This is a genomic window from Gordonia phthalatica (assembly GCF_001305675.1).
In the GTDB taxonomy this organism is placed as follows: Bacteria; Actinomycetota; Actinomycetes; order Mycobacteriales; family Mycobacteriaceae; genus Gordonia; species Gordonia phthalatica.
The window spans coordinates 2,400,064-2,629,905 of the sequence record NZ_CP011853.1; the positions used below are offsets into that span (position 1 = coordinate 2,400,064).

Annotated in this window: 212 protein-coding genes, 2 tRNA genes, 3 rRNA genes, 3 pseudogenes and 2 riboswitches (2 of these 222 cut by a window edge); of the genes and pseudogenes, 77 read left to right on the forward strand and 143 right to left on the reverse strand. The window is 68.2% G+C overall.

Annotation, left to right across the window (positions count from 1 at the left end; translation table 11 throughout):
• Positions 1–711, reverse strand: partial view of a LysR family transcriptional regulator gene (locus ACH46_RS11245; RefSeq protein WP_062392974.1) — the 5' portion only. 189 nt of this gene lie to the left of the window's left edge; the window shows 711 of its 900 coding nt (coding positions 1–711); it begins with the start codon at positions 709–711; the stop codon falls past the left edge of the window.
• Between the two features lie 100 nt (positions 712–811).
• Between ACH46_RS11245 and ACH46_RS11250 the strand changes: the two genes are divergently transcribed.
• Entirely contained in the window at positions 812–2,332 is a 1,521-nt protein-coding gene (locus ACH46_RS11250; protein WP_120298846.1) for a malate:quinone oxidoreductase, read from the forward strand.
• Here ACH46_RS11250 and ACH46_RS11255 read toward each other — a convergent pair.
• From ACH46_RS11255 to ACH46_RS11265, 3 genes are read right to left on the reverse strand one after another with little or no spacing between them, the layout of a single operon-like run.
• Positions 2,272–2,853 (reverse strand): nuclear transport factor 2 family protein, encoded by a 582-nt coding sequence (locus ACH46_RS11255; RefSeq protein WP_062392975.1) that lies wholly within the window; start codon positions 2,851–2,853, stop codon positions 2,272–2,274. The two genes, ACH46_RS11250 and ACH46_RS11255, sit on opposite strands and share 61 nt — an antisense overlap.
• On the reverse strand, positions 2,850–4,064 hold the full coding sequence (locus tag ACH46_RS11260) for a flavin reductase family protein (RefSeq protein WP_062395280.1): 1,215 nt from the start codon (positions 4,062–4,064) through the stop codon (positions 2,850–2,852). The genes ACH46_RS11255 and ACH46_RS11260 overlap by 4 nt, the downstream gene beginning before the upstream one ends.
• A gap of 14 nt (positions 4,065–4,078) precedes the next feature.
• Positions 4,079–5,506, reverse strand: a complete 1,428-nt coding sequence (locus ACH46_RS11265) for an MFS transporter (RefSeq protein ID WP_082399608.1) — start codon at positions 5,504–5,506, stop codon at positions 4,079–4,081.
• A 192-nt stretch (positions 5,507–5,698) separates the two neighbouring features.
• Here ACH46_RS11265 and ACH46_RS11270 point away from each other — a divergent pair, with 192 nt between their 5' ends.
• From ACH46_RS11270 to ACH46_RS11280, 3 genes are read left to right on the forward strand one after another with little or no spacing between them, the layout of a single operon-like run.
• The gene (locus ACH46_RS11270) at positions 5,699–7,006 is read left to right on the forward strand and encodes an amidase (RefSeq protein ID WP_062395283.1); all 1,308 of its coding nucleotides are present in this window, start codon (positions 5,699–5,701) and stop codon (positions 7,004–7,006) included.
• A 26-nt stretch (positions 7,007–7,032) separates the two neighbouring features.
• Positions 7,033–7,332, forward strand: a complete 300-nt coding sequence (locus ACH46_RS11275) for a hypothetical protein (protein ID WP_062392976.1) — start codon at positions 7,033–7,035, stop codon at positions 7,330–7,332.
• Entirely contained in the window at positions 7,329–7,958 is a 630-nt protein-coding gene (locus ACH46_RS11280) for a response regulator transcription factor (protein WP_062392977.1), read from the forward strand. Before ACH46_RS11275 ends, ACH46_RS11280 begins: the two co-directional genes overlap by 4 nt.
• Here ACH46_RS11280 and ACH46_RS21965 read toward each other — a convergent pair.
• Together ACH46_RS21965 and ACH46_RS11285 are read right to left on the reverse strand one after the other, a co-directional pair.
• Positions 7,958–8,137: pseudogene (locus tag ACH46_RS21965) on the reverse strand (hypothetical protein); the annotation flags it as partial. The gene ACH46_RS11280 and the pseudogene ACH46_RS21965 overlap by 1 nt on opposite strands.
• Positions 8,110–8,937, reverse strand: a complete 828-nt coding sequence (locus ACH46_RS11285; protein ID WP_062392978.1) for an SDR family NAD(P)-dependent oxidoreductase — start codon at positions 8,935–8,937, stop codon at positions 8,110–8,112. The pseudogene ACH46_RS21965 and the gene ACH46_RS11285, both read right to left, overlap by 28 nt.
• A gap of 52 nt (positions 8,938–8,989) precedes the next feature.
• Here ACH46_RS11285 and ACH46_RS11290 point away from each other — a divergent pair, with 52 nt between their 5' ends.
• Positions 8,990–9,517: a TetR/AcrR family transcriptional regulator gene (locus ACH46_RS11290; protein WP_062392979.1), complete on the forward strand. Its 528-nt coding sequence runs from the start codon at positions 8,990–8,992 to the stop codon at positions 9,515–9,517.
• A 161-nt stretch (positions 9,518–9,678) separates the two neighbouring features.
• On the opposite strand, the gene ACH46_RS11295 is transcribed toward ACH46_RS11290, so the two are convergent.
• Genes ACH46_RS11295 through ACH46_RS11320 form a run of 6 tightly spaced genes read right to left on the reverse strand, consistent with a single transcriptional unit; the run spans position 9,679 to position 14,814 of the window.
• The gene (locus ACH46_RS11295) at positions 9,679–10,629 is read right to left on the reverse strand and encodes a PDR/VanB family oxidoreductase (RefSeq protein ID WP_062392980.1); all 951 of its coding nucleotides are present in this window, start codon (positions 10,627–10,629) and stop codon (positions 9,679–9,681) included.
• 39 nt (positions 10,630–10,668) lie between these two features.
• Positions 10,669–11,370 carry an SDR family NAD(P)-dependent oxidoreductase gene (locus tag ACH46_RS11300; RefSeq protein ID WP_062395284.1) on the reverse strand — a complete coding sequence of 234 codons (702 nt, stop codon included), beginning with the start codon at positions 11,368–11,370 and terminating at the stop codon, positions 10,669–10,671.
• Positions 11,371–11,405: 35 nt separating this feature from the next.
• Positions 11,406–11,903, reverse strand: coding sequence for an aromatic-ring-hydroxylating dioxygenase subunit beta (locus tag ACH46_RS11305; RefSeq protein ID WP_062392981.1), 498 nt, complete (start codon positions 11,901–11,903; stop codon positions 11,406–11,408).
• On the reverse strand, positions 11,896–13,176 hold the full coding sequence (locus ACH46_RS11310) for an aromatic ring-hydroxylating dioxygenase subunit alpha (protein WP_062392982.1): 1,281 nt from the start codon (positions 13,174–13,176) through the stop codon (positions 11,896–11,898). Before ACH46_RS11310 ends, ACH46_RS11305 begins: the two co-directional genes overlap by 8 nt.
• Positions 13,177–13,207: 31 nt before the next feature.
• Complete coding sequence (locus tag ACH46_RS11315) at positions 13,208–13,594, reverse strand: hypothetical protein (protein ID WP_062395286.1); 387 nt, start codon at positions 13,592–13,594, stop codon at positions 13,208–13,210.
• A gap of 47 nt (positions 13,595–13,641) precedes the next feature.
• Positions 13,642–14,814 (reverse strand): acyl-CoA dehydrogenase family protein, encoded by a 1,173-nt coding sequence (locus ACH46_RS11320; RefSeq protein WP_062392983.1) that lies wholly within the window; start codon positions 14,812–14,814, stop codon positions 13,642–13,644.
• Positions 14,815–15,052: 238 nt separating this feature from the next.
• On the opposite strand from ACH46_RS11320, the gene ACH46_RS11325 reads away from it, so the two are divergent.
• Entirely contained in the window at positions 15,053–16,534 is a 1,482-nt protein-coding gene (locus ACH46_RS11325) for a PAS domain-containing sensor histidine kinase (protein ID WP_062395287.1), read from the forward strand.
• Here the strand turns inward: ACH46_RS11325 and ACH46_RS11330 are convergent.
• From ACH46_RS11330 to secA2, 9 genes are all read right to left on the reverse strand, one after another.
• Positions 16,500–17,138, reverse strand: coding sequence for a dihydrofolate reductase family protein (locus ACH46_RS11330; protein WP_062392984.1), 639 nt, complete (start codon positions 17,136–17,138; stop codon positions 16,500–16,502). The two genes, ACH46_RS11325 and ACH46_RS11330, sit on opposite strands and share 35 nt — an antisense overlap.
• Positions 17,139–17,266: 128 nt before the next feature.
• Complete coding sequence (gcvP, locus tag ACH46_RS11335; protein WP_062392985.1) at positions 17,267–20,140, reverse strand: aminomethyl-transferring glycine dehydrogenase; 2,874 nt, start codon at positions 20,138–20,140, stop codon at positions 17,267–17,269.
• A 44-nt stretch (positions 20,141–20,184) separates the two neighbouring features.
• A riboswitch (glycine riboswitch) is annotated at positions 20,185–20,299 on the reverse strand.
• A riboswitch (glycine riboswitch) is annotated at positions 20,300–20,399 on the reverse strand. It abuts the riboswitch before it with no gap.
• 84 nt (positions 20,400–20,483) lie between these two features.
• The gene (locus ACH46_RS11340) at positions 20,484–21,116 is read right to left on the reverse strand and encodes a MerR family transcriptional regulator (RefSeq protein ID WP_062392986.1); all 633 of its coding nucleotides are present in this window, start codon (positions 21,114–21,116) and stop codon (positions 20,484–20,486) included.
• Positions 21,117–21,364: 248 nt separating this feature from the next.
• Positions 21,365–21,868: a bifunctional nuclease family protein gene (locus ACH46_RS11345; RefSeq protein WP_062392987.1), complete on the reverse strand. Its 504-nt coding sequence runs from the start codon at positions 21,866–21,868 to the stop codon at positions 21,365–21,367.
• A 48-nt stretch (positions 21,869–21,916) separates the two neighbouring features.
• Positions 21,917–22,645 carry a transcriptional regulator FtsR gene (gene ftsR, locus ACH46_RS11350; RefSeq protein WP_470303236.1) on the reverse strand — a complete coding sequence of 243 codons (729 nt, stop codon included), beginning with the start codon at positions 22,643–22,645 and terminating at the stop codon, positions 21,917–21,919.
• Positions 22,642–23,103, reverse strand: a complete 462-nt coding sequence (garA, locus tag ACH46_RS11355; RefSeq protein WP_417935245.1) for a glycogen accumulation regulator GarA — start codon at positions 23,101–23,103, stop codon at positions 22,642–22,644. The genes ftsR and garA overlap by 4 nt, the downstream gene beginning before the upstream one ends.
• 323 nt (positions 23,104–23,426) lie before the next feature.
• Complete coding sequence (gcvH, locus tag ACH46_RS11360; protein WP_062392988.1) at positions 23,427–23,831, reverse strand: glycine cleavage system protein GcvH; 405 nt, start codon at positions 23,829–23,831, stop codon at positions 23,427–23,429.
• A gap of 139 nt (positions 23,832–23,970) precedes the next feature.
• Entirely contained in the window at positions 23,971–24,600 is a 630-nt protein-coding gene (locus tag ACH46_RS11365) for a CDP-alcohol phosphatidyltransferase family protein (RefSeq protein WP_062392989.1), read from the reverse strand.
• Positions 24,597–26,891 carry an accessory Sec system translocase SecA2 gene (gene secA2 / locus ACH46_RS11370; protein ID WP_062392990.1) on the reverse strand — a complete coding sequence of 765 codons (2,295 nt, stop codon included), beginning with the start codon at positions 26,889–26,891 and terminating at the stop codon, positions 24,597–24,599. The genes ACH46_RS11365 and secA2 overlap by 4 nt, the downstream gene beginning before the upstream one ends.
• Positions 26,892–27,001: 110 nt before the next feature.
• Here secA2 and ACH46_RS11375 point away from each other — a divergent pair, with 110 nt between their 5' ends.
• Positions 27,002–27,841: an META domain-containing protein gene (locus ACH46_RS11375; RefSeq protein WP_062395292.1), complete on the forward strand. Its 840-nt coding sequence runs from the start codon at positions 27,002–27,004 to the stop codon at positions 27,839–27,841.
• A gap of 30 nt (positions 27,842–27,871) precedes the next feature.
• On the opposite strand, the gene ACH46_RS11380 is transcribed toward ACH46_RS11375, so the two are convergent.
• The 4 genes from ACH46_RS11380 to ACH46_RS11395 all read right to left on the reverse strand — a co-directional run bounded on the left by ACH46_RS11380 (position 27,872) and on the right by ACH46_RS11395 (position 31,666).
• Positions 27,872–28,450: an RBBP9/YdeN family alpha/beta hydrolase gene (locus ACH46_RS11380; protein ID WP_062392991.1), complete on the reverse strand. Its 579-nt coding sequence runs from the start codon at positions 28,448–28,450 to the stop codon at positions 27,872–27,874.
• Positions 28,451–28,566: 116 nt separating this feature from the next.
• The gene (locus tag ACH46_RS11385) at positions 28,567–29,619 is read right to left on the reverse strand and encodes a beta-keto acid cleavage family enzyme (protein WP_062392992.1); all 1,053 of its coding nucleotides are present in this window, start codon (positions 29,617–29,619) and stop codon (positions 28,567–28,569) included.
• 99 nt (positions 29,620–29,718) lie between these two features.
• On the reverse strand, positions 29,719–30,567 hold the full coding sequence (locus ACH46_RS11390) for a TauD/TfdA dioxygenase family protein (RefSeq protein WP_120298848.1): 849 nt from the start codon (positions 30,565–30,567) through the stop codon (positions 29,719–29,721).
• A gap of 121 nt (positions 30,568–30,688) precedes the next feature.
• Positions 30,689–31,666, reverse strand: a complete 978-nt coding sequence (locus ACH46_RS11395) for a quinone oxidoreductase family protein (RefSeq protein ID WP_062392994.1) — start codon at positions 31,664–31,666, stop codon at positions 30,689–30,691.
• A gap of 174 nt (positions 31,667–31,840) precedes the next feature.
• On the opposite strand from ACH46_RS11395, the gene ACH46_RS11400 reads away from it, so the two are divergent.
• The gene (locus ACH46_RS11400) at positions 31,841–32,893 is read left to right on the forward strand and encodes an AraC family transcriptional regulator (RefSeq protein WP_062395294.1); all 1,053 of its coding nucleotides are present in this window, start codon (positions 31,841–31,843) and stop codon (positions 32,891–32,893) included.
• A 3-nt stretch (positions 32,894–32,896) separates the two neighbouring features.
• Here the strand turns inward: ACH46_RS11400 and ACH46_RS11405 are convergent, their stop codons facing one another.
• The 3 genes from ACH46_RS11405 to ACH46_RS11415 form a co-directional block, all read right to left on the reverse strand.
• Entirely contained in the window at positions 32,897–33,565 is a 669-nt protein-coding gene (locus ACH46_RS11405) for a CoA transferase subunit B (RefSeq protein ID WP_062392995.1), read from the reverse strand.
• Complete coding sequence (locus tag ACH46_RS11410) at positions 33,562–34,323, reverse strand: CoA transferase subunit A (protein WP_062392996.1); 762 nt, start codon at positions 34,321–34,323, stop codon at positions 33,562–33,564. The genes ACH46_RS11405 and ACH46_RS11410 overlap by 4 nt, the downstream gene beginning before the upstream one ends.
• A gap of 62 nt (positions 34,324–34,385) precedes the next feature.
• On the reverse strand, positions 34,386–35,672 hold the full coding sequence (locus tag ACH46_RS11415; protein WP_226995869.1) for an MFS transporter: 1,287 nt from the start codon (positions 35,670–35,672) through the stop codon (positions 34,386–34,388).
• A 323-nt stretch (positions 35,673–35,995) separates the two neighbouring features.
• Between ACH46_RS11415 and ppk2 the strand changes: the two genes are divergently transcribed.
• The 3 genes from ppk2 to ACH46_RS11430 all read left to right on the forward strand — a co-directional run bounded on the left by ppk2 (position 35,996) and on the right by ACH46_RS11430 (position 38,434).
• A complete protein-coding gene (ppk2, locus tag ACH46_RS11420; protein WP_062395297.1) occupies positions 35,996–36,826 on the forward strand; it encodes a polyphosphate kinase 2 in 831 nt (276 codons plus the stop codon).
• 91 nt (positions 36,827–36,917) lie between these two features.
• Positions 36,918–38,108, forward strand: a complete 1,191-nt coding sequence (locus ACH46_RS11425) for a polysaccharide pyruvyl transferase family protein (protein ID WP_226995589.1) — start codon at positions 36,918–36,920, stop codon at positions 38,106–38,108.
• A 29-nt stretch (positions 38,109–38,137) separates the two neighbouring features.
• Positions 38,138–38,434 carry a DUF503 domain-containing protein gene (locus ACH46_RS11430; protein WP_062392998.1) on the forward strand — a complete coding sequence of 99 codons (297 nt, stop codon included), beginning with the start codon at positions 38,138–38,140 and terminating at the stop codon, positions 38,432–38,434.
• Here the strand turns inward: ACH46_RS11430 and ACH46_RS11435 are convergent.
• The 3 genes from ACH46_RS11435 to ACH46_RS11445 all read right to left on the reverse strand — a co-directional run bounded on the left by ACH46_RS11435 (position 38,418) and on the right by ACH46_RS11445 (position 43,064).
• Positions 38,418–39,134 carry an MFS transporter gene (locus ACH46_RS11435; RefSeq protein ID WP_226995590.1) on the reverse strand — a complete coding sequence of 239 codons (717 nt, stop codon included), beginning with the start codon at positions 39,132–39,134 and terminating at the stop codon, positions 38,418–38,420. The genes ACH46_RS11430 and ACH46_RS11435 overlap by 17 nt on opposite strands.
• Before the next feature lie 55 nt (positions 39,135–39,189).
• The gene (locus tag ACH46_RS11440; protein ID WP_082399614.1) at positions 39,190–40,599 is read right to left on the reverse strand and encodes an MFS transporter; all 1,410 of its coding nucleotides are present in this window, start codon (positions 40,597–40,599) and stop codon (positions 39,190–39,192) included.
• Positions 40,600–40,667: 68 nt separating this feature from the next.
• Positions 40,668–43,064 (reverse strand): Tex family protein, encoded by a 2,397-nt coding sequence (locus tag ACH46_RS11445; protein WP_062393000.1) that lies wholly within the window; start codon positions 43,062–43,064, stop codon positions 40,668–40,670.
• Between the two features lie 120 nt (positions 43,065–43,184).
• Between ACH46_RS11445 and ACH46_RS11450 the strand changes: the two genes are divergently transcribed.
• The 3 genes from ACH46_RS11450 to ACH46_RS11460 all read left to right on the forward strand — a co-directional run bounded on the left by ACH46_RS11450 (position 43,185) and on the right by ACH46_RS11460 (position 46,238).
• Positions 43,185–44,420, forward strand: coding sequence for a sensor histidine kinase (locus ACH46_RS11450; protein ID WP_157851046.1), 1,236 nt, complete (start codon positions 43,185–43,187; stop codon positions 44,418–44,420).
• A complete protein-coding gene (locus ACH46_RS11455) occupies positions 44,417–45,073 on the forward strand; it encodes a response regulator (protein WP_062393002.1) in 657 nt (218 codons plus the stop codon). The genes ACH46_RS11450 and ACH46_RS11455 overlap by 4 nt, the downstream gene beginning before the upstream one ends.
• 85 nt (positions 45,074–45,158) lie before the next feature.
• Positions 45,159–46,238: a hypothetical protein gene (locus tag ACH46_RS11460; protein WP_062393003.1), complete on the forward strand. Its 1,080-nt coding sequence runs from the start codon at positions 45,159–45,161 to the stop codon at positions 46,236–46,238.
• Positions 46,239–46,369: 131 nt separating this feature from the next.
• Here the strand turns inward: ACH46_RS11460 and ACH46_RS11470 are convergent, their stop codons facing one another.
• Positions 46,370–47,674 carry an MFS transporter gene (locus ACH46_RS11470; RefSeq protein WP_062393005.1) on the reverse strand — a complete coding sequence of 435 codons (1,305 nt, stop codon included), beginning with the start codon at positions 47,672–47,674 and terminating at the stop codon, positions 46,370–46,372.
• A gap of 108 nt (positions 47,675–47,782) precedes the next feature.
• On the opposite strand from ACH46_RS11470, the gene ACH46_RS11475 reads away from it, so the two are divergent.
• Positions 47,783–48,802 (forward strand): zinc-dependent alcohol dehydrogenase family protein, encoded by a 1,020-nt coding sequence (locus tag ACH46_RS11475; protein WP_062393006.1) that lies wholly within the window; start codon positions 47,783–47,785, stop codon positions 48,800–48,802.
• Here ACH46_RS11475 and ACH46_RS11480 read toward each other — a convergent pair.
• Both ACH46_RS11480 and ACH46_RS11485 read right to left on the reverse strand, forming a co-directional pair.
• Positions 48,780–49,586, reverse strand: a complete 807-nt coding sequence (locus ACH46_RS11480; RefSeq protein ID WP_062393007.1) for an ABC transporter ATP-binding protein — start codon at positions 49,584–49,586, stop codon at positions 48,780–48,782. The two genes, ACH46_RS11475 and ACH46_RS11480, sit on opposite strands and share 23 nt — an antisense overlap.
• A gap of 228 nt (positions 49,587–49,814) precedes the next feature.
• Positions 49,815–50,261 (reverse strand): MarR family winged helix-turn-helix transcriptional regulator, encoded by a 447-nt coding sequence (locus ACH46_RS11485; RefSeq protein WP_062393008.1) that lies wholly within the window; start codon positions 50,259–50,261, stop codon positions 49,815–49,817.
• A 121-nt stretch (positions 50,262–50,382) separates the two neighbouring features.
• On the opposite strand from ACH46_RS11485, the gene ACH46_RS11490 reads away from it, so the two are divergent.
• Positions 50,383–51,873, forward strand: coding sequence for an MFS transporter (locus tag ACH46_RS11490; RefSeq protein WP_082399619.1), 1,491 nt, complete (start codon positions 50,383–50,385; stop codon positions 51,871–51,873).
• A 36-nt stretch (positions 51,874–51,909) separates the two neighbouring features.
• On the opposite strand, the gene ACH46_RS11495 is transcribed toward ACH46_RS11490, so the two are convergent.
• From ACH46_RS11495 to ACH46_RS11510, 4 genes are all read right to left on the reverse strand, one after another.
• Complete coding sequence (locus ACH46_RS11495; RefSeq protein ID WP_062393009.1) at positions 51,910–52,905, reverse strand: glutathione S-transferase family protein; 996 nt, start codon at positions 52,903–52,905, stop codon at positions 51,910–51,912.
• A gap of 39 nt (positions 52,906–52,944) precedes the next feature.
• Positions 52,945–53,712 (reverse strand): hypothetical protein, encoded by a 768-nt coding sequence (locus tag ACH46_RS11500; protein WP_417935246.1) that lies wholly within the window; start codon positions 53,710–53,712, stop codon positions 52,945–52,947.
• Positions 53,713–53,784: 72 nt separating this feature from the next.
• Complete coding sequence (locus ACH46_RS11505; protein WP_082399907.1) at positions 53,785–54,312, reverse strand: M15 family metallopeptidase; 528 nt, start codon at positions 54,310–54,312, stop codon at positions 53,785–53,787.
• 94 nt (positions 54,313–54,406) lie between these two features.
• A complete protein-coding gene (locus tag ACH46_RS11510) occupies positions 54,407–54,898 on the reverse strand; it encodes an SRPBCC domain-containing protein (RefSeq protein WP_062393010.1) in 492 nt (163 codons plus the stop codon).
• A gap of 77 nt (positions 54,899–54,975) precedes the next feature.
• On the opposite strand from ACH46_RS11510, the gene ACH46_RS11515 reads away from it, so the two are divergent.
• The gene (locus ACH46_RS11515) at positions 54,976–55,518 is read left to right on the forward strand and encodes a hypothetical protein (RefSeq protein WP_062393011.1); all 543 of its coding nucleotides are present in this window, start codon (positions 54,976–54,978) and stop codon (positions 55,516–55,518) included.
• Here ACH46_RS11515 and helR read toward each other — a convergent pair.
• Both helR and ACH46_RS11525 read right to left on the reverse strand, forming a co-directional pair.
• Positions 55,490–57,649: an RNA polymerase recycling motor ATPase HelR gene (gene helR / locus ACH46_RS11520; RefSeq protein WP_082399621.1), complete on the reverse strand. Its 2,160-nt coding sequence runs from the start codon at positions 57,647–57,649 to the stop codon at positions 55,490–55,492. The genes ACH46_RS11515 and helR overlap by 29 nt on opposite strands.
• 105 nt (positions 57,650–57,754) lie before the next feature.
• Positions 57,755–58,888 carry an alkaline phosphatase family protein gene (locus ACH46_RS11525; protein WP_062393013.1) on the reverse strand — a complete coding sequence of 378 codons (1,134 nt, stop codon included), beginning with the start codon at positions 58,886–58,888 and terminating at the stop codon, positions 57,755–57,757.
• Between the two features lie 49 nt (positions 58,889–58,937).
• Here ACH46_RS11525 and ACH46_RS11530 point away from each other — a divergent pair, with 49 nt between their 5' ends.
• From ACH46_RS11530 to ACH46_RS11555, 6 genes are all read left to right on the forward strand, one after another.
• A complete protein-coding gene (locus ACH46_RS11530) occupies positions 58,938–59,930 on the forward strand; it encodes an isopenicillin N synthase family dioxygenase (RefSeq protein WP_062393014.1) in 993 nt (330 codons plus the stop codon).
• 23 nt (positions 59,931–59,953) lie between these two features.
• Positions 59,954–60,694 (forward strand): uracil-DNA glycosylase, encoded by a 741-nt coding sequence (locus ACH46_RS11535; RefSeq protein WP_062393015.1) that lies wholly within the window; start codon positions 59,954–59,956, stop codon positions 60,692–60,694.
• Between the two features lie 27 nt (positions 60,695–60,721).
• Entirely contained in the window at positions 60,722–61,219 is a 498-nt protein-coding gene (locus ACH46_RS11540) for a hypothetical protein (RefSeq protein ID WP_062393016.1), read from the forward strand.
• A 63-nt stretch (positions 61,220–61,282) separates the two neighbouring features.
• Positions 61,283–62,068, forward strand: coding sequence for a helix-turn-helix domain-containing protein (locus ACH46_RS11545; protein ID WP_062393017.1), 786 nt, complete (start codon positions 61,283–61,285; stop codon positions 62,066–62,068).
• Between the two features lie 29 nt (positions 62,069–62,097).
• A complete protein-coding gene (locus tag ACH46_RS11550) occupies positions 62,098–62,532 on the forward strand; it encodes a PaaI family thioesterase (RefSeq protein ID WP_062393018.1) in 435 nt (144 codons plus the stop codon).
• 191 nt (positions 62,533–62,723) lie between these two features.
• The gene (locus ACH46_RS11555) at positions 62,724–63,083 is read left to right on the forward strand and encodes a DUF1330 domain-containing protein (protein WP_226995591.1); all 360 of its coding nucleotides are present in this window, start codon (positions 62,724–62,726) and stop codon (positions 63,081–63,083) included.
• Positions 63,084–63,106: 23 nt separating this feature from the next.
• On the opposite strand, the gene ACH46_RS11560 is transcribed toward ACH46_RS11555, so the two are convergent.
• Positions 63,107–64,687: an ATP-dependent DNA ligase gene (locus ACH46_RS11560; RefSeq protein ID WP_226995592.1), complete on the reverse strand. Its 1,581-nt coding sequence runs from the start codon at positions 64,685–64,687 to the stop codon at positions 63,107–63,109.
• A 24-nt stretch (positions 64,688–64,711) separates the two neighbouring features.
• Here ACH46_RS11560 and ACH46_RS11565 point away from each other — a divergent pair, with 24 nt between their 5' ends.
• Genes ACH46_RS11565 through ACH46_RS11585 form a run of 4 tightly spaced genes read left to right on the forward strand, consistent with a single transcriptional unit; the run spans position 64,712 to position 68,341 of the window.
• The gene (locus tag ACH46_RS11565; RefSeq protein WP_226995593.1) at positions 64,712–65,638 is read left to right on the forward strand and encodes an aminoglycoside phosphotransferase family protein; all 927 of its coding nucleotides are present in this window, start codon (positions 64,712–64,714) and stop codon (positions 65,636–65,638) included.
• A 45-nt stretch (positions 65,639–65,683) separates the two neighbouring features.
• Complete coding sequence (locus ACH46_RS11570) at positions 65,684–66,109, forward strand: NUDIX hydrolase (protein ID WP_226995594.1); 426 nt, start codon at positions 65,684–65,686, stop codon at positions 66,107–66,109.
• A 25-nt stretch (positions 66,110–66,134) separates the two neighbouring features.
• Positions 66,135–67,592 carry an ABC transporter permease subunit gene (locus ACH46_RS20835; RefSeq protein ID WP_082399625.1) on the forward strand — a complete coding sequence of 486 codons (1,458 nt, stop codon included), beginning with the start codon at positions 66,135–66,137 and terminating at the stop codon, positions 67,590–67,592.
• Positions 67,589–68,341: an amino acid ABC transporter ATP-binding protein gene (locus tag ACH46_RS11585; protein ID WP_062393020.1), complete on the forward strand. Its 753-nt coding sequence runs from the start codon at positions 67,589–67,591 to the stop codon at positions 68,339–68,341. Before ACH46_RS20835 ends, ACH46_RS11585 begins: the two co-directional genes overlap by 4 nt.
• Here ACH46_RS11585 and fdhD read toward each other — a convergent pair.
• Positions 68,325–69,170, reverse strand: a complete 846-nt coding sequence (fdhD, locus tag ACH46_RS11590; protein WP_062393021.1) for a formate dehydrogenase accessory sulfurtransferase FdhD — start codon at positions 69,168–69,170, stop codon at positions 68,325–68,327. The two genes, ACH46_RS11585 and fdhD, sit on opposite strands and share 17 nt — an antisense overlap.
• A 59-nt stretch (positions 69,171–69,229) precedes the next feature.
• Here fdhD and ACH46_RS11595 point away from each other — a divergent pair, with 59 nt between their 5' ends.
• Complete coding sequence (locus ACH46_RS11595; RefSeq protein ID WP_062393022.1) at positions 69,230–70,093, forward strand: EamA family transporter; 864 nt, start codon at positions 69,230–69,232, stop codon at positions 70,091–70,093.
• A 24-nt stretch (positions 70,094–70,117) separates the two neighbouring features.
• Here the strand turns inward: ACH46_RS11595 and ACH46_RS11600 are convergent, their stop codons facing one another.
• From ACH46_RS11600 to ACH46_RS11610, 3 genes are all read right to left on the reverse strand, one after another.
• Positions 70,118–70,558 (reverse strand): hypothetical protein, encoded by a 441-nt coding sequence (locus ACH46_RS11600; RefSeq protein ID WP_157851047.1) that lies wholly within the window; start codon positions 70,556–70,558, stop codon positions 70,118–70,120.
• A gap of 212 nt (positions 70,559–70,770) precedes the next feature.
• Positions 70,771–71,448 (reverse strand): lysoplasmalogenase family protein, encoded by a 678-nt coding sequence (locus ACH46_RS11605; protein ID WP_062393024.1) that lies wholly within the window; start codon positions 71,446–71,448, stop codon positions 70,771–70,773.
• A gap of 54 nt (positions 71,449–71,502) precedes the next feature.
• Entirely contained in the window at positions 71,503–72,522 is a 1,020-nt protein-coding gene (locus ACH46_RS11610) for an IS30 family transposase (protein WP_193392986.1), read from the reverse strand.
• 313 nt (positions 72,523–72,835) lie between these two features.
• On the opposite strand from ACH46_RS11610, the gene ACH46_RS11615 reads away from it, so the two are divergent.
• Positions 72,836–73,798, forward strand: a complete 963-nt coding sequence (locus tag ACH46_RS11615) for a mechanosensitive ion channel family protein (protein WP_062393025.1) — start codon at positions 72,836–72,838, stop codon at positions 73,796–73,798.
• Between the two features lie 90 nt (positions 73,799–73,888).
• Entirely contained in the window at positions 73,889–74,101 is a 213-nt protein-coding gene (locus ACH46_RS11620; protein WP_062393026.1) for a hypothetical protein, read from the forward strand.
• On the opposite strand, the gene ACH46_RS11625 is transcribed toward ACH46_RS11620, so the two are convergent.
• The gene (locus tag ACH46_RS11625; protein ID WP_062393027.1) at positions 74,085–74,528 is read right to left on the reverse strand and encodes a nitroreductase/quinone reductase family protein; all 444 of its coding nucleotides are present in this window, start codon (positions 74,526–74,528) and stop codon (positions 74,085–74,087) included. The two genes, ACH46_RS11620 and ACH46_RS11625, sit on opposite strands and share 17 nt — an antisense overlap.
• Before the next feature lie 173 nt (positions 74,529–74,701).
• On the opposite strand from ACH46_RS11625, the gene ACH46_RS11630 reads away from it, so the two are divergent.
• Positions 74,702–75,733 (forward strand): NAD-dependent epimerase/dehydratase family protein, encoded by a 1,032-nt coding sequence (locus ACH46_RS11630; protein ID WP_062393028.1) that lies wholly within the window; start codon positions 74,702–74,704, stop codon positions 75,731–75,733.
• Between the two features lie 7 nt (positions 75,734–75,740).
• Here the strand turns inward: ACH46_RS11630 and ACH46_RS11635 are convergent, their stop codons facing one another.
• Entirely contained in the window at positions 75,741–76,934 is a 1,194-nt protein-coding gene (locus tag ACH46_RS11635) for an MFS transporter (protein WP_062393029.1), read from the reverse strand.
• A gap of 215 nt (positions 76,935–77,149) precedes the next feature.
• On the opposite strand from ACH46_RS11635, the gene ACH46_RS11640 reads away from it, so the two are divergent.
• Together ACH46_RS11640 and ACH46_RS11645 are read left to right on the forward strand one after the other, a co-directional pair.
• The gene (locus tag ACH46_RS11640) at positions 77,150–77,746 is read left to right on the forward strand and encodes a recombinase family protein (RefSeq protein WP_062393030.1); all 597 of its coding nucleotides are present in this window, start codon (positions 77,150–77,152) and stop codon (positions 77,744–77,746) included.
• On the forward strand, positions 77,743–78,051 hold the full coding sequence (locus tag ACH46_RS11645) for a hypothetical protein (protein WP_062393031.1): 309 nt from the start codon (positions 77,743–77,745) through the stop codon (positions 78,049–78,051). Before ACH46_RS11640 ends, ACH46_RS11645 begins: the two co-directional genes overlap by 4 nt.
• A gap of 512 nt (positions 78,052–78,563) precedes the next feature.
• Here ACH46_RS11645 and ACH46_RS11650 read toward each other — a convergent pair.
• The 3 genes from ACH46_RS11650 to ACH46_RS11660 all read right to left on the reverse strand — a co-directional run bounded on the left by ACH46_RS11650 (position 78,564) and on the right by ACH46_RS11660 (position 80,271).
• The gene (locus ACH46_RS11650; protein WP_226995596.1) at positions 78,564–79,331 is read right to left on the reverse strand and encodes a hypothetical protein; all 768 of its coding nucleotides are present in this window, start codon (positions 79,329–79,331) and stop codon (positions 78,564–78,566) included.
• Complete coding sequence (locus ACH46_RS11655) at positions 79,331–79,996, reverse strand: helix-turn-helix domain-containing protein (RefSeq protein WP_157851048.1); 666 nt, start codon at positions 79,994–79,996, stop codon at positions 79,331–79,333. The genes ACH46_RS11650 and ACH46_RS11655 overlap by 1 nt, the downstream gene beginning before the upstream one ends.
• A gap of 201 nt (positions 79,997–80,197) precedes the next feature.
• Positions 80,198–80,271: transfer RNA gene (locus ACH46_RS11660), tRNA-Pro, on the reverse strand.
• 104 nt (positions 80,272–80,375) lie between these two features.
• Between ACH46_RS11660 and ACH46_RS11665 the strand changes: the two genes are divergently transcribed.
• On the forward strand, positions 80,376–80,909 hold the full coding sequence (locus tag ACH46_RS11665) for a hypothetical protein (RefSeq protein ID WP_062393033.1): 534 nt from the start codon (positions 80,376–80,378) through the stop codon (positions 80,907–80,909).
• Here ACH46_RS11665 and der read toward each other — a convergent pair.
• Genes der through ACH46_RS11695 form a run of 6 tightly spaced genes read right to left on the reverse strand, consistent with a single transcriptional unit; the run spans position 80,866 to position 86,589 of the window.
• Positions 80,866–82,269, reverse strand: a complete 1,404-nt coding sequence (gene der, locus ACH46_RS11670) for a ribosome biogenesis GTPase Der (protein WP_062395315.1) — start codon at positions 82,267–82,269, stop codon at positions 80,866–80,868. The two genes, ACH46_RS11665 and der, sit on opposite strands and share 44 nt — an antisense overlap.
• A gap of 35 nt (positions 82,270–82,304) precedes the next feature.
• The gene (gene cmk, locus ACH46_RS11675) at positions 82,305–82,997 is read right to left on the reverse strand and encodes a (d)CMP kinase (RefSeq protein WP_062395317.1); all 693 of its coding nucleotides are present in this window, start codon (positions 82,995–82,997) and stop codon (positions 82,305–82,307) included.
• A gap of 2 nt (positions 82,998–82,999) precedes the next feature.
• Positions 83,000–84,055 (reverse strand): pseudouridine synthase, encoded by a 1,056-nt coding sequence (locus tag ACH46_RS11680; RefSeq protein WP_062393034.1) that lies wholly within the window; start codon positions 84,053–84,055, stop codon positions 83,000–83,002.
• A gap of 52 nt (positions 84,056–84,107) precedes the next feature.
• Positions 84,108–84,803 (reverse strand): SMC-Scp complex subunit ScpB, encoded by a 696-nt coding sequence (gene scpB / locus ACH46_RS11685; RefSeq protein ID WP_062393036.1) that lies wholly within the window; start codon positions 84,801–84,803, stop codon positions 84,108–84,110.
• Positions 84,800–85,690, reverse strand: a complete 891-nt coding sequence (locus ACH46_RS11690) for a segregation and condensation protein A (protein ID WP_062393037.1) — start codon at positions 85,688–85,690, stop codon at positions 84,800–84,802. Before ACH46_RS11690 ends, scpB begins: the two co-directional genes overlap by 4 nt.
• The gene (locus tag ACH46_RS11695; protein WP_062393039.1) at positions 85,687–86,589 is read right to left on the reverse strand and encodes a ParA family protein; all 903 of its coding nucleotides are present in this window, start codon (positions 86,587–86,589) and stop codon (positions 85,687–85,689) included. The genes ACH46_RS11690 and ACH46_RS11695 overlap by 4 nt, the downstream gene beginning before the upstream one ends.
• Positions 86,590–86,922: 333 nt before the next feature.
• Here ACH46_RS11695 and ACH46_RS11700 point away from each other — a divergent pair, with 333 nt between their 5' ends.
• Positions 86,923–87,828 (forward strand): LLM class flavin-dependent oxidoreductase, encoded by a 906-nt coding sequence (locus ACH46_RS11700; protein ID WP_062395318.1) that lies wholly within the window; start codon positions 86,923–86,925, stop codon positions 87,826–87,828.
• 48 nt (positions 87,829–87,876) lie between these two features.
• Here the strand turns inward: ACH46_RS11700 and xerD are convergent, their stop codons facing one another.
• From xerD to pheS, 26 genes are all read right to left on the reverse strand, one after another.
• Positions 87,877–88,800 carry a site-specific tyrosine recombinase XerD gene (gene xerD, locus ACH46_RS11705; protein WP_062393040.1) on the reverse strand — a complete coding sequence of 308 codons (924 nt, stop codon included), beginning with the start codon at positions 88,798–88,800 and terminating at the stop codon, positions 87,877–87,879.
• Positions 88,801–88,810: 10 nt separating this feature from the next.
• Positions 88,811–89,437: an NUDIX domain-containing protein gene (locus ACH46_RS11710; RefSeq protein ID WP_062393041.1), complete on the reverse strand. Its 627-nt coding sequence runs from the start codon at positions 89,435–89,437 to the stop codon at positions 88,811–88,813.
• 13 nt (positions 89,438–89,450) lie between these two features.
• Positions 89,451–91,199: a CTP synthase gene (locus ACH46_RS11715; protein WP_062393043.1), complete on the reverse strand. Its 1,749-nt coding sequence runs from the start codon at positions 91,197–91,199 to the stop codon at positions 89,451–89,453.
• Positions 91,200–91,377: 178 nt separating this feature from the next.
• Entirely contained in the window at positions 91,378–92,307 is a 930-nt protein-coding gene (locus ACH46_RS11720; RefSeq protein ID WP_062393045.1) for a copper transporter, read from the reverse strand.
• The gene (gene steA / locus ACH46_RS11725; RefSeq protein WP_236995134.1) at positions 92,304–93,491 is read right to left on the reverse strand and encodes a putative cytokinetic ring protein SteA; all 1,188 of its coding nucleotides are present in this window, start codon (positions 93,489–93,491) and stop codon (positions 92,304–92,306) included. Before steA ends, ACH46_RS11720 begins: the two co-directional genes overlap by 4 nt.
• Before the next feature lie 120 nt (positions 93,492–93,611).
• Positions 93,612–95,354: a DNA repair protein RecN gene (recN, locus tag ACH46_RS11730; RefSeq protein ID WP_062393047.1), complete on the reverse strand. Its 1,743-nt coding sequence runs from the start codon at positions 95,352–95,354 to the stop codon at positions 93,612–93,614.
• Between the two features lie 7 nt (positions 95,355–95,361).
• Entirely contained in the window at positions 95,362–96,330 is a 969-nt protein-coding gene (locus ACH46_RS11735) for an NAD kinase (protein ID WP_062393049.1), read from the reverse strand.
• A 12-nt stretch (positions 96,331–96,342) separates the two neighbouring features.
• Positions 96,343–97,242, reverse strand: a complete 900-nt coding sequence (locus ACH46_RS11740) for a TlyA family RNA methyltransferase (protein WP_062395322.1) — start codon at positions 97,240–97,242, stop codon at positions 96,343–96,345.
• Between the two features lie 39 nt (positions 97,243–97,281).
• Complete coding sequence (locus ACH46_RS11745; protein ID WP_062393051.1) at positions 97,282–97,542, reverse strand: hypothetical protein; 261 nt, start codon at positions 97,540–97,542, stop codon at positions 97,282–97,284.
• Positions 97,543–97,554: 12 nt separating this feature from the next.
• Positions 97,555–99,237: an HAD-IIA family hydrolase gene (locus ACH46_RS11750; protein ID WP_226995597.1), complete on the reverse strand. Its 1,683-nt coding sequence runs from the start codon at positions 99,235–99,237 to the stop codon at positions 97,555–97,557.
• Positions 99,238–99,559: 322 nt separating this feature from the next.
• Positions 99,560–99,676, reverse strand: a 5S ribosomal RNA gene (gene rrf / locus ACH46_RS11755).
• Between the two features lie 135 nt (positions 99,677–99,811).
• A 23S ribosomal RNA gene (locus ACH46_RS11760) occupies positions 99,812–102,950 on the reverse strand.
• Between the two features lie 375 nt (positions 102,951–103,325).
• A 16S ribosomal RNA gene (locus ACH46_RS11765) occupies positions 103,326–104,846 on the reverse strand.
• Together the 16S, 23S and 5S rRNA genes form the textbook arrangement of a ribosomal RNA operon.
• A 341-nt stretch (positions 104,847–105,187) precedes the next feature.
• Positions 105,188–106,459, reverse strand: a complete 1,272-nt coding sequence (gene tyrS, locus ACH46_RS11770; protein ID WP_082399635.1) for a tyrosine--tRNA ligase — start codon at positions 106,457–106,459, stop codon at positions 105,188–105,190.
• A gap of 8 nt (positions 106,460–106,467) precedes the next feature.
• Positions 106,468–106,686, reverse strand: a complete 219-nt coding sequence (locus ACH46_RS11775; protein ID WP_062393056.1) for a Trm112 family protein — start codon at positions 106,684–106,686, stop codon at positions 106,468–106,470.
• Between the two features lie 69 nt (positions 106,687–106,755).
• Entirely contained in the window at positions 106,756–109,755 is a 3,000-nt protein-coding gene (locus ACH46_RS11780) for an AMP-binding protein (protein WP_062393058.1), read from the reverse strand.
• 301 nt (positions 109,756–110,056) lie between these two features.
• Positions 110,057–111,511, reverse strand: coding sequence for an argininosuccinate lyase (gene argH, locus ACH46_RS11785; RefSeq protein ID WP_062393060.1), 1,455 nt, complete (start codon positions 111,509–111,511; stop codon positions 110,057–110,059).
• Positions 111,512–111,646: 135 nt separating this feature from the next.
• Positions 111,647–112,177 (reverse strand): arginine repressor, encoded by a 531-nt coding sequence (locus ACH46_RS11790; RefSeq protein WP_226995598.1) that lies wholly within the window; start codon positions 112,175–112,177, stop codon positions 111,647–111,649.
• Entirely contained in the window at positions 112,174–113,112 is a 939-nt protein-coding gene (argF, locus tag ACH46_RS11795) for an ornithine carbamoyltransferase (protein ID WP_062393061.1), read from the reverse strand. The genes ACH46_RS11790 and argF overlap by 4 nt, the downstream gene beginning before the upstream one ends.
• A 31-nt stretch (positions 113,113–113,143) precedes the next feature.
• Positions 113,144–114,325 (reverse strand): acetylornithine transaminase, encoded by a 1,182-nt coding sequence (locus ACH46_RS11800; protein WP_062393063.1) that lies wholly within the window; start codon positions 114,323–114,325, stop codon positions 113,144–113,146.
• 15 nt (positions 114,326–114,340) lie between these two features.
• The gene (gene argB, locus ACH46_RS11805; RefSeq protein ID WP_120298720.1) at positions 114,341–115,228 is read right to left on the reverse strand and encodes an acetylglutamate kinase; all 888 of its coding nucleotides are present in this window, start codon (positions 115,226–115,228) and stop codon (positions 114,341–114,343) included.
• Positions 115,225–116,487: a bifunctional glutamate N-acetyltransferase/amino-acid acetyltransferase ArgJ gene (gene argJ / locus ACH46_RS11810; protein WP_120298853.1), complete on the reverse strand. Its 1,263-nt coding sequence runs from the start codon at positions 116,485–116,487 to the stop codon at positions 115,225–115,227. The genes argB and argJ overlap by 4 nt, the downstream gene beginning before the upstream one ends.
• A 53-nt stretch (positions 116,488–116,540) precedes the next feature.
• Positions 116,541–117,578, reverse strand: coding sequence for an N-acetyl-gamma-glutamyl-phosphate reductase (argC, locus tag ACH46_RS11815; protein ID WP_062393065.1), 1,038 nt, complete (start codon positions 117,576–117,578; stop codon positions 116,541–116,543).
• A gap of 76 nt (positions 117,579–117,654) precedes the next feature.
• Positions 117,655–118,797, reverse strand: a complete 1,143-nt coding sequence (locus ACH46_RS11820) for a metallophosphoesterase (RefSeq protein WP_062393067.1) — start codon at positions 118,795–118,797, stop codon at positions 117,655–117,657.
• On the reverse strand, positions 118,794–121,271 hold the full coding sequence (gene pheT / locus ACH46_RS11825; protein ID WP_062393068.1) for a phenylalanine--tRNA ligase subunit beta: 2,478 nt from the start codon (positions 121,269–121,271) through the stop codon (positions 118,794–118,796). Before pheT ends, ACH46_RS11820 begins: the two co-directional genes overlap by 4 nt.
• 72 nt (positions 121,272–121,343) lie before the next feature.
• Positions 121,344–122,396 carry a phenylalanine--tRNA ligase subunit alpha gene (pheS, locus tag ACH46_RS11830; RefSeq protein WP_062393070.1) on the reverse strand — a complete coding sequence of 351 codons (1,053 nt, stop codon included), beginning with the start codon at positions 122,394–122,396 and terminating at the stop codon, positions 121,344–121,346.
• A 289-nt stretch (positions 122,397–122,685) separates the two neighbouring features.
• On the opposite strand from pheS, the gene ACH46_RS11835 reads away from it, so the two are divergent.
• A complete protein-coding gene (locus tag ACH46_RS11835; RefSeq protein ID WP_236995098.1) occupies positions 122,686–125,043 on the forward strand; it encodes a protein kinase domain-containing protein in 2,358 nt (785 codons plus the stop codon).
• A 197-nt stretch (positions 125,044–125,240) separates the two neighbouring features.
• On the opposite strand, the gene ACH46_RS11840 is transcribed toward ACH46_RS11835, so the two are convergent.
• The 6 genes from ACH46_RS11840 to infC all read right to left on the reverse strand — a co-directional run bounded on the left by ACH46_RS11840 (position 125,241) and on the right by infC (position 128,676).
• Complete coding sequence (locus tag ACH46_RS11840; RefSeq protein ID WP_417935300.1) at positions 125,241–126,077, reverse strand: ABC transporter ATP-binding protein; 837 nt, start codon at positions 126,075–126,077, stop codon at positions 125,241–125,243.
• Between the two features lie 37 nt (positions 126,078–126,114).
• Positions 126,115–126,507: a gamma-glutamylcyclotransferase family protein gene (locus ACH46_RS11845; protein WP_062393074.1), complete on the reverse strand. Its 393-nt coding sequence runs from the start codon at positions 126,505–126,507 to the stop codon at positions 126,115–126,117.
• Between the two features lie 46 nt (positions 126,508–126,553).
• Complete coding sequence (locus ACH46_RS11850; protein ID WP_062393075.1) at positions 126,554–127,369, reverse strand: TrmH family RNA methyltransferase; 816 nt, start codon at positions 127,367–127,369, stop codon at positions 126,554–126,556.
• Between the two features lie 22 nt (positions 127,370–127,391).
• Positions 127,392–127,772 carry a 50S ribosomal protein L20 gene (gene rplT, locus ACH46_RS11855; RefSeq protein ID WP_062393077.1) on the reverse strand — a complete coding sequence of 127 codons (381 nt, stop codon included), beginning with the start codon at positions 127,770–127,772 and terminating at the stop codon, positions 127,392–127,394.
• A gap of 36 nt (positions 127,773–127,808) precedes the next feature.
• Positions 127,809–128,003, reverse strand: coding sequence for a 50S ribosomal protein L35 (rpmI, locus tag ACH46_RS11860; RefSeq protein WP_062393078.1), 195 nt, complete (start codon positions 128,001–128,003; stop codon positions 127,809–127,811).
• A gap of 91 nt (positions 128,004–128,094) precedes the next feature.
• Positions 128,095–128,676: a translation initiation factor IF-3 gene (infC, locus tag ACH46_RS11865; protein WP_082399909.1), complete on the reverse strand. Its 582-nt coding sequence runs from the start codon at positions 128,674–128,676 to the stop codon at positions 128,095–128,097.
• Positions 128,677–128,891: 215 nt separating this feature from the next.
• Here infC and ACH46_RS11870 point away from each other — a divergent pair, with 215 nt between their 5' ends.
• Both ACH46_RS11870 and ACH46_RS11875 read left to right on the forward strand, forming a co-directional pair.
• The gene (locus ACH46_RS11870; RefSeq protein ID WP_120298721.1) at positions 128,892–129,305 is read left to right on the forward strand and encodes a DUF1844 domain-containing protein; all 414 of its coding nucleotides are present in this window, start codon (positions 128,892–128,894) and stop codon (positions 129,303–129,305) included.
• 33 nt (positions 129,306–129,338) lie between these two features.
• Positions 129,339–129,644, forward strand: a complete 306-nt coding sequence (locus ACH46_RS11875; RefSeq protein WP_062393082.1) for a PspA/IM30 family protein — start codon at positions 129,339–129,341, stop codon at positions 129,642–129,644.
• A gap of 4 nt (positions 129,645–129,648) precedes the next feature.
• Here ACH46_RS11875 and uvrA read toward each other — a convergent pair whose 3' ends face one another.
• Positions 129,649–132,507, reverse strand: a complete 2,859-nt coding sequence (gene uvrA, locus ACH46_RS11880) for an excinuclease ABC subunit UvrA (protein WP_062393084.1) — start codon at positions 132,505–132,507, stop codon at positions 129,649–129,651.
• Between the two features lie 116 nt (positions 132,508–132,623).
• Between uvrA and ACH46_RS11885 the strand changes: the two genes are divergently transcribed.
• The 3 genes from ACH46_RS11885 (at position 132,624) to ACH46_RS11895 (ending at position 136,631) form a co-directional block, all read left to right on the forward strand.
• Entirely contained in the window at positions 132,624–133,322 is a 699-nt protein-coding gene (locus tag ACH46_RS11885; RefSeq protein WP_062393085.1) for an MBL fold metallo-hydrolase, read from the forward strand.
• Positions 133,323–133,399: 77 nt separating this feature from the next.
• Entirely contained in the window at positions 133,400–134,170 is a 771-nt protein-coding gene (locus ACH46_RS11890; protein ID WP_082399639.1) for a DoxX family protein, read from the forward strand.
• 193 nt (positions 134,171–134,363) lie between these two features.
• Positions 134,364–136,631, forward strand: coding sequence for a HelD family protein (locus ACH46_RS11895; RefSeq protein ID WP_120298722.1), 2,268 nt, complete (start codon positions 134,364–134,366; stop codon positions 136,629–136,631).
• 123 nt (positions 136,632–136,754) lie between these two features.
• On the opposite strand, the gene ACH46_RS11900 is transcribed toward ACH46_RS11895, so the two are convergent.
• Positions 136,755–137,198, reverse strand: coding sequence for a universal stress protein (locus tag ACH46_RS11900; protein ID WP_062393089.1), 444 nt, complete (start codon positions 137,196–137,198; stop codon positions 136,755–136,757).
• Positions 137,199–137,290: 92 nt separating this feature from the next.
• Complete coding sequence (gene uvrB, locus ACH46_RS11905; protein WP_062395331.1) at positions 137,291–139,444, reverse strand: excinuclease ABC subunit UvrB; 2,154 nt, start codon at positions 139,442–139,444, stop codon at positions 137,291–137,293.
• A gap of 139 nt (positions 139,445–139,583) precedes the next feature.
• Here uvrB and ACH46_RS11910 point away from each other — a divergent pair, with 139 nt between their 5' ends.
• From ACH46_RS11910 to ACH46_RS11930, 5 genes are all read left to right on the forward strand, one after another.
• Positions 139,584–140,024: a VOC family protein gene (locus ACH46_RS11910; RefSeq protein ID WP_062393091.1), complete on the forward strand. Its 441-nt coding sequence runs from the start codon at positions 139,584–139,586 to the stop codon at positions 140,022–140,024.
• Positions 140,025–140,065: 41 nt separating this feature from the next.
• On the forward strand, positions 140,066–140,533 hold the full coding sequence (locus tag ACH46_RS11915) for a Rieske (2Fe-2S) protein (protein ID WP_062393093.1): 468 nt from the start codon (positions 140,066–140,068) through the stop codon (positions 140,531–140,533).
• Between the two features lie 95 nt (positions 140,534–140,628).
• Positions 140,629–142,086 (forward strand): phytoene desaturase family protein, encoded by a 1,458-nt coding sequence (locus tag ACH46_RS11920; protein ID WP_062393095.1) that lies wholly within the window; start codon positions 140,629–140,631, stop codon positions 142,084–142,086.
• A gap of 102 nt (positions 142,087–142,188) precedes the next feature.
• On the forward strand, positions 142,189–142,710 hold the full coding sequence (locus tag ACH46_RS11925) for a ribonuclease FAU-1 family protein (protein ID WP_062393097.1): 522 nt from the start codon (positions 142,189–142,191) through the stop codon (positions 142,708–142,710).
• 106 nt (positions 142,711–142,816) lie between these two features.
• Complete coding sequence (locus ACH46_RS11930; RefSeq protein WP_082399640.1) at positions 142,817–143,665, forward strand: LppU/SCO3897 family protein; 849 nt, start codon at positions 142,817–142,819, stop codon at positions 143,663–143,665.
• A gap of 22 nt (positions 143,666–143,687) precedes the next feature.
• Here the strand turns inward: ACH46_RS11930 and ACH46_RS11935 are convergent, their stop codons facing one another.
• Complete coding sequence (locus ACH46_RS11935) at positions 143,688–144,458, reverse strand: TetR/AcrR family transcriptional regulator (RefSeq protein ID WP_082399641.1); 771 nt, start codon at positions 144,456–144,458, stop codon at positions 143,688–143,690.
• Between the two features lie 165 nt (positions 144,459–144,623).
• On the opposite strand from ACH46_RS11935, the gene ACH46_RS11940 reads away from it, so the two are divergent.
• On the forward strand, positions 144,624–146,339 hold the full coding sequence (locus tag ACH46_RS11940) for a DEAD/DEAH box helicase (protein WP_062393099.1): 1,716 nt from the start codon (positions 144,624–144,626) through the stop codon (positions 146,337–146,339).
• Positions 146,336–146,908, forward strand: coding sequence for a hypothetical protein (locus ACH46_RS11945; RefSeq protein WP_062393100.1), 573 nt, complete (start codon positions 146,336–146,338; stop codon positions 146,906–146,908). The genes ACH46_RS11940 and ACH46_RS11945 overlap by 4 nt, the downstream gene beginning before the upstream one ends.
• Here the strand turns inward: ACH46_RS11945 and ACH46_RS11950 are convergent.
• Entirely contained in the window at positions 146,872–148,164 is a 1,293-nt protein-coding gene (locus ACH46_RS11950; protein WP_062393102.1) for an outer membrane protein assembly factor BamB family protein, read from the reverse strand. The two genes, ACH46_RS11945 and ACH46_RS11950, sit on opposite strands and share 37 nt — an antisense overlap.
• 289 nt (positions 148,165–148,453) lie before the next feature.
• On the opposite strand from ACH46_RS11950, the gene coaE reads away from it, so the two are divergent.
• Positions 148,454–149,395 carry a dephospho-CoA kinase gene (gene coaE / locus ACH46_RS11955; RefSeq protein WP_193392903.1) on the forward strand — a complete coding sequence of 314 codons (942 nt, stop codon included), beginning with the start codon at positions 148,454–148,456 and terminating at the stop codon, positions 149,393–149,395.
• An 80-nt stretch (positions 149,396–149,475) separates the two neighbouring features.
• On the opposite strand, the gene dmpG is transcribed toward coaE, so the two are convergent.
• The 3 genes from dmpG to ACH46_RS11970 are packed head-to-tail and all read right to left on the reverse strand — an operon-like array spanning position 149,476 to position 152,286.
• Positions 149,476–150,501, reverse strand: coding sequence for a 4-hydroxy-2-oxovalerate aldolase (gene dmpG, locus ACH46_RS11960; protein WP_062393105.1), 1,026 nt, complete (start codon positions 150,499–150,501; stop codon positions 149,476–149,478).
• 2 nt (positions 150,502–150,503) lie between these two features.
• Positions 150,504–151,454: an acetaldehyde dehydrogenase (acetylating) gene (locus tag ACH46_RS11965; protein WP_062393106.1), complete on the reverse strand. Its 951-nt coding sequence runs from the start codon at positions 151,452–151,454 to the stop codon at positions 150,504–150,506.
• Positions 151,447–152,286, reverse strand: a complete 840-nt coding sequence (locus ACH46_RS11970) for a 2-keto-4-pentenoate hydratase (RefSeq protein WP_193392987.1) — start codon at positions 152,284–152,286, stop codon at positions 151,447–151,449. Before ACH46_RS11970 ends, ACH46_RS11965 begins: the two co-directional genes overlap by 8 nt.
• 72 nt (positions 152,287–152,358) lie before the next feature.
• Here ACH46_RS11970 and ACH46_RS11975 point away from each other — a divergent pair, with 72 nt between their 5' ends.
• The 9 genes from ACH46_RS11975 to ACH46_RS12010 all read left to right on the forward strand — a co-directional run bounded on the left by ACH46_RS11975 (position 152,359) and on the right by ACH46_RS12010 (position 163,150).
• Positions 152,359–153,138, forward strand: coding sequence for an IclR family transcriptional regulator (locus ACH46_RS11975; protein ID WP_062393108.1), 780 nt, complete (start codon positions 152,359–152,361; stop codon positions 153,136–153,138).
• Positions 153,139–153,312: 174 nt separating this feature from the next.
• Positions 153,313–154,521, forward strand: a complete 1,209-nt coding sequence (locus tag ACH46_RS11980) for an ABC transporter substrate-binding protein (protein ID WP_062393109.1) — start codon at positions 153,313–153,315, stop codon at positions 154,519–154,521.
• Between the two features lie 47 nt (positions 154,522–154,568).
• Positions 154,569–154,727: a hypothetical protein gene (locus tag ACH46_RS21620; RefSeq protein WP_226995600.1), complete on the forward strand. Its 159-nt coding sequence runs from the start codon at positions 154,569–154,571 to the stop codon at positions 154,725–154,727.
• A gap of 48 nt (positions 154,728–154,775) precedes the next feature.
• Positions 154,776–155,426 (forward strand): branched-chain amino acid ABC transporter permease, encoded by a 651-nt coding sequence (locus ACH46_RS11985; RefSeq protein ID WP_236995099.1) that lies wholly within the window; start codon positions 154,776–154,778, stop codon positions 155,424–155,426.
• A 2-nt stretch (positions 155,427–155,428) separates the two neighbouring features.
• Entirely contained in the window at positions 155,429–157,255 is a 1,827-nt protein-coding gene (locus ACH46_RS11990; protein WP_062393111.1) for a branched-chain amino acid ABC transporter ATP-binding protein/permease, read from the forward strand.
• A complete protein-coding gene (locus tag ACH46_RS11995) occupies positions 157,252–157,995 on the forward strand; it encodes an ABC transporter ATP-binding protein (protein ID WP_062393113.1) in 744 nt (247 codons plus the stop codon). Before ACH46_RS11990 ends, ACH46_RS11995 begins: the two co-directional genes overlap by 4 nt.
• Positions 157,996–158,020: 25 nt before the next feature.
• Positions 158,021–158,944, forward strand: a complete 924-nt coding sequence (locus ACH46_RS12000) for a TIGR03619 family F420-dependent LLM class oxidoreductase (RefSeq protein WP_062393115.1) — start codon at positions 158,021–158,023, stop codon at positions 158,942–158,944.
• A gap of 9 nt (positions 158,945–158,953) precedes the next feature.
• The gene (locus ACH46_RS12005; protein WP_062393116.1) at positions 158,954–159,655 is read left to right on the forward strand and encodes a PadR family transcriptional regulator; all 702 of its coding nucleotides are present in this window, start codon (positions 158,954–158,956) and stop codon (positions 159,653–159,655) included.
• A gap of 102 nt (positions 159,656–159,757) precedes the next feature.
• Positions 159,758–163,150, forward strand: a complete 3,393-nt coding sequence (locus ACH46_RS12010) for a pyruvate carboxylase (RefSeq protein ID WP_062393118.1) — start codon at positions 159,758–159,760, stop codon at positions 163,148–163,150.
• A 108-nt stretch (positions 163,151–163,258) separates the two neighbouring features.
• Here the strand turns inward: ACH46_RS12010 and ACH46_RS12015 are convergent, their stop codons facing one another.
• The 3 genes from ACH46_RS12015 to rpsA all read right to left on the reverse strand — a co-directional run bounded on the left by ACH46_RS12015 (position 163,259) and on the right by rpsA (position 166,583).
• Entirely contained in the window at positions 163,259–164,299 is a 1,041-nt protein-coding gene (locus tag ACH46_RS12015; RefSeq protein ID WP_226995601.1) for a VanZ family protein, read from the reverse strand.
• A 57-nt stretch (positions 164,300–164,356) separates the two neighbouring features.
• A complete protein-coding gene (locus ACH46_RS12020; protein WP_062393119.1) occupies positions 164,357–165,025 on the reverse strand; it encodes a DUF1361 domain-containing protein in 669 nt (222 codons plus the stop codon).
• Positions 165,026–165,113: 88 nt separating this feature from the next.
• Positions 165,114–166,583 carry a 30S ribosomal protein S1 gene (gene rpsA, locus ACH46_RS12025; protein WP_062393121.1) on the reverse strand — a complete coding sequence of 490 codons (1,470 nt, stop codon included), beginning with the start codon at positions 166,581–166,583 and terminating at the stop codon, positions 165,114–165,116.
• A 215-nt stretch (positions 166,584–166,798) separates the two neighbouring features.
• Between rpsA and ACH46_RS12030 the strand changes: the two genes are divergently transcribed.
• Both ACH46_RS12030 and ACH46_RS12035 read left to right on the forward strand, forming a co-directional pair.
• The gene (locus ACH46_RS12030) at positions 166,799–167,329 is read left to right on the forward strand and encodes a 2'-5' RNA ligase family protein (protein ID WP_062395339.1); all 531 of its coding nucleotides are present in this window, start codon (positions 166,799–166,801) and stop codon (positions 167,327–167,329) included.
• Between the two features lie 25 nt (positions 167,330–167,354).
• A complete protein-coding gene (locus tag ACH46_RS12035; protein WP_417935247.1) occupies positions 167,355–168,176 on the forward strand; it encodes a class I SAM-dependent methyltransferase in 822 nt (273 codons plus the stop codon).
• Positions 168,177–168,192: 16 nt separating this feature from the next.
• On the opposite strand, the gene ACH46_RS12040 is transcribed toward ACH46_RS12035, so the two are convergent.
• Both ACH46_RS12040 and ACH46_RS12045 read right to left on the reverse strand, forming a co-directional pair.
• Positions 168,193–168,846, reverse strand: coding sequence for a TetR/AcrR family transcriptional regulator (locus ACH46_RS12040; protein ID WP_062393125.1), 654 nt, complete (start codon positions 168,844–168,846; stop codon positions 168,193–168,195).
• A gap of 48 nt (positions 168,847–168,894) precedes the next feature.
• Entirely contained in the window at positions 168,895–169,878 is a 984-nt protein-coding gene (locus ACH46_RS12045; protein WP_062393127.1) for an oxygenase MpaB family protein, read from the reverse strand.
• A gap of 149 nt (positions 169,879–170,027) precedes the next feature.
• Between ACH46_RS12045 and ACH46_RS12050 the strand changes: the two genes are divergently transcribed.
• On the forward strand, positions 170,028–170,573 hold the full coding sequence (locus ACH46_RS12050) for a DUF1990 family protein (RefSeq protein WP_062393129.1): 546 nt from the start codon (positions 170,028–170,030) through the stop codon (positions 170,571–170,573).
• A gap of 9 nt (positions 170,574–170,582) precedes the next feature.
• Positions 170,583–170,876 carry a DUF2277 domain-containing protein gene (locus ACH46_RS12055; RefSeq protein ID WP_062393131.1) on the forward strand — a complete coding sequence of 98 codons (294 nt, stop codon included), beginning with the start codon at positions 170,583–170,585 and terminating at the stop codon, positions 170,874–170,876.
• A 13-nt stretch (positions 170,877–170,889) separates the two neighbouring features.
• On the opposite strand, the gene ACH46_RS12060 is transcribed toward ACH46_RS12055, so the two are convergent.
• The 7 genes from ACH46_RS12060 to ACH46_RS12090 all read right to left on the reverse strand — a co-directional run bounded on the left by ACH46_RS12060 (position 170,890) and on the right by ACH46_RS12090 (position 178,296).
• The gene (locus tag ACH46_RS12060; protein ID WP_062395340.1) at positions 170,890–171,642 is read right to left on the reverse strand and encodes an amino acid ABC transporter ATP-binding protein; all 753 of its coding nucleotides are present in this window, start codon (positions 171,640–171,642) and stop codon (positions 170,890–170,892) included.
• A 32-nt stretch (positions 171,643–171,674) separates the two neighbouring features.
• Positions 171,675–172,619, reverse strand: coding sequence for an amino acid ABC transporter permease (locus tag ACH46_RS12065; protein ID WP_062393133.1), 945 nt, complete (start codon positions 172,617–172,619; stop codon positions 171,675–171,677).
• A gap of 4 nt (positions 172,620–172,623) precedes the next feature.
• Positions 172,624–173,526, reverse strand: a complete 903-nt coding sequence (locus ACH46_RS12070; protein ID WP_062395342.1) for an ABC transporter substrate-binding protein — start codon at positions 173,524–173,526, stop codon at positions 172,624–172,626.
• 141 nt (positions 173,527–173,667) lie between these two features.
• Positions 173,668–174,732, reverse strand: a complete 1,065-nt coding sequence (locus tag ACH46_RS12075; protein WP_062393135.1) for an isocitrate/isopropylmalate dehydrogenase family protein — start codon at positions 174,730–174,732, stop codon at positions 173,668–173,670.
• Positions 174,732–177,425, reverse strand: a complete 2,694-nt coding sequence (polA, locus tag ACH46_RS12080; RefSeq protein ID WP_120298724.1) for a DNA polymerase I — start codon at positions 177,423–177,425, stop codon at positions 174,732–174,734. The genes ACH46_RS12075 and polA overlap by 1 nt, the downstream gene beginning before the upstream one ends.
• A 122-nt stretch (positions 177,426–177,547) precedes the next feature.
• Positions 177,548–178,153, reverse strand: a complete 606-nt coding sequence (locus tag ACH46_RS12085) for an ANTAR domain-containing response regulator (RefSeq protein ID WP_062393136.1) — start codon at positions 178,151–178,153, stop codon at positions 177,548–177,550.
• Positions 178,154–178,214: 61 nt separating this feature from the next.
• Positions 178,215–178,296: transfer RNA gene (locus ACH46_RS12090), tRNA-Leu, on the reverse strand.
• Between the two features lie 235 nt (positions 178,297–178,531).
• Here ACH46_RS12090 and ACH46_RS12095 point away from each other — a divergent pair.
• Complete coding sequence (locus ACH46_RS12095) at positions 178,532–180,568, forward strand: CocE/NonD family hydrolase (protein ID WP_062393138.1); 2,037 nt, start codon at positions 178,532–178,534, stop codon at positions 180,566–180,568.
• Positions 180,565–181,309: pseudogene (locus ACH46_RS21970) on the forward strand (copper homeostasis protein CutC). The gene ACH46_RS12095 and the pseudogene ACH46_RS21970 overlap by 4 nt, the downstream one beginning before the upstream one ends.
• A 61-nt stretch (positions 181,310–181,370) precedes the next feature.
• Here ACH46_RS21970 and ACH46_RS12105 read toward each other — a convergent pair.
• The 7 genes from ACH46_RS12105 to trpC form a co-directional block, all read right to left on the reverse strand.
• Positions 181,371–181,982, reverse strand: coding sequence for a hypothetical protein (locus tag ACH46_RS12105; RefSeq protein WP_226995603.1), 612 nt, complete (start codon positions 181,980–181,982; stop codon positions 181,371–181,373).
• A 1-nt stretch (position 181,983) separates the two neighbouring features.
• Entirely contained in the window at positions 181,984–182,883 is a 900-nt protein-coding gene (locus tag ACH46_RS12110) for an acyl-CoA thioesterase (RefSeq protein ID WP_062393140.1), read from the reverse strand.
• Positions 182,884–182,949: 66 nt separating this feature from the next.
• On the reverse strand, positions 182,950–184,383 hold the full coding sequence (pyk, locus tag ACH46_RS12115; protein WP_062393141.1) for a pyruvate kinase: 1,434 nt from the start codon (positions 184,381–184,383) through the stop codon (positions 182,950–182,952).
• A gap of 9 nt (positions 184,384–184,392) precedes the next feature.
• Entirely contained in the window at positions 184,393–186,261 is a 1,869-nt protein-coding gene (gene lgt, locus ACH46_RS12120; protein WP_082399643.1) for a prolipoprotein diacylglyceryl transferase, read from the reverse strand.
• Between the two features lie 63 nt (positions 186,262–186,324).
• The gene (gene trpA, locus ACH46_RS12125; RefSeq protein WP_062393145.1) at positions 186,325–187,131 is read right to left on the reverse strand and encodes a tryptophan synthase subunit alpha; all 807 of its coding nucleotides are present in this window, start codon (positions 187,129–187,131) and stop codon (positions 186,325–186,327) included.
• Positions 187,128–188,453 carry a tryptophan synthase subunit beta gene (gene trpB, locus ACH46_RS12130; protein ID WP_417935248.1) on the reverse strand — a complete coding sequence of 442 codons (1,326 nt, stop codon included), beginning with the start codon at positions 188,451–188,453 and terminating at the stop codon, positions 187,128–187,130. Before trpB ends, trpA begins: the two co-directional genes overlap by 4 nt.
• A gap of 110 nt (positions 188,454–188,563) precedes the next feature.
• On the reverse strand, positions 188,564–189,382 hold the full coding sequence (gene trpC / locus ACH46_RS12135) for an indole-3-glycerol phosphate synthase TrpC (protein WP_062393146.1): 819 nt from the start codon (positions 189,380–189,382) through the stop codon (positions 188,564–188,566).
• Between the two features lie 166 nt (positions 189,383–189,548).
• Here trpC and ACH46_RS12140 point away from each other — a divergent pair, with 166 nt between their 5' ends.
• The 5 genes from ACH46_RS12140 to ACH46_RS12160 are packed head-to-tail and all read left to right on the forward strand — an operon-like array spanning position 189,549 to position 196,948.
• The gene (locus ACH46_RS12140) at positions 189,549–190,832 is read left to right on the forward strand and encodes an SWIM zinc finger family protein (RefSeq protein WP_062393148.1); all 1,284 of its coding nucleotides are present in this window, start codon (positions 189,549–189,551) and stop codon (positions 190,830–190,832) included.
• Entirely contained in the window at positions 190,829–192,379 is a 1,551-nt protein-coding gene (locus tag ACH46_RS12145; RefSeq protein ID WP_062393150.1) for a DUF5691 domain-containing protein, read from the forward strand. The genes ACH46_RS12140 and ACH46_RS12145 overlap by 4 nt, the downstream gene beginning before the upstream one ends.
• Positions 192,376–193,497, forward strand: coding sequence for an ATP-binding protein (locus tag ACH46_RS12150; RefSeq protein ID WP_062393152.1), 1,122 nt, complete (start codon positions 192,376–192,378; stop codon positions 193,495–193,497). Before ACH46_RS12145 ends, ACH46_RS12150 begins: the two co-directional genes overlap by 4 nt.
• Entirely contained in the window at positions 193,494–195,794 is a 2,301-nt protein-coding gene (locus ACH46_RS12155; RefSeq protein WP_062393154.1) for a DUF5682 family protein, read from the forward strand. Before ACH46_RS12150 ends, ACH46_RS12155 begins: the two co-directional genes overlap by 4 nt.
• Complete coding sequence (locus tag ACH46_RS12160) at positions 195,779–196,948, forward strand: VWA domain-containing protein (RefSeq protein ID WP_062393156.1); 1,170 nt, start codon at positions 195,779–195,781, stop codon at positions 196,946–196,948. The genes ACH46_RS12155 and ACH46_RS12160 overlap by 16 nt, the downstream gene beginning before the upstream one ends.
• Before the next feature lie 151 nt (positions 196,949–197,099).
• Here ACH46_RS12160 and ACH46_RS12165 read toward each other — a convergent pair whose 3' ends face one another.
• From ACH46_RS12165 to hisD, 12 genes are all read right to left on the reverse strand, one after another.
• Complete coding sequence (locus tag ACH46_RS12165) at positions 197,100–197,801, reverse strand: TIGR02234 family membrane protein (RefSeq protein WP_226995605.1); 702 nt, start codon at positions 197,799–197,801, stop codon at positions 197,100–197,102.
• Positions 197,798–199,384 (reverse strand): anthranilate synthase component I, encoded by a 1,587-nt coding sequence (locus ACH46_RS12170; protein WP_062393158.1) that lies wholly within the window; start codon positions 199,382–199,384, stop codon positions 197,798–197,800. Before ACH46_RS12170 ends, ACH46_RS12165 begins: the two co-directional genes overlap by 4 nt.
• A complete protein-coding gene (locus tag ACH46_RS12175) occupies positions 199,381–199,560 on the reverse strand; it encodes a tautomerase family protein (protein ID WP_062393159.1) in 180 nt (59 codons plus the stop codon). The genes ACH46_RS12170 and ACH46_RS12175 overlap by 4 nt, the downstream gene beginning before the upstream one ends.
• Before the next feature lie 4 nt (positions 199,561–199,564).
• Positions 199,565–199,951 (reverse strand): phosphoribosyl-AMP cyclohydrolase, encoded by a 387-nt coding sequence (gene hisI / locus ACH46_RS12180; protein ID WP_062393161.1) that lies wholly within the window; start codon positions 199,949–199,951, stop codon positions 199,565–199,567.
• Between the two features lie 32 nt (positions 199,952–199,983).
• Positions 199,984–200,757: an imidazole glycerol phosphate synthase subunit HisF gene (hisF, locus tag ACH46_RS12185; RefSeq protein WP_062393163.1), complete on the reverse strand. Its 774-nt coding sequence runs from the start codon at positions 200,755–200,757 to the stop codon at positions 199,984–199,986.
• A gap of 85 nt (positions 200,758–200,842) precedes the next feature.
• The gene (locus tag ACH46_RS12190) at positions 200,843–201,685 is read right to left on the reverse strand and encodes an inositol monophosphatase family protein (RefSeq protein WP_062393165.1); all 843 of its coding nucleotides are present in this window, start codon (positions 201,683–201,685) and stop codon (positions 200,843–200,845) included.
• Between the two features lie 7 nt (positions 201,686–201,692).
• The gene (priA, locus tag ACH46_RS12195; protein ID WP_062393167.1) at positions 201,693–202,442 is read right to left on the reverse strand and encodes a bifunctional 1-(5-phosphoribosyl)-5-((5-phosphoribosylamino)methylideneamino)imidazole-4-carboxamide isomerase/phosphoribosylanthranilate isomerase PriA; all 750 of its coding nucleotides are present in this window, start codon (positions 202,440–202,442) and stop codon (positions 201,693–201,695) included.
• A 68-nt stretch (positions 202,443–202,510) separates the two neighbouring features.
• Positions 202,511–202,795 carry a hypothetical protein gene (locus ACH46_RS12200; protein ID WP_062393169.1) on the reverse strand — a complete coding sequence of 95 codons (285 nt, stop codon included), beginning with the start codon at positions 202,793–202,795 and terminating at the stop codon, positions 202,511–202,513.
• Positions 202,795–203,427, reverse strand: a complete 633-nt coding sequence (hisH, locus tag ACH46_RS12205) for an imidazole glycerol phosphate synthase subunit HisH (RefSeq protein WP_062393171.1) — start codon at positions 203,425–203,427, stop codon at positions 202,795–202,797. Before hisH ends, ACH46_RS12200 begins: the two co-directional genes overlap by 1 nt.
• A 21-nt stretch (positions 203,428–203,448) precedes the next feature.
• A complete protein-coding gene (hisB, locus tag ACH46_RS12210) occupies positions 203,449–204,099 on the reverse strand; it encodes an imidazoleglycerol-phosphate dehydratase HisB (RefSeq protein WP_062395351.1) in 651 nt (216 codons plus the stop codon).
• A gap of 5 nt (positions 204,100–204,104) precedes the next feature.
• On the reverse strand, positions 204,105–205,265 hold the full coding sequence (locus ACH46_RS12215; RefSeq protein WP_082399644.1) for a histidinol-phosphate transaminase: 1,161 nt from the start codon (positions 205,263–205,265) through the stop codon (positions 204,105–204,107).
• On the reverse strand, positions 205,262–206,587 hold the full coding sequence (hisD, locus tag ACH46_RS12220; RefSeq protein ID WP_062393173.1) for a histidinol dehydrogenase: 1,326 nt from the start codon (positions 206,585–206,587) through the stop codon (positions 205,262–205,264). Before hisD ends, ACH46_RS12215 begins: the two co-directional genes overlap by 4 nt.
• 793 nt (positions 206,588–207,380) lie before the next feature.
• On the opposite strand from hisD, the pseudogene ACH46_RS12225 reads away from it, so the two are divergent.
• The 3 genes and pseudogenes from ACH46_RS12225 to ACH46_RS12235 all read left to right on the forward strand — a co-directional run.
• Positions 207,381–207,755, forward strand: a pseudogene (locus tag ACH46_RS12225) (MTB12 C-terminal domain-containing protein); the annotation flags it as partial.
• Positions 207,752–208,489, forward strand: a complete 738-nt coding sequence (locus ACH46_RS12230) for an ABC transporter ATP-binding protein (RefSeq protein WP_062393175.1) — start codon at positions 207,752–207,754, stop codon at positions 208,487–208,489. The pseudogene ACH46_RS12225 and the gene ACH46_RS12230, both read left to right, overlap by 4 nt.
• Positions 208,486–209,286: a hypothetical protein gene (locus tag ACH46_RS12235; protein WP_062393176.1), complete on the forward strand. Its 801-nt coding sequence runs from the start codon at positions 208,486–208,488 to the stop codon at positions 209,284–209,286. The genes ACH46_RS12230 and ACH46_RS12235 overlap by 4 nt, the downstream gene beginning before the upstream one ends.
• Positions 209,287–209,362: 76 nt before the next feature.
• Here ACH46_RS12235 and ACH46_RS12240 read toward each other — a convergent pair whose 3' ends face one another.
• The gene (locus tag ACH46_RS12240; protein ID WP_062393177.1) at positions 209,363–209,815 is read right to left on the reverse strand and encodes a GNAT family N-acetyltransferase; all 453 of its coding nucleotides are present in this window, start codon (positions 209,813–209,815) and stop codon (positions 209,363–209,365) included.
• 46 nt (positions 209,816–209,861) lie between these two features.
• Between ACH46_RS12240 and ACH46_RS12245 the strand changes: the two genes are divergently transcribed.
• Positions 209,862–210,263, forward strand: a complete 402-nt coding sequence (locus ACH46_RS12245) for a DUF1801 domain-containing protein (RefSeq protein WP_062393178.1) — start codon at positions 209,862–209,864, stop codon at positions 210,261–210,263.
• 251 nt (positions 210,264–210,514) lie between these two features.
• Here ACH46_RS12245 and ACH46_RS12250 read toward each other — a convergent pair whose 3' ends face one another.
• The 4 genes from ACH46_RS12250 to nadA all read right to left on the reverse strand — a co-directional run bounded on the left by ACH46_RS12250 (position 210,515) and on the right by nadA (position 213,998).
• Positions 210,515–211,468, reverse strand: a complete 954-nt coding sequence (locus tag ACH46_RS12250) for a dipeptidase (protein ID WP_062393179.1) — start codon at positions 211,466–211,468, stop codon at positions 210,515–210,517.
• A gap of 41 nt (positions 211,469–211,509) precedes the next feature.
• Positions 211,510–211,983: a hypothetical protein gene (locus ACH46_RS12255; RefSeq protein ID WP_062393180.1), complete on the reverse strand. Its 474-nt coding sequence runs from the start codon at positions 211,981–211,983 to the stop codon at positions 211,510–211,512.
• Between the two features lie 110 nt (positions 211,984–212,093).
• Positions 212,094–212,981 (reverse strand): carboxylating nicotinate-nucleotide diphosphorylase, encoded by an 888-nt coding sequence (gene nadC, locus ACH46_RS12260; RefSeq protein ID WP_062393181.1) that lies wholly within the window; start codon positions 212,979–212,981, stop codon positions 212,094–212,096.
• A 6-nt stretch (positions 212,982–212,987) separates the two neighbouring features.
• Positions 212,988–213,998, reverse strand: coding sequence for a quinolinate synthase NadA (nadA, locus tag ACH46_RS12265; RefSeq protein ID WP_062395355.1), 1,011 nt, complete (start codon positions 213,996–213,998; stop codon positions 212,988–212,990).
• 287 nt (positions 213,999–214,285) lie between these two features.
• On the opposite strand from nadA, the gene ACH46_RS12270 reads away from it, so the two are divergent.
• Complete coding sequence (locus ACH46_RS12270) at positions 214,286–214,972, forward strand: NUDIX hydrolase (RefSeq protein ID WP_062395358.1); 687 nt, start codon at positions 214,286–214,288, stop codon at positions 214,970–214,972.
• Here the strand turns inward: ACH46_RS12270 and ACH46_RS12275 are convergent.
• The 6 genes from ACH46_RS12275 to ACH46_RS12300 form a co-directional block, all read right to left on the reverse strand.
• Positions 214,935–215,591, reverse strand: a complete 657-nt coding sequence (locus ACH46_RS12275) for a DUF2567 domain-containing protein (protein ID WP_062393182.1) — start codon at positions 215,589–215,591, stop codon at positions 214,935–214,937. The two genes, ACH46_RS12270 and ACH46_RS12275, sit on opposite strands and share 38 nt — an antisense overlap.
• A complete protein-coding gene (gene bsaP, locus ACH46_RS12280) occupies positions 215,588–215,827 on the reverse strand; it encodes a biotin synthase auxiliary protein BsaP (RefSeq protein ID WP_062395356.1) in 240 nt (79 codons plus the stop codon). Before bsaP ends, ACH46_RS12275 begins: the two co-directional genes overlap by 4 nt.
• A 68-nt stretch (positions 215,828–215,895) precedes the next feature.
• Positions 215,896–216,933 (reverse strand): biotin synthase BioB, encoded by a 1,038-nt coding sequence (gene bioB / locus ACH46_RS12285; protein ID WP_062393183.1) that lies wholly within the window; start codon positions 216,931–216,933, stop codon positions 215,896–215,898.
• Between the two features lie 72 nt (positions 216,934–217,005).
• Entirely contained in the window at positions 217,006–217,689 is a 684-nt protein-coding gene (gene bioD / locus ACH46_RS12290; RefSeq protein WP_062393184.1) for a dethiobiotin synthase, read from the reverse strand.
• The gene (locus tag ACH46_RS12295) at positions 217,686–218,816 is read right to left on the reverse strand and encodes an 8-amino-7-oxononanoate synthase (protein WP_062393185.1); all 1,131 of its coding nucleotides are present in this window, start codon (positions 218,814–218,816) and stop codon (positions 217,686–217,688) included. Before ACH46_RS12295 ends, bioD begins: the two co-directional genes overlap by 4 nt.
• A complete protein-coding gene (locus ACH46_RS12300; RefSeq protein ID WP_062393186.1) occupies positions 218,813–220,135 on the reverse strand; it encodes an adenosylmethionine--8-amino-7-oxononanoate transaminase in 1,323 nt (440 codons plus the stop codon). Before ACH46_RS12300 ends, ACH46_RS12295 begins: the two co-directional genes overlap by 4 nt.
• A gap of 153 nt (positions 220,136–220,288) precedes the next feature.
• Between ACH46_RS12300 and ACH46_RS12305 the strand changes: the two genes are divergently transcribed.
• From ACH46_RS12305 to treY, 3 genes are read left to right on the forward strand one after another with little or no spacing between them, the layout of a single operon-like run.
• On the forward strand, positions 220,289–220,855 hold the full coding sequence (locus ACH46_RS12305; protein WP_062393187.1) for a TetR family transcriptional regulator: 567 nt from the start codon (positions 220,289–220,291) through the stop codon (positions 220,853–220,855).
• Between the two features lie 58 nt (positions 220,856–220,913).
• Positions 220,914–223,073, forward strand: a complete 2,160-nt coding sequence (locus ACH46_RS12310; protein ID WP_062393188.1) for an acyltransferase family protein — start codon at positions 220,914–220,916, stop codon at positions 223,071–223,073.
• A 40-nt stretch (positions 223,074–223,113) separates the two neighbouring features.
• Entirely contained in the window at positions 223,114–225,447 is a 2,334-nt protein-coding gene (gene treY, locus ACH46_RS12315) for a malto-oligosyltrehalose synthase (protein ID WP_062393189.1), read from the forward strand.
• 25 nt (positions 225,448–225,472) lie between these two features.
• Here the strand turns inward: treY and ACH46_RS12320 are convergent, their stop codons facing one another.
• The 5 genes in view from ACH46_RS12320 to ACH46_RS12340 are tightly spaced (at most 10 nt apart) and all read right to left on the reverse strand, a layout consistent with a single transcriptional unit that may run on beyond the window.
• A complete protein-coding gene (locus tag ACH46_RS12320; protein WP_062393190.1) occupies positions 225,473–226,321 on the reverse strand; it encodes a hypothetical protein in 849 nt (282 codons plus the stop codon).
• A gap of 10 nt (positions 226,322–226,331) precedes the next feature.
• Positions 226,332–227,492: an MlaD family protein gene (locus ACH46_RS12325; RefSeq protein ID WP_062395361.1), complete on the reverse strand. Its 1,161-nt coding sequence runs from the start codon at positions 227,490–227,492 to the stop codon at positions 226,332–226,334.
• Entirely contained in the window at positions 227,489–228,589 is a 1,101-nt protein-coding gene (locus ACH46_RS12330) for an MlaD family protein (RefSeq protein ID WP_062393191.1), read from the reverse strand. Before ACH46_RS12330 ends, ACH46_RS12325 begins: the two co-directional genes overlap by 4 nt.
• A complete protein-coding gene (locus ACH46_RS12335; RefSeq protein WP_120298859.1) occupies positions 228,586–229,713 on the reverse strand; it encodes an MCE family protein in 1,128 nt (375 codons plus the stop codon). The genes ACH46_RS12330 and ACH46_RS12335 overlap by 4 nt, the downstream gene beginning before the upstream one ends.
• 2 nt (positions 229,714–229,715) lie before the next feature.
• Positions 229,716–229,842, reverse strand: partial view of an MCE family protein gene (locus tag ACH46_RS12340; protein ID WP_062395360.1) — the 3' portion only. The gene runs 866 nt beyond the window's last position; the window shows 127 of its 993 coding nt (coding positions 867–993); its start codon lies beyond the right edge, outside the window; the stop codon is at positions 229,716–229,718.

Genomic DNA, 229,842 nt, shown 5'->3' on the forward strand with positions numbered 1-229,842 from the left:
TTCGACGAGCTCGCGGATCGTGGTGAACTCGGTGATCTCGATCGCGACGTCGGGGTGGAATCCAGCCTCTCGACACCACGCCTCGGTCAGGTGCCTCAGGTTGTACGACGGCGGATTCGCGATGAACACTTCTCCGGCGAGATCCGCGAGGTCCACTGCGGCCCGGGACGCCAATCGGTGTCGCTCGGGCACGGCGAGCACGATCTCCTGCTCCCCCAGCTCCCGATGCCGCAGATGCTCGGCGGGCGGAATCGTGATCGCGAGGTCGAGAGCGCCCGCCTCCAGGTCCGCGACCAGTTCGGCCCCGTGCGCCTGCTTCAGTTCCAGATGAATGCGCGGGTGACGATGGTGGAAAGCCGCGAGGAGTTCCGGCACCGCCCCTGCCCCCATCGTGAGCGGGAAGCCGAATCGCACCGTCCCCGACTCCGGATCAGCGGCGGCCGTCGCACGTGTCACCGCGCGTTCGAGGGCGGCGAGTGGACCTGCGCAGTCAGCGATCAACGACTCCGCCTGCGACGTGAGCCGCACGGTGCGGCCGTCGCGGATGAGCAGCGGGACGCCGAGGGCCGATTCCAGCGCGTGCAGGCGCCGACTGATCGACGACTGCGCCACTCCGAGCGCCTCGGCGGTCGCGGTCATCGATCCGGACTGTGCACCGAGTTCCACCAGCGCGGTCAGCTGAGGTGCGAACTCGACCATCCACCTATCCATGATCGGATCATATCCTCCTGAAATCGCATTGGACGGATTGATCGACGACGGCCGATGATCGAGTCGTACCGATCACGACATGTTCGAAGGGATGACCATCATGCGTATTCGTCACGACAACCGGTCCGGCTCGACGCGCTCTCACGATCTGGGTTCGGTCGACGTCGCCCTGATCGGCGGCGGCATCATGTCGGCGACCCTGGCGTCGATGCTCGGCGAGCTGGCACCCGACTGGCGCGTCGTCGTCCTGGAGCAGGCCGACCGGCTCGCCACCGAGAGCAGCGACCCGTGGAACAACGCGGGCACCGGCCACTCCGGATTCTGCGAGCTCAACTACATGCCGGACCCCGACGACGCCGCCAAACCCGTTGAGATGGCACGCCAGTTCCTCCTCACTCGTCAGTGGTGGTCACACCTCGCCGACCGTGGCGCGATCAAGCCCGACTCGTTCGTCCACGGCACTCCGCACCTGTCCGTCGTCTTCGGCGACGACGATCGCTCCTACCTGCAGCGACGCCACCGCACCATGCGACGGTCACCGCTGTTCCGCGACCTGCAGTATTCGGAGGACCGCGACCAGATCGCCGCCTGGGCACCGCTGGTCATGGCGGGCCGCGCGGATGACGAGACCGTCACCGCCACCCGACACGCGGCGGGCACCGATGTCGACTTCGGGGCGCTGACCGCGTCGCTTCTCGCCGCGTCCGGCGCCCATGTCCTCACCGGACACGAGGTCACGCGCATCGCTCGCCGCGACGACGGCGTCGAGATCTCAGGCCGGTGCGATCGGCGTGATTTCCGTGTGCGCGCCCGGCACATCTTCGTCGGCGCGGGCGGTCAGGCGCTGCGGATGCTGCAACAGGCGAAGGCACGCGAGGTCCGCGGCTACGGTGTGCTGCCGGTCGGTGCGGCGTTCCTGCGGTGCAGTGATCCGGCCGTAGCCGCGCAGCACGACGGCAAGGTCTACGGGCAGGCGCCGATCGGTGCTCCCCCGATGTCGGTGCCGCACCTCGACCATCGGACCGTCGACGGACTCGACCACCTGATGTTCGGTCCGTACGCGACGTTCAGCACCAAACTCCTCAAGCACGGCAGGCTGACCGACTTCTTCGCGACGCTGCGGCCGTCGAATCTGTGGACCGTGATGTCCGCCGGTGCGACCAACCTGAGCCTGGTGCGGTTCCTGGTCTCCGAACTGCTGGCGAGCCCGCGACGCCGGTTCCGTCAGCTGCAGCGGTACTACCCCACCGCACACCGCGACGATTGGGAACTGATCCCCGCAGGCCAGCGCGCACAACTGGTGACTCCCGGCCCGCGCGGAATCGGCGTTCTGCAGCAGGGCACGGAACTGATCACCACGTCGGACGGTGACATGTCCGGGTTGCTCGGCGCCTCACCCGGCGCATCGACGGCGGTGCCGATCATGGTGGACCTGCTCGGCCGCTGCTTCCCCGATCAGTGGGCGGCCGGATGGGAGGCCGCGCTCAACAGCGCGATCCCCGGCCTGGCCGTGACCGAGTGGACCGACGAGGCGGTGGCGCAGGCGACCGCGTCGACGGCTCAGTCGTTGGGGTTGGCGGCCGCGTCCGTGGGCGTCATGAGCACGGAGGCGCTTGGATAGCTGGACGCGAACCCGTCCGGGAGGTCGGCGATGAAGACGTTCTCCGTGCGCGTGCGGGTGATCGCCCACCGGTCGCCGACCTTCCGGAAGGCGTTGTTGAGGCGGCTTGACCGGAGAATCGCCGAGCCGTCGGTGAACAGCCACGGCTGCATGTGAATCCACTGCCCCTCGGCGGTCCGACCGTCGACGTGGATCTGCTCCGACGTCAGATAGTGGGCGTTCAGCAGCAGACCCGGCTCTCGGTCGGCGCTCCAGAACCGTTCGAAGTGCTCGCGGACGGCCTGCTTGCCCTCGGCTCGGCCGAACTGTCCGTCGTAGTATTCGCCGACGCCCTCCCACACGGCATCCTCGGCGTACAGGTCCATGATTCGGTCGATCCGCGCCGTGTCGTCGGTGACGTCGAACTCCGGGCAAGGGGTGTCGCACAGGAACATGTACCGCGCCTGCAAGCGTCGGATGTCGGCCTCGGCCTCCAGCCTCTCGACCCGCTCGACGAGTGCATCGATCCGGGGGTCGGTCATCGCTGGTCACCCCGAGCAGCGCCCTCGAGCAGATCGACGACGACGCGCGCGCGGCGGAGCCAGTAGCCGATCTCCCGCCCCGAGGTGCGGCTCGGGAGTTGGGCGAGTCGCAGCGTCATCGTGTACTGCCCGTGCTGGTCCCGAACCGGCAGGACCACGGAGCCGATGTCGTAGGACTCGTCGTCGTCGAGGCTGTGGATCCCGTAGTCGACGGCGGTATCCCGGATCGACTGGCGGATCCGCCGCTCCTCGGCGGGGGTCAGGCGCCCCTTCTCGTACTGGCGCGTCGCATCGAGCATGCCCTGATACGCGGCCTGTCCCTCGACGTCGGGCAGGAACGACAGCGCGTACCCGTGCTCCCGGAGGAAGTCCAGTCGGGCTCGATGGAGGTTGCGCTCGGCGTCATCGGCGTCGCGCAGCTTCCCGAGCCACCCCTCCTGGACCTCCGCCGGCTGCGCGAACACATAGCTGTCACCGATCGGCGGGACGATCGGGATCCGTCGGGCCAGACCGCGCTCGCGGTCGATGCCCGGAGCGGTCACCGACAGTACTGTCGCCATCTCGTCGTCGCTGACAGTGGTGTAAACGGTGACCTCGCAGCCGATGTCGTCGGCGAGTTCCTCGACGTGGGGGCGGACACCGTGGGCGGTGTGAATGGCGGGCAGGATCTCGTGATCCATTCGCGCCATGAGCGAGGTGCAGACGAAGCTGCCGTAGCCGCCCTGGAAGAAGATGAGCGGCGACACCGGGTTGGTGACCGCCATGTCGACCACCTCGCACAGGGCGATCCAGTGGTCACCGGCTTCGACGATGTCGTGCATCCTCGTGTCGATCCAGGCCACCGAGTCGGCGAGCACCGGATCCCCGGACGGCGATTCGAACCAGTCGATCCCGTCGAGTTTGTTCTCCCATCGGCGGGCGACAGTCATCACCGTGGCCTCCTGTTCGCCGCACAGGATGTTGACGCACAGGGAGTCGCATTCGCGCATCCGCTCGAAGGTCTTCGATGTCTTCATCGGCATGAACGAGACGAGCGGCGGATCCATCGACACCGAACTGAAGGTGCCGACGACCATGGCGAGGACGTCCCCGTCATCGTCGCGCCCGGTCACCACCACGACGCCCGTCGGGTAGTGCCCCATCACGTCGCGGAACAGCAGCGGGTCGATCTGCGGCTCGGCCAGTCCCGTCTTGTCTTTCAGTGCAGTCATGTCGTTCTCCTTCGTCATCCCCGGGCGTAGCGTCGCTGAAGCGCGCTGCCGAGGCGTTCCGGCCGCAGGAAGGCGATGCACAGTGCGCCGCCGACCAGCAGGATGATGCCCGTGATGGTGAATGCGAGGTGGACGCCGTCGGCCATGTTGGCCGCCATCTCCGGGCTGGGTTTGACGCCCTTCGGCGGCGAGACGTAGCCGGCGCGAGTCATCAACCAGCCGACGAGGCTCGGTGAGATGACGGCGCCCAGCGAGGCGACGCCGCCGAGGGTCGCCATCATGATGGGGCGCTGCCTGGTGCCGACCGAATAGCCGATGGCCGACGCCGTCATCGGGTAGGCGAGGCTGCAGCCGGCCGCGAGCGACAGGAGCGCCACCGACATCGCGCCCGACGTCAGCTGCACCAGGAGGAAGCAGACGCCTGCCACCAGTGCGGCGGCACCGAACGGAATCGCGATCGACCGGTGGGCGTTGTGACCGCGCGCCAGCATCCGCTGACCGAGGACCCCGAGGCCGAGCAGGACCAGGGCGCCGAGCACCCACGGGATCGTCGTGACGGTGCCGACCTCCTGCAGCGACAACCCGATGACCGTCCCCAGGTACTGGGGCAGCCAGGTGGTGAGGAAGCCCTGAACCCAGAAGTTCGACGCGCCGCCGATGACCGCGGCGAGGAAGCACAGGCTGGCGAAGGCCCGCCAGACGACGACCGGCTGCTGCGCGTCGACGGCCGACGTGGTGACCTCGTCCGCCGCGGCGTCGGCGCCGTCTGCCGAGTCTTCGTCGGTCTCGGCCTTCTGCTGTTCCCGGTAGGGTCCGTCGGCGCCGAGGATCAGCCATGCCGCCATCCAGATGAGGCCGACGATGCCGAGCACGCCGAACGCCCATCGCCATCCCCACGCGGTGATGACCCACGCGAGGACCGGCGCCGCGATCACCGGGCCCAGGGTGGACCCGATCGCGACGAGGTTCGACGGCAGCGCACGACGGCGAGGCGCGAACCAGGTGTGCACCGAGGTCAGCGACATCGCAGTCGCCGGCCCCTCCGCTCCACCGAGCAGGACGCGCGTAACGAGCAGCACCGCGGCGGCGCCGCCGAGCAGCATCGGGAACTGCAGGACCGCCCAGGCCAGAGCCATGACGAAGAGGATCCACTTGACCGGGAATTTGGCCGCGAGGAAGCCCACCACGATGGAGACGAGTGCGTACAAGAAGAAGAACGAACTGCCGATGAAGCCGAATTCGGTGGCACTCAGGCCGAGTTCGGGCATCGCGTCGGCCGAGACGAGACCGAGGACGGCCTTGTCGGCGAAGGCGACGATCTGGAAGAGCACCAGCAGGCCGGTGATGACCCAGGCGCGTCTGCTCATCCGGGACAGGTCGATCCGGCGGGACGTCGTCGACGGCTGCTCGACGTCGGAGTCGTCCGGGGTCACGATGGTCATGAGATCCTCGGTTCTCGTTCGGGGAAGGTCGGGGTGTTGAAGGTTCGGGAGTTCCAACGATGCGAACGTAGGCAGGCACCCGGTTACGGCGGTAGGAGGGATTTCTTTACTGTCGGACGGTCGCTCGACGGGGCAGACTGAACTACGCGACAGGCAGTGACCCTCGTCTCTGCGCGGATTTCAGGAGGAATGTTGAGCGGCCCCATCTGGCGACAGTCGATCCAGGATCAGGCGGCCGCCGTCGGCCGCGGTGAGATCACCGCGCAGCAGTTGGCCGCCGACGTCCGGGCCGCGATCGACGCGGCCGAACCAGACCTGCGAGCCTGGACCGAGCTCGCGGATGAGTTCCCGAGCACGGTCGGCGCCGACACGCGGCCGCTGGCCGGGGTGTCGGTGGCGGTGAAGGACCTCATCGACGTCGCGGGCCTGCCGACCCGCTGCGGATCCGCAGTCACCTCCGCGGCTCCTGCGACCGCCGATGCCGCATGCGTCACCAGGCTCCGCGAGCTCGGCGCCGTCATTCAGGGCAAGACCGTGACCACCGAGTTCGGCTACTTCGCGCCCGGCCCCACGCGTAATCCGCGCGCGCTGACCCACACGCCCGGCGGGTCTTCGAGCGGCTCGGCCGCGGCCGTCGGCGCCGGCGTGGTCCCCCTCGCCCTCGGCACGCAGACCGCCGGATCCACCACCCGACCGGCCTCCTTCTGCGGGGCGGCCGCCATGGTTCTCGCGCACGGCGCAGCGTCCCTCGACGGCGTCGCAGGACTGTGCGAGTCACTGGACTCGCTCGGACTCCTGACCCGGACCATCGCCGACCTCGCCACCGCGTACGAGGCGTTCTCCGGCGACACCCGTCCCGAGTCCTTCGCTCCGGTCGGCGAGGTCCATATCTGGGAGGGCAGCGGACTCGGCGAGTTCCACCCGGCGATGACCGAGCTCGTCGCGCGTCTGGACGCCCTCGTCCTGGAAGCGGGAGCCGACCTCGGCGACCTCGACGGCGACGATCACGTCCGGACGCTCACCGAGGACCACTTCACCGTGATGGCGTACGAGGCGTTCGGCGTCCTCGACCCCCTCGTCGCGCAGCATCGAGACCGGCTCAGCACCCAGCTCGTCGACCTCGCGGAGTCGGGTCGCCGGACTTCCGCCGACGACTACGAGGCCGCGATCATCCGCCGCGACACCTCCTTCGCCCTGCTGCGCAGTCACCTGTCGGGGACTGCGGGCTCCGGATCGGTGATCATCGCGGGCCCCGCCGCGCTCGGCCCCGCTCCCGAGGGACTCGCCGCGACCGGTGATCCCATCCTGAGTCGCCCCTGGCAGCTTCTCGGCTGCCCCGTGGTCGTGGTACCCGGCGCCCGCACCGAAGCCGGCCTTCCGCTCGGCGTACAGCTGATCGGGTTGCCCGGACAGGAATGGCAGCTGCTGGAGTTCGCGGCGCGACTGGAACCGCTGCTCGGCGCACTGGATCCGATCACCGGCACCAGCGTCGTCCGGTAGAACCGAGAGAGGGAACGAGGAGAACGATGAGCATCAAGCCACGGCCCACACACCACTACCGCACCTTCCTCACCTGCTATGAGGACACGCTGAACTACGGCTGGCACCACGTCGACCTGTTCGTCCACGACGAGCACGACCGCGAGGTGAACTGGGTCCACTGGACCGTCGAGGCCGACGGCCCCGAAGCGGCGGACGCCTCGGTCCGCGCCGAGGAGCCGGACCTGCGGCGGACGAGCCCGTGGGAGCACCGGGTGAGCGCCGCAGGCGTCAATTACTGGACGGCCGACGCCACGTGGGGCGAACCCGAGGTGGCAGCCGGATGACAGCCGATCCGTTGCCGACGGTGTACGTCGTCGACGACGACTCCGAACTGTGCGATTCGGTGGACTGGCTGCTGGGCAGCATCGGCATCAAACCGCAGATCTGCCACAGCGCCGACGAGTTCCTCTCCCTGTACACCGCCGATCACCCGGCGTGCATCGTCCTGGACGTCCGCATGCCCAAGATGAGCGGCCCTCGACTCCAGGAGCAGCTCAACGAGATCGCCCCGCACGTGGCGATCATCTTCGTCTCCGCGCACGGCGACATCCGCATGTCGGTGTCCACGATGCAGGCCGGCGCACTCGACTTCCTCGAGAAGCCCTACGACCCGCAGCGTCTGCTGGACGCGGTGCAGAGTGGCATCGAGACCGCCACCGAGCGCTTCGAAGCCTTCCAGATGCACCGCGACGTCGAACGCCGCGTCGCGCTGCTGACCCCGCGCGAACGCGAGATCCTGGCGTTCGTCGTGGAAGGTCTGCCGAGCCAGAACATCGCCCGCAAGCTCGGCATGAGCGTGAAGACCGTCGACGTCCACCGCACCCGGATCAAGAGCAAGACCGACGCCGACAGCATCAGCACGCTGGTCCGCGACATCCTGCGGTACGGGGTGGAGGTGCCGGTCGGGTAGGTGTACTGACCGGGGACGTTGGTCAATCGTGAGAAAGGCGGCTGGTTTGTCGCAGGCCGTGTGGGCGGCCGGTGCTTGTTGTACTGGTGAAGCCAATCGGCGAGGTTATCGCTCCACAGGTGCGAACGGTACGCGCCGCCGTTCGCGCCGGTCAGTCCTCGACCTGGAATCCCGGCTGACGTGCATAGTCCTGCCGGCGTTGATCGAGGACCATGCGGATCTGGTCGGCAGATCCCTCGCCGAGGACCAGCCGCAAGGGCCCCTCTGGCGCGGTGACGTGGGCAAGGATCCCCTCGGCGATAGCCTCCGGCGACGACCCACCGCCCGTGGCCCCAGGATCGCTCGTCCAGGGCACGACGGCGGTTCCAAAGAGCCGTTCGCGCAGCACGTCATACGCGGGAATTGGTGCACTGAACTGCATCCCCGAGGTCGCCCACTGGGTATTCATGGCACCGACTTCGACGAGGGTGACTCGCACACCCATCGAGCTGACCTCGCCCGCCAAGGCCTCGCTGAACCCCTCGAGGCCCCACTTCGCGGCGTTGTAGAGCCCAAGCAGGGGCATGGCACCGACTCCGCCGGTCGACGAGATCTGCACGATGTGACCGGCGCCTTGGGCGCGCATCAGCGGAAGCGCAGCCTGTGTGAGCCACAAGGGGCCGAGAAGATCGACGTCAAGGATGGCCCTCGCATTCTCCTCGCTGACCTCCTCGGTGGCGCCGACGAGGCCGTAGCCCGCGTTGTTCACCAGGACGTCGAGACAGCCCGCGGCCTCGTGAGCTTCTTGGACTGCTCGCCAGCAGTCATTCCGGTCGGCTGGATCGAGCCGCATCACGGTCAAAGACGGGTGCTGCACAGGTAGCGCGCCCAGGCGGCTCGTGGCCACCACGCGATCACCTGCAGCCAGCACCCGCTGGGTCAACGCAAGGCCAAGGCCGCTGCTCGCGCCGGTGATGAGCCAGGTCTTCGTTGTCGTCATTCGCCTATTCAAGCACAAACGAGACGGTGCGTCTCGCTTCTATACTGGTGACATGGCCCGCCCTGCCACCGCCGCGCGCGTCTTCGCCGCCGTCCTGCGCCTCGCCGAGCGCGGCGGCCCGAATGCCCTCACCATGGAAGGCATCGCAGCGGAAGCCTGCGTCGGAAAGCAAACGCTCTACCGCACATGGCCATCGATCCATGCACTCCTGTTTGACGCCCTCGCGACGGAATCTGTGGTGTCCGAACCCGTCGGCAGCGACCCTGAGCTTTTCGAAGCGCTGAAGGCGACCAGCGCCGAACTGGCGGCAGAACCGCGAGTCTCACTGCTGCGGATGCTGGCCGCCGAGGTCCAGAGCGACGAGGTGGTCGCACGTCAGTTCCACTCCGCCCTTCTTCAGCCTCAGCAGCAGCAGTTCGCTCGGGTGGTTGCCGCTGACGGCTTCGACAATCCCGAGCGAGCTACGGAGCTTCTTCTGGCTCCCCTCCTGTTCCGATGGTTTCTCCGACTGCCTCCCCTAACCGACGGTGAGCTGGCAGACCACATCGAAACCGTTCGACGCCTACACCGGCCCGGTTGATCAACGTGTCCGGTCAGTACCGCTAGACCATGTTCCGAAGGTCCACCGCCGAGTCAGGCGAGGGGCTCGCTCACCTCGACAACGCCCGCTCCCTACGACGACGCTCGCTCACCTCCGGAGGTGAGCGAGCGTCGTGGTAGGGAGCGAAGAGCTACCGCGAATCAGTAGTAATCGAGCACCAGCTTTGGGTCGCGGGTCCGGGAGACGCAGACGGTGATCAGCTCACCGGACTCCTTCTCCGACTTCGTCAGGACGTTGTCACGGTGCTCGGGGGTGCCGCAGATCACCTGCATGATGCAGGTCCCGCAGATGCCCTCCTCGCACGACGTGTCGATGTCGGCGCCGTTCTCCACCAGGACCTCGGCGATGCTCTTGTCCGCGGGCACCTCGTACGTCTCCCCTTCGAGCTCCACCTCGAAGGCCGTGTTCTCGGCGGCGTCGGGTTGGTCGGTCGCGTGGAAGGCCTCGAAGTGGACGGCGTCGGCCGGGACGTGCTTCTCGGCGAGCTCGACGACCTTGTCCATGAAGCCCTGCGGCCCGCAGACGTAGACGTGTGCGCCGGCCGGCATCGCGGTGAACGCCTCGTCCAGCAAGTCCGCCTGCCGGTCGCGGCTGACACCGAGGTTGGCGTGCAGCTTCTCGGGGCAGCGGTCGCGCAGGAGCGGAAGGAACGCCGCGTCCTCCTCGGTGCGGGCGAAGTAGTGCAGGTCGAAGGGGATGTCGTTGACGTCCATGTAGCGCGCCATGCTGAGCATCGGCGTGATGCCGATCCCCGCGGCGATCAGGACGTGGTGTGTCGCGTCCTGATCGATCGCGAGGAGGTTCCGCGGCTCACTGATCTGGAGGGCGTCGCCGACCTTCAGATCGTGCAGCGCCGCGGAACCGCCGCGCGAGGCCTCCTCGCGTTTGACCGCGACGGCGAACGACTCCTGGCCGTCCGGTCGACTGCACAGCGAGTACTGCCGGGTGATCGCGGTCGGCCCGACGACGTCGATGTGCGCGCCCGGCGAGTACGACCCGATGGGCGTGCCGTCCGGCTCGGTCAGATAGAACGTCTTGACCGTCGGAGTCTCCTCCACGATGCGGGACACGACGACGTCGATGAGTGCCATGATCTCTCTCCTGCAGTTCTCGTGCTGTGTTCCGTGCGGTCAGCGCACGTACAGTCCGCCGTTGACGTCCCAGCAGGCACCGGTCACGAAGTAGGCGTTGTCGGCCGCGAGCAGTGCGACCGTGTCGGCGATGAAGGCGGCGTCGCCGAGCTTCCCGACCGGGATGCCCGCCACGACCGCCGCGAGCTTGTCGGGCGGGACGGTGGCCTTGACGACCGGGAGGTCGTGCGGGCCGGGGGCGATGGCATTGACCGTGACGCCCGCCGAAGCGAGTTCGCGGGCGAACACCTTGGTGGTGGTCAGGATGGCGCCCTTCGAGGCGGCATAGTGCGCGCCGGTCGCGGTGCCGCCGTTCTGGCCGGCGAGGGAGGCCATGTTGACGATGCGTCCGAACCCCTCCTCCGCCATCGCGGCACCGAACACCTGGCAGCCGAAGAAGATGCTGTTGACGTTGGTGTTCAGGACCGAGTTGAACGAGTCCTCGTCGAGCGTCATCAAGTCCGCGGCCTGGGTGCGCGCGGCGTTGTTGACGACGATCGTCGGGGTGCCCCAGCGCTCGCGGATCTGCGCGAGGGCGTCGACGAAGCTGTCGCGGTGCGCGACGTCGAGATCCATGGCGACTGCGGTGGCGCCGTCCGGCGACAGGTCTTTCGCGATCTGCTCGGCCTGATCCACCGCGATGTCGGCGAGCACCACCCGACGACCGTCCGCGTGCAGGCGACGCGCGATGTGCTCGCCCATCCCGCCGGCGGCGCCGGTGACGACCGCGATGCCGCTCACAGCAGGTACCCCGATGCGCTGACGGCGTCCTCGCTGTCGACCAGCCGAACCACCTTGAGCGCGATCTGGTCGTCGGCGGTCGTCTCACCGAACCGCACCACGTGAACCATCTCGGCACCGATCGTGGTGAAGGTCTGCCGTTTGAACGCGTTGAGGATCTGCGCGGAGCGGATGGTCACCGAGGCGTCGGAGGCCTCGTCGACGGTGAACCGCGAGACGATCCGCACGGTGCGCGCCGCCGCGACCGCCGACTGCGAGTAGCCCTGCATCATGCGCTGCACGCGGAGCCCGCGCATCCGCTTGTCGTCGTTGACCATGTTGAGCGACGCGTCGAAGTCGTCGGTGTCCGGGTCGATCGGGATCACGTACTTGGCGTCGTCGGCGTACATCGCCTCCCACGTGCGGTAGTCCTTGGCGTCCAGCAGGGCCGCCTCGCGCCAGATCAGTTCGATCGCGCGCAGCACGCGCGGATCGGTGAAGCTCAGGTCAGTCATCGCTCATCATCTTCTTCCACATCTTGTACGACTCACGCATGCCGGTCTCGTCGGTGACGTGCGAGGTCGGCCAGCCTTCGTCGGAGAGGTGCTCGCGGCCCAGACCGCGGTTCACCATGATCGGCATGTCCGGCTGGCCTGCGGCGCCCAGCTGCACGCGGTCCCAGCCCTCGGCGTCGTCGGGGCTGCCGAAGCCGAACGGCCCCTGGAAGTGCTCGTGGATGCGCAGTCGTTCCCGATTGACCGACTCCGGTCCGCCGTCCATGCCGATCGCCATGTGCCAGACCTCGGTCTGGTCCACGCTGATCGGCACCAGGATGCGGAAGAACGACGACGACATCGCGGCGTTCGGGAACATGTTGAGGTTGAATCCGCAGCCGTGCATCGACCGCATGTAGCGACGGATCCGTTCGGGGCTCTCCCCCGCGGCCTCGAGTTCCTCGACGAGGTGCGCGAACCGCGGCTGGATCTCCTCGGTGCCGTCGTCGATGTCGAGGTCGACGTGCGAGTGCGCCATGATCGCGACGCTGTGTCCGTTGCCGAGTGCGTGGGTCACCGACTTCGGGTCGTCCATGAACGACATCATGTCGGCGGTCTCGGCGTCGACGGACGCCATCCACGACTTGTGCACCATCGGGAAGTGGTAGCCGTCGGTGGTGTTCTCCAGCTGGATCTTCCAGTTGCCGCGGAAGCGGAACTTGTGGATGCCGATCACCTTGGTCGGGAAGCCGTTGGACTGCTTGAGGAAGCGCTCCATCCAGATCTTGGCGTCGCCGAGGAAGTCCTCCAGCGGCTCGATGTCCTGGTTGAAGGTCGCGAAGATCATCCCGAGGTAGCTCTCGGTCCGCAGCGTGTGCAGCGGGAAGTCCTTCTTGTCCAGGACGCCCTCGTAGCCGTCCGGGTACGGGACGCCGCGGAGGCGGCCGTCGAGCGCGTACGACCAGTTGTGGTACGGGCAGGTGAAGCCGTTGGCCTTGCCGCTGCGCTGGTCGCAGACGGTGGCGCCGCGGTGCCGGCAGCGGTTCACCAGGGTGTTGAAGTTGTCCTTGCGGTCGCGGGTCACGATGACCGGTTCGGCGCCGACGTGCGTCGTCTTGAACGATCCCGCTTCGGGGATCTCGCTCTCGTGGGCCACCCAGACCCAGGTCTTGTAGAAGATCCGCTTCATCTCCTCGTCGAAGATCTCCGGATCGGTGTACACGCGGCCGGCGATGCGGTCGGCCTCGGAGAGGTCGCCGAAGGCGCCGGGGGCGGTGCTGTCCATGGTCGTCATGGCACGGTGCTCCTGTCTGTGAGTGCCGGGGTCAGAGTTCGACGTCGTCGCGGATGGTGAGCTCGCGACCCATGCGGGCCTCGATCTTGAAGTACTTCCACAACGCGTATTCGCCGATCATGGTGGTGCGCAGCAGGTTGCAGGCTTCGCGCACGGTCGGCTGATCGCGGACGTCGGCCAGGACGTAGCAGGTCCAGGGCCAGCCGTCCGACGGCCCGACCATGTGGGCGTCGTCGTCGAAGGTGCCGATGATGTCGACGCCGTCCATGTTCTTCAGCGCGGACAGCATGTCCTGGATGCCGACCCAGACGGGTCCGATCTCCGCCTTCGGCAGGTCGAAGAAGTTCTGGTTGTTGCCGATGCAGAACAGGGTGCGCAGGGTCTCGGTTGCCGGTTCGGTTGCCGGTTCGGTTGCCATCGTGTGCTCCTCGTGGGGTGTGTGGGTGTGGGGCGGGTTCGGACCGGTCACGGGAAGCTCGGGATGCCGGCCTCGAGGCCGAGCATCAGGGCGCCGACCGCCTCGTACGTGTTGGTCTGCAGCATCGCGTGCTGAGCGGGGACCAGCGCGTCCTGGAGGTAGCGCTGGAGGGGGTGGTTGGCGTAGATCGCTCCGGTGCCGACGACGTCGAAGACCTGGAGGACGACGGAGCGGCCGACGTGCGCGGCGTGGGTGGCCGCCAGTCGCAGGTCTGCCTGGTCGTCGACGGTGATCAACTCGTCGGCGACTGCCTTGGCCCACACCGCGTCGGTGGCCTCGTAGAAGTAGGCGCGCGCCGACCGCAGCTCGGCTTCCGCGCGGGCGATGCCCGCCTTGTAGGCGGGGCGGTTGCCCTTGGCCTGGCCTCCGGTGATGGACGCGTTGGCGCCGCCGATCGTGATCGCGAAGTCGATGGCGCCGCGCGCCGCGCCGAGCGTGACGACGGCGAGGACCTGCGCCGCGTAGGCGAGCGACGGGTAGCGGGTCAGCGGTTCGTCGATCTGCGAGGCGCCGCCGCGGATGAAGGTCATCTCCTCCGGAACGAACAGCCGGTCGGCGCGGATGGCGTGCGAGCCGGTGCCCTTCATGCCCGCGACGTCCCAGTTGTCGACGATCTCGACGTCGGCGGGGTCGACGAGCGCGGTGATCGGCTTGCCCTCGGTCTCCGGTCCGCCGGCGAGGCCGATGCCGAGGATGTCGGCGCCCATGCAGCCGCTGGCGAACTGCCAGGTGCCGGTGCAGAGGTAGCCGCCGTCGACCTTCTCCGCCTCGTGCATCGGGAACAGGCCGCCCGCGTAGGTCAGGTCGGCGCCGTCGGCGAAGAGCTTCTTCTGCGTCTGCACCGGGAGGGCTGCCAGGTACACCAGCGACGAGCCGAAGCTCGCGACCCAGCCGGTGGCCGGGTCGACGGCCGAGATGTCCTCGATCCGCCGCATGAAGTCCGACGGCGCCATCGGTTCGCCGCCGAACTGCTCCGGCGTCGACGCCCGGTACAGGCCCGCCTTCTTCAGCAGGTCGATGTAGTCACGCGGAACGTGATGCGCCTGCGCGAACTCGTCGCGTCGGTCGCGCAGGACGTCCAGCGCATGGGCGAACGCCTTCTCGCGGGCCGGTCCCGTCGGCTCGGCCACCACTCGTCTGGTCGCACTCTCCACAGTCATCGATCACTCCGTTCAGGCTTTGCGGATGCTCTGGCAAGAACGCTATGGACGGCCGAGCGACGGCGGTATCGGAAGTTTCCGCGTCACGCGTAAGCAATTCTTTAGCGGGCGTCCGGCTATCACGGGGCTGTCCGAACTCAGCGCGCGCACTACCGTCGTAGGGGAAGAACGCGGACGTCGCGTCCGCGAGCATGGAGGTGATCCGACGGTGTTTCCACAGACCGCCGACTTCGAGGAGATGGCTCTCAACACTCGCACCGGTCTCCTCATCCACGAGGCCGAGACCAAGAACATCCTGTGGGCGAATCCCGCCGCCTGCCGCATGTTCGGCTGGACGCTCGACGAGTTGAAGCCGCTGAAGGCGCATCACATGAGTGCGCAGGAACGGAAGTACCGGCGGGAGGTCGGTGTCGCCTGGCTGCAGGCCGCGGTCGAGAACGGAACCAGCCGGAAACAGTGGAAGTACCGGGCGAAGGACGGCACCGAGTTCCTCACCGACGCGATCGCGACGCTGGTGCAGTCGGTCGACGGCCCGGTGGTGATGGTCGAGTTCCGGGACATCGGCGAGGAGATCGAACTGCAGGAGGAACTGCACCGCGTCTCCGAGTCACTCCAGCGGATCATGACCCACACCGCGGCGGGCGTGGTGGTCCTGACCGAGGACAACCTGATCGACGACATCTCTCCGCTCGCCGCCAGTCTGTTCGGCCGGACGGCGGAGGAACTCATGGGACGCCCGCTCGACGAGTTCTGCACCAGTGAACCGCCGCTGAGGGCTCCCGCGGTCGTGGAGACGTTGACGACTGCGAACGGCTCTGCCTCCGTCCAGCTGGAGGTGACCGACGACGCCCGCACCACCTGGCTGGCCGGCGAGATCGAGACCGTGGCACACGACGGCATCCGCACCCGGGTGCTCACGGTCCGCGATGTCACCGAACGCGTCGAGTGGCAGCAGCGGAGCGACTACCAGCAGGCCAACCTGCAATACCTGAGCCGCTATCACGCGATGGGCGACATGGCGATGATCCTGGCGCACCAGCTCGGCCAGCCCCTCGCCGCGTCGACCAACTATCTGAGCGGATTGAAGGCCCGCCTCGGCCGCGACGACTTCGATCCGCGGAGCCTCACCTACGGGATCGATCAGATCGAGGCGCAACTCCACCGGGCGGCCGACATCGTCGCATCGGTCAAGAAGTACGTCCGACGGATCGAGAGCACCGCGGCGCTGATGGACCTCAACGCGTCGACCGCCGAGGCGCTGTACTTCGTGCGCCTCCGCGCGGCGGAGAAGGGCGTCCGCGTCTTCGCCGACCTGCCCGAACGGAACCTCTACATCCGTGGCGAGAGCGTCATGGTGGGACAGGTCATCATCAACGCCTGCATGAATGCGCTCGATGAGATCGCGCAGCCGACGACGCTCGTCAAGGAGTTGGCGCTGACGACCGGCGAGGCCGACGGCTTCGCGTTCGTCACCGTCCAGGATCAGGGCCGCGGGATCGGTGAGACCTCCGTCCCCGGCCTCATCGACGGCGCGTTCACCACGAAGGTCGACGGATCCGGCATCGGGCTGCTTATCTCGCAGCACATCGTCGAACGCCACGGCGGCACCATCGAGTTCCTGCCCAACGATCCGCAGGGGACGATCGTGAAGATCAGCATCCCGCTGGCGGACGCCGCGGTGGGGGTCAGCGCGACCGCCGGTTCCAGAACTGGTGGGTGAGACCGCTGCCGATGGTCACCGTCTCGACGTCGAAGCGATCCTGCAGGTCGGCGCCGCCATCCCAGATCGAGACACCCGAGCCGATGACGACCGGAACGGTCACCAGGTGCAGGAAGTCGACCAGGTCGGCCTGCAGGAACTCGCGGACGCTCGTCGGTCCGCCGCCGAGGCGGACGTCGCCGTCGGCCAGGCTCTTCGCGTAATCGAGCGCCTCCGCGGCCGGGGCGTCGACGAAGTGGAAGACGGTGCCGTTCTCGAATTCGATGGGTTCTCGTTCGTGGTGGGTCAGCACCACGACCGGCGTCTTGAACGGCGGTTCCTCGCCCCACCAGCCGACCCAGCCGTCGTCGGGCCACGGACCGGTCTGCGGCCCGAACTTGCGGCGCCCCATGATCTCGACGCCGATCCCCTGGTGCCAGGTGCTGGTGATGACGTGGTCGGCGCGGATGGGGTCGTCGATGTGCTGGACACCCCAGATCACCCGGCCGTCGAAGCGGGAGAAGAGCGCTCCGGCCTCGCCGATCGGCTTATCGAAGGTGACCTCGTCGCCGGCGCTGAAGCCGTCGAGCGAGATGTTGAGGTTGTGCACGCGGACCTTCGCCATGGTGGGGTGGCCTTCCCGATCGGTGTCGCGGTGTCGATCTCCGCAACGGTAATCGTCGATACTCGTGCGTGCAGGACAACGGCGACCCTCGCGGAGAGTTCCGCGAGGGTCGCCGTTGATGCGGGTCGCTACTCGGCGAAGGCGTCGATCGGCGGGCAGCTGCAGACCAGGTTGCGGTCGCCGAACGCGCCGTCGATGCGGCGGACTGCGGGCCACACCTTGGCGCGGGCGCCGGCGGACGGCAGACCGTTCGGGTACACGGCCGTCATCCGGTCGTAGCCGTGGTTCCACTCGCCCACCAGCGACTCCGCGGTGTGCGGCGCGCCGGCGAGCGGGTTGTCCTCGACGGTCCAGGTGCCGTCGGCGACCTTCTCGATCTCGCCGCGGATCGCGATCATGGCGTCGATGAAGGCGTCGAGTTCAGCGAGGTTCTCGCTCTCGGTGGGCTCCACCATCAGCGTGCCCGCGACCGGGAAGCTCATCGTCGGGGCGTGGAAGCCGTAATCCGCCAGGCGCTTGGCGACGTCGTCGATGGAGACGCCGGTGTCCTTCGACAGCTGCCGCAGGTCGAGGATGCACTCGTGCGCCACCCAGCCGCCGTCGCCGGTGTACAGGACCGGGTAGTAGTCGTTGAGACGGCGCGCGATGTAGTTGGCCGACGCGATGGCGGTGAGCGTCGCGGTTCGCAGGCCCTCCGCGCCCATCATGGCGATGTATGCGTAGGTGATCGGCAGGATCGACGCCGACCCGTACGGCGCGGCCGAGACCGTGACGCCGGTCTGCGGCAGCTCCGTGGCGAGGGGGTTGCTCGGCAGGAAGTCCGCGAGGTGCTCGCGGACCGCGACCGGGCCGACACCGGGGCCGCCGCCGCCGTGCGGGATGCAGAAGGTCTTGTGCAGGTTCAGGTGCGAGACGTCGCCGCCGAACTGGCCGGGTCGGGCCAGGCCGACGAGGGCGTTGAGGTTGGCGCCGTCGACGTACACCTGACCTCCGGCCTCGTGGACGGCTGCACAGATGTCGGTGACCTCGTCCTCGAACACGCCGTGCGTGGACGGGTAGGTGATCATGATCGCGGCGAGCTCGTCGCGGTGCTTCTCGATCTTGGCGCGCAGGTCGTCGATGTCGACGTCGCCGGTGTCGCGGCTGGCGACCACCACGACGCGCAGACCGGCCATGACGGCCGACGCCGCGTTGGTGCCGTGCGCGCTCGACGGGATCAGGCACACGTCGCGGGCGTCGTCGCCGCGCGAGAGGTGGTAGCGGCGGATCGCGAGCAGTCCCGCGTACTCGCCCTGCGAGCCCGCGTTGGGCTGCAGGCTGACGCGGTCGTAGCCGGTGACGGCCACCAGCCAGCTCTCCAGCTGCCCGATGAGTTCGCGGATGCCCTCGGTGTCGGCGAGCGGCGCGAACGGGTGCAGACCGCCGATCTCGGGCCAGGTGATCGGCTCCATCTCGGTGGTCGCGTTCAGCTTCATGGTGCAGGACCCCAGCGGGATCATGCTGCGGTCGAGCGCGATGTCCTTGTCCGACAGCATCCGCAGGTACCGCAGCATCGCGGTCTCGGTGCGGTAGAGGTGGAACGCCGGGTGCGTCAGGTACTCGCTGGTGCGGTTCTCGATGCCGGTGGCGAAGGCGGTGGGCACCGCGTCGGCGGCACCGAAGGCGTCGAGGACGCCGGCGACGTCGTCGGCCGTGGTGGTCTCGTCGCAGGAGACGCCGACGCGGTCGGCGTCGACGAGCCGGAGGTTGATGTTGTGGCGGGTCTTGGCGGCGTCGACGATCTCCTGTGCCCGCCCCTCGGCACGGACGACGAGGGTGTCGAAGAAGGCGGCGTGCTCGACCGTCGCTCCGGCGCCGGTGAGGGCGTTCGCGATGTCGGCGGCGTGCCCGTGGACTCGCCGCGCGATGGCCTTCAGGCCCGCGGGGCCGTGGTAGGAGGCGTACATGGCGGCGATGATCGCCAGGAGGACCTGCGCGGTGCAGATGTTGCTGGTGGCCTTCTCGCGGCGGATGTGCTGCTCGCGGGTCTGCAGGGCCAGGCGGTAGGCGACGTTGCCGTCGGCGTCCTTCGAGACGCCGACCAGGCGGCCGGGAAGCTGACGGGTCCGCTTGGTGGACACGGCCAGGTACCCGGCGTGGGGTCCGCCGAAGCCCATCGGGACGCCGAAGCGCTGGGTGGTGCCGAAGCAGGCGTCGGCGCCCTGCTCTCCGGGCGGGGTGATCAGCGTCGCGGCCAGCAGGTCGACGCCGGCGGCGATGAGGGCACCGCGCTCGTGGGCGGCGTCGATGACCGGTCCCAGGTCGGTGATCCGGCCGGAGGCGCCGGGGATCTGGACGATGACGCCGAAGAAGTCTCCCTCGGGCAGGCCGGCGTCGGGAGCGCTCGAATCGAGGACGGCTTCGACGACCTCGATGTCGAGCGGCGTGGCACGGGTCTCGATGACGGCGCGGACCTGCGGGAACAGGTCGACGTCGACGACGATGCGGTTGGACTTCGACTTGCCCGCCCGACGCAGGAGCGTCATGGCTTCGGCGGCGGCGGTGGCCTCGTCGAGCATCGAGGCGTTGGCAACCTCCATGCCGGTGAGGTCGGAGACCATGGTCTGGAAGTTGAGCAGGGCCTCGAGGCGCCCCTGGCTGATCTCGGGCTGGTACGGGGTGTACGCGGTGTACCAGGCGGGGTTCTCGAGGATGTTGCGCTTGATGACGCCCGGGATGTGGGTGTCGTAGTAGCCGAGACCGATCATCGAGCGGGCCACCACGTTGCGGTCGGCGAGCGCGCGGATCGCGGCGATGGCTTCCGGCTCGCTCAGCGGTGCGGGCAGCGCGTCGAGTCCGGGCGCGAGGCCCTCTGCTCCGAGCCCGTCCGCGATGGAGGCGGGAACCACCTTGGTGGCGAGTTCGTCCAGCGACGAGACGCCGAGCACGTCGAGGATCGTGGACAGTTCTCCGTCGACCGGGCCGAGGTGGCGCTGGGAGAATTCGGAGGCTGGAATCGTCAAGAGGGCACCTTGCTCGTTTCGGTCCGGGCATGTCCCGGACTGGGCCCTCCCCCTCTGTCATGCTGCACGGGCGGCAGCGCCTGAGAGATTCAGCAGCGGCGAGCGCTGCCTTTCACCGTGGGCGGACGGGGCACACCCCGCCACTTTCCAGAGACGCCGTCAGCAGCCACGGTCCCGGGTGCCTGAGAGTTTGACGGAGAGGTGTTGCTCCTTCGGCGGCCGTTCGGAGTTCCGAACGACGCTCTCCCGCGGCGTAGCGGCGCTCCGTCAGATTACCAAGACATCGACCGAAACCACGTGTCCGACGCCACGCCCGAGCGCGGGGTCACAGAACGGGCGGTCGTTAACCGGTCTGACGGGTGCGGTTCTTGCGCCGTGCAGCCAGTTCGTCCTCGGGGGCCGACTCGCTGACGCCGCCGTCGGCACGCTCGCTCGGGAAGTCCGCGATGGTGCCGGTCAGTTCGCGCATCGCACCGGAGACTGCGATGCCGAAGACACCCTGCCCGCCCTGCAGGAGGTCGACGACCTCTTCGGCGGAGGTGCACTCGTAGACGGTGGTGCCATCGGAGAACAGGGTGATGCGGGCCAGGTCCTCGACGCCGCGCTGGCGGAGGTGGTCGACCGCGACCCGAATGTTCTGCAGGGAGATGCCGGTGTCGAGCAGTCGCTTGACGATCTTGAGGACGAGGACGTCCTTGAACGAGTAGAGCCGCTGGCTGCCGGATCCCGCTGCGGTGCGGATCGACGGGACGACCAGCGACGTGCGCGCCCAGTAGTCGAGTTGGCGGTAGGTGATGCCTGCGATCTGGCAGGCGCTGGGCCCGCGGTAGCCGACGAGAGCGTCCGGGATGGTTCCGTTGGGGAACAGGCCCGGGGCGATGTCGTCCAGACCTCCCTGCACCGGCACGGCCGTGGCCGACGCAGCACCTTCCGACGTTGCGTCGCCGGACTGCGGATCTGACGGGTGATCGCCCACGGTAGCTCCCTTACACAAGACTCGGGCCGGTGGTTCCTCGTTTAGAGGGTACTCCCGACCGCTGACAAAGTGTTCGTCCTCGCTCTCGCGGTGACGCTGGGATAGAAGTTATGGACTCTCGGGGGCGCAATCAACGCGACTCGCGGTAAACCTCAACCTAAACTTCAGGTGTAGACAAACGGTGATGTCACGGAGATGCGATCGTTATCCTTCACCCGGCATGTCGTCGCACGTCCGGAGATCGAGGATCAGCTCTCGGGGCCGAGGAAGTCCTCGGGTGAGACCTGGTCGAGGAACTCGCGGAAGGCCTCGACCTCGTCGTCGCCGACCGCGTCGTCGGCTGCGGGGCCGCCCTCTTCCTCCGGCATGATCATCCCCGCGCCGTCCAGGACGTCGTCCGCCGCGATGATCGGGGCGTCGCACCGCATCGCGACCGCGATCGCATCGGACGGACGCGCCTCGACCACCACGTCGTCGTCGAAGACCATCTCGGCGTAGAAGGTCCCCTCCTGCATGTCGACGATCCGGACCTCGTGCAGGGTGCGCCCGAAGGCCTGGAAGATGTTGACGACGAGGTCATGGGTGAGCGGCCGCGGCGGCTCCACGCCGCGCTGCTGCAGCGCGATCGACGCCGCTTCGCTCTGCCCGATCCAGATCGGCAGATAGCGGATGCCGCTCACCTCGCGGAGCAGGAGCACCGGCTGGTTCTGCGGAGGTTCCACTCGGATACCCACAACGCGCATCTCACCCATGGTCTCGCCTCCTGAAACGACTAGAAGTACAGGTTACGCCCGGCGCCGTCAGTCGAGGGCGCCGCGAACGGCGGCCTTGACCAACTGCGTGTGAAGCGTGACCGACAGTGCGGCCATCTCGCGGATCAGCTCCTCGGCTCGATCGCGCGCCCCGGTCCCCTTGCCCTTGGCGATGGGGCCGGCGATCTGTGCGACCAGGCCGGCCTCGCGGTCCGCGCTGATCTTGAACGCCCGAAGATGCCGGGATTCGAGGCCGAAGTTGGCCAGGGCCGCAGCGGCCTCGACCAGACGCACCGCGTCCTCGTCGAAGAAGCCGCCGGGCCCCGCCGAAAGCAGTCCGTTGCGGACCAGCTCGGAAATGAACGGCGAGTCGACCCCGGTCCGCTCCATCAGAGTCTCGCGATCCACCCGACCGCCGCGCGAGGCGAAGTCGGTGGCCGGCGCCACGGCGCTGCGCGCCGACGACAGCAGTCGGGGCGCGGCACCGCCGCTCGCGGCGTCGGCGTCGATCTCGTCGAGCTGCTCACGAATCACCTTGAGCGGCAGGTAGCGGTCGCGCTGCGCAGTGAGCACGAACCGCAGCCGCTCGCAGTCTCGGTCGCTGAACCGTCGATATCCCGACGGCGCTCGATCCGGAGTCACCAGTCCCTCGGCCTCGAGGAAACGGATCTTCGAGATGGTGACGTCGGGGAACTCCTCACGGAGCACCGCCAGCACGGCACCGATCGACATCGTGCGGTCGCCGCCGGCGGCCGCGCGTGCAGCAGACGAGGTCACGACAGCGCGGCACCCGCTTCTCCGGCGCGCGGGCCGGACAGGAAGACCAGGCGGAACTTGCCGATCTGAACTTCGTCGCCGCTGGTGAGAGTGGCCGTGTCGACCGGCTCACGGTTGACGTAGGTGCCGTTGAGGCTGCCCACGTCGACCACCTGGAAGTCCTCGCCGTTGCGGCGGAACTCGGCGTGCCGACGGCTCACCGTGACATCGTCCAAGAAGATGTCGCTGTCGGGATGGCGTCCCGCCGACGTCGTCGGCTGGTCGAGGAGGAAGCGCGAACCCGCGTTGGGGCCTCGCTTCACCACCAGCAGCGCCGTTCCCGGCGACAGTCGCTCGACACCGGTATCGGCCGGCTCGTTCGACGTCGCAGGCGCGTCTACTTCCTTGATGAAGTCCTCGCGGAAGACCGAAGTCGTCTCCACGGGGGCCTCAAAGCCGTTGTCGTTACCGCTCACCACATCTCCTTCATCGTCGACGCACCCCGCCGTGACTGCGACTGCGCAGTCCCCGGGCGGGTCCTGCATTGCGTCAGTCGAGGTACCTGCTCGAACCCAAATGCTCGGTGTCACCGCGCAATTCGCGTTCGCTCGCTGTTACACACGCTTTGCTCATCTCACCATTGAGATGCACGTCTGCGGGGCAGGATCCTCATATGTGAACCTACCGTTTTTGTCCTTGCGCCGCCCAGTGTCGGCGACGTTCGGCGTACAAGAAATCATATCGACACTCATCCGTTGACGGACTCATGTCACCGGTGATCTTCCCGATCGCCGGATAGGCGTTATTCGCTGATGGTCCCGCGGTAACCTTCGGCGTCGAGCAGACCGTCGACCAGTTCGTCCAGATCCACGTCGGCGCCCACGGTGATCTCGACCAGCCAGCCGTCACCGTAGGGTGCCGAGTTGACCAGTTCCGGAGCGTCGTCGAGAGCCTCGTTGACGGCCGCGACCGTGCCGTTGAGCGGGCCGAAGATGTCCGAGACGCTCTTGGTCGACTCGACCTCGGCGAACGACTCCCCGACCTCGACCTCGTCGTCGACCTCGGGCAGCTGCACGAAGACGATGTCACCGAGCGAGGACTGAGCGAAGTCGGTGATGCCGACTCGGACGGTGTGGTCGCTGACCTTCTGAATCCACTCGTGCTCCTCTGTGTAGCGAAGCTCTTCGGGAATCTTGGTGTCGCTCACGATTCGGCCTTTCTCAGGTCTGTAGAACACGGGTTCTTCTCATCCGTCCGTCGCGACGTTGCGGTGGGCGAATGCTCAATGACTGTAACGTGTGGGCCTCGCCGATCGTGCATCAACCCGGTACGCGGCCCGGGCGTGATCAGGCTGTGACCGCGGCGCGCGGCATCTGTCGCAGCACGCTCGCCGTCTGGATCCAGTAGAGCACGAGCGACCACACGTACAGGCCTACGCCCCACAGCAGGAACGCCCAGCCGACGGGGTGCGCGAAGGTCCCGACGGCACCGTCGATCTGCCCGGCGAGCAGCCACGGGAAGGCGCTCATCAGGGCGAAGGTGGCCGCCTTGCCGATGTACAGGATGGGCAGGGCCGTGACCCCGCGTGAGCGAAGCAGCGGCGCCGTCGCGAACAGCAGGACGTCGCGCCCGATGATGAGGCCGATGATCCACCACGGGACGAACTCCCGGATGCCGAAGCAGATCGGGATGATGATCACGTACAGGCGGTCGGCCGCCGGATCGAGCAGTGCGCCGAGCTTCGACGACTGCCCCAGCCAACGGGCCAGCTTTCCGTCGAGCCAGTCGGTGACCCCGGAGACGAACAGGACCGCGAACGCCCAGCCGGCCGACTCCTCCACCAACAGCAGCCAGATGAACACCGGGATCATCAGCAGCCGCAGGAGGCTCAGCGCGTTGGGCACCGTCCAGATCGCGTCGCTCCGCTCGGGCGGCGTGCCGCCCGTCGACGGCTCCTCGGTCGCGGCGGGACTCATCGGAAGATGCCGACGATGCCCTGCACGGCCTGTGCGCCGGCGGAGGCGAAGTGGTTCTCGTGCACCAGGTAGGTCCACGTCATCGTCGACCGATGCAAGCCCTCCAGGCCCAGGTCGACGCCGTCCTTCGTGATCGTCGCGTCGACGAAGGTCTTTCGCGCCGCCGCCAGCGCCTCCTCCGCGAGCTTGACGAACTCGGCGAAGATCAGCTTGTGGAACTCCTCGAGAGGGCTCTGCTGCCCGAGCGCCCGGAGATGGATGCTGGCCTGCACGTCCGCGATGAACGCGAGGTGGTCGGCCCAGGCGCGGTCCAGGTGATAGAGCATGATCTGCCGTGCTGCTTCGACGAGGACGTCCTCGTCGATGTCCTCGGCGAGGCTCTCGTAGCGCTCCGGTTCGGCCTCCTTGAGGTCGGCGAGCGCACGATCGGTGGTCAGGATCTCCATCCGACGACGCACGATGGAGTTGCGCTGCTCGTTGACCTGCTTGTTGTACTCCCACGTGTTGCTGTGCAGTTGCAGCATCGCGCCCTCGGCGATCTTCTGCGCGTTCTGCACCGCTTCGATGCCCTTGGCGCCCATCGATCCGTCCGAGGACACCGCGCTCTGCTCGCGCTGATGCGTGAGGTTCTTCGTGACCAGCGGGTCCTCGAGGCTGGAGAAGAACACCGAGCGTCCGGGGTCGCCCTGGCGTCCGGCGCGACCGCGCAACTGGTTGTCGAGTCGTTCGGTGTCGTAGCGGCCGGTGCCGATGACGCAGAGGCCGCCGAGTTCGACGACCTCGTCGCGGGCCTCCTCGTCGCCTGCGGATCCGCCGAGACGGATGTCGGTGCCGCGACCGGCCATCTGGGTGGAGACGGTGACGGCGCCCTTGCGGCCGGCCTCCGCGATGATCGCCGCCTCTTCGGGGTCGTTCTTGGCGTTGAGGACCACCGACGGGATGTCGGCGCGGTCCAGGAAGTAGGCGAGCTCCTCCGACTGGGCGACGTCGTGCGTGCCGATCAGGATCGGCTGGCCCGTCTCGTGGATCTCGGCGACCAGGTCGACGACCGCTTCCACCTTGTGCGCCTTGTTGTCGTAGACGCGGTCGGGCTCGTCTTCGCGGACGTTGGGGCGGTTCGGCGGGATCTGCGACACCTGGAGGTCGTAGAACTGGCGGAACTGCTCGCCTGCGGCGATGGCCGTGCCGGTCATGCCCGCCACGCGCGGGTAGCGACCGATCAGGGCCTGGACGGTGATGGTGTCGATGACCTCGCCCGCCTGCGTCGGGTTGAGCCCCTCCTTGTACTCCACCGCGGCCTGGACGCCGTCGGGCCAGCGCTGCAGTCGTGCGACGCGGCCGCGGGAGGCGTTGATGAGGTGGATGCCGCCGTCGCGGACGATGTAGTCGACGTCGCGTTCGAGCAGGTAGTACGCGTACAGCGCGACGTTGACGTGCACCAGCGTGCTGGAGACGTGCTTCTCGTCGTAGAGGTTGATGCCGCCGAGGGTGCGTTCGACGAACTGGGCGCCCTCCTCGGTCAACGAGACGTTCTTGCCGTCCTGGTCGAGTTCGTAATGCCTGCTCTTGAGGTGCGCGACCACTTCGTGGATGGCGCTGTTCGGGATCTCGGCGTCGGTGGACCCCGCCAGGATCAGCGGCACCAGGGCCTCGTCGACGAGCACCGAGTCCGCCTCGTCGACGATGACCACGTCGGGTTCGGGGGCGACGAGATCGTCGGCGTGCAGCGCCAGGTGATCGCGCAGGATGTCGAAGCCGATCTCGTTCACGGACGCGTAGGTGACGTCGGCGTCGTAGGCCTTCTGCCGTTCCTCGCGCGTGGAGTGCTCGTTGATGGAGGCGACCGAGATGCCGAAGAGGTCGTACAGCGGCTTCATCCAGTCGGCGTCGCGGGCCGCGAGGTAGTCGTTCACGGAGACGACGTGGATCTGATGTCCGTCGAGCGCGTAACCGATCGCTGCGATCGCGCCGGCGAGCGTCTTGCCCTCGCCGGTCGCCATCTCGACGACGTCGCCCTCGAGCATGCGGAGGGCGCCCTGCAGCTGGACGTCGAACGGCTTCATGTCGAGCTTGCGGTCGCCGCCCTCGCGGACGAGTGCCAGGAATTTGGCCCGATCGGCGATCAGCGACATGTCGAGCTCGGCCGCCTCACTCGCGAAATCGCCGTCTGCCAGGTCCGATGCCCAGTCATCGTGTTCGGCGGATTCCTTGATCATCGTCAACGACTGCGACTGGTTGCGAGAGGTCTGCGCGCCCAGCATGCGCCACATCGCGTTGGTGAGTCTTCCCACGTGCTCCCTGTTCCTTCGAACTCGACCGACTGCTGTTGACCGCGATGCGCGACGCGCGCACCGGGCCGATCGTGATCTACCGTACGCGGCCGTCCACTACGGTGACGCACATGAGCTTGCGACACCGCGACCGCCCCGACGCCCTCCGCCGACGCCGTTCTCGGGCCCGGTCCACGATCGTCGGCCTCACGGCCGCGGTCGTCGCCGCGAGCACCGTGGTGGCGGGATGCTCGGACGCCGATCCCGCGGCGTCGTCGGATCCGGCGGACCTGGTCGGCAACACGTACCTCTCGACCGAGGTCACCGGACCGGCGATCCCCGGCGGCGGTCCACTCGTCCTCGGATTCACCAAGGGTTCGTTGAGTGCGAATGCCGGCTGCAACGGCCACGGCGGCAGCGTCGCCTTCGACGGCGGCACGATGACGGCCGGGCGGCTGATGGGCACGATGATGGCGTGTCCGCCCCCGCGCGACGGCACCGACCGGTGGGTGTCCGATCTGTTCGCCGCCCCACTGACGTGGCAGTTGACCGGTACCGAGCTGGTCCTGTCCCGCGGTGACCAGAAGGTGGTGCTGCAGGAGCGGACGAACCGACCCGTCGTCGGCACTCGGTGGCAGGTGACTTCACTCGTGAAGCACGACGCCGTCTCGAGTTCCGTCATCCTGGAGCAGCGCAAGCCCTTCTTCCGCATCGACGCCGACGGAAAGCTGACGGGCAACGACGGATGCAACGCGATGACGGGTTCGGCGAAGGTCGACGGCACCACCGTCGAGTTCTCCCCCATCGCGACCACCCGCAAGGCGTGCGACCCGGAGACCGCCGAGATCGAGCGCGCCGTCCTCGCCGCGCTGAACGGGAAGACGACCGTCAAGGTCGACGGCGACGACATGTCCCTCACGAACGCCGCCGACGGCAACGTCGGACTACGTCTGACGGCCGTCGGCGACTGATCGGGACTCGCCCGGGGGTGACCCGCGGGTCTACACGGCGGTGCTCAGGCCCGCCATCTCGCGGAGCTCGGCCAGGAGCTCGACGGCCTTCGGCCACGGGCCGTAGCCTGCGGCGGGGTTGAGGTGCCCCACGGCGCCCGCGTCGACCAGTTTGCTGCCCCAGGCCTCGGCGTAGCCCGCGACCACGTCGGCGTCGGCCAGCGGATCGTCGGTGCTGGAGACGACGATGCTCGGCCACGGGAGCGGCGACATCGGCAGTTCGCCCCAGCCGCCCTCGGCCAGCTGCTCCGGGGTCGGGTGCGGAGCGTGCATCGGCTGCGTCAGGTCGGGCGGGGTGGCCAGGAGCGCACCGGCGACCTTCTGCGCGGTCTGCTGCGCCCAGTAGACGACCGTCGGGCAGCCGGCGCTGTGCGCCACGAGGATCACCGGGCCGGTCGCGGCGGCGACGGTCTTCTCCAGCGCTTCGAGGCGGGCGGCGAGGTTCACCGGGTCGCCGTCGATCGGCGGCACGATGAGCGAGTCGGCGAGCGCGCCGGCCAGCAGTGTCTGCCAGTGCTCTTCGACGTGTCCGCGCAGTCCGGGCACGATCACGTAGGTGGGTGCGGTCATGGTTTGTCTCCTAGTGGAAGAAGGATGCGGTCCGAGCGTCGGCAACCGCGGAGAAGGCAGAGCGGGCGGAACGCGAAGCAGCGTTCCGCCCGCTCTGGAGGGATTGTCCTGACGGATCAGGCGTGGTGGGTGAAGCCGACCTGGCCGGGCTGGCGGTTGGGGGCGAAGCCGACCTTGGCGAGGGTCTCGTCGGCATCGGCGTACCACTCACCGATGTGGTAGATGTCGCGGGCTTCCTTGCCGTCGGCGACCTCACGGCCCAGCTCCTCCGACAGACGCACCAGCTGCTTGATCTGCTGCACCGAGGTCATCTTCTCGCCCTTGGCGCCCCAGATGGTGTCCTCATTGCCGCACCGGCCGTGCAGACCCAACGCGATCGCCATCGCGTTCACCGGAGCCACCGACCGCATCAGCGTCTCCAGCGTCAGGCACGCACCGTCCGGAACCCGCTGGATGAAGTTCATGATGTTGTACGGGTTCGGGCCGTCGAAGCCGCCGCCGATGCCGACCCAGGTCAGGTTCAGCGGACCGGTGTACTTGCCGCGGCGGATCAGGCGCTCGACGGTCTCCAGCTGCGGGATGCTCGAGAGCTGGAAGTGCGGCTGGATGCCGTTGGCCTGCAGACGACGCAGGTGCTCCTCGACCCACTCCGGGCCGGCCGGAACGGTCATCTCCCGGTAGGTGTCGTACAGTTCCGGACGCGCCAGCGAGGTGCCCGCGATGTCGTCCTCGGTCATCAACTCCATGATGTTCATCTGGCTGGTGTTGATCGCGATGGTCACCTGATCCGGCTTCGGATCCAGCTCGGCCAGCATGTGGCGGGTGTCGTCCGAGAGCCACTTGGCGTCGGCGCCGTCGCCCTCGGGGGCGAAGGAGATCGAGCCGCCGACCTGCAGGATCATGTCCGGCACGGCCTCACGCAGACCCGAGAGCAGTTCGTTGAACTTCGACAGCCGCTTGGAGCCGTGGCCGTCCTCCTCGCGGACGTGGATGTGCAGGACGGTGGCGCCGGCCTCGTAGCAGTCCACAGCCTGCTGAACGTGCTGCTCCATCGTCAGGGGCAGATCCTCGCGGAAGTCGTCGAGCTCCCACTCCGGGCCGTACGGCGCAGCCGTGATGACCAGCTTGTCCTGCAGTTCGGGGAAGAGGGCGTCGTCGTGGAAATGCATGGGGTTCTCCTAATCAGAGGGTTATTCGGTGGGGAGAGGCTGTCGTGCCGGGGGTGTCGCCCGGTGGACGACGGAGGTGTGGTTCGGTCGCGTGTCGGATCAGAACGGGCGGTCGCCGACGATGCCTGCGCGCTCCATCTTGCGAACGGCGGGCCAGTAGTCCTGGACGGCGTAGTGCTGGGTGCAGCGGTTGTCCCAGATGGCGACGCTGTTGGTGGTCCAGCGCCAGCGGACCTGGTACTCGGGGATGCTGGCCTGGCTCTGCAGGTACTGCAGCAGGTTGCTCGCACCCGGCGCGTAGTCGATGCCGTAGCGAATGTTCGAGTCGTTGTGGAAGTTGGTGAAGTGCGTCGTGAAGCTGTTGACGAACAGGATCTTCTCGCCGGTCTCCGGGTGCGTGCGGACCACGGGGTGCTCGGCGTCCGGGAACTTCTCCTTCAGCGCGAGCCGCTGCTCGATCGGCATGCGAGCACCGAACGAGGCCTCGATGCTGTGGCGGGCGCGGAGTCCCTCGATCTGCTCCTTGATGTGCTCGGGCAGGTTCGCGTAGGCCAGGCCCATGTTGACCCACATGGTGTCGCCGCCGACCTCGGGGCCCTCGATCAGTCGGAGCACCGAGCCCATGGGCGGGTTCTCGCGCCAGGTGGCGTCGCAGTGGTATGCGTTCTCGTAGGCCTCACGCGGGCTGTCGAGGTCCTTGTAGATGCGCACCAGGCCGGGGTTCTCCGGGTCGCTGCCGAGGACGGGGTGGTCCTCCAGCTCACCGAACCGGCGGGCCAGCTTCACGTGGTCGGCGCGCGACATGTCCTGATCGCGGAAGAACAGCACCTTGTGGTCCAGCAGGTGCGCCTTCAACTCTGAGAACAACTCGTCGCTGTTCGCGACCTCGGCGAGGTCGACGTCGTGCAGTTCAGCGCCGATGCTGCTGGTGAGCCGTTCGACGTTCATGGTCGTCTCGGTCGGTCGCTGTGCGACGGGGGTGTTGACTGCGGTCATGTCATCCTCCTTGAGGGGATCAGGGGTGAAGTGGATGCCTGGTTCGGCGAAGTGGTGGGGTCGGAGAGGTGGCTCAGAAGGTGAAGACCGAGGAGCCGACGCTGGCGCCGGTCTCGAGGTCCTTGTGCGCCTGCTGCGCCTCTTCGAGGGCGTAGTGCTGGTTGATCTCGACCTTGATGCGACCGTTCGCGACGTGATCGAACAGCTCGCCGGCGAGCTCGGCGCGCTCGGCGGGATCGGCGATGTAGTCGGCGAGCGCCGGGCGGGTCACGTAGAGCGAGCCCTTCACCGCCAGCTCGAACGCGTTGATCGGCGGGATCGGGCCCGATGCGGTACCGAAGGCCACCAGCAGACCGCGGCGCGAGAGGCAGTCGAGCGACTTCTCGACGGTGGCGGCGCCGATGCTGTCGAAGACCACCGGGACACCCTTGCCGTCGGTGAGCTCGCGGACGCGGGCCACCAGGTCCTCTTCGCGGTAGTTGATCATGTGCGTGGCGCCGTGAGCCTTGGCGACTTCGGCCTTCTCCGCGGTGGAGGTGGTGCCGATGACGGTGATGCCCAGCTCCTTGGCCCACTGGCAGAAGAGGAGGCCGACGCCGCCTGCGGCCGCGTGGAGGAGGACGGTGTCACCCGACTTCAGTCCGGGGGCGATGCGACGCAGCAGGTACGAGGTGGTGAGGCCGCGCATGGTCATCGCCGCGGCGGTCTCGAACGGGATCGCGTCCGGCAGGTGGATGAGGCTGTCGACGGGCATGACGCGCTCGGTGCTGTAGGCGCCGAGCGGGCTGCCGGTGTAGGTGACGCGGTCGCCTTCGGCGAAGCCCTCGACGCCCGGGCCGACGGCCTCGATGACGCCGGCGGCCTCGACACCCATGCCGTTGGGCAGCGGCACCGGGTAGTAGCCCGTGCGGTAGTAGGTGTCGGCGAAGTTCAGGCCCACGGCCTCGTGCCGGACGCGCACCTCGCCGACGCCGGGATCGCCGACCTCGACGGTCTCCCACTTGAGGACTTCGGGTCCGCCGGTCTCGTAGAAACGAATCGCATTCGCCATGGGAAGGTCTCCTTTTTCGGTGTCGTCCGGTGTGATTCAACTGACATGAAGATATGGGGGTTAAACTCGCCATACTTACCCCTGCGTGACACTGTTCTTTCCATATCGGGACGCGATGTGAACTGGATCAACTCGGTGATGCAGGGTGGCGATGACCACGAAGGGATCCGTCCGATGGCGAAGGCACTGGCGCGCTACGCAGCCCTGTCCGGCTATGTCGACGTCAGCCGCAAGCTGAATATCGATCCGATGCAGCTGATGCGCGCCGCGCAGTTGGATCCGAAGAGCCTCGACCTGCAGGATCGCTGGATTCCGGCGGCGTCGGTCACGCGTCTGCTGGAGATGTCGGCCCGAGCATCCGGCCACCCGGACTTCGCCCTGCTTCTGGCCGAGCAGCGTCTGCTGTCCGCCCTCGGGCCGTTGAGCATGAGCTTCCGGGAGCAGCCCGACGCCCGCACTGCGTTGACGATGCTGATCCGGCTGCAGCACATGTACAACGAGTCGCTCTTCATGGAGGTCATCGAGAAGGGTGGCCTGGCGACGATCACGGTGAGCGTGGACCCCGGCGAACCGACCCCGGTCCGCCAGTCTGTGGAGTTGGCCGTCGCCGTCGTCCGACAGCTGCTGGGCAGCATCCTCGGCGAACGGTGGCATCCGGTGTCCGTGACCTTCACCCACCCGAAGCCGACCTACGACACCACGCACAAGAGACTGTTCGAGGCGCCGATCAAGTTCTCCGGCGACTACAACGGGCTCGTCGTCTACACCTCAGACCTGGACCAGCCGAACCGGTACGCGGACCCCGGCATGGTCTCCTATGCGGAGAAGCTCCTCGCCTCGCAGGTCGACCATTCCCCGACAGCCGAGGCGCGCGTGCGCGAGCTGATCGAACTGCTGCTGCCCACCGGCCGCTGCTCCATCGACCAGGTCGCACGCAGTCTGGGCGTGGACCGCCGCACCGTCCACCGTTGGCTGACGAAGGCCGGCGTCACCTTCACCCAGGTGCTCGACGCGACCCGCGCCGATCTGGCGGAACGGATGGTGGCATCCGACCGCCACTCCTTCACCGAGATCTCCGAGATGCTGGCGTTCTCGACGCCGAGCAGTTTCTCCCGCTGGTTCAGCGTCCAGTTCGGGGTGAGCCCTCGGCAGTGGCGCAAACAGACGCGTCCGGCCGACTCCGATTATCGGGATCGGCCGGACGCGGAGGACGGCGCTATCGAGTGACGCCTAGAGGAGTTCGGCGTCGGTCGCGGAGCGGACATACTCGGGGGTCACGCCGGGCGCGCACTCCCGGAGGACGAGTCCGTCGGGCGTCACGTCGATGACCGCCAGATCGGTGATGATCCGGTTGACGACGCGGCGGCCGGTGAGCGGCAGCGTGCACTCGGGAACCACCTTGGAGCCGCCGGAGCGGTCGCGGTGCTCCATCAGCACGATCACCCGTCGCGCACCGTGGACCAGGTCCATCGCGCCGCCCATGCCCTTGACCATCTTGCCCGGGACCATCCAGTTGGCGAGGTCGCCGGCGGAGGAGACCTGCATGCCGCCGAGGACCGCGGTGTCGATGTGCCGCCCGCGGATCATCGCGAAGCTGGTCGCCGAGTTGAAGAACGAGGCGCCCGGATTGACGGTGACCGTCTCCTTGCCCGCGTTGATCAGGTCGGCATCGACGTTCTCCTCGGTCGGGTAGGGACCGGTGCCGAGGATGCCGTTCTCGCTGTGCAGCGTCACGTGGACGCCTTCGGGGAGCACATCCGGAATGGTCGTCGGCAGGCCGATGCCGAGGTTCACGTAGCTGCCGGAGACCAGTTCCTGCGCGGCGCGTGCGGCCATCTCCAGTCGGCTCCAGCCGACGGTCTCGTCGGCCTTCTTCGCGGTGTCGATCGTGGTGCTCATGCCGACACCTCCGCCGCTGCGACGGTGCGCTTCTCGATGGTCTTCACGGGCACTCCGATCTCGACGATGCGGTCGACGAAGATTCCCGGCAGGTGCACGTGCGCCGGGTCGATGGTGCCGGCAGGGACCACCTGCTCGGCCTGGACGATGCAGACGTCTCCGGCCATGGCCGCGAGGGGGTTGAAGTTCATCGCGGCCTTGTTGAAGACGAGGTTGCCCTCGGTGTCGGCGACGAGAGCGTGGACCAGCGCATAGTCGGCGCGGATCGCCTCCTCGAGGACGTACTCGCGGCCGTCGAAGGTGCGGACCTCCTTGGCGGGCGACGAGACTGCGATGGAGCCGTCGTCCGCGTAACGCCAGGGCAGGCCGCCCTCGGCGACGGCGGTGCCGACGCCGGTCGGCGTGAAGAAGGCGGCGATGCCCGCTCCGCCGGCACGCAGCTTCTCTGCCAGGGTGCCCTGCGGCGTCAGTTCCACTTCCAGCTCACCGGACAGGTAGCGGCGGGCGAACTCCTTGTTCTCTCCCACGTACGACGCCACGATCCGGCTGATCCGACCGGCGTTGAGCAGGACACCGAGCCCGAGGGCGTCGATCCCGCAGTTGTTGGAGACGACTTCCAGGTCGGTGGCGCCGGTCTCGGCGAGCGCGTTGATCAGCGCTTCGGGGATCCCGCAGACTCCGAACCCGCCGACCGCGAGCCGTGACCCGGAGCCGATGTCGGCCACCGCTGCCGCGGTGCTGTCGTAGAGCTTGCTCATGGTTTCCTTCTGACTCGTGGTGACGGGGTGGAGTGGAACGGGGGTCTCGACGATGGGGGCGCTCATGCCGCGGTGCCCGCGTACTTGGTGCTCTGCGCCGCCAGCTTGCGCAGTCCGGCAGGGAAGACGCGGTAGCCGACGAGGAGGGCGACGATGGCGCCGACGTAGAACAGGGGCGCCAGGGCCAGGGAGTCCATCAGGCCGAGATGGTCGGCCAGGACGCCGATCACGAACGGGCCGAGGGCCAGGCCGAGCAGGTTGTTGGCGACGGTCAGGGTGCCCAGGGCGGACGAGCGGACCGACTCGTGGGTCAGGCCGGCGACCATGGCCGCGGTGGGACCGGAAGTGCCCGCGGCGAAGAAGGCGCCGATGGCCAGGAGCGTGAGCTGTGCTGCACCGGTGTCGATGCGGAAGGCGATGCTGAGGCTCACGAGCGAGATCGAGCAGAAGACCACGGCGGCCAACCACTTCTTCCGGGTGTCGAAGCGGCTCACGCGGTCGGTGATGATGCCGCAGACCACCATGCCGGTGCCGACGAGGAAGACGAACAGGGCGGCGACGCCACCGGCCTTGGCCGGGTCCATGTCGTAGTAGCGGTTGAAGAAGCTCGGGGTCCAGGACAGCAGGACGGCGGCGGTGAACATCTGGAGGCCACCGGCGATGTAGGCGGCCCACACGGCGGAGTTGGTGAACAGAGTGGAGACGGGCACGCGGATCTTCGCGATCTTGGCGGCGAGCGCGGCATCGGAGGACTCGTCGCGGACCGCGTAGCGCTCGAGTCGCTTCTCGGTGACGACGGCACGGAACGCGGCGGCCAGGATCAGGCCCAGGACGGCCATGGCGAGGAACGACCAGCGCCAGCCGAGGTGCACGGCGATGACGCCGCCGAGGGCCACGCCGACCACCGAGCCGAACGAGCCGCCGGCCATGAACGCTCCACTGAGCGAGGAGTGCAGGCGCGGGGAGAACACACCGAGGACCACGGCGATGCCGACGCTGCCGTAGGCGGCTTCACCGACGCCGACGAAGAAGCGTGCGATGAGCATGTGCTCGTAGCTCGCGGCGATGGCGCACATCAGGGTCGCGAGGCTCCACACGACGGCCATCGTGACCAGCGAGCGCACGCGGCCGAAGCGGTCGGCGATGACCGAGAGCGGGAAGGTCAGCAGGCCCACCATGAGGGCGACGACGCTGGTGAGGGAGGCGAGCTGCGAGTCGGTGAGGTCCCATTCGCCCTTGAGCATCGGGAAGACTGCGGTGAGCACCTGGCGCGACATGTAGTCCGACAGCAGCAGCGCGAAGGCGAGCGCCGCCACCACCCAGGGGTAGATTCGGCGCTTCGGCGGCATGCCGACGGGAGTGAAGTCAGTGCTCACGGCCGGCTCCGTGTTCTCTGCGGGCGAATCCGCCGCGCTGGTGGTGTTGGTCATCGGGTCTCCTCGAAAATGGTCTCGACGTGCGGTCGATCCGACGCCCTGGGGCTGTGCGTCCGTCATCTTCCGCTCCCTCAGTGAGGTGCGATACAGCACTCACTTGATGAGGTGTAGATCACGGTAGAACGCGCAAGTGCGACAGACTTAGCTGTTGGGGACACTGTTCTATCCATATCGGGACACGGGTGATCTCGTCGGCACTCACCGTGCGTGTCGAGCCGGTCACCTACACTCGACGAATGGGGAAGAAGAACTCGAAATCGCCGAAGCTGTCGAAAGACGTGTACGAAGCCGAGCTGTTCCGACTGCAGACCGAGCTGGTGCAGTTGCAGGAATGGGTCCGCGCGACGGGGGCGCGCGTGGTGGTTCTGTTCGAGGGGCGTGACGCCGCAGGCAAGGGCGGGGCCATCAAGCGGATCACCGAGTATTTGAGCCCGCGGATCTGCCGGGTGGCGGCACTCCCCGCCCCCACCGATCGGGAGAAGGGGCAGTGGTACTACCAGCGGTATGTTGCCCATCTGCCGGCGCCCGGCGAGATCGTCCTGTTCGATCGTTCCTGGTACAACCGTGCCGGCGTCGAGAAGGTGATGGGCTTCTGCACCCCCGAGGAGCACACCCGCTTCCTGCGTCAGACCCCCATCTTCGAGCAGATGCTGATCGACGACGGAATCATCGTCCGCAAGTACTGGTTCTCGGTCTCGAACGACGAGCAGCTCCGCCGCTTCCGCGCCCGCCGCGACGATCCAGTGAGGCAGTGGAAGCTGAGCCCGATGGATCTGGAGTCGGTGTACCGCTGGGAGGACTACTCCCGCGCCAAGGACGAGATGATGGTGCACACCGACACCGGCATCAGCCCGTGGTACGTCGTGGAGTCCGATCACAAGCGGCACGCACGGATCAACATGATCTCGCACCTGCTGTCGACGATCGAGTACACACCGGTTCAGCTGCCCGAGGTGAAGCTTCCGAAGAAGCCGATCGAGTCCGGCAACTATCACCGGCCGCCGCGATCGCTGTCGAAGTTCGTTCCGGACCACGTCGCCAACCTGCTCGGCGACACCGAGACCTAGGAACTCTGCGGCAACGATGACGGAATTCCCTTCCCGCGCAGAGCTCTTCCGGCTCTCGCGTAGAGTTCGTCGCGCGCTCGACTCGCGCGAAGTGATCTATCTGGTGACCTCGGCCGGATTCCCCAACTTCGGAGACGAGCTGATCGTCGAGGCCTGGCTCCGGCATCTCGCACTCCGGCGTCCCGGCGCCCGCGTGGTGGTCGACTCGCCGCGCCCCGGCCAGGCGTCGCTCCTGCTCCGCCACGCCAATCGACACGCGGTCTTCGTCGACACCGTCTGGAGCCTCGCCTTGTTCGCCGCGAGCGACGAGGCCGGCCCGGAGATCGACCGCGACGCACCGTGGGAGTGGGTCGCCGACGTCACCTCCCGGCTCGGCGGCGCACCGCGGGACGCCGAGGGCGTCGAGCTGCTGTTGCGGGCGAGCACCGTTCACATCGTGGGCGGCGGATACCTCAACAACGTGTGGCCGCACCACGTCTCGCTGGTGGCGGCGGTGGCCGCCGTCTCCCGGGCGAACGGGGCTCGCGCGATCGCGACCGGCACCGGCCTCACTCCCGGTTTCACCGGTGCCGCCCTCGAGCGCTTCCGCACGGACGCCGCACAGTTCGAGGTCTTCGACCTGCGTGATCGACCGAGCCTGGACGTTCTGGCCGACGCTCCCGGCGGGTCCTTCACCGGCGACGACGCCTGGCTCTCCCCTCGCCTCGCCATCGACTCTCCCGCGTCGCGGACACCGTCGGGCCGCGTGGTCCTGTGCGCCCAGAGCGACCTGACCGACGACTTCGCCTGGCGCGGCCGCACGGGTACCGACGCACTGGCCGATTTCATGACCGCGACACTCGACGAGTGGGGCGTCGACGGCTCCGAGGTGACCGTCGTCGAGTGCATCCCCGGCCACGACAACACGATTCCGCACCTGATGGGCAGCAGGCTCGACGGCGCCCACCGTGTCCCGTTCCTGACCGCCTGGCGCTCGGGCCTGCCGTTCGGGGAGGGTCACACCTGGTTGACGACCCGCTTCCACCCGCACCTGATGGCGGCCGCGGCCGGCGACTCGGGGGTTGCGGTGGTGGCGAAACCCGACTACTACGCCACGAAGCACCGGTCACTGACGGCTGCTGGATCGGCGTGGACGGTGGTGTCCGGTGACACGTCCGACCACGGCGGAGTCCCGCCGCGGCCGACAGTCGGCGGCTTCTCCCCCGCGGACGCGAAACGGAACCGCGCCGTCAAACGCGAGCTGGCGGCCCGGCTCTACCCGCGCGGAATTCGCTTGCGCTGAGCGGCGGGTCGCGTAGAGTCGACGCCCTCATGTGGATTGGTTCTCTGGAATTCGACATTCTCCTCGGCGACGTGCACTCCCTCAAGGGCAAACGGTCCGTCGTCCGTCCGATCATCGCCGAGATCCGCAGGCGGTTCGACGTCTCCGTCGCCGAGGTGGATCACCGCGATCTGCACCGCCGCAGCGTGATCGGAGTCGGTGTGGTCAGCGGCGACGCCGGGCACGTCACCGACGTCCTCGACGCCGTCGAACGCTTCGTGGCCGCCCGCCCCGAGACCGAACTCCTGTCCGCACGCAGGAGGATGGCGACTACCGACGACCTGTGATCGGCGACGGCTTCCCCACCGCGATGATCACGGCGCTCACCAGCAGCAACGGTGCCACGACCGCCGCAGCGGCCCGATAGCCGCCGAGCTCCGGGAGCAGCTCGCCCGACGGGGTCGCCGCGGCCAGCAGCAGTCCGGCCAACGCACTGCCGATGCTGAAGCCGACAGTGCGCACGATCTGGTTGATCGACAGGACGCTCGCGGTCTCCTGCTGCGGTACTCCGGCCAGGACGAGGCGCGGCATGATCGCCGACGCGCCGCCCACGCCGAAACCGAGAACCGCCATCGCGGCGAGCGTCGCCGCCACCGAGTCCGGGGCGCCTGCGAACACTCCCGCGGCCACGACCACCGCGATGCTGAAGACGACGAATGCCCCGCGCGGACCGACCCGCGCGGCCAGCCGAGTGGTGAGGCGGCCTGCGACGAACCCCAGCACGGAGAACGGGATCAGGGCCGCCCCGGCCAGAACGCCGGACAGCCCGAAGCCGTAACCTGCCGCCGTGGGTGTCTGGACGTAGCGCGTCAGCAGCGAGAACAGCAGGTACATTCCGATGCCCGCCGACAGCATGGCGGTGTTGGCGCGCAGGATGGTCGGCCGGATCAGCAGACCCGGGTCGACCAGTGGTGTCGGCGTGCGGCGTTCCCAGAGGACCCACGAGCTCAGCACTGCGACGGCGCCCGCGACGAGCGAGGCGCCCACCCACCGCGGCTGCCACACCGCGGGCGGGAGGTGCTCTCCTGCTCGGTTCCCCTGCTCACTCGCTCGACGCTACGCGGTACGCCGCCGACACCCTCCGATAGACCGGTGTCCGGAAGGCTGCCAGCGCCACGACGATCGTCAGCAGACCGGTGACGCCGAAGATCAGGGCGATGCCGCGGGCGTCACCGTGCCCCAACCACGGGGCGAGGACGGCGGCGCCGTCGTCGGAGCGCGCCCACGGGATCACGAACGCCTCGGCGACGGGTGCGACGAGGAAGGCGGTGAGGGGTGCGGCGGCGGCCTCCACGGCGCCGGCGAAGCCGAACACGCGTCCCTGCTGCGGCAGCGGCACCACCCGCTGGATCACCGTCTGCTCCGCCGCCTCGACGGCAGGCATCGTCAGCATGAACAACCACACGCCGCCGATCGCCAGCCAGGCCCATTCGCGCGCCGCGAACACGGTGCAGATGACGCCGAGGACCGCGACGCCGATCAGCATGGTGCGGATCGGATTCGACCCCAGACCGACCCGGCCGATGAGTGCACCGCCGAGCATGAAGCCGGTGGCGCCGAAGGCGAACACGACACCCCACATCTGCACGGAGAACAGTTCCAGACCGTACGGGTCCAACAGCGCCATGTAGACGCCGCCGGTGAAGTTGTTGAACATCGAGAACAGGATGAGCGCCACCAGGCCCGGGACCGCGGTCACGGCCCGCCAGGCGCCGCGGACGTCGAAGGCGCCCTTCGCATCGGTCTCGGCGACCGTCGGCTCCTCCGGCATCCGGATCGTCAGGAGGTGCAGCCATCCGACGGCGGTCAACGCGATCGCGCAGGCGATGGTCGCACCCATCCCGAGGAAGCCGACGGACAGGCCGGAGAACACGCTGGTGACGATGAACGTCAGGCCCTGGACCGCGCCGACGTAACCGTTGGCGTTGGCCCGGCGGTCGGGGTCGACGAGGATCGTCACGGTGGTCGACAGCGCCACGTCGCGCAGCACCTCGACGACGGCTCCGGCCAGCACGACGAACGCGAACAGCCACAGCCACGGCGACGCCAGTGACGCCATGGTGTCGCCGGCGACCAGGTAGACCAGTCCGGCCAGGACGAAGGCGACCGTGGTGGCCGCCGCCGACACCCGCATCACGGTGAGCTTGCGATAACGGTCGACGAAGGTCCCGAACGCCATGCTGCACACCGCGATCGTCAGCATGTAGCCGCCGCCGATGACTCCGGTCGCCACCACGTTGCGGGTCTCCAAGTACACCCAGAAGGTCAGCGCGAAGAACAGGTAGCTGGTCGTCAGGTTCGCGACCGCCGTGTTGGCCAGGATGGCGAAGAAGGTGCGCTGTCGATCCGACGCCGGGCGACGGTCACCCGGTGGGCTGAGTGCCGCCTCCGTGGCGTCGACGGCATCATCGGGATCGTCGGCGGCGTCGACGTTCACCGGGATGTCAGACATGGGACCAGCCTAAGAGGTGCCGGGCGGCCCGACCAACCGATTTTCTGCCGGTCGGGCCGACGGCGGGTCTACTTGCCGAAGCCTGCGTCGCGGAGGGCCTGCGCCATGGATCCGCTCGCCGGACGGTCGTCGCGGCGGTTGCCGCCGCGATTGTTTCCCGCCCGATTCTGGCCGCCCCGATTCTGACCGCCGCGGTTCCGGCCGCCCCGATCACCGCCGCCTTGACCACCGCCGCGCGGGCCGTTCCCTCGCTGGCCGCTGCCCTGCTGCTTACCGCCCGCCGGGTCGTCGTTGAGGCGCAACGACAGTCCGATGCGCTGCCGGTCCACATCGACCTCCATCACCTTGACCTTGACGACCTGCCCGGAGCGGACCACCTCGTGGGGGTCGGAGACGTAGCGGTCCGACATGGCCGAGACGTGGACGAGGCCGTCCTGGTGGACGCCGACGTCGACGAAGGCGCCGAAGGCCGCGACGTTGGTGACGACGCCCTCGAGGACCATGCCGGGCGTCAGGTCGGAGACCTTCTCGACGCCGCTGGCGAAGGTCGCGGTGGTGAACGCGGGACGCGGGTCGCGCCCCGGCTTCTCCAACTCGCCGATGATGTCGGTGACGGTCGGGATGCCGAACTGCTCGTCGGCGAAGTCCGACGGCTTCAGCGTCCGCAGCGTCTTGGTGTCGCCGATGAGCTCGGACAACGGGCGACCGCTGCGATCGAGGATCTTCCGCACGACGGGGTACGCCTCCGGGTGGACGCCCGACGCGTCGAGCGGGTCCACGCCGTCGCGGATCCGGAGGAAGCCCGCGCACTGCTCGAACGCCTTGGGGCCGAGGCGCGGCACGTCGAGCAGTGCCTTGCGGCTCGGGAAGGCACCGGTCTGATCGCGGTGCGCGACGATCGCGGTCGCGAGGGTCGACGTGACACCCGAGACCCGCGCCAGCAGCGGAGCCGACGCGGTGTTGAGATCCACGCCGACGGCGTTCACCGCGTCCTCGACCACCGCGTCCAGGCTGCGCGCGAGGTTGGTGGCCGAGACGTCGTGCTGATACTGGCCGACGCCGATCGACTTGGGGTCGATCTTCACCAGCTCGGCGAGCGGGTCCTGCAGTCGTCGTGCGATGGAGACGGCGCCGCGGATCGAGACGTCGAGCTCCGGCAGCTCCTGCGAGGCGTACTCGGACGCCGAGTACACCGAGGCGCCTGCCTCCGAGACCACGGCCTTGACCGGCGCCTTGGCGCCGGACTTCGTGATCTCGGCGAGGAGTTCTGCGGTCAGTTGATCGGTCTCGCGGGACGCGGTGCCGTTGCCGATGGCGATCAGCTCCACGCCGTGGCGGGCGATCAGCGCGGCGAGCATGGCCTTCGACTTGTCCCACTGCTGCTGCGGTTTGTGGGGGTAGATGATGCAGTGGTCGAGCACTTTGCCGGTGGCGTCGACGACCGCCACCTTGACGCCGTTGCGGTAGCCCGGATCGAGACCGAGCGTGGCGCGGGTCCCCGCGGGTGCGGCCAGCAGCAGGTCCTTGAGGTTGGTCGCGAAGACGGCGACGGCGTCGTCCTCCGCGCGGGCTCGCAGTTTCATCCGCGCGTCGATGGTCGCGGTGATCATCAGTTTGGTGCGCCACGCCCAGCGGACGGTCCCGGCCAGCCACTCGGTGGCCGCGCCCGGGTTCGCGAGGTCGACGCCGAGAGTGGCCGCGACCATCGCCTGGTACGCCTCGTCCTCGCCGCCGTCGAAGGACAGGCTCAGCGCCTCCTCCTTCTCGCCGCGGAGAACTGCGAGCACGCGGTGCGACGGCATCTGTTCGAGGGGCTCGGCGAAATCGAAGTAGTCGCGGAACTTCTGCGCGGCCGGAGTGTTCTCCGCACCGGTCCGCACCTGGGTGCGCGCGGTGCCGTCGGCCCAGAACTTCTCGCGGATCGCGCCGACGAGTTCGGCGTCCTCCGAGGCCCGCTCGATGAGGATGTGGCGGGCGCCGTCGAGCGCCGCCGCGGCATCGGCGACGTTCTCACCGAGGTAGGCGCTCGCCGCGTCCGCGGGAGTGAGCGATGGATCGGCGAGCAGCGCGTCGGCGAGCGGTTCCAGGCCGGCCTCGCGCGCGATCTGCGCCTTGGTGCGCCGCTTCTTCTTGTACGGCAGGTAGATGTCCTCGACGCGCGCCTTGGTGTCGGCCGCCAGCAGCGATGCCCGCAGCTGGTCGGTCAGCTTTCCCTGCTCTTCGATCGAGGCGATGACGGCGGCGCGCCGCTCATCGAGCTCGCGGAGGTATCGGAGTCGTTCGTCGAGCAGGCGCAGCTGCGCGTCGTCGAGGCTGCCCGTCACCTCCTTGCGGTAGCGGGCGATGAACGGGACGGTGGAGCCTTCGTCGAGCAGCTTCACGGCTGCGGCCACCTGGCCCTCGCCGACGGACAGTTCCGTCGCGATGCGGGCGTTCACGGACTTCAAAGGCGCACTGTTGGTCACCGGATGCAGGCTACCGAAGTCGATGAGCGGGGCCTCGCACCGACCGGGCCGTCACCGCAAAACATGACCGAAGCCACCGATGGGCGACGCCGTGCTCCACCCGCCGTTAGTGTCCTGTGTGTGGACGACACGCGCATGGTGGCGAGCGCCGACGCCTGGGTCCGATCGCATCGGTGGGTCCCGGACACCGCACTGGCCGTGCTGCTCGCCCTCTTCTGCCTCACGATGAGCGTGTCGACCGTCCTGGACTCCGCGTGGTCGACGCCCGCGCGAGCGACGCTGGTCGTCGTCCTCGTCGTCGGGCACGCGGCCGTCGCCGCTCGGCGTACCGCACCGTTCACCGCCTTCGCGGTCGTGTCCGCCATGTGCCTGGTGCTGGTGGCGGCGCCGGGCATCACCGGGGACCTCGCCAATCGGCTCGGTGCCCCGGTGCCGCCGATCCTCCTGCCGTCGACGCTGCTGTTCGCCGTCGTCCTGTACTCCGTCACCGCCGACGGCACCCGTCGGCAGTCTCGGGTGGCGGCCGGGATCGCCGTTGTCGGGGCCGTGGCCGTGGTGCTGCGCATCGCGTTCGACGAGGTCGTCACCGCGTCGGCACCGGCGTCGGTCGGTCCCGCGGACGGATGGCTCCTGTTCCTGATCCCGGCCGTCGTGGGGTGCACCGTCGCCCCGTGGAGTCTCGGACGACTGCGCCGTGCGCATCGCCGGTATCTGGCATCGCAGCGGGAGGTGGGGCTCCTCGCCGAACGTGCCCGCCTCGCGAGCGAGATCCACGACGTGGTGTCCCATTCTCTCGCCGTGATGGTCAGCCAAGCCGAGGGCGGGCGCATGATCGCCGAATCGCGGCCCGCCGTCGCCCGCACCGTTCTCGCGACCATCGCCGACACCGGCCGAGAGGCGATGGACGGGATGCACGGTCTGCTCGACGCGCTGGATCCGACCGAACGCGGTGGCGGCGCACCGCAGCCGACCCTCGCCGACCTGTCCGGGCTGATCGACCGCATCCGCGACGCCGGTGTCCCGGTGCGCGTCGACCGGGTCGGCGATGTCGGGCCGCTGAGCCCGACGGCGGAGCTCACCGCCTACCGCGTCGTGCAGGAGACGTTGACGAACGTCCTCAAGCACGCGCCCGACGCCGACGACGTTCTGGTCCGCTGCGCGTGGTCGCCCGACGGCCTGACGATCACGGTCCGCAACGACGGAGTCAGCGGCGCGGAGCCCCGAACCGGCTCGTCCGGCCGTGGGCTGCCCGGTCTGCGACGACGCGTCGAGGCCGCAGGCGGAGAGCTCACCGTCGAGGCGGTCGACGACGCCTTCCAGGTGACGGCGATGATTCCGGGAACGGGAGGGACATGACGGTCCGAGTGCTCGTGGTCGACGATCAGGAGCTGGTCCGCAGCGGGCTGTCGATGATCGTGGACTCGCAGGACGACCTCGAGGTGGTCGCCGACGCCGACTCCGGCGCGGCGGCGGTGGACCTGTGCCGGCGGCTCCGCGTCGACGTCGTGCTGATGGACGTCCGCATGCCCGGCATGGACGGCATCACCGCGACGCGGGAGATCGTGGCGGCGGCGCAGGCGCCACGGGTGATCGTCGTGACGACGTTCGACCTCGACGAGAACGCCTTCGCCGCGCTCCGCGCCGGTGCGAGCGGTTTCCTGCTCAAGAGTTCCCGAGCCGAGGACGTGATCGACGCGATCCGCACCGTCCACGCCGGCGACGCGGTCATCGCGCCGAGTACCACCCGTCGGTTGATCGAGCACGTCGCGCCGACCCTGCCGGGTGCCGCTGAGCCTTCCGAGATGGACCGTCTCACCGACCGCGAACGGGAGATCCTGATCGAGGTCGCGTCCGGCGATTCGAACGCCGAGATCGCCGCGCGACTGCACGTGTCGGAGGCGACGGTGAAGACCCACGTGGGACGACTGCTGCACAAGCTCGGCGCCCGCGACCGCGTGCAGTTGGCGGTGCTCGCGTACGAGACGCGTCTCGTCGTTCCGGGCACCTGACCTCGGTGCGGGATCATCCTGCGGGCTGAGACGGACTAGCCCGCAGGTGGACGAATCACGCCGCCGATCGCGCGACGGTTGATCCATGACGAAATCAACGATCCACCCCATCGATTCCCCACCCCTGCGCACCGCCCGCCCGACGCCGCCCGACCGGCGCTCCCGCGGCCCGCTCGTCGGCCTCGCCGTCGTCGTCCTCGCTGTGATCCCGTACAGCACGATGAAGATCGCCTGGCTCGCCGGTTCCACCGTCGGCGTCACCGACGCCGCTTCCGCCGACGACATGCACTCCCCAGCGATGCTGATCGGAAACGGCATCACGCTGGGTCTCGAAGTCGTCGCCGTGTGCCTCGCGGCGGCGCTGACCCGCCCGATCGGCCTCCGCCTGCCCGCGTGGCTGGTGTTCGTGATCGCGGGTGGTGCCACCGGTCTGCTCGCGCCGATCGCGGCCGGAGTCCCCACCGGGCTCGTCGCTCAGCTGCTCACCGAGAGCGATGTCCACACCGCCGGCATGGACCACATGAGTCCGTGGGTGTTCTTCGTCGCGTACGGCGGCTTCTGCGTCCTCGCCGTCGGATTCGCCGTCCTGCTCGGCGAGTACTGCCTGACCCGGTGGGGCGACCTCCTCGCGGCGCCCCCGTCGCCGAGCCGCCTGACCACCGTGATCGGCGCCATCGGGCTGCTGCCGTTCGCCGTCGCCATGCTCTGGTGGGGACTCGTCGGATCGGGTGCCTTCGGTCCCGAGGCGATGACCGCGATTTCGCAACGCACGTTCCTCGTCTTCTCCGGACTGTTCCCGCTGCTCGCCTTCCTCGCTCCCCGGTTCGGGCCGCTCATCCGGCGGCCCCGACTCGCCTGGCTCGCCGTGTGGGTCGGCTGTGCGACGGCCGTGATGCAGCCCGTCACCTCGGTGCTGTTGGATCTGGGCGGCGCACCGAGTGCGCTGTTCGTCGCGATCGCCGCGGCGACCGTCCCGGGGGCGTTCGCCTACGGCGTCATCCTGCTGCGAACCCGGGTGCGTGCCGTCGCGCGCGCATGGCCGCCCTCGCGGCGCTCCCGACCGCGGTGTGGCGCCTCGGTCCGGGCTTCGGTTTCACGCTGGGGACGCCCGACGCGTGGCGCGACCTGCAGCAGCTTCCGGGTGCGGGAACGGCGTACGTCATGACGCTCTCCGCGGTCCAACTCGTCGCCGCGGCGTCCCGCTTGTTCCTGGCGGTCGAGTGCTACCTGATCGCCGTCGCCTGGCCGGCCTTCTTGATCCCGGCGTCGATCGGCTATCTGCGTCGCGGAGGCCGCTCAGACCTCAGTCTCGGTCGGCGCCGGAATCTGGGCGAACCTGCCGAATCGGCCGTCGGGTGAGACGTCCAGCCCCTCCGACCGTCCGCGCTGCACCCGTGCGATCACCCACAGCAGGACCGCGGCCATGACCGCCACCTGGAGTGCGCCGCCGCCGACCAGCGAGGCGCGGGGCCCGAACCATTCGGCGAACACGCCGAGCAGCGGTGCGCCGATCGGGGTGCCGCCCATCAGCATCGTCATGTACAGCGCCATCACCCGACCGCGGACCTGCGGGTCCATGCTCATCTGGACGAACATGTTGGCCGCCGTGAGCGCGAGCAGGGCCGACAGTCCGACGAACGGCAGGGCCAACCCGTACAGCAGCGGAGTCGGAGCCAGGCCGGACAGTACGTTGAACACCGCGAAGACCAGCGCGGACTGCACGACGAACCGCAGGCCGGGCGCCGACTTGCGCCGCGCGGCGAGCAGCGCGCCGAGCAGTGAGCCGATGCCGGACACCGTGCCGAGGAGGCCGTACATCGCCGCGTCGAGGTGGAACTCGTTGCGCACCATCAGAGCGTTCGTCATCTGGAAGTTGAGGCCGAAGGTGCCGACCGCGAAGGCGACGCCGAGCGCGATCAACAGGTCGGCGCGGCCGGCCACGTACCGGATGCCTTCGCGGACCTGCCCCTTGGCGCGCGGCAGCGGCTCGGTCTTGACGAGCTTGTTCTCGTTCAGGAGCAGCAGCGCGATCAGGAAGGCGACGTAGCTGACGCCGTTGGTCATGATGGCCCAGCCGCTGCCGAAGACGGCGATCACGATGCCTGCGATGCCGGGGCCGATCAGTCGTGCGGTGTTGAACGCGGAGCTGTTGAGGCCGATCGCATTGGTGAGCCGTTCAGTGCCGACCATCTCCGAGACGAAGGCCTGACGGGCCGGGGCGTCGACGGCGGCGCCCATGCCGAAGACGACGGCGAAGACGTAGACGTGCCATGTCTCGGCGACTCCCACGACGGCGAGGAAGCCGAGGATAAGGGAGCTGACGGCCATCCAGCTCTGGGTGAGCATGAGGAGCCTGCGCTTGTCGAAGCGGTCCGCGAGCAGACCGCCGAACGGCGAGAGGAACAGGGCGGGCGCGAACTGCAGCGCCGTGGTGATGCCGACCGCCATCGCCGACCCGCCGGACAGCTGCAGCACCAGCCAGTCCTGGGCGACCCGCTGGATCCAGGTGCCGATGTTCGAGACGAGCGCACCGCTGACGTAGGTGCGGAAATTGGGTACGGCGAGCGATGCGAAGGTCGATGAACCACGCGACGCTGCCAAATCTCCTCCTGACCGACTGAGGAATTCAACGCCCGATCACCGGGCTTTATTCCAGGTGTCCGACCGCGTCGCCACCATCGGTCGCGGACTGCGCATACGCTGGTCTCCATGCGCGGAGTCATCATGCATTCACCCGGCCACGTCAGTGTTCAAGACCGCCCCGATCCGAGGATCGAGAAGCCGACCGACGCGATCATCCGGCTCGCCGCCACCTGCATCTGCGGCTCGGATCTGTGGCCCTATCGCGGCGCCAACGACGTCCACGACGCGCCGATGGGACACGAGTACGTCGGCTACGTGACCGAGGTCGGTGCCGACGTGCGGACGGTGAAGGTCGGCGATTTCGTCGTCGGCTCGTTCATGGCGTCCGACAACACGTGCGAGATCTGCTCGGCCGGCTACCAGTCGCGCTGCGTCGACGTCGTCGGCATGGGCGGCGTCGGCACGCAGGCCCAGTTCGCGCGGATCCCCCACGCCGACGGCACGCTGGTCGCGACGCCGGAACCGCCCGCCGAAGACCTCATCCCGTCCTACCTCGCGGCCTCCGACGTCCTCGGCACCGGGTGGTTCGCGGCCGACGCCGCCGAAGCCGGCCCGGGCAAGACCGTCGTGGTGGTGGGCGACGGCGCCGTCGGTCTGATGGGCGTACTGGCCGCCCAGCAGATGGGTGCCGAGCGGATCATCGCGATGAGCCGCCACGCCGACCGCCAAGCCCTGGCTCGGGAGTTCGGCGCCACCGACATCGTCGCCGAGCGCGGCGACGCCGGTGTGGCCGCCGTCCGCGAGCTGACCGGCGGCCTGGGCGCGCACTCGGTGATCGAGGCGGTCGGCACCCAGGAGTCGATGATGCAGGCCGTGCGCTCCACGCGAGCCGGCGGCCACGTCGGGTTCGTCGGCGTCTCGCACGGCGTGGAGCTGCCGGGCGACAAGCTCTTCTACTCCGCCGTTCACCTGCACGGCGGCCCCGCACCGGTCCGCCGGTATCTGCCCGACCTCCTGCAGCGCATCGCCGATCGGACGATCGATCCGGGCAAGGTCTTCGACCTTCGGATCCCGCTCGAGCAGGCCGCCGAGGGCTACCGCGCGATGGACCAGCGCGAGGCGATCAAGGTGTTGCTGACGCTCTGACCGCTCGCGCGCTCCAGCGTCGGCCGTCGTACCCGACGTCGATCGGATGACGGAAGGCCCGCGTGATGACCTCGGAGGTCACCGTCTGATCGGCGGGGCCCGCGGCCACCGTCGCGCCGTCGCTGATGACGATCGCGTGACTCGTCGACTCCGGCAACTCCTCCAGATGGTGGGTGACGAGCACCGATGCGACGTCGGGGGCCGACGAGGCCAGGGCGTCGACGGTCTCCAGCAACTGCTCGCGGGCCGCCACATCGAGCCCGGTGGTCGGTTCGTCGAGCAGCAGGAGTTCCGGTTCGGCGATCAACGCTCGAGCGATCAAAGCGCGGCCGCGCTCGCCCTGCGACAGAGTGTGCCAGCCGGAGTCGGCCCGAGCGGTCATGCCGATGTCGTCGATGAGCGCCGCGGCCCGCGTCCGCTGCTCGTCGGTCGGGACCCACCGCATCGGCAGGTCGATGGTTCCGGTGACGCCGGTGAGCACCACCTCGGTCACGGTGAGATCGGTCTGGAGCCGATGCCGCGGGTTCACGTGCCCGATGTGCTTGCGGAGCACCGCCGTGTCGACACGTCCGAGTCGCTGCCCGAGGACGTCCACGGTGCCCGACGTCGGGTGCGTCTGCGCGGCGCAGAAGCCGACGACCGTGGTCTTGCCCGCACCGTTCGGGCCGAGAAGCGCCCAGTGCTCCCCCGCCCGCACCGTGAGATCGATACCGTGCAGGATCTGCCGACCGTTGCGGCGGAAGGTGACGGCGTCCAGGCGGAGGACTTCGGCTGGGTCGGTCATGCGAGTGCCTCCTTGAGGCCGTCGAGGTGGGTGCGTGCGCAGGTCGCAGCAGCGTCGCTGCGTCGGTCCGGGGCTTCGAGGACGGCTTGCCGCACCACTTGTGTCTCCCGCACTCGGTCGCGACCGAGTGCGGGAGGCAGAACTGGTGCGACGAGGCGCGAAGTGGTGCGGGAAGACCGCCTCGTCCGGCGAACTGCCGACTTCAGCGTCCCACCCACCGGGAATCAATCATCGAGCGCCCTGCCGTTCGTACGCGTCGTTGAAGGCCCGGAGTTGCCGCAGCAGCGACTCCGGGTCTCCGGGCGCCAGATCGGCGAACACACGGTTGAGCCGATCGGCGCGTCGGCGACCGTCGTGGTTGAACGCCTCGTTGCCCTCCACGGTCGGCCGATGCATCCAGCTGACGCACTCGGGAATCTGGAAGCGCTCGACGAAGCCGCGCTTCATCGCGGCGTTGACCTGGCGGTTCACCGTCGACTGCTCCAGGTCGAGGTCGACACTCAGCTCCCGCAGGGTGCGCGCACGGCCGTCCGACAGCAGCCACAGGATCTGGAAGGCCGACGAATCCAGGATCGCCTGGGGATCCACCTCGTAGCGGCGTCGACGCATCCGGAGCAGCTCCTCGACAACGTCGCGATGGACGGTCGACGGCCAGATCTCTTCGTCGCTTTCCACCGTTTTCGCCCCGCTCTCGCAGCCGTCGTCGTTCGTTCCCGATTTGGGGATGTGCATGATGCATATGTAGGTTACATACCCTGTTGCACATCAGCGAAAACCATACCCAGAAGGACCCTTCATGACTCGCTCCCCCGACGCGGCGGAATCGATGTCGCGCGACGACGCGACACCGAGCACCGCCATTTCGGACACCGCGACACCGTCCACCCCGGACATGCCGCGCAATGCGCTGGCCATCGTCATCACGCTCTGCTTCGGCGGTCTCGTCGCGTCCCTGATGCAGACGCTGATCATCCCGGTGCAGCCCGAGCTTCCGCAGCTGCTCAACACCTCGATCTCGAACGCGTCGTGGATCATCACCGCGACCCTCCTCGGCGGTGCGGTGGCCATGCCGATCGCCGGTCGCCTCGGCGACATGTACGGCAAGCAGCGTGTGATCCTCGCCAGCTCGGTACTCCTCGTGGTCGGCTCGCTGATCTGCGCGATCGGCGGCTCGCTGCTCCCGATGCTCATCGGTCGCACCGTACAGGGCCTGGCGATGGGCTTCATCCCCGTCGGCATCAGCCTGATGCGCGAGGTGACGCCTCCCCGACTGACGTCCATGGCGGTGGCCGCGATGAGTGCGACGCTCGGCGTCGGCGGCGCCATCGGCCTGCCGCTGTCCGCGTGGGTGGCGCAGACCTGGGACTGGCGCGCCCTCTTCTGGACGTCGGCCGGCCTCGCGGTGATCATCACCGTCCTCGTCCTCACCGTGATCCCGAACATCGCCGACAATGCGGGCGGCAAACTCGACGTCGTCGGCGCGATCGGCCTGTCGGTCGGTCTGTGCGGCGCGCTGATCGCCATCTCGAAGGGCAAGGACTGGGGCTGGACCTCGGGAACCACCCTCGGCTTCTTCGCCCTCGGCATCGTCGTCCTGCTGGCATGGGCCTACTTCGAGCTCCGCCACAGCGACCCGCTGGTCGACCTCCGCAGCTCGGCCAAGCCGACAGTCCTGCTGACGAACATCGCCGCAATCGCGATCGGCTTCGGCATGATGGCGCAGGCCATCGTGGTCCCGATGATGCTGGAGGTCCCCGAGGCCGCAGGCGGCTTCGGCCAGACGATCCTGCAGACCGGACTGTGGATGGCGCCCGGCGGCATCATGATGATGGTCTTCGCGCCCGTCTCCGGAACCCTGATCAACAACCTCGGGCCCAAGCTCACCCTGGCGATCGGCGCCGCCGTCCTCGGCGTCGGCTACCTGACCGCGTTCTTCCTCATGAACGCCCCGTGGCAGCTGGCCGTCGCCTCGATCATCGCCTCCGCCGGCGTCGGCATCGGCTACGCTGCCATGCCGACCCTGGTGATGGGCGCGGTCCCGCTCACCGAAGCAGGTGCGGCCGTCGGCCTCAACGGGCTGATGCGATCGGTCGGCACCACGCTGTCGTCGGCCATCATGGCCGTCGTCCTCGCCGCCTCCACCGTCTCGATGGGCGGGCACGACATCCCGACGCACACCGCATTCAAGTGGTGCTTCTTGATCGGCGCGATCGCCGCATTCGTCGGCGTCGCCATCACGATGCTGATTCCGCGGTCCGCCTCGACCACCGAGGAGACCGTGGCCTGACACCCGCCGCTTCGGTTGACGACGCCGCCCGTACCGCTATCCCAGCGGTACGGGCGGCGTTCCGTCTCCGAAGGGTCGGCCGCCGAGGGCATCCCGCCCGTGCGGGGTGTGCCAATTCGCGAGATCCGGCCCCTTGGGCACGATGCCCGACGGGTTCACGTCGCGGTGCACCTTGTAGTAGTGCGCCTTGATCTGCTCGAAGTTCGTCGAGTCGCCGAAGCCCGGCGTCTGGAACAGGTCGCGGGCGTACGCCCACAGCACCGGCATCTCCGACAGCTTCTCGCGGTTGCACTTGAAGTGCCCGTGGTAGACGGCGTCGAAGCGAGCGAGCGTCGTGAACAGGCGGACATCGGCCTCGGTGATGGTGTCGCCGACCAGATAGCGCTGGTTCGCGAGCCGATCGCTGAGCCAGTCGAGGCGGGAGAACAGCTGGTCGTACGCCGCTTCGTACGACTCCTGGGAGCCCGCGAAACCGCAGCGGTAGACGCCGTTGTTCACATCCTTGTAAACGACCGCGTTCACCTCGTCGATCTCCGGTCGTAGGTCCTCGGGATAGAGCTGCGGAGCGCCGTCCCGGTGGAAGTCGGTCCACTCGAGCGAGAAGTCGATGGTGATCTGCGGGAAGTCGTTGGTGACGACGGCACCCGACGGGATGTCGACGATCGCGGGGACCGTGATCCCCTTGGGGTAGTCGGGGAACCGCTTGAAGTAGGCGTCCTGCAGCCGCGGTATGCCGAGCACGGGGTCCACCTCGCCCGGGTCGAGGTCGAAGGTCCACGACCGCTTGTCGTGGGTCGGCCCGCAGACGCCCATCGAGATCGCGTCCTCGAGGCCCAGGAGTCGGCGGACGATGATCGCCCGATTGGCCCACGGGCAGGCGTAGGCGACGACGAGCCGATAGCGACCGGCCTCGACCGGGAAGCCGTCGGCGCCGTCGCGAGTGATGCGGGTCTCGATGTACCGGGTATCGCGCTCGAACGCCTTGTTCGGCTCCACGTAGTCGGCCTGCTGATCGGTGTCCTTCTCAGTCATGAGTCCAGGATGTCACCGTCGGCCGGGCGACGCGCGCTGTCAGAGACCTTCGAACGCGCGCCCCAGCTCCACGTCGACGTCGATCAGGCGCGCCTTGCGGACTTCGGGCTTGTCGATCTCTGTCTCGACGAACCTGGCGATCACCCGACGGATCTCGTCGTCCACCTGGGCGAGGTTGCGGATGATCTCGCCGCGCATGTTGCGGGAGTTCACATCGACGAAGACGTCACGCGGACGCGGCGGCTCTACCTCGATCCGCAACTGCAGCGGCGCCGCGCAGCGGACCGTCATCGGGAGCGTCACGAGACCGTCGACGTCGTAGCGGATCCGATCCACCTTGAGGTTCACCGACAGGGCGATGTGCAGCGGCAGCTTCACCGTGAAGGTGATCAGTTGGCCGACGTCGCGGGTGATCTCCGGTTCGGACACACGCACCTTGGCCTGCACCTTGACCATGCCACCCGGGCCGGATGCGATGGGGCCGACTTCGAACTCCTCACCGGCGATCGCGGTGAACGCGGTGCCGATGCGCTCCTCGGTGACTGCGATCTCGAAGAACCGGCGACCGAACTCCTCGTACGACATGTAGCTGAGTTCGCCCTGATCGTCGGGTTCGGCGTCCACCACGATCGCGGCCTGCATGGACCCGACGGCTTCGACGACGTCGGCCACCTCGTCGTCGTTCAGCTGCGCCTCGTCGGCGGCCTGGTCGACGTCGGCCGCCTCGTCCAGCGGATGCACGCTCGACGCGGCGTCGTCGACGGCGTTCTCGACGGTCTCGTTCTCGGGGGCTTCATTCTCCGACACGGATACATCCTTACCTATCGGGCCCGAACTTCGTAGTCCGGGAAACGATCTCGATTGCGACGACGCGTCTGATCAGCGGCGACTGGCGTCGGGGACTCTGCGCGGGCAGTGCGTGCCCGGCACGGCGACCAACTCGAAGTGCCACCACTCGTTGTCGAAGGTACGACACAGGCCCCAGCGGACCCCGTTGGCCTGCAGCCAGGCGGCGCCGGCGCGCGGTCCGACGTCGATCGCCTGCCCCGTGACGTGCGTCGACTCGTCGGGAGGCAGGACCCAGCGTCGTGCTTCGGCGGCGCTGCCGTAATCCCTGATGCCCTGCCGCCAGAGGCTCGCCTGCTCTGCACGCGACCGTTTTCCGGAGTTCACGTACATCGGGACACCGGCGGCACGGGCGTCGCGATACGCCAGCGTGTAAGCGACGCCGAGTTGCGGCGTCAATCCCGCGGTGCCGGGAGCCAGCGCCACGCCGAGCAGGTGCTGCCGGGCGGTGTCGGGCGACGCGGCGGCCTGCGGAGCACACAGCGACGCGATCAGCAGCACGGCCGCTCCGATCACCAGCAGACCGATTGATCGAGGAAGGGTCGGTGTCCGGTTTCGCATCACGGATAGACGCTACTACGCCGGACGCCGGGGTGCCGTCCATCGGCCACCGCGGCATCCGTCAGAACGACAGTCCTCGTACGCAGACCGCAGTTCAGCGGTAGAACCCGTCACGCAGGTTGATTCCGTGCTCCAGCCAGACCTTGAGTGCGGCCAGCATCCCGGTCCAGCCCATGCAGTTGCCGAAGGCGCTCTCCGCGCCGACCGCCGTCGGAGTCCAGGACGATTCGGTGACCGACACCCGGGTCCGCGCCCCGCCGTCGACGGGTTCGAACTCGAAGGCGACATCCGTACCGTCCCCGCCGACGGTCTCGGTTCCTGCCCAGCGGATGACGATTCGCCGCGGGGCCTCCGCCTCGATGACCCGGACGTCGAACGCGCCGGGGAAGTCGTGGAAGTCCCACGAGACGGTGGCACCGGCATCGAGGCGACCGTGTGCTCCGCCCGTGGTGAAGTACTTCGACAGCTGCTCCGGATCGGCCACCGCCTCGTACACCTCGGCCACCGGCCGGGACACATAGCCGAACACGGTGAATGACAGGTCGTTGATCGGCGCATTCGGCGTCGCGGCGGCATCGTTGGTCATGGTTCGAATCTACCGGTGCAGGACACCGGGCCGTGTCACGTCTTGCCCTGGAATCGCGCAGGTGACACGGTAGACCGATGACAGTCTCGCCGCGCAGCGATCACCACGGCCGCCCTGCACCGTCGACCTCGCCGCGGGTGAGACTGCGTCTGGGCCGCTCCGTCGCCACTCTCGCCGCCGCCCTCACGGTCGGCACCTCGCTGTCGGTGGTCGCGGCGCCCGCATCGGCGGCACCCCCGACGCCCGGCATCACCGCGCACCAGGTGGCGAGTGCCCCGTACAGCGCCCTGTTCTCGATGGGCGTGCCGGTCTACGAGCGCGTTCAGTTCATCCGCGAATCGCACAGCACGCGCCGCGCGATGATCATGCGACGCCTGTACCGCCCCACCGACGGTAAGCGCGGCAGCGCCCGCTACGTCTTCCTCGGCGATCGTCTGCCCACCTCGTTCATCGTCGCCGAGCAGCGCGGCAGTCACGGGACGCCGACCGGACTCGTGGTCCCGATGACCCGAAAGTCGCGCGGAACGCCGCCGACACCGCGCTACCAGTCCGTGAGCCCGCTCACCGGGCCGGTCGGCGAGGTCCGGGCGATCAGCTGGTCGCACCGCTACCTGGGCTGAGCACCACCAGCCGCGACGTGGTTCGGGTCATCGCGACGTACCGGTCGACGGCGCCCGCGATGTCGTCGCCGAACTGAGCCGGGTCCACCAGGACCACCAGGTCGAACTCGAGTCCCTTGGCGGTGATCGGGGTCAGTGAGTCGACGCGATCGTCGGCGGGGAACGTCGGGTCGCCGATGATGCAGGCGATGCCGTCGACGTTCTCCGACCGCCACCGCGCCACGATCGTCGCGAGTTCCCTGGTCGCGGCGAACTCCACGGGCAGGCCGCCGGTGCGGATCGACTCCGGTACCGCGACGCCAGGCAGTGCAGCGAGGATGCCCGGCCGGGCATGCTCCATCACCTCTGCGGGCGTGCGGTAGTTGACGGTCAGCGTGGTGCGACGCGGCTCCCCCACCCCCACGCGGCGGAGTCGGTCCTCCCACGTCTCGGTGAAGCCGGCGCGCGACTGCGCGCGGTCACCGACGATGGTGAAGCTCCGCGACGGACAGCGTGCGAGGAGCATCTGCCACTGTGCGTCGGTGAGGTCCTGCGCCTCGTCGACGACGATGTGCGCGAACGGTCCGGCGAGCGGATCCGCGTCGCGGTCCGACATGCCGGTCTCGTCGACGATGACATCCTGGATGTCCTCAGCCCGCAGCATGGTGACGAGACCTTCTCCGTCGTCGCCGGCGATCAACTCGTCGATCACGCGGTCGCGGACGCGTCGCTGTTCGCGGATCTCGGCTCGGCGGCGCTGTCGCCCGTGTGCCGCGTCCGCGTCGCCGAGTCTGCGGCGAGCGGCGTCGAGGAGTGGCAGGTCCTCGACGGTGAACTCCGAGTCCTCGTCCCGGCGCAGCAGCGCACGCTGCTCCGCGGTCAGCCACGGCGCGCACAGTCGCAGGTAGGCCGGCACCGCCCACAGGTCGGCGATCATGGTCGTCGCATCGAGCATCGGCCACGCGCGGTGCAGGATCGTCGCCAGATCGTGGTCGGCTTCCAGCGCCGGCCGCACTCGGTCGTCGGGCACGTCGCGGCCGGTCATCGCCCGGATCCTCGGCGCGAGCACCTCGACCAGCGCATCCCAGATCTCGTCGTGCGCCTCGTTGTGCACCGAAGCGGAGCCGACCGCGCCGAAGGCCTCCGCCCAGTCCTCGCCGGTCACCTCGAGATCACCCCACGGCGTCTCGACGTCGACGATCTCGACCGGCGGGTCCTCGTAGAACGCGACAGCGGCGTCGACCGCCTCGACCGACCGCGCCGACGATTTCAGGTCGGCGACCCGCTCATCGGTCTCGGGCGCGAGGCTCGCCGACCCGGGCACCAGGTCGGCGAGGGTGCAGGTGGCGACGCCCTCCTCTCCGAGGCTGGGCAGCACGTCGCCGACATAGCTCAAGTAGGGGCGATGCGGTCCGACGATGAGGATCTCGCCGCGGTTCCCGCCGAGTCGCGGGTCGGCGTACAGCAGATAGGCGGCGCGATGCAGGGCGACGACCGTCTTGCCGGTGCCCGGCCCTCCGTCGACGACGAGCGGTCCGCGGGAGTCGGCGCGGATCGCCGCGTCTTGATCGGCGGCGATGGTGCCGAGCACCGACGTCATCTTCGGCGATCGGTCGACGCCGAGGCTCGCGATGAACGCCGACTGACTGTCGAGGGCGGCGGTGTCGGCGCGGTCGTCGGCGGTGAAGACTTCATCCCAGTAGTCGATGATCGCCTCCCGCGACCACCGGTAGTGTCGGCGAGACGCCACGCCCATCGGGTCGGCCAGGGTGGCGGCGAAGAAGGGCGCGGCGGCCGCGGTGCGCCAGTCGATCAGCAGAGCGGTGCCGTCGGCCGCGGACACGCCGATCCGGCCGATGTACGCGACGGTGCCGTCCGCGTGGACCACGCGGCCGAGGCACACGTCGGTCCCGATCCGGGTGAGAGTCCGGATCCGCGTCGAGAGGCGGCGGATCTCCTGGTCTCGGACCACCCCCGCCTCCACTCGGACATCGGTGGACCGACGGGCGGCGTCGAGCGCGGCGCGCGCGTCCGAGATCTGCGCGGTGATGCGTTCCCGGATGCGGACGAGGTGGGTCGCGTCGGCGGCGATCAAGTCCGGGCGTCTCTTCTCGGAGAGTCGTTCGGGGAGGGCGAATACGGTGGCGGGCAAGCGGACCCCATGCTGGTCGAAGGCGGTGAGTCGACCATTGTGCACGCTGCCCGGGGCCTTGCGGCAAGCCCCTGGCCTCGGGTTATCCTGGAGTGGGCGGAGAGTTCAGAGTCGGTTCGAGATCAGTGGAACCAACTGCTCGTCGTCGGTCCAGGCACCGTGATGGCCGATCAGCGTCGACTCCATCGGCTCGTTGCCGGGGCAGGTCAGCACGCTGGTCCCCTGCGCCACCGCCAACACATCCCCGATCCGCGCGGCGATCGTCTCGATCGGCGGGGTGACCCCGAACCAGTGCTCGTCCAATGCCTGTTCCCGCGTCACCACCTGCGCGTGCCGACCGAGCACCGTTCCCCAGTTGCCCGCCACATCGGCGACGGCGTCGGCGTGGTCGGCGTACACGTGACGGACCCGAGCCTCACCGGAGATGAGCCTGACTCCCTCGTGAAGCAGCGGCTCGGCGTCGAGATCGATCCGTTCCTCGGCACCGACCATGCCGTGGTCCCCGGTGATCAGCAGCGTGCAGGTGTCCGGGAGATCGGCGAACAGGTCCGCGACGGCGGCGTCGACCGTCTCCAGCACGTGCAGCCAATGCGGCGACTCCGGCCCGCGGAAGTGTCCGACGGCGTCGAGCTTCGGATAGTAGGCGTACGCGAAGCGACCGGTGCCGTTGTCGTGGCGCGCCACCTCCAGGATGCCGTCACGGACCGCGGCGAGGTCCTCGGCCGCGTGCAGGTGTCCGGATACCCCGAACGCGGCCCGGGTGAGTCCCGACCGCACCTGGTAGCCGGGCACCACGAAGTGGATGTCGATTCCACTTCCCGCCAACTGTGCGACGGTGCTCGTGACGGTCTGCAGGTCCTCGGGCACCACAGCGTCGCGTGCATCGGGCCCCTCCGCGTTCCCGGTTCGCCAGCGCAGCGCGTTGAAGTTCTCGAGTCCGTCGCCCGAGCGCAGCGCGAAGCTGTAGCCGATGATGCCGTGCGTGGCGCACGGCGCCCCGATCGCGAGGCTGGCGATACTGGTCGCGGTCGTCGCCGGAAACCCGGCCTGCAGGGTCGTCACGACGTGCGCCGCCAGGGTCGGTGCCACATCGGCGTGCCGGGACAGGAGCTCGGCCCCCAGCCCGTCGATCAGCAGGACCACCACGTCGCGCGCGGGGTGCACGCCGAGCGGATTCTCCGCCTGACCGTCGAGCGCGAGCGCGACGCTGGGCAGGACATCGGCGAGCGTTGGTCTCATGTCTCTCACTATGCGGCACCGGCGGACCGCGGGAGCGGACAATGGTGGCATGCTCCCCGTTCTCAACCTCCGCACCGCAGACGCCGACCCCGCCGAGTTCCGCCGGAGGCTGCTCGACGCGACCCACACGGTCGGCTTCTTCTATCTCACCGGCCACGGTGTCCCGCAGACCGCGATCGACCGGATCCTGCGGGTGGCCCGCGAGTTCTTCGCGCTGCCGCAGTCCGCCAAGGACGAGATCAGCATGCTGAACAGCCCGCAGTTCCGCGGCTACACCCGTCTCGGCGGTGAGCTCACCAACGGTGCCGTCGACTGGCGCGAGCAGGTGGATCTGGGGCCCGACCTGCCCGTGATCGAGGGTGCTGAGGGCTACTGGAACCTGCAGGGGCCAAATCAGTGGCCGTCGGCGCAGCCCGAGTTCCGCGAGGCGCTGTACCGCTGGGACGACCGTCTCGCGGAGGTCGGTCGTCGTCTCCTCGCCCACTGGGCGACCGCGCTCGGCGCACCGGACGACGTCTTCGACGCCGCTTTCCGGGATCGACCGGCCACGCTGATCAAGGTGGTCCGCTATCCCGGCAGCGACGAGACCCCGCAGGGAGTCGGCGCGCACAAGGACTCCGGGGTGCTCACCCTGCTGCTCGTGGAGCCCGGCTCCGCGGGCCTGCAGGTGGAGGCCGCGGACGGCTCATGGATCGACGCCCCGCCGCTCGACGGCGCCTTCATCGTCAACATCGGCGAGCTACTCGAGTTCGCGACCGACGGCTATCTGCGCGCCACCCGCCACCGCGTGCTCGCGCCCGCGCCCGGCACCGACCGGCTCTCGATCCCGTACTTCTTCAACCCGTCGCTCGACGCGCAGATCCCGACGCTGACGCTGCCCGACCACCTGGCCGCCGACGCCCGCGGCATCGAGGACGATCCGGCGAACCCCATCTACGGCACGTACGGGGAGAACGCGTGGAAGTCCCGCACCCGGGCGCACCCGGACGTCGCTGCGAAGCACCACGGCATCGTGCCGGCCGGTGACGCGTCGGCGTACTGATCCGGCGGGGATAGGTTGAAGGGATGACCTCGCGTGCCGAATCCGCCCCCGATCGAGCGCCGCGTGCCCGCACCGTCGCCGAACTCGATCAACTCGTCACCGGGTGCCGCGCGTGTCCGCGGCTCGTCGCGTGGCGCGAGGAGGTGGCGCGGACCAAGCGTGCGTCCTTCCGTGACCAGACCTATTGGGGGAAGGCGATTCCCGGCTTCGGACCGGACGACGCCGGGATCCTGATCGTCGGCCTCGCACCGGCCGCGCACGGTGCCAATCGGACCGGTCGCATGTTCACCGGCGACCGCAGCGGCGACTTCCTCTTCGCCGCGATGCACGCCGTCGGGCTCGCGAATCAGCCGTACGCGGTGTCCGCCGACGACGGCCTCGAACTGATCGGAACCCGGATCACCTCGCCGGTGCACTGCGCACCGCCCGCCAACAAGCCCACCCCCGCCGAACGCCGCACGTGCGCGCCGTACCTGAACCGGGAGCTGGAACTGCTCGCGGACACGGTTCGGGTCGCGGTGGTCCTCGGTGGCTTCGGCTGGCAGGCGCTGATGTCGTCGCTGACCGACGGCGGCTGGGCGGTCCCGAGGCCGCGCCCGAAGTTCGGGCACGGCACGAAGGTCGTGATCGAGCATCCCGACGGCCGGACGCTGACCGTCCTCGGATGCTTCCACGTCAGCCAGCAGAACACCTTCACCGGCCGGTTGACGCCCGCCATGCTCGAGGGAGTCCTCAGCGACGCGAAGTCACTGGCTAGTCTCTGACCTGTTGACATCGTTCCGGGAGGCAGCATGTCGTCGTTCACCGCACCGCGGGCCACGCGCATCGCCCGAGTCGTCGGGCACACCGCGTGGTGGCTGTTCGTCGTCACCCAGGTGATGAAGGACGCGCCGGCCGCCACCGGGCTGCCGAGCCGCTACCGCGCGTACACGCCGCTCACCGACGCGGGGTGGACCGCGTACACGCCGCTGACCTCGTCGTCGTCGGACTTCACGGATGTGAACGCGCTGGCGACGGTGTCCATCGTGGCGATCCTCGCATGCGTGGTGGCCGCCGTGGTCGAGGCGTTCGTCGACCGACGGTGGCTGACGGGGCTCTTCACCGTCGCGGCGCCGATCGTCGGCGGCGCTCTGGTCGTCGTGGGTGTGGAGTCGCAGTACGGCGGCGTCTGGAGCGACATCTGGCTGCGTCCGATGCTCGCCGCCGGGTTGGTCCTGCTCGGTGTCGCGGTCCGCGAGATCTGGGCCCGCGGATTCGCACCGGCGGCCGTCGCCGGGCGGCGCTCGTGAACGACGGTCCATGACCTCCGAGGTCATGGTCGGGCAGCATCGGCGCGACTAGCGTCTGAACGCATGACGACCCTCACCTCTCCACCGGACGTCGGGCCCGCCCTGCGGCGGTGGCGCCAGCACCGACAGCTCAGCCAACTGCAGCTCGCCGACCGCGCGGGCGTGTCGACCAGGCACCTCAGCTGGGTGGAGAACGGTAGATCGCACCCGACGCGCGACATGATCGAGCGGCTCGCCGACCACCTGGACGTGCCGCTGCGCGAACGCAACCAGCTGCTGCTGTCGGGCGGGTTCGCCCCCGCGTACCGCGACTGCGACCTCTCCTCTCCGGACCTGTTCGCGGTCAGTTCAGCCCTGCGGTCCCTGCTCGACGCCCAGGTGCCGTTCCCCGCGCTGCTGCTGGACCGGTGGTGGGACGTCGTCGACCACAACACGGCGGTGGAACCACTGCTCGCGGCGTGCGCCCCGCACCTGCTGGAGCCGCCGATGAACGCCGTGCGCCTGGCGCTCCATCCGGACGGTCTCGCACCGCGGATCGTCAATCTCGGACAGTGGCGACGCCATCTCATCGGCCAGGTCCGCAGCCGCGCGGACCGTCTCGCCGACGCTCGGCTCTCCGCACTCGCGGACGAGGCCGCGGGCTATCCGGGTGACGACGTCGGCACACCCGACCCGAGCGACGTGGTGGTGCCGATGCGGTTGGCGACGCCTGCGGGCGAACTCCGATTGTTCAGTGTCCTCACCGCCGTCGAGTCGGCGCTCGACGTCACCGTCGACGAACTCCGCGTCGAATCGTTCTACCCGGCGGACGACGCGACGCGCGCCGCACTCACCACCCCTACCGACTGACGACGAACGACCCACGAAGGAGAGAATCCGTGACCACTGCACTCTCATCCATCGCCGACACCTGGATCAACGGTGTCCTGCTCCGCTCTCCGGTCGCTCGCGCGATCGGACTCCGTCTGGTGTCCGCGGTTCCCGAATCGGTGACCATCGCACTCCCCTACTCCGACGATTCCGTCACCGTGCCGGGCGTCCTGCACGGCGGTGTCATCGCCACCCTCATCGACACGGCGGCCGCCGCCGCCTCCGCGTCCGGCCTCACCGACGACGATGCCGACACCACCGGTGGGGCGACGGCCGATCTGACGATCCACTACCTGCTCCCGGGCACCGGCGATCTGACCGCGACCGCCGACGTCGTCAGTCGCACGCGCAGCGCCACCCTGAGCGAGATCAAGGTTCGAGACGTCTCCGGCGCCCTCGTCGTGACCGGCGTAGCGACCAGTCGATTCTTCCGGAAACGCTGAGACGAGTCTCCGCATTCACGCACTCAGTCGATCACGATTCGGGTCATCCATTCGAACGTACGACAGTCTGATCAGTGCCGGGTGTCGTAGCCCTGTTCTACTGTTATGTCCATAAGCGTAGAACTGTACTCAATCACCCGAATTCAGGCGATGATCCGTCGACGACTCGCCGTCCAAGAACAGGTGTCATCATGACCACCACCCACGACCGCTCCCCCGCCGACGCGACCGCATCCGACCGGTCCGTCTCGCACGCCCCGATCGACCTGTGCTGCCTGGTGTGGGCCCATGCCGACAACGAGGGCGCCATGGCCGAGTACGAGGATCTGGTGCTCGGACTGCTTCCCGAACACGGCGGAAAGATCCTCGCGCGCGCCATCGGCCCCGGCCTCGACGGCACTCCGCACGAGACGCAGTTCATCCGTCTGCCCAGCCAGGACGCCTTGGACGCCTACCTCGGCGACCCGCGCCGCGACGAGTTCTCCGCGCAGCGGGACCGCCTGATCAAGCGGACCGTCGTCTACCCGGTCCGGTTCGCCGAACGCGGCTGAGGTCGACCCTCGAGCGGCCGGGCTCATTCCTTCAGCAGGCCGCGCAACTCATCGATCGTGTCGGCCTCGTCGGCGGGTTTCGCGTCCGCGCCGACCCGGTAACGGCGGACGCGGGCGAACCGCAGGGCTACGCCTCCGGGATACCGTGACGATCGCTGTACGCCGTCGATCGCGATCTCGACGACCGTCTCCGGCCGGACCCGCACCACGTGCGAAGCCTCCGCGCGCGAGTCGTCTGCCTGTGAATCCTCTGCAACGGCGATGGTCGGAAAGAACTCGGTCTGCCACTCGAGGAGCTCGTCGGTGAGGCCCTTGAAGGTCTTCCCCACCATGACGAACCCGCCTGGTTCACCGAATCGACCCTGCGGATCGCGGGCGCCGAGGTGCAGATTCGAGAGCTTCCCGGTCCGCCGACCCGACCCGTGTTCGACGGCGAGGACCACCAGATCGTAGGTGTACACGGGTTTCACCTTGATCCAATTGCTGCCGCGGCGGCCGGCGGCGTACGTCGATTCCAGCCCCTTGACAACGACGCCCTCGTTTCCCGTGGCGATCGCCTCGGCGAAGAACGCGGTACCTCGATCCGCACCGTCCGGATCGACGAGAACACCGCGCACCATCCGATCGCCGACGATGTCGGCCAGGATCTCCCGACGCAGCCTGAGCGGCTCGTCGATCAGACTCGTCCCGTCTGCGTGGAGGACATCGAAGAACTGCGGGGTCAGGGCGATCTCGTCGCGACCTGCCTCCGAACCGAATCGGCTCATCGTCTCCTGGAACGGTCGAGCGACACCGTCGGCGTCGAACGCGAGGGCCTCACCGTCGAGCACCAGATCATCTCCGGGGAATCCTGCGACAGTCGCGACGATCTCCGGTACCCGCTCGGTGATGTCGGCGAGAGTCCGCGTGTAGACCCGGACGACGCCTCGGACGCGGTGCACCTGAATGCGTGCGCCGTCGAGCTTGACCTCGACGGATGCCGCACCGATCGCGCCGATGGCCTCCGCGACCGTCGTCGACGATGAGGCGAGCATCGGCGAGACCGGGACTCCGGGAGTGAGTCCGACCGCGGTGAGGTCGTCGCCGATCAGGGCGGCGCGGACCGTGTCACCGAGGTCTCCGGACAGCATCGCCGCCCGCCGAAAAGTGGCAGTCGGGACACCCGTGGCCTTCGCCGCCGCGTCGGTCAGCACGCCCTGCAGTGCTCCCGTCCGCATCTCGCCGGTCAAGACGCGGACCAGGTAGTCCTGTTCGTCGGCGGTGGCGCGCCCCATCAGATCCGCGAGCGCGGTGGATCGAATGCTCGCCGACCCCGGGCCGTGCGCGTCCGCCAGCGTCGCGAACGCGGCATCCACGTCGAGGACGGTGAGGGAGGGCGTCGCTGCGGGATCCGTTCGGGCAGCCGAGGCGGTCCGCCACCCGATCCCGAGCCGTCCTCGGGAGGGGTGCCCCAGCAGCAGTCCCGTCGTCGGGACGGCCTCGTCGGGTGTCAGCGCTGCGACGAGTTCGGCGAGTCGCCGCGTCTTCTCCGTGCGCGACCGCGTGGCCGTCACGTCGGCGGCGGCGTCCACCACCGCCGTCAGTTTCGTCCTGTCCTGCGTCACGTCACCGAGCTTAGGCTGAATCGCGTGAAGCGAACCGTCTCCGTTCCGCCCGGTCTGATGCGGCGCGCGACCCTCGGCGGCGAGTGGGTGGCGTGGCTCGACGATCTGCCCGCGCGATGCGCACGACTCCTGGACGAGTGGAACCTGACGCCGACCGGCGACCCGACGCACGGGTCCTGCTCCCTGGTCGTCCCGGTTCGCACCGCTGACCGCGTCGACGCCGTGTTGAAAGTCGGGTTCGACGGCGACCGGGGGTCCGAGCACGAGTCGGTGGCCCTGGCCCAATGGAACGGTGACGGCGCCGTCCGCTTGTTCCGCGCCGATCCGCGCCGTCGCGCGCTGCTGCTGGAGCGCCTGCACAGCACGGACCTGGAGTCGCTTTGGGATGTGGAGGCGTGCGAGATCATCGCAGGGTTCTACGCGCGTCTTCACCGACCGGCGTCGAACCGGTTGGCGGTTCTGCCCGACGTCGTCGGCGGATGGCTCGACGCGCTGGCGACCGACGCGGCGATCGTCCCCGTCCCGCCGCGGTTCGTCGAGCAGTCGCTGCACGCCGGGCGCGACCTCTGCTCGGATCCGGCGTCGGTCGGCACGCTGATCCACGCTGACCTCCACTACGGAAACGTCCTCGCCGGCGACCGGGAACCGTGGCTGGTGATCGATCCCAAACCGCTGTCGGGCGATCCGCACTACGAGGTGGCTCCACTGCTGTGGAACCGGTGGGAGGAGATGGCCGGCGATGTCCGAGGGGCCCTGACCCGCCGATTCCTGACTGTCGTCGACGCCGCCGGGCTCGACGAGAAGCGCGCCCGCGACTGGGTCGTGATCCGCGTGATCCTGAACGTGCACTGGGCCGTCGAGGATGCCCGCAGAGCGCGCCGCGGACTCGACGCAGAGGAGCGCGAGTTCGTCACCCGGTCCGTCGCGATAGCGAAAGCCGTGCAGCCGTGACGGTTCCGCACGTCGGCCCCACCGGTGATGCCCTACCGTGGAACCGTGAATCCAGTCCTCGCCGCCGGAGCGGTCATCGTCGATGATGACGGACGCGTCCTGATGGTCAAGCGAGGACACGATCCGGAGAAGGGCCGCTGGTCGGTTCCCGGCGGGCACGTGGAGCCCGGAGAGTCCATCCGCGACGCCGCCGCGCGCGAGGTCCTCGAAGAGACCGGTCTCCGCGTCGAGATCGGCGACGAGATGTGGTGCACCACCATCCCGTACCGCGACGGTGAGACCTTCGAGATCCACGACTTCGCGGCCACCGTCGTCGGCGGGAGCCTCCGGGCCGGAGACGACGCCGACGAAGCGCGGTGGATGACCCGCGACGATCTCGAGCACCTGCCGATCGTGGCGACCTTGCGCGACTACTTCCATCAGGAGGGACTGCTCTCCGTGAATCACCCTGCACCGAATCCTTCCCGGTGATCGTCGGACCGGGTTTACTCGCTGTATGACTTCCAGAGCGCGGGCCCTCGCACCGCTCCTGGTGCTGCTGTTCGTCGCCACCGCGCTGCTTGCGGCGTGCGGCAGCAGCGGCGGCCGGGACGACGGTGTGCTGAAGGTCGGAACCGAGGGCACGTACGCGCCGTTCAGCTATCACGACCCGACCACCGGGGAGCTCACCGGCTACGACGTGGACGTCGCGAACGCCGTCGCCGAGAAGCTCGGCATGCGCGCCGAGTTCGTCGAGGCCCCGTGGGACTCACTGTTCGCCGCCCTCGGCGCCGACCGGTTCGACGTCGTCGCCAACCAGGTGACGATCACGCCCGAACGCGAAGCCAAGTACGCCATGTCGACGCCCTACGCCATCGGCGAAGGCGTGATCGTGACCCGTGCCGACGACACGTCGATCACCTCGCTCAACGATCTCCGCGGCAAGACGTCCGCGCAATCGGCCACCAGCAACTGGACCGAAGTCGCCCGTAACGCGGGGGCGAGGGTCGAGACCGTCGAAGGTTTCTCGCAGGCCATCACCCTGCTGAAACAGGGACGCGTCGACGCCACGGTCAACGACAGCATCGCCGTCCACGCCTATCTCGCCGAGACCGGCGACACCTCGGTGAAGATCACCGGCAAGACCGGCGAGACCAGCGAGCAGGCCTTCGCCGCACGCAAGGGCAGTCCGCTGATCCCGAAGATCGACGACGCCCTCGACTCGCTGCGCGCCGACGGGACCCTGACCGCGATCTCGCAGAAGTACCTGAAGGCCGACGCCAGCGGCAGCGAGTCGCAGGCTCCGCAGCAGCGGAGCACGTGGCGGCTGATCGCCGACAACCTGTGGCCGATGGCCAAGGCGATGGTCACCGTCACCATTCCGCTCACCGCGATCAGCTTCGCGATCGGCCTGGTGATCGCCCTGGTGGTGGCCCTCGCGAGGATGGCCGAGAACGTGATCGCGTCGCGGCTCGCACGCGCTTACATCTCGATCATCCGAGGCACCCCGCTGCTGGTGCAGTTGTTCATCATCTTCTACGGGCTCCCCGAACTCGGTTTCAAGGTCCCGCCGTTGCCTGCTGCGATCGTGGCGTTCTCGCTGAACGTCGGCGGGTACGCGGCGGAGATCATCCGCAGCGCCATCATGTCGGTGCCGAAGGGGCAGAGCGAGGCCGCGCAGACCATCGGCATGGACTACGCGACCACCATGCGGCGGATCATCCTGCCGCAGGCGGCCCGCATCGCGGTGCCGGGCTTATCGAATACGGTGATCTCGCTGGTGAAGGACACCTCGCTGGCGTCGACGATCCTGGTGACCGAGGTGTTGCGGACGGCGCAGATCGCAGCGGCGCCGACCTTCGAGTTCTTCGCGTTGTACATGACCGCGGCCGCCTACTACTGGGTGGTCTGCCTGATCCTCTCCGCGCTGCAGGGCAGACTCGAACTCCGATTGGGAAGGTTCTTGAAGGCATGACCGAACTCATCCACGCCACCGGTCTGCGCAAGTCGTTCGGCGCCGGCCCGGTCCTCGACGGCATCGATTTCGCCGTCGAATCGGGTTCGGTCACGGCCGTGATCGGTCCGTCCGGATCCGGGAAGACGACGCTGCTGCGGTCGCTGAACGCTCTCGACCTCCCCGACGCCGGCGTGATCCGGGTGGCCGACGAGACCGTCGACTTCGGTGGCGCGTATTCGAAAGCCGACCTCGCGCGCTACCGGAGCCAGAGCGGTTTCGTCTTCCAGAATCACAACCTCTTCCCACACAAGACGGTCATCGAGAACGTCGTCGAGGGACCGATCGTCGTGCAGAAACGGCCTGCCGACGAGGCTCGGGCCGATGCGCGGCGACTGCTGGAGAGCGTCGGGCTCGGGGATCGCGGCGACGCCTACCCGAGCGAACTCTCCGGCGGGCAGCAGCAGCGGGTCGGCATCGTGCGGGCCGTCGCGTTGAAGCCGAAGGTCCTGCTGCTCGACGAACCGACCTCGGCGCTCGACCCGGAGTTGGTCGGCGAGGTGCTGCGGGTCATCAAGGATCTCGCCGCGGAGGGGTGGACGATGGTCGTGGTGACGCACGAGATCGAGTTCGCGCGGCAGGTGTCCGATCAGGTCCTGTTCATCGACGGCGGCGTGATCGTCGAACGGGGTGCTCCGACGGCGGTCATCGACCACCCGCAGCACGAGCGGACCACCGCCTTCCTGCGGCGCCTCACCGATCCGCTGTGACACGCACCCGGTCGGGACGGGTGTAGATGTTCATCGACTCCCCGCGCAGGAACCCGATCAGCGTCAACCCCGATCGCTCCGCCAGCTGGGCCGCCAGCGACGACGGCGCCGACACGGCGGCCAGAATCGGAATCCCGGCCATCACCGCCTTCTGCACCAGCTCGAAGCTCGCCCGCCCCGACACCTGGAGAACGGTTCCGCGCAGCGGCAGGCGGTCGTTGTTGACGGCCCATCCGACCACCTTGTCGACGGCGTTGTGTCGTCCGACGTCCTCGCGGAGCACCAGGAGGTCGCCGGACGCCGCGTCGAACAGTGCTGCGGCGTGCAGTCCGCCGGTGGTGTCGAAGGCCCGCTGACCGGAGCGGAGTCGATCCGGCAGCTCGGTCAACAGCGCGGCCTCCACCGTCGAGTGGTCGACGGACACGTCGAACGACGACGTCGACTCCACCTCTTCGATGCTGGTGGTGCCGCACACACCGCACGCGGACGTCGTGTAGAAGTCGCGGGCACGCGCCGGATCGGGCGGCTCGACGTCCACACCCAACGTCAGGTTCAAGGTGTTGTAGGTGTTCTCGCCGTCGCCTCCGGTGGGACCGCCGCAGTGGATGCCGCTGTCGAGGTGCTCCGCGCGCGTCATGATCCCTTCGGAGACCAGGAATCCGGCGGCGAGTTCGATGTCGTTGCCGGGGGTTCGCATGGTGACGGTGTACGGCCGACCCGAGATGCGGATCTCGAGCGGTTCCTCCACCGCGAGCACATCGGGTCGACGACGCGGCTCCTGCCCCACCGCCACCTTCGTCACCGGCCACCGCGTCGTAATCCGTCCCACAGTCGCCAGGGTAGATGTTCCCTTCAGACGTCGTCCCCGCAGTGGTTAGAGTTCCCTTCGTGACCGGTCGACCTGACGCTCCCCTCCGCGTACCCGCGGGCCTGTTGGCGGTCGCCGCGATCTTCAGCGTGCAGTTCGGTAACGCGATCGTCGGCTCGATGTTCGACCGCGTCGGACCGTTCGGCGCCGCCGCGCTCCGACTCCTCTGCGGCGCACTGATCCTCGTCGCGATCGTTCGACCCGACGTCCGTGATTGGCCGCGTCAGACCTGGTTGAGCGTGGTGCTGCTGGGGCTCGGCCTCGGGGGCATGAATCTGTTCATCTATCTGGCGATCGACCAGATCCCCCTCGGAATCGCGGTCACGATCGAGTTGATGGGGCCGCTCGCGGTCGCGGCCGCGGGCAGTCGTCGATTGCTCGACGGCGCCTGGGTCCTGCTCGCCGTCGTCGGCATCCTGCTGCTGGGCACGCACAGCGGCGACGGTGCCGGCGTCACTCTGGTCGGCGCGGGCTTCGCAGCCGTCGCAGCGACCTGCTGGGCGGTGTACATCCTGGCGTCGTCGAAGCTCGGAGTTCGTGTCCCCGGGGTCGACGGCCTGGTCACCGCGATGGTGGTCGCCGCCGTGGTCATCGCACCCGTGGGCGCTTTCCAGGCCGTCCCGGCGGTGGTCGACGATCCCTCCCTGCTCGCCGCCTTCGCCGGGGTGGCGATCCTGACCTCCGCGATCCCGTACGCGTTGGAGTTCATGGCGTTGAAACGGATGTCGACGCGCGTCTTCGGGGTGCTCTCGAGTCTCGGTCCCGCCGTCGCGGCGTTGGCCGGCCTGGTGGTTCTGGGGCAGTCGTTCGACGGCCTGCAGTTGCTCGCGATGGCGCTCGTCGTCGCAGCGAGCGCGGGCGTCGTCGCGACTGCCGGACGGTAGACGAAGGCCGGTCGGACGCGGCGGTCAGCGCGGGGCGGTCCAGCGACAGACGGCACCGTTGAGCCGACGGATCAGCATGACGATCAACGGCAGTTGCACCACCAGCACCAGGATGTGCACTCCCAGGTGGTCCGGATACTCCACCGCGGACGAGGCCATCGCGGTCCGGGGAATCAGCCCGACGAGCGCGGTGACGACCATGATCCACGCGGTGATCAACAACGCCCACGTCGCCGCCGCGCGGAGACGCGGGACGAAACCGAGCAAAGCGACGCCGAGATACATCACCAGCGGCACGACGTCGGAGAAGATGCCGAACGATCGACCGGTGAAATCCTCGTGGTTGTGAACGAGTGCACCAGCCAGGGCGATGAGCGCCAGGACGAGCACCACTGCATCACTGCGAACCGTCGCTTCCAGGACCGCAGACTTCGGGGCGGTCGCAGTCCGTGTTCGCAATGCCACCGATCGTCGCCCTTCATCGTTCGCAGAGCGTCCCCCGGGCCGTCCGGCCCGCTCCCGCGTGGCGCGATGCCGACCCGTCGAAAGGTCGTATTCACTGCGCACACTTCACCTAATCGTAAGGCCCGGCATCAGCACTAGGGACCAAAGTACGTACGCGACAATCGATTCGGACCGTTTGAATTCTTTGCCCGATTCCTCGTCGGTATTCTCGCTCACTCCACCGGCTGCCCGGACGATACCGAGCGTCCACGTGCACGCAGGAGACCGGCGACGATCAGCCCCTGACCGAGGGTGTAGGTCGCCATCACCGCCGGACCGAACCAGCCGGGAGTCGCATCGGGCAGAAACAGTCGGAAGGCGAGCAGCGAGTCGCTGGCGAGGAAGAAGGCGCCACCGACCGCCACCACCGGACCGCAGCGGGCAGACGTCGCCGCCGTCCCGGCCAACACCAAGCCGTAAACCGCGACCGCGGGCAACAGTGCGCCGGTGTGCGGACCCAGCACGACCAGCATCGCGATCCACCACCCGAGGTACCCGAGGCTCCACCTCGGCATCCGCCGTTCGGGAGCCAACCGGGTGAACAGGATGATGTAGGCCAGGTGCGCGACGCCGAAGAAGCCCAACATCAGCGGCAGTACCGAATCACCGTCCACCACCACTCCGACGCCGTCGCCGAGCCAGGAGAAGAACACCGCGGCGAGCAGTGTGGCGACCGCGGCAACGCTGCGCACCCGATCGGCAAGCAGCACCACCGGCAGGGCCAGCAGCGGCATCAGCAGGAGTTTCGTCGGCGCTGCGACGTCACTCTCCACCGCGAGCAGCACGAAGTGCGCAACGGCGACCACGACGTACGGCACCCACGCGATCACGGACCGCCGACGAGAACTCATGCCGACACCTTATCGACCGCGAATAACGCAATGCGAATTATGTCCTCGGCGGTGTCAACTCGTCGAAGCAACGTTCTCCTTCAGTAACTGTTCGAAGACCTCCCTCGGGGTGTAGAAGCCCAGGCACTGGCGTGGCCGTTCGTTCAGTTCGCGGGAGATCGCTTCCAGGTACAGCTGGTCGGACGGGATCTCGGTGCCCTTCGGCAGGTACTCACGGATCAGTCCGTTGGTGTTCTCGTTGGTGGGCCGCTCCCACGGCGAACGCGGATGGGCGAAGTAGATCGGCAACTCGGCAGCAACGGTCACGCTGGCATGCTCGGCCATCTCGGTGCCTTGATCCCACGTCAGCCCCTGTCGCATGAACTCCGGTAGTCCCCGCAGGTGATCGATCAGCACATCAGCGACCCCGGGCGCCTTCTTCCCGTCCGGCAGCCCCAGGACGAGCGTGTACCGGCTCGTGCGTTCGACCAGGGTCACCGCGGCGGACTGGCCAGCTTTCCCGACGATCAGATCGCCTTCCCACCAGCCCGGCACTCGCCGATCGGTCGCCGTCTCGGGGCGGTCATCGATGCTGACCATGCCCACAATCCGCGCCGACCGCTCACCAACGGACTTACGCGGCTTACGCGTGGTCCGCTTGGACTGCAACAGGATGCCCTGAGCAGCCAACTCTCCCTTCGGCAGAGCATAAATCCACCGATAGATCGACTCATGCGACACACGGCGCCCCTGCGCGCTCGGCGAACCCTTCATGGGATCCACTGTGGGTACTTCGGCCTCGAGTTTCAACCGTCCCGCGATCTGCCTCGGCGTCCGCGATCTCGACAGATCCGCCCGCACCCGGTCGGCGAGCACCGAGTCCGCATCGATCGCCCGTACCTGCGGACGGGCCCGACGCGCCCGTGCCTGCGTGTCGGCGTGCACCACCTGATACGCGCCCGTCTTGGTGGCGTTGCGTTTGATCTCCCGCGACACCACCGACTTGTCCCGCCCGATCTGCTCGGCGATCGCTGTAATCGTCATCCCGGCCCGCCGTCCGACCGCGATCTCTGTCCGATCCGCCGACGTCAGCATCATCCGCCCCAACCCCACCAGGCTCTCCTACCGCGTCACCCGCAACCCCTCGTGGCCTGCAGTGTTGCTACGACGGTATGACACCGCCCTCACCATACCGACTGGGGCACTCTTTCCGATATTCCACACAAACTCCACTCGAATCGACCTCACGCACGGAATATAAAGAGCAGGTTGCGATTGGATCTTTTACCCGGCAATTCAGCGGAACTCGGGCATGAAATCGAGAGAATCAACCCTGCCATCAATTACGGTGACCCACACGAGATGTCGATATGAGACCTCGAATGGACCTCGAAAATAAGGAGTAGTCATGGTCACCGACGTAGCGATCGACTACAGCGCCGGAATATCCGACGCCTGGAGTTCGATCGCCAAGTTCGTCCCCAAACTCGCCGCCTTCCTGGTCATCCTGATCGTCGGCTGGATCATCGCAAAGGTCCTGGCCAAGATCGTGACGGTGATCCTCCGAAAGGTCGGATTCGACCGTCTGGCCGACCGGAGCGGAATTACGTCTGCGCTCGCGAAGAGCGATTACGATGCCAGTTCACTGCTCGCGAACATCGTCTATTACGCGGTTCTGCTGATCACCCTCCAATTGGCGATCGGCGCCTTCGGGCCGAATCCGATCAGTGATCTCTTGACCAAGTTCGTCGCGTGGCTGCCCAAGTTGTTCGTCGCGATCATCATCATCGTCATCGCGGCGGCGATCGCCCAGGCCGTACGCGAGATCATCCGAAACGCCCTCAGCGGAGCGTCGTACGGATCGATAGTCGCGACCATCGCTTCGGTCTTCATCCTCGGTGCCGGCATCATCGCGGCACTGAATCAGATCGGCGTCGCGACCACGGTCACCACCCCGATTCTCGTCGCCGTGCTCGCGACCCTCGGCGGCGTGATCGTCGTCGGCGTCGGCGGCGGCCTGGTGAAGCCGATGCAGTCGCGGTGGGAGACCGCGCTCGACAAGGTCGCAGCCGAGATCCCCGCTCGACGCGCCGAGCGCGAACGGGCGGAGGCGAGCCACCGCCACGCGCAGCGCCCGGCCCAGGCTCAGGCCGTGCCCCAGCAGCCGGCCCCGACGCAGGGATATACGCCGCCGCAGACTCAGCAGTACTCCGGGCAGCCGCACCAGGGCCAGCAGTTCCCGGGCCAGGAGTACTCGGGCCAGCAGTACGGGCAGCCCGGTCAGTCCGGGCAACCCCCGCAGCAGTACCCGACGCAGGAGCCGCCGCAGCGCGACTACGGCGGTGGATACGAGCAGCAACGACCCCAGTGATCCCTCACCCTGGGCCCGCCTCCGTCGTTCCGGACGTCGAAGGCGGGCCCGGGTAGTGTCAGCGGCACCGATACCGCCGAGGAGAACACCATGGAGCAGTCCGGGCCCGACACCGACCGACCCGACGGCACACCCGAGTCCGGATCGGCCTGGCAGTACCTGTTTCCCTGGGTCCTGATCCTGCTCGCCGCGCTCTGCGCATTCAGTGACGCGCTCATCATCGCGATCGCCCTGTCGGCGGGCGCGATCGTCGCCGCGATCCAAACCGCGAGCGCGCGAGGTCGATTCAGCCGCGAGGGGTGAGGATGACCACCGGGATGTCGCGGTCGGTCTTGTCCTGATAGCCCTGGTAGCCGCTGTTCGCCTTCACCAGGATCGGCCAGAGCCGTGCCTTCTCGTCCGCGTCGGCACGACGCGCCGTCCACTGTGTGGTCTTCTCCCCGACCGTCACCTCGACGTCCGGATTCGCGACCAGGTTCTTGAACCAGTCGGGATCCACCGAGTGCCCGCCCTTCGACGCGACCACCACGATCTTCTCCGGGCCGTAGATCGGTGCCGTCAGCATCGTCGACCGACGCTGCCCCGACTTGCGGCCGATCGTGTGCAGTTCCAGCGTCTGCATGCCGAGCAATTTGGTCGGGAAACGGCCACCGGTCACGGTGAGAACGGCACGGTGGCCGTTCTCGAGAATCTTGGCGCCGATCGATGCGGACAGATCCGAGAAGTTCATCGATCCATCATCGTCGAGCCGATCCCCGCCTGTCGACGAGGCGCACCTCTCGCCGGTTCACATTTGTGCCACGCCTCACTCGCCGTGCTAACCTGAACAAAACTAGAACACGTTCTAGAAATGCACGATGGGGCTCACCGAGCCGACATCCCGCCACAAGAATGAGGATTCATATGAAGGTCGCGGTCACCGGAGCAGCAGGTTTCGTCGGCACCAATCTCGTCAACCGGCTCATCGCCGACGGACACGACGTCATCGCGATCGACCGCGTCTCACCCGACCATGCCCTCCAGCATCCTCAGGTCACGTGGACGTCCGCCGACATCTTCGACCGCGACGCCCTCGCCGCAGCCTTCGACGGCGTCGACACCGTCTACCACCTCGTCGCGATGATCACCCTGAAGCAGAAGGACGAGACCGCCTGGCGCGTCAACACCGAGGGCGTCGCCTCCACCGCGCGCGCCGCCCTCGCCGCGGGCGTCCGACGTTTCGTGCACTGCAGTTCCATCCACTCCTTCGACCAGTACACCGACTCCGGTGTCGTCGACGAGACCTCGGCGCGGTCCGAGGACCCGGAGCTGCCGGTCTACGACCGCTCCAAGTGGGCAGGCGAGCAGGAGTTGCGCAAGGTCATCGCCGACGGTCTCGACGCCGTCATCTGCAATCCGACCGGCGTCTACGGTCCGGTCGACCACGGACTGTCGCGCATCAACGGCATGCTCCGCGACGCCGCTCAAGGCAAGGTTCCCTGCTTCGTCGAGGGCACCTTCGATCTGGTCGACGTGCGCGACGTCGCGCGCGGCCTCACCCTGGCCGCGGAGAAGGGCCGAACGGGCGAGAACTACCTGATCGGCGGCGCCGACGTCCGACTGTTCGACGCCATGCGGACGGTCGCCGAGCTCTGCGGACGCTTCCGCCCCCTGTTCGCCGTCCCGCTGAGCCTGCTGAAGGTGGTCGTGCCGATCGCCGAGCCGATCAGCCAGCTCTTCGGCTCCGACCTGGTGTCCCGTGCGTCGATCGCCGCGCTGGTCGCGCAGCCGACCGTCGACATCACCAAGGCCCGCACCGAGCTCGGCTACCAGCCGCGTCCGACCGAGGAGACCCTGGCAGAACTCGTGGCGTTCCTGTGCGACTCGCACCAGATGGGTTCCGCGAAGCCGAAGTCCGGTCGCCACTTCGAGTCGATCCTGCCGTCTCTGGCGTGAACAGGCGTCATCCGAGACGTCGCGCCTGCACTCCGCCGATGATCGCGGCCAGCACTGCCACGACCATCGCGAAGATCATGCCCGCCTGACGGAGCGTCACGACGGTCGCAAGGAGTCCGACCCCGATCGCCGGCAACGCGAGGAGGACGTACAGGCTCGCGAAGTACGCCGACGACACTTCGCCGCGCGTGTGATGTGGGACCTCCTCCACGGTCAGCGAGAGCCCCGCGTTCACACAGAACCCGCACGCGAGGCCGAGCACGATCGACGCGACGACCAACGGCCACAGCAACGTCCAGCCGAGCGACGCGAGCACGAGCAGCGTCGCACCGACGAGGCCCGCGCAGCCGATCAGGAGTGCGCGTTCGGCGGCGATCCTCCCAGCGGCCAGTTGCCCGAGCGCCATCGTCGCGAAGACCAGGAACACGATCAGTCCCGGTACCCAGTGCGCGTCGATGCGCAGATCGTCGGCCAGGAAGAGCGCCGTGACGGACGTCAGAACGCCGCACACGGCGAATCCGGCACCGCCCGCGAGCACCGCGCGGACGAACGCCCCGCGGATCTCGCCGGGCACCCGCAGAGGCTGCATGCCCAGATTCACCGGTCCGTGCCGTTCCGGTCGCGGCGTCAGTGCGCACAGTCCGATCACTGCGATCACGCTCAACCCGAGGTGCATCACGTACGGGGTGACGAGGGCAGCGGAACTCACTGACGCGAGGACACCGCCGAGGAGATTCCCCGTCGCGAGGCCACCGGCGTTCGCTGCCACGGCCAGCATCCCGCCGGACGCACGACGCGCGAGCGGAAACAGATCGATCACCGCTGCGGTGCCTGCACCGCTCATGAAGCCGGCGCTCACTCCGGAGACCACCCGCGCCACCACCAGCAGACACAGCGACGGCGGCAGTATGAACAGGATGGAGCTGAGTGCGGCGCAGGCGAGCGCGATCAGCAACACCGGGCGTCGGCCGATCTGGTCGGACAGTCGGCCGAACATCAAGAGTGCCGCCACCACGCCGAACGCGTAGACCGCGAACAGCACGGTCACCGTCAGCGAGGAGAACGACAGATCGACGGCGTAGATCGAGTACAGCGCGGTCGGCAGCGTGGTGCCGACCATCGTCGCGAAGAACGCGAACGCCGTCGCCGCGACGGCCCACTTCCGGATCGTCGTCGACGTGTCGTTCGAGCTCGGAGTCACGGATCGAGTCTACGAAGCCGTCGGCGCGCCCGACAGGCCGTCGACCCCGCAGATGTTCAGCACTCAACCGCTCTTTTAAGACACTTTTCAAGACTATCGAGACAACAGAACACGATCAACGTGTAGTGGCACCACAGAGAATCGCCTCGTGCGTCTCGTATCTTTTGAGAGGGTCGCACAACATCGGCCCTCTCTTTTGAGATATGTTTACCGGCATGCCCTCATCCCTGGGAGGCGGTGCCCCGTACCAGCTCGGCTATGCCCGGGCCGGGCGAGAGACGCACGGCCTCGAAGCTCAGATCGACGCCCTCACCGGCGTCGGCGTCGAGCCCTCGAAGATCTACAGCGACAGCACGGGGAGCCTCTCTCCTGCCGCCGACCGCCCCGGCTGGTCTGCACTGCTCGCCTACGCCCGCCCCGGCGACACGACCGTCGTCGCAGGCATCGACCGACTGGGCCGCACTGCGCCCGAGGTCCTCGCCAGCGCGTTGGAGCTCACCAGGCGCCGCATCGGCCTGCGCTCACTCCGCGAGGGCCTCGACACGGACGATCCCGTCGGTGCTCTGATCGTCAGCGTGCTGGCGTCGCTGGCCGAGCTCGACGAGGAGGCCGAGGCACGGCCCACTGCCCCTGCACGACGACGCGCGCACGCCGCCACCGTCGGCCGTCCGCGGGCATTGGACGATGAGCAGGTCGACGTCGCCGAACGGATGAAGGCCGCCGGACACTCCGTCCCGCAGATCGCGACCGAACTCGGCGTCAGCCGCGCCACCCTGTACCGCACCCTCGCAGAGAGGCGCGCCACCCGATGACCGCACATCGCGCAGACGACCCGCACGTACTTCCCGAGATCGACATCGTGACCGAGCACGGCATCGTCACACGACTGCCGACGTCGTTCCCCCTGTACGACCCGGAACGCGATGCGGATCTGGATCCCGATCGTTTCCAGCAGGGCTTCGACGAGGCTCTCACCGACCTCGATCACATGCCGTCGGCTTGGGCGCGTCATTACGCCGCGTCGATCCTCGACAAGCCCGCGCCCCGTCACGACAGCGACCGCAGCCACACGCGCGGCTACCGCGCCGGCCTCTACGGCTTCCTGCGCCACTCGTAGCGCTGGTCGGCGACCGGACCCCACGATGGTCGAGCCGGAACGGAGCGAAGCGGAGATCCCTGTCGAAACCGCCGCGGGCTGGGTGCCGCCCCACCGACGCGACGAATCAACAGTGTTCGTTGTGACCAGATCGTGGTCACAACGAACACTCCAACTTCGGCGCAACACGGCGTGTCGCAGAACTCGGCGTGTCGAAACTGGCCAAAGCGATCCCACCTCCGACTACGACACGCCGACGATCACGACACGCCGCAGAGGCAGGTTTCTGATGAGCCGTCCGTGTTTCTGGCCGCTTTCTGGTCCCCCTCGAACGGTCACGCCCAGCGTCGACGTGAAGCCGCTCTGGTGCCGGTCGGTGTCATCGCCGGATTCGTTGGCCTCCACACCGCGATTGCCCTCGCCGGAGCCACACTCCTGGCGACGCCCGCACTTCTGCCCCGGTGGGGGTTCGACTTGTGACTGTTCAAGCCGACCAAGAGCCGCATAGAACGCCGCGTGCCGACGGCCGATCGCTACTCCGACGCCGCTTCTTCGGCTCCGAGCAGCAACTCGACCAGATCCGAGAGCGCGTGGTACCCGTCCTCACGCAGTTCCTGGTCCTCGATCAGCAGCCAGACCAGATGGCGCGGGTTCTTCAGTTCGAGCCATAGCTTCCGGATGCGGCCGCGGTCGCTGCCCTGCACCTGCTCGGCGACGGCCTCCGGGTCGTCGATGCAGCAGGCGAGAACCGCCGCGTCACGAAGGTGACGCTCAACGTCCCAGCTGTCGGCGGTGTACGCCGCACCCTTCAATCCGAGCGCCGCGATGATGGATGGCAGGCTGAACCGGATCTCTTCGTCGCCGACGTGCACCGTCACGTTCACCGTGCGCTGCAGGGCGCCAGTACCTCCCGGCACCTTGAACACCCTGTGACCCATCACCTCGAGCTGCGTCTTGAGGTGATCGGCGACCATCACGTCGACGACATCCTTGCCCCGTTCGAATCGATGCGCGAACCCGTCGCGGTCGTTCGGCCGGCGCAGGGTGAACCCCAGCTCCTCGAGCCTGGCACGTGCGCCACCGTAGGTGATCGCGTTCGTCTCGATATGAAGTACGACGTCGACGTCGTCGGTCGGGCGATGCGGCAGGCCGATGCGAGCCGCGTGGACCTGCACCATCAGCCCGCCGACGAGCGTCCAGCTGAACTCGGGAAGAGCTCGGGCCACTTCGACCGCCAGAGGCCACGGGTGCGCCCACCCACCGGGCGGTGCATCGACTTCCCAGTGCTCCCGTTCGGTCATCACAGAACGGCGATCATCTGAGCCAAACGCTCTCGGCCTACCGTGCGCGCTCGAGAGTCCATCGACTCCATCAGGTCGAGGGCGACCGCCGCCGACGGCAGCGAGCCGAGGGGCTCGTCGAGAATACGCAGCGAGATCCGACCGCCGGGCTCCTCCCGCAGTCCCAGATCGCGCAGCGTGCGGTCGGAGCCGAGGTAGAGGTAGCCGTCGATTACGTCCTCGGACCGCCCCCCTGCCAGGCCCCAGTCGGTGATGAGCGGTGACATCAGCCCGGTTGGATGCAGGCCCGCAGCGGTGATGGTGTCGGACAAGTCACGCTGCGCGCGCCGGGAGATGACGCGCATCTGCGTGATCCTCGCGCGCCGGCGGGTGAAGCGTGCGATCTGGATCGGGCTCATGGTGACCAGCCGAGCGGCCAGATGTTCCTCGCGCCGCCCGTGGGCCGCCCCGCCGGAGAGCAGACGGAGCGCGGCCCAGGCCGTGCCGGGGAGCGCCGGCCGCCCCCTGCTGGTGGTGCCGTTGTTCTGCGCGCGGTACACCGCGGCGGGCGCGACTACGACGGTGCGCCCGACCCGGCGGGTGTGCCCGAGCTCGCCACTGGCGGCCAGTCGCTGCGCCTGCCGGGGCGTCACCCCGAGTATCTGCGCCGCTTCGGATAGGGTCATCTCGTCGACCATGATTATATGGTCGCTTGTACGACTATATATTGCAACCATCGTCCACGGGCCCAGGCCCAGAATTGATCGGGTGCAGTCGGTCGGTTCCATTGCCGCTCAACATCATCGGGGAATCACGGTGGTTCTGCGAGCCACCGGCCGACCAACGACGAAACCCCCTCCGACTCTGGTCAGAGAGGGTTCCTGCGGTCGGGCTGACAGGATTTGAACCTGCGACCACCTGACCCCCAGTCAGGTGCGCTACCAAACTGCGCCACAGCCCGTTGCCCCGTTGGACGAAGCGAATTTACCTTAGCTTACGCGACGCTCTGACTGCTAATCGCCTGCACAGCGCGGGTTTTCATGCACCTCTGGAATGATCAACGGCATGCGGAACAGTTTCGAAGTGATCCCCGGTGTCGGCATGGGCGATGTCGTCCTCGGACTGTCCGGACGCCGAGTCGCCGAACTCCTCGGCCCGGCGGAGCCCGGATCGCCGCACGAGTCGTTCTACCGCGACGGCATGATCCTCGTCGAGTACGGCCCCGAGGACACCGTCAGATTCATCCAAGTCAGTTTCAGCCTGCCGACCGACCCGGCGGTGACGATCCGTGGAATTCGGCTGAACGGCCGCGCATACGACGACGTGATCGGTGATCTCGCGGACGCGGGCATCACCGGTACCGAGACCGACATCCGCCACGATTTCGGCGGCTGGGGCGTCTTCACGATGGACTCACTCATGGTGCTCGACGTCGACCCCGCTCGCCCCGATGACGAGCGGCCCTTGCAGAGGGCGTGTGGGTCGGCGACCACCAGTGAACGCCCAGCGGCCGAGGACTTCCGTCCTCGGCCGCTGGGCGAACATCTGCAGTCGATTACTTCTTCTTGCGGTCCCGCTTGTCGCGCACGCGGACGTTGATCCGGACGGGAGAGCCGTCGAACCCGAACTGCTCGCGCAGCTTGCGTTCCAGGAATCGGCGGTAGCCGGCCTCGAGGAATCCCGTCGTGAACAGCACGAAGGTCGGCGGGCGGGTCGCGGCCTGCGTGGCGAACATGACGCGCGGCTGGCGGCCACCGCGGACCGGCGGCGGGGTCGCGGCGATGATGTCCTTGAGCCAGGTGTTGAGCTGCCCGGTGGAGATGCGCGTGTCCCACGACTCCAGCGCGCTCTCGAGCGCCGGAACCAGCTTCTGGACGCTGCGGCCGGTCATCGCCGAGATGTTGACGCGACGCGCCCACGGCACCCGCGCCAACTCGCGGTCGATCTCGTTGTCGAGCTGGTGACGACGATCCTCGTCGACCAGGTCCCACTTGTTGAACACGACCACCAGGGCACGACCGCTGTCGATGATCATCGACAGCACGCGCAGGTCCTGTTCGGTGACCGGCTGGCTCGCGTCGATCAGCAGCAGCGCCACCTCGGCGGAGTCCAGCGCAGAGCGGGTTCGGAGCGACGCGTAGTACTCGTGCCCGGACGCATGGCGGACCTTGCGCCGCAGGCCGGCGGTGTCGACGAACTGCCAGGGCTTGCCCGCCAGTTCGATGACCTCATCAACCGGGTCGACGGTGGTGCCCGCGACGTTGTCGACGACAGCGCGCTCCTCGCCTGCCAGCTTGTTCAACAGTGAGCTCTTGCCGACGTTCGGCTTCCCGACGAGCGCCACACGGCGCGGCCCGCCGACCGCGAACTTCTCACGCGGAGAGGTCGGCAACGCCTCCAGGATCCGATCCAGGAGGTCGCCGGTACCGCGACCGTGAGCGGCCGAGATGGTGTACGGCTCCCCCAGGCCCAGCGACCACAGCGATGCGGCCTCGGCCTCCATCCGTTCGGAGTCCACCTTGTTCGCAGCGAGCAGGACCGGAGCCTTGGAGCGCCGCAGCACGCGGGCGACGGCCTCGTCGGTCGCGGTGGCGCCGACGGTCGCGTCGACGACCACGACGATCGCATCCGCGGTCCGCATCGCGAGCTCGGCCTGCGTGGCGATCGCCATGCCCATGCCCTTGGCATCCGGTTCCCAGCCACCGGTGTCGGTGACCATGAACTGGCGACCGGTCCACTCGGCCTTGTACGAGACACGGTCGCGGGTGACGCCCGGAACGTCTTCGACAACCGCCTCGCGGCGACCGAGAATGCGATTCACGAGGGTCGACTTGCCGACGTTCGGCCGACCGACGATCGCGACGACGGGCAGCACCTCGCCCTCGATCTCGTCACCGCCGGTGACGAAGTCGGCGAGATTCCAGTCGCCCTCATCGGACCACGTGCCGTCCCCTGCCATGTTCGGGTCGGCGTATTCGGTGGTGAGGTCATCGGTCACGGTCGGACTCCGATCCGTTCGGCGACCAGCTCGGCGAGCCGGTCGAGCACTTGCTCAAGGGTCATGTCGCTGGTGTCGACGACGACGGCGTCGTCCGCGGCGCGCAGCGGGGACACCGCGCGCGTCGAGTCGAGGTGATCGCGACGGTTCACGCTGTCGAGCACCTCGGAGAGGATGCTCTCACGACCGGCGGCGAGGTTCTGCCGGTGACGCCGCTCCGCGCGCGCCTCCGGAGTCGCCGTCAGGAAGACCTTCAGCTCGGCGTCGGGAAAGACGACGGTGCCGATGTCACGCCCTTCGACCACCAGAAAGGCGTCGACGGCATGGCTGCGCTGCAATTCCACCAGCTTGGTACGGACCTGCGGATTCGCCGACACGGCCGACACCGCGGAGGTCACCGCATCGGTGCGGATCTCGCCGGAGACGTCTTCCCCGTTCAAGAAGACGACGGTCTCACCGTCACCGACGGTCAACCGGATCGCCGCGTCATCGACCAGCGGGCCGACGGCATCGCTTTCGGTGTCGACGCCCGCGCGCAGCACGGCGAGGGTCGCCGCGCGGTACATGGCGCCGGTGTCGAGCATGTGGGCGCCGATCCGGGCGGCGAGGCGCGCCGCGACGGTCGACTTGCCAGTACCCGCGGGGCCGTCGATCGCGACGACAGCCGCGGTCCTGGCGGTGTTCTCGATGCTCACAGTCCGACTCCCTTGTAGAGCGCGCCGATCTCCTTCTTGTCGAGGACGCGCATGCTGCCCGGACGCTGCTTGCCGAGGGTGATGGGACCGATGTCGGTGCGGACGAGCCGGATCACGGGGAAGCCGACCTCTGCCAACAGGCGACGGACCACGCGCTTGCGGCCCTCGTGGAGCGTCAGGCGCAGCAGTGACTCGCCCTGGTGCACCTCGAGGAGGGCGAACGCGTCGACAGCGACGGGGCCGTCTTCGAGTTCGACGCCGCGGCGCAGTTCCCGGCCGAGGCCGCGGTTCACCTCACCGCGCACGGTCGCGAGGTAGGTCTTCGGCACCTCGTACGACGGATGCATCAGCCGGTTGGCCAGCTCGCCGTCGTTGGTCAGCAGAAGGAGACCCTCGGTGTCGGCGTCGAGGCGGCCGACGTGGAACAGCCGCTGGCCTGCCATGACGCGCTCGGCGACGAGGTCACCGACGCAGGGGCGACCGTAGTCGTCGCTCATCGTCGAGTGCCAGCCCTTGGGCTTGTTGAGCGCCAGGTACTGCTTGGTCTCGTCGATCACGACGCGGGCACCGTCGACCTTGATGATCGCGGTGTTCGGATCGATGCGCAGGCCCTGTTCGACGACCACTTCGCCGTCGACCTCGACGCGACCGGCGGCGATCAGTTCCTCCGCACCGCGGCGGGAGGCGACACCGGCGGCGGCGAGCACCTTCTGCAAGCGCATGCCGTCGGCCACGTAGGTGGCGCCGTCGCCCTCGACCTCGGCGTTCTGATGGCGCGCGGGCTTGGCGTTGTTGAGGCGGATCTTGCCCGATTCGACGTCGACGCGTGAGCTGCCCTTGCGGTGCGGTTTGCGCGTGGACGGATGCTGACCGGGTCCGCCTCGCTTCGCGGGTCCACCGCGACGGCCCGCGACGTCACTGCGGCCGGAGGACTTGCCTCGTGAATTCTGTTTGTCCGACGAGCGACCGGTCGAAGCGTCGCGGCGACCGCCGTCGCGCTTGCTGTTGTCTCGTCGTCGTCCCGGTGTGCCGTCTCGGCTAGCGGATGCCATTGAAGTGTCCTTCAGCTGTATTCGATTTCGTCTGTCGACGTCCCGTGCGGCGCTAGTCCTCGTCGGCTTCGGCGAGCGTCTGCGCCGAGACGTCAACCTCTGATTGTGCCTTTCCACCGGCCAGTTTGGCGAATCGAGGGTCGTCGAGAAGTTCGTCACCGAGGTCCTCGATCGCGTCGACGCCCGGCAGGAGGGGTGCGATGTCGGGCAGATCACTGAGCGACGCGAGGCCGAGTCGCTCCAGGAACAGTTCGGTGGTCACGTACAACGTTCCGTTGGTGTGCTCGTCCGCGCCCGCATCGCTGATGAGCCCGCGCGCCACCAGCGTTCGGACCACACCGTCGACGTTGACGCCGCGGATCGCGCTGACTCGCGCGCGGGTGACGGGCTGCCGGTAGGCGACGACCGCGAGGGTCTCCAGCGCGGCGCGGGTCAGTTTGCTGCGCGTCCCGTCGAGCAGCAGCTTCTCGACATAGGGCGCGTACTCCGAACGCGTGTAGAACCGCCAGCCGTCGCCTGCGAACCGCAGGTCGATGCCGCTGCCGTTCTCGGTGAGGTCGGCGCTCATCTGCCGCAGCAGGTGCCGCACGCGTCGTCGCTCCTGCCCGGTCGCTGTCGCGAGTTCCTCCACCGTGGCCGGCGTGTCGACCACGAGCAGCACTGCTTCGAGCGCCGCGCGAAGTTCGTCGTCGTCGAGGCGGTCGGCCTCGTCGACCTCGGATTCGGGTGCAAGGTCCTGGTCGGTCATCCGTAGTCCTCCGACTTCTCGATGTCGATCTCCTCGATGTCGCGGTCGCCGGTCCAGCTGACCTTCAGCTCCCCGAGGGCCTCGGGCTGATCGAACAGCACCGCCCGTTCGCGGTAGAGCTCCAGCAGGCCGAGGAACCGAGCGACCACTTCGAGGCCGTTCGCGCATTCGGCGACCAGCTGCCCGAAGGTCAGCCACTCCCCGTTGACCGCGGTGAGCAGCGCCGTCAGCCGCTTGGCCTGTTCGGGCACCGACACCGGCGAGCCGTGCAGATGATCGAGACCGACGGTCGGCTTCGGCTTGGGAATGAACGCGGCGGCGGCGATCTCGGCGAATCGCTGCGCGGTGACTCCGAGGTCGACCTCCGGCAGCAGGTCCTCGAACCGATCCTCCAGCGACACGGCCCGCGGATAGCGTTGCAGCGCAGCCGCTTCGAGCTCGCCGAACAGCACCGCCACCTGCTTGTAGGCGCGGTACTGCAGCAGCCGGGCGAACAGCAGGTCGCGCGCTTCCAGGAGGGCGAGATCTTCGGGGTCCTCCACCTCGCCGGACGGCAGCAGACGCGCCGCCTTCAGGTCGAGCAGGGTCGCGGCGATCACCAGGAACTCGGTGGTCTGCTCCAGGTCGGCTTCCGGGCCGAGTGCCTTCGTGTAGGCGATGAAGTCATCGGTGACGACGTGCAGCGCCACCTCGGTGACGTCGAGCCGGTGCTGGCTGATGAGGTTGAGCAGCAGGTCGAACGGTCCGGAGAAGTTCTTGAGTTTGACCTCGAACCCGGTCCGCTCGGGTGCCCCGCCGTCGGCTGCGGCCTCGTCGACGGCCGCGTCATCGACCGCACGCTCTTCGACGGTCGTCGCGTCGACTGCGGCCTCGTCGACTTCGGTCACTCGGTCCGCTCGTTGGCCGCGATCACTTCGCGCGCGAGACTCCGATAGGCCTGGGCGCCCGTGGACTTCGGCGCCCACGACGTGATCGGCTCGCCGGCGACCGACGTCTCGGGGAAGCGCACGGTGCGGTTGATGACGGTGTCGTACACGGCGTCGCCGAACGCCTCGACGACGCGACTCATCACCTCGCGCGAGTGCAGGGTGCGCTGATCGAACATCGTCACGAGGATGCCGCCGAGTTCGAGCCGCGGGTTCAGTCGGTCGTGGACCTTGTCGATGGTGTCGGTTAGTAGGGCCAGACCGCGGAGGCTGAAGTACTCACACTCCATCGGGATGACGACGTTGTCGGCGCAGGCCAGGGCGTTGACGGTCAGCAGCCCGAGCGACGGCTGGCAGTCGACCAGGATGTAGTCGTAGCGGTCCGCGACCGGGTGCAGCGCGCGTGCGAGCGCCTGCTCGCGGCCGACCTCGGTGACGAGCTGGATCTCGGCGGCCGACAGGTCGATGTTCGACGGCAGCAGGTCGAGGCCGTCGACGCGGGTGCGCATGAGGACGTCGTCGGTCGCCGCATACGGCGGAACGAGGAGGTTGTGGACGGTCTCGTCGAGCTCGTGGTGCGGCACGCCGAGACCTGCGGACAGGGCGCCCTGCGGGTCCAGGTCGACGAGCAGGACGCGTCGACCCCATTCGGCCATCGCGGCACCGAGGTTGATGGTCGACGTGGTCTTGCCGACGCCACCCTTCTGGTTGCACATCGCGATGATGACCGCGGGACCGTGCTTGTCGCGGGGACCCGGATCGGGGATGTCACGGTACGGGCGACCGGTGGGTCCGAGCTTCTCGGCGGGTACGTCGAGTTCACCCTGCTCTGCTCTGCTGCGGGGTCTGGATGCACTCACCTGTTGATGCTCCTCCCCGGTTGTGCACGATGCTGAAATCAGTCATCTGCAATCCTAGTGTGTGTTGAGGCGCCGCCACCGGAGGCGACCCACCGGTTCCCTCCGCTCCCGCTTCAACACCCGAAACCCCATGTTCGCAGGCGGTTTGGGCCTCTCCGGCGTGTCGCGTCAGTCCTCAACCTCGCCTTGAGATAGAGACCGCTCCGCACGCCGCACCACTTCCCTGCCATCCGCACCGCTCCTGTCTCCCGCACTGGGTCGCGACCGAGTGCGGCAGACAGAAGTGGTGCGGATGACGCGCCTGGATCCGGTCGTCACCGTATGGTGGCGACCATGAGCGATCACGGTCTCGATCTCCAGTTCGGTGTCTTCATCACAGGCGCATCCGACGCACCCCGGCAAGCGGTCGATCTGGCACTGACCGCGGAGGACGCCGGCATCGACATGGTGACCATCCAGGATCATCCGTATCAGCCGGCGTTCCTCGACACGTGGACCCTGCTGAGCTACATCGCGGCCCGCACCGAGCGCGTCCTGCTGTCCGGGAACGTCCTCAACCTGCCGTTGCGCCCACCCGCCGTCCTCGCTCGTGCGGCGGCGAGCCTGGATCTGCTGTCGAACGGCCGCTGCGAGATCGCGTTGGGCGCCGGAGCCTTCGGCGACGCGATCGCGGCGATGGGCGGGCCGCGAAGGACGCCCGGCGAAGGTCGTCGCGCCCTGGAGGAGGCAATCGGCGTGATGCGGGCCCTGTGGGACACCTCGACCCGCGGCGGCGTGCATCTGCCCGGCGACTTCTATCCGATCGACGGCGCCAAGCGCGGCCCGGCACCGGCGCACCGCATCGGGATCACCGTGGGCGCGTACGGCCCGCGCATGCTCGACCTGGTCGGCCGGACGTGCGACGGCTGGCTGCCGTCGCTCAGCTACCTGAAGAACGGGATCGACGACCTCACCGCGTTGAACGCGACCATCGATGCGGCGGCCGCCTCCGTCGGCCGCGAGCCGACCGACATCCGTCGGTATCTCAATCTCGGTGGCCACTTCACCGACACCCGCGACGGCATCCTGAGCGGCCCGCCGGAGTCGTGGGCGCAGGACCTGGCCGCGCTCACCGCCGAGCACGACATCACCGGTTTCATCTTCGCCACCGACGACGCCGACGAGATCGAGGTCATCGGCACGCAGGTCGCGCCGGCCACGCGGGAGCTCGTGGCGCAGGCCAGGCAGCAGCCGTACTGACCGGAGCCGAACGCGTGGAGAGGGATCCCACCGCGCGGTTGCCGCCCGCTACCGTGCCCGCGGATGCGCGGTCGCGTACACCTCGCGCATCGTGTTGACCGTGACGAGCGTGTAGACCTGCGTCGTCGTCACCGACGAGTGGCCCAGCAGTTCCTGGACCACACGGACGTCCGCGCCGCCGTCGAGCAGATGGGTGGCGAAGCTGTGGCGCAGCGTGTGCGGCGACACCTCCTTGTCGACGCCGGCCCGCTCGGCGGCGTCGACCAGGACCTGCCACGCGCTCTGCCGCGACAGCCGACCGCCGCGGACGTTCAGGAACACCGCGGGCGTGAACTTCTTGATCAGCGCGGGTCGACCGCGTACCAGGTAGGCGTTGACGGCGTCGATCGCCGGGCCGCCGACCGGGACGATCCGCTCCTTGCCGCCCTTTCCGCGCAGGACGACGGCCCGATGCTCCAGGTCCAGATCGTCGATGTCGAGGGAGGTGACCTCCGAGATGCGAGCGCCGCAGCTGTACAGCAGCTCGACGAGCGCCCGATCGCGCAGGCTTCTGGGCCCGTCGCCGATCCCGGCAGCGTCGAGGATCTTCACAACGTCGTCGACCGGCAACGCCTTCGGCAGCCGCCGAGCGGGTTTCGGCGGCGACACCGCGTGCGCGACGTCGGTCTCGGTCATTCCTTCGGCCGCACAGAACTTGTGGAACCCGCGCGCCGCGACCAGCGTGCGAGCGACCGAGGAGTCGGCGAGTCCGCGGACTCCGCTGTCGGGGTCGCCGCGACGGAGCGCGACGAGGAAATCGCGGACGTCGGCCTCGGTGACGGCCGACATCGAGGTGATCCCGCGACCCGTCAGGAACACCTCGTAGCGTCGGAGATCCCGCGTGTAGGAGGCGATGGTGTTGGCCGCCGATCCGCGTTCCACGGTCAGGTGATCGAGGTAGCGGGCGATCGCGTCGTCGACGGTGGCGGCCATGGACGCGCCGTCAGCTGCGACCGGCGAAGGCGGTGGGTTGGTCCCGCCACGGGGCGTCGGTCGCGCGCAGGACGGTGCCGGTCGACTCCGCCGCTGCGACGGCGAGGACACCTGCCGCAGCCGTCGCGTTCACGATCTCGCCCGACAGAGCCAGGCGCACCGCCTCTGCCAGCGGCACCCATTCCAGAACCAGATCGGCTTCCTCGTCTTCGCGTTCCGCAGCATCGAGCTGGTGCAACCCTTCGGCGAGGTAGACACGGAGCGCCTCGTCGGTGAATCCCGGCGAGACGACCAGGTCGACGAGCACCCGCCAGCGATCGGCGGCCAGGTCGGTCTCCTCCGCCAGTTCCCGTTGCGCGGCACTCAGCGGATCCTCGTCCGGTCCCCCGTCGAGCAACCCGGCGGGCAACTCCAGCAGTCGCCGTCCGACGGGGTGCCGGTACTGCCGGATCATCGCGATCCGACCATCCGCGTCGCGGGCGACGACCGCCACCGCACCGTGGTGCTCCACCACTTCGCGTTTGGCGAGTCGTCCGCCCGGCATCTCGACCTCGTCGACGCGCAACGCCAGGATCGCACCCGTGTACTCGACTTCGGACGAGCGAGTGACGAACTCGTGCGATCCCTGCTCCGTCATGCCTGCGGGCCCCTCACTCGCCGTCGGCGACGGCGACCGGGGTCTCCACGGTCTCGGCGACGTCGGTCGCGTCGTAGCCGTCGAGCTCGACGGGCAGTCGGACTGCAGTCTTGTACTTGATCGCGGCCTCGATGAACGCCTTGAACAGCGGGTGCGGACGGGTGGGACGGCTCTTCAGCTCCGGGTGCGCCTGTGTGGCGACGAAGAACGGGTGCACGTCCTTCGGGTACTCGACGAACTCGACGAGACGACCGTCGGGCGACGTACCGGAGAAGACGAGACCCGACTCGGAGATCTGCTCGCGGTAGGCGTTGTTGACCTCGAAGCGGTGCCGGTGACGCTCGCTGACGTCGGTTGTTCCGTAGGCGCGCGCCACCTGCGACCCGGCGACGAGCGTGGCCGGGTAGGCACCCAGGCGCATGGTGCCGCCGAGGTCGGCGTCACCGGCGACGGCGGCTTCCTGGTCGGCCATGGTCGCGATGACCGGGGTCGTCGTGTCGGGGTCGAACTCGGTCGAGCTGGCGTCGGCCAGGCCCACCTGGCGGGCGGCCTCGATGACGACGCACTGCAGGCCGAGGCACAGGCCGAGCAGCGGGATGCCGTTCTCGCGGGCGTAGCGGATGGCGCCGAGTTTGCCCTCGATGCCGCGGATGCCGAAGCCGCCGGGCACCAGGACCGCGTCGACATCGCGCAAGGCGGCGTGCGCGCCCTCCTTGGTCTCGCAGTCGTCGGACGGGACCCAGGAGATCTCGGTACGGGTGCGGTGTGCGAAACCGCCGGCGCGGATCGCCTCGGTGACCGACAGGTAGGCGTCGGGCAGGTCGATGTACTTGCCGACGAGCGCGACCCGGACCGTCTCGCGCGGGGTATGGACGCGGTCCAGGAGGTCGCCCCACACGGTCCAGTCGACGTCGCGGAAGGGCAGCCCGAGCTGGCGCACCACGTAGGCGTCGAGCTGCTCGGAGTGCAGCACCTTGGGGATGTCGTAGATCGACGGCGCATCGGGAGTCGAGATGCAGCCGTCGATGTCGACGTCGCACATCAGCGCGATCTTCTTCTTCAGCGGCTCCGGCACGGGGCGGTCGCAGCGCAGGATCAGGGCGTCGGGCTGGATGCCGATGCTTCGCAGGGCGGCCACCGAATGCTGGGTGGGCTTGGTCTTGAGCTCGCCCGACGGCGCCAGGTAGGGCACCAGGGAGACGTGCAGGAAGAAGACGTTGTCGCGACCGAGGTCGTGGCGGATCTGGCGCGCGGCTTCCAGGAAGGGCTGCGATTCGATGTCGCCGACGGTGCCGCCGATCTCGGTGATGACGACGTCGGGTTCCTCGCCGCTGGCGTCGGCGGCGTGCATCGCCATCATCCGGCTCTTGAGCTCGTCGGTGATGTGCGGGATCACCTGGACGGTGTCGCCGAGGTATTCGCCGCGACGTTCCTTGGCGATGACGGTCGAGTAGACCTGGCCGGTGGTGACGTTGGCCGATCCCGACAGGTTGCGGTCCAGGAAGCGTTCGTAGTGGCCGACGTCCAGGTCGGTCTCGGCACCGTCCTCGGTCACGAAGACCTCGCCGTGCTGGAACGGGTTCATGGTGCCCGGGTCGACGTTCAGGTACGGGTCGACCTTCTGCATGGTGACCCGCATGCCGCGGGCGGTGAGAAGTTGTCCCAGGCTCGAGGCGGTGAGGCCCTTGCCGAGCGACGAGGCGACTCCGCCTGTCACGAAGATGTGCTTGGGAACGGCGTGCTGGTCACGCAATGATCGCAATGTAACTCCCGTCGGGCGGTTCAAGCCTGAGCGAATCCTGAATACCTACGGGACTTCAGCGTAACAGCACTTCCGATCAAAGCTGGAACGAGCAGTGAACTCCGGGGTGATTCGGTGTGTCGCACCCGGTGTCCACTGCTCGCCACGGAAGACCTCGCGGGCTCCCGCCGTCAGGCTGTCACTTCTCGGCGGCGGCTCCGACCGTGATCACCGTGGCACCCGGTCCGGTGCCGAAGGCTCCGGTGCGGCCGTGCGACTCCTCACCGAGGGCCAGCACCGACGTCACCTGTCCGGTCTGCTGGTCGAGGTTGTCGACCGTGCTGACCGCGTTGTTCAGCGACGGATCCGAGCGCACGACGCCGAGCGGCGAACCGCCCGCGGCCGAACCGGTCCGTCCGGCGAGCACCCCGCCCGCACCCCGGGAGGCGACCGCGGCGGCGAACCGTGCGATGAACTGGCCCTGGGCACCGGAGTCCGAGGACATCTCGCCGCCGGTCACCACCAGCACCAGCGTCGCGGGCTTGATGGAACCTGCCGCGTACTCGATGAAACCGCCCTGACCGAGGGTCTGCAGCGCTGTGGTCCGGTCGCCGTCCGACGTGGTGCTCTCGCCGTCTCGGGACAGCAGCGTCACGCCGAGCAGGTCGCCGAGGCGGGATCCCGAGTCGGTGAACTGCGCGCGCAACTGCGCTCCGGTGGGAATCGACTGGTCGATGACGGTCTGCAGCTTCGACGCCTGCTCGTCGCGTACCAGCGTCGTGGTCAAGGCGATCTGGCCCGCGGTGGTGCCGCCGGCGTCGTTGACCAGGCCCTTGACGGCTTCGACGTCGGAGTCGGCCGCATCGGGGGCGGTGACGACCAGAACGCTCTGCTTGGCGAGCACGCCCTTGATCAACCGCGGCGAGACGCCCTTGATGAAGGCCGTGTCGTTGCCGACCTGCTTGTCGAGTGCGTCGCGCTCGTCTTGAAGGTTCCCGATCTTGTCGCGATCGGTTCCGGTCAGCGCGTTCATGCGGTCACCGATGAACCCCGACCCCAGGAACAGTCCCAGGGCCAGGGCCAGGAAGACCGCGATCAGCGATATTGCATGCTGACGCAGAGAGATCATTTCGAGTTCCACACCCCGCTGACCCAGCCGGTCAGCGCGTTCCACTGGTCGACGATCCAGTCGCTGGCCGCGGCACCGCCGCCCTGGGTGATGACGACGGCGGCGATGATGGCGATCAGCGCCGCGATCATCAGCATCGCGATCAGCGCACCGCTGACCCGGCTCCGGTACAGCGTGGCGACGGCCTTCGCGTCGACGAGCTTGGGCCCGACCTTGAGCCGGGTCAGGAACTGCGACGGGATCTGATCGCGCAGTGTGCGATCGAAGAAGTCGTTGAGAGAACCGCTGTAGCCCGCGGTCACGATGAGGTCGGCGCCGTGGAAGTCGGTCAGCAGCAGTGCCAGGTCGGGTGCGGTGCCCGCAGCGGGGAACGTGGTGGCGCCGATGCCCAGGTCCTGGATGCGCTCCAGGCCAGGCGCATGACCGTCGGGGTCGGCGGGCAGGACCACTTCGGCACCCGACTTGAGCGCCTCGGTGCTGATGTCGTCGGGATCGCCCACGATCACCGCGGGCCGGTAGCCGGCCTTCAGCAGGGTGTCTGCTCCGGCACCCACGCCGACGAGCACCGGCTGGTACTCCTTGATGAACGGCTTCAGCGACTTGAGGTCGACGGCGCGATCGGCACCGTCGGCGACGATCACCACGTGGCGACGGTCGAAGCTGACGTTGACCTTCGGAACGCCGACACCGTCGATGAGCAGCGGCGACTCGCTGCGGATGAACTCGATGCTGTTGCCCGAGAACGCCTCGAGGTGGTCGACGAGCCCGGTCTTCGCGTCGAGCATCAGGTCGGCGACCTCGCGCTCACCGAGCACCTCGCCGCGGGCGACGACCCGCTCGCCGATGTAGAGCTTGCCCTCGTTCAGCCGAACGCGCGCGCCGTCCTTGACGCGTGCGAAGACCTCGCTGCCGACGTTGTCGACCAGCGGGATGCCGGAGGCGGCCAGCACCTCGGGGCCGAGATTCGGGTAGCGGCCGGTGATGGACTTGGACACGTTCACCACCGCGGCCACTTCGGCTTCGACGAGCGCGTCGGCGGTGACGCGATCGAGGTCCACCTGATCGAGGATCACGATGGCCCCGTGATCCACGCGTCCGGCGAGTCTCTTGGCGTTCTTGTCGATACGGGCGATGCCCGTGATTCCAGGGAGTTCTTCGGTGTTCCGCGAGAGCAGGGCAGGCATCCTCATGAGTCCCATAGTGACCGTGAGACTCAGGAGTCACACGGAGGCGCGCCGTATCACCATCAACTTTCGTAACATTTGCAACACGAGGTATCTAACGGTCCCGGACGCCGGGATGCGTCAGTTCTCGGCGCGCGCCTGTTCCGCCGTCGACAGGAGTTCCTCCGCGTGGGCGCGGCCGGTCTCCGAGTCACCGAGACCGGCGAGCATGCGCGCGAGTTCCGCGACACGTTCATCTCGGCTGAGCGTCGTCAGCGTGGACGTCTGGCGTCCGCGCTCGCCGCCACCGGACTTGCCGATGACGAGATGGTTGTCGGCGAAGGCCGCGACCTGCGGCAGGTGGGTCACGACGATCACCTGGTGTCGTCGGGCCAGTCGTGCCAGGCGCGCGCCGATCTGCACGGCCGCGGCACCGCCGACGCCGGCGTCCACCTCGTCGAAGACCATCACGCCACCGGAATCGGGTTCCGCGAGGACCACCTCCAGCGCCAGCATGACGCGGGAGAGTTCGCCGCCGGACGCCGACTTGGCGATGGGCAGCGGAGCGGCACCCTTGTGCGCGACCAGACCGAACTCGACGCGGTCGACGCCGTCGCCGCCCGCGTGTGCTCGGCGACCGTCGATCTCGACGGCCAGGCGCTCGTCGTCGGCAGGCAGGAGGGACACGGAGACGGCCAGTGCGCTGCCGCCCATCGCGAGTCCCGCCAACTCGGCGGAGACCTTGGTCGCGAGGCTCTTCGCGTACTTGGTGCGCTGCCCGTGCAGCTTGGTCGCCAACTCGGCGACCTTCTCGCGCGCCGCCGCGGCCTTCGCTTCGAGTTCTTCGACGGCGCCTTCGGGGTCCTCGATCTGGGCGAGTCGCTGCTGTGCCTCGTCACGCCAGGCGAGGACGCCGTCGATGTCGGCGGCGTACTTGCGGGTGAGCGACTTCAATTCCGCCTGCCGGTTGAGCAGCGCATCCAGATCACCGGCGTCCTCGGGGAGGCCGCCCAGGTAGGAGGTCAACTCTGCGCCGAGGTCGGTGACGACGGTCAGTGCTTCGGCCACCCGCGGCTGCAGTTCACGCAGCGCGTCGTCGGACGCCGACTCCAGCAGCGAACGGACCGTTCCCAGCCCGTCGATCACGGAGGCCCCCTCGGCACCGGCGACGATCTCCTGCGCGGTGACCGCGGTGCGTCGGATGTCTTCCAGGTCCGTCATCCGCCGGACGGTCGCGATCAGGTCGGCGTCCTCCCCCGGTTCCGGTGCGACGGCGTCGATCTCGTCGACGCCGAACCGCAGGCGGTCGGCCTCCATCGCGATCTCGCGGGAGTTGGCGCGCAGTCGGTCCAGTTCGTCGAGCACCGCCACCCAGTCGGCGCGGGCAGCCCGGTACTTCTTGAGGGTCGACGCCGCGCTGCTGCCCGCGTAGCGGTCGAGGGCCCCGCGCTGCTGTTCGGGTCGGATCAGGCGCAGCTGGTCGTTCTGGCCGTGGATCGCCAGGAGTTCGCCCGTCAGCTGGCCGAGGGTGCCGACCGGCACCGACCGCCCGCCGAGGTGGGCCCGCGAGCGGCCGTCGGCGTTCACGGTGCGAGCGGCGATCAGGGTGTCGTCGTCATCGACCTCGGCGCCCGAGTCCTCCAGGACGTCGGCGATGGCCGAGCGGTCTTCCGGTAGCCGGAATCGTCCTTCGACGACGGCTTTCGCGTCGCCGGTGCGGACACGTCCGGCGTCGGCACGACCGCCGGACAGCAGCCGGAGGCTCGTCACGATCATCGTCTTGCCTGCGCCGGTCTCGCCGGTCAGCACCGTGAAACCGGGATGGAACTGGGCGTTCGCGGATTCGAGGACTCCGAGACTGCGGATCGACAGTTCTTCCAGCAAGTGGGATTCAGCTCCTTCCGCGCCAACCGGTGACCGGCAGCGAGAACTTCGTGACCAGCCGGTCGGCGAACGGCTCGGAGTCGATGCGGACCCAGCGGAGGGAACGCTGTGCGCGCACCACTTCGACGCGCGAACCGGCCGGGACGTCGATGATGCGTCGACCGTCGCACAGTGCGACGGCGTCGCGGCCGTCGCGGTCCACTTCGACGGCCACTCGCGACCGCGGGCTGGTCACCATGGGACGGGCGAACAGAGCGTGCGCATTGCTCGGTACGACGAGGATCGCCTCCAGGTCCGGCCACATCACGGGACCGCCTGCGGAGAACGCGTAGGCGGTGGACCCGGTGGGCGTCGACACGAGGATGCCGTCGGCACCGTAGGCGGCCACCGGCCGTCCGTCGACCTCGGTCACCAGTTCCAGCACGCCGTTGTGCGACGTGTTCTGGACGGTGACCTCGTTGAGGACCCAGTCCCGGACGCGGGGCTCGTCGGAGCCGGAGTCGATGACGGCGACGTCGAGGACCATGCGGTCCACGACGCGGTACTCGCCGCCGATCAGTCGGTCGAGGACTTCGTCGATCCGGTGCGCTTCGGCTTCGGCAAGGAAGCCGATGTGCCCGAGGTTGATGCCCATGAGCGGCACTCCGGCGGGGTATGCGAGTTCGGCGGCGCGCAGGAACGTTCCGTCGCCGCCGAGGACGATCACCAGTTCGCAGCCCTGTGCGGACGCGGAGTCGGCGTGCGCCACCTCAACCTCGGCGCCGGCATCCCGAAGCATCTCCGGGTCGACGGGATGCGTCTGGACGTACGGGGGCGCGGGGCGTCGGGTGTCGTGGTCCACCACGCGGACGGCGATGCCGGCCTCGCCGCAGCGTCGGGCGATCGTCACGAGCGTCTTGGTGACCTCGTCGCGACCGGTGTGCGCCACGACCAGGAAGGTCCGGCCTCCGTCGGAGGCGGGCTTCGGCTGATCCATGTCAGTCCCTTCCTACTGTGGTCCGTCGGCGACGGCACGATCGATCAACGCACGGACACGCCGCCCCTCCTCGGGGTCTTTCCAGCGTGCGGCGGTTTCACCGTCAACGGTATCCCCGGCGGCCGACGTCTGCTCGTCGGGAGCGTCGTCGGTCTCGGAGTCGAGGGGTCGATGCAGCCAGAGAAAGAATTCGACGTTTCCGGACGGTCCGGGCAGTGGACTCGCGACGACGTCGCGGGTCTGGAGTCCGAGAGATGCCGCCATCGCTGCCACCGCCTCCACCGCGTCGGCGCGCAGATCCGGATCCCGCACCACTCCGCCGTGTCCGACACGGTCTTTGCCGACCTCGAACTGCGGCTTCACCATCGGCAGGGCGTCACCGCCGGGACGCAGGCAGGACGCGAGGGCGGGCAGCACCAGTTTCAGCGAGATGAACGAGAGATCGCCGACGATGAGGTCGACCGGTCCCCCGATCGTCTCCGGAGTCAGGTGTCGGACGTTGGTTCTGTCATGGATGTGCACGCGATCGTCGGACTGCAGCTTCCAGACCAGCTGGCCGTAGCCGACGTCGACGGCTTCCACTTCGCGAGCGCCGCGACGCAGGAGGACGTCGGTGAAGCCGCCGGTCGAGGCGCCGGCGTCGAGGCAGCGTTTGCCGTCGACCGACACGCCCTGTGGCTCGAAGGCCTCCAGTGCTCCGAGGAGTTTGTGCGCGCCACGAGATGCCCAGTGATCGGTGTCCGGTTCGCTCACCACCAGCGGGGTGTCCTTCGCGACGTTGGTCGCGGCTTTCGTCGCGACCGCGCCGTTCACCTTCACGAACCCGGAGTCGATGTACTCCCGGGCCTGTTCGCGTGATCGTGCGAGGCCTCGTCGAACCAGTTCGGCATCGAGCCGTGCGCGAGCCGCCATCATCGCCTCTTCTCTGGACTGTCGGGACGGTGCGCGCGGTCAGCCACGGCCGGCGTCTTCCAACGCCGCCGACAGCCGATCGTGTGCCTGTGTCAGCACCTCTGCCTGCCGTGCGAGGGCGCCGAGATCGAACTCGTCGTCGGCCGTCTCGCGCACCATCGCCGCCTCGACGAGGAGCTCCTCCGCCGCAATGATGGACGGGTGCTCGCGTGGCTCGCCGGGTCCCGCGTTGCGAATCGCCGCATCGGCGGCGAGGGCGGCGGGCGAGGGTCCTGGACGGGGCGGGTTCGAGTCGGTCATAGCCCCTCCAGGCTAACGCAGGGCCGAAAGACCGAGTTCGGTGAGCGCCTCGGCGGAGGCGTCGTCCTCCGCTGCGATCTTCAGATCGAACTCGCCGACGTCCGCCGTCCACACGGCGTTCGCCAGGGCGGCCGCGAGACCCGCGACGGTTCCCGCGCCCCGAGAGCTGACGGAGACGTGCTGCGTATTGACTTCCACGTACCACTCCGGGCGCGGCCCGATCACCGACTGCGTCGCCGGATCGTCGAGCGCTCCGAGGCCTGCGGCGACATAGGTGGGACGCTGCTCCGGGCGTGCGGCGAGCAGTTCGACACCGGTCGTCACTCCGCCGAGGACCAGGAGACTGTCGATTCCAGCGGTGTGGGCGCCTTCGATGTCGGTGTCCAGCCGGTCGCCGATCATCAACGGGCGCTGCGCATTCGAACGACTGAGGGCCGACTCCATGATCGGTGCCGCAGGTTTGCCCGCGACAGTCGGTGCGACGCCGGTCGCCGTCGCGACCGCGGCGACCATCGAGCCGTTGCCGACGAGAAGCCCTCGTTCGGTGGGGAGCGTGGTGTCCACGTTGGTGGCGATCCAGATCGCCCCCTGCCGAATGGCCAGGGCCGCCTCCGACAGTTGCGCCCAGCCGGTGTCAGGCGAGTGCCCCTGCACCACCGCTGCGGGGTGGTCGTCCGCAGAGTCGACGACGGTCATTCCTCGTTCTCGGACCTCAGCCCGAAGTGCGTCCGCACCGACGACGAGCACCTTGGAGCCCGCCTCCAGGCGCTCGACGAGGAGATCGGCACCGACCTGGGCACTGGTCACGACTTGCGATTCGGTGGCGGGGAATCCGAAGCCGTCCAGATGCGCGCAGACCTCAGCGGGCGTTCGACTGGCGTTGTTGGTGACGAAGAGTGCGGCGCCGTCGGCCGCTGCGACTGCCTCGACGGCGCCCGGTACCACCTTGCTGCCGGTGTAGAGGGTGCCATCGAGATCCAGGAGGAGGACGTCGTACAGGTCCCGCAGCGAGGCGTCAGCGTTCGACGCCGTCAATTCCGGAGACAGGCTCGCTTCACCGTCGAGGAGGTCCATCAGCCGGAACTCAGCATCGGTCTCGTCGTCCAGGTCCGCCGACGCTGCGTTCTGGAACCAGGCGATCGCGTCGGCTCGACGACCTGCTGCCTCGAGCGCAGACGCATACGCGAAGAACAGTCGTGCCGCCTCGGTTCCCGTGCGGCCGGGTGTCAGGTTCTGGCTCGTGAATGCGCGTACGGCGCCCGCTGCATCGCCGAGGTCGGTCAGTGCGCCGGCCTTCACGATGATCATCTCGAGGAGCGCATCTCCCGTGAGCTGCTGCCCTTCGGGGCTGTCTGCGATGTCCACGGCACGCTGCGGTTGTCCCAGTCCGCGTTCACTGTCGGCGATCAGCGGGAGCAGGGCTTCGCTGCCGCTCATCCGACGTGCTGCACGCAGCTCGGTGACGGCTTCCTGCCATTCCCCGACCGAGTACGCCACGATGCCCGCCGTCTCACGGACCACACCGATGCGGGCTGCTCGTGCGCGGGCCGCGCGCGCGTGCGCCAGAGCCAGTTCGGGATCGTCCTCGAGGAGGTCGGATGCCATGACGAGATGCCGTGCCACGCGGTCCGCGGTCTGCTTGTCCAGGGCCTGCAGATCGCGGCGGACTTCAGGGTCGAGGTCGGACGCCTTCACATCCTCCGGGATCCGCGGCTCACTCGGATCGTGCCGATCCGCCGGCCGACGACCATTCCTTTTACCGCCCGAATTCCGGCCGTTCCCTGTACCGCTCATAACCTTCTAATCTATTCGTTGACGTGCTGACTTACCAATTGGACAGTCGCGCCGCTACATAGGTTGGTCGAGACCGCCGCTACCCAGGGTGGTCGAGTTCGCCGACGCGAACGTAGTGAGCGACGTCGAGTATCGAGACCGCCGCACGCAGGGACGCAACCACACCCCGAACATGAGGAAAGCCCCTGACCAACGTCGTGGTCAGGGGCTTTCCTGAAATTGTGTTCGGCGGTGTCCTACTCTCCCACACCCATTACAGTGCAGTACCATCGGCGCAGGTGGGCTTAGCTTCCGGGTTCGGAATGGGACCGGGCGTTTCCCCACCGCTATAGCCGCCGTAACTCTATGAAACTATCCACCCAACCCCACACGGGGGTTGGTGTGTTGTTTCAGAAGTACATAGTGGATGCGCGAACCTATGATTGTGCGTCGTCAACTCCGACTCACCAATCCTTGAAAAATGGTGGTGAGTGTTGTTGGTAAGTCCTCGGCCGATTAGTACCAGTCACCTGAACACATTACTGTGCTTACAGTTCTGGCCTATCAACCCCATAGTCTGTAGGGGGCCTTACCCCACCCAAAGGGTGGGTGAGAAACCTCATCTTGGAACAGGCTTCCCGCTTAGATGCTTTCAGCGGTTATCCCTTCCGAACGTAGCTAACCAGCAGTGCTCCTGGCGGAACAACTGGCACACCAGAGGTTCGTCCGTCCCGGTCCTCTCGTACTAGGGACAGGATTCCTCAAGTTTCTAGACGCGCGCGGCGGATAGAGACCGAACTGTCTCACGACGTTCTAAACCCAGCTCGCGTGCCGCTTTAATGGGCGAACAGCCCAACCCTTGGGACCTACTCCAGCCCCAGGATGCGACGAGCCGACATCGAGGTGCCAAACCATCCCGTCGATATGGACTCTTGGGGAAGATCAGCCTGTTATCCCCGGGGTACCTTTTATCCGTTGAGCGACACCGCTTCCACTTGCCGGTGCCGGATCACTAGTCCCGACTTTCGTCCCTGCTCGACATGTACGTCTCACAGTCAAGCTCCCTTGTGCACTTACACTCAACACCTGATTGCCATCCAGGCTGAGGGAACCTTTGGGCGCCTCCGTTACACTTTAGGAGGCAACCGCCCCAGTTAAACTACCCACCAGGCACTGTCCCTGAACCCGATCAGGGTCCGAGGTTAGAAGCCCAATACGATCAGAGTGGTATTTCAACAACGACTCCACCAACACTAGCGTGCCGGCTTCACAGTCTCCCACCTATCCTACACAAACCGCACCGAACACCAATACCAAGCTATAGTGAAGGTCCCGGGGTCTTTTCGTCCTGCCGCGCGTAACGAGCATCTTTACTCGTACTGCAATTTCGCCGAGCCTGTGGTTGAGACAGCAGAGAAGTCGTTACGCCATTCGTGCAGGTCGGAACTTACCCGACAAGGAATTTCGCTACCTTAGGATGGTTATAGTTACCACCGCCGTTTACTGGGGCTTAAATTCTCAGCTTCACCAACAAAGTTGATTAACCGGTCCTCTTAACCTTCCAGCACCGGGCAGGCGTCAGTCCGTATACATCGTCTTACGACTTCGCACGGACCTGTGTTTTTAGTAAACAGTCGCTTCTCTCTGGTCTCTGCGACCACCACCAGCTCAGACAGAAAATGTCGTCACCGATCGTGGTCCCCCTTCTCCCGAAGTTACGGGGGCAATTTGCCGAGTTCCTTAACCACAGTTCACTCGATCGCCTTAGTATTCTCTACCTGACCACCTGTGTCGGTTTGGGGTACGGGCCGTGTACCAACTCACTAGAGGCTTTTCTCGACAGCATAGGATCACCGAATTCACCTCAACGGCTACGCATCACCTCTCAGGATATGTGAGACACGGATTTGCCTATGTCTCTCCCTACAGGCTTACACCAACTATTCCATCAGTTGGCCCAGCTACCTTCCTGCGTCACCCCATCGCTTGACTACTACACCCAAGGTCCCACGCAGCCACCATCAGAGAAATCCGAAGAAATCAAAAACGGCTTTTGGATGGTTAGTACAGATGATTCATCACTGGGCGCGGATACACGGGTACGGGAATATCAACCCGTTGTCCATCGACTACGCCTGTCGGCCTCGCCTTAGGTCCCGACTCACCCTGGGCGGATTAACCTGGCCCAGGAACCCTTGGTCATCCGGCGGACAAGTTTCTCACTTGTCTTTCGCTACTCATGCCTGCATTCTCACTCCCACACCCTCCACAACTGGATCACTCCGCTGCTTCCACGGATGCAGGACGCTCCCCTACCCACCCACACCACTAGACAACACCCCAAAGGGTGAAGCCGATGAAATGTGTGAGTGCCGCGGCTTCGGCGGTGTACTTGAGCCCCGCTAAATTGTCGGCGCAGGATCACTTGACCAGTGAGCTATTACGCACTCTTTCAAGGGTGGCTGCTTCTAAGCCAACCTCCTGGTTGTCTCAGCAACCCCACATCCTTTTCCACTTAGTACACGCTTAGGGGCCTTAGCCGGCGATCTGGGCTGTTTCCCTCTCGACTACGGAGCTTATCCCCCGCAGTCTCACTGCCACGCTCTCACTTACCGGCATTCGGAGTTTGGCTGACGTCAGTAACCTAGTAGGGCCCATCGGCCATCCAGTAGCTCTACCTCCAGTAAGAAACACGCAACGCTGCACCTAAATGCATTTCGGGGAGAACCAGCTATCACGGAGTTTGATTGGCCTTTCACCCCTACCCACAACTCATCCCCTCCATTTTCAACTGAAGTGGGTTCGGGCCTCCACAAAGTCTTACCTCTGCTTCACCCTGGCCATGGGTAGATCACTCCGCTTCGGGTCTAGACCCAGCGACTCAAACGCCCTATTCAGACTCGCTTTCGCTACGGCTACCCCACACGGGTTAACCTCGCCACTGAGCACTAACTCGCAGGCTCATTCTTCAAAAGGCACGCCATCACCCCAACACCAAAAGTGCAAGGCTCTGACGGATTGTAAGCGTCCGGTTTCAGGTACTATTTCACTCCCCTCCCGGGGTACTTTTCACCTTTCCCTCACGGTACTAGTCCGCTATCGGTCACCAGAAAGTATTTAGGCTTACCGGGTGGTCCCGGCAGATTCACAGCAGATTCCACGAGCCCGCTGCTACTTGGGAAAAATCGAAGCCAGTCACCATGCTTTCAGTTACGGGACTCTCACCCACTACGGCAGACCATTCCAGGCCACTTCACCTAACATAATGATTTATCACTGACCGGATGTCCGGTAGAACACCCAACGATCACCCCACAACCCCACACGCACAACCCCTACCGAGTATCACATACGCATGGTTTAGCCTCATCCGCTTTCGCTCGCCACTACTCACGGAATCACATTTTGTTTTCTCTTCCTGTGGGTACTGAGATGTTTCACTTCCCCACGTTCCCTCCACACCCGCTATACATTCACAGGTGGGTAACACGACATCACTCGTGCTGGGTTTCCCCATTCGGACACCCTCGGATCACAGCTCGTTTGACAACTCCCCGAGGACTATCGCGGCCTACCACGTCCTTCATCGGCTCCTGGTACCAAGGCATCCACCGAACGCCCTAAAACACTTACAACAACACCCACAAACACACCCCCACCAACCACCACAAAGCCGGCAAGGCGCGAATGTGGACACCATTCAAAACAAAAAATCATTCATACAACCCGAACACTAAGACTCGAATCGCACAAACCAGAATCGAAATTGCAGAACACACAACCCAACCGAAAGTTGGGCTAGATGCTCGCATCCACTATGCACTTCTCAAACAACACACACCCACCAACCCCAACACGTTCACCAGTCTCGTCACCGAGACCAGACCACCACCAACCGCAAACATATTGTCTCCGGCCGGCATCATGATGGTTTCTTGTGTTTCACCCATGAACAAACACCAACCCGATGCGCATTCGGCACCAGCGTTGGAGTGTTGTTTGCTCCTTAGAAAGGAGGTGATCCAGCCGCACCTTCCGGTACGGCTACCTTGTTACGACTTCGTCCCAATCGCCGATCCCACCTTCGACAGCTCCCTCCCACAAGGGGTTAGGCCACCGGCTTCGGGTGTTACCGACTTTCATGACGTGACGGGCGGTGTGTACAAGGCCCGGGAACGTATTCACCGCAGCGTTGCTGATCTGCGATTACTAGCGACTCCGACTTCATGGGGTCGAGTTGCAGACCCCAATCCGAACTGAGACGCGCTTTAAGGGATTCGCTCCACCTTACGGTCTCGCAGCCCTCTGTACGCGCCATTGTAGCATGTGTGAAGCCCTGGACATAAGGGGCATGATGACTTGACGTCATCCCCACCTTCCTCCGAGTTGACCCCGGCAGTCTCCTGCAAGTCCCCGGCATAACCCGCTGGCAATACAGGACAAGGGTTGCGCTCGTTGCGGGACTTAACCCAACATCTCACGACACGAGCTGACGACAGCCATGCACCACCTGTACACCAACCACAAGGGAACAGCCATCTCTGACTGCGTCTGGTGTATGTCAAACCCAGGTAAGGTTCTTCGCGTTGCATCGAATTAATCCACATGCTCCGCCGCTTGTGCGGGCCCCCGTCAATTCCTTTGAGTTTTAGCCTTGCGGCCGTACTCCCCAGGCGGGGTACTTAATGCGTTAGCTACGGCACGGAACTCGTGAAATGAGCCCCACACCTAGTACCCACCGTTTACGGCGTGGACTACCAGGGTATCTAATCCTGTTCGCTCCCCACGCTTTCGCTCCTCAGCGTCAGTTACTACCCAGAGACCCGCCTTCGCCACCGGTGTTCCTCCTGATATCTGCGCATTTCACCGCTACACCAGGAATTCCAGTCTCCCCTGTAGTACTCAAGTCTGCCCGTATCGCCTGCACGCCTGCAATTGAGTTGCAGAATTTCACAGACGACGCGACAAACCGCCTACGAGCTCTTTACGCCCAGTAATTCCGGACAACGCTCGCACCCTACGTATTACCGCGGCTGCTGGCACGTAGTTGGCCGGTGCTTCTTCTCCAGGTACCGTCACTTGCGCTTCGTCCCTGGCGAAAGAGGTTTACAACCCGAAGGCCGTCATCCCTCACGCGGCGTCGCTGCATCAGGCTTGCGCCCATTGTGCAATATTCCCCACTGCTGCCTCCCGTAGGAGTCTGGGCCGTGTCTCAGTCCCAGTGTGGCCGATCACCCTCTCAGGTCGGCTACCCGTCGTCGCCTTGGTAGGCCATTACCCCACCAACAAGCTGATAGGCCGCGGGCCCATCCCAAACCGCAAAAGCTTTCCACCCCACACCATGCGATGCGAGGTCATATCCGGTATTAGACCCAGTTTCCCAGGCTTATCCCAGAGTTCAGGGCAGATCACCCACGTGTTACTCACCCGTTCGCCACTCGAGTACCCCCGAAGGGGCCTTTCCGTTCGACTTGCATGTGTTAAGCACGCCGCCAGCGTTCGTCCTGAGCCAGGATCAAACTCTCCAACAAAAAATGCAGAAACAAAAGTTTCAACACAAAGCCAGAAAAATAGAACCTGACCAAACAGACATCTGTAGTTATAACGTCGATCTCCCCGTCTCCGAGGCGACCTTTCCAACCTACCAGGCCGGAACAATCCCCGCAAACCGCACCGCTCCGAACCTCCGTGAAGAAAAACAGGAACTCCGCGATGTGCAGGACCGCTACTCTACCCGGCCGACCGGAACGAGTGCAACTCGCCGCCGTGACCGGGCTTTTCACCGCCAGCGCCTGTCGCGCTGACCTGGAATAACCTACACACTCTTTTCGATGAGTGCCAAATCGCCAGGTCAGCGCGCTAGACGAGTGCTTCAGGAACCGATCTTGGCGCCGGCGAAGGTCTTCTTACCCCGTCGGAGCACCAGCCAGCGGCCGAACAGCAGGTCGTCGGCGGCCGGCTTCCAGTCGGCGTCGGTGACCTTGACGTTGTTGACGTAGGCACCGCCTTCGTCGACCGCGCGGCGCGCGGCCTTGTTGCTGTCCGCGAGGCCGGACTGAACCAGGAGTTCCACGATGGTCGGTTCGGCACCGGCGGAGAACTCGGCGATGCCGGTCTCCCCCAACGCGGCGGCGAGCGTCGCCTCGTCGAGGTCGGCGAGTTCTGCTCGCCCGAACAGCGCCTTGCTCGCCAACTCGGCTGCTGCGGTCTGGTCGGCGCCGTGGATCAGCGTCGTGAGCTCCTGGGCGAGACGCTTCTGCGCCTCGCGGAGGAAGGGCTTCTCCTCGGTGATCTTCTCGAGTTCCTCGATCTCCTCCCTGCTGAGGAAGGTGAACCACTTGAGGAACTTGATGACGTCGGCGTCGGCCGTGTTCACGAAGTACTGGTACCAGGCGTACGGACTGGTGAGCTCCGGATCGAGCCACACGCTTCCACCGCCGGTGGACTTGCCGAACTTCTTTCCGTCGGCCGACGTCACGAGGGGAACGGTGAGCGCATGGGCGCTTCCGCCATCGACCTTGCGGATCAGATCCACGCCGCCGACGATGTTCCCCCACTGGTCGGAGCCACCGATCTGCAGGATGCAGCCGTACTTCCGGTACAGCTGCAGGTAGTCGTTGGACTGGAGCAGCAGGTAGCTGAACTCGGTGTAGCTGATGCCGTCGGACTCGAGTCGACGCTTCACCGTCTCGCGGGCCAGCATGACGTTGACCGAGAAGTGCTTGCCGATGTCCCGGAGGAATTCGATCGTCGAGAGCGACCCGGTCCAATCGTTGTTGTTGACCAGGACGGCACCGTTGGCGGAGTCGTCGATCGTGACGAATCGCTGGAGCTGGCCGACGATCGTGTCGGCCCAACCGGCGACGGTGTCCGCGGAGTTCATGGTCCGCTCCCCCACGTCGCGGGGGTCGCCGATGAGGCCGGTGGCACCTCCGGCCAGGACGACGGGGCGGTGCCCGGCGAGTTGGAACCGGCGCAGCGTCAGCAACGGCACCAGGTGACCGGCGTGCAGGCTCGACGCGGTCGGGTCGAATCCCGCGTACAGCGAGATCGGCTCGTCGAGAGCCTTCCTCAGTGCGTCTTCGTCGGTGGTCTGGCCGATCAGGCCGCGCCAGATGAGGTCGTCGAGGATGTTCTGGTCCACGGGTGGATTCACGCTTCCTTCGCGGTGAAGCGCTCGTGCTCTTCGTCGGACACCGAGCGCGCATTGTCGATCAGCATGTTCGGGATGCCCTTGTCGTCGATGGCATAGGCGACCCGGAGACGCGGGTTATACAGCTCGTCTCCCGCATTGATCAGTTCACCCAGATCCTGGGGGCACACCAACCGGTCTCTCATCACCGGATTCATGCCCTCGGCACGTGTCGCCATCGGCTCCCACTCGTTTCGTCGATCAAGTCGCACGCCGCGGTCGGCGGCGACATCCTGTCGGCTCTCAGGCTACTCGGAGACGGACGTCTCCTCGTCGGCGGCGACACCGGTCGGCGAGCTCCAGTCGATAGCCGCGGCGGCGGTCGCCGTGTAGCGCCGGTAGCGGCCCTCTGCGTCGCGGTACCAGATCTTGGATCCCGGCTTGGGCATGCCGCGAGCGGCGATCTTGCTGGTCATCATGCGGAACGACTCCGACAGCGGAATGGAGTCCGCGATCCACACCAGGTGCGGACGCTGCTCGGCCGGGAGTTCACCCAGGCCGACACGGATCTGGGTCGGAGTGAGCGAGGTGACGCCCTCGCGGAGTTCCACGACGGCGACCGCGATCTGGCTGCCGGGCTCGCCCACCCCGTACACGCCGGCGAGTTTGATGTCGGAGACCATCGACAGCGCCTGCTGGATCGGCACCTGGTAGATCGGTCCGGCGGCGCTCTGGATGACGCCGGCCGCGGATCCCATGTACCAGAGGTCGCCGTCGGCATCGGCGCGGAACAGGCTGCCGCCGACCTCCCAGCGGTCGTGCGGGCGGAACACGTCGCGCAACACCAGCCCGGAGGCCTCGAACCGCTGCCCCGCATGGGAGACGAGCATGCCGACCTCGCGCGGCCCGGCTTCGCGGATGAAGCCGGTGTCGCGGTCGATCTCCATGCGGCCGGTCATCGGGTCGTACGCGGCGACGCGCACCGGGTTGGTCTCCGGCAGGGCGCGGCCCATCGAGCCGATCTTGTTGTCGTCGACGTTGGCGAGGATCGCAGATCCGTCCGCGGTGGCGAAGAATTCGAGGACGCGAGCGTTCGGCAGGGTCTCGCGAATCCGGGTCCACTGGCCCGAGGACATTCCCGAGCCCATGAACAGACGGACGGTGCCGAGTTGACTCGCGTCGAACTCGGGCGCGTCCATGATCTCGGCGAGCATGTTCCAGGTGTACGAGACCACGGTGACGCCGTACCGGCGGATCTCGCGGGAGAAGCGAGCCGGGTCGACCCCGGTCGAGAGCGCGATGCGCGACCGTCCGGCCGCGGTGGCGCCGAGGGTGGTGAGCAAGCCGGAGGCGTGGTGCAGCGGGGGCAAGCAGTACACGGTGTCCCGGTTGCTCAGGCCTGCGGCCGCGGCCGCACCGAACGCAGACATGGCGAACCGGTGGTTGGTGATGGACCAGCGATTGATGCGCCCCTGGGTCTCGGTGAAGACGACGAACGCGAGGTCGCCGGCCAAACCGGGATCCGGTCGGTACCACGCCGGCCGACGAACCAGGTTCGGGTCGATCTTCTCCATGTCGACGATGTGCTCGCCGTCGGCGCGTTCGATCACGCGGGCGTCGCCGCTGCCGCCGCCGAGGACCAGGACGCGACCGCAGGCGGCCGCCGCACGGTCCAGGTGATCCGGGTCGGCCACGATCACCCGGGTCTCGGCCATCGTCAGCATCTCGGGAAGCGAGTCGCTCGACGACATGAGCACCGCGACGGCGCCCAGCCGTGACAGCGCGGCGATGGTCACGAGCGCCGACGGGCGCGGGTCCATCATCACGCCGACGTGGACGCCGGGTCGGATGCCGCTCTCGATGAGACCGAGGACCACGTTGTCGATGCGGGTGTTGACCTGGGTGTGGGTGAGGATCCGGTCCTCGAAGAGGAACAGTTCGTCGTGGGGTGTGCGCTTGGCGTTCTCGCTCATGAGCTTGCCCAGCGAGACGCGGGTGGACGGCTGGATCTGCCCGAGGCGGAACAGCCTCGGAACGGTGCGCACGGATTCGGTGGCGACCGCCCAGGTGGTGCGCTGCAGGGAGTTGACAGCCTCGACGAGTTCCTTCGAGACCGCGGTACCCGCACCGGCGACCTGCCCGACGCCGTAGGTGAGTCGGTTCGTCCAGCTGATGCCGGTTCCCGACTCGGTGCGGTCGGTCTTCATCGGCGCGATGTTCTCGGGCTCGTCGGCGTTGCCCTCGCGCCACTGAATCCACTCCCCGACCGTCGGCCAGGTGAGGCGGCCGGCGGTGGATCCGACGACCAGACCGAAGTGACCGACCGGCAGCGCCGACTCGTAGACCTCGGCCAGCGGCGCGGCGCGGACGATGCCGCGCACGGCGAGCGGCTGGCCGATGTCGTCGGTCTCGCCGACGAACGCCAGGACGGGGCAGGTGATCTCCGTCATCGAGACCACTTCGCCGTCGATGACGAAGCCGCCGGACATCATGCGGTTGTGGACGACGAACTGGCGGAGCAGTTCGGCGACGGCGGGACCGGACCAGGCGACCCAGCCCTCCTGCTCGATGAAACGACGCTGATCCTCACGGGGCAGCAGCGCGTCGCGATCGTGGAGTTTGCGGAGGAAGTCGATGCGGCTCTTGGCCGTCTTGACCGGGTCGGCGAGCTGGAATCCGGTGCGGGCCAGCCAACTCGGGATCCACAGCCGGTTGAAGACGTTGTCGGCGACGAACTCGGCGCCGGGGACGACGAGGTTCGCGGGCAGTCCGAGCGGAAGCGCGGCGAGGACGTCGACCGGGCTGCCGAAGGTGACGACGCTGGCGAGGCCCTTGGACCGCCGATAGGCGGCGGTCTGGTACGCGAACATGCCGCCCTGCGAGTACCCGCCCAGGTGGACGTCGTGCCCGGTGACCGAGCGGACGAGGTCGATGACGCGGCTGATCGCGACGACGTGGTCGGTGAGGGTGCGCTCCATGCCACCCTCTTCGTGGTCGGGCGACCCGAAGTCGACGACCCACGGAATCACCCCGTGGCGGTGGAGCACCGAGACGGCGCCGTTCTGCTGGGTGACGTCGTAGACGTTCGCCGACACCATCATCGGCGGGATCAGCACGATGTTCGCGCAGCCGTCGCCCGGGTCGTCGGGGAAGTACCGGCGCAACCGGTACATCTTCTCGGTCTCGACGACCTTGTACGGCGTGGGCTCGGTCCCGGTGTCGAGACCGCCCATCCGCAGGACCTCGAGTCCGTTCTGCGCCGTCGCAACAATCCGTCCGACCGCACCGCCGACGTCTGGCAAGCCCATCACCGTGGAATACTCCGTCCCGCTCAACCCCTGTGCGCGCCGACCGACATCCGATCCCCCACACGCACGCGTGCAGTTTACTAGAGCGTGTCTCCCATATCCCTTGCGAGGGATCGGCGGATCAGATGTGCGTCCGGCAAGGCGGAGGAGGGAGGCATAGCGGTAGCTATGTCGACCGACGACAACGCGGCCGGGCGTGCATCTGGCCGTCGAGACCCGCAAAAGGATATGGGAGACACGCTCTAGTGGTTACACACAGTTGCGTCGAGTGGTGTCGCGAGACACACCCGCGCTGGCGTCTCTATCGGTCCAGTGCTGCGCGGAGTTCAGCGATCCGCGCCGTCGCCACCTCGATCTGCCGCTGGACCTGGGGCGACGCCGTACCGCCGAGTGCGTTGCGCGATTCGATGGACCCGGTGACGGTGAGGACCTCACGGACCTTCGGCGTCAACGCCGGATTGATCGCCGCCATCGTCTCGTCGTCGAGTTCGTCGAGACCGACGCCGCGCTGCTCGGCTTCCCGCACGCACGCCCCGGCCACCTCATGCGCCACGCGGAACGGAACGCCTTCGCGGACCAGCCATTCGGCGATGTCGGTGGCGAGGGTGAAGCCGGCGGGCGCCAGCTCGGCCATCCGGTCGGGATGGAACACCAGGGTGCTGACCAGTCCCGCCATCGCGGGCAGCAGCAGTTCGAGTTGCGCGACGGAGTCGAAGACCGGTTCCTTGTCCTCCTGCAGGTCGCGGTTATAGGCCAGCGGCTGCGCCTTGAGAGTCGCGAGCAGCCCGGTCAGGTTGCCGATGATGCGTCCGGCCTTACCGCGCGCCAGCTCGGCGACGTCGGGGTTCTTCTTCTGCGGCATGATCGAGCTGCCGGTCGACCAGGCATCGGCCAGCGTCACGTAGTCGTACTCGGGCGTGCTCCACAGGATCACGTCCTCGCCGAGACGCGACATGTCGACCGCCGTCATCGCGAAGACGAAGGCCGCCTCGGCCGCGAAGTCGCGCGAACTGGTGGCGTCGATGGAGTTGTCGGCGGCCCGGTCGAAGCCGAGATCGGCGGCGATCGCCTCCGGGTCCAGGCCGAGGGACGAGCCCGCGAGGGCGCCGGCCCCGTACGGGGAGACGGCGACACGACGGTCCGCGTCGACGAGGCGTGCGACGTCGCGCAGCAGAGGCTGCGCGTGCGCCATCAGAGTGTGTCCGAGGAGGACCGGCTGGGCCGCCTGCAGGTGGGTCTTGCCCGGCATCACCACGCCGGGATTGGCGGCAGCCTGGAAGACGAGGGCTTCGGCGAGGTCGAGGACCCCGGCGCCCACGCGTCGCATGGCATCCCGCAGCCACATCCGGAACAGCGTCGCGACCTGGTCGTTGCGCGACCGGCCCGCGCGGAGGCGACCGCCCACGTCCGCACCGACCCGCTCGATCAGGCCGCGCTCGAGCGCGCCGTGCACGTCCTCATCGCTCTCGGCCGGTTGGAACGTGCCGTCGGCGACGTCCGCTGCGAGGCGGTCGAGTCCTGCCTGCATGGTCGCGGCGTCAGCCTCGGTGAGGAGCCCGGCCTTCGCCAGCACTCGCGCGTGTGCCTTGGATGCCTGAATGTCGTAGGGCGCGAGCGCCCAGTCGAAGTGCGTCGACTTGCTCAAGGCCGCCATCGCGGCGGCGGGCCCGTCAGCGAACCGGCCGCCCCAGAGCGCGCCCTCGTTGGTCCCCTCGTGGTCGGGGGTGGTCGATGCGGTGTTGTCGGCGGTCGCCATGAGGGCGGTACTCCTCGGGTGTGGTGGTGGTTCGGCTTGTTCTGAGGGTAATCGGGGGCCGGGGGCGGGTTTCGACTCGCTTCGCTCGCTCAACCGGCGAGGGAGGCTGCACGAGCACTCAACCGGCGAGGGAGGCTAGACGAGGCCTTCGATGCGGGCGGCGAGGTCGGCGCCGGTCAGGGGTCGTCGGGCGAGGACGAAGATGGTGTCGTCACCGGCGATGGTCCCGACCACTCCGGGCAGTCGGGCGCGGTCGAGAGCGCTCGCCAGGTATCCCGCGGCGCCCGGGGGCGTGCGCAGGACCGCCATGTCGCCGGACGAGTCGGTGGATACCAGCAGTTCGGACACCAGCCGGGATACCTTGTCGGTGCCTCCGGACACTCCGCGAACGGGACTTCCGTCTTCCGGCACCACGTACACTCCGACTCCCCCGTCAGCGGCGCGCAGCTTCACTGCGCCGAGCTCCTCGAGGTCGCGCGAGATGGTCGCCTGCGTGGCCTCGACCCCCAATTCTGACAGTCGCTGTTGCAGTTCCCCCTGGCTGCGTACCTGCTCGGCGGCCAGGATCTCGACGATCCGCGCATGTCGACCGGCCCGCGTGGCGGCGAGGCGCGCCGACTCCGACCGGTCGGAGTCGCTCGCGGTCACCGGGTTCGGACGGCTCACGCTCGCTCCATGATCCAGGCCAGCAGCGCCTTCTGTGCGTGCAGGCGGTTCTCGGCCTCGTCGAACACGACGCTCGCCGGCCCGTCGATCACCTCGTCGGTGATCTCCTCGCCGCGGTGGGCGGGGAGGCAGTGCAGGACGATCGCATCGTCCGCGGCGTAGCCGAGGAGTTCACTGTTGATCTGGTAGGGGCGGAACGGGCCGACCCGGTCCAGTCCGTCGGACTCCTGCCCCATCGAGGTCCAGGTGTCGGTGACGAGGACGTCGGCACCGGTGGCCGCGGCGATCGGATCGGAGATCAGCTCGACGCTGCCCCCGGTCTCCGCGGCGCGACGCTGCGTCGCCGCCACGACCTCGGGGTCGGGCTGGAAGGCGGCGGGACCGCTGATCCGCACGTGCATGCCTGCCGTGACACCGCCGAGCATCAGCGAGTGCGCCATGTTGTTGGCGGCGTCGCCGAGGTAGGTCATCGTCAATCCGGCGGCCTTGCCCTTGCGTTCGATGATCGTCTGCAGGTCGGCGAGGATCTGGCACGGGTGGAAGGAGTCGGACAGCGCGTTCACGACCGGCACCGACGAGTACTCGGCGACGGCCTCCAGACGGTCCTGGCCGAACGTCCGCCAGACGATGGCGTCGACGAAGCGGGACAGCACCCGGCCGGTGTCGGCGAACGACTCGTCGCGCCCCATCTGCGTGTTGGCGCCGTCGACGACGACCGCGTGACCGCCGAGCTGGCTGATGCCCACCTCGAACGAGAAGCGGGTGCGGGTGGAGTTCTTGTCGAAGATGACGCCGACCGCGCGCGGACCCTCGAGGGGGCGGAAGGCGAAGCGGTCGCGCTTCATCTCGGCGGCGAGGGCGAGGACCTCCGCCTGCTCGGCGGGCGTGAGGTCGTCGTCGCGCAGGAAGTGCCGGACGGTGGTGGTTTCACTCATGCGGGTGGAGCCTTTCGTGGGGCGCGCGACACTAGGCCTGCGCGGCGGTCGCGGCGTCGAGGATCGCGGGAAGGCCCGCGACGAAGCCTGCGGCCTGCTGGTCGGTCAGGATGAGCGGCGGCGCGAGACGCAGCACGTCCGCGGCCGGGGCGTTGATGAGGTACCCCGCGTCGCGGGCGGCGCTCTCGGCGGCCTTCGCGATCGGCGAGTTCAGCACCACGCCGAGCAGGAGTCCGTCACCGCGGACGTGCGCGATCTGCGGGTGCCCGAGATCCTCGATGCCGCTGGCGAGTGCCTTGCCGACGTGTTCGACGTGAGCGAGGAGATCGTTGTCGTCGATGTACTTGAGGACGGCGAGCGCGGCGGCGGCACAGGCCGGGTTTCCGCCGAACGTGGTGCCGTGATCGCCCGGACCGAACAGGTCGGCGGCCGGCCCGGTCGCGATGGCTGCTCCGATCGGCAGGCCGCCGCCGAGGCCCTTGGCGAGGGTCATCACGTCGGGCACGATGCCCGCTCGTTGGTGCGCGAACATCCAGCCGGTCCGTGCGATGCCGGTCTGCACCTCGTCGAGCATCAGCAGCGCACCATGCTCGGCCGTGATGGCCCGTGCCTGCGCCAAGTAGTCGGCGGGCGGGACGATGACGCCCTTCTCCCCCTGGATCGGTTCGAGGATCACGGCGGCGGTCTGCTCGGAGACCGCGGCGCGCAGCGCATCGGCGTCGCCGAACGGGACGAAGTCCACACCGGCGGGCATCGGCTCGAACGGTGCGCGCTTACCCGGCTGGCCGGTCATCGCGAGAGATCCCATGGAGCGCCCGTGGAAACCGCCTTCGGCCGCGATGATCTGCGGCCGCCCGGTGCGGCGCGCCAGTTTGAAGGCGGCCTCGTTGGCCTCGGTCCCCGAGTTGCAGAGGAAGACACGGCCGTCGTGGCCGAACGCGGCGAGCAGCCGTTCGGCCAGCTCGACGACCGGCTGCGAGATGTACAGGTTCGACACGTGGCCGAGGGTCGACAACTGCGTCGTGACGGCGTCGATGATCGCCGGATGAGCGTGCCCGAGGGCGTTGACGGCGATGCCGCCGAGCAGGTCGAGGTATTCACGACCGTCGGCGTCGTAGACGACGGCGCCCTCCCCGCGGACGAGCGCGATCCCCGGGGTGCCGTAGTTGTTCATGAGCGCGGCGTTCCACCGCTGCTGCAGGGGTGCGGTCATGACCGTCCTCCCTTTTCAGTCGTCCGCGACGACGGTGGTGCCCGACGTCGACGAGGTGAGTAGCGCGGCGACCACCGAGTGCGGTGAACGGCCGTCGATGACATGTGCGGCGCCGACGCCGTCCTGGACGGCCCGCATGCAGGCCTCCATCTTCGGCACCATGCCCGCGTCGAGACGCGGCAGGAGTGCCTCGACCTCGGCGGCGGTGATCCGGGAGACCAGCGACGATCGGTCCGGCCAGTCGGTGTACAGGCCCTCCACGTCGGTCAGCATCACCAGGTGCTCGGCACCGAGCGCGCCGGCGATGGCGCCCGCGGCGGTGTCGGCGTTGATGTTGTGGACTTGACCGGACGCGTCGGGCGCGATGGTCGAGACCACCGGGATGCGACCGGCCGCGATGAGGTCGTCGACCGCGGAGGTGTTGACGCTGCTGATGTCGCCGACGAGTCCGATGTCGACCTGCTCGCCGTTGACCAGCGCGGTCCGACGGACCGCGGTGAACAGGCGGGCGTCCTCGCCGGTGATGCCGACGGCGAACGGCCCGTGCGCGTTGATCAGGCCCACGAGTTCACGACCCACCTGACCGAACAGGACCATGCGGACCACGTCCATCACCTCGGGGGTGGTGACGCGGAAGCCGCCGCGGAACTCGCCGTCGAGGTCGAGCTTGCGGAGCATGGCCGAGATCTGCGGGCCGCCGCCGTGAACGACGATCGGGTGGATGCCGCACGCGCGGAGCAGGACGACGTCGGCCGCGAAGGCCTTCTTGAGATCGTCGTCGATCATGGCGTTGCCGCCGTACTTGACGACGACGCGCTTGCCGTGGAGGGCCGCCAGTGCGGGCAGGGATTCGGCGAGGACGGCTGCCTTCTGCAGCGCGTCGAGGGCGATGGTGTCCGTCATGACGAGTAGGCCGAGTTCTCTTCCACGTAGGCGTGCGACAGGTCGGTGGTGCGGATCGTGGCTTCGGCGTCGCCGAGCCCCAGGTCGGCGACCACCTCGATGCGGGTTCCGGAGAGGTCCACCTCACGGGCGCCGGGAACGCCGACGCCGTTCCGGCAGATCGGCGATCCGTTGAACGCCACGGTGATCCGGTCCGGATCGATGGTGACGGGTGCGGCGCCGATGGCAGCGATCACTCGGCCCCAGTTGGGGTCGGAACCGAACAGCGCCGTCTTGACCAGCGAGTCGCGGCCGACGGTCCGCGCGACGACGAGGGCGTCGTCCTCGGTCACGGCACCGGTGATCGTGATGGCGATCCGCTTGGTGACGCCCTCGGCGTCGTCCTGCAGCTGACCGGCGAGGTCGTCGCAGACGGCGAACACGGCGGCGTCGAGCTCGGCCTGCGGCACCTCGATCTGGCTGGCACCCGACGAGAGCAGGAGAACGGTGTCGTTGGTGGAGATGGAGCCGTCGACGTCGAGGCGGTCGAAGGTGCGTGCGGTGGCGCGCCGCAGGGCAGTGTCGACGGCCTCGGGGCTCACCTTCGCATCGGTCGTGAGGACGACGAGCATGGTGGCCAGCGACGGGGCGAGCATGCCCGCGCCCTTCGCCATGCCGCCGACGTTCCAGCCGCCCGTGTGGTGAAGTGCCACCTGCTTGGGTTTGGTGTCGGTGGTCATGATCGCGTGTGCGGCGTCGGTGCCCCCCTCGATGCCGCCCGCCATCTCGTGCACGATCTCGGTGACACCGGCGAGGATCTTGTCCATCGGGAGTCGTTCGCCGATGAGGCCGGTGGAGCAGACCGCCACCTCGCCGGCTCCGGTGTCGGTCCCCCAGTTCGACAGCGTCGACGCGACGGCTTCGGCGGTCGCATGGGAGTCCTGGAAGCCCTCGGGTCCGGTGCACGCGTTGGCGCCGCCCGAGTTCAGGATCACGGCGCGAAGCGCCTGGGACTTGATGACCTGCTGGGTCCACAGGACCGGTGCGGCCTTGACCTGATTGCGGGTGAAGACCGCGGCCGCTCCCAGGTCGGGTCCCTCGTTGAAGACGAGCGCGAGATCGGGATGGCCGCTGGCCTTGATACCGGCGGCGATACCCGCGGCACGGAAGCCGAGCGGTGCGGTCACGCCCTGGCGACGTGTCATCCGCGATCCGACGAGCAGGTCGATGTCGGGCACCGGGATGCTCTCGGCTGCGTCCGAGGCGGGGGTCTGCGTCATGGTCTGGTCCTTTTCGGGGTCCACTGTCGAAGGATGCGGGGCGGGGGCGTCGGTCACGGTGCGACGCCGACGATCGGGAGGCCTTCGCCTTCGCCCCAGCCGAGCGCGAGGTTCATCGACTGGACGGCCGCACCGCCGGTTCCCTTGGTGAGGTTGTCGACGGCGCCGATGGCGACGAAGGTGCCCGAGCGCTCGTCCACCGAGAGACCGATCGAGACCATGTTGGTGCCGAGCACCGAACCGGTCTCCGGGAACTCGCCCTGCGGCAGCAGATTGACGAACGCCTCGCCGTCGTACGCCTTCTCGTAGGCGACGCGGAACTCGTCGATCGACGCAGAGGTCCGGGCCGTGCACGTCGCGAGGATGCCGCGCGTGGTCGGCACCAGGACCGGGGTGAAGGAGACGGCGACCGGCATGTCGGCGGCGCGCGAGAGCGCCTGGGTGATCTCCGGGGTGTGCCGGTGGGTGCCGCCGACGCCGTAAGCGCGGACCGAGCCGAGGACCTCGGCGGCGAGGAGGTTCACCTTGGGCGATCGGCCCGCACCGGAGGTGCCGGACATCGCGACGATCGTGACCGTCGGCTCCACCAGGCCCGCGAGGAGTGCGGGCAGCAGGGTGAGGATGGAGACCGTCGGATAGCAGCCGGGGACGGCGATGCGGGTGGCACCGGCGACGATCTCCCGGTTGCCGGGCAGTTCGGGCATGCCGTAGGGCCAGGTGCCCGCGTGCTCTCCCCCGTAGTACGTGGTCCACTCGTCGGCGTCCTCGAGCCGGAAGTCGGCGCCGCAGTCGACGATCAGGGTGCTCGGCGGCAGCGCGTCGGCGATGGCCGCGGACTGGCCGTGCGGGAGTCCCAGGAAGACGACGTCGTGGCCGGCGAGGACCTCGGGGGTGGTCTCCTCGAGGATGCGGTCGGCGAGCGGGAACAGGTTGCGGTGCAGGTCGCCCAGGCGCGTCCCGGCGTTCGATCCCGCCGTGAGCGCACCGATCTCGAGTTCACCCGCCAGGGTTCGCGGGTGTCCGCAGAGGAGCCGAAGGATCTCGCCGCCCGCGTAGCCGCTCGCTCCGGCGACTGCAACCTTGATAGTCATGCAATCATTATGCACCACACCGCAAACTAATTCACGTCGTTCGACGCGAGTCTTTCGATCCGGACGAGCCGGGAATTCAGCGCCGCAGCGTGATCACGGTGATCTCCGGCGGTGCGAGCACCCGAACCGGCGGCCCCCAGGCTCCGGCGCCGCGCGTCACGTACACCTGGACGCCGTCGACGTCTCCCCAGCCCGCGGTCACCGGACTGGTGAGCGCCACCAGGTAGGTGTTCGGCCACATCTGACCGTCGTGGGTGTGACCGGAGAGTTGAACGTCGGCACCGAACTCCGCGGCGTCGACGGCCTGTGTCGGCTGATGCGCGATGAAGAGGACCGGCCGGTCGGCGGTCCGACCACCGAGCGCCTTCGCATAGTCCGGTCGGTAGGGTTCCGGCGCGGTGCGGTCGTAGACGCCCGCGAGGTCGATGACTCCCCCACCCCGATGCAGTTCCACCCGCTCGTTGCGCAGGGTGCGGATCCCTAGGGTCTCCCAGAAGTCCAGCCACGACCCACCGTCGTCTTCGACGTAGTACTCGTGGTTGCCGCTGACCGCGAACACGCCGAGCGGCGCACGCAGGTCTTGGAGGGGCTGGAGGTCGGGCCCGACGTGCTTGACCGATCCGTCGGTGAGGTCGCCGCCCAGGATCACCAGATCCGGGCGCTGAGCGTTGACCCGGTCCACCACTTTCCGGACGAAGTCTCCTCCGCGCGCCGGACCGGCGTGGACGTCGGTCACCAGAGCCACGCGGACTCCGTCGAACTCCGCAGGCAGATGCGCCATCGTCACCGACTCGTCGACGATCCGCGGTGAGGAGGCCTCGACGAGACCGTAGGCGACGGTGCCGAGCGAGACCACCGCGACGAGCGCGGTCGCACCGGCGGTCGTGCGGCGCCCGAGGTGCGGTCCGGCGTCGCGGCCGCGCAGCCGCGCGACTCCTCTGGCGGCCAGCCGGATCACGGCGATCAGCAGGGTGCCGAGCATCAGGTAGTAGACGACGGCGGCCCAGGTGAATCCGACGACGCCGACTGGGCGCGCCCACGCCGGGTCGAGTGGCCCGCCGACCGCGAACGCGCCGACCATGGTGAACCCGAACACCGCGAGCACGATGTCCGCGGCGACCGCCCAGCGGCCCCGGACTCCCGGCAGTCGGACCAGTCGACGATGCAACCAGAACGACAGCAGCGCGACGGCGACTGCCGTCACCAGGAGGCGGATCAACGCAGTCGGGCTCCCACGACCTCACCGGCGTGCGCGACGGCGGCCATCTTGGCCGCAGAGCCCTCGTCCTCGGTCAGCGTCCGGTCGCCCGCACGGAAGGTGAGGGCGAAGGTCAGCGACTTGTGTCCCTCGCCCACCTGCTCACCGGCGAAGACGTCGAACAGTGCGATCGATTCCAGCAGTTCGCCTGCACCGGCGACGAGGGCGTCCTGCACGTCCTGTGCGGCGACGGCGGCGTCGACGACCACGTTCACGTCCTGCAGGACGGCCGGGAAGGGCGAAACCTTCGGCGACGGCAGGTTCTCGCGCAATGGGAGCGCGTCGACGTCGATCTCGACGGCGCAGAGGCGGGCGGGCAGACCGGCGCGCTCCAGCACGGCGGGATGCAGTTCGCCCGCGTAACCGACGGCGACTCCGTCGGCCTCCAGTCGGGCGCAGCGGCCGGGGTGCCACGGCAGGTGGTCGTCGGCGTGCAGCGTCAGTTCCACGCCGGACGCCTTGCCGATCTGACGGGCGGCCTCGAACGCGTCGTAGGCGTCGGCCGCGCGGCCCTTGCCGAGCGGGCCGGTGGGCTCACGCAGACCGGTCAGCACGACGCCGACGTGCAGCGGCTGCTTCGGCAGCGACGCGTCGAGCGCGGCGAGTTCCTCGGCGGACGGTCGACGGGTCACGTCGAGGGCCGGGACGGTGGGACCCGTCTCGCCGCCCAGGACCACCTGGCCGATGGCGTAGAGCGCCAGATCGCGCTGGCCGCGGGCGATGTTGCGCGCCGCCATCTCGAGCAGACCCGGCAGCAGCGTGGTGTTCAGCTCCGGACGATCGGATTCGAGCGGGTTGAGCACCGACACGGTGCCGCGACGCGGGTCGTCGTTCGGGAGACCCCAGGTGTCGAAGACTCCGGCGGGCAGGAACGGATACGGCAGCACCTCGACGTAGCCGTCGGCGGCCAGGCCGGTGCCGATGGCGCGACGACGACGCTGGGCTGCGGTGAGGCCGGTGCCCCCGGGCGCCCGCGGCACCACTGCCGGAATGTCCTCGAGGCCCTCCAGACGCAGCACCTCCTCGACCAGGTCGGCGCGCATGCGCAGGTCCGGTCGCCAGGTGGGCGGGGTCACCAGCAGCGGAGCGGTGCCGGCGACGTCGCAGCCCACCTCGCGGAGCCGCGCCGCGGTGGTACCCGCCGGGTAGCCGATGCCTGCGGTCTGATCGGGCAGTGCGGGGTCGATCTCGATGACGGGCAGGTCCGCGGCGGGCGCCTGAGCGTCGGCGAGCGCGCCGGCCACGAGTCCGCCCGCGTACTCGACGATGAGGGCCGCGGCGCGATCAGAGGCCACGGCGGTGATCGCCGGGTCCACCAGACGCTCGAAGCGCTTCGCGGCCTCCGACGTCAGCTTGTGCCGCTTGCCGGTGCGGAAGACGCGGACCTGATCGAAGTTCGCGGACTCCAGGAGGATGGTGCTGGTGGAGTCGGTGACCTCGGTCGCCGCGCCACCCATCACGCCGGCGAGGGCGATGGCCCCGGAGTCGTCGGCGATGACGATGTCCTCGGGATCGAGCGTGCGGGTGACGCCGTCGAGCGTTTCGAGGGTCTCCCCTGACTTCGCCGCGCGGACGCGAACGGTGCCGGTCACCTTGTCGGCGTCGAAGGCGTGCAGCGGCTGGCCGAGTTCGATCATCACGTAGTTGGTGATGTCGACGATCGCCGAGATCGGGCGGATGCCCGCGACCATGAGCCGCTTGGCCATCCACCAGGGCGACGACGCGGTGGCGTCGACGCCGTCGATGATGCGCGCGGTGTAGCGGGTGGCCTTGCCGTCCTCGTCGAGGGCCACCGGCCAGGGCTCGCGGTCGACGTCCACTGGCAGCGGTTCGCCGGGCAGGCCCGCGTCCACGTACGGCACGGCGAAGGCGCTGGCGAGTTCGCGGCCGAGGCCGCGCATGGAGAAGGCGTAACCGCGGTCGGGCGTCACGTTCACGTCGATGGCGGTGTCGACGAGGCCGAGGACCTCGCGGGCGTCCGCGCCCGGTTCCGCGGTGCCCGGAGCCAGGACGAGGATGCCGGAGTGGTCGTTGCCGACGCCGAGTTCGGTGACCGAGCAGATCATGCCGTCGGACGTCTTGCCGTAGGTCTTGCGCGTGGCGATCGCGAAGTCGCCGGGCAGCACCACGCCGGGCAGTGCGACGACCACGAGGTCGCCGACGCCGAAGTTGCGGGCGCCGCACACGATGTCGCGGGGGGCGTCCTCGCCGACCTCCACCTGGCAGAACCGGATCGGCTTCTTGAACTCGGTGAGCTCTTCGATGGCCGCGACCCGACCGACCACCAGCGGACCGGTGATCTCCGGGAATGGCTCGACGTCCTCGATCTCGAATCCGACGCGGACGAAGCCCGCGTCGATCTCCGCGGTCGACGCGGTCCAGTCCGGGGTGCCCTTACGCAGGACCTCGGTCAGCCAGGACTCTGGGAGACGCACTGTTCACCAACTACTTTCGTGTCGTCGCTGCGGCGATCGGGATCGCCGGAAGTTGTCTGGGGGTCGGGCGCGTCAGAGCGCGGGACCGAAGGGTCGGGTGAAGCGGACGTCGCCCTCCACCATGTCGCGCATGTCGGGGAGGTCGTTGCGGAACTGCAGGGTCCGCTCCAGCCCCATGCCGAAGGCGAAGCCGGTGTACACGTCGGGGTCGATGCCGCTGGACCGCAGGACGTTCGGGTTCACCATGCCGCAGCCGCCCCACTCCACCCAGCCGGCGCCGCCCTTCTTGGCGGGGAACCAGACGTCCACCTCGGCGGACGGCTCGGTGAACGGGAAGTAGCTGGCCCGCATGCGGGTGGTGGTCTCGGGACCGAAGAGCGCCTTGGCGAGCACTTCGAGGGTGCCGCGCAGGTTGGCGAGGGTCAGTCCCTTGTCGACGGCGAGGCCTTCGATCTGGTGGAACACCGGGGTGTGAGTCGCGTCCAGTTCGTCGGTGCGGAAGGTGCGGCCCGGGCACGCGACGTAGATCGGCACCTCGCGGCTCAGCATCGAGCGCACCTGCACCGGGGAGGTGTGGGTGCGCAGCACCTGGCGGGAGCCCTCGGGTGCGATGTAGAAGGTGTCCTGCATCGACCGTGCCGGGTGATCCGGCAGGAAGTTGAGGGCGTCGAAGTTGTGGTGCTCGGTCTCCACCTCGGGCCCCTCGGCGATCTCCCAGCCCATGCCGACGAAGACGTCGGCGATCTGCTCGCCGATGACGGTGATCGGGTGGCGGGCTCCGCGGCTGCGGCGGTCGGAGCGCAGGGTGACGTCGATCGACTCGGAGACGAGCACGGCCGCGTCGCGCTCGGCGGTCAACGTGGCCGTGCGGGCGTCGAGGGCGGCCTGGACCTTGCCGCGGACCTCGTTGATCAGCTTGCCCGCCGTCGAGCGCTGGTCCTTGGGAATGCTGCCGAGCGCCCGCCGCGCCAGCGCGATCGGCGAACGATCACCGAAGTACGCCGCTTTCGCCTTCGCCAGCGACTCGAGGTCGGTGGCGGCGTCGAACGCGGAGACCGCATCGGCGACGGCAGCATCCAACTCGGCGCTGGTGGGGAATTCGTTGACAGCAGTGTCGTCAGCCACCGGGCTCGCATCTCCTATTGCCTATAAGCGTGCAAAGAACTCCCGTCAAGGGTAGTCGAATTGCCGGTCCCCCTTGTCGTCAGGGGAGATCCTTCGGTCGACCCGACACGCCGCGGGTCGTTCGAGTGAAAGACGAGGGTCGGCGATTTTACGCAGTCATGGGATAGGTTCATCAAAACATCCGTTCCGGCACCCAGTCGCCGGATGCTGAGGGAGGACGCTGATGCCGGCGCAACCAGGAAGTCACATCGCTGGGTACCGAGTGATCTCACTGCTCGGATCCGGGGGCATGGGTGACGTGTACGTGGTGGAGAACGAGTCGCTGAAACGCCAGGAGGCGATGAAGGTGATCTCGGTGGGAGGCGCGTCGAACGACGACTTCCAGCAGCGATTCACCAACGAGGCCCGCACCGCCGCCTCGCTCGACCATCCGAGCATCATCACCGTGCACAGCTACGGCGTGGCCGATGGGATGCCGTGGTTCACCATGAGCTACGTCAAGGGCAAGGACCTCGCCTCCGCGCCGCTGACCCCGGCCGACGCAGTCACGGTGATCGAGCAGGTGGCGAGCGGCCTGGACTACGCGCACGCCCGCACGGTGGTCCACCGCGACATCAAGCCCGCGAACATCGTCGTCACCCGGACCGACGACGGCGGCGTCGACCGCGCCGTGATGCTCGACTTCGGCATCGCGAAGCTCGCGGACTCACCGCAGCTCACCGCGGTCAACTCGGTGGTCGGCACCGCCGCCTACACGGCTCCGGAGATCATCAGCGGCCAGGCGGCGTCGGCCAAGTCGGACCAGTACTCGCTGGCCTGCACCGCCTACCAACTGTTCGCAGGCACGGCCCCCTTCAAAGCCGACACCACCACCGCGTTGATGATGGCGCACGTCCAGCAACCGCCGCCCGCACTGGGACAGGCCCGCCCGGACCTCGCCGCGCTCGGCCCGGTCCTGCAGCGAGCGATGTCCAAGGATCCGAACGCGCGCTACGCGAACTGTCGAGCCTTCGCCGAAGACCTTCGCCGCGCCCTCGGCCAGACCCAGGCGGGCACGGCCACGTCGGTCGCCGGGGTGGCGACGATGCCGCCGACGCCGTCGTCGGGCCCGTCGTCGGTGCCCGGCATGATGCCGCCCTCGAACCCTGGCACTCCGCACTACGCCTCGCAACCCGGCATGACCCCGCCGCCCCAGACCGGCGCACCGCACTTCGCCGGGCAGCCGTACTCCTCCCAACCGGGCATGACCCCGCCGCCGCAGACCGCAGCGCCGCAGTACGGCTCGCAGCAGTACACGTCTGCGCCCGGCATGACGCCGCCCCCCGGATATCAGGGCCAGCCGTCGCAGCCCGGCATGGCGGTGCCGCCCGGTGTTCCGCCGTACCCGCCCGGTGGCGGTTTCCAGCCGGCGTGGGGCGCACAGCCTGCGAAGAAGAGCAAGAAGGGACTCTGGATCGCCCTCGCGGCGGCCGCCGTCCTGATCGTCGCGATCGCGGGCGCCGCCGTCGCGCTGTGGCCGAAGGGCGACGACGGCCCGCCGCCCGTCGCCCACCCGAACATGCAGTTGGTGACCGACTCGCTCACGTCGTGCGCCGTCAAGGACGCGCTGCTGTACTGCTGGGGCAACAATGACGCCGGCCAGATCGGTGACGGCAGCACCTCGCAGCAGAACACGCCGGTCAAGGTTCCGGGACTCAAGGACGTGACCGCGGTCAGCATCGGCGCCTACAAGGCGAAGTCCGACAAGTACCTGGCGACGACGTGCGCCGTGGCCGAGGGCGACGTGTACTGCTGGGGATCCAATTACTACAGCCAGACCGGCGACGGTGCCGAGAGCGAACGCCACGTTCCGGCGAAGGTCCCCGGCCTGCCCAAGATGACCGCGGTGAGCACCGACTTCGGCAGCACCTGCGCCATCTCCGAGGATGAGGAAGTGTACTGCTGGGGTGCCGGCGAGTTCGGTCAGATCGGCACCGGCGACACCTCCACCCGCGTCGCCAAGCCCGTGAAGGTCAGCTCGCTGTCCGGTATCAAGTCCATCGATTCCGGCGGTGGCACCGTCTGCGCCGTGAACGGGTCCGGCGAACTCTACTGCTGGGGTTACAACAGCCGCGGTCAGATCGGCGACGGAACCACGGTGCAGCGGAACACCCCCGTCAAGGTGCAGAACCTGACGGACGTCACCGCGGTCACGATCGGTACCGCCTACGACAGCGACGAGAAGCTGCTGATCAACACGTGTGCGATCGCGTCGGGCAAGGTGTCCTGCTGGGGTGCCGATTCGTCGCTGCTGCCCGAACAGAAGCTGACGCCGACGGTGATCAACGGCATCGAGAACGCCCAGGTGATCTCGATCAACGTCTCCACCGCGTGCGCGGTCTCGGACGGTCAGGTCTGGTGCTGGGGCAACAACAAGTTCGGCCAGGTCGGCAACAACGAGGAGTCGGAGACCACCGTTCAGGCGCCGACTCGCGTCACCACGCTGGAAGGCGACATCAAGTGGGTGACGACCGGCATGAGCGCCACCTGTGCGGGGACCGACCGCAACGAGGAGGTCCACTGCTGGGGGTCGTCGCAGAACGGCCAGATCGGCAACCCTGGGGCAGCGAGTGAGAAGCAGCTGCAGCCGTTGAAGGTCAGCTTCTAGTGTCCTGAACCGGAAATTGCTTTCGGGTTTCTGTGGATCCGGTGGGCGGCTGGCAAGGCGGAGGAGGGAGGCATAGCGGTAGCTATGTCGACTGACGACAACGCAGCCAGGCGTTCACCGGGCCGCAGAAACCGCAAGCGAATTTCCGGTGCAGGACACTAGAACCCGGAACTCCGGAGCCGATCGGCCGTCGCGGGCTACAGACAGCGCCCGCGGCGGCCGATCGGCACCACCATGGGGGTTCCACTGATCGGATCGCTGACGATCTGTGAGGTGAGGCCGAACGACGCCGCGAGCAGTTCGGGAGTCAGCACGTCCTCGGGGGCGCCCTCCGCGACGATCTCACCGGCACGCATCACCACCAGCGCGTCGCTGTATCGAGCGGCGAGGTTCAGGTCGTGGAGCACCATCACGACGGTCTTGCCGTGGTCCGTGCGGAGTTCGTCCACCAGGTCCAGGACGTCGACGGCATGCGCCAGGTCGAGGTAGGTGGTCGGCTCGTCGAGGAGGATCAGGTCGGTCTGCTGAGCGAGGGTCATCGCGATCCACACGCGTTGACGTTGGCCACCGGACAGGGAGTCGACGGCGCGATCCGCGAGCGCTGTGGTCGAGGTCAGCTCCATCGCCTGGGCGACGGCCTGCTCGTCGTCCGAGGACCACTGGCGGAACCACGACTGGTGCGGGTGGCGTCCGCGGGACACCAGGTCGGAGACCGTGAGTCCGTCGGGTGCCACCGGATTCTGCGGCAGCAGGCCGAGCGTGCGTGCGACGTGCTTGGGTTTCTGGTCCGCGATGTCATGCCCGTCCAGCAGCACGCGTCCGGCGGACGGGGTCAGGAGTCGCGACAGGGTGCGCAGCAGGGTCGATTTCCCGCAGCCGTTGGGGCCGACGATGGTGGTGACCTGGCCGGTGCGGATCTCGACATCGAGGTTCTCGATGATGGTCGTGGCGTCGTACCCCACCGAGAGTCTCTCCGCGCACAGCCGGGGGCGTGCCGCGGGGGTCACGACGGTCGACGGCGAGGATTCTTCGATCTGCGCGGAAGTGGTCACCCGACGATAGTAGCCTCACCTAATTTTGGTTAGCCACACCTGACTGGTCGGTGTCGACCATGCGGTTCCACTCGGCAGCGTCCTCGGCGGCCAGGTAGACCCAGGCGAGAACGCCCGAGGAGAGCACCGCCCTGACCCGTCGGTAGTCGTCGACCTCGTACTCGTCGGCGGCCGCCAAGCCCGCGTCGTCCAGCTCCAGCCGCGCACCGGGCACCGGCTCCGCGGTCGGATCGGGCCGGAGAATCAGATGGGTGTCGATGCCGCTGAGCGCTACGACCGCCGGGTCGGTGATCGTCACGGTGTCGACGCGGAAGCCGGGCAGGGCGTCCGGGATCGTCGAGAGCCGCCTGCCTAACACTCCTTCCTGGACGACCGGATCCATCAGGGTGCCGTAGCTGAAAAGGACGTTCATGGTCCAGAAGCCTACTGCGACAGGAGATTCAGGCAGTTCTGGACGTTCATCGGTTCTGGACGCGGGCGCTTGCGTAGAGGCAGACGGCGCTGGCGGCCGCGAGGTTCAGGCTCTCGGCACGACCGCGCAGCGGGATCCGAACCCGATGGTCGGCGCCGGCGAGCACGCCGTCGGGCAGTCCGTGCGCCTCGTTGCCGAACAGCCAGGCGTGCGGTGCCGCCAGGAGTTCGTCGGCGTCGTCCAGGTCGACCTCACCGTCCATCGTGGTCGCGAGGGTCGCGACTCCGGCGGCGGAGACTGCGACCAGTCCCCCATCGACATCGGCGTGACGCACCACCGGAACATGGAAGACGCTGCCCGCACTGGCGCGGACGCTCTTGCCGTTGTGCGGGTCCACCGAGTCCCCGAGGAGGATCACCGCGTCGGCACCCATGGCGTCCGCGCAGCGGGTGAGGGTTCCGAGGTTGCCGGGCTCGCGCGGTTCGACGGCCACCACGAGCAGTCTCGGCGCGTCGGCGAGGACGGTGTCGAGGTCGACGGTCAGCAGATCGCAGACCGCGAACACACCGGGGGTCGTCGTGGTCTCCGACAGTTTGTCGGCCGCACGACGATTCAGCCAGTGGACCGGGACGCCCGCGGTCACGGCGCGGTCGACCAGGTCCGCGTTGCGCTCGGAGTCGTCGTCGCGCACCAGTAGTTGCTGTGCGCGGCCGGTGGTGAGCGCCGCGTCGACGGAGTTGAATCCTTCGACGAGGAACCGGCCTTCACTGCGCCGCACGGAGCTGCGGTGCAGTTTGGCCAACGAGACGACCCGCGACGAACGTTCGGTCAGAACGTTCGTCGCGGGTCGGAAGTCAGTCACTGGGCGTGATCTCGGGGTGAGATCAGGCGACCGGTGCGTTGACGTCGGCCGGCAGCGCCTTGCGTGCGACCTCGACCAGGCCGGTGAAGGCGGCCGGATCGGTGACGGCGATGTCGGCGAGCACCTTGCGGTCCACCTCGACACCCGCGAGCTTGAGGCCCTGGATGAAGCGGTTGTAGGTGATGTCGTTCGCACGAGCAGCCGCGTTGATGCGGGTGATCCACAGCTTGCGGAAGTCACCCTTGCGTGCCTTGCGGTCGCGGTAGGCGTAGGTCAGCGAGTGGAGCTGCTGCTCCTTGGCCTTGCGGTAGAGGCGCGAACGCTGTCCGCGGTAGCCCTTCGACGCCTCCAGAACGGAGCGGCGCTTCTTCTGGGCGTTGACAGCCCTTTTCACACGTGCCATGAGTCTTTGTGTCCTTCTAAAAGTTCTTGCGGGAGATCAGCGGTTGAGCAGGCGCTTGATACGCGGAGCGTCGTTCTCGCTGACGACCTCGATGCCGCTGAGGCGACGGGTGACGCGCGACGACTTGTGCTCCAGGAGGTGGCGCTTGCCGGCCTTCTGGCGGACGATCTTGCCGCTGCCGGTCACCTTGAATCGCTTCGAGGTGCCCTTGTGGGTCTTGCTCTTAGGCATTGACTTTCCTTCATTCGGGCGAACTCCGTTCACTCCCGGACCCGTGATCCGGGAGTGAACGTGAACTCGCTACTGCTTTCGAGTGTTCGGTTCAGGAGCCTTGGTGCGGCTGCTGGGCCTTGGCCCGGGTCTTCGCGCCCTTGTGCGGGGCGAGGACCATCGTCATGTTGCGGCCGTCCTGCTTGGCCGAGGTCTCGACGAAGCCGTACTCGGCGACGTCGTCCCCCAGGCGCTGTAGCAGGCGGTATCCCAGCTCGGGGCGGGACTGCTCGCGACCGCGGAACATGATCGTGACCTTCACCTTGGAACCCGCTTCGAGGAACCGGACGACGTGACCCTTCTTGGTCTCGTAGTCGTGGTCGTCGATCTTCGGGCGGAGCTTCTGCTCCTTGATGACGGTCATCTGCTGGTTACGGCGGGACTCGCGCTTCTTCTGCGCCGCCTCGTACTTGAACTTGCCGTAGTCCATGATCTTGCACACCGGCGGGCGTGCGTCAGGCGCAACCTCTACCAGGTCCAAGTCGGCTTCGTAAGCCAGGCGAAGCGCATCTTCAACACGCACAATGCCCACCTGCTCTCCGCCAGGTCCGACCAAGCGGACCTCGGGGACGCGGATGCGCTCGTTGATGCGGGTTTCAGTGCTGATGTGGCCTCCTCGATCAATGTTTTCCATGTGGCCGGCCAAATGGACTGGCAAGCGTGAGGAGATTCGAGGCCCAGAACACCAGTGTGCCCGTCGGGATCCAACCTTGTGGTTGGCCGACCGGGCGGCGGTGTGACCGGAACCGTAAAACTGCTCGAAGACGGGCGTCGTACGGTGGGACTCGAAGAATCCTCTTGCTACCCCGACGTGAGTCGAGGCGGTCATGCTGTGACACTCTATCAGGCGTGAGCCCTAACTCCTATTCTCCCGACCAGTCCGCTTCCGACGACCACTCGCACGTGCACGTCGCGGGTGGTGCGTCTGGCTCGGCACCCGATGAGAACGTCCGCGACCTGATCGATATTCCTGCCGTCGAGGTCATCACCCGATCGGCGGTGATGCTGATGAGCTCCGCCGCAGAGAAATTGGGGCTCGCCGAGGGCGCCGATCCGGACAGCATCGATCTCCCCGAGGCGCGTTCCCTGATCCACGCGCTCGCCGGTCTGGTCGTCGCTGCGCTCGGCGATCTCGGGATGCACCGCCAGCCCCTCCAGGACGGCCTGCGGGCGCTGCAGTTGGCCTTCCGCGAGGCCTCCGCGTATCCGGACGAGCCCGGCGAGGGCCCGGGCGAGCTGTTCACCGGCCCCGTCAAGGCCTGACCACCGAGTCCTGACCGCGCTACCGTGGGAGCCATGACCTCTGGTTCCCACTCCCCCGGCGACGACGACATCCTCGACGCCGAGATCGTGCCTGCACCCGACTTCACCCCGTCGGTGCAGGCACCGTCGTTTGAGGAGGTCACCGGCTACACCGAGGCCGGTGTTCCGACCTTCGACCACGTGCGCGACAAGATCGAGCAGCGGACCGCGACCGCGATCGGCGGCCAGGAGCTCGCCGAGTCGGGCCGGGAGGCCGCCGCCCTCGACGAGGCGATGGCCAAGCGCGACGAGGCCGCCAAGGACAAGCTCGCCGAGATCCGGAAGTCGATGGGGTTGTAGGCGGTCAGCCCGGCAGCAGTTCCTTCACGAACGTGCCCGTGTGACTCTCGGGGACCGAGGCGATGTGTTCCGGAGTCCCCTGCGCGACGACGGTGCCGCCGCCGCTGCCGCCCTCGGGTCCCATGTCGATGATCCAGTCGGCCGTTTTGATGACGTCGAGGTTGTGCTCGATCACGATGACGGTGTTGCCCTTGTCGACGAGCCCGTTGATCACCTGCAGGAGCTTCTGGATGTCGTCGAAGTGCAGACCGGTGGTCGGCTCGTCGAGGATGTAGACCGTGCGTCCGGTGGATCGCTTCTGCAGTTCCGCCGCCAGCTTCACGCGCTGCGCTTCGCCGCCCGACAGTGTCGGCGCGGGCTGACCCAGTCGCACATAACCGAGGCCGACGTCGACCAGGGTCTTGAGGTACCGGTGGATGGAGGTCACCGGCTCGAAGAACTCGGCGGCCTCGTCGATCGGCATGTCGAGGACCTCGGAGATGCTCTTGCCCTTGTAGTGGACTTCCAGCGTCTCGCGGTTGTATCGCGCACCGTGGCAGACCTCGCACGGGACGTAGACGTCCGGCAGGAAGTTCATCTCGATCTTGATGGTGCCCTCACCCGTGCAGGCCTCGCAGCGACCGCCCTTGACGTTGAACGAGAACCGGCCGGGTTGATAGCCGCGCACCTTGGCTTCGGTCGTGGCGGCGAACAGGGTGCGGATCTTGTCGAAGACGCCGGTGTACGTGGCGGGGTTCGATCGCGGAGTGCGACCGATCGGCGACTGATCCACCTGGACCAGTTTGTCGAGTTCCTCGAGGCCCTTGATCCGCTTGTGGTGACCGGGCACCTGTCGGGCGCCGTTCAGCTTGTTGGCGAGGACGGTCGCGAGGATGTCGTTGACGAGCGTCGACTTGCCGGAGCCCGAGACACCGGTGACCGCGGTGAGCACACCGAGCGGGAACGACACGTCGATGCCGCGGAGGTTGTTCTCGGTGGCGCCGACGACGGTGATCTGCCGCTTCTTGTCGATCGGCCTGCGGATCGCAGGCACCGGGAGCACCTCCCGGCCGGACAGGTAGGCGCCGGTGATCGACTCCGGGCTGGTCAGGAGGTCCTCGTAGCTGCCGCTGTGGACCACCTTGCCGCCCTGCTCACCGGCGCGGGGACCGATGTCGACGATCCAGTCCGCGGCACGGATGGTGTCCTCGTCGTGCTCGACGACGATCAGCGTGTTGCCGAGGTCGCGCAGTCGGACGAGGGTGTCGATGAGTCTGCGGTTGTCGCGCTGGTGCAGTCCGATCGACGGCTCGTCCAGGACGTAGAGGACGCCCGCCAGGCCGGCGCCGATCTGCGTGGCGAGGCGGATGCGCTGCGCCTCACCACCGGACAGTGAACCCGCCGCTCGGGCGAGGGACAGGTACTCCAAGCCGACGTCGAGCAGGAAGGTGATGCGGGCCTGCACCTCTTTGAGCACGCGGCCGGCGATCGCGGCCTCGCGTTCGCCGAGTTGCAGTCCGTTGAGGTAGTCCGCGCAGTCGGCCACCGACATCGCCGTCACGTCGGCGATCGACTTGGGGCCGTGAATCGGGTGGTCGAGGGTCACCGACAGGATCTCCGGGCGGAGGCGGGCACCGTGGCACGCGGGGCACGGGACGTCGCGCATGTAGCCCTCGTACCGGTCCTTCATCTGTTCGGACTCGGTGGCCTCCGCCCGGCGCGACAGGAACGCCATGACGCCCTCGAACTCCGTGTAGTACGAGCGGGTGCGGCCGTACCGGTTGCGGAACTTGACGTGCACCTGGTGCTCGGAACCGTTGAGGAGCGCCTTGCGCGCCGCCTTCGGCAACGACTCCCACGGGGTGTCGACGTCGAAGCCCATCTGGTCCCCGAGGCCTTCGATCAGCCGGAGGAAGTAGTCGGCGTTGTGACCGGTGGACCACGGTGCGATGGCGCCGTCGCGGATGGTCCGCTCCGGATCCGGCACCACCAGGCTCTCGTCGACCTCCTTGCGGACGCCGAGGCCGTCGCACTCCGGGCAGGCGCCGAACGGCGAGTTGAAGGAGAACGACCGGGGTTCCAGATCATCGATCGCGATCGGGTGCGAGTTGGGGCACGCCATCTTCTCGGAGAACCGCCGCTGGCGGTTCGGGTCGTCCTCGTCGACGTCGACGAAATCGAGCACCACGATGCCGTCGGCCAGCCGCAACGCCGTCTCCACCGAATCGGTGAGGCGTTGCCGCGCTGACGGTTTCACAACGAGGCGGTCGACGACCACGTCGATGTCGTGCTTCTCCTGCTTCTTCAGCTTCGGCGGGTCGGCCAGCTGGTACACGGTGCCGTCGACCATGGCGCGTGCGAAGCCCTGCACCTGCAGATCCGCGAACAGGTCGACGAACTCGCCCTTCCGGCTCCGGACGACGGGCGCCAGGACCTGGAATCGGACGCCCTCGTCGAGCGTCAACACCTGGTCGACGATCTGCTGCGGAGTCTGCCTGGAGATCTTCTCGCCGCACACCGGGCAGTGCGCCGTGCCCGCGCGTGCGTACAGCAGTCGCAGGTAGTCGTAGACCTCGGTGATGGTGCCGACCGTCGACCGCGGGTTGCGGTTGGTGGACTTCTGGTCGATCGACACCGCGGGCGAGAGACCTTCGATGAAGTCGACGTCGGGCTTGTCCATCTGGCCGAGGAACTGGCGCGCGTACGCCGACAGCGATTCGACGTAGCGGCGCTGGCCCTCGGCGAAGATGGTGTCGAACGCGAGCGACGACTTGCCCGACCCGGACAGGCCGGTGAACACGATCAGCGAATCACGCGGCAGGTCGACGTCGACGCCCCGCAGATTGTGCTCGCGCGCGCCGCGGACGATCAGGCGATCAACCACAGAAATCCCTCAGTTCTCATCACAGAATTATCCGCTGGCAAGAGTACGCGGACCCTCCGACAATTCCGGTTCGGCATCGGCGGCCGACGGTGCCGAACATGGCCTAACGTGGGGTCATGAGCATCCAGGTAGAGCTGACCGACGACTACACCGGCGACGTCTCCCCCGACCCCGAGCGCCACGGGGCCCACGCCCAACGACGCGTGCTCGACAACGCCACCGTCGTCAAGATCTCGGTGGGACCGATGGACAACAACGTCTACGTGATCACCGATCTCGCGACGCAGAAGAGCCTGCTCATCGATGCCGCCAACGACCCCGAGACCATCTTGGCACTGCTCGACAACCTGCCGGGAACCGTGACGCAGATCCTCACCAGCCACGGCCACTTCGACCACTGGCAGGGCCTGGAGGAGGTGCACCGCGTGCTGCAGGTCCCCACCGTGGTCGGTGCGGCCGACGCCGATGAACTCCCGCTCGACCCGGATCGCACACTGGTCGGCGGCGAGACCATCGAGGTCGGCGACCTCTCACTCGAGGTCATCGCCATCCCGGGTCACACGGCCGGGTCGGTGACCCTGGTCCTCACGGAGAATTCGGGGCGCGTGCACCTGTTCACGGGCGACACCCTGTTCCCCGGCGGCGTCGGCAAGACGTGGCAGCCCGGAGACTTCGAGATCCTGCTCGACGGCGTGATCACCAAGCTCTTCGACCGCTTCGGCGACGACACCGCCGTCTACCCCGGCCACGGAAAGGACACCGACCTCGGCACCGAGCGGCCGCATCTCGACGAGTGGCGCGAGCGCGGCTGGTGAACACCCCGTCCGAGAATCTGTACCGTCGGATGGACGACGCGTAAGAAGCAAGTCCACATCGACGAAAGGTCATTATCATGATTCTTCGAAAGATCGCCCGTCCGCTCCTCGGTACCGCCTTCATCGCATCGGGAATCGATGCGGTGCGGTCACCCTCCGGTCCTGCGAGCGTGGCGGAACCGTTGCTGCAGTCGACAGAGGTAGAACCCCAGACCGTCATCCAGGCCGCTGGCGTCGTCCAAATCGGCGCAGGCATCGCCCTCGCCACGGGCCGAGCACCACGCCTGGCATCGGCAGTCCTCGTCGGAACGCTCGTTCCGACGACCCTCTTCGCGAGCGACTTCTGGAACGAGTCGGACCCGGCGCGCAGAAGCATCAAGCAGTCGGCGTTCGTCAAGAACATCGGTCTCCTCGGCGGCGCGCTCATCGCGTCGGCGGACACCGAGGGCAAGCCGTCCCTCGGCTGGCGGGGTCGTCGTCGTCTGGAACAGGCCGACGAGGCCATCAACACCTTCCGAACTCGCCACGAGGGCGACGCCGCAAGCAAGTGGGACGAATGGTCCGGCAAGGCCTCGACCGCCGTCTCAGACATCGCGGCGCAGGTACCGGTCGACGACATCACGAGAACGGTCACCAATCTCGCAGACGGAGCCCGCTCCCGCATCGCGGATGCCGCCCACGCAGCTCCCGGTGTCGTGGAGGACGTCCGTCACCGAGCCGAGCAGGCCGCGCAGGGCATCGCCGACAACGCACCGGAGGTGGCCGCGGAGGCGCGCACACTCGCTGCTGCGGCAGGCGAGAAGACCGCTCGACGTGTTCGCCGCTGGCGACGCGAGTTGGTCGGCTGATCCTCGGTGAGGGTCCGGCATCGGCTTTCCATCCCCGGAATCGCCGACCCCGTCACCGATCGCGGAAGGTCGGTAACATGGAACGACTGTGACAGCGTCAAACCCCTCTCCCACGACAGCCGCGCCCGAGACGGATCCCCGCCTCGCCGAGGAACAGGCGCACCTGGATGCCGTATACGCACGGCTGGACCGCATGCGCGCCAACACTCGTCGCCGCCTCGGCGAAACGCTCCGCGAGTCGGCGGGCACGCCGCAGGCACTGTCCGAGCGCGAGTCATACGAGAAGATGTACAACGAGGATCTCGCGAAATTCGACGCCGCCGAACACAACCTCTACTTCGGTCGCCTCGACCTGACCGACGAGGCGCTCGCCGCCGAACCTGTCGACGACCGCGGTGACGCCACCGAGCAGGTCCGCCGAATCGGTCGCATCGGGATCTTGAACGACGACGACCGCGACACCACCCTGCTGCTGGACTGGCGCGCACCGCTGTCCCGTCCCTTCTACCTCGCGACGCCGGCCGCCCCCGAGGGCATCGATCGCCGCCGCCACGTGCGGACGCGATCGCGTGCCGTGCGCAGCGTGTCGGACGAGTACCTGCAGTCCGGTCAGATCGACGGCGACCGTGCCGACGTGAACGTCGTCAACGAGTCGGCGCTGGTCGACGCGCTCAACGCGGCCCGCACCGGCGAGATGACGGACATCGTCGAGACCATTCAGCGCGAGCAGGACGAGATCATCCGGACCACGCACCGCGGGGTGATGGTGGTCCAGGGCGGTCCGGGCACCGGGAAGACGGCTGTCGCCCTCCACCGCGCCGCGTACCTGCTGTACACCTACCGCGATCTGCTGTCGCGGAGCGGCGTGCTGATCATCGGCCCCAACGACGACTTCTTGCGCTACATCGGGCAAGTGCTGCCGTCGCTCGGCGAGACGGGCGTGCTGCTGTCGACGATCGGCGACCTGTTCCCCGACGTGCACGCCGCAGGCGTCGACACGCGAGCCGCGGCATCGTTGAAGGGCGATCAGCGGATGCTCGCCGTCTTGAAGGCCGCGGTCCGCGGCCGCCAGTCGCTCCCCGGACGTGGCGGCATCACGGTGCCGTTCGACGGCTACGAGTTGATGATCGACAACGACGTCATCGGCGCGGCCCGGTCCGCCGCACGATCCACTCGCCGGGCACACAATCTGGCGCAGCGGACGTTCATCCGAGTCGCCCTCGACGAACTCGCCGCTCAGCACGCGCGTCGCATCGGATCCAGTGCACTGGACGGTTCGCCGCTGCTCACCAGCGCCGACCTCGATGACATCCGCCAGGAGCTGGAACTCGACGACGCCGTCGTCACCACGGTCACGAGCATGTGGCCGCAGTTGACGCCGCAGGGGGTGCTGCGCGACCTGTACGCCGACCCGGCGTACCTCCGCCGGTCGACCCGCGGCTGGACCGACGAGGAGCGCGCCGCCCTGCACCGGCAGGCGTCCCCGGCCGCCGCCGACGCCGATCTCTCGCCCGCAGACGTCCCCCTGCTCGACGAACTCGCGGAACTGATCGGCTACCGGACCGACGAGGCCGACCGGATCGAGCGCGCCCGGTGGCGCCAGCGACTGTCGGAGGCGCAGGACGCCCTCGACATCCTGACCGGTTCGGCACCGCAGGACCTCGAAGACGACCTGGATCCGGAGATCCTGATGGCGTACGACCTGATCGACGCCGAGCAGCTCGCTCAACGCCAGGAGCACACGCAGTACCGGACGACCGCTGAACGCGCCTACACGGACCGGACCTGGACGTTCGGGCACGTGATCGTCGACGAGGCGCAGGAACTCTCGTCGATGGCGTGGCGGATGGTGATGCGCCGCATCCCGAATCGCTGGATGACGGTCATCGGCGACACCGCGCAGACCGGCGACGCGGCGGGCAGCACCTCGTGGTCGGACGTCTTCACGCCCTACGTCGCGAATCGCTGGCGGCTGTCCGAACTGACCGTCAACTACCGCACGCCGTCGGAGATCACCGTCTACGCGAACCGCCTGCTGGAACGGATCAGTCCGGAGCAGCAGGCACCGACGTCGTTGCGCAGCAACGGGATAGAGCCGTACGCCATTCGCGCGGCCGACGGTGACGGCGCGCGCGCCGCCGCCGCACTGGTCTCGGAGGCGGACTGGTCAGGACTGACCACGATCATCACCGCCGATGCGGCGGTCGCCGACGCCCGAGCGGCGGTGGCCGCCGTCGACCCGACGATCCAGGTCCACGCGATCACCGCGTCGAAGGGGCTGGAGTTCGACAACGTGGTGGTGCTGGAACCGGCGGACCTGGTCGACGGGTCGCCCCGCGGACTGTCGGACCTGTACGTGGCGGTGACCCGTGCGACTCAGCGCGTGGTCGTGGTGCACGAGAAGGATCTGCCAGAAGACTTGCGGGACATGGCCCGCGTAGGCAAGCAAGTAACGCGCTGAGCGTCGAAGCACGCACAGACTTCAACCCTGCGCGAACCTCGACGCCCAGGGCGTTTACATCAACGCTGAACGCTGCCCCTCGCACAGCGGCGAGGGGCAGCGTCGTCGAGTCTGCGGTGGTGACTACGTGGTGTGAACGATCAGCACGTCGCAGGCGGCCTTGCGGGCGACGTCTGCGGGGACCGAGCCGAGGAGGCGGCCGGCGATCGAGTTCAGACCCTTGTTACCGACGACCAGGAGGTCGGCCTGGACGTCGACGACGAGCTGCAGCAGCGCGTCGACCGGGGCGCCCTGGACTGCGCGCTGCACGACCTTGGTGGCGCCGACCTTGGTGGCACGCTCCTTGGCGGTGCGGAGGATCTCCTCGGTCGGCGAGGAGCCCATCACCTGGTACGCCTCGTCGCGCAGGCTGTCGGACGCTGCGCTCGCGGCCTTGCCGTCGTTCGGGAAGTACGCGCACGCGATGACGACGGTGCCGTCACCGATGATCGCGCCCGCGCGCTCCACGGCCTTCATCGACGACTCGGAGCCGTCCGTACCGACCACGACGGTGGTGTAAGCACTCATACTTGTGTGTCCCTCCAGGTGTGAAGTGGGCCAGTGCGCTCGGCGCACCGTGTCTCGTCATGAACATACCTGTTGACGCCCACCGATCTGCATTACTTGATACCCGCCGCGTCCATTCCCCGCAGTTCTTTCTTCAAATCGGCGATCTCGTCGCGCAATCGGGCGGCGAGCTCGAACTGCAGATCTCGTGCTGCATTCATCATCTGATCAGTCAATTGTTGCACCAGATCAGCGAGTTCGGCGCGCGGCATGCCCGCTGTGTCCCGGTTCTCGATGACCCCGGACGATGCGACCTTCGACACTTCTCCCTGTGCACGACGGCCGCGGCTGGCATTGCGCCCGGACCCGCCGATCTCGACGGCGTCCTCGGCTTCGGCGTACACCTGGTCGAGAATGTCGGCGATCTTCTTCCGCAGCGGTTGCGGATCGACGCCCATCTTCTCGTTGTAGGCGATCTGCTTGGCGCGACGGCGATCCGTCTCCTCGATCGCATTGGCCATCGAGTCGGTGATCCGGTCCGCGTACATGTGCACTTCACCGGACACGTTGCGCGCGGCACGGCCGATGGTCTGGATCAGCGACGTGGTGCTGCGCAGGAAGCCCTCCTTGTCCGCGTCGAGGATCGCGACCAGCGACACCTCGGGAAGGTCCAGACCCTCGCGCAGCAGGTTGATGCCGACGAGGACGTCGTACTCGCCGGATCGGAGTTGCCGCAGCAACTCGACGCGGCGAAGGGTGTCGACCTCGGAGTGCAGGTAACGCACGCGGATGCCGAGTTCCAGGAGGTAGTCGGTGAGGTCCTCGGACATCTTCTTGGTGAGCGTGGTGACCAGCACGCGTTCGTCGCGCTCGGTGCGCTCGCGCACCTCGTGGACCAGGTCGTCGATCTGTCCCTTGGTCGGCTTGACGACGATCTTGGGATCCAGCAGGCCGGTGGGGCGGATGACCTGTTCGACGAACTCGCCGCCGGACTGCCCGAGCTCGTAGGCGCCGGGCGTGGCGGACAGGTACACGGTCTGGCCGACGCGGTCGACGAACTCGTCCCAGGTGAGTGGCCGGTTGTCGACCGCGGACGGCAGTCGGAAGCCGTATTCGACGAGGTTGCGCTTGCGCGACATGTCGCCCTCGTACATCGCGCCGATCTGCGGGACGGTGACATGGGATTCGTCGATGACGAGCAGGAAGTCGTCCGGGAAGTAGTCGAGCAGCGTGGCGGGCGCCGATCCGGCTTCGCGGCCGTCGATGTGCCGCGAGTAGTTCTCGATGCCCGAGCAGAATCCGACCTGGCGCATCATCTCGAGGTCGTAGGTGGTGCGCATCCGAAGTCGCTGCGCCTCGAGGAGCTTGCCCTTGGCCTCGAGGTCGGCGAGCCGATCCTCGAGTTCCTTCTCGATGCTCGCCATCGCCATCGCCATGCGTTCGGGGCCGGCCACGTAGTGCGTGGCCGGGAAGATGCGGAGCGTGTCGACTTGGCGGACCACGTCGCCGGTCAACGGGTGGAGGTAGTACAGCGCCTCCACCTCGTCGCCGAAGAACTCGATGCGGATCGCGAGCTCCTCGTACGACGGAATGATCTCGACCGTGTCGCCGCGGACGCGGAAGCCGCCGCGCGTGAACGACATGTCGTTGCGCGTGTACTGGACGTCGACCAGCAGGCGCAGCAACGCGTCGCGATCGATGTTCTCGCCGACCGACAGCTCCACCGAACGATCCAGGTACGACTGCGGCGTGCCCAGACCGTAGATGCACGACACCGATGCGACCACCACCACGTCGCGGCGCGACAGCAGGCTCGACGTCGCCGAGTGCCGGAGCCGCTCCACGTCGTCGTTGATCGAGCTGTCCTTCTCGATGTAGGTGTCGGTCTGCGCGATGTACGCCTCGGGCTGGTAGTAGTCGTAGTACGAGACGAAGTACTCGACGGCGTTGTGCGGCAGCATCTCCCGCAACTCGTTGGCGAGCTGCGCGGCCAACGTCTTGTTCGGCGCCATCACCAGGGTGGGGCGCTGCACCTTTTCGATCAGCCAGGCCGTGGTGGCCGACTTGCCTGTGCCGGTGGCGCCCAGCAGCACGATGTCGCGTTCCCCCGCGTTCAGGCGGTTCTCGAGGTCGGTGATCGCCGTCGGCTGGTCGCCCGCGGGTTCGTATTCGCTGACGACCTCGAACTTCGCGTCGGTGCGCTCGACGTCGCCGATCGGACGGAACTCCGAGTGCGCGATCACCGGTTTCTCCGCTGGAAATGCCATGACCACAGGGTAGCCGCGACCTCTGACATCCCGCGTCCGACGACGGTGGCGCTCCGGTCCCGTGCCACAGCCGACTGTCAGACTCGCATTGCATAATCGACGCAGCCGTTTCGCCCATCTCGACGCCACGGAGGATGCCATGCCCACCCAGCCCGTACCGCCGGTCACCGCGATCACCCTCGGTGTCCGCGACGTGACGGTGGCGCGCCAGTTCTACGTCGACGGCCTCGGCTTCCGCGAGATCAGTTCGGTCCCCGGCGAGATCACCTTCGTCCAGGCCGGGCACGGTCTGATGCTGGCGCTGTGGAACGCGGCGTCGATGCCGAGCGAATACGGCGACGTGGGCCACGGCGAACTGGCCCCGCCGATCTCGCTGGGACACAATGTGTCCGATGCCGACACCGTTCGGCAGATGTACGAGGCCGCGCTCGCCGCCGGTGCGACGTCGATCAATCCCCCGACACAGCAGTCGTGGGGCGGGACCAGTGCCTGCGTGGCCGACCCCGACGGCTTCCGCTGGGACTTCGTCCACAACCCCGGCTTCAGCGTCGACTCCGACGGCACCGTTCTCAGCGTCTGACGCGACGCACTCACCCACAGCTCGACAGAAGGACACGACCGATGACCTCTCGTACCCCGTCGCCCGACTCCTCGCCCTCGAAGGACGCAGCGGCATCGTCGCTCTCCCGCCGCCGGTTCGTCGCCGGTGCCGGAGCCGTCGCAGGCGCCGCCGTCCTCGGCACCACGCTCAGCGCGTGCGCGGGCGGCGGCACACCGCAGGCCACCGTGAGCGTTCCGCCGAACGCCCCGAAGGGCACCCTCGCTCTGACGAAGGACGTGCCCGTCGGCGGCGGCGTCATCACCGACGGCGTCGTGCTGACCCAGCTGACCGAGGGAACCATCGAGGCGTTCACCGCGAAGTGCACGCACGCCGGATGCACCCTGTCCGGCATCTCCCGCGAAGCGATCATCTGCCCGTGCCACGGCAGTCGATTCCATCTCGACGGCACCGTCGAGAAGGGCCCCGCCGAGACGCCGCTGGAGAAGGTCGCGATCCGCGTCGAGGGCACGAACATCATCCGCGCCTGACCCGACCGGCATTTGTGCTCGGCGCACAATCAACCATCGCGAGTCTGTCGACTCGGCCCGTCGTCGCGACCGGATCCCTCACCTAGGGTTGGGCCATGGCAATCAGGAGAGACCGGAGCGGCGAGACCGCAGTCGTGATCGGCGCCGGCCCCAACGGGCTCGCCGCCGCACTCCACCTGGCTCGCAACGGGGTCGACGTCCGGGTCCTCGAAGCGGCCGACGAGATCGGCGGTGGCGCTCGATCCGCCGAGCTCCTGGAGCCCGGCGTCATCCACGACCTCTGCTCGGCGTTCCACCCGATGGGCGTCGGCTCCCCGTTCTGGGCCGACGTCGACCTGGCTCAGTACGGGCTCGCATGGAAGTGGCCGGAGATCGACTGCGCGCACCCGCTCGACTCGGGCGAGGTCGCCCTGTTGCATCAGTCGATCGACCAGACCGTGGCGGGGCTCGGGGCCGATGGTCCACGCTGGCGTGCGATGTTCGGCGACCTGGCCCGCAACTTCGACGATCTCGGTCACGACCTGCTCCGGCCGATCGCCAACGTGCCGGCCCACCCGATCAAGCTCGCGGCGTTCGGTCCCCGCGCACTCCTGCCGGTCACCGTCCTCGCCAAGGCCTTTCGTACACCGGCGGCCCGTGCCCTGTACGGCGGCGTCGCAGCGCACGTCTACACCGACTTCGACCGCCCGCTCACCGGATCCCTCGGACTGATGATCGCGGCGAGCGGACATCGCTACGGCTGGCCGGTCGCCGAGGGCGGGTCCGGCGCCATCACCAAGGCCGTCGGCCGCGCCGTCGACGCGCACGGCGGCGTCATCGAGACCGGCACCCCGATCACCTCGCGGGCGCAGATCCCGGACGCCGACATCGTGCTCATGGACCTGTCCCCCGCGCAGGCCGAGCACCTTTACGGCGACCTGATGCCGCACCGCATCCGGCGGTCGTACCGGCGATACCGGATGGGATCTGCCGCTTTCAAGGTCGATTTCGCCGTCCGCGGCGACATCCCGTGGCGCAACCCGGAGTGCGGCCGGGCTGGCACCGTTCACCTGGGCGGCACGTTCGACGACATCCGCCGGTCGGAGAACCTGCGCGCGAAGGGCGTGATGTCCGACAACCCGTTCGTCCTGGTCGGTCAGCAGTACCTCGCGGACCCGTCGCGCAGCGCGGGCGGCATCAACCCGATCTGGTCGTACGCACACGTGCCCGCCGGGTATCCGGGCGACGCCACTGAAGCGGTCACCGCGCAGATCGAGCGGTTCGCGCCCGGCTTCCGCGACATCGTCGTCGGGACGCACACCACCACCGTCCCGCAGATGGAGGCGCACAACCTCAACTACGCAACCGGCGACATCATGGGCGGCAGCAACGACGGCCTGCAGCTGCTGCTGCGACCGCGGGCGGCGATCGATCCGTACTTCACCGGGGTGGACGGCGTGTTCCTGTGCTCGCAGTCGTCACCTCCCGGGCCGGGCATCCACGGGCTGTGCGGCTACAACGCAGCGGAGTCTGCGCTGCGGCGGCACCGTCGAGGACGACGATCACAGCGCTGATCGACACTCCGTTCCGCGAACCGTCGGCTGATGCCCGCACGGGCACGCAGCTTGTTCTCGGACCGACCGTCGGACGCCGCACCACTGTGAAACTCTGAGTGCATGGCCGCTGACCTTCATCCCACCAAGCACGAAGTCTTCGACGTCGCCGCGATGACGAACACCGATCCCAAGGGCTTCGTGCGACCGGTGGACGAGTACCGCGTCACCGACTACGGCCTCTACATGTCGCGGACCGCCGATCACCCCACGTTCACGCATCTGGAGAGCTGGTTGCTGCCTGCGCTCGGGTTGCGCGCCAACATCTTCCACTTCGTCCCCGGGCATCGAGAGACGCAGCGGCTGTACATCGACGTCGGTGAGTTCACCGGCCCGGACGAGGACGACCGCTGGCACGCCGTCGACTGGTATCTGGATCTGGTCGACAACCCCGGCGAGCCGCTGGAACTGATCGACGTCGACGAACTCTTCGAAGCCCATGCCGCGCAGTACATCTCGACGGCCGACTGCGAGGACGCGGTCCGCATCGCAGTGACCGCCATGACCGGTGCTGCCGCTGCGCACGGCGTGCAGGAATGGCTCGACAAGCAGATCGGCGAGCCGATGCGGTGGCTCGATCGGTAGTCCGCGGCGCGGTGTCGATCGATAGATCGACACCGCCCGCTCAGGATTTTCTCAGGTGTGGAACACTGTCGGGGTTCTGTCCGACGCACGGAAGTTTGTGACACCCATGACGACGCCTCCCCCTCCGAACCAGCCGGGACAGCCCGACAACCCGTTCGGCAACCAGGGCGCCCCGGTGCCGCCGAACCCGGTTCCCCCGAACCAGGCACCTCAGCAGCCGATCCCGCCGCAGAATTTACCGCAGCAGGGCGGGCCCGGCCAGCAGCCGGATTACAGTCAGCAGCCGACCGGGGATCCGGTGCCCGGATACGGCCGGCCGCCGGTCGCCGGTTACGCACCGGTCCCGGGCGGCGCGCCCTACGCGCCGCCCGCACCGAAGAAGCCCAGTGCGCTCAAGAAGATCCTCACGGTGGTCGTGCCGATCGTCGTAGTCCTCATCATCGGCGCCATCATCGCCGCGGTCGTCCGCGACAAGGACAGCGGGAAGACCGTCGACGCATCGCCTCTCGGCTCGTGCATCGTCGTGACCGACGGAACCGGTCTGAACGTCGAGACCGAGGCCATCGACTGCAGCGACACCTCGAAGCTGACCTACATCGTCGGAGCCAAGCTGGCATCGTCCGACGCGTGCACGGCCGCCGAGTACGACGGCTCGATCACTGAGACGGGAACGGGCGCGTCGGACGACGTCCTGTGCCTCGTGGCCAACTACCAGGCCGGCAAGTGCTACGAGCAGTCACAGATCGGGCTCGGACTCAACCTCAAGGAAGTGCTGTGCACGGAGGAGTCCGGCATGATGAGCACCGTCTTCAAGGTCACCGACCGCGTGGAGTCGAAGCAGGTTCCCGACTGCTCCGGCCCGAAGAAGAAGGCCCTGGCCTACGACATCAAGGCAGACCCCGCCCGCGCGGTCGGAATCTGCGCTGAGATCGTCGGCGACTACACCTGGGAGTAGTCCCACCGTCTCGATCAACGACTCATCGCCGGCGCATCACGCCGGCGATGAGTCGTTTCAGGCCGTACTCGTAGGCATGGTCGGCGTTGCCGGGCCCCGAGAACAGTTCGCCGACCGTCGCACCGACGCGCCCGGACACCGGATAGTCGGCCACGGGCATGAACTCGGCGAGCAGCGGCCCGGCGATCTCCCACCACTGCGCGTCGTCGAGCCCCGACTGCTGATACTCGGCCTCCTGGTCGATGCGGAGGCGCGCGTTCCCGGTTGCGAAGGCCTTCAACGAGGCGATGATCGCGTCGAGCTCCACATCGTCGACGGTGCTGCGCGCGGAGATCATCGCCGACTGCAGCACCGCGAGCTGGTTCTCGTAGCGGCGCGACGACCCGGGCCCGGGCACCGGCCGCCACGCCGGGACGTCGAGCAGCCACGGGTGACGCAGCAGTTCATCGCGATACTGGCCGGCGATCTGCTCCAGACACAGACGAAGGTCGGACGCTCCGCGAATCGCCTCGTCGTCGAAGGCCACCGCGTCCACCATCAGCGCGACCAGCACGTCGCGGTTCGGAACGTAGGTGTACAGCCCCATCGGCTTCAGTCCGACGCGTTCGGCCACGGCCCGCATCGACACCTGCGCCAGACCGCCCCGATCCGCGATCTCGACCGCCGCGCCGACCACCGCACGCACACTGGTCCGCTGTCGCGGTCCACGCCGCAGCGGCGAGTCCGCGTCGCGCCGGTCGGCCCACATCAGCTCGACGGTGCGGCGCACGTTCGCGGCTTGGTCGTCGGTCATGACGTCCTCCTTGCAGATCTTCTCCGTATGCCGTACGTTATATTACCGTACGGCATACGGCAATAGATCGACTTCTCGGAGGACGCCCTGACAGTCTCGCCAGACAACGCCCCGACCGACACCGACCAGCAGGCCACCTACCTGACGGACCGCCATGCCTTCGCACTGTGGTCCCCGACCGCGGCCGATCCTCGCGAGGGCTCGCCGATCCTGCGCATTCCGGTCCCCGAGGGATACGGTCCGAAGAAGACACTGCGACCGGCCGAGGTCGCCTGCCGGATCGTCGGCGTCGACGAGCTCCCCGAACACGGTGCAGCGTCACTGACGGCCTGGCGGGCGCTGGTCGACGATCCGACCGCCGAGGTGTCCCTGCCCGCTGCGGCGCATGCAGTGCTCAACGGTGCGGGCGACGCCGTCGTCGCCGCCGCGTACGCGCGGCAGGTCTTCACCGCGACGCGTGCGGTCGCCGAGTCACTGCGCGGGATCGTCGACGCCGACCTGCGCGACTACCAGCTCCGCGGCATCAGCTGGCTCGCCGAGGTCTGTTCGGACGGCGGCGGGATCCTGGCCGACGAGATGGGCCTGGGCAAGACCCTGCAGACCATCGCGCATCTCGCACGGATCGAACGCGGCCCCGCCCTGGTGGTCTGCCCCACCGGTCTCGTCACCAACTGGATGCGCGAGATCCATCGCTGGGCACCCGACGTCCCGGCCGTCGACTATCGCGGCGGCGACCTCCCCTCGCTCGACGATCCGGCCACCGTCGTCGTCACCGGGTACCCCACCTTGCGTCGTCACACCGAGTCCCTGGTCGGCGGCGAGTGGTCGACCGTCGTCTTCGACGAGGCGCAGGCACTGAAGAACAGCCGAACCCAGGTCTCGCGGGCGGCCCGCGCGCTGACCGCCGACACCCGGATCGCCCTGACCGGCACACCGGTGGAGAACAACCTCGACGAGCTGTGGGCGCTGCTGAACCTGGTCGCCCCCACGGCCTTCGGCAACCGCGCGCTCTTCCGTCGCCGCTACACGCTGCCGATCCAGAACGGCTCCACGGACGCGAAGCTCCGCATGCGCGACGCGATCTCCGGTCACGTTCTGCGACGGACCAAGGCCGACGTCGCCACCGCGCTGGGACCGAAACTGCACACCGAGGTGGAGTGCGACCTCACCGACGAGCAGGCTCGGATCTACGACGCGATCCTCGACGAGGTCGAGACCGACGGCTTCGGAGTCGGAATGGCACGACGCGGGGCGATCCTCACCGCCCTCACCCGACTCAAGCAGGTCTGCAATCATCCGGGCCTGATCGGCGACGGCGCCGTGCGCGGTGTGATCGACGGTCGTTCCGGCAAGCTCGACGTCGCCACGGACATCGTGCTGACGAACCTGGAGAACGACGCACCGACCGTCGTCTTCACCCAGTACCGGCAGACCGGCGAGATGTTGGCCGCACACCTCGGTGCGCTGATCGATGCACCCGTCCCGTTCCTGCACGGCGGACTCGCCCGAGCGCAGCGCGACCGCATCGTCGACGACTATCAGGCGGGTCGGGGCAGCGGCGTTCTCGTCGCCAGCCTGAAGGCCGCGGGCACCGGACTCACGCTCACCCGCGCTGCCGACGTCGTCCACTTCGACCGCTGGTGGAATCCGGCCGTCGAAGCGCAGGCCACCGACCGCGTGCACCGCATCGGCCAGGATCGCGTCGTCACCGTCACCACACTGACCACCGCCGGGACGCTCGAAGAGCACATCGCGGCGATGCACGACCGCAAGTCCGCCCTCGACTTGGACGCCGACACCGGCGCGCTCGCGGCCATCACCGAACTGTCGGACGAACGCCTGATCGAAGTCCTGCGCCGACGGCGAGAGGAGACCGCATGAGTGCCACGACCGCCGAGTTCGGATACACGACATGGGGTCGCGACTTCCTGCGCATCGCTGAGCCGACCAGCACCACCAAGCCCGAACCGTTGCTGCCGCGCGCCCGCAGCCTGGCGCGGAATGCGATGAACGACGTCCGCATCGAGGGTCGCCTGATCCGGGGCACCGTGGTGCGCGGCGGCGACGCGTCCGTCGCGTACCTGGAGTTCGCGCCGCTGGACCGCGACGTCGCACGTGCGGTTGCCGCGGCGGTCGGGGCCTCGCCCAGCCCGGCGGCCCTGACCGACGAGGTGCACGTGCTCGTCGACCGCGCACTTCCCGAGCTCGCCGTCGTCGACTGCTCGTGCCGGGCACGGACCGCGCGCTGCGTCCACGTGCTCGCGCTGCTGTACGAGACGGTCCGGCGGGTGGACGAGGATCCGCGGATCGCCTTGTCGCTCCGCGGATTCCGCGATGCGCTCGACGGCGACCAGGTCGAGGATCCGGCGGTCGAACGTTGGACACCGCTGTCCGCGCTCGATCCGCACACGTTCTACGACGCGTCGCGAGCGATCCAGCCGGGTCCGTAGCCGACGGCTCCGACGAGGTAGAGGCGCCGGGAACCCAGCTCCCATCGCGCTGACTCGTCATGCGGATCGACGGGGTCGATCTGCCACAGCCGCTCACCGCTCGACGCGTCGTACGCCGCCAGACGCGGAACGTTCGGCCGCTGGTGCGACGCCGGATGGCCCGCGAAGATGAGGCGTCGGCCGTCGTAGCCGAACAGCCACCGGCCGAACCGCGTAGTGACAGCGGTCTCGGTCGCACCGGTCTCGGCGTCGACCACCCGCCAGGTTCGGCGCATCTGGTCCCCGGGTTCCAACGAGTCGGTCACGACTGCGATGCGACGCGCGTCGAGCGGCTGCATCGCGGTGGTCCGTCCGGACTCGTCGTAGAACTCGACGACGGGTTCTCCGCCTGCCTGGTCGACGGCGAACCCACCCTCGTAGAGGACGTAATCGGGCCGGATGAAACTGGCCGCAACGCCGGTCGGCGTGGTGACCGACACGCACACGACCCTGCCAGTCCTACCGCGAGAGCTGGTGCACGCCGGTTCCGTCGAGGACGCCTCACTGTGCACCCGCCGACCGGTGTCCACGCGATAGACGGAGAAGTCTCCTCGCATCGTCCCCTGCATCACGAACAGTCCGGAACCCGATGCCGTCCGCAACACGGCCTCGCCCGGCCGCCCCGCCACCGACCAGGAGCGCTCTCCCGTCGGCGAGAGGTGCGTGATCACCGGCACGGAGTCGCCGGCCGCGGAGACGACGAAGCCGTCGGCCACCGCCTCGATGCTCGACTGGCCGTGCGCGTCGATGATCTCCGTCGCCGATCGTTCACCGGTCCGGAGGTCGAAGAGTTCGACGGCGATCGCCGGCGCATCGCCGGAACGCGCGGTCCGCACACACGCGAGCGTCGTGCCGTGACTCGCGCACGCCTGCCAGTGGTCGATGCCGCGTTCGCTCCACAGCAGCCTGCCGGTGCGCGCATCGATTCGCGCCAGGGTCGTGAAGCGGTCCCGCGAGTCATCCGTGCCCTCGATGACGAGCACGTCGTCGGTCTCCTCGAGTATTCGGAGACTCGCCTGCCGATCGCCGGAGCCCAGGGCGTCACGCGCCGTCAGCTTCCACATCTCCGACGGAGCGGTCGGCAGCGTTTCGAGGATGACCGGTCCCGGCCCGGCGTCGGAATCGGTGTCGATCGGCCACAGCACGACGCCCGCAACGACGACCATGACCGCGATCGACATCATCGCCACGACGGGAAAGGCGGCCCTGCTGCGCATGACTGTCATCCAATCATCGCGGCGCTCTCCCGTGGCGGTGTCGGCGTCTCTGCGTGTAGGCGGTCAGGTCAGGAAGCGCCGGGCCAGAGAACGATCACGCCTGCCGCCATCATCAGAAGGATCAGCACCCACGCCACAGCCGGAAAGTAACTCGTCTTACGCATGACTCCATCCAAGCACTGCGCGCGCCGGCTCCGCGCGAAGTCGGTCGATGTGCCCCAAACCGCAACGTTGCGACGAACCCGGTCGGGCGGCCTCGACGCGCCGTACGTCTGACACACTGGATTCCGTGATCAGAGTGGGACTCACCGGTGGCATCGGCGCCGGCAAATCGACCGTGGCCAAGACGTTCATCGAGCGCGGCGCCTATCACGTCGACGCCGACCGGATCGCGCGCGAGGTGGTCGAGCCCGGCACGCCCGGTCTCGCTCAGCTCGCCGAAGCGTTCGGTCCCGAGATCATCGGGGTCGACGGCGCCCTCGATCGTCCTGCCCTCGCGGCGCGCGCCTTCGTCGACGACGAGAGCCGGAAGCTGTTGAACTCCATCACCCATCCGCTGATCGGTGCGCGCACCAAGGAGCTCACCGACGCGGCGCCCGCCGACGCGATCATCCTGCACGACGTGCCGCTGCTGGTGGAGGGCCACATGGCGCCCTTCTATCACCTCGTCGCCGTGGTCCACGCCGACGCGGACGTGCGACTGGACCGCCTGGTGAATCTGCGTGGCATGGACGCCGACGATGCTCGCTCGCGGATCGCCGCGCAGGCGACGGACGAGCAGCGTCGCGCGGTCGCCGACCTCTGGTTCGACAACTCCGGCACTCCCGATCAGCTCGCGGCCCAGGCCGTCGCAGCGTGGGAGGAACGGCTGATCCCGCTGCGGGACAACGTCGCCGCCGGCACCGCAGCCCCGCTGCCGACCGACGTCCGCGATTACGACCCCGAGTGGGCCCTGGTCGGACAGCGCGTCGTCGGCCGGATCTGGGCCCTCCTCGGAGCGAACGCCTCCGCCGTCACCCATGTCGGTCCGACCGCCGTCGTCGGCCAGGCCGCCGAACCCGTCGTCGATATCGAGGCGACCGTCGCCGATCTCGCCGTCGCCGATTCGGTCTCCGACGCGCTCGCCGGGGGCGGCTTCCCTCGCGTCGCGTCGTCGGACGTCGAGCGCCTCCACGTCAGCGCCGATCCGGGTCGTGCGGTGCGCGTGCATGTGCGACCGTCCGCTCACTAGCCCGACCTCCGCGTAATACAGCGAGATCCGCGTAGTCAGGAACTACGCGGATCTCGCCGGCTTACGCGGATAGGTGGTCGCTACGCGACCTCTTCGCCGTCTCGCTCGGCGACGAGGTTGAGGGCGATGTCGACGATCATGTCCTCCTGGCCGCCGACCAGACGACGCTCGCCGCAGACGGTGAGGATGTCGCGGACGTCGAGGTCGTAGCGCTGCGCGGCGCGCTCGGCGTGACGCAGGAATGACGAGTAGACGCCGGCGTAGCCGAGGGTCAGGGTCTCGCGGTCCACGCGGACCGGACGATCCTGCAGCGGACGGACGATGTCGTCGGCCGCGTCCTCGAGCTTGTTGAGGTCACAGCCGTGCTCGAAGCCCGACAGGTTGGCGACGGCGACGAAGGGCTCGATCGGGCAGTTGCCCGCACCGGCGCCGTGGCCGGCCAGCGATGCGTCGACGCGGTAGACGCCGTTCTCGACGGCGACGACCGAGTTGGCGACCGACAGCGACAGGTTCTCGTGCGCGTGGATGCCGATCTGGGTCTCGTCCTTGAGAGCACCGCGGTAGGCCTTGACGCGGGCGACGACGTCCTTCATCGTCAGGCGGCCGCCCGAGTCGGTGATGTAGACGCAGTGCGCGCCGTAGCTCTCCATCAGTTTGGCCTGCTCGGCGAGCAGTTCCGGCGTCGACATGTGCGAGAGCATCAGGAAGCCCGAGACGTCGAAGCCGATCTCGCGGGCCGCCGAGATGTGCTGCGCGGAGACGTCGGCCTCGGTGCAATGGGTGGCGATGCGGACCGAGCGGACGCCCAGATCCCAGGCGTGCTGCAGGTGCTCGACGGTACCGACACCCGGCAGCAGCAGGGTGGTGAGCTTGGCGTTCTTGAGGACGCTCGCGGCGGCCTCGATCCACTCCCAGTCGGTGTTGGAGCCCGGGCCGTAGTTCACCGAGCCGCCGGCCAGGCCGTCGCCGTGCGCCACCTCGATGGCGTCGACGCCCGCCTCGTCGAGGGCGCTGACGATGCGCTTCACATCGTCGGTGCTGATCTGGTGCTTGACTGCGTGCATGCCGTCACGCAGGGTGACGTCCTGAACATAGATCTTGGTCATTCTCAGGCCTCCTGAGCCTTCAGCGCGGCGATCCGCTCGGCGTACTGCAGGCCCGCGGACGTCATGATGTCGAGGTTGCCGGCGTAGGCCGGGAGGTAATGGGCGGCGCCCTCCACTTCCAGGAACACCGACACCTGGTGGGTGGGGTCGGACTCGATCTCGTCGGCCATGAGGGTGTTGACGGTGGAGCCCTCGGCGATCGGATCGATCTGCACCTTCTGCTTCAGGCGGTAGCCCGGCACGTAGGCGGCGACGTCGGCGACCATCTTCTCCACCGAGTTGCGGATCTGCTCCTGGGTGTCGAGATCGGGCGCGTCGACCAGCGCGAACACAGTGTCGCGCATGATCAGCGGCGGCTCGGCCGGGTTCATGATGATGATCGCCTTGCCGTTGGCGGCGCCGCCGACCTCCTTGATGGCATGCGAGGTGGTCTCAGTGAACTCGTCGATGTTGGCGCGAGTACCGGGACCGGCCGACTTCGACGCGATGGACGCGACGATCTCGGCGTACGCGACCGGCGCGACGCGGGAGACGGCGGCGACGATCGGGATGGTCGCCTGGCCGCCGCAGGTCACCATGTTGACGTTCTCGGCGTCGAGGTGATCGTCGATGTTGACCGCAGGCACCACGAACGGGCCGATCGCCGCGGGCGTCAGATCCACCAAGCGCTTGCCCAGCGGCTGCAGGATGGACGCGTTGTACTCGTGGGCCTTGGCCGACGTCGCGTCGAAGATGATCTCGATCTCGTCGAAGTTCGGCAGCTTCACCAACCCTTCGACACCCTCGTGCGTGGTCGGCACGCCGAGGCTCGCCGCGCGCGCGAGGCCGTCGGAGTCGGGGTCGATGCCGACCATCGCACCCATCTCGAGGTGCTTGGAGGTCTTCATCACCTTGATCATCAGATCGGTGCCGATGTTGCCGGAGCCGATGATGGCCACCTTGGTCTTACTCATGGGAGTTCCCTTCACTGAAACGTGCAATCACCGATCCGAGCCCGGAGATGTTGACGGTCACCTCGTCACCGGATTCGATCGGACGCATGGGGCCCAACGCACCGGACAGGATCACCTGGCCTGCACGGAGGGGTTCGCCGAAGTCGCGGGCGGCCTTCGCCAGCCACGCGACGGCGTTGAGCGGGTCGCCGAGGCAGGCCGCACCGTTGCCGGTCGACACCTCCTCGCCGTTGATCAGCATCGACATGCCGACGTCGATCGGCGAGAACTCGTCGAGCGTCTTGCGGTCGTTGCCGAGGACGTAGACGCCGGACGACGCGTTGTCGGCGACGGTGTCGGCGAACGCGATGTTCCAGCCGTCGATGCGGCTGTCGCAGACCTCGAGCGCGGCGACGCCGTAGTCGATGGCTTCGCGGATCTGCTCCACGTCGAGCGGCCCGTCGGCCAGGTCCTTCTTGAGCACGAACGCGACCTCGGCCTCCGCCTTCGGCTGCAGCAGGTGCTCCATGGGCACCAGCTCGCTGTCGCCGAACGCCATGTCGTCGAAGAGGACGCCGAAGTCGGGCTGATCGACGCCCATCTGTTCCTGGACGGCCTGCGACGTGAGACCGATCTTACGGCCGACGATCCTGGCTCCTGCGGCGACGCGGCCGGCGGTGAGTCGCTCCTGCACGCGGTAGGCGGCGGGCAGGTCGGTGGGTCCGATCAGGTCACGCACCGGGGTGCACGCCTGGCGGGTCTGCAGGGCGGTGAGGAGACGCTGTGCTGCCTGGTCCTCGGCTTCGGGATTCGGGGCACCGGTGTTCTCGGCGGTTTGGCTCATGGTGACCATGCTCACCGCTGCGGCGCGCTGTGAGAAGCAGGTCGTCTCACTCACCGAGACGACCGCGGGTAGCCTCGACATATGCCCAGGAAAAACGACACACCGGTCGTCGATCGCGACACCGTGATCGGCAAAGTCGTGACGATCCTGCGGGCGTTCACGGTGGACGACAACCAGCTGACGCTCGCCGAACTGGTCCGGCGAACCGGGATGCACAAGGCCACCGTGCACCGCCTCGCAGGCGAACTGGTCGACGTGCGACTGCTGGACCGCACCGACGGCGGCTACCGGCTGTCGGGCGGACTGTTCGAACTCGGGATGCTGGCGTCGGTGGAGCGCAGCCTCCTGGAGATCGCCATGCCCTTCCTGCAGGACCTGTATGCGCGGACCCGAGAGACCGTCCACCTCGGCGTGCTCGACGGGCAGGAGGTGGTGTACGTCGCGAAGATCGGCGGGCACCGGCAGGCGTCGGCACCGTCGCGCACGGGCGGTCGGATGCCGTTGCACTGCACGGGAATCGGGAAGGCACTGCTGGCGCACACCGATCCCGCACGTCGGCACGCGGTCCTGTCCGCACCGCTGCCCCGCCGCACTCCGCGGACCATCGTGGCGCCCGGCATCCTGGCCAGGCAGCTCGACACCATCCGCGAGGCGGGCGTCGCCTACGAGTACGAGGAGTCGGCACTCGGCATCGCGTGCGTCGCGGCGCCGATCCTCGACGTGAGCACCAACGCGGTCGTCGCCGCGATCAGCATCACCGGCCCCCTCGCCCGCTACCGCCCCGAAGCGCACGCCGACGCGGTCCGCGCCGCGGCGACCGGGATCGCATCCACCCTCGATCGGCGCCGTTCGCTGCGCTGAACACCGGCGCAGCGCGCCCCTCACCGGACCGCACTCCTCACCAGAGAGATGAACTGAATCACCCTACCGCTGGGTAGGTGACTCACCCCACGACGCACGAATCCCGTGCCACGATCCCCTCCGGACCCATCCCGCTCACGCCTCGACAGTGAGGTGCGGCACCCAGGAGGACTCGTGAAACTGCGGAACAAAGCGCTCATCACCGTGATCGCGGCATCGTCGCTGACCTTGGCCGCGTGCGGCAACAGCGACACCACCGGCACCAACAGTGCCGACCAGCCTTACCAAGTGCTGTTGACGGCCGGCATCAGCGGCCAGGGCGCACTCGCCGCCAACGCCGCCACCTCCGTCCTCGCCACCAAGGCCGGCGTCGAGGTGGTCAACAAGGAGGGCGGCATCGACGGCCGCAAGGTGGAGCTGACCGTCGTCGACGACGGCGGTGACGCGACCAACGCGGTCACCAAGATCCGAGCCTCGCTGACCGAGAAGAAGCCTGACCTGGTCCTCAACTCGGGTCCGTCGACGGTCAGCGCCGCGATCCTGCCGATCCTGAAGCAGAACAAGATCCTCTCGTTCAACCTCGCGCCGACCGCGGACTCCATCAACCCGGAGAAGTTCCCCCTCAACTTCGACCTCGCACCCGGCGCCCGCGACGGCGCCCGCGCCATCGTCGCCCACGCGAAGGAGAAGGGCTACAAGGACATCGGGCTCATCCACGGCAGCAGCGCGTACGGCGAGGAGTTCGGCCAGGTGGTCGGCAAGGCCATCGGCGCCGCCAGCCTGAAGCTCACCGGGAACGTCGAATACGAGATCACCGCGCTCGACATGACCGCCCAGCTCCAGTCGCTGAAGAACTCCGGCGCCAAGGCCCTCGTGGTCGACGCCTACGGCGCCCCGCTCGGCTACCTGCTCAAGAGCCTCGAGCGCCTCGGCTGGAACGTCCCGGTCATCGGCAACTCGTCGGTCGCGGGCACCAACCTCATCGCCACCACCCCGCCGACCGGTGTCCTCGGCACGCCCGCCGTCAAGAACCTGGTGATGCAGGTCTTCACCAGCACCGTGTACGACCCGAAGAACGACGCCGTGAACCAGATGGTCAACACCATGGCCTCGCTGGGTCAGATCAAGTCGACGCTGATCATCTCCGACAACTATGACGCGCTGCCGCTGATCGTCGCCGCCGCCAAGAAGGCGGGTGGCTCCACCGATCCGCAGAAGCTGGCCGACGCCCTGATCGAGCCCGAGGTCCAGAAGGCCGCCAAGACCGCGTTCCTGGACCGCTACAACTTCACCGCGGACGATCACGGGCCCAATCCCGACGAGTCGGAGATGAAGTTCATCGCGCCGACCAAGATCGTCAACGGCCAGTTCGGTCACCCCTGATCGACACAGTTCGGTTCGCAGCACAGCAGTAGAGGAGAGCAGACGACGTGACCATTCTCTGGTCGGGTCTCGCACTGGGCGCGGTGTACGTCCTGGTGGCGGTCGGCTACAACATCGTGTTCGTCTCGTCGAACACATTCAACTTCGCGCAGGCGCAGTTGCTGATGGTCGGCACCTTCGTGGCGTACACCTGCCTGGTGACCTGACATCTTCCGGCGTGGGTCGCCGCGCTCGCCGCGGGCGTCGTCGTCCTGGTGATCGCGGCGATCGAGGAACTGGTCGCGGTGCGGCCGGTCCGCGATCCCCACACCCAGCTCGTCACCACGTTGGGAGTGGCGACACTCTTGAACGGTGCCACCCAGCTGATCTGGGGAAACGAGCCGCTGACGGTCCCGTTCTTCGGGTCCGACAAGCCGATCGACATCTTCGGCGGCGGCACCTACGTGTACGAGATCGCGCTGCTCGCGCTCGCGATCGTCATCGTCATCGCGCTCGGCCAGTTCAGCCGGCACACCATGACCGGACTCGCCCTGATGGGTGTCTCCGAGAACCGCGAGGCCGCACTGCTGCGCGGCATCAACGCCCGACAGATCGCGATCGGCGCGTTCGCGTTCTCCGGTCTCCTGGCCGGCGTCCTCGGCGTCTTCGTCGGACCGAAGACGTACGCGGTCGCCACGCTGGGTTCGGCACTCGCGCTGAAGGGCTTCGTCGCCCTCGCGATCGGCGGCTTCGGTTCGCTGCCCGGCGCGTTGATCGGCGGCCTGGTGGTCGGTGTCGTCGAATCGTTCACGGCCCTGTGGTTCGGCAGCGAGTACAGCAACATCGCCGTCTTCGCCGTCCTGATCGTGGTCCTGATGGTGAAGCCCGCCGGTCTGTTCGGCCGTACGACAGAGAGAGCGGTGTGACGATGCAGATCTGGCGCACTCTGCGCGCAGTCCCCGGCTGGGTCTACGCGCTCGTCTTCGCGGCCGCGGTGATGCTGGCCCCGATGCTCGGCCTCGATCCGGCCGACACTCGACAGCTGCAACTGGCCTGCATCCTGGCGCTCGTCGTCAGCGGCTTGAACCTCAGTCTCGGGTACGCGGGCGAACTCGCCCTCGGACAGGCCGCGATGTACGCCGCCGGTGCGTACACGGCGGGTCTCCTGTCGCAGGAGGGTCACACCGACATCATCGTGCAGCTCGTCGCGGCGGGCGTCGTCGCCCTGCTCGTCGGCGTCGTCACCGGCATCCCGGGCCTGCGCCTGGGCAGCTGGTCGCTGGCGATGACGTCGTTCTTCCTCATCCTGCTGGTCCCCGACATCCTCGCCGTGTTCGGCGGCAAGACCGGCGGCCGCAACGGCCTCGCCGGCATGGAGCCGCCGACGCTCTTCGGTCAGGAGATCGGCACCGACTTCTACTACATCGTCGCCGCGGTGACGGTCCTGTGGTTCGTCGTGATGCGCAACCTGGTGGTGTCCCGCCACGGCATCGCGTTCCGGACCCTGAAGCAGTCGCCGGTGCTGGCGCGGTCGCAGGGCGTGTCGGTGTTCCGGATGAAGCTCCTCGGGTACGCACTCGGCGCCATCCCCGCTGGTCTGGCCGGTGCACTGTTCGCGAACACCGACCTGTTCATCGCCCCCGAGGCCTTCGGCTTCACCTTTGCGACGGCCGTGCTGGCCGCGTCGATCCTCGGCGGTTCGGCGAGCATCTACGGTGCGGTGATCGGCGCCGCGATCATGCAGTTCGGCCCCAACCAGTCCACCGCGTTCCAGGAGTACGCGCTGGTGGTCTACGGCGGCTTCCTCATCGTCGGCGGCGTCCTGCTGTCGGGCGGCCTCACCACCCTGATCACCGGCGCCCGCCGCTGGTTGGACCGCCGAGCGGGCATCGGTGTGGTCGGTGAGCCGTCGAATCGTGAACCCGACGCCGCGGTCACCCTGGAGAAGATCGACGGCGCCGTCCTCGACGTGGCCGACCTGTCGAAGTCGTTCGGCTGCAACCAGGCGCTCCGGTCCGCGAGTCTGCACGCCGAACCCGGACGGGTCACGGCCCTGATCGGTCCCAACGGCTCCGGCAAGACGACGATGCTGAACATGATCTGCGGCTTCTACACCGCGGACGCCGGCACCATCGCCGTCGGAGGCACGCAGACCCAGCGGTTCGCGTCGCACCGCGTGGCGCGCGAGGGCGTTGCCCGCACGTTCCAGACGCCGAACATCCCGGAGAACGTGACGGTCCTCGAGGCCGTCGCCGCGGGACGCTACATGACCGACCGAGCGTCGATGCTCGCCACCTTCCTGCGGCTGCCGAGCTACCGCCGTACCGCACGCAACGACGTCGCCGAGGCCGAGCGGGTCCTTGAAGCGGTCGGGATGGCGCATCTGCGCGACGAGATCGCCACCTCCCTGCCGCTCGGCATGCGCCGCATGCTCGAGGTGGCGCGCGCGGTGGTCGCGCGGCCGCGCGTGGTCCTGCTCGACGAGATCGCCTCCGGCATGGACGAGAACGAGTTGGTCCGACTCTCGACCCTGATCCGCGCGTTGCGCGATGCGGGCGCCACGGTGCTCCTGGTGGAGCACAACTTCCGCCTGGTGCTCTCGCTGGCCGACTCGATCGTCGTGCTGGCGCAGGGTCAGGTGATCGCCGAGGGTCCGCCCGAGGAGATCGAGAAGCATCCGCGAGTGCTGAGCGAATACCTCGGCATCGATCCCGACGGCCCCGAGGCCGCCGACGTTGAGAGGCTGACGCGATGACCGCCGCCGACGAACCGCTGCTCACGGTACGGAACCTGCAGAGCGGATACGGAGATCTGCGCGTGGTGTGGGACGTGTCGATCGATGTGCGCCCGGGCAAGGTGACGGCCCTGCTGGGCCGCAACGGCGCCGGGAAGACCAGCACGCTGCGCGCTCTGACCGGCCTGAACAAGGTCCACGGCGGCACCATCGAGTTGGACGGCGTCGACTTGACGAGCGTTCCCGTCCACAAACGCGTCCGCATGGGCATGGCATACGTGCAGGAGGGCAAGCGCGTCTTCCACAAGCAGACCGTCGAGCAGAATCTGCTCCTCGGCGGCTACTCGCGCAGGCTGCGTCGTTCCGCGCTGAAGGACGACGTGGAGCGCGTCTACGAGATGTTCCCGATCCTCGGGGAGAAGCGGCACCTGGCCGCCGGCTCCATGTCCGGCGGTCAGCAGCAGATGCTCGCGATCGGCGCCGCGCTGATGTCGAACCCGAAGCTCCTCCTGCTCGACGAACCCTCCGGCGGCCTGGCACCGGTCATCGTCAACGAGGTGATGGAGCACGTCCAGCGACTGAAGGACGACGGCCTGGCCGTCCTGCTCGTGGAGCAGGCGGTCGAAGCCGCGATGAGCGTCGCCGACCACGTGACCGTCCTCGACATCGGCCGCGTGGTCCTGGACTCCCCCGCCGACGCGATCGACGACATGGAGGTCCTCAAGGACGCCTACTTCGGCCGGTCGGACTCGATCGGATGAATCACCTGAACGAGAGGATCCAGCCATGAGGTGCGGCATCGACGTCTTCGGCGCCGAACGGTTCTACGACGGCGCCGTGCGCGGGGTCCTGGACCTCGCGATCCGCGCCGACCGCGCGGGCGTGGACCTGCTGACCACCTCCGACCACCTGGGATTCGCGCGGCAGGCGCACGCCGACCGGATCCGTACCCACGCCTTCCCCTTTCCGCTCGAGCAGGCGTGGCCGGAGCCGATGAGCCTGCTGTCGGCGGTCGCGGCCGTCACCGAGCGGATCGACCTCGGCGCCTACGTGCTCGTCGCCCCGCTGCGGCCCGCGGTCCTGCTCGCCAAGCAGATCGCGACCCTCGACGTCCTGTCCGCCGGTCGCGCTCGGATCGGGATGGGCGTCGGCTGGCAGGAGGCCGAGTACGAGGCCGCAGGCATCCCATTCCGCGGCCGATTCGGCCGGCTCGAGGAGATGCTCGCCGCGTGCCGCGAACTGTGGGAGGCGGAGGCGCCGTCGTTCACCGGCTCGGGTTTCGCGTTCGACGACTTCCACAGCCTTCCGCGCCCCGTTCAGGACCGCGTCCCGGCGATCCTCGGACTCGGTGCTTCGCAGCGGAATTTCGACCGCATCGCCCGGGTCGCCGACGGCTGGGCTGTGACCCCCGCCGACATGCCCGACCTCGACGCCTCCGTGAAGCTGCTCCGGCAGACCTTCGCCGACCACGGCCGCGACCCGTCCGACGCCGAGGTCCAGGTCCTGCTGCCCGTCTCGCTCCGCTCCGACGGCGACGTCGACCTCGACGCGATGCGGGCGGAGGCGGAGTCCGCCGCGGCCGCGGGAGTCGACACGGTGCTGTTGCGGCCGTCGTCCCTGCCGACCGACGCCGACGGTCTCGACTCGCTCATCGCCTGGCTCGTCGACATGACGCACGGCTGTCCTGAGCGTTCACTCGACGGTTGTTAGGCTTCTGACATGGCCGAAAACGAATCGGAGTCCGACTGCGAGGGCACCACGTATCCGTCGCTCCCCGCCACGAGCTGGGCCGTTCTCGGCATGCTGACCTACGGTGAGCGACTCACCGGCTACGACCTCAAGAAGTGGGCCGACTGGAGCATCGGCTACTTCTACTGGAGCCCGTCGATCAGCCAGATCTACGCCGAATTGAAGAAGCTCGAGAAGGCCGGCTTCGTCACCTCCGAAGTGGTCTCCGAGCCCGGCGAACGAGGTCGACGCGTCTACGAGATCACCGAGAGCGGTACCCACGCCGTCCGCAACTGGTCCCGGGACGCTCCCGTCGATCAGCCGGTCCTCAAGCACGGTCTGATGCTGCGCATGTGGATGGGTCACCTCAACGAGCCCGAGCACCTCAAGGAATTGGTGCGCTCGCACATCGCCAATCTCGAAGCGCTGCGCGACGAGAGCCGTCTGCACATGGAGAACGCGGATCGCGAACCGGCGTGGGCGTTCTCGGTGATGAGCCTGGACTGGTCGATGAAGTACTTCCAGGCGGAGATCGACCTCGCCAACGACCTGCTGCAACAGATCGACAAGGCCACCGAGACCTTCTCCCATGTCCGTGGTCTCGACGAGATGGGCAACCCGATTCCGAATGAGACGGAGTCGTGGCGGCGCGTCGAGGATTACGTCACTCATCTGACGCACGACGGGCACTGAGCACGACCGATCTGGCGGAGTCGGCCCCGGTGAACCGTCGCGCCCTGCACAATCTGATCGAGACCACTGCCGTATACCCGCACGAAATCGAGGTCCTCCCGCATGTTCCGCAAGATCCTGGTCGCCAACCGCGGCGAGATCGCAATCCGAGCTCTCCGCGCCGCCGTCGAACTGGATATCGCCACCGTCGCCGTGTACCCGCACGAAGACCGCAACTCCCCGCACCGGTTCAAAGCCGATGAGGCCTACCAGATCGGCGAGCCCGGCCATCCCGTGCGCGCCTACCTGGACGTCGACGAGATCATCCGGGTCGCGAAGGAGTCCGGCGCCGACGCCGTCTACCCCGGTTACGGTTTCCTCTCCGAGAACCCCGATCTGGCGCGCGCGTGCGAGACCAACGGGATCACCTTCGTCGGTCCGGCCGCCGAGGTGCTGCAGCTGACCGGTAACAAGTCTCGCGCCATCGCCGAGGCGAAGGCCGCCGGCCTGCCGGTGCTGGCGTCGATCGAACCGTCCACCGATCCGCAGTCGCTGGTCGAGCCCGGCTTGAAGATGAAGTTCCCGGTCTTCGTGAAGGCCGTGTCGGGCGGCGGCGGCCGCGGCATGCGACGCGTCGACGACCCCTCGCTGCTGGCCGCCGCTCTCGACGAGGCCTCCCGCGAGGCGGAGTCGGCGTTCGGCGACGGCGCCGTGTACATCGAGCAGGCCGTCATCAAGCCGCGGCACATCGAGGTCCAGGTGTTCGGCGACGGTTCCGGCGACGTCGTCCACCTGTACGAGCGCGACTGCTCGGTGCAGCGACGCCACCAGAAGGTGATCGAGCAGGCGCCCGCCCCCGATCTGCCCGCGGAGATCCGCGACCGGATGTGCGCGGACGCCGTCGCGTACGCCAAGCACATCAACTACTCGTGCGCGGGCACCGTCGAGTTCCTGCTCGACGCCGACGGCGACTACGTCTTCATCGAGATGAATCCCCGCATCCAGGTGGAGCACACGGTCACCGAGGAGGTCACCGACGTCGACCTGGTCCAGACGCAACTCCAGGTGGCGGCGGGCGCACGCCTCGCGGACCTCGGGCTCACCCAGGACCGGATCCACCTGCACGGCGCAGCCGTTCAGTGCCGCATCACCACCGAGGACCCGGTCAACGACTTCCGGCCCGACACCGGCCGCATCACCGCGTACCGGTCGCCGGGCGGCGCGGGCATCCGCCTCGACGGCGGCACCACCGTGGGCGCCGAGGTGGGCGCCTACTTCGACTCGATGCTGGTGAAGCTGACTTGCCGCGGATCGACGCGCGAGATGGCCCTGGCCCGCGCCGGTCGTGCTCTCGTCGAGTTCCGCATCCGCGGCGTCACCACCAACATCCCGTTCCTGCGCGCCGTGCTCGACGAGCCGTCGTTCCGCGCCGGCGCCGTGGACACCGGATTCATCGGCGAGCATCCGGAGTTGATGCACGGGCACACTCCCGCCGACCGCGGCACCCGCATGCTGAACTACCTCGCGGACGTCACGGTGAACCGGCCGCACGGCAAGGCCCCGAGCGGCGTGGACCCGGCTCGGAAGCTGCCGTACATGGATCCGCAGCGCAGCATCGTCGACGGCTCCCGTCAGCGGCTGCTGGAACTGGGCCCGGAGAAGTTCGCCGCCGACCTGCGTGCGCAGACCGCCCTGGCGATCACCGACACCACCTTCCGCGACGCGCACCAGTCGCTGCTCGCGACCCGCGTCCGCACCAAGGACCTGACGGCCGTCGCCGGCGCGGTCGCCACCAACATCCCCGAACTGCTCTCGATCGAAGCCTGGGGCGGGGCCACCTACGACGTCGCTCTTCGCTTCCTCCACGAGGATCCGTGGGAGCGGCTCGCACGTCTGCGGCGCTCGATTCCGAACATCTGCCTGCAGATGCTGCTCCGCGGCCGCAACACCGTCGGCTACACGCCGTACCCGACCGAGGTGACCGACGCGTTCGTCGCCGAGGCCGCGGCGACGGGCATCGATATCTTCCGCATCTTCGACGCCCTCAACGACGTCGATCAGATGAAGCCCGCGATCGACGCGGTCCGTGCCACCGGCACGGCGGTCGCCGAGGTGTCGCTCTGCTACACCGGCGATCTGACGAACCCTGCCGAGGACCTGTACACCCTCGACTACTACCTGCGGCTCGCGGAGAAGATCGTCGACGCAGGCGCTCACATCCTGGCGATCAAGGACATGGCCGGCCTGATGCGCGCCCCGGCGGCCGCGACTCTGGTCAGCGCCCTGCGATCGCGCTTCGACCTGCCCGTCCACGTCCACACGCACGACACCGCGGGCGGTCAGCTCGCCACCTACCTCGCAGCCTGGAACGCCGGCGCGGACGCTGTGGACGTGGCCGCCGGCCCGATGTCGGGCGGCACCAGCCAGCCGTCGATGGCCGCGGTGATCGCCGCGACCGCCAACACCGACCGCGACACCGGCATCGACCTGGACGCCGTCTCCGAACTGGAGCCGTACTGGGAGGCCATGCGCGGCATGTACAAGCCGTTCGAGGCGGGCATCCCCGCGCCGACCGGCCGCGTGTACCACCACGAGATCCCAGGCGGTCAGCTGTCCAACCTGCGGGCGCAGGCCACCGCGCTCGGGCTCGCCGACCGCTTCGAGGACATCGAGAACGCGTACGCGGGCGTCGACCGGGCGTTCGGCCGTCTGATCAAGGTGACGCCGTCGTCGAAGGTCGTCGGCGACCTCGCGCTGGCCCTCGTGGGCTCCGGGATCACCGCCGAACAGTTCGCGGCCGACCCGGGCGTCGTGGATCTGCCGGACTCCGTCACGGGCTTCTTCCGCGGCGAGCTGGGCACGCCGGTCGGCGGATGGCCCGAACCGCTGCGGACCCAGGCGTTGAACGGCACCCCCGCGGTGGTGCCGCCGCTGACCCCGCTGTCCGACGACGACCGCGCCGAGCTCGGTGCGGATTCGGCGACGCGTCGAAAGGCGTTGTCGCGCCTGCTGTTCCCCGGCCCGGCCAAGGCCTTCGACGAGCACTCGACCAACTACGGCGACACGTCGGTCCTCGGCACCCGCGAGTTCCTGTACGGACTCACCTCCGGCACCGAGCACCATGTGCGGCTCGCACCGGGCGTCACCCTGCTCCTCGGTCTGGAGTCCGTCTCCGATCCTGACGAGCGCGGCATGCGGACGGTGATGTTCTGGATGAACGGTCAGTTGCGTCCGGTCCGCGTCCGCGACCGCTCCATCGAGGACGCTCGCCCGCGCGCCGAGAAGGCCGACCCGAACAACGTCGGTCATGTGCCCGCACCGTTCGCCGGCGTGGTGACCCTCGAGGTGGCCGTCGGCGACGAGGTGGAGGCGGGTGCCACCATCGCCCACATCGAAGCCATGAAGATGGAGGCCGCCATCACGACCTCCGTCGGCGGCACCGTCTCCCGCGTCGCGATCTCCGACGTCGCGCAGGTGGAGAACGGTGACCTGCTGGTCACGATCGACGTGAAGTAAGACCCGACCGCGCTGTTCGCTTACGCTGACGACGCTCGCTCACCTCCGGAAGTGAGCGAGCGTCGTTCTAGTCAGCGGACAGCGTCGTAGGGAGCGAACGCCGCCGAACTAAGCGGACGCGTCCTCGCGCGAGTCGACCACGCGGCGACCGGTCACCAGGCCGGGCAGACCGCGCCCGTGCTCGGTGACCAGGATCGCGATCGCGGCGACCACGGTGAAGACTCCCGCCACGGCGCCGTCGCCGATCAGGTTGAGCAGGAGGTAGCCGCCGACGCCGGCGAGCAGACGCAGAATACGGGTCGCCCATTCCGGGAGACGGCCGCCGCGGTACTCGAGGGCCACGACGAGCTCGCCCACGGTGCGACCGGTAGCGGCGACGACGACGGCCCAGATCACGAAGGTGATCACGATGCCGACGACGCGGGCCCGGTCCAGATCGGCGTCGACCGCTGCATGGCGTTGCACGACGATCATCCACGCGGCGCCCGCGAGATAGATCAGGAACAGGCACACCGTTGCGGCGAGGAGGTCGCACACGGCGGCGACGATCCGACGCACCTTCGTGACAGGTCGAGGTTCGAGGGCATCCGGCGACGACTCGAGGCCGCGGTGCTGCCGGGGCACGACCAACGCCACGATCGAACCGACGACGGCGCCCGCCGTGTTGGTCAGCATGTCGTCGACGTCGAAGACCCGGTACGCGCAGTCGTAGATGCCCCACAGCCCGGTGAGCTGGGTCAGCTCGATGAACACCGATGTGCCCAGGCCTGCGAAGAACGCGGTCGGCAACCCGCGACCGCCGAGGACGCGGATGAAGAAGCCGAGCGGGACGAACAGCGCGACATTGAACACCAACTGCAGAATCGCGGGATCGGTGAGGCCCGCCGCGCCCTGGACGTCGCGCACCGCCTGCCACAGGTCGGTGTTCTTTCCGACGCAGACGAGGTCGTCGGGATCCGGCAACGGGATCAGCGTGTACGTCCAGATGGCGCAGAAGTACACCAGCGCCGCAACCCACACCAGAGTCCGGCCGGCGGTGATCCTGCCGCGTCGGCGATAGCTGATCGCCACGAACGGCACGAACAACACCAGTGCGATGACCGCACCCATCACGATCGCGAGCGTCGTCGCGACTACCTCGTTTCCCACGGTGAGGACCCTATCGGACCTGCGCCTATGACAATGGCCCGGGATCGACGACGCACGTCACCCGACGCGATCCCCGATCGCCTCGTAGGCCCACATCGTCGTGTACGCCAGGGCGAGGAAGGTCGCGACGGCGACCGCGACCCCGGTTGACTGCACGTGTGAGAACGGTGAGCCGACCCAGTCAACGGTCCGTGCGACGACGGCCTCGGGACGTGTCACCAGGTCCCAGGAGTTCCAGCGTTGGAACCGCCCGATGACGACGCCGATCGCGCACAGCCCCACCGACACGACCATCGTCGCCCAACCCGCGACCGTGCCCCACTCCTCCTCGATGCGACGATGCACCAGCCGCATGGAGATCACGCCGAGCATGATCCCGATCCACGCCGCGAACCCGTACTGCAGGATGTGCCGCCACAGTTCGTAGCCGTCGCCGAGGTGCACCAGGTCGGTCACCAGGTACGGAGCGTTCGGCAGGAACGCCAGCCAGCCCAGCCCCACGGGAATCAGCCAGACGCGACGGCGTACGGCGGCGAATCCCCACGCGAAGACCAGCGGAATCCACGCAAGGAAGAGGTTCCAGATCAGAAACCTGCTCGGGTACGACAGCGGCGCAGCCGGATCCGTCATGCCCATCACAACAGTGAGCAGTGTCGTCGCCGCCAGCGCGGCGATCAGAACTAGTTGACGGAGAGTTCTCGGCGACCCGACCGACGTATCACTCATGGCGCCAGCGTACCGAGGCGCTGGAACGACGACGGCGCCCCGGAACCGAAGTTCCGGGGCGCCGTTGGTCTAACCGGCTGGAAGCGGATCAGGCGTTGCCCGACAGCTTCTCGCGCAGAGCAGCGAGCTGCTCGTCGCTGGCCAGCGAGCCACCCGACTGGGCCGGGCCGCTGGTCGACGACGTCGACTGCGAGGACGAGCTCGACGAGGAGTAGTCGCTGGGTGCGTTCTCCGCCTCGGCGGCAGCAGCAGCGAACTTCTCGATCTGAGCGGTGTGCAGCTTGTGGCGGCGCTCGGCCTCGGCGTAGCGGGCCTCCCACTCCTCACGCTGCTTGTCGTAGCCCTCGAGCCACTCGTTGGTCTCGGCGTCGAAGCCCTCGGGGAAGATGTAGTTCCCCTGCTCGTCGTAGCTGTCGGCCATGCCGTACTTCGAGGGGTCGAACTCCTCGGTGTAGTCCTCGTTGGCCTGCTTCAGCGACAGCGAGATGCGACGACGATCCAGGTCGATGTCGATGACCTTGACCATCGCGTCGTCGCCGACGGAGACGACCTGGTCCGGGACCTCGACGTGGCGCTCGGCCAGCTCGGAGATGTGGACCAGACCCTCGATGCCCTCTTCGACGCGGACGAACGCACCGAACGGCACCAGCTTGGTGACCTTGCCCGGGACGATCTGACCGATCGCGTGGGTGCGGGCGAACTGACGCCACGGGTCTTCCTGGGTGGCCTTGAGCGACAGCGACACGCGCTCGCGGTCCATGTCGACGTCGAGGACCTCGACGGTGACCTCGTCGCCCACGGTGACGACCTCGGACGGGTGATCGATGTGCTTCCAGGACAGCTCGGAGACGTGCACCAGGCCGTCGACGCCGCCGAGATCGACGAAGGCGCCGAAGTTGACGATCGAGGACACGACGCCCTTGCGGACCTGGCCCTTCTGCAGCTGGTTGAGGAACTCGCTGCGAACCTCGGACTGGGTCTGCTCGAGCCATGCGCGGCGCGACAGAACGACGTTGTTGCGGTTCTTGTCGAGCTCGATGATCTTGGCCTCGACCTCCTTGCCGATGTACGGCTGCAGGTCGCGGACGCGGCGCATCTCCACCAGCGAGGCGGGGAGGAAGCCACGGAGGCCGATGTCGAGGATCAGGCCGCCCTTGACGACCTCGATGACGGTGCCCTTGACGGCCTCGTCCTTCTCCTTGAGCTCCTCGATCGTGCCCCAGGCGCGCTCGTACTGAGCCCGCTTCTTCGACAGGATCAGGCGGCCTTCCTTGTCCTCCTTGGTGAGGACAAGCGCTTCGACCTCGTCGCCGACGGAGACGACTTCGTTGGGGTCGACGTCGTGCTTGATCGACAGCTCACGCGAGGGGATGACGCCCTCGGTCTTGTAGCCGATGTCGAGCAGGACCTCGTCGCGATCGACCTTGACGATGGTGCCTTCGACGATGTCGCCATCGTTGAAGTACTTGATCGTGGCGTCGATGGCTGCGAGAAAGTCCTCTGCCGAGCCGATGTCGTTAACGGCTACTTGCGGCGAGGAGATCGTGGGGGACGACATGTGTTGAGTTGCTCCGGACAAGTGTCTAGTAGGTACGGTATTCGGGACAGTCCTTGCAGGTTGAGCCCGTTTTCCCAGTGGTCTGTGCGTCGGTCCGGAGCGATGGCCCCGGTCGGCGCGGAGTGCATGCTCGCGCACACACGAGTTCAAGGGTACTACCCGTGATCGACCTGCACAAACGGGGCGCGGCCCCACCTCTGACGAAGGAGTCGACGATGGCGCATTCGATCGAGATCCTGCCCGATCCGGACACCGAAGCAGCCATCCGAGATCAATGGAGCAGGCTTGACGCGGCCGGGATTCCGAACGCCGGACGGGTCCGCGCGCACACTAATCGGCCCCACTGCACCCTGATGGCCGGCACGAGCATCTCCCCCGCCGCAGACTCAGCCCTCGCCACCGTCGCGCAGCGACTCCCGTTCGCACTCCGTATCGGTGGTGCGGTGGTCTTCCCGGCGGGCCGCAGATTCACCCTCGCGCGTGCCGTGGTGCCGTCGACAGAGTTGCTGTCGACGCACGCGACGGTCGTGCGTCTCGCCGCCGACCACGTCGACGAGCTGTCGGCGCACTGCCGCCGCGGTGCGTGGACGCCGCACATCACGCTCGGGCTCCGTCTGACGGCGGAGGAACTGGCCGCGGCGCTCGACCTCCTGTCGTGGGAGTCGATCGTCGGGCGCGCCACCGATCTGAGACGCTGGGACGGCGACGCCAAGACCGACGTGATCATCGCCGGCCGTGGCTGCTGACCCGTACCGACAAGGACCGATGACCGTGACCTCCTCCCCTCGTCCTCCGCGCCTCCTCGGCGACGTCGACTCCGCCGACAGCGAGCGCGCCAACCGCCACTGGTGGGACGACGAAGCCGCCGACTACCACGCCGAGCACGGCGACTTCATCGGCGGAACCACGCCGGGCGGCGAGTTCGTGTGGGGTCCCGAACGCCTCCGAGAGGCCGACGTGCACCTGCTCGGTGACGTCGCCGGGCGCGCCGTCCTCGAGATCGGCTGCGGCTCCGCCCCGTGCTCACGGTGGCTCAGGGCCCAGGGCGCCGACGTGGTCGGACTCGACGTGTCGATCGGGATGCTCCACCACGGCATCGCGGCGATGGCACAGGACGCGGCACCGGTTCCACTCGTCCAGGCCGGCGCCGAGCACCTGCCGTTCGCCGACGCGTCGTTCGACCTCGCCTGCTCGTCATTCGGCGCGGTCCCGTTCGTCGCCGACTCGGCGCGCGTGATGCGGGAGGTGGCGCGCGTGCTGCGGCCCGGCGGCCGGTGGGTGTTCTCCACCAACCATCCGATGCGCTGGATGTTCCTCGACGACCCCGGCCCCGACGGCCTCGTGGTGCGGATGTCGTACTTCTCGCGGACCCCGTACTCGGAGGCCGACGACGACGGCACGGTCACCTATGTGGAGCACCACCGCACGATCGGCGATCGGGTGCGCGAGATCGTCGCCGCAGGTCTGGTGCTGGAGGACATCGTCGAACCGGAGTGGCCGGACGATCTGGAGGACGAATGGGGCCAGTGGTCTCCCCTGCGCGGCTCCTATTTCCCCGGCACCGCGGTCTTCGTGTGCCACAAGCCCGCATGACGCCGACGACCGCGGTTCAGGCGTGTCTGAGTCCGCGATAGACCGCTTGGCCGACGAAGGCACCGAGACGATCCGGCGACCAGACATGAGTGTCAGGGTCCTGCGCCAGTAGGGTCCGGACCGCACTCTCCCCCGCGCTCACCCAGAACTCGACGAGGACGGGCAACTTCGCGGCGGCGTCGTCGACTCCCCATGAGGCGAGGGTCGGCGCGAGCAGTTGTGAGCACCGCTCCACGACCACCCGTCGCCCGCGACCGAACAGATCCATGACGTCGGCATCGGGGCTGCCATACAGAAGCCGCCATCCCTGCGGTCGCGCCTGCACCGCCGACAACAGGGATTGGAAGCCCTCGACGAAGACCGACTCGGGGGCAGCCACGTCGCGGTCACGGAGGATCACTGCGAGCGCCTCACCCAGATAGCGTTCTTCTCGGGCGATCAGCGCCTGGAGGATCTCAGCCCGGCCGGGAAAGCCCGCGTAGACAACCGGACGAGTCACGTTCATGCGCTCGGCGATCGCGACGATGGTCACCGCGGAGACGCCGGACTCCGCGGCGATCTCCAACGCGACGTCGAGAATCTGCGGGCGGCGACGTTCCGGTCCGAGGTGTTTGGCGCGTGGCCGCACCGTCGGTTCCTGCGCCGGCGCCACCGCCTCGGCATGCCCCATCCGATCGACCTCCTGTCCCGCCCGCGGACCGCCGCCGCCTTCGTCTCGTCACATCGTACGACCGACCACGGGGTCGGCCTCTACTCCAGGTCCGGCGGACCGACCGTACTTCGACCGCGCATCCTCGACGTCGACGACAGCCGGAAACGAGGGGTCCGAGGCATTGACGTGCTGGCGGTAGAGCCCACCGGTCATCGGGCCGACCGCGTGGTCCGCCACTCGGACGAGCGCCGCTGGGTTGTTCTCGATGGACGCGACCGCAGCTCGAACCATCGGCCGGTAGGCGGCGGAGACGCCGATCGGCAGTTCGAACCCGCCCAGTTCACGCATCCACCGCGGCAGGCTTGCGATGGCGGCGGGTGCCACCAGACGCGAGGTGAGCCAGAGTCTCCCGCCCCGCGAGCTCGGTGTGTACAGCAGATAGTGCATGCCGCGGCGAGCACGCTCAGAGACACACAGTGTGGGCCGGACGCGATCGAAATAGTCTCGCACCTCATCACGCGTGCGCGGGACGTCGGAGACCTTGCACGTCTGCAGCTGCGCTGCAATGGCGCACTCCTCCCAGTAGCGGTCCTCTTCCTCGGGCGCGAGCGGTCCCGGCCCGTACATCTCGTAGCACTTGAGCACCGAGTGCCAACCCGTCACGTGGATCCAGAGCTGCGACGCCGGATTGTTCGCGCTGTAGCGGCGACCGGTGATCGGGTCGATGCCCGTGGACTTCGCGTGAACCGCTGTCAGGTGCTCCGACGCCTGGACCGCCATCTGACTGTCACCGACGGCGACGATCAGAAAGTACGCCAACGTGTGGTCCATCCGCCCGAGCGGGTCGGAGTATATGCCGCCCAGATCCGCGACCGCCGCGGTGAGTCCGGGATCGAAATGCTCGAGAGTGACGGCGCGCTGGAAACCGATCAACGCGGTCGGCGCCGTCCACACCTTCCACGTCGGGGACTCCGGACCGAAGAATCCGTAGTCGACAGACCGGATCTGCCGACCCGGCGCGTGAAACTGCGGACGCGCTTCTGTGGTCATTCTCGTGATCTCCCCAATGGTCGAGGACGTGTCGTCACAAACACTTCCTACATGAATGAATGTAATTCATTCAGAACTGTAGCATCCAACCTCGACATGGCAAGAGGAGATTCGATCGGGCCGTCCGCACTGCGTCTACCATCCCTTTCATGGACACCCCACGCGCGGAGGTCCTCGATTGCCGAAGAATGGATCGGCTCGACCGAGCCGCGTTCACCTACGACGCCGTCGGCGCGAGCCTCGACCGTGCCGTCCCGAGCGGATTCCACCGGCTGCATCGCAGCGGACCGCTCGACGTCCCGTTCGCCGTCGCACGGGAGGCACTGTTCGCGTGGCAGGTGCAGCTCCGCTCCGGGGTGCGCGTGCGCGCTTCGTCGCCGCGGGTGGCACCGGGCGTCGTCGCCGAGGTGTCGATCGGTCTCGGCCGCCTGCGGATGCGAGCGCCGGTTCGCGTCGTCGCGGTGATCGACGAGCCGCGAGTGGCCGCCTTCGCTTACGGAACACTCCCCGGCCATCCCGAGGCCGGCGAGGAGTGCTTCCGGGTATCGGTCGACGACGACGGGCTGGTCCGCTTCACGCTCGACGGCTTCTCGCGCCCGGGGTCACTTCTGACCAAGCTGGGCGCGCCGGTGGCCGCGGCGGTCCAGTCCCGAATTACCGATCGGTACCTGTTGTCCCTGTGTGCGAGCACGTAGCGTGGCGGTATGTGCCGCAACATCACAGAACTGCGCGGCCTCGAGCCGGCAGCAACCGAAGACGAGATCGAAGCCGCTGCGCTTCAGTACATCCGCAAGGTGTCCGGAATCCGGAAGCCGAGCGCTGCGAACCGCGAGGCGATCGATCGGGCCGTCGCCGCGGTGACGGCCGCGACGCGCGAACTCCTCAGCGAACTCCCCGCGCGGAGGCAGCCGCCCCAGACCGTGCCGCCTCTCCGCAGACCGGAGGTCCAGGCGCGGATCGCGGCGCGAGAAGCCGCCGCGAGCGCTGCCGCCCGCTGATCGAACCGCACGGTCACAGCAGCTTGGAGAGGAACTCCTTGGTCCGAGCCTGCTGAGGATTGCCGAGGACCTCGTGGGGGTCGCCCTTCTCGACGACGACGCCGCCGTCAATGAAGACCAGCTGGTCGGCGACCTCGCGGGCGAAGCCCATTTCGTGGGTCACGACGACCATCGTCATGCCCTCGGACGCGAGCGTCCGCATCACGGCGAGGACGTCGCCGACGAGTTCCGGGTCGAGCGCCGAGGTGGGCTCGTCGAACAGCATCAGCTTGGGATCCATGGCGAGCGCGCGGGCGATGGCGACACGCTGCTGCTGCCCGCCCGACAACTGCGCCGGATAGGCGTCGGCCTTGGCGCGCAGCCCCACCTGCTCGAGGAGGTCGTAGGCGCGTTCGGTCGCCTCCGACTTCGACTTCCCGCCGACCAGGACCGGGGCCTCGATGATGTTCTCCAGGGCGGTGCGGTGCGGGAACAGGTTGAAGTGCTGGAACACCATGCCGATGTCGCGGCGCTGCCGTGCCGCGTCGCGCGGGCTCATCTCGTAGAGCTTGCCGCCGCGCTCGCGGTAACCGATCAGGTCGCCGTCGACCAGGAGACGGCCGGCGTTCACCTTCTCCAAATGGTTGACGCAGCGGAGGAAGGTCGACTTGCCGGATCCCGACGGGCCGATCAGACAGGTGACCTCGCCGCGCTCCACCTCCAGGGACACGCCCTTGAGCACCTGCAGCGCGCCGAAGTTCTTGCAGACCTGCTCGGCGACGACCATCGGCTGCGCTGCCTGCGACTGCTGTGCTGCGGTCACTTGCCCTCCTCCACAATCGTCTTGCCCGCCGCGGCGAGCGCTTCCAGCTGGCCGTCGGTGAGCTGGCGCGAAGCGCCCTTCGCGTAGTGCTTCTCCAGGAAGTGCTGCCCCACCATCAGCACCGACGTGACCGCCAGGTACCAGGTGGACGCGACCAGAAGCATCGGGATGGGCTGGAAGTTGACGCCGGAGATGTCGCGCGACCGGCCGTACAGCTCGAGGCTGAACGGCACTGCGAGCACGAGGCTGGTGGTCTTCAGCATGCTGATGACCTCATTGCCGGTCGGCGGGATGATCACGCGCATGGCCTGCGGCAGAACGGTCCGGCGCATGGTCTGTCCCCACGACATGCCGAGCGCGACCGACGCCTCCATCTGCCCCTCGCCGACCGACGAGATGCCTGCGCGCACGATCTCCGCCATGTACGCCGCCTCGTTGAGCGCGAGTCCGACCACCGCGAGCACGAAGACGTACTCGAGGCTGAGCTGCTGGATGTCGATCTCGACGAACGTGGGTCCGAACGGGACGCCCAGATCGACGATCGGGTAGATGGACCCGACGAGGCCCCACAGCACCAACTGGACATAGACCGGGGTGCCGCGGAACACCCAGAGGTACACCCATGCGGTGGCGCTGAGCACCTTGTTCGGCGACATGCGCATCACCGCGACGATCACACCGAGCACCACGCCGAAGACCATGGCGAGCACGGTGAGGGCGAGGGTGTAGCCGACGCCGGAGAGGATCCGTTCCTCGAACAGGTACTTGAAGTAGGTGTCCCAGCGGTACGCGTCGTTGGTCGCTGCGCCGTAGACGAACAGCCCGACCAGGATCAGGATGACGGCACCGGCCACCCACTGTCCGGGGTGCTTCAGCGGGACCGCTTTGATGGGCGCGGGCCCGATCGGGTCGTCGCTCGTACGGTTGTCGGTGACTGTCATCGACTCATTCCTTCGCCCCGTTGATCTCTGCGCGCGTGATCATGCCCGCCTCCACTCCCCAGTGCCTGGAGATCTGCTCGTACTGCCCGTGGTCCATCAGGTACTGCACCGCCTTCTGCATGGCGGCTGCCAAAGACGATCCCTTGAGGACGGGCAGTCCGTAGGGCGCCGCGTCGTACGTGGGCCCGACGAGTTGCAACTGCCCCTCGGTCTTCTTGACCGCGTACGCGGTGACCGGCGAGTCAGCGGAGACCGCATCCACCTGTCCGAGAAGGGCCGCGTTGACGGCCTGGTCCTGCGTGTCGAACTTGACCTTGATGATCGGGGCCTTGCCCGCCTTCACACACGCCGCGCTCTTCGCCGGCACCTCGTCGGTGTCCTCGACGGTGGTCGACTGCACGCCGACGCGGAGACCGCAGGCGTTGTCGGGATTGAGGTCGCGACCCGCCTTGGCCGCCCACTGGACGCCCGCGCTGAAGTAGTCGACGAAGTCGACCTCCTTCTCGCGTTCCAGGGAGTCCGTGAACGACGACATGCCCATGTCGAAGGTGCCCGACTGGATGGCCGGGATGATCTTGTCGAAGTCGGCCTCGTTGTACTCGGTCCGGAGTCCCAACACCTGCGCGGCGGCGTCGACCAGGTCGACGTCGAAGCCGATGATCTCGCCGTCGCGGTTCTTGAACTCGTTGGGCTGATACGGGGTGTTAGTGCCGATCCGCAGCCGGCCCGACGCCTTGATCGCCGCCGGAAGCAACGCGGCGATCTCGGGCTGCACCGCGATCGTCACCTTCAACGGCTTGGTGTCGAGCGCCGACTCGTCGACCACGCAACTGGTCAGTGCCCCAGTCGCAACCAGAGCGGTCACCAGCACCGGCAGCACTCGGGCGCGCAGCGATCGCACTCGCATCGACACCTCTCAAAGATCCTGTGGGACGGACGAAGTCACGCGAGAATTCGTCCTCGGTGAAACTATGAGTATGACGGATTTCATCGTCGCGGATGCCCAGTGGGGCCCAACTCGACGACGAATGTCGCCTCCCGGAACCGATCAGCGCAGGTGTTCGGTGATCGCGGTGCCGAAATCCGCGGTGGTCGCGTCGCCGCCGAGATCCCCGGTCGCGACACCGTCGGCGAGGACATGGGCGACGGCGCCGTCGATGGCGTCGGCGGCGGCTTCGACGCGCTCGTCACCGGTCCGGAGACCGTGCCACCGCAGCAGCATCGCGACCGAACCGATCATCGCGACCGGATTCGCCGTGCCGCTCCCGGCGATGTCAGGGGCGGCGCCGTGGACGGCCTGCGCCATCCCCTGCGTCGCGGAGGTGTTGATCGACGGCGCCAGCCCCAAGGATCCGGAGAGCTCGCCGGCCAGGTCGGAGAGAATGTCGCCGAACAGGTTCTCGGTGACGATCACGTCGAAGTCGGCGGGACGCCGCACCAGCAGCGCAGCCATCGCGTCCACGTGCTGCTCGTCCACCCGCACATCCGGGTAGCGCTGGGCGACGTCCCGGCACACGTCACGGAACAGCCCGGTCGTCAAGCGCAGGACGTTGGCCTTGTGCACGATCGTCACGTGCCCGCGGCGTCGGCGAGCCGCGTCGAAGGCCTCCACCGCGATCCGCTCGGAGGCGGCCCGGGTGATGACGCCGACCGCCATCGCGACATCGGGCGTGGGCATGAACTCGCCGCTGCCGATCGTCATGTTCCGGTCGGCGTACAGGCCCTCGCTGTTCTCCCGAACCACGAGGACATCGATGTCGGGGGCGACGGCGGGCACCCCGCCGTGCGCCCGCGCCGGTCGCAGGTTGGCGTACAGGCCGAACTGCTTGCGCAGCGTCGCCCCGGGCGGCGGGTTGCGGAGCTCGGGCGGGTACGACGCGCTGTCGTGCGGACCGACGACCCACAGGCCGATCTCTTCGAGGGCTTCGAGCGTCTCGGCGGGGACCGCCTGCCCGTGCGAAGCGATCGCCGTCGCGCCGAACGGCAGCGTGGTCGGCGCCAGCGTGATGCCCTGTGCGGCGAGCGCGCGGGTCGCGACGTCGATCGCGACCGGCACCACCTCGGGTCCCACTCCGTCGCCGGCGAGAACCGCGACCTGGATCGTGTCGCCCATCAGTGCGCCGCGTCGTCCCAGCTGCGGCCGTAACCGACCGAGACCTCGAGCGGCACCGACAACTCGATGGCGCCGCCCATCTCCTCGCGGACGAGGGCCTCGACGGCGTCACGCTCACCGGTCGCCACCTCCAGGACCAGTTCGTCGTGGACCTGCAGCAGCATGCGCGAGCGCAGCTGTTCGGCGACGATCCGCTTCTGCACGTTGATCATCGCGACCTTGATGATGTCGGCGGCGGTGCCCTGGATCGGCGCGTTCAGCGCCATCCGTTCCGCGGACTGCCGACGCTGGAAGTTGTCGGAGTTCAGGTCGGGCAGGTAGCGGCGTCGGCCGAACAGGGTCGCCGTGTACTCGTTGCGCCGGGCCTCCTCCACCACGTGGTGCAGGTAGTCGCGAACGCCGCCGAACCGGTCGAAGTACTGCTCCATCTGCTGTTTGGCCTCTTCGCGGCCGATGCCGAGCTGTGCGGCCAGACCGTAGGCGGACAGGCCGTAGGCCAGTCCGTACGACATCGCCTTGACCCGCGACCGCATCTGCGCGTCCACCTGATCGATCGGGACGCCGAAGGCACGCGAACCGACGAAGCTGTGCAGGTCCTCCCCCGCGTTGAACGCCTCGATCAGGCCCTCGTCCTCGGACAGGTGCGCCATGATGCGCATCTCGATCTGCGAGTAGTCGACGGTCATCAGGCTCTCGAACTCGACGTTCCCGCCGCCGATCGCGACCGGATTCGGCGCCACGACAAAGGCGTGGCGGATCTGGCGACCCGCCTCGGTGCGGACCGGGATGTTCTGCAGGTTCGGTTCGGTCGACGAGAGCCGGCCGGTGGCGGCGACAGTCTGGTTGAACGTGGTGTGGATCCGCTGGTCGTCGGCGATCGTCTTCTGCAGGCCCTCCACCGTCACGCGCAGTCGGGTGGCGTCCCGGTGCTCCAGGAGGTGCTTGAGGAACGGGTGCTCGGTCTTCTCGTACAGGGAGGTGAGTGCGTCGGCGTCGGTGGTGTAACCGGTCTTGGTCTTCTTGGTCTTCGGCATGTCGAGCTTGTCGAAGAGGACCGCCTGCAACTGCTTCGGCGAACCGAGGTTCACCTGTTCGCCGATCACCTCGTACGCGGCCTCGGCGGCGTCGCGGACGCGCTGCGCGAACTGCCTCTCCAACTCGTCGAGATGCTCGACGTCGACGGCGATGCCCGACGCCTCCAGATCGGCCAGCACGAACGCGAGGGGCAGCTCCATTTCGCGGAGCAGCGGCGCGGAGTCGATGCGTTCGAGTTCGGTGTCGAGGGTGTCCGCCAGTTCGGCGACGGCCGCCGCCGACAGCATGAGCTGCTCGGCGGCCTTCTGCGCGTCGGCGTCGTCGTCGAGCAGCGACAGCTGGCCGTCGCCCGGTCCCGAGTCCTCCGCCTTGAGCTCACGACTCAGGTACCGCAGAGCGAGATCGTCGAGGTTGAACGACCGCTGCGCCGGACGCAGCAGATAGGCGGCGAGCGCGGTGTCCGAGGTGACTCCCGCGAGGGTCCAGCCGCGACCGCGGAGCGCGTGGATCGCCCACTTCACGTCGTGGACAGCCTTCGGCCGGCTCTCATCGGCGAGCCAGTCGGCCAGCGCCGCATCGTCGTCCACCGTCAACGCCACCGGGTCGAGGTAGGCGGCCTCGCCGTCGGCGCCGGCGATCGCCAGCGCTTCGACATCGCTGCCGACCACCTGGTGCGGCGCGGTGACCGCCAGGCCGCTGCGGCCCGACGCCGTGTGCGCGGCCAGCCAGTCGGCGACCTCCCCGGCGCCGAGCCGGGTGGCGGTGATGTCGAATCCCGCGTCCGCTTCGGGCTCCACGGAGGTGAGGGTGGAGAACAGTCGGTCGCGGAGGACCTTGAACTCGAGGTCGTCGAAGAGCTTGTGGATGCGCTCCCGGTCCCAGGCGTGCAGCGCGAGGTCGTCCGGCCCGGCCGGCAGCTCCATGGTGCGGATCATCTCGGTGAGCTCGCGGTTCATCAGCACCGAGGCGAGGTTGGCGCGCAGCGAGTCGCCGACCTTCCCCTTCACCTCGTCGACGTGATCGACGAGCGACTGCAGCGAGCCGTACTGGACGATCCACTTGGTCGCCGTCTTGTCGCCGACCCCGGGAATGCCGGGCAGGTTGTCGCTCTTGTCGCCGCGCAGTGCGGCGAAGTCGGGGTACTGCTGCGGCGTGAGCCCGTACTTCTCCTCGACGGCCTCGGGGGTGAATCGGGTCAGCACCGACACACCGGTCTTCGGGTACAGGACCGTGATGTTCTCGTTCACCAGCTGCAGCGAGTCGCGGTCGCCGGTCACCACCAGGACGCGGTACCCCGCGGCATCCGCCTGGGTGGCGAGCGTGGCGATGATGTCGTCGGCTTCGAAGCCCTCCACCGCCATCACCTGAATACCCATCGCTTCGAGGACGTCCTTGGTGAGGTCCACCTGGCCGCGGAACTCGTCGGGCGACTTGTCGCGCTGCGCCTTGTACTCGGGGAACATCTCCGAACGGAAGGTCTTGCGCGAGACGTCGAAGGCCGCTGCGATGTGTGTCGGCTCCTCGTCGCGGAGCAGGTTGATCAGCATCGACGTGAAGCCGTACACGGCGTTGGTGCTCTGGCCGGTGTTCGTCTTGAAGTTCTCGGCGGGCAGTGCGAAGAACGCACGATAGGCCAGCGAGTGACCGTCGAGAAGCATCAGCGTCGGCCTGCCCGACTTTCCTCCGGTCTTGCCTGCACCTGACTGGGTCGTTGTCTGCGCTGCACTCACGGAGACCACTCTAGGTTGTGGGTCCGACAGTCGTGGACCCGGCGCGAACGTTACTGCGTGGCGCCCAGGGTCTCGACGACGATCTCGGCGACGGCCTTCATCGTGACGCGCTTGTCCATGGCGTTCTGCTGGATCCAGCGGAACGCTTCGGGCTCGGTCATGGCGCGCTTGTCCATGAGCAGCCCCTTGGCGCGGTCGATGAGCTTGCGCGCCTCGAACCGACCGGAGAGGTCGGCGATCTCGGCTTCGAGGACCTTCAGTTCGCGGTAGCGACTCAGTGCCAGTTCGATGGCGGGCACCAGGTCGGCCTGGGTGAAGGGCTTGACTATGTAGGCCATGGCACCGGCGTCGCGGGCGCGTTCGACGAACTCCCGCTGACTGAACGCGGTCAGCATCACGACGGGTGCGATGCGTTTGCGGGCGATCTCGCTGGCCGCGTCGATCCCGTCGCGCACGGGCATCTTGACATCCATGATCACCAGATCGGGATGCAGGGATTCGGCGAGGTCGACGGCCACCTGTCCGTTCGGTGCCTCGCCGACGACGTCGTAGCCCTCGTCACGCAGCATCTCGATGAGGTCCATGCGGATCAGCGAGTCGTCCTCGGCCACCACCACCCGGCTCGCCGGTCGGACGGTTCCGCCTGTCTCACTCATGAACTCGGCTCCGCTCCTGGTTGGCGATCAGATCCGCGACTCGCTGGGATCGTGGCTGCTGTGCCCCGGGCCGGACTCGAACCGGCACCTCGTTAGAGACCGCATTTTGAGTGCGGCGCGTCTGCCAATTTCGCCACCGGGGCCGGTGGTGGTGCGAGAAACGAGTGTACGCACACCGTTCGCGATCGACCGCATCGGCCCCTGTCGACGTCGGCGACGGCCCGACGCCGAGGGAGGAATGCACCGAAACTACGCGAGGCTCTTCCATTGTTCTCAGATCACACTTAGTGTTACCTGAGAGTAAGAACACGTTCTCGTGTCTCATGCGTTGCGCCCGTTGCGCCTTCGGGGAGGAACAACACTGTGAAGTCATCATCCATGCGGCGTCGTCTGACGTCGGTTCTCATCGCCGTGCTGACCGCGCTTCCGCTGGTCGCGGCACCCGTCGGCACGGGTCGCTCCGATGCCGCCGTCTACGGTGCGCTCGCCGCGCAGTGGACGCGCACTCACGACGGCAAGCAGAAGTACGGCGGCTACTCGGTCAAGCCCGACGTCCCGATCCGCATGTCCGACGGCACCGTGTTGCGCGGCAACCTGATCCGCCCCGTCGGCCGCGACGGCAAGCCGGTGAGCACCAAGCTGCCGACCATCGTGAACATGACGCCGTACACCAAGATGGTCAGCGCGCTGGCGTCCGAGGTGATGAACTATCCGGTCCTGGTCCCGCAGTTGATCGACCTGCTCAACGGCATCAACCTCCGCGGCACGGTTCTGTCCGGCTACAACGAGCTCGTCGGTGCACTCCGCGGCGGACTCATCCAGACCTTCGCCTACGACCCGCAGCTGATCAAGAGCGGCTACAACATGCTGGTCGTGGACGTTCGCGGCACCGGCTTCTCCCAGGGCACGTGGCAGGTCTTCGGCGATCGCGAACGCAAGGACACCGTCGAGGTGGTCGACTGGGCGGCCAAGCAGCGCTGGTCCAACGGCAAGATCGGCATGGCAGGCGTCTCCTACTCGGGCATCAACCAGCTGCAGGCCGCGTCCGACGACCCGGGCAAGCTCGGGGCCATCTTCCCCGTCGTCCCCGGCGCCGACCTGGTCCGCGACATCATCGCCCCCGGCGGCGGCCTCGGATTCGGCTTCCTGCTGCCGTGGCTGACCCTGGTGAACTCGTCGAAGATGATCCCGAACATCGCGTCGATGCTGAACGGCACCTTCGACTGGAAGTGGCTCGCCGACCGGATCAAGGATCCGCTGACCTACTTCGACGTGCTGATCGACGCGCTCGCGACCCGGAACGTGAAGGACTTCGCCCCCAAGACCCGCGACATGATGACGGCGAACTCCGCACGGCGGAAGTCGCTGTTCACGGACGTGAACCGGGTGCAGACGCCGACGTTCGCGATCGGCGGATGGAACGACCTGTTCACCAACTCCGAATCGCGTCTGCTCAGCGGACTGTCGCAGCTGCCGAACGCGCAGAAGAAGCTCATCATGGATGACGGCTACCACATCACCTCCAGCTCGAACTTCGGGCAGAAGGGGCACCCGCCGCGCATCGACGTCCTCGCCCGCGCCTGGTACGACCGGTGGCTCAAGGGCATCCACAACGGCATCGACCGGTACTCGCCCGCCACGCTCGCCTCCGAGCCGACCGGGAACTTCCTCCAGGGCGACACCTATCCCCTGCCCGGATACACCTACCAGCGGCAGTACCTGCGCGGCACACCGTCGCGCACCGTGAACACTCCCGTCGCCGGCGACGGCTCGCTCAGCTCGGCCAAGCCGACCCGTCGCGCCACCCGCGAGGTGAAACCCGGCCTCTCGACGCTGTGCGACCGCGACGCCGCACAGGCCGCCGCGGGTGTCACGATCCTGTTCGACTTCTGCGGTAAGGACACGCGCCTGTCGGAGGTGGCCGCGCAGACGTTCACCGGCAAGCCGGTCTCGTCGCTGACCCGCATCAGCGGCACGCCGGTCGTCCACCTGCGGCAGCGCCTGAAGGCGACCGACGGGTACTGGCATGCGACGGTCAACATCGTCTCCCCGGACGGTCGGTCGCAGATCGTGTCGATGGGCCAGCTGATGGTGTCGCTGCGCGGCGTGGACGCGTCGAAGAGCACGTACGCCCCGAACGGCGACCTCACCGATCCGTTCCTGTACCTGTCGCTGGATCACTACAGCAAGGTGCGCCCCGGTCAGATCCTGGACATCGACATCCCGATGTCGGCCACGCAGGCCGCGCTGAAGCCCGGTGACCGCCTGCGCGTGGACCTGTACTCGTTCAACTTCCCGAAGTCGGTGCCGCTGGGTCCGGGGCTGTGGTCGTCGCAGCTGCGCCCCCAGTACATCGAGATCGATCCGGCGAATCCGAGCTGGGTCAACGTGCCGCTGTCGAAGGCGATTCGATGACCGCCGCACTGGAGATCGCCGTCCAGGACGTCGCCGGCGCGGTGATCGCCCGGGACGGCGGCGCCGACCGGATCGAACTCTGCGCCGCCCTCGGCGCGACCGGCGGACTGACGCCGTCGCCCGGCCTGATCTACGGCGCATCGGCGGTCGGGATCGATGTCCACGTCCTGATCCGCACTCGACCGGGCGGTTTCGTCTACACCGACGACGAACTGACCGTGCTGGTCGCCGATGTGCAGGCTGCGGTCCGGTTCGGCGCGAGCGGCGTGGTGGTCGGCGCCCTGCGGCCGGACGGCTCGCTGGATCCGGCGGGGACACGTCCTGGTCGATGCGGCCCGGGCGGCTGAGCAGGCGGCCGGTCGGGCCGTCGACGTGACCTTCCACCGCGCCATCGACGCGGCCGCCGACCCGGTCGCCGCCATCACCGCGCTCGGAGACCTGGGCGTGAACCGGGTCCTCACGTCGGGCGGCGCAGCGAAGGCGGGTGACGGCCTGGCCGTGCTGCGTGCGTTGGTCGCGGCGGACACCGGCGTGCAGGTGATGGCCGGCGGCGGAGTGGCCGTCGATGCGATTCCCGCGATCCTCGCCACCGGGGTGCACGCGGTGCACCTGTCCGCCAAGGCGACGATCCCCGATCCGGGCGCTGCCGGCCCCGGCGGCGGCACCGCGTCCGAGTTGGAGGTCACCGACCCCGCCCTCGTCGCGGCGGCAGCCGCCGCACTTCGCACTACCAACGCGTAGAACCTCCGAGAATCGGACATCCGCCTCGGATGTCTCGCTGTACGCGTTGGTAGTGCGAGATTCAGCGGAGAAGCGCGCCGCCGCGGAGGGTGTCGGCGGTGGCGAGCGCCTCGAACGACTTACCGATCCGCACGGTGTAGAGGTTGGCGACCGGAACGTCCTCGACTTCGAACGAGACGAGGCAGATCCCGCTCTTGAGGGCCGTGAAATCGCCGAGGGTCGAGGATCCGTACACCTCGCCCGTCCGGGCGTCCACGATCGTCACAGGCGAACCGACTGCCACGTCGGTGACGAAGGGCTTGGCGCGCGTCGCGCAATCCACCTCGACCGCGCCGGACGCGGTGAAGTACGACGACGAGATGACACCGAAGACGAGCGCACCGATCGCCCCCACCACGAACGCCACCCCGACGATCAGACTGCCGAGGCGGATCCCGATCTTCCACTTGCGCTGCCAGCGCTTCGGCGGCAACGGCGGCCCGGGCGGCAGAAAGAACCGCACCTCGGGCTGCGGCATGTCCGAATGCGAGTGCTCGGACGGTGCGACGCCGGCCGCCGCGGCAGAGACGAGCTGGGGCTCGGAGTCCGAACGGTCGGCCGGTGTCTCGGGCTCGGTGTCCGGCTGCTGGGGGTCGGCACCCGGTTGTTCTTCGGGGATCGACGGATGGTCCATCTCAGCTCCGCGGCGGGAAGTACTTGATGAGCGCTTCCTGCACGACGGAGGTGGCCAGGGTGCCGTCGCGCATGAAGAACCGGCCGGAGCCGATGCCGCGCGATCCGGCGGCGACGGGCGACTCGGTCGCGTAGAGCATCCACTCGTCGAAGCGGAACTCGCGGTGGAACCACATGGAGTGGTTGACGGTGGCCGCGAAGAGCCGGTCGATGCCCCACGACAGTCCGTGCGTGGTGATGATCGAGTCGAGGACCGTGGTGTCCGACGAGTACGCCATCGCACCCACGTGCATCAGCGGATCGTCGGGGAGCTTCCCGTCGGCCTTCATCCAGGCGCGGTTGTGGTTCAGCTTCTCACCGGTCCCCTTCATCACCCAGGTCGGGTCGTTCGCGAAGCGGATGTCGACCGGATGCAGGGCGTTGACGAAGGCTTCGATCTTGTCCTCGTAGCCCTTGAAGTGCTCGTCGATCTTGGGGAGTTCCTCCGGGTATGGGACCTCGGGGATCTCGACGGCGTGCTCGAGGCCCGCCGAGTTGTCCTGGAAGGCGACGAGCATCGTGAAGATGACCTCGCCGTCCTGCTTCGCGGTGACCTGGCGGTTCGCGAAGGCGCGTCCGTCGCGGTAGCGGTCGATGTGGTACTCGAGCGGTTTGGTGACGTCGCCGCCGCGGATGAAGTGCGCGTGCAATGCGTGGACGGGCGGATTTCCCTTCACGATGGTGCGGCCGGCGGCCACCACTCCCTGGCCGAGGAGTTGCCCGCCGAAGGTCCGTGCCATCACCTGATCGGGATGCTGCCCGATGAAGAGGTCGTCGTCGACGCGCTCCACGTCGAGAAGCTCGATCAGCTTGGCGAGATCGGCGGAATTGGTCACGTCGTGATCTGGGGTGCCGTCGGTCATGGCTCCCACACTATGTCAGCGGTGCCGCGGAGCACGTTCTCCCCCGCCGCACCGCCGACGACTCCGTCAGTGGTCCTGTTCGCCGATGCGGTGGACGTGGATGAAGTTGGTGGATCCGATGACCGACGCGGGGGCGCCGGCGATGATGACGACGGTGTCGCCCTTAGCGACGCGTCCCTTGCTGAGCAGGATCTCGTCGACCTGCTCGATCATCGAGTCGGTGTCCTTCATGCGCGGGACGAAGTGTGAGTCGACGCCCCAGCTGAGCGCCAGCTGGTTGTGCGTGGCCTCGGTGGCGGTGAAGCCGATCAACGGCACACGCGCGTGCAGTCGGGCGATCCGTCGGACGGTGTCGCCGGATTCGGTGAAGCCGATCATGGCGACGGCGTCGAGGCGCTCGGCGATGTCGCGCGCGGCGTAGGTGACGATGCCGCGACGGGTGCGCGGGACGTGGGTCAGCGGCGGAACGTCGCGGGTGCCGTTCTCGACCGCCGTCACGATCCGACTCATGGTTCGCACAGTCTCGTGCGGGTACTTGCCGACCGAGGTCTCACCCGACAGCATCACGGCGTCGGCGCCGTCGAGCACGGCGTTGGCGACGTCGGAGGCCTCGGCGCGGGTGGGGCGCGAGTTCTCGATCATCGAGTCGAGCATCTGGGTCGCGACGATGACCGGCTTCGCGTTCTCGCGCGCCATCTGAATGGCACGCTTCTGCACCAGCGGAACCTCTTCGAGAGGCATCTCGACGCCGAGATCACCGCGGGCCACCATGATGGCGTCGAACGCCAGGACGACGGCTTCGAGGTTCTCAATCGCTTCGGGCTTCTCGAGCTTGGCGACCACGGGCACGCGGCGTCCGACGCGGTCCATCACCTCGTGCACCAATTCGATGTCGGACGGGCTGCGGACGAACGACAGGGCGACGAGGTCGACGCCCAGGCCGAGCGCGAACTCCAGGTCGGCGATGTCCTTCTCCGACAAGGCCGGCACCGAGATGTTCATGCCGGGCATCGACAGGCCCTTGTTGTTGCTGACGGTGCCGCCCTCGGTGACGGTGCAGACGACGTCGTTCCCGTCGACGCTGTCGACGACCAGGCCCACCTTGCCGTCGTCGACCAGGAGTCGGTCGCCGACCGCGGCGTCCTGCGCCAGGTTCTTGTACGTGGTGGAGACCCGGTCGTGATTGCCGATCACGTCGTCGACCGTGATCCGGACCTGTTCTCCGGCGTTCCAGTCGACGGCGCCGTTGGGGCGGCCGTTGTCCTCGAACTTGCCGAGTCGGATCTTGGGTCCCTGCAGGTCGGCGAGGATGCCGACCGCGTTGCCCGTGCTCTCACCGGCTGCGCGGACGGTCTTGTAGACGCTCTGGTGGTCAGCGTGCGCGCCGTGGCTGAAGTTGAGGCGCGCGACGTTCATTCCGCATTCGACGAGCTCAGTGATGCTCTCCAGAGAGCTGGTAGCGGGTCCGAGGGTACAAACGATCTTGGTTCGACGAGTCACGCTCTAAGGCTAGCGGTCTTCCTCCGGTGTGTCGCCTTCGTCTGTCACCTCGGTCGAGCGGGATTCGTCACTCGATTCGGGATGCCCGGAATCGGTGGTCTCGGCGCGGCGGATCTCGATCGATCCGGCTGAGCCGCCCGGGTTCTGCTCGACGATCGAGATGCCGCCGAGTTCCTCGTCGTCGGCGGGGACGACGGTGTATCCCTGCGACGACACCGAGTCGACGATTGCGGGTTCGCGGCCCGGGATCACGCGCCCAGTCGGCGCGTCGACAGGTGCTTCCTCGGCAGGTGCTTCCTCGGCAGGCGCTTCCTCGACTGGTGCTTCCTCGTCCGACGGCTCGGCGGGAGGTGCGTCCTCTTCCGAGTCCTCCTCGTCCGACGGCTCGGCCGAGTCCGCGGGGGTCTCGTCGCTTTCGTCGGAGGTGTCGTCGGCTTCGGCGGAGGTGTCGTCGGCCTTCTCGTCCTCGAGGTCTGCAGCCGAGTCGTCGGGAGTCTCGGGTGCCGGGTCCTCGGCGTCGACGTCGGTGTCATCGACGGCCTCGTCCTCATCGACGGGCTCGCCGTCAGCGGTCGGCTCGTCGTCGGCCGCATCGCCACCGGTCAGCGGTTCGGCCGATGCGTCGTCGGGACCGTCGTCTACCGCGTCGTCACCGGACTCGTCATCCGAGGCGGCGACGGCGTCGACCGCAGCGGCGGCACCGCCGACCGCCACGACGCCGGCTGCCGGCGCCTTCGACTCGTCGGCATCGACACCGTCGTCCGCATCGCGGTCGACATCGTAGAAATCATCGTCGGCCGGCTCGCGCTCGTGGAAGTCGTCGTCCTCGAGATAGTCGCTGTCGTCCGCCTCATCGTCGTAGTCGTCGTCATCGGCAGTGTCGTCGTCGACGTCGTCGGACTCGACCTCGTCCTCGTCGTCCTGCAGTTCCGGCGGGATGTAGCCGACGGCGCCCTCGTCGGCGAGCTCCTCCGCACGATCGGGCCAGTACATCGACAGCCCCTGTTCGCGGCCCTTCGGCGCCATCACCACGTAGAGCGCGGCGCACAGGAAGACGATCGCGGCGGTGAAGAGGTTGATGCGGATGCCGAAGATGTGAGTCGCGAAATCGTCCCGCATCAGTTCGACGCCGAACCGTCCGACGCAGTATCCGGCGACGTACATCGCGAACAGGCGGCCGTGGCCGATCTTGAACTTCCGGTCGATCAGCACCAGCAGCAGCACGATCAGGATGTTCCAGACCATTTCGTACAGGAAGGTCGGATGGACGATCGTCGCCACGTTGCCGGTGGAGACGCCGTCGATCAGCTTGTACGAGATCTGCCCGTCGCTGTTGACGCGGTCGAAGATCTCCAGGCCCCACGGAACGTCGGTCGGACGTCCGAACAACTCCTGGTTGAAGTAGTTGCCGAGCCGGCCGATGGCCTGCGCGAGGAGGATCGCGGGCGCGATCGCATCGCCGAACGGGGGCAGTTTGATGCCCATGTTGCGGGCGCCGATCCAGGCGCCGACGGCACCGAGCGCGACGGCGCCCCAGATGCCGAGACCGCCGTCCCAGACGCGGAACGCGGCACCGAGCCCCTTGCCGCCGGGGCCGAAGTAGGTCTCCCAGTCGGTGAGCACGTGGTACAGGCGCCCGCCGACGAGGCCGAACGGGACCGCCCACAGCGCGACGTCGATGACCTCGCCCGGTTGGCCCCCGCGCGCCTGCCACCGTCTGCTGCCCCACCAGACGGCGACGACGATGCCGACGATGATGCAGAGCGCGTAGGCGCGGATCGGCACGGGGCCGAGGTGCCACACGCCCTGCGAGGGGCTCGGGATGAAGGCGAGGACGGTTCCGTCAGTCACAGGTGCCACAGTATCGTGCAGCGGCATCGCGCTCTGTCACCGCCACTGCCCGATCGGCCGAAAACCTACTGGGCCGTATCGCGGATTCGATCAGCGGCGAGCGCGTCGCACGCCCCCGGCGAGGTCGGAGACCACTGCACCGACCGCGTCGAGGCCCTTCTCGACCGCGGACACGATGGCCGAGCCGACGATCACGCCGTCGGCGTAGGCGCCGATCTCGGCGGCCTGGTCGCCGTCGCGGACACCGAGACCCACACCGATCGGGATGTCGGAGTACTCGCGGACCCGGGCGCACAGTTCGGGTGCGGCGTTGGAGACTCGATCACGGGCACCGGTGACACCCATCGTCGACGCCGCGTAGACGAAGCCGCTGCAGTTGTCGAGGGTCATCGCCAGCCGTTCGGGAGTCGACGACGGCGCGACCAGGTAGATCCTGTCGAGTCCGTGCGCCTCCGAAGCCGCGTACCAGTCGTCGCCCTCCTCGGGAATCAGGTTGGGCGTGATGAGGCCGACGCCGCCTGCGGCTGCGAGGTCGCGGGCGAAGGCGTCGACGCCGTACTTGAGGATCAAGTTCCAGTACGTCATGACGACCGGCTGCGCTCCGGCTGCCGCGACGGTCTCGGCGGCGGCGAAGACGTCGCGGACACGCGAGCCGTTCTCCAGTGCCTTCATCGCCGCGTTGGCGACCGTCGGGCCGTCCATCACCGGGTCGGAGTACGGGATGCCGATCTCGACGATGTCGCATCCGGATTCGACCATCGTCTTCATGACCGCGAGAGAGTCGTCGACCGTCGGGTACCCGACCGGCGTGTAGCCGATCAATGCGGGACGGTTCTCCGCCTTGCAGGCCGCGAAGGTGGCGCCCAGGCGAGAGTCGGGGGCGGACTTCGGGCTCATCGATCGTTCTCCTTCTTCGCGGCGGCGAGCGACGCGGCGTATTCGGTCTCGTTCTGCGGCTTCTCGAACAGGCCGAACCACTGCGCGGCGGTGTCGACGTCCTTGTCGCCGCGACCGGAGACGTTGACGACGATGACCGCGCCGTCGCCCAGTTCGCGTCCCAGTTTGAGGGCGCCCGCGACGGCGTGCGCCGACTCGATCGCCGGGATGATGCCCTCCTTGCGGGAGAGCAGCGCCAGGGCGTCCATCGCCTCGGCGTCGGTGATCGGACGGTACTCGGCACGCCCGATCTCCCTGAGGTAGGCGTGCTCGGGGCCCACGCCCGGGTAGTCCAGACCGGCGGAGATCGAGTGCGATTCGATCGTCTGACCGTCCTCGTCCTGCAACAGGTACGAGTAGGAGCCCTGGAAGGCGCCCGGCGTGCCGCCGGTGAACGTGGCGGCGTGACGTCCGGTCTCGACGCCGTCGCCCGCGGCCTCGAAGCCGACCATGCGGACGCCCTCGTCGTCGATGAACGGGTGGAACATGCCGATGGCGTTGGAGCCGCCGCCAATGCAGGCAGTGACGGCGTCGGGGAGCCGACCGATCTTCTCGATGATCTGGACGCGGGTCTCCATGCCGATGATCCGCTGCAGATCGCGCACGATCATCGGGAACGGATGCGGTCCGGCGGCCGTCCCGAAGCAGTAGTAGGTGCTGTCCGCGTTGGTGACCCAGTCGCGGAAGGCCTCGTTGATCGCGTCCTTGAGCGTGGCGGATCCGGTCTCGACGGCCACGACGGTGGCGCCGAGCAGGCGCATGCGGGCCACGTTGAGCGCCTGACGTTCGGTGTCGACGCGCCCCATGTAGATGAGGCATTCCAGACCGAGCAGCGCGCACGCCGTGGCGGTCGCGACACCGTGCTGACCGGCGCCGGTCTCGGCGATGATGCGCGTCTTCCCCATCTTCTTGGCGAGGAGCGCCTGCCCGAGGACGTTGTTGATCTTGTGCGACCCGGTGTGGTTGAGGTCCTCACGCTTGAGGAACAGGCGTGCGCCGCCCGCGTCCTCGCGGAGTCGTTCGGCTTCGTACAGCGGCGACGGACGACCGGAGTAGTCCCGCTGCAGGCGGTCGAGTTCGTTCAGGAAGGTCTGGTCGGTCCGCAGCTTCTCGTAGCCGGCGGTGACCTCCTCGATCACCGCCATCAGCGCCTCGGGAACGTGGCGGCCGCCGAACTCGTTCCAGTGTCCCCGCTCGTCGGGTCCGATCGGGTGGACGTGGGCGACGCCGTCGCTGGCCTGCGGGAAGGCGGCCTGCGCGTCGTGTTCGGGGTTCTCGGTCACGTTCCTCAGTATCCTCATCAATCGCATCGTGCGGCAAATGAAAAACCGCATTCCTCGATTCCGTTGTACGACAACAGCATCGAGGTCTTCGGTTCAGTTCGGTCCGGAAGTCAGCGCGACGGCTTGGGGCACGACGGGTGCGATCCCGCGGTCACCAGGTCGGCCACCGCCAGGCGCGGATCGCCGCTCGTCACGACACCCTCGCCGACCAGGATCGCGTCGGCGCCGGCACCGGCGTAGGCCAGCAGATCGGCGGGACCGCGGACTCCGGACTCGGCGACCTTGATGACGCTCGACGGAAGGCCCGGGGCGATCTGCGCGAAGCAGTCGCGGTCCACCTCGAGGGTCTTCAGGTTGCGGGCGTTGACGCCGACCACCTTGGCACCGGCTTCGAGCGCGCGGTCGGCCTCTTCCTCGGTGTGGACCTCGACGAGGGCGGTCATGCCGAGCGACTCGGTGCGGTCGAGCAGCGAGGCCAGCACCTTCTGCTCCAGGGCGGCGACGATCAGCAGGATGACGTCCGCACCGTGGGCCCGCGCCTCGTGGATCTGGTACGGACCGACGATGAAGTCCTTGCGGAGGATCGGGATGTCGATCGCGGCGCGGACGGCGTCGAGATCGGCCAGCGAACCGCCGAATCGACGCTCCTCGGTGAGGACGCTGACGATGCGGGCACCGCCGTCCTCGTAGGCCTTGGCGAGATCCGCCGGGTCCGGAATGTTGGCGAGCTGCCCCTTGGACGGGCTCGACCGCTTCACCTCGGCGATGACGGCGATGTCGGACTGGCTCAGAGCAGCCATCGCATCGCGCGGACCGGGTGCGGCCGCAGCCGCCTTCTTCACTGCGTCGAGGGGAAGAGCTGCTTCGCGCGCGGCGACGTCAGCCTTGACTCCCTCGATGATCGAATCGAGCACGGACTGACTGGTCACGGCGACGGCCCCTTTCAACGCTTGGTGTCCAGAGTAGGCATGCCCGTCCCCTGTCGAGCGACCGGGGTCACTTCCTCCGACGGCGGGCTCGGAGTCGATCGACTGAACGAGTCGGCCGGTCGTCACGACCCGGAAATGTCCGAGTGTCGGACTAGTCTTCAGAACCATGCCATGGACTCAGGAGCGGGTGCTCGCCGTCGCACCCGACGCCGCGTCGGTGAAGGCCGGACGCAAGCTCGCGGTGCCCGGACCGTGGTCGGGAACCGGCTGCAACGAGAGCCTGCTGTGGGGGTCGTGTCAGGGCAGCGGCAAGAAGCCGTACCAGGTCAGCATCGATCTGGTGGGTCCCGCGTACAAGTGCAGCTGCCCCAGCCGGAAGTTCCCGTGCAAGCACGCGATCGCCCTGCTGCTCCTCTGGTCCGACGGTCGAGTCGGCGGTACCGCCGCCGACCACGCCGCGGAGTGGGCGCAGCACCGCACCCCTCGAACTGCGGGCGTCACGGCGCCTGCGACCGCGCCCGATCCGGAGGCGCAGGCCGCTAGACGGGCCGAACGCATCGCCAAGATGGACGCCGGCGGCGAGGAGTTCGGACGCTGGTTGGCCGACCTGATGCGCGGCGGTCTCGCGGATGCGATCCGTCGTCCCGAATCGTGGTGGGATGCCGCGGCCGCACGGCTCGTCGACGCTCAGATGCCGGGTCTGGCCGAACGTGTCCGCGACACCGCGATCGATCTGAGTCATGGGGCCGGTCCGGCGGAACTGCTGGAGCGGATCGGTGTCTGGTGGACCATGGTGCGGGCGTGGTCGCGCCGCGAGACGCTGTCGCCCGCTCTGCACGCGGATCTGCAGACCTCACTGGGGTGGCCCATCCCGACCGCGGAGGTCCGCGCGGGCGAGGTCCGCGACGGCATGTGGACCGTCGTCGGATCGCATCGCGACGAGACCGGCCGCCTGACGCAGCAGCGCACGTGGCTCAGGTCCCCCGACACCGGCGAGTTCCTCATGGTTCTCGACACCGTCGGACCGGGGCAGTCGCTCGGTGTGCCGCACCTGGCGGGTGCCCGCCTGCGGGCTCGGCTCGGCGTGTACCCGGGTTCGGCCCCCCAACGGGTGCTGTTCGCCGACCAGCCGGAGCCCGGTGAACCCGCAGCCCGGCTCGGTCCCGGCACCACGATCAGGTCGGCTTTCGCCGGGGCCGCCGACGCCGTCGCCCGCGTCCCGTGGCGCGACCGGCATCCGGTGGTCCTCGACGACGTTGCGCTCGCCGGTGACGGCCTGGACCACCTCGTCGACCCGGTCGGCGATGCGGTTCCGTTGGTGGCCGACACGCCGCAGCAGGCTCTGTTCGCCGTCACGGGCGGTCGTGCCGATCAGGTCTTCGGGGAGTTGGACGGTGGCCGGTTCCGGGTACTCACCGTGGTGGCCGACGGGATGGTGACGGCACTGTGACGACACCGACGAACGCCGACGATTCGACGACCGACGGCTCGGCGGCGCGGTGGCGCGACGCTCTGCTGTCGACGGCAGTCCTGGGCACCGACCGTCGACCGCCGCCCACGCCTCCGACTGCGGTGGGGACCGGCGGGCACCGGGCCGATGAGCCGCCGGTCGAGATGCTCGACCAAGCGGCCCTGGCTGCGGCACTCACCCGGGCTGGGCGGACGAGTACGGTCGCCGAGCCCGCTGCCGCGGCACCGGCGGAGACCTCGCCCTACGCACCTCCGCGTGCGGTCGAACTGCTCGGCGTGCTGCTCGACGCGCCTCCCGTCGCCCGGGAGGTGTGGCCCGACCTCCTCGAACGGTGGCTCGACACCGCCGGTGATCGTGGCGTGCTGGTGCCGCCGCCCATGCTCCCCGCGGTGATCGCGGCCGGCGGTCGATCCCCGCGCCTGCAGCCCGCGCTGCGGCGGTCGTGGGGCCGTCGGGGCGACTGGCTGGCCGAGGTCACCGAATCGGCGGGGAAGCGCCCCGCGCACCTCGACGCGGAGTCCCTGACCCGTGACTGGACCGACCTGGCACCGTCCGTCGCCGTCGACGCCCTGGTCGAACTGCGGAGCCGTGACCCGGCCGGAGCGCGGACCATCGCGCTCGCACAGTGGTCCGGGCTCCCCGCCGCGCTCAAGGAGCGGGTGGTGACCGGATTTCAGGTCGGTCTCTCCCTCGCCGACGAAGCGTTCCTGGAGGACGCCCTCGACCAACGGTCCGTCCGCGTGCGCGATGCCGCCCGCACGGTGCTTCGCCATCTCCCGGGCAGCGCGTTCGGGCGGCGGATGGCCGACCGACTCCGGCCGCTGGTCACCGTCCAGCGGGGGCGGGTGCTTCGATCCCATGTCACGATCACGCTGCTCGCGCCGACCGCACTCGACGACGCCGCGCATCGCGACGGGTTGCCCGGCACCGGCTCGGCGACCGATCGATCCGCATCCCTGCAGGCCATCGTGGCGTCGGCGCCGCTCCACACCTGGACCGACCTCAGCGGTCTGACCGCCGATCAGGTGGTCGCCGGGCTCCGCGACGACACCGCCGCGATCACCGCGTTGATCCGCGCGGCCACGCAGCAGTCCGACGGCCGGTGGGCACACGCTCTGCTCGCGGTCCGCGACCACCGCTCGCTGGTGCCCGTGCTGCCCCCAGCGGAACGGGAACGCCACCTGCTCCGCCTCCTCCCCGTCTGCAACGACGTCGCCTTTCAAGAGCTCCTGGCGGTCGCCGGACACCCGTGGAGCGTCGCCGTCGCCCACACGATCCTGGCTCGGGTCACCCGGCCCGCGGCGCCGAAGGACACCGCGTCCACGCTGAGCCGTCGCGTCGCGCACCTGCCGATGACGTACGCGACAGCCTTCCCCGCGGAGTCCGTGCCTGCGATCAGCGAAGTGCTGGCCCGGGCCGAACTGCCTACGTCCGGCGTCGCCGTCCCCGACCACCTGCGGCGAGTCCTCGCCACGGCCATCAACTTCCATGCTCTCGACCAGTCCATTCAGGAGGCCTTCTCGTGACCACTCCCTCGCCGACCACCCCCGCCGACGACGTCCTGCGGGCGCACGCCGAGTACGAGTACGCCGCCGAACTCGCGGCGCTCGCGGCCGCCGACGACCGTCCCCGACCACCGCGATGGCAGCTGTCGCCGTGGGCGGTGACCACCTATCTGTTGGGCGGCACCCTGACCGACGGCACGGTGATCACCCCGAAGTACATCGGTAGTCGCCGCCTGATGGAGATCGCGGTGGCCTCGCTCGCCACCGACCGGGCGCTGCTGCTCCTCGGTGTTCCGGGCACCGCGAAGTCGTGGGTCAGCGAGCACCTCGCCGCCGCGATCAGCGGTGACTCGACCCTCGTCGTGCAGGGCACCGCAGGCACCACCGAGGAGGCCATCCGTTACGGCTGGAACTACGCGAGCCTCCTCGCTGCCGGCCCGTCCACCGACGCACTGGTACCCGGCCCGGTGATGCGCGCGATGCGCACCGGTTCCCTCGCCCGCATCGAGGAACTGACGCGCATCCCCGCCGACGTGCAGGACTCCCTGATCACCGTCCTGTCGGAGAAGACGCTGCCGATCCCCGAACTCGACAGCGAAGTCCAGGCGCGCCGCGGTTTCAACGTGATCGCGACCGCCAACGACCGGGACAAGGGCGTCAACGACCTGTCGTCGGCGCTCCGTCGCCGATTCACCACCGTGGTGCTCCCGCTCCCCGACTCGCTGGACGACGAGGTCTCGATCGTGACCCAGCGCGTGTCGAGTCTCGGGGCGTCGCTGGAGCTCCCGGCCGACCTGCAGTCCCTCAGCGAGATCCGACGCGTGGTGACGGTGATGCGTGAACTCCGCGGCGGCGTCACCGTCGACGGGCGCACCACACTGAAGTCGCCGTCGTCGACGCTCTCGACGGCCGAGGCCATCTCGGTGGTGACCAGCGGGCTGAGTTTGGCCGCGCACTTCGGCGACGGTGTGGTGGGCGCGCACGACGTGGCCGCGGGCCTGCTCGGCGCAGTCGTGAAGGACCCGGTGCAGGACGCGGTGATCTGGGACGAGTACCTGGAGACCGTCGTCCGCGGTCGCCCCGACTGGGACGACCTCTACCGCGCGTGCCGGGATCTGGGCACCGGCGCACATCGATGACCGTTCGCGCGACCGTCTCGATCCTCGGCATCCGGCACCACGGGCCGGGCTCGGCGCAGTCCGTCGCCGACGCCCTCGCGGAGATCAGCCCCGACTTCGTGCTGGTGGAGGGGCCGGGCGAGCTGACGAAGATCCTGCCGCTGCTGGTGGACCCCGAGACCGTCCCACCGATCGCCGGGCTGGTGTACGACGCCGCCGAACCGAGCCGGGCGTCGTTCTATCCGCTCGCCTCGTTCTCGCCCGAATGGGTCGCGACCCGGTGGGCGCTGAACCACGACGTCACCGTGGAGTGGGCGGATCTGCCGGGCGGCAACCAGTTGGCGCTGCGGGCGGCCGTCACCTCGGCCGACACCGCGCCGGAGCCCGCCGTGCACCGCGACGAGCAGGTCACCGACCCGATCGCGGCCCTGGCCGCCGCCGCGGGCTACGACGAGCCCGAACGCTGGTGGGAGGACGCGGTGGAGCACGCCGGAGCCGCCGGGGTCCTCGACCGGTTCGACGCGGTGCGCGAGGCGATCGCCGAGCTCCGCACCGACGAGCCGGCGCCGACTCCGCTCGTCGGGGACGACAAGGTCCTCGACGCCGTCGCCGCGTCGAACCCGCTGGGGTCGGCGATGACCGGTGCCCGCGAGGCCGCGATGCGCAAGGCGCTGCGGGCCGCGATCAAGGCCGGTCACCAGCGGATCGCGGTGGTGTGCGGCGCCTGGCACGCACCGGCCCTCGACCCGACCCGCATGCCGTCGGCCGCCGCCGACAATCGGTTGCTGCGCGGCCTCCCGAAGACCAAGGTGGCCGTCGCGTGGGTGCCGTGGACCGCGACCCGGCTGAGTCAGTGGTCGGGCTACGGCGCCGGCGTCGCCTCCCCCGGCTGGTATCGCCACCTGTTCGAGGCGCGGCGCGCCGGACACGACACGAGGGAGGCCGCCGCATCCTGGCTCGTCCTCGTGGCGCGGGAGCTCCGCGCGCAGGGGCGCCCTGCATCGCCGGCGGCGGTGGTCGACGCGGTCCGGCTCGCAAGCACGCTCGCCGGTCTCCGCGGCCGCCCCCACCCCGGACTGAGCGAACTGGACGACGCCGCGCTGGCTGTCCTCGCCGACGGCGACCGGATGCCGTTGACTCTCGTGAACGACAGCCTGGTGGTCGGCGCCGACATCGGCGCCGTTCCGGAGTCCGCCCCGCTGGTCCCCCTCGCCGCCGACCTCCAACGACAGCAGAAGGGTTGCCGGTTGCGGCCCACAGCACAGGCGAAGTCGCTGATGTTGGACCTCCGCACCGACTCGGGGCGCGCCAAATCGGTGCTGCTGCACCGGCTCCGCGCCCTCGACATCACGTGGGGACTGCCCGGCGAGACCGGCTCCACCACCGGCACCTTCAAGGAGGCGTGGGAGCTGGAGTGGGATCCGGCGATGGCCGTCGACGTCGTCGAGGCGTCCGTCTACGGCACCACCGTCGCCTCCGCGGCCGCCGCGAAGGTCGCCGCCGACGCGGACGCCGCCACGACGCTCGGCGCACTGTCCGAACTGATCGACCTGTGCCTGCTCGCCGACCTCCCGATCGACCGGGTGGTCGCCGCACTCGCCGACCGTGCCGCCGCGCACACCGACGTCCCGGAACTCCTCGCCGCCGTCGAACCACTCGCTCGCGTCTGTCGGTACGGAAACGTCCGCCAGGTGGCGACCGACGATGTGCGCGCCGTCCTGGACCAGACCGCGGTGCGCGCCTGCCTCGGACTGCCGTCCGCCTCCACTTCGCTGAGCGACGACGCCGCCGTCGGGCTGAGGACCGCCGTCGAGTCCGCGCACCGGGGGTTGATGCTGCTCGACGACATGCGGCTCGCCGACTACTGGTACGGCGCTCTCCGCCGCGTCGCCGATCACGACCGTGTCCCGGGAACGCTCGTCGGTCGCGCCACCCGCATGCTGCTCGACGCCGGGCGCCTCCACCGGGACGAGGTGGAACGACGGATGGGGCTCGCACTGTCCACGGTGGGCGATCCCGTCGACGCCGCGGGTTGGCTGGACGGATTCCTCGCCGGCGACGCTCTCGTCCTCATGCACGACGCAGCCCTGCTCGCCGTGGTCGACGAGTGGATGTCCGGCGTCGCGACGGAGGTCTTCGACGACCTCCTGCCGCTGCTGCGCCGCACGTTCTCGGGGTTCTCGAAGGCCGAGCGCCGGATCATCGGGCAGTCGTTGACCCGGGCGGCGCACACCGACGTCGGCGCTGCGTCGGATCTCGGGCAGGCCGCCCCCGCGATGGCCGCGGTGGCCCGGCTCATCGGATGGGAGACGATGTGAACGACGACCGACTGACCCGCTGGCGGCTGGTGCTGGGCGGTGGCGAGGCCGACGGCATCGGTGCCGGAGTCGGCGCGCTGCAGGGTGCGGACGCCACCCGCGACCAGGTGCTGTCCGAGCTGTACGACGGTCCGCGCCGCGGTGGGCTGGGCGGTTCGCAGCCGCGCGTCGCACGGTGGCTCGGCGACATCCGCACCTACTTCCCGTCGTCGGTGGTGCAGGTGATGCAGTCCGACGCGATGGACCGGCTGGGGCTCAAGCAGATGCTGCTGGAGCCGGAGATGATGGCGGCCGTCCACCCGGACCTCGACCTGGTGACGACGCTGATCAGCCTCACCCAGGTGATGGACGAGCAGTCCCGCGAGACCGCGCGGCACGTCGTCCGGCAGGTGACCGACCAGCTGGAGGCACGACTGCGCCAGGCGACGGTGCAAGCGGTGACGGGCGCTCTCGACCGGTCGTCGCGGACCAGTCGACCGAGGCCCGCGGACATCGACTGGAACCGCACGATCGCCGCCAACCTGAAGCACTATCAACCCGAGTACCGGACGGTGATCCCCGAGCGGCTGGTCGGATACGCGCGGCGGCAGTCGCAGGTGCAGCGGGAGATCATTCTGTGCATCGACCAGTCCGGGTCGATGGCGGAGTCGGTGGTCTTCGCGAGCGTGTTCGGCGCCGTGCTCGCCTCGCTGCGATCGGTGCGCACGCGGCTGGTCGTCTTCGACACCGAGGTGGTGGACCTGACCGAGGACATGGCCGACCCCGTCGACATCCTGTTCGGCGTGCAACTCGGCGGCGGCACCGACATCAACCGCGCGGTCGCCTACTGCCAGTCGCAGATCGAACGCCCCGCCGAGACCGTCCTGATCCTGATCAGTGACCTGTACGAGGGCGGCGTCGCCGAGGAACTGCTGGAGCGGTCACGGTCGATCGTGGCGTCGGGGGCGACGATGATCGCGTTGCTCGCCCTGTCGGACTCGGGGACACCGTCGTTCGACGCCGACCTCGCCGGACAGCTGACCGGGCTCGGGGTCCCGTCGTTCTCCTGCACGCCCGACCTCTTCCCCGACATGATGGCCGCGGCGATCGATCGCCGCGACATCGGCGAGTGGGCGTCGAACCGCGAGATCGCGGTGGTGGGGAGCACCGACTGACGCGGCTACCGTTTCGGACGACAGACGCGTCTGCCGGGGACACCATCCGCGTCTCCCGCCGACAGACGCGTCGTCCGGGACGACGCGTCTGTCGGCGGGAGACGCGGATGGTCGTGAAGGGAGCGAGCGGGCGCCCCAGCGGCGAATGCGCCTACTTCTCGTCGTCCGTCGGGTCGAGGCCCTCGTCGAGGGAGTCCCAGAGAAAGCGTTCGTTGGTCTCCGGTGCGACGGGCTCGCCTGCCGCCGCGCGCTCACGTTCGGCGAAGACCTTGCGCTCCAGTTCGGCGCGACGGGCGGCCGGTGAGTCGTACTTGGACGACATCCCGCTCTTGTTGGCGGTCCGCATCATGAAGACGGCACCGATCACGGCGCACACGGCGGCGGCGATCACCAGATAGCCGGGCGTCGACTCGACGGGGATCCCGTCGATCGGGTTCCGCGACGGATCCAGGCCCGCCATCTTCACGATGTAACTGTTGTCCTGTCCTTCGGTCAGGAGCGAGATCGCCGGGATCACCGAGACTCCGCCGCCGATCGCGACCAGGATCGCGACCAGCCGCAACGCCATGCCGCGGACGGCGAACTGTGCGCCGACCGCCGCGACCATGGCGATGGCGACGGCGACGAGCCACGGGCTCCACTGGCTGCCGTCCACCGTCACGACGCGCGACGGCGACGGCGGGTTCTCGCCGACGAGGATGGTGGCCCACTTCATCCGCGACGCACCCCACAGGCCGAGTGCGGCCACCAGGATCAGGATCGATGCGATCGCCTGGTAGCGACGATTCATCGAGGTCGGTGCGCCGGTGGTTGAGGTGCTCTCGACGGGGTCGACGGATTCGGATTCGCTCACGGCTTCTCCTCCCCGACCGTGGCGGCACCGGTGACCGGCGCCATGGTCGCGGCAGCGGCGACGGCGGCGAGCACCGCCGACGCCTTGTTGCGTGCTTCGTTGTACTCGTATTCGGCGTTGCTGTCGGCGACCACGCCGCCGCCGGCCTGCACGTACGCGGTGTCGCCCGACATCAGTGCGGTGCGGATGGCGATCGCGGTGTCGGCGTTGCCCGCGAAGTCGAGGTAGCCGACGACGCCGCCGTACAGGCCGCGCCGGGTGATCTCGTTCGCCTCCACCAACTCCATCGCCCGCACCTTCGGCGCACCGGTGAGGGTGCCTGCCGGGAAGCAGGCGGTGACGGCGTCGAGCGCCTGCTTGTCCTTCTGCAGGGTTCCGGACACCGTGGACACCAGGTGCATCACGTGGCTGTAGCGCTCCACCCGGCGGTAATCGGTGACGCGGACGGTGCCCGGTTCGCAGACGCGGCCGAGGTCGTTGCGGCCGAGGTCGACGAGCATCAGGTGCTCCGAGTTCTCCTTCTCGTCCTCGAGCAGTCCCTTGGAGAGGAGCTGGTCCTCCTCCTCGGTGGCGCCCCTCCAGCGGGTGCCGGCGATGGGGTGCGTGGTGGCGACCCGGTCGGCGACGGTGACGAGCGCCTCCGGCGACGATCCGACGATGGAGAAGGGCTCGCGGTCGATGCCGGGCATCTGCAGGAAGTACATGTACGGGCTCGGATTGGAGGCCCGCAGCACTCGGTACACGTCGAGCGGATCGGCGTCGGTGTCGATCTCGAAGCGCATCGACGGCACCACCTGGAAGGCTTCGCCCGCCTCGATCTCGCCGACCAGTCCCGCGACGATCCCGCGGTAGTCGTCGAGGGTCCGCTGCGACCGGTACTCGGGCACCGGTCGGCTGAACGTCGACACCGTCGACGGATCCGGTGCGGCCAGCGCGGCGGACATCGCGTCCAGGCGTGCGACGGCGTCGCGGTAGGCCTCTTCGGCACGGTCGGCGCTGCCGTCCCAGTTGACCGCGTTCGCGATCAACGTGATGGTGCCCTCGTGATGGTCGAAGGCCGCGAGGTCGGCCACGAGGAGCCAGAACATGTCCGGCAGGTGCAGGTCGTCGACCGTGGTCTCGGGTAGCCGTTCGAGTCGGCGGACGAAGTCGTAGGCCATGAAGCCGACGAAACCGCCGGTGAGCGGCGGCATGCCGTCCACCGGATCGGTGTGCAGCAGCCGCAGCGACTCGGCGAGTGCCTCGACGGGATCGCCACCGACCGGTGCGCCGGCCGGGACGTCGCCCCACCAGTGCGCTTGGCCGTCGGCGATGGTCAGCGCGGACCGGGTGCCCGCGCCGATGAACGACCACCGCGACCACGAGGCCCCATTGGGCGCCGATTCGAGGAGGAAGGTGCCGTCCTTGAGGGCGAAGTCCTCGGCGTCCGGGTCGCGCGCCAGTTTGCGGTACGCCGACAGCGGCGTCTCAGAGTCGGCGAGGACCTTGCGGGTCACCGGCACCACGCGGTGGTCGCCAGCGAGGTCGAGGAACGCGTCCAGGGTCGTGGTGTCCATGGAGCCCGATGCGTGCGCGGCGCTCATCCGAGCGGTTCCCCGCCGACGCCCCACTGCTGGCGCGGTACTTCGGTGATCGTCACCCACACGGAGTCGGGGTTCTTGCCCGTGGCCTTGGCGTAGGCGTCGGTGACGGCGGCGATGGTCTCGCGCTTCACACGGTCGGACAGGCCTGGTGTCTGGGAGATTTGAATCAGCGGCATGACGTCACCGTCCCTCGTCGTCGTTGTTCTGGGTGGACAGGTCCACGGGCACCCCGAATTCGAGGGGCTCGGTGTCGAAGCAACTGTGGCTTCCCGTGTGGCAGGCGGCACCGATCTGGTCGACGGTCAGCAGCAGGGTGTCGCCGTCGCAGTCGACGCGGACGTCGTGCACGTACTGGGTGTGACCGCTGGTCTCGCCCTTGACCCAGTACTGCTGCCGCGACCGCGAGTAGTAGGTGGCGTGACGCGTGGCGAGGGTGCGTTCGAGCGCCTCGTCGTCCATCCACGCCATCATCAGGACGATGCCGGTGGACCGTTCCTGCGCGATGGCGGCGAACAGTCCCGCATCGTTGCGTTTGAGCGAGGCCGCGAGTTCGGCGGGCAGCGCCATGGTGGTTCCTCTTTCTGCGGTGAAGTGTGCGGTCAGCGGACCGTGATGCCCTCGGCGCGCATCGCGTCCTTGACTTCGGCGATGGTGAGGTCGCGGAAGTGGAAGACCGATGCGGCGAGCACGGCGTCGGCGCCCGCGGCGACGGCGGGCGCGAAGTCGGCGACCTTGCCCGCGCCACCGCTGGCGATGACCGGGATCGAGACGGCCGCGCGGACCGCCCGCAGCATCGCGAGATCGAAACCGGACTTGGTGCCGTCGGCGTCCATGGAGTTCAGCAGGATCTCGCCGACACCCAGTTCCTCGCCGCGACGGGCCCATTCGACGGCGTCGATGCCGGTGCTGCGACGACCGCCGTGCGTGGTGACCTCCCAACCGGAGGTCGTGGGTTCGGACCCCTCCGGCACGGTGCGGGCGTCCACCGACAGGACGATGCACTGCGAGCCGAACCGCTGGCTCATCTCGCTGAGCACCTCGGGGCGCGCGATGGCGGCGGTGTTGACGCTGACCTTGTCGGCGCCGGCGCGGAGCATGGTGTCGACGTCGTCGACGGTCCGGATGCCGCCGCCGACGGTGAGCGGGATGAAGATGGCGTCCGCGGTGCGCCGGACCACGTCGATCATGGTGCCGCGACCCGAGCTCGACGCCGTGACGTCGAGGAAGGTGAGCTCGTCGGCACCCTCCTCGTTGTAGCGGGCCGCCAGCTCGACGGGGTCGCCCGCATCACGGAGGTTCTCGAAGTTGACGCCCTTGACCACGCGGCCGTCGTCGACGTCCAAGCAGGGAATGACGCGCACTGCGACGCTCACGGGTGCATCTCCTCGGTGTTGTGCGAATCGGGCTCGCCCGACTCGGTGTTGGTGCTCGATGAAGTTTGTGGGTGCGGCGCCGAGGCTACCGTCGTCCGGTGCGCAGCGCCGCGACCTGCTCCGGCATCGCCTCGCCGATCACCTGGAGCAGTTCGGCGTGCAGCTGACCGTTGCCCGCGACGAGCGAGGTGGAGTCCACCGTCCACGGCCGTCCGGTGACGTCGGTGGCGATGCCCCCCGCTGCGCGGACCAGCGCCGCTCCCGCCGCGTTGTCCCAGGCGTTGGCGCTGAAGGACACCGCCCCGCCGAAGACGCCCGCCGCCACGTAGGCGACGTCGATCCCGTTGGAGCCGGTCATCCGCATGCGTCCGGCGCGGTAGCTGAGCAGCCGCTGCAGTTCGGCGCGCGCGGCGCCCGGGAATCGGCCCTCGGCCCGGGCGTTGAACGCGCCGAGACCGATGACCGCCGTCTGCAGCGGCGCCTCGTCCATCATCGGCACGCGTTCGCCGTTGACGAGCAGGCCGCCGCCGGCGTAGCCGGCGAAGTTCTGGCCGATCAGCGGGATGCGGGTGAGGCCGATGACGGGTTCACCGTCCACGGCGAGCGCCAGCAGCATCGACGCCATCGGCATGCCGACCGAGTAGTTGAAGGTGCCGTCGATCGGGTCCAGGATCCACCGGGTTCCGGACGCCGCCTCCGGGCCGCCGAACTCCTCGCCGTAGACCTCGATCCCGGTCCGTGTCTGCAGCGCCTGGCGGATTCGGCGTTCGAGAGCGAGATCGACTTCGGTGGCGAAGTCGTGGGCTCCCTTGTAGTGGACGCCGGGCGAGCCGACGCCCTCCACGAAGGAGCCGGAGACCTCGTCGAGCACCGACTCGGCGGCGGCCATCAGCAGCGGCAGGTCGGTGTCGTCAACCAGGTCGGTCATGCCAGGATCACCGGCTCTCCGCGGCGGCGACCGCGTCGAGGGCCTCCGGCAGAGTGAATCGTCCGGCGTACAGGGCCTTGCCGATGATGGCGCCCTCGACGCCGAGTCCGGTCAGTTCCGCGATCGCGCGCAGGTCGTCGAGTTGCGAGATGCCGCCCGAGGCGACGACCGGTGAGTCGGTGGCTCGGGCCACCTGCTCCAGGAGTTCGAGGTTCGGGCCGGTGAGGGTGCCGTCCTTGCTGACGTCGGTGACGACATAACGGGCGCAGCCGTCGTTGTTGAGGCGTTCGAGGGTCTCCCACAGATCGCCGCCCTCGGTGACCCAGCCGCGGCCGCGGACCGTGTACGAATCGCCGTTGCGGGTGACGTCGAGGCCGACTGCGATCTTGTCGCCGTGCTCGGCGATCGCCCGGGCACACCATTCGGGGTTCTCGATCGCTGCGGTCCCCAGGTTGACGCGGGTGCATCCGGTGGCGAGGGCTGCGGCGAGGGTCGCGTCGTCGCGGATCCCCCCGGAGAGCTCCACCTTCACATCCACCTCGGCGGCCACCTGCGCGAGGAGTTCACGGTTGTCTCCGCGGCCGAACGCGGCGTCGAGGTCCACCAGATGGAGCCACTGCGCGCCGTCGCGCTGCCAGGCCAGTGCGGCATCGCGCGGCGAGCCGTAGGAGGTCTCCGACCCGGCCTCGCCCTTCACCAGGCGCACCGCCTGGCCGTCGACCACGTCGACTGCGGGGAGGAGTTCGAGAATGCCCATCAGTTCAGTTTCTCTTCTCTGTCTTCATCTGTCGTTCGGATCGTCGACCGCCCGAGTGCGGCCGCGACTCAAGCTTCGTCGTTCCCGGCGCGCTTCCGGGCTTCGATCTCCGCCCGACGCCGGTCGATCTCCCGCTGCACGCCGGACATCATCTTGCGGGAGACCAGGGCGATCGCGACCACCATCAACAGGACGCCCCCGATGGCGACGCACAGTGCGGCGGTCGGATACGGCCGGGCCAACCCGATCACGATCGGCAGCGTCACGACCAGGACCAGCACCCCTGCGCCCAAGGCGTAGAAGACCAGTTTGGCGAACGAGAACCGCTGGAGTTCATCGCTTCCGGCACTCATCAGGACAGTCCCCCGATCCAGTTCTGCAACAGGTGTGCTCCGATGTCGCCGGACTTCTCCGGGTGGAACTGGGTCGCCGACAGCGGCCCGTTCTCCACCGCGGCGAGGAACCGGCCCCCGTGATCGGACCACGTCAGTTTCGGCGCCGAGAGAGGGCCGTACGAGTCCATCTCCCACTCCTGCACCCCGTAGGAGTGGACGAAGTAGAAGCGAGCGTCGTCGTCGATGCCGTGGAAGAGCACCGAGTCGGCGGGTGCCTCGACGGTGTTCCAACCCATGTGCGGGAGGACCGGCGCCTGCAGGCGGGTCACCGAGCCCGGCCACTCTCCGCAACCCTCCGCTTCGATCCCGTGCTCCACACCGCGTTCGAAGAGGATCTGCATGCCCACGCAGATCCCGAGGATGGGGCGTCCGCCGGCCAGTCGACGGCCGATGATGCGGTCGCCGCGAACGGCTTTGAGACCTTCCATGCAGGCCGCGAACGCGCCGACGCCCGGGACCACCAGTCCGTCGGCGTTGATGGCGGTCTCGAAGTCGGAGGTGATCTCGACATCGGCGCCTGCGCGTTCCAGGGCTCGCTGCGCCGAGCGCAGGTTGCCGGAACCGTAATCGAGAAGCGCTACTCGCTTCATTCGCTACTGTGCTCGCATTCTCTAGAGGGCGCCCTTGGTGGACGGGATCCCGCTGGTGCGGGGGTCGGGTTCGACGGCCGCGCGCAGTGCGCGGGCGACGGCCTTGAACTCGGCTTCGGTGATGTGGTGCTGGTCGCGACCGTAGAGGACGCGCACGTGCAGGGCGATCCGCGCGTTGAGGGCGATCGACTCGAAGCAGTGCTTGTTCAGGACCGTGGCGTAGGAGACGACCGGCTTGTCACCGCCGGAGTAGCCACCGATCACCGCGGTCAGCAGGTGCTCGGGTTCGCCGGTGTGCACACAGTAGGGACGTCCGGAGACGTCGACGATCGCCTGCGCGAGGGTCTCGTCCATCGGGATCCAGGCGTCGCCGAACCGGCGGATGCCCTTCTTGTCTCCGAGCGCCTGCCCGATCGCCTGCCCGAGGACGATGCACGTGTCCTCGACGGTGTGGTGCGCCTCGATGTCGATGTCGCCCTTGGCGTGGACGGTGAGGTCGAAGCTGCCGTGGGCGCCGAACGCGGTGAGCATGTGGTCGAAGAACGGCACCGACGTGTCGATGTCGGTCTTGCCGGTGCCGTCGAGGTTGATCTCGACGACGATCGACGACTCGCGCGTAGTGCGCTCCACGCGGCCGATGCGCGGGGCGTGGGTGGGCTGATCTGTGGTCACTGCGGTCACTGCTGCTTTCGGTCGTTGCTCCGGGCGAGCGAAGCGACGGGTGGTTCTGCTGCGGCCAGTTCGGCACTGACCTTCAAGAAGGCGTCGTTCTCGGCCGGTAGTCCTATGGTCGCACGCAGGAAGCTCGGGATGCCCACATCCCTGATCAGGACGCCGCGGTCGAGGTAGCGCTGCCAGCTCGCGGGGGCGTCCGCGAAGCCGCCGAAGAGGATGAAGTTCGAGTCCGAGGGCGTGACCGCGTAACCGAGTTCGGCGAGTGCGGCGGCGACCCGGTCGCGTTCGGCGGCGATGGCGGCGACGTTGCCGAGAGTCTCCGCGGAGTGTTGCAGAGCGGCGCGCGCGGCGGCCTGCGTCAGCACCGACAGGTGGTACGGCAGGCGGACCAGGAGCAGGGCCTCGATCATCGCGGGCGCAGCGGCCAGGTAGCCGAGACGACCGCCGGCGAAGGCGAAGGCCTTGCTCATGGTGCGCGAGACGATCAGCTTGCTGCCGTACTCGTCGAGCAGTGCCACGGCGCTGGGCTGCGACGAGAACTCGCCGTACGCCTCGTCGACGATGACGATGCCGGTGGCGGCGTCGAGGATCGCGCGGAGGTCGGTCAGCGGGATGCTGCCGCCGGTCGGGTTGTTCGGCGAGGTCACGAAGATGACGTCGGGCTTGTGCTCGGCGACCGCTGCGACGGCCCGCGGGACGTCGAGGGTGAAGTCGTCGGCGCGCTGCGCGGGCACCCAGCGGGTCTGGGTGCCGTCGGAGATGATCGGGTGCATCGAGTACGACGGGACGAAGCCCATCGCGCTGCGCCCGGGTCCGCCGAACGCCTGCAGGATCTGCTGCAGGATCTCGTTGGAGCCGTTGGCCGCCCAGATGTTGTCGACGGACAGCGGGGTGCCGGTGGCTGCGCTGAGATAGTCGGCGAGGTCGGAGCGGAGGGCGACGGCGTCGCGGTCCGGGTACCGGTGCAGGTCCTCCGCTGCGGCGGCGACGGCCTTGGCGACGTCGTCGATCAGCGCCTGACTGGGCGGGTGCGGGTTCTCGTTGGTGTTGAGGATGACCGGCACCTGCAGCTGCGGAGCGCCGTACGGCGACTTGCCGCGAAGGTTGTCGCGGAGCGGGAGGTCCGCCAGGGTCACGCCCTGTCCGGGGATCGCGTCGCTCACTGCGCGGCACCCCCGAAACGCGCCTGCACGGCCTCGCCGTGTGCCGGGAGATCCTCGGCGTTGGCGAGCGTGACGACGCGGTCCGCGATCTCGGCGAGAGCGTCGCGGTCGTAGTCGATGACGTGGACGCCGCGCAGGAAGGTCTGCACCGACAGGCCGGACGCGTACTTGGACGAGCCGGATGTCGGCAGCACGTGGTTGGAGCCTGCGCTGTAGTCGCCGAGGCTCACCGGCGAGTAGGTGCCGACGAAGATGGCACCGGCGCTGGTGACGCGGTCGGCGACGGCCTGCGCGTCCCGGGTCTGGATCTCCAGGTGCTCGGCACCGTAGGCGTCGACGACGGCGAGACCCGCGTCGAGGTCGTCGACCAGGACGATGCCGGACTGCGCGCCGGTCAGGGCGGTGACGACGCGCTCTCCGTGCTTGGTGGCCGAGGCCGCGGTCGCGAGGACGTCGTCGACGGCGTCGGCGAGGGCCACGCTGTCGGTGACGAGGACCGAGGCCGCGAGGACGTCGTGCTCGGCCTGGCTGATGAGGTCGGAGGCGACGACCGCCGGGTCGGCGGTTTCGTCGGCCAGGATGGCGATCTCGGTGGGACCGGCTTCCGCGTCGATGCCGACCACGCCGCGGACGAGGCGCTTGGCCGCGGTGACGTAGATGTTGCCGGGGCCGGTGATGAGGTCGACCGGATCCAGGTCCGCGTCGTCGGTGTCGGTGCCGCCGTACGCGAGCAGCGCGATGCCCTGGGCGCCGCCGACGGCCCACACCTCGTCGACGCCGAGCAGCGAGCACGCGGCGAGGATGGTTGGGTGCGGCCACCCGCCGAAATCGGCCTGCGGCGGCGACGCGACGACCAGCGAGCCGACGCCCGCCTCCTGCGCGGGGACCACGTTCATGATGACGCTGGACGGGTAGACGGCGTTGCCGCCGGGTACGTACAGGCCGACGCGGCGGACCGGGATCCACTTCTCGGCCACGCTGCCGCCGGGGACCACCTGGGTGACGGTGTTCTCCCGACGCTGGGCCGCGTGAACCAGGCGGGCGCGGCGGATGGACTCCTGCAGGGCGTCGGTGACGGCCGGGTCCAGCTGCTCGCGTGCCTGCGCGATCACCTCGGCCGGGACGCGAACCGACGTCGGACGGACGCGGTCGAACTTCTCGGTGTAGTCGAGCGCAGCGGTGACCCCATGCTCAGCGATCGCTTCGACGACGGGCGTGACCGTGTCGAGCACGGCGTTGACGTCGGTTCCGCCTCGGGGCAGTGCCCGACGCAACTGGCTGAGCGTCGGAATGCTGCCTCGCAGATCGGTTCGGGTGAGCATGTGTCTTCAGTCTCCGAATCCTGTTGGTGTCGAGACTCCGGATTCTAGGGAATTCGGAGCCCCACCAGGATATGCGGTCTGTGCAAATCGTTTCCGCGCCGGGCCGACGTGACTGGGACGCGGTTCACACCCCGGCCCGAGCAGTCCGTCGGTCGTCGATTCCCGGACACGTCCGATCAGGGGTCGCGTCGCACTCGTCGCAGCAGTCACGCGGCGGATCCCCCCGGAAACCACGGCGACGAGTCCCGCGATCCCCGCGAGACCGCCGTCGACTTGAAGTTAGCTAAGCCTATGCTATTTACTTGAATGGATTGCGGTTAACCACGACTGCCGAGGAGAGACGATGGCCACCAGTTCCGAGACGCCCGAGCCAGACGACTACGACTACCCGACCGAACCGATCGCTGCGGCGTCGCCCGGATCGCCGTCGTCGCCGCCCGCGTCCGGTCTGAGTGCCAACGCGGCAACCGTCCTGGCCTCTGCAGGCGTTGCGGCGATCGTCGCCGCACTGGTCTTGACCATCGGGATCACCGGCGTGCTGCTCGCTCGGGACCGGACGCCCGCGACCGCGGCGCCGGCGACGGTCGTGCAACTGGGCCAGGCGGCGCCGGTGACGTCGCCCGCCCCGACCACCTCCGGCAGCCCGGCGCCGAGCGAGTCCACGCCTCCTACCAACGCACCCGCGGACCAGACACCGTCCGCAGCCGGACCCGCGGCACAGGCACCGGCCAACTCACCGGCCGCCACCTCGACGACGGCGACGTCGCGGAGCGCTGCGCCGAAACCCGGTGACCCACACTTCACCGTCACGGCCGACCACCCGACGCTCACCGACCTGACGAACATCGTCAATTTCCTCGTCGCCACCAGGGCGTCCGACCAAGCCAAGGCCGCGAACATCGAAGGCGGCATGTCTGCGGTGGTGGTCCCGAAGACCGTGTACACCCTCGGCCTGTTCCGTCCGCCGCTGGGCTGGAACAAGGTCACCGGCCCGCTGGTCCAGAACGGCGACACCGTGTCGGCGACCTTGAACAGCGGGTCGGCCGGACGGCCCACCATCCGGATGACCATCCAGTTCAAGAAGATCGGCGGCAACTGGCGACTCGCCGCGAGCTCGATGTGCGAGGGCGTCAAGACCGTCGGACTCAACATCTACTGCAACCGATGATCGCCGTCACCGACGCCACCGTCCGATTCGGCGGCACCCCGGTACTGGATCGGGTGTCGCTGCGTGTCCGCGACGGACGCCTGACCTATCTGCTCGGTCGCAACGGTGCGGGCAAGTCGACATTGCTGCGCACCGCCTGCGGAATCCTGCGGCCGACATCGGGCACGGTCGCGATCGACGGCACGGACCCGCGACGACTCGGACGCCCGGCTGCGTCGATCGGGGTCCACCTCGGGGCCGACGCCGCCGGATCGCCGACCGGACCGAATCCCAACCACACCGGTCGACGGCACCTGCGGTGGCTCTCCGTCGCCGGCGGATTCGACGACGCCCGCGTCACGACGGTCCTGCGGCGCGTGGGGTTGGCCGATGCCGCGGACCGGCGCGTGGCCGACTACTCGCTCGGCATGCGACAGCGGCTGGGGATCGCCGCAGCACTGCTCCCCGACCCGCCGAACCTGATCTTCGACGAGCCGGTCAACGGTCTCGACATCGACGGCATCCGGTGGCTGCGCACGCTGCTCCGCGGTCTGGCTGCGGACGGTCGTGCCGTCGTGATCGCCTCGCATCTGTTCGACGAGGTGACCAGGACCGGTGACGACATCGTGGTCCTCGAACGCGGCCGCATCGTCGCCGATCGGCCGGTCGCGGAGTTCGTGTCCGGCCACGACGACCTCGAGTCCGCCTACCTCGACCTGATCCGGCCGACCGAGCCGGCGGGGGCAGGCCGATGACCGCGATCGCACAGTTGACGCGGGCCGTGCGCGCCGAGTTCGTCCGCGTCGGCGGTCGCCGAGGACCGCTGCTCATCGCCGCACTGCCTGCCGCCGTCGTCGCACCGCTGCTGGTGACCTTCGGGATCGCGGCCGTCGCCGAACGGTTCGCCACGATGTCCGCCTCCGGCATTCAGGTGACGTCGGTGCAGACCACGAACTCGGTGTACTGGGTGCTGACCTTCACGGTGATCGTGTGGGCGATCATCGCCGCGACCGCACAGGCCTCGTCGGTCCGCGGTCCGGCGAGCGACCTGGAACGCATCCTGTTCCCGCGCGCCTGGACGACGCCGGTGGCGCGTTGGCTGTTCTTCGGTCTGTCGTCCGCCGCCGTCGCTCTGGCGCTGGCGGTGCTCGTGATGCTGGTGCTGCCCACCGCGTTCCCCACGGTGTACGGCGGGGTGGACCTCACTTCGGCGGACGGCCTCCGCTTCCTCGTCACCGTCCCGATCTACGCGTTCTCCGCCTGCGGAATCGGCGTCGGGCTGGGCGCGATCGTCGGTCATCCGGTGGTGACCGCGGTGATCCTGCTGGGCTGGACGTTCGTCATCGAGAACTCGATCGCGTTGGCTCCCAAGGGATACACGCTGCAGGGATACATGCCGTTCCTGAACGGTCAGTTCGGGACCGGTCAAGAGTTGGCGTTCACGCCGCCGTGGGGTCCGAACGGCGCGCTGATCTATGCGGTGGCCATTGGAGTCGGCCTGGTCGTGATCGGATCGGGTGCGATCGCGCGGCGTCGGCGCCCGACACACTGACTCCGGCCGTAAATAAATCACCAACAGGCCCGATTTCGGCCCGTACCGGCCAGTAGATTGCGCCCGCGTGATCTATTTACGAGCGAGGCCGACGCATCGGGACATGCGGGATCCCGTCCTCGAGGAATTCCGGGCCGTCCGCGACGTAGCCCCACTTGGCATACATGTCGACGAGGTGCGACTGGGCATTCATCACGCTCTCGTCCCGCCCGATGTAGGCGACAGCGCGGTCCATCATCGCCGTGGTGAGTCCGGTGCCGCGGAGTTCCTTACGAACACACACCCGGCCGATCCGGTACTCGCGGCCGTCGTCGGCGTCGTCGACCAGCACCCGGAGGGTCGCTACCGGCTCGCCGTCCGTGTCCTCGTACCAGAAGTGCATCGTGGTCGCCTCCGCGTCGCGACCGTCGACTTCCCGATACGCGCAGTCCTGTTCCACCACGAAGACATCGGTGCGTAATCGCAGGATTCCGTGGAGGGTTCGCGGGTCGAGGGCGGACAGAGTGGCGGTGTGGACGGAATGAATCATCAAACGCCATAATGCCTCACGATCGCCGACCGCTACAGTCACGCCCATGGTGAAGACGAAGCCGAGCGACGATTCGGTCGACGATTTCCTGGCGGGCGTGATCGACGATCGACGGCGAACTGATGCGCTCGCGGCAGTCGAGATCATGCGCGCGGTGACCGGGGCGGAACCCGTCCTGTGGGGTTCGATGGTCGGATTCGGCAGGCAGCCGTACACGACCGCGGACGGCAGGTCGCACGAGACCTTCGCCGTCGGACTGGCACCGCGTAAACAGGCATTGACGCTGTACGGGCTCACGTATTACGGGTCGAACCAGGATCTGCTCGACCGGCTCGGCGCCCACACGACCGGCAAGGGCTGCCTGTACATCAGACGCCTCGACGACGTCGACCTCGACGTCCTCCGCGAGATGATCGCCCGCGGGTGGGCGACCAATCACACCGCATGAACGACGGATGAGTGCGCAGCGAGCTCGCAGCGAGCCGGCACACCGTCGCACCTGGACGCGAGCATGCGGCGCTTCGCGGACCCGCACCGCGCGTTGATCGGCCGCAGGCGGGCGACAAACCCCGAACCGCACGGCGTGAACCACCGACGCGAGGCATTTCTGCTTGATCGCTCTGCACTTCGGCGCTTTTCGTCGGACTGGGTCCGACGAAAAGCACCGAAGTGCCGACAGTCCATGCCTCGATGAGCCGGTCAACCAGGCCACGACTCCTGCGCCACCCGGCGGAAGTTGCCGCCCAACAGTTTCGCGAGGTCGTCGTCGCGCCAGCCCCGTCGCCGCAGCTCTGTCCCCAGCGTCAGGAAGGTCTCCGGCGGCATCCACCGGATGAGACCCCAGCGGGTGTAGCTGTCGTCGAAGGCGTCGGGGTGGTCGGCGATCTCCTGCAGGAAGTCGTCGGCGTCGAAGGAGTGGTCGGTGCTCACGCCGACGTAGTCGATGCCGATCAGGTCGACGGCGTACTCGATGTGGCGGATCATCGCGTCGAGGGTCGGGGTGTTGGGTCCGAGGAAGATGCCGACGCCGGTGATCCCGACGACTCCCCCGGTGGCCGCACACGCGCGGGCCTGTTCGTCGGTGATGTTCCGCGGGTGCTCCCACACCGCGTTCATGCACGAGTGGCTGTAGATCACGGGTCTCGCGGAGACGTCGCACAGGTCGAGGCCGGTCCGTGCGCTGCAGTGCGAGCCGTCGGGCACCATGCCCACGCCGTTCATCTCCGCGACCAGCGTGCGGCCCCAGTCGGTGAGCCCGGTGTCCGTGTGGTCGAGGCATCCGCAGCCCGCGGCGTTCGCGTGGTTGTAGGTCGGGAGCATGGTGCGGACACCGAGGGCGAAGAATCGCTGGACGTTCGCGAGGTCGCCGTCGAGCGGTCCAGAGTCCTCGAGGTCGAAGCCGATGGCGACGTCGCCGGACGCCGAGATCCGATCGATGTCGTCGACGGTCGGCGCCAGTGCCAGCCCGGCGGTCGCTGCGATCCCAGCGCGAAAGTGCGCCAGCAGCGCCGACGAGTCGTCGAACGTCTGCGGCGAGTAGCCAACGTTCACCGATACATAGGTGGGCTGCGGATTCCGGAACCGAAGCAGCGGGTCGACGGCGGCGTCGGTCTGCAGCGGCAGGCACGCGTGCTGGTCCCAGATGAGGGTCATGCAGAGAAGTTTCGCACTCGGCAACGCGGCGCGGAGCGCGATCAGCGGACGACAGTGAGCACGAACGCTTCGGCGCTGATCCGCGGACGGATCGTCGGCGGCACCAGGTCGCGCCCACGTTCGGTGAGGCGGCGGACCTCCGCCCGACCGCAGATCGCCACCACCTGTTCGGAACGACCCGCGCATCCGTTGAGAAGCATCTCCGGCACACGCATCACGTAGACGGCCGCACCGTCGCTGTCGCGAAGTGCCATCTCGCGTGCGCTCCGGTCAGGCGTAACCCCGTCGAGGATCGCGTACTCGTAGACGTACTTCCGGTCTACGACAACGGACAGATCGACCGGCGCCTGCGACTCGGCGGCGGTACGGAGTCTTGCGAGCAGCGGATCCGTGCTCGACGGCATGACGCTGGTCGTCGTCGATGCGGCCACCGCGGTGGACGACGATGCGACGGTCTCAGCGCCGCCGCACCCGACGAGCAGCGCCGCACCGACGATGGTCAGTGCGGTGGCCACGAGTCTGCTCCAGCCCGCGACGGTTTCGACACGGTCCTCCGCTTCGCTCCGGACCGGCTCAACCAACGGGGTGGGGTACCGCCCGCCGCGCGCAGCCGACCGGTGGCCGATCACATGTCCAGGCCGAGATCCAGCACCGTGACCGAGTGGGTCAGCGCTCCGACGGCGAGGTAGTCGACGCCGGTGCGGGCGTAGTCCAGCGCGACGTCGAGGGTCAGCCCGCCCGACGATTCGAGCAGGGTGTCGGGCGAGGTCGCGTCGCGCCGCTGTACGGCAATCTGGGTCGCCCAGGGCTCGAAGTTGTCGAGCAGCACCAACTGCGGCGAGAGGGCCAGCACCTCGTCGAGCTGCTCGAGCGAGTCGACCTCCACCTCGACGGGGATGTCCGGCGCTGCGGCGCGGACGGCTTCGAGCGCCTTGGCGACGCCGCCCGCCGCGACGACGTGGTTGTCCTTGATGAGCGCGGCGTCGCCGAGCCCCATCCGGTGGTTCACCCCGCCGCCGGCGCGGACCGCGTACTTCTGCAGCGCGCGCAGTCCCGGGAGGGTCTTGCGTGAGTCGCGGATGCGCGCTTTGGTGCCGTCGACGGCATCGACCCACGCCGCGGTCGCGGTGGCGATGCCGGACATGTGACAGAGCAGGTTGAGCGCGGTGCGTTCGGCGGTGAGGAGTGACGTCGCAGGCGCCTTCACCGCGAGCACGACGGTCCCCTTCTCCACGCGGGTGCCGTCATCGAGCTGTTCGGTGACGACGTAGTTTCCGGCGCCGATCACCTGGTCGAAGACCGCGCGGACCACCGGCAGACCGGCGATGACGCCGGCCTGTCGGGCCACGATCTTCGCGTCGGCGACGGTGTCGGCCGGCACGGTCGCGAGAGTGGTGACGTCAGGTCCGTACCGCAGGTCCTCGAGAAGCGCGGTGCGGATGAGGGCGTCGAGTTCCTCGTCGACGACCAGCTGGAGATCGCCGGTGGTCTGCTGTCCGATGAAGGTGCTCACAGGCGCCTATTCTCCACTGCCGGGATTGCCGATGGCGATCATCCGCTCCACCGAACGGCGTGCCCGCTCAGCGACATCGGGTGCGACGAACACCTCGTCGCGCCCCTCCGTGAGGCAGCGCAGCAGCGCAGCCGGGGTGATCATCTTCATGTACGGGCACGCGGCCTTCTCGTTGACGGCGCGGAAGTCGATCTCCGGCGCGGCCTGCCGCAGCTGGTGCAGCATGCCGACCTCGGTCGCGACCAGCACCTGGCCCGACTTCGACTGTCGTGCGGCGTCGATCATGCCGCCCGTCGACAGGATCTTGACACGGTCCTCCGGCACGATTCCCTCGCCCGCGAGGTACAGCGCCGACGTCGCGCAGCCGCACTCCGGGTGGATGAACAGCTCCGCCTCGGGGTGCGCCTCGGTCTGCTCGGTGAGCTCGCTGCCGTTGATGCCCGCGTGGACGTGGCACTCGCCGGCCCAGATGTGGATGTTGTCCCGGCCGGTCTCACGCTTGACGTGCGCGCCCAGGAACTGGTCCGGAAGGAACAGCACGTCGCGATCGGGATCAATGGAGCGGACGACGTCGACCGCGTTGGACGACGTGCAGCAGATGTCGGTGAGGCCCTTGACCTCGGCAGTCGTGTTGACGTACGACACGACCACGGCATCGGGGTAGTCGGCCTTCCATGCGCGCAGATCATCCGCGGTGATGGAGTCTGCGAGCGAACAGCCCGCGCGCTCGTCGGGGATCAGCACCCGCTTCTCGGGGCTCAGGATCTTGGCGGTCTCCGCCATGAAGTGGACGCCGCAGAAGATGATCTCGTCGGCGTCGGTCTCGGCGGCGATCCGCGAGAGGGCCAGCGAATCGCCGGTGTGGTCGGCGATGTCCTGGATCGCGGGGATCTGGTAGTTGTGCGCCAGGATCGTGGCGTTGCGCGCCTCGGCGAGACGCTTGATCTCCTCGACCCACGCGGCGTCGGGCTCCACGCCGCCGTAGGCGGGCGGAATGCTGTGACGCGGATCGGGCATGCCGAGTTCGGTCTCGGTTCGGGTGATCACGGTTCCAGTAGTCATCGCGACTGCTCTCCCATCGCTTGGTCTCCACGGGCTGGGCTTCGCCCCGGAGGTTTTCGACCATAGATCGAAAACACTCTTCGATGGTAACACCTGTGATGGAGAACGCATTTCCGGCGGGTGTCATGCCGAGTCCGATCCAGAACGCGGCAGCCTCGACGCGCACGCTCGATGCGCTCGCCGCTTGCTCGGCCGGCAAGGAGGTCGACCGGTCACGAAGCGCACCGCATAACCTGGATGCCATGTCCGACACCACCGTCCGCGTCGAGGTGCTCACCGCCGTCTTCCAGGTCCGCGAACCCGAGGCCTCCGCTCCCGTGCTGCAGGTGCTGCTCCGCCGGTGCGAGAAGGTCGGGTGGTCACTGCCGGGCGGTCCCATCGTCGACCGCGAGACGCTCGGAGCCGCCGCGGTCCGCTGGCTCGGCACCCGCGCGGGCCTGACCCGCGTGGCGCATCTGGAGCAGCTGTCGGTGTTCTCCGACCCCGACCGCGTTCCGGAGGAACGAACCGTGGCGTCGACGTTCATGGCGCTGGTCCCCAGCGACATCCCCGCCGAGACCGGGGCGGACATCGAGGCCGAGTGGTTCGACGTCGACGACCTCCCGCCGCTGGCCTACGACCACCGCGACATCGTCGACCTCGCGCGGGCACGCCTGGCCGGAAAGCTCTCGTACACGAACATCGCGTTCGCGCTGGCGCCGAGCCAGTTCCCGATGTCCGAACTGGCGGAGATCTACGGCGCCGCGCTCGGCTATCCGGTCGACTCCACGAATCTGCTGCGAGTCCTCTCGCGCCGCGGCGTGGTGGTCGCGACCGGCACTGTCGGACGCACCGGCGGCAAGGGCGGACGACCGCCCGCCCTGTACGCGTTCGCCGACACGCACCTGCGCGTCACGGACGAGTTCGCGGCCCTTCGTCCCCCGATGTGACCGGTCCGTCCGACGTCCCGGACGCACCGGAGTCGATCGGGACGAAACCGTCGACCGGCGAGGCGACGCCCGCGCCGACGAGCACTGGAGGCGGTGTCTGCTCGACGTCGTCGCCGACACCCAGGTCGGCGTGGTTGCTGGAGATGACGCAGACCAGGTAGATCAGGATCGCGGCCGCAGGCGCACAGATCAGCAGAATCCAGGAGGGGCCGACGTCGTTCTCGATCCACAGGTTCACCGTGCCGCGGTAGGTGCCCGGGACGTTCAGGTCGATCTCACCGTGCACCAGACGACCGAGCTGAGTGCCGATCTGGACGGCCAGTGCCGACGTCGCGATCGACATCACGGCGACGAAGGCCAGCCCGGCCGGACCGCGGGTGAACCGCAGCCCGAACCAGGAGACCAGGGCGATCACCACGCCGAGTCCGAATGACAGGAACGCGAAGACCGCCAGCGCGGAGAACAGTTTCGCCGGGTCGGCCTCCGAGGCGTAGCGCCCGCTCCCCGGCTTCTCGACGATGATCTCGGGCGTGGGCGCCAGCAGCACCCACAGTCCACCGACCACCGCGGACAAGACGAGCAGCGAGAGTACGACGACGACCACCCGACGCATGTTCATTTCTCGCCCAACTCCGTCGAATCGAGGGAGCCGTGCCGCGAGCAGCGGGCGTCCCACCCGTCGGGCCGGACCTGCACCACCATGCGACGACCGCACTGTCCGCAGTACCGCGGCGGCTCCAGTCCCAGTTGCGCTGCGGCGGGGACGGAGTCCGGCGACTGAAGCTCCAACTCGACGCCGGTGTAGACGCCGTACTTCAGCGGTTCCTGCAACGGCCCCGGCACAACACTCGTCACTCTCGTCGCCTCTCCGAACCTGATGGCCGCCGCAGACGGCCCCGTGGTTCCGAGGCTACCGTCGACGCTCACAGCGTGTCGTTGAGGGCTTTGATCGGCATGCTCAGGTCGGCGAGCAGGTCGAGGTCGTTCTCGGCGGGTCGGCCGAGGGTCGTCAGGTAGTTGCCGACGATGACGGCGTTGATGCCGCCGAGGATGCCCTGCTTGGCGCCGAGGTCGCCGAGGGTGATCTCGCGACCGCCGGCGAAACGCAGGATGGTCTGCGGCAGCGCCAGGCGGAACGCCGCGACGGACTTGAGCGCTTCGGAGGCGGGCAGAACGTCGAGGTCGCCGAACGGGGTTCCGGGGCGCGGGTTGAGGAAGTTGAGGGGAACCTCGTCGGGGTTCAGCGCGGCCAGATCGGAGGCGAACTCGGCGCGCTGCTCCAGGGTCTCGCCCATGCCGAGGATGCCGCCGCAGCAGACCTCCATGCCGGCGTCGCGGACCATGTTCAGCGTGCCCCAGCGCTCCTCCCAGGTGTGCGTGGTGACGACGTTCGGGAAGTGGCTGCGCGCGGTCTCCAGGTTGTGGTTGTAGCGGTGGACGCCCATCGCGGCGAGCTGGTCGACCTGCTCCTGGGTCAGCATGCCGAGGCTGCAGGCGATCTGGATGTCGACCTCGTTGCGGATCGCCTCGATGCCCGCGGCGACCTGGGCCATCAGGCGCGCGTCGGGGCCGCGGACGGCGGCGACGATGCAGAACTCGGTGGCACCGGTCTTCGCGGTCTGCTTGGCCGCCTCGACGAGCGACGGGATGTCGATCCACGCGCTGCGGACGGGCGACGCGAACAGGCCGGACTGGCTGCAGAAGTGGCAGTCCTCCGGGCAGCCGCCGGTCTTCAGCGAGATGATGCCCTCGACCTCCACCTCGGGTCCGCACCACCGCATGCGGACGTCGTGCGCCAGCTGCATCAGTTCGGGAAGGTGCTCGTCGTCGAGCTGCAGCACCTGCAGGACCTGGTCCTTGGTGAGCGCCTCGCCACGCTCGAGAACCTGCTCGCGGGCCTGGACGAGGATGTCGGGGGTGGCGGTGTCGGCCGGGACCGTGGTGTCGGCGGTCGTGGTCATGGGATCTCCTTCATGGTGGGTGGTGCACGTTCGGGCGCGGCAGGCGCGCCGCGGGCTGGATCGAGAACGGGTTCAGGGGTGGAACAGGGCTGCGTCGACCCAGTCGGGGGCCGCGGCGCGGAACTGGTCGCCGGACAGTCGGCCCGCGCCTGCCGGGACCGTCGCGACGATGTGCTCCCCGGTCAGACGCGGCAGGTCGGCGAGATTGCATCGCATGGCGAGGTCGGGCTCGTCGGGCCAGGACCCGATGACGAGGCCGCGCACCGCGACGTCGGCGGCCGCGGCAGCACGCGTCGTCAGCTCGGTGTGGTTGAGGGTGCCGAGGCCGGGGTCGGTCACGACGAGCAGCGGTGCGTGGAGTCGACGCGCGACGTCCAGGATCGTCAGGTCCGGCGCCAGCCGGACCAGGACTCCCCCCGCTCCTTCGACGAGGACCAGGTCCGCGTCGGCCGCGAGCTCGGCGACGGCGTCCGCGATCGCGTCAAGGGTGACCGGCGGCAGGCCCGCGCGGGTCGCGGCCGTCTCCGGCGCGAGCGGTTCGGGATAGCGCGCGGGTTCGCGGGTCGGCATCGGCCCGGCGAGCCGTTCGGCGTCGGCGAGGTCGCCGGGTTCCCCCGGCGCGAGCCCGGTCTGGGCCGCCTTGCACACCGCGACGCGCAGTCCGGTCGCCGACGCGGCCGCGGCGACCGCCGCGGTGGCGACCGTCTTGCCGATATCCGTGGAGGTTCCGGTCACGACGAGGATCTGCGCGGTCACGCGGCGCCCACCTCCCGCAGGGCGCCGCGGACCACGCCGGCGACGAAGTCGAGGTCGTCGTCGTTCAGGTCGGCGCGGACGGTGAGTCGCAGGCGCGACGTCCCTTCCGGCACCGAAGGCGGACGGAAGCAGCCGACGAACACGCCCTGCTCCCGGCAGAGTGCTGCGGCCCGGACCGCGGCGACGGGGTCGCCGACGATCAGCGAGACCACCGCGGCGTCGGGCACCTCGCCGCCGCACGCCTCCGCGAGCCGGCGGACGCCCGCCCGGAGGCGGTCGGGCATCGCCGGGTCGGCCCGCAGGACCCGCAGGGCGGCGTGAGCTGCGCCGACGGCCGCCGGATTGAGGCCGGTGTCGAAGATGAAGGTGCGCGCGTGGTCGATCAGATGCTCGCGCAGCAGGTGACTGCCCAGGACCAGACCGCCCTGCGCGCCGAGCGATTTGGAGGCCACCGTGGTGATGACCAGTCCCGGTGCACCGGACAGTCCGTGCTCGGCGGCGACGCCGCGGCCGCCGGGTCCGCGGACGCCGAGCGCGTGCGCCTCGTCGGCCAGCAGGATGGCTCCGTTGTCGACGGCGGCACGGTGGTAGTCGCGCAGCGGTGCGATCATCCCGTCGATGCTGTAGATGGAGTCGGTGACGACGAGCGCCCGCTCCTCGGTGCGCTCGGCGAGGGCCCGGGCGACGGCGGCGGCGTCGCCGCGGTCCACCACGACCACCCGCGCCCGCGACAGGCGGCAGCCGTCGATGAGCGAGGCGTGCGCACCGGTGTCGCTGACGATGAGGTCACCGCGACCGACGAGCGCGGTGATGGCACCGATGTTGGCGAGGTATCCGGACGAGAAGGCCAGCGCGGCCTCGAAGCCGAGGAAGTCGGCGACGTCGCTCTCGAACTCGACGTGGGCGGCGGTCGTGCCCGCGACGAGGCGTGACGCCGTGGAGCCGGTCCCCCAGGTGTCGAGGGCCGCATGGGCCCCGGCGATCACATCGGGGTGCGTGGAGAGCCCGAGGTAGTCGTTGGACGCGAGGTTGATCTCGGCCGCGCCGGGCTGCCGGATCACCGGTTCGCGGTGCAGTCCGGCGTCGAGGGTGCGTTCGGCGATGTCCGCCAGCCAGGGTGCGCTCATGCCGACACCTCCTCCAGTGCGCGTCCGGACTCGGTGACCCGCAGCGAGGCGTGCGCGGCCGCCGACATCGCGTCGATCAGGACGTCGAGGTGCGCGTCGTCGACGATGAACGGCGGCATCGCGTAGATCAGGTTCCGGAAGGGGCGAAGCCAGGCGCCCGCGGCGATCGCGGCGTCGGTGGCGGCGACCATGTCGACGGGACGATCCAGTTCGATGACCGCGATGGCGCCGAGGGTCCGGACGTCGGTGACGCCGGGGACGGCGGTCAGCGGTGCGAGGCCGGCGGCGAGCCGACGACCGATCTCCGGCACCCGGGTCCGCCAGTCCGAATCGGCGAGGACTTCGAGGGACGCGCAGGCGACGGCGCAGGCGAGCGGATTGCCCATGAAGGTGGGACCGTGCGCGAGGCCTCCCGCCTCGCCGCGGCTGATGACCTCGGCGATCTCGTCGGTGGTCAGGGTCGCGGCGAGGGTCATGTACCCGCCGGTCAGCGCCTTGCCGACGCACATGATGTCGGGGCTGATGCCCGCGGCGTCCGCCGCGAACAGGGTCCCGGTGCGGCCGAAGCCGGTGGCGATCTCGTCGCAGATCAGCAGGACGTCGTGCTCGTCGCAGAGTCGACGTACGCCGGCGACCAGCTCGGGCGAGTGGAATCGCATGCCGCCGGCCCCTTGGACGACGGGCTCGATGATGACCGCGGCGAGCTCGTCGCGCCGCTCGCGGAGTTCGGCGTCGAGCATGGCGAGGTAGGTCGCGTCGGTGCCGTCGCGGGCGTCGGGCGGCGCCGGGACGAAGACCTGGTGGGCGATGACGCCGCGCCACATGGAGTGCATGCCTCCGTCGGGATCGCAGACGCTCATCGGGGCGAAGGTGTCGCCGTGGTAGCCGCCCCGCCACGTCAACAGCGTGCGCTTCTCCGGGCGTCCCAGGCTGCGCTGGTACTGGAGAGCCATCTTCACCGCCACCTCCACCGACACCGAACCGGAGTCGGCGAAGAAGACTTTGCGGAGCGGTGCGGGGGTCAGCTCCACCAGGGTCGCAGCCAGGCGGGCGGCGGGTTCGTGAGTCAGTCCGCCGAACATGACGTGCGACATCCGACCGGCCTGCGCGGCCAGTGCGGCGTCGAGGCGCGGGTGCCGGTATCCGTGGACGGCGGCCCACCAGGAGCTCATGCCGTCCACGAGCCGAGTTCCGTCGGCGAGCACGATGTGGACGCCCTCGCATTCGCGAACCACGCGCGGACGCGTGCTGGACGGAAATCCGCCGTAGGGGTGCCACACGTGCTCGGCATCGATCTCGGCGACGGCGTTCGTCTCCACACCGGCCTCCTGTTCTCTCTCGTCTCCGCCCCGCCCGCATCACCGTCTCCTAGACACTGTCCAGGAGATTTCTTGAACACCGTACAGGACGACCCTGTACGACGTACAGGACCGACGCGGCGCGGCCGATGAAGACTTCGATAGGGTGACGCCGTGAGCAATACGAGGGCCGACATCCTGGCGGCCGCGCGAGGGATCCTGTCCGAGCACAGCCTCGCCGACCTCACGATGCGTCGCCTCGCCACCGATCTCGGAGTGCGTCCCAACGCCCTGTACTGGCATTTCCCGAACAAGCAGACGATGCTCGCGGCCCTCGCCGACGACATCCTCGCCACCGTCCCGGGACCGACGCCGGACATCGACTGGCTCACCGACGTCCACCGCCTCGCCACCGACATGCGCCTGGCCCTGCTCGCCGTCCCGGACAGCGCGGAGGTGGTCTCGTCGGCGTGGGCGTCGGGGCTGGCCGAGCGCGGAATGGAGACCTCGATCGCCGACGTCGCCCTCCGCGGAGGCCTTCCCGAGCGAGCCGCGACGGGGTTGGCCACCGCTATCTGCCAGTTGACGATCGGCCTGACGATCGAGGAGCAGACCCGAACCCAGATGGAACGCCTCGGCGTCACCGGCCCCTCGGGACGCCTGTTCGACGAGGAGTTCGAGGCGGCTCTCGCGGTGATTCTGGACGGCGCGAGATTTCGCTCGGGCGGCGAATCCACGTAGATTACTTCAGGCGGCCACCCGGCTCGGGTAGTCCGTTCGCCCGACCAGAAGTGAGACCTTGTCCGCCCCGACCACCGGTGAAGCCACCTCGTCCGCAGCGACGGTGCCCGCGTACCGCAACGACCTCGACGGCCTGCGCGGCATCGCCATCGCCCTCGTCGCGTGCTTCCACGTCTGGTTCGGCCGCGTCTCCGGCGGCGTCGACGTCTTCCTGACGCTCTCCGGCTACTTCTTCGTCGGCTCCCTGGTCCGGCACACCATTCACAGCCAGTCCATCCGCATCGGATTCGGTGAGACGGTGACGCCCTGGCCGCGGATGCAGCGACTGTTCCGTCGACTGCTGCCCGCGCTCTACACGCTGCTGATCGTCGTCGGCGTGTTGACCGTCGCGATCGTGACACAGACGCGCTGGCAGAACATCGGCCGCGAGATCATCGCCAGCGCGCTGTACTACCAGAACTACTATCTGGCCCAGAACTCCCAGGACTACCTGGCCGCGAGCTCGGCCAACAGCCCGCTGCAGCACCTGTGGTCCATGTCGATGCAGGGGCAGTTCTTCCTCGGTGCGCTGCTCGTCCTCCTCGCCGTCGCCGGAGTGATCAAGCTGGTGGGCCGCAGGTTCGACGTCGTGACGCGGCCGAACGTCATCCGCGCGATCTTCGCGGTCGTGGTCGGCGGCACCGCTCTCGCCTCGTTCGCGTGGGCTCAGCACCGCCTGCACATCGACCAGCCCTTCAACTACTACGACACGCTCTCGCGACTGTGGGAGCCCCTGGTCGGCGGCCTGCTCGGCATCTGGATGCCGGCGTGGCGGGTGTCCACCCGCATCCGCGGCGCCGTCACGGTGATCGCCCTGCTCCTGATCTCCACGTGCGGCTGGTGGATCGACGGCGTCGCCAGCTACCCGGCGGCCCTCGCGTGGGTGCCGGTCGGTGCGACGCTGCTGGTGATCTGGTCGGGCAATGTGGCGCCCGGCCAGCCCATGCCGCGTGTCAACCAGATGCTCTCGAGCAGACGCGCCGTGTGGCTCGGCAGCCTCTCCTACTCGCTGTACCTGATCCATTGGCCGTTGCTGATCTTCTACCTGACGTGGCGCGGCATCGATCACGCGAACTTCGTCGAGGGCACCGCCATCCTGCTGGTGTCGATCGGACTGTCGTGGCTGATGAAGCGGTACATCGAGGACCCGCTCCGCGGCGGCGGACGCTCGTCGATGTCGCATCTGCGGTGGCGGGCGCACCCGCGCATCACCTACACGGCCCTCCTGACCGTCGTCCTGGTCCTGGCCTCCGGTGCCACGGCCGGCGCGATCAAGGTGTGGGATCGGCACATGGCCGGCGTCACGGTCGACACCGCGAACCTCGATCCCGCGCTGTTCCCCGGCGCCCGCGCGCTCCTGGAGGGCGCACCGGTGCCCGCGTTGGATCCGCAGCCCACCCCGCTCGCCGTGGCCCAGGACCTGCCCCGAACCGGTCCCGACGGATTCATGAGCGACTTCGCGGCCACTGAACCGGCGATCGGCGTCTACGGCGACCCGCACGGGTCCAAGACCATCGCCATGGCCGGCGGATCACACGCCGAGATGTGGATCGGTGCGCTCGACGCGATCGGCAAGAAGAACGGCTTCAAGGTCGTCACCTATCTGAAGATGGGCTGCCCGATGACCGCAGACGAGATGCCGACGCGGCTCGAGGGCACCCCGTATCCCGAGTGCCGTACCTGGGTTCGCGCGGTGATGGCCGACATCCTCCGCACTCGCCCCGACGCGGTGTTCACCAACTCCACCCGCCCGGATCCGAACGGCCCGGCCGATCACGTCCCGGCGGGCTACCTCGGGATCTTCGACGAATTGACCGGCGCGGGCATCCCGGTGATCGGCATCCGCGACACCCCGTGGCCGCACAACGACAAGGGCCCGATCGACACCCCCGCGTGCCTCGCCGCGGGCGGAACCGCCACCACCTGCGGGACGGTTCGTGCGTCCGCCCTGCATCCGGTGGACCCCGCTGCGGCGATCGCGGCGACGAATCCCCTGTTCCATCCGCTGGACCTCTCGAACGGGGTCTGCACCGCCGACTTCTGCCCGGCGATCATCGGTAACATCATCGTGTACAAGGACTTCCATCATCTGAGCGCGACATACGTGCGCACCCTGACCCGCGAGCTGTCCCGCCAGATGTCGGCCGCACTGCCGTGGACCGGGCCGGAAGTCCGCTGACCTCCGCCGCGGCGGGCCGTCCGGTGACCGAAGGAGACCGATGTCCGGGATACCCGTCGACCCGGTGGCCACCTACCGCGTTCAGCTGACGCCCGAATTCACCTTCGCCGAGGTTGCAGGCATCCTGCCGCACCTGTGCGAGCTCGGCGTGAGCCACCTGTACCTGTCCCCGATCCTGACCGCGATGCCCGGCTCCCGACACGGTTACGACTGGTGTCCACCCGCGCGGATCTCGGAGGTGCTCGGCGGCCCCGACGGATTCCGCCTGCTCCGCGAACACGCACGGGCCCTGGGCATCGGGGTGATCGTCGACATCGTGCCGAACCACGTCGGTGTCGCGGACCCCGACCACAACCCGTGGTGGTCGGACGTCCTCGTCCGCGGCCTCGAGTCGCCGTACGCGCCCTACTTCGACCTCGACACCGGGCCCACCGACGGTCTCATCAACCTCCCCTATCTCGGGAGTGAGGCAGATCTGCAGCTGCTGCGTCTCGACCGGCACCGACGCCTGGTCCTTGGCGACCTCGCCCTGCCGACGGCGCCCGGCACCTGCGAGCCGGGCGACGACCCGCTCGCCGTCCACCAACTGCAGCACTACCGCCTGGTCCCCCACGACAGCCGCCGCGTCGGCTACCGCCGGTTCCTGGCGATCAACGGGCTCGCCGCCCTGCGCCAGGAGCTGCCCGAGGTCTACGATGCCACGCATTCCTGGCTCCGCGACCTCGTCGCCGAGGACCTGCTCGACGGCGTCCGCGTGGACCACGTCGACGGCCTCGCCGACCCCATCGACTATCTCCGGCGACTGCGGAACGACCTCGGCCCCGACCGGCTGCTCTACATCGAGAAGGGGCTGACGCTCGGCGAGGAGCTGGACCCGCTCCTCCCGGTCGACGGCACCACCGGATACGACCAACTCCAGCTGATCGAGGCACGGTTCACCGCCCCGACCGGGGCGATCGAACTGGAGGAGACGTTCCGCACCGTGTCCGGGATCGAAGGCGACGGCGACGCGCTCCTCCGGCGGGCGCGGGAGCTGAAGCAGGCGGTTCTCGTCGACCAGCTCCCCGACCGGATCCAACGCGTCACCGATCTCCTGGTGGCGACCGCACCCGAGGTCCCCGCCCACAGCATCCAGAAGGCGGCGTCGCTGTTCATCTGCGCCGCCCCGGTCGGCAGGCCCGATTCCCCGTCGCACCTGCCGGAGGTGTTGGCCGCCATCGACCACTTGACGACCGAGTACCCGTCGCTCACCGCAGGCTTCGACGTCCTCGCGGCCGCCTTCCGCGATCCGACGACGGCGCCGGAGGCCCTGGCCCGGATCGGCGAGGCCGTGGTCGCCGTCTACAGCGTCGGCGTCGAGAACGTCGGCTTCCACCGGACCGCGCGGCTGATCTCGAGCCAGGAACTCGGTTGCGTACCACTGGTTCCGGCGATCAACCGGACCGACTTCATCGAGCGGGCCCGTCGACGTGCCGAGACCTGGCCGCGCGCCATGGTCGCGCTCTCGACCCACGACACCAAGCGCAGCGAGGACGTCCGCGCTCGGATCGCGGTGATCGCGCAGACCCCGCAGCGCTGGCGCCTGTTCGTGCGGAGCCTGTGGCGGATCGCACCGCCGCCGCACACGCTGGTCTGCTACTTCCTGCTGCAGAATGTGGTCGGAGTGTGGCCCGACGACAGTGCGCCGTCGCCCGACCTCACCGCACGTCTGGCGGCGTACGCGCAGAAGGCGATGCGCGAGGGCGGACTGGTGTCGTCATGGACGCAGGTCGACGACGCCGCCGAGGACGCCGTGCAACAGTGGCTCCTGGACCTGCAGCGCGGTGAGGCCGCCGAACTCGTCAGCTCGTTCGTCGCGATCATCGCCGACGCCGGCCGCGTCGAATCGCTCTCCCGCAAGGCGGCGTCCCTGCTGCTGCCCGGTGTCGGCGACATCTACCAGGGCACCCAGTGGTGGGACGATTCGTTGACCGACCCGGACAACCGGCGTCCGGTGGACTACACGCGGTCGCTGGACCATCCGAAGGCTCGGGTCGTGCAGACCTGCCTGCAGGTGCGCCGTCGCCATCTGAGCGCATTCTCCCCGGGCAGCGAGTACCTGGACGTGACGCCGAAGGGCTCTGGCACCGACCATCTCTTCGCGTTCGCCCGCGGCCGCGACGGCATCGCCGACGTGGTCCTCGTCGCCGTCCGTCTGGCGTTGATGTTCGCCGACCCGAAAGCGCGCACGAAGGCGCAGATCGTGCTGCCCGCGGGCGACTGGCTCGACGCCTTCACCGGCAACGCGTTCAGCGGCACCGTGACCGCGTCCGCCCTGCTCGGCGACCGGCCGATGGCTCTGTTGGAGCGGACCTCGTTCGAGCACCAGCGGTAGCAGGCTGCCGCTGCCGGTCCGTGCCTTACGGTGTCGGCTGCGCGGGCGCCTCGGGAGCGGGCACGCCCGGTACCGGAGGCTGACCTTCCTGCTGCGCGCCGACGGTGATGCCGGGACCGGCGCTGACATCGCTGGCCAGCCAGTCGTCGTCGACCTTGTTCATCTCCACCTGCAGCAGGATCGCCTGACGGCCGGGGCTGCCGCTGGCGGCACTGACTCCGGAGACCTCGCCCGCGAGGACGACGGTCGCGCGGTCGGCGTCGAACGACTCCACCATCGACGACGTGATCGTGACCTTGATCTTGTCGATCTTGTTGTCCTTGAAGAAGTCCGTGTTGACGGTGGCGTCCGACGAGAGCCGCTTCTTGAAGTCTCCGGTGCTCAGCGGTCCCACGGCCTTACGCATCGAGTCGGCATTCGCGTTCGGGGCGTTCATCGACTCCAGCAGCGTCTCGACGAAGTGCGCGGCCGCGGTCTTGCTGTCGGCGAAGGCGTCGAGCTGCTTGTCCTTCTGAACCACTTGGAAGACGCTCAGCGAGATGGCGACCACGGCGGCGATCGCGAGGATCGCCAGACCGAACTGCTTCAACGCGCGGACGGGGATGGTCAGCTGGACGTTCTTGGCGGACGCGTCCTTCTTCGCCTGTCGGGCCGCGCGCCGCTCCGCGTTGGTCGACGCGTCGTCGCCGCCGGCATCCGCCACGCCGTCCGCGTCCCCGCTCTCCGCGTCCCCGCCGTCCGCGTCACCACTGCCCGTCGACTCGCCCGCCGTCGTGTCGTCGACCGTCCGCTCCTCGTCGAGATCGACCACCGTCTCGTCGATGTTCTCGTCAGACCCCTTGTCCGACTTGCCATTCTCGTCAGCTGAACTCATTCGTCCTTCATCACTTGTCGAGCGGAACCGTTCTTGCGTTCGGATCGTAGTTGGGAGGCGGACCCGCGGTGTCGTCGCCCTTCGGGCGGGGCGCGTTGGCCGCGCCGCGGATCTGCTGGTTGGGATCCTCGGTCACACAGTACAGATTCTTCGGCACCGTCAGTTCCAGGATCTTGGTCGGCCGGACCGGCGACAGACTGTAGTTGCACGACGGCCGCGGGTACAGCGACGCGAGCACCCACCAGGCGCCGTCGTGGAACATCTTCTGTCCCTGGATGGAGCCGTCACGGATCGACGGGAACAGTGTCGCGAGGGTCGGCGCCCGCAGCGCGCCCTGCCGGGCGACGTCGAGGAACTGAGTCAGCACGTCCGACAGCGGATCGGTGATGGTCGCCAGGGACCCGGTGAGGCTGGTGAGCTGTCCCGGTCCGTTGCCGAGGAGCTTCCGCAGCTCCTTGTCGGCCGCGGCCGCCTGGCCGAGCACCGCGTCGAGTCCGCCCACGAGGTTCTGCAGGTCGGGCTGGATGTCGCCGGTCGTCTTCAGGATGGTGCCGGAATTCTGAATCAGCTTCGTGGTCTGCGGCAGCACCTTCGCCAGGTCGGAGAAGATGACGCCGCCGGAGTGGAAGATCGACTTCAGCTGGTTGGGCCCGCTGTCGTTGAGACCGATCTCCAATTCCTTGAGCGTGGCCGTCAGCTTGGGCGCATCGATCTGACCGATGACGTCGAGCGCGGACTGCAGCATGCCCGGGAAGGGAGCGGTGACGTGCGTCTGCGACACGTCGATCACGTCGCCGGCGCTCAGGTACGGGCCCTGATCGGTCTCCGGGGTGATGTTGACGTACTGCTCACCGGCGGCGGACAGGCCGAGCGCCGAGAACTTCGCCTTCTTGTTGATCGGGAAGTCCTTGCGCAGCCGCAGGACCACGTCGACGCTCTTGGGCGTGACCTGGATGGACTGCACGTCGCCGATCCGGGAGCCGCGCAGCATCACCTTGCTGGTGTCCTGCAGTCCGCCGGAGACCGGGAAGTGGACGGTGACGTCGTAGGTCTTCTGCCACGGGCGCCAGCTGAGACTGTTGAACGCGAGGAACGCCAGACCGAGCAGCATCACCACGATCAACGCCAGGTTGCCGACCATGATCTTGCGTTCGCGAAGCCAGTTCATCATGAGCAGCACCCCTTGGTTCCGGTGAGCCGAGCGATGATTCTCGCGAGCGTCTGCTCCATGCTGTTCATGCCGTTGGTGACGTCACCGAGCTCGGGGAGGCGCGACGCGCTGTCGAAGCCCAGCCCGGGCGTGAGCCAGTAGAGCTTGGCGGAGACGGCGGCGGCACTGCCCGACGTGCTCTTGATCCACTTCGGATTCAGCTCCGCTAGGCGGTCGGCGAGCGGACCGAGGGTTCCCGCGGACCTGTTGAGTGCGACGAGCGTCGTGTTGAGGTGGCCGAGCATCTCGGCGAAATCGTCCTGCTCGGACTTCAAGAAGTCGTTGGTGGCCGCCGTGACCTTGTTCGACTTGTCGAGTGTGGTCAGGATCAGCCCGAGCTGGTCGTTGACGGTGTTGATCGCGGCGGGCAGTTTGTTGACCGCGGCGGTGATCTGGGCGCGGCCGTCGGCGAGCTGCTTGGTCCACTTGGCGGTGTTGGCCATCGCCTCGTCGACCAGGGCCGAGTTGGCGTTGAACTTGCTGATCGCCGTGGTGAAGCCCTCGATCGCGCCCTTGAGCTCGGGCGCGTTGCCGCCGATCGCGGTGCTCAACTCGGTGAAGATCCGCTGCAGCGAGCTCACCGAGCCCGAATCGACCAGGCCGGTCATGCTGACCAGGAGGTCCTCCACGGTGGCGGCGGCCGATGTCGGTCCGGTCAGGCTGCCGCCGTCTTTCACGAGCCCCTTCGACGCATCCGCGGGCGGTTGCAGGGCGACGAAGACGTCGCCGAGCGGGGTGGCCTGGCGCAGTTCGGCTCCGGTGCCGATCGGCAGCTTGGTGTCCTTGGCGACCTTCATGGTGACGATGGCTCGGTAGTTCTCGGCGACGATCGACTCCACCTCGCCGACGTCCATGCCGCCGAGGCGGACCTTGGCCTTGTTCGGCAGGTTCAGAGCGTTCTCGAACGAGGTGTGGACGGTCATCGCATCACCGATGCCGCCCGGCGCGGGCAGCGGGATCTGCTCCACGGTGAGTCCGGGCAGCACCCCGCACGCCGAGACGCTCACCGTGGTGAGCAGTGCGGCGACCGCCAGGCCGACCTTCTTCTTCAGGCTCATTTGTTCATCAACCCCAACAGTCCGGAGTAGACACCGAGGTCCGGTCCGAAGTCCTTCAGCTGACCTGTCTCGCAGCCCCTCTTGTCGAGATTGAGGACCTGGCACAGTTTGGAGATCGCCTGGTTGTCGAGCAGTGACTTGTCGAGCAGCACTTGGGCGCGCCACGCGCCCTGTTCCGCCGAGATCGAGTTCGAGAGGTTCTGGAACAGCAGCGGCGCCACGTCGATCGCGTCGACCACCTCGCGGGAGAAGTCCGAGAGGTTGGCCGCCAGCGCCGCCAACCGGCCGGTGGACGAGCTGATGGTGCCCGAGTTGTTCGCCAGGAACTCCGCCGTGTTCTGCAGCGTCTGGTTCAGGTCGCCGAGGGTGGCGACGAGGCCGACCGACTGGTCTCCGAGCATGTCGGAGACCTGGGTCATCGACGCCGAGAACTGCTTCATCTTCGGGTAGTTGTCGGTCAGCGCCGTGGTCAGCGTGCTGAGCGATTTGATGATCGAGGCGAGGACGTCGCCGTTGTCGGCGCCGAGCTTGCCCGCCTTCGACAGGGCGTCGAGCGCCTCCCGCAGTTTGTCACCGTTTCCGGCGGCGATGCCCGAGGTCACGTCGACGAAGTCGGCGATCGGTCCCTCACCGGGCTTGTCGCCGGACATCGACTTGACGATGTTGTCGATGGCGTCGAACAGGGTGCCGATCTCGACGGGCGCCTTGGTGTGCTTGATGGTGGCGCCGTCGTCGAGCTTGGGGCCCTCCTTGTAGGTGGGGGTCAGCTCGATGTGGCGGGTGGTGACGATGGAGGTGTTGACGATGGCCGCCGTGACGTCCTGCGGGACGTCGATGCTGTTGTCGATCGTCATCTCGACCTTCACGCGCGTGCCCTGCGGCTGCACGCTGGTGATCCGACCGACCGGCATGCCGAGGACGGCGACGTCGTTGCCCTCGAAGATGCCGGAGGTGTCGTCGAAGTAGGCGGTGACGGTCTTCGCCTGCCCGGCGGCCGCCTTCCAGGTGGCCGGGACCAGCGAGCAGCCGGTGATCGCCAGCATGCTCGCGGCGGCGAGAGCCGCTCCGGCGAGCGCACGCCGCGCCCGCGTTCTCCGGTCCGAAGTGATCCGCGTGGTTCGCATGGTCAGCATCCGTCCACCACCCGGGCCAGGCAGAGCCAGTTGTCGGGGAACAGACCCCATGGCAGGTAGCCGTTCGCATAAGGCCCGTCACCGGTGATGTTGGTGGTCAGTCGTGCGGTCACCGGGAGG

Coding starts and splice junctions, on each gene's coding strand:
- ACH46_RS11410 (WP_062392996.1), bottom strand. CDS start 34,323: ATGAGCAAGCTCTACGACAGCACCGCGGCAGCGGTGGCCGACATCGGC.
- ACH46_RS11415 (WP_226995869.1), bottom strand. CDS start 35,672: ATGCCGCCGAAGCGCCGAATCTACCCCTGGGTGGTGGCGGCGCTCGCC.
- ACH46_RS11655 (WP_157851048.1), bottom strand. CDS start 79,996: ATGACCCTATCCGAAGCGGCGCAGATACTCGGGGTGACGCCCCGGCAG.
- ACH46_RS11530 (WP_062393014.1), top strand. CDS start 58,938: ATGCTCCCCGTTCTCAACCTCCGCACCGCAGACGCCGACCCCGCCGAG.
- ACH46_RS11665 (WP_062393033.1), top strand. CDS start 80,376: ATGCGGAACAGTTTCGAAGTGATCCCCGGTGTCGGCATGGGCGATGTC.
- ACH46_RS11920 (WP_062393095.1), top strand. CDS start 140,629: ATGGCAATCAGGAGAGACCGGAGCGGCGAGACCGCAGTCGTGATCGGC.
- ACH46_RS12190 (WP_062393165.1), bottom strand. CDS start 201,685: ATGACCGACCTGGTTGACGACACCGACCTGCCGCTGCTGATGGCCGCC.
- argJ (WP_120298853.1), bottom strand. CDS start 116,487: ATGACGCAGACCCCCGCCTCGGACGCAGCCGAGAGCATCCCGGTGCCC.
- ACH46_RS11875 (WP_062393082.1), top strand. CDS start 129,339: ATGACCTCTGGTTCCCACTCCCCCGGCGACGACGACATCCTCGACGCC.
- ACH46_RS11895 (WP_120298722.1), top strand. CDS start 134,364: ATGCGCGCCAACACTCGTCGCCGCCTCGGCGAAACGCTCCGCGAGTCG.
- ACH46_RS12155 (WP_062393154.1), top strand. CDS start 193,494: ATGACCGTTCGCGCGACCGTCTCGATCCTCGGCATCCGGCACCACGGG.
- ppk2 (WP_062395297.1), top strand. CDS start 35,996: ATGGGGAAGAAGAACTCGAAATCGCCGAAGCTGTCGAAAGACGTGTAC.
- ACH46_RS11650 (WP_226995596.1), bottom strand. CDS start 79,331: ATGACCGAACGGGAGCACTGGGAAGTCGATGCACCGCCCGGTGGGTGG.
- hisH (WP_062393171.1), bottom strand. CDS start 203,427: ATGAAGCGAGTAGCGCTTCTCGATTACGGTTCCGGCAACCTGCGCTCG.
- ACH46_RS11540 (WP_062393016.1), top strand. CDS start 60,722: ATGTCGTCGTTCACCGCACCGCGGGCCACGCGCATCGCCCGAGTCGTC.
- ACH46_RS11885 (WP_062393085.1), top strand. CDS start 132,624: ATGAGCATCCAGGTAGAGCTGACCGACGACTACACCGGCGACGTCTCC.
- ACH46_RS11900 (WP_062393089.1), bottom strand. CDS start 137,198: ATGAGTGCTTACACCACCGTCGTGGTCGGTACGGACGGCTCCGAGTCG.
- argC (WP_062393065.1), bottom strand. CDS start 117,578: ATGACTATCAAGGTTGCAGTCGCCGGAGCGAGCGGCTACGCGGGCGGC.
- ACH46_RS11610 (WP_193392986.1), bottom strand. CDS start 72,522: ATGCTGACGTCGGCGGATCGGACAGAGATCGCGGTCGGACGGCGGGCC.
- polA (WP_120298724.1), bottom strand. CDS start 177,425: ATGCTTCTCGACGGTCACTCGCTGGCCTATCGTGCGTTCTTCGCACTG.
- ACH46_RS11910 (WP_062393091.1), top strand. CDS start 139,584: ATGCCCACCCAGCCCGTACCGCCGGTCACCGCGATCACCCTCGGTGTC.
- ACH46_RS11640 (WP_062393030.1), top strand. CDS start 77,150: ATGCCCTCATCCCTGGGAGGCGGTGCCCCGTACCAGCTCGGCTATGCC.
- ACH46_RS11745 (WP_062393051.1), bottom strand. CDS start 97,542: ATGACCGACTCGAACCCGCCCCGTCCAGGACCCTCGCCCGCCGCCCTC.
- ACH46_RS12320 (WP_062393190.1), bottom strand. CDS start 226,321: ATGAGTTCAGCTGACGAGAATGGCAAGTCGGACAAGGGGTCTGACGAG.
- ACH46_RS11740 (WP_062395322.1), bottom strand. CDS start 97,242: ATGGCGGCTCGCGCACGGCTCGATGCCGAACTGGTTCGACGAGGCCTC.
- ACH46_RS11400 (WP_062395294.1), top strand. CDS start 31,841: ATGGCGAAGGCACTGGCGCGCTACGCAGCCCTGTCCGGCTATGTCGAC.
- ACH46_RS11525 (WP_062393013.1), bottom strand. CDS start 58,888: ATGAGACCAACGCTCGCCGATGTCCTGCCCAGCGTCGCGCTCGCGCTC.
- ACH46_RS11460 (WP_062393003.1), top strand. CDS start 45,159: ATGACGAAATCAACGATCCACCCCATCGATTCCCCACCCCTGCGCACC.
- ACH46_RS11845 (WP_062393074.1), bottom strand. CDS start 126,507: ATGAACGTCCTTTTCAGCTACGGCACCCTGATGGATCCGGTCGTCCAG.
- ACH46_RS11630 (WP_062393028.1), top strand. CDS start 74,702: ATGAAGGTCGCGGTCACCGGAGCAGCAGGTTTCGTCGGCACCAATCTC.
- ACH46_RS11430 (WP_062392998.1), top strand. CDS start 38,138: ATGTGGATTGGTTCTCTGGAATTCGACATTCTCCTCGGCGACGTGCAC.
- ACH46_RS12110 (WP_062393140.1), bottom strand. CDS start 182,883: ATGACCGACGGCACCCCAGATCACGACGTGACCAATTCCGCCGATCTC.
- ACH46_RS11720 (WP_062393045.1), bottom strand. CDS start 92,307: ATGATCTCTCTGCGTCAGCATGCAATATCGCTGATCGCGGTCTTCCTG.
- nadA (WP_062395355.1), bottom strand. CDS start 213,998: ATGCCCGATCCGCGTCACAGCATTCCGCCCGCCTACGGCGGCGTGGAG.
- ACH46_RS11455 (WP_062393002.1), top strand. CDS start 44,417: ATGACGGTCCGAGTGCTCGTGGTCGACGATCAGGAGCTGGTCCGCAGC.
- ACH46_RS12010 (WP_062393118.1), top strand. CDS start 159,758: ATGTTCCGCAAGATCCTGGTCGCCAACCGCGGCGAGATCGCAATCCGA.
- ACH46_RS12175 (WP_062393159.1), bottom strand. CDS start 199,560: ATGCCGCTGATTCAAATCTCCCAGACACCAGGCCTGTCCGACCGTGTG.
- ACH46_RS11310 (WP_062392982.1), bottom strand. CDS start 13,176: ATGACGACCATGGACAGCACCGCCCCCGGCGCCTTCGGCGACCTCTCC.
- ACH46_RS12160 (WP_062393156.1), top strand. CDS start 195,779: ATGGGAGACGATGTGAACGACGACCGACTGACCCGCTGGCGGCTGGTG.
- ACH46_RS11950 (WP_062393102.1), bottom strand. CDS start 148,164: ATGCGCAGCAGGGCCGCCTTTCCCGTCGTGGCGATGATGTCGATCGCG.
- ACH46_RS11490 (WP_082399619.1), top strand. CDS start 50,383: ATGACTCGCTCCCCCGACGCGGCGGAATCGATGTCGCGCGACGACGCG.
- ACH46_RS11505 (WP_082399907.1), bottom strand. CDS start 54,312: ATGCGAAACCGGACACCGACCCTTCCTCGATCAATCGGTCTGCTGGTG.
- ACH46_RS11930 (WP_082399640.1), top strand. CDS start 142,817: ATGACGACGCCTCCCCCTCCGAACCAGCCGGGACAGCCCGACAACCCG.
- ACH46_RS11700 (WP_062395318.1), top strand. CDS start 86,923: ATGAGCGATCACGGTCTCGATCTCCAGTTCGGTGTCTTCATCACAGGC.
- ACH46_RS11325 (WP_062395287.1), top strand. CDS start 15,053: ATGGCTCTCAACACTCGCACCGGTCTCCTCATCCACGAGGCCGAGACC.
- ACH46_RS12250 (WP_062393179.1), bottom strand. CDS start 211,468: ATGACCCTCATCTGGGACCAGCACGCGTGCCTGCCGCTGCAGACCGAC.
- ACH46_RS11315 (WP_062395286.1), bottom strand. CDS start 13,594: ATGGCAACCGAACCGGCAACCGAACCGGCAACCGAGACCCTGCGCACC.
- ACH46_RS12070 (WP_062395342.1), bottom strand. CDS start 173,526: ATGCGAGTGCGATCGCTGCGCGCCCGAGTGCTGCCGGTGCTGGTGACC.
- ACH46_RS12245 (WP_062393178.1), top strand. CDS start 209,862: ATGGTGAAGACGAAGCCGAGCGACGATTCGGTCGACGATTTCCTGGCG.
- ACH46_RS11515 (WP_062393011.1), top strand. CDS start 54,976: ATGACAGTCTCGCCGCGCAGCGATCACCACGGCCGCCCTGCACCGTCG.
- priA (WP_062393167.1), bottom strand. CDS start 202,442: ATGGGCATTCTCGAACTCCTCCCCGCAGTCGACGTGGTCGACGGCCAG.
- ACH46_RS12065 (WP_062393133.1), bottom strand. CDS start 172,619: ATGACAGTCACCGACAACCGTACGAGCGACGACCCGATCGGGCCCGCG.
- ACH46_RS11965 (WP_062393106.1), bottom strand. CDS start 151,454: ATGAGTAAGACCAAGGTGGCCATCATCGGCTCCGGCAACATCGGCACC.
- rpmI (WP_062393078.1), bottom strand. CDS start 128,003: ATGCCTAAGAGCAAGACCCACAAGGGCACCTCGAAGCGATTCAAGGTG.
- ACH46_RS11925 (WP_062393097.1), top strand. CDS start 142,189: ATGGCCGCTGACCTTCATCCCACCAAGCACGAAGTCTTCGACGTCGCC.
- ACH46_RS12020 (WP_062393119.1), bottom strand. CDS start 165,025: ATGAGTGATACGTCGGTCGGGTCGCCGAGAACTCTCCGTCAACTAGTT.
- ACH46_RS11585 (WP_062393020.1), top strand. CDS start 67,589: ATGACCGAACTCATCCACGCCACCGGTCTGCGCAAGTCGTTCGGCGCC.
- ACH46_RS11890 (WP_082399639.1), top strand. CDS start 133,400: ATGATTCTTCGAAAGATCGCCCGTCCGCTCCTCGGTACCGCCTTCATC.
- ACH46_RS12085 (WP_062393136.1), bottom strand. CDS start 178,153: ATGAGTGAGACAGGCGGAACCGTCCGACCGGCGAGCCGGGTGGTGGTG.
- ACH46_RS11735 (WP_062393049.1), bottom strand. CDS start 96,330: ATGGATCAGCCGAAGCCCGCCTCCGACGGAGGCCGGACCTTCCTGGTC.
- ACH46_RS12295 (WP_062393185.1), bottom strand. CDS start 218,816: ATGAGCGCACCCTGGCTGGCGGACATCGCCGAACGCACCCTCGACGCC.
- ACH46_RS11300 (WP_062395284.1), bottom strand. CDS start 11,370: ATGGGCGAGCACATCGCGCGTCGCCTGCACGCGGACGGTCGTCGGGTG.
- ACH46_RS12050 (WP_062393129.1), top strand. CDS start 170,028: ATGGACACCCCACGCGCGGAGGTCCTCGATTGCCGAAGAATGGATCGG.
- ACH46_RS12275 (WP_062393182.1), bottom strand. CDS start 215,591: ATGAACATGCGTCGGGTGGTCGTCGTCGTACTCTCGCTGCTCGTCTTG.
- uvrB (WP_062395331.1), bottom strand. CDS start 139,444: ATGGCATTTCCAGCGGAGAAACCGGTGATCGCGCACTCGGAGTTCCGT.
- hisD (WP_062393173.1), bottom strand. CDS start 206,587: ATGCTCACCCGAACCGATCTGCGAGGCAGCATTCCGACGCTCAGCCAG.
- ACH46_RS11330 (WP_062392984.1), bottom strand. CDS start 17,138: ATGGCGAAGGTCCGCGTGCACAACCTCAACATCTCGCTCGACGGCTTC.
- ACH46_RS12040 (WP_062393125.1), bottom strand. CDS start 168,846: ATGGGGCATGCCGAGGCGGTGGCGCCGGCGCAGGAACCGACGGTGCGG.
- ACH46_RS12095 (WP_062393138.1), top strand. CDS start 178,532: ATGCGGCGTCGTCTGACGTCGGTTCTCATCGCCGTGCTGACCGCGCTT.
- ACH46_RS12105 (WP_226995603.1), bottom strand. CDS start 181,982: ATGGACCATCCGTCGATCCCCGAAGAACAACCGGGTGCCGACCCCCAG.
- rpsA (WP_062393121.1), bottom strand. CDS start 166,583: ATGTCGTCCCCCACGATCTCCTCGCCGCAAGTAGCCGTTAACGACATC.
- ACH46_RS12030 (WP_062395339.1), top strand. CDS start 166,799: ATGGCGCATTCGATCGAGATCCTGCCCGATCCGGACACCGAAGCAGCC.
- argH (WP_062393060.1), bottom strand. CDS start 111,511: ATGGCGACCGCCGACAACACCGCATCGACCACCCCCGACCACGAGGGG.
- ACH46_RS20835 (WP_082399625.1), top strand. CDS start 66,135: ATGACTTCCAGAGCGCGGGCCCTCGCACCGCTCCTGGTGCTGCTGTTC.
- ACH46_RS11290 (WP_062392979.1), top strand. CDS start 8,990: ATGGCCCGCCCTGCCACCGCCGCGCGCGTCTTCGCCGCCGTCCTGCGC.
- ACH46_RS11380 (WP_062392991.1), bottom strand. CDS start 28,450: ATGACCGCACCCACCTACGTGATCGTGCCCGGACTGCGCGGACACGTC.
- ACH46_RS11480 (WP_062393007.1), bottom strand. CDS start 49,586: ATGACCGACCCAGCCGAAGTCCTCCGCCTGGACGCCGTCACCTTCCGC.
- ACH46_RS11510 (WP_062393010.1), bottom strand. CDS start 54,898: ATGACCAACGATGCCGCCGCGACGCCGAATGCGCCGATCAACGACCTG.
- ACH46_RS11645 (WP_062393031.1), top strand. CDS start 77,743: ATGACCGCACATCGCGCAGACGACCCGCACGTACTTCCCGAGATCGAC.
- ACH46_RS11835 (WP_236995098.1), top strand. CDS start 122,686: ATGGGTGACGTGTACGTGGTGGAGAACGAGTCGCTGAAACGCCAGGAG.
- ACH46_RS12230 (WP_062393175.1), top strand. CDS start 207,752: ATGATCGCCGTCACCGACGCCACCGTCCGATTCGGCGGCACCCCGGTA.
- ACH46_RS11800 (WP_062393063.1), bottom strand. CDS start 114,325: ATGACCGCACCCCTGCAGCAGCGGTGGAACGCCGCGCTCATGAACAAC.
- ACH46_RS11295 (WP_062392980.1), bottom strand. CDS start 10,629: ATGGCACTCATCGACGTCGTCGTGTCCCGCATCGTGGAGGAGACTCCG.
- ACH46_RS11365 (WP_062392989.1), bottom strand. CDS start 24,600: ATGAGTCCCGCCGCGACCGAGGAGCCGTCGACGGGCGGCACGCCGCCC.
- ACH46_RS12325 (WP_062395361.1), bottom strand. CDS start 227,492: ATGATGAACTGGCTTCGCGAACGCAAGATCATGGTCGGCAACCTGGCG.
- ACH46_RS12000 (WP_062393115.1), top strand. CDS start 158,021: ATGAGGTGCGGCATCGACGTCTTCGGCGCCGAACGGTTCTACGACGGC.
- rplT (WP_062393077.1), bottom strand. CDS start 127,772: ATGGCACGTGTGAAAAGGGCTGTCAACGCCCAGAAGAAGCGCCGCTCC.
- ACH46_RS12235 (WP_062393176.1), top strand. CDS start 208,486: ATGACCGCGATCGCACAGTTGACGCGGGCCGTGCGCGCCGAGTTCGTC.
- argB (WP_120298720.1), bottom strand. CDS start 115,228: ATGACGGACACCATCGCCCTCGACGCGCTGCAGAAGGCAGCCGTCCTC.
- ACH46_RS11320 (WP_062392983.1), bottom strand. CDS start 14,814: ATGACTGTGGAGAGTGCGACCAGACGAGTGGTGGCCGAGCCGACGGGA.
- ACH46_RS11625 (WP_062393027.1), bottom strand. CDS start 74,528: ATGAACTTCTCGGATCTGTCCGCATCGATCGGCGCCAAGATTCTCGAG.
- ACH46_RS11775 (WP_062393056.1), bottom strand. CDS start 106,686: ATGGCGACACGTGCCGAGGGCATGAATCCGGTGATGAGAGACCGGTTG.
- ACH46_RS11285 (WP_062392978.1), bottom strand. CDS start 8,937: ATGACGACAACGAAGACCTGGCTCATCACCGGCGCGAGCAGCGGCCTT.
- argF (WP_062393061.1), bottom strand. CDS start 113,112: ATGAGTGAAACCACCACCGTCCGGCACTTCCTGCGCGACGACGACCTC.
- ACH46_RS11375 (WP_062395292.1), top strand. CDS start 27,002: ATGAGCTTGCGACACCGCGACCGCCCCGACGCCCTCCGCCGACGCCGT.
- bioB (WP_062393183.1), bottom strand. CDS start 216,933: ATGACCACGACCGCCGACACCACGGTCCCGGCCGACACCGCCACCCCC.
- steA (WP_236995134.1), bottom strand. CDS start 93,491: ATGCCTGCCCTGCTCTCGCGGAACACCGAAGAACTCCCTGGAATCACG.
- ACH46_RS11620 (WP_062393026.1), top strand. CDS start 73,889: ATGGAGCAGTCCGGGCCCGACACCGACCGACCCGACGGCACACCCGAG.
- ACH46_RS11535 (WP_062393015.1), top strand. CDS start 59,954: ATGACCTCGCGTGCCGAATCCGCCCCCGATCGAGCGCCGCGTGCCCGC.
- ACH46_RS11605 (WP_062393024.1), bottom strand. CDS start 71,448: ATGAGTTCTCGTCGGCGGTCCGTGATCGCGTGGGTGCCGTACGTCGTG.
- ACH46_RS11995 (WP_062393113.1), top strand. CDS start 157,252: ATGACCGCCGCCGACGAACCGCTGCTCACGGTACGGAACCTGCAGAGC.
- ACH46_RS11280 (WP_062392977.1), top strand. CDS start 7,329: ATGACAGCCGATCCGTTGCCGACGGTGTACGTCGTCGACGACGACTCC.
- lgt (WP_082399643.1), bottom strand. CDS start 186,261: ATGCCGCTGCACGATACTGTGGCACCTGTGACTGACGGAACCGTCCTC.
- treY (WP_062393189.1), top strand. CDS start 223,114: ATGTCCGGGATACCCGTCGACCCGGTGGCCACCTACCGCGTTCAGCTG.
- ACH46_RS11945 (WP_062393100.1), top strand. CDS start 146,336: ATGAGTGCCACGACCGCCGAGTTCGGATACACGACATGGGGTCGCGAC.
- ACH46_RS12060 (WP_062395340.1), bottom strand. CDS start 171,642: ATGGTCGTCGCCGAGCAGGTCTGCAAGAACTTCGGCGCGCTGCAGGTG.
- ACH46_RS11990 (WP_062393111.1), top strand. CDS start 155,429: ATGCAGATCTGGCGCACTCTGCGCGCAGTCCCCGGCTGGGTCTACGCG.
- infC (WP_082399909.1), bottom strand. CDS start 128,676: ATGGAAAACATTGATCGAGGAGGCCACATCAGCACTGAAACCCGCATC.
- ACH46_RS11305 (WP_062392981.1), bottom strand. CDS start 11,903: ATGACTGACCTGAGCTTCACCGATCCGCGCGTGCTGCGCGCGATCGAA.
- ACH46_RS11275 (WP_062392976.1), top strand. CDS start 7,033: ATGAGCATCAAGCCACGGCCCACACACCACTACCGCACCTTCCTCACC.
- ACH46_RS11555 (WP_226995591.1), top strand. CDS start 62,724: ATGACCACCACCCACGACCGCTCCCCCGCCGACGCGACCGCATCCGAC.
- ACH46_RS11390 (WP_120298848.1), bottom strand. CDS start 30,567: ATGAACGTCGAACGGCTCACCAGCAGCATCGGCGCTGAACTGCACGAC.
- ACH46_RS12005 (WP_062393116.1), top strand. CDS start 158,954: ATGGCCGAAAACGAATCGGAGTCCGACTGCGAGGGCACCACGTATCCG.
- ACH46_RS11975 (WP_062393108.1), top strand. CDS start 152,359: ATGCCCAGGAAAAACGACACACCGGTCGTCGATCGCGACACCGTGATC.
- ACH46_RS11970 (WP_193392987.1), bottom strand. CDS start 152,286: ATGGTCACCATGAGCCAAACCGCCGAGAACACCGGTGCCCCGAATCCC.
- ACH46_RS12170 (WP_062393158.1), bottom strand. CDS start 199,384: ATGAGCGCCGCGCACGCATCGGGCTCCATGGACACCACGACCCTGGAC.
- ACH46_RS11495 (WP_062393009.1), bottom strand. CDS start 52,905: ATGACTGAGAAGGACACCGATCAGCAGGCCGACTACGTGGAGCCGAAC.
- ACH46_RS12045 (WP_062393127.1), bottom strand. CDS start 169,878: ATGACCACAGAAGCGCGTCCGCAGTTTCACGCGCCGGGTCGGCAGATC.
- ACH46_RS12075 (WP_062393135.1), bottom strand. CDS start 174,732: ATGGGCGACACGATCCAGGTCGCGGTTCTCGCCGGCGACGGAGTGGGA.
- der (WP_062395315.1), bottom strand. CDS start 82,269: ATGGCAGGGGACGGCACGTGGTCCGATGAGGGCGACTGGAATCTCGCC.
- ACH46_RS11260 (WP_062395280.1), bottom strand. CDS start 4,064: ATGACTGCACTGAAAGACAAGACGGGACTGGCCGAGCCGCAGATCGAC.
- ACH46_RS11780 (WP_062393058.1), bottom strand. CDS start 109,755: ATGGGCTTGCCAGACGTCGGCGGTGCGGTCGGACGGATTGTTGCGACG.
- ACH46_RS11250 (WP_120298846.1), top strand. CDS start 812: ATGCGTATTCGTCACGACAACCGGTCCGGCTCGACGCGCTCTCACGAT.
- ACH46_RS12240 (WP_062393177.1), bottom strand. CDS start 209,815: ATGATTCATTCCGTCCACACCGCCACTCTGTCCGCCCTCGACCCGCGA.
- ACH46_RS12140 (WP_062393148.1), top strand. CDS start 189,549: ATGCCATGGACTCAGGAGCGGGTGCTCGCCGTCGCACCCGACGCCGCG.
- ACH46_RS12200 (WP_062393169.1), bottom strand. CDS start 202,795: ATGAGTGCCGGAAGCGATGAACTCCAGCGGTTCTCGTTCGCCAAACTG.
- ACH46_RS12330 (WP_062393191.1), bottom strand. CDS start 228,589: ATGAGCCTGAAGAAGAAGGTCGGCCTGGCGGTCGCCGCACTGCTCACC.
- hisI (WP_062393161.1), bottom strand. CDS start 199,951: ATGGCGCTGCCCGCCGAACTCGCGGCCTCGCTCAAACGCAACGATGCG.
- ACH46_RS11265 (WP_082399608.1), bottom strand. CDS start 5,506: ATGACCATCGTGACCCCGGACGACTCCGACGTCGAGCAGCCGTCGACG.
- ACH46_RS11475 (WP_062393006.1), top strand. CDS start 47,783: ATGCGCGGAGTCATCATGCATTCACCCGGCCACGTCAGTGTTCAAGAC.
- ACH46_RS11545 (WP_062393017.1), top strand. CDS start 61,283: ATGACGACCCTCACCTCTCCACCGGACGTCGGGCCCGCCCTGCGGCGG.
- ACH46_RS11255 (WP_062392975.1), bottom strand. CDS start 2,853: ATGACCGACCCCCGGATCGATGCACTCGTCGAGCGGGTCGAGAGGCTG.
- ACH46_RS11395 (WP_062392994.1), bottom strand. CDS start 31,666: ATGGCGAATGCGATTCGTTTCTACGAGACCGGCGGACCCGAAGTCCTC.
- ACH46_RS11615 (WP_062393025.1), top strand. CDS start 72,836: ATGGTCACCGACGTAGCGATCGACTACAGCGCCGGAATATCCGACGCC.
- ACH46_RS11935 (WP_082399641.1), bottom strand. CDS start 144,458: ATGACCGACGACCAAGCCGCGAACGTGCGCCGCACCGTCGAGCTGATG.
- ACH46_RS12055 (WP_062393131.1), top strand. CDS start 170,583: ATGTGCCGCAACATCACAGAACTGCGCGGCCTCGAGCCGGCAGCAACC.
- ACH46_RS11710 (WP_062393041.1), bottom strand. CDS start 89,437: ATGACGGAGCAGGGATCGCACGAGTTCGTCACTCGCTCGTCCGAAGTC.
- ACH46_RS11440 (WP_082399614.1), bottom strand. CDS start 40,599: ATGTCTGACATCCCGGTGAACGTCGACGCCGCCGACGATCCCGATGAT.
- ACH46_RS12270 (WP_062395358.1), top strand. CDS start 214,286: ATGTCCGACACCACCGTCCGCGTCGAGGTGCTCACCGCCGTCTTCCAG.
- trpA (WP_062393145.1), bottom strand. CDS start 187,131: ATGAGCCCGAAGTCCGCCCCCGACTCTCGCCTGGGCGCCACCTTCGCG.
- scpB (WP_062393036.1), bottom strand. CDS start 84,803: ATGACCGACCAGGACCTTGCACCCGAATCCGAGGTCGACGAGGCCGAC.
- xerD (WP_062393040.1), bottom strand. CDS start 88,800: ATGGCCGCCACCGTCGACGACGCGATCGCCCGCTACCTCGATCACCTG.
- ACH46_RS11345 (WP_062392987.1), bottom strand. CDS start 21,868: ATGGGTGAGATGCGCGTTGTGGGTATCCGAGTGGAACCTCCGCAGAAC.
- dmpG (WP_062393105.1), bottom strand. CDS start 150,501: ATGACCAAGATCTATGTTCAGGACGTCACCCTGCGTGACGGCATGCAC.
- ACH46_RS11405 (WP_062392995.1), bottom strand. CDS start 33,565: ATGAGCACCACGATCGACACCGCGAAGAAGGCCGACGAGACCGTCGGC.
- ACH46_RS11385 (WP_062392992.1), bottom strand. CDS start 29,619: ATGCATTTCCACGACGACGCCCTCTTCCCCGAACTGCAGGACAAGCTG.
- ACH46_RS11915 (WP_062393093.1), top strand. CDS start 140,066: ATGACCTCTCGTACCCCGTCGCCCGACTCCTCGCCCTCGAAGGACGCA.
- ACH46_RS11680 (WP_062393034.1), bottom strand. CDS start 84,055: ATGGCATCCGCTAGCCGAGACGGCACACCGGGACGACGACGAGACAAC.
- ACH46_RS12335 (WP_120298859.1), bottom strand. CDS start 229,713: ATGCGAACCACGCGGATCACTTCGGACCGGAGAACGCGGGCGCGGCGT.